Here is a 226494-nt window from a genome sequence, read left to right as displayed (position 1 = left end):
AACTCGGCGCGCATCTGGACGCGCAGAAACGGGTCCAGCGCCGACAGTGGCTCGTCCAGCAGCAGCACGCGCGGCTGGGTGATCAGGGCGCGCGCCAGCGCCACGCGCTGCTGCTGTCCGCCCGACAGTTCGCCGGGTTTGCGCTGTGCGAGATGGCCCATGGCCACGCGCTCAAGCAGCCCGGCGGCTTTCATCTGCCGCTCGGTCTTGCCCATGCCCTTCATCTTGAGGCTGAACGCCACGTTGTCCAGCGCCGACAGGTGCGGGAACAGCGCAAAGCTCTGGAACATCATGGCTGTGCCGCGCGCGGCGGCCGGCAGATGGGTGATGTTGCGGTTTTCCAGCAGCACGTCGCCACTGGTGACCGATTCATGCCCGGCGATCATCCGCAGCGTGGTGCTCTTGCCGCAGCCCGAGGGGCCCAGGAGGCAGCAGTAGCTGCCGCTTTCGATGCGCAGGTCGATCGCGTTGACCGCCGGCGCGCCCTGCGCGTAGCGCTTGGTCAGCGCGACCAGTTCAACGGCGGCGGGCGTGGGGGTGGCGGCATCGTCCATCCACCATGCCAAGCATCAGCTGTGCCAGCTTTGTACGCAATCTGGGGTGACGATTGCGTACAAAATGCACGCTCGCGGTGCGCTGGCCAGCGTTGCCGGACCTCACCTGCCCTGTTGCGGGGCGCCCCCGGCTCAGGAGCTGATAGCGACTCCGGAGAGGCCCGGCACCGAGCGGTCTGGCGCCGTTACGCGGCCGGGGTGGACGAAAGGCGCCGGCCTCGCAGCCGGGCAATGGCTTCGATGCGGGTGCGCACACCCAGGCGACTCAGGATGCCGGTGATGTGCTCCTTGACGGTGCTTTCCGACACGGCCAGCGTGTGCGCAATCCGCTTGTTGGGCAAGCCGCGCAGCACCAGCGCCAGGATTTCCCCCTGCCGCGGCGTGAGGCCCAGCTCCTGGGGCGCGATGGGCCATTCCCGCGGGTGTTGGGGCGGCTGTGTCAATGACGGTTGGGCGGCGGCGTGCCATTGCGCGCCGCCCAGCAGGGCCTGCAGCGCCAGCGCGAAATCCTCGATCGGGGCCTGTTTGTGGACAAAGCCCTGCGCGCCGGCCTCACGCACCTGCTGCTGCAGGGCGGGGTCGTCGTCGCCGCTGTAGGCCAGCCATGGCGTTTGGGGGCACAGCGTCTGGCAGTCGCGCAGGGCGTCCAGGCTGTTGCCGTCAGTCAGCCACACATCGGCCAGCACCAGGGCCGGGCTGCCGTGGGATTGAATGACGCGCCGCCCGGCCAGCCAGCTGGTGGCCACGTGCACCGGCAGCTCGGGGCGCAGGCTGCGCAGGTAGTGCAGCAGCCCCTGCACGACCAGCGGATGGTCTTCCAGAACCAGGATGTAGGCGGCCACCGGGCCCAGCGCGGATGGGGGCAGCGGAAGGTTGGTTGCGTTTGGCGTCATTTGATACAGGGGGCTCCCTGCCTCGGTCGGGTTCCCGTGCCGCGGCGGGCTCACCAGAATTCATCGACTTGCTGTGGGGCCTGGCGAGGCCGTGCAGGCAGCGGTGCCGAGGGCGCCAAGGCAGGCGCCGCGCCGGCGTAACTTTTGTTCATTAGCGTAAGGTAATTATGGTCACGAGAAAATATGGCTTGCGGGTCCCGGGGGCATTGGCTGTGCTGCTCGCGCTCGGCGGGGTGGGTTGTGGCGGTGGCGGCGACGCGGCAGGGGGCGGCGGCGGGCCGTTCAACGTGGGTGGCAGTGTGGCCGGGCTGGCCGCGGGGGGCTCGGTGGTGCTGGTCAACAATGGCGCCGATGCGCTCACGGTGAGCGGCAACGGTGCGTTCACATTCGCAACGCCGAGCGCACGGGACGCGGCCTACGCGGTGACGGTCAAAACCCAGCCTGCGGGCCAGGTGTGCGCCGTGCTGCGGGGCACGGGCAATGTGGTGGCCCATGTGACGGATGTGGCCGTGAATTGCCAGGCCCTGGCGGGCAATGTGGTGACGCTGGGCGGGACCGTGTCGGGCCTGCAGGCCGGCACCACGCTCGTGTTGCAGAACAATGCGGGCAATGACCTGGCCGTCACCAGCAACGGCGGCTTTACCTTCGCCAGTGCGGTGCCTGTGGGCAGCACCTATGCCGTGTCGGTGAAGACGCAACCGGCGGGCCAGGTGTGTACGGTGTCGGCCGGAGTGGGCACCGCCAATGGCACCGTGTCGGGCGTGACCGTGGCGTGCGCCCCGGCGGGCTCGCAGATTCCGCAGGGGGCAGCCGGACTGATCGGCGACTGGCTGCAGGGCTTTTGCGCGCCTTCGGGTGACGGGCGGTCGGGCCGCGTGCTGACTCGCGCCGTCAGCGCAACGAGCTCGAGCGTGACCCACCAGCAGTCCGTGGTGTTCTACAACAACCTGACCTGCAGCGGCACCGGGACGCTGTCCGGCCTGACCACCCTGGGCACGTTCACGGTGGCCCGCACGGGCGCGACGGCCAACACCGTGGCCAACTGGGGCACGTTCGTGGGAATCAATGGCGTGTCCAGTCCCTTTATCTGGGCCCGCAAGGGCAACCTGCTGTGCCTGTTGGGGGATGAAAACCCCTCCGTGTTCCCCGCTGCGAGCGATGTTGAGGCGCATCTGGCCATCGTGCCGGAAACGTTCTGCTACGCCAAACAATGAGTCGCCGACCGGGTGACCCCTGCCCGTGTGGCCGGCCTCCTGACCCGGATCAGGCCTCGCCAGCCAGATCTTCCAGGATGGGGCAATCCGGGCGGTCGTCGCCGTGGCAGCAGTGGATGAGGTGATCCAGGGTGCGCCGCATGGCCTGCAGGGCCTCGATGCGCTGCGCAAGCTCGTCAGCGTGCTTCTGCGCAATGCGCTTGACGCCGCTGCTGCTGCGGCGGCGGTTTTGCCACAGGCTCACCAGCTCGGCGATCTCGTCCATGGAAAAGCCGAGATCGCGCGAGCGCTTGATGAAGCGCAGGGTGTGGACCTCGGCTTCGCTGTACTGGCGGTAGCCACTGTCGGTGCGGCCCACGCGGGGCAGAAGCCCCAGCGATTCGTAGTGCCGCACCATCTTGGCCGACACGCCGGAGAGGCGGGCCGCTTCGCCAATGTTGACAGGCAGGGCAGTGGCGGTGCTCATGCGGTGACGGCGTAGCCTTCATCGGCAATCGCCCTGGCAATGGCGTCGCGCGGCTGGTCGGACTGCACATCGACCTTGCCCCCGGCGCGATCGACCTTCACTTCGGCGGCCGGATCCACGGATTTGACGGCCTGCGTGACCGCGCGTTCGCAGTGGCCGCAGGTCATGCCCTGCACATTGAAAGTCTGGTTCATGGTGAGTTCCTTGGGGTGGATGGAAAGGCTTCATGATCAACCTTGCCATGATGGTAAGGTCAAGCGCCGGTCCTTCAAGGCCCTACTTTGCATACGGTTGATCCAGGTCAAGGCTTGACCTTGCCATCATGGCAAGGTTGATGATCAAACTCATGAACACTTCAACCACCTCCACCCTCGATCTTGGCGTTGGCGGCATGACCTGCGCGTCCTGCGTGGGCCGCGTCGAGCGCGCACTGAAGAAAGTCCCCGGTGTGCAGGACGCCACGGTCAACCTGGCCACCGAGTCGGCGCGCATCACCTATGCGGCGTCGGCGCAGGCCGAGGCCCTGCTGCGCCGTGCCGTGCGCGACGCAGGCTACGAGCCGCGCAACCCCGAGGCCGCCATGGTGCAGGAACTGTCGCCCTGGGCCGGCTTTGGGCCGGTGGCCGTGGGCCTGCTGCTGTCGGCTCCGCTGGTGTTGCCCATGCTGGGCGATCTGCTGGGCCAGCACTGGATGCTGCCGGCATGGGTGCAGTTTGCGCTCGCCACGCCGGTGCAGTTTGTGCTGGGCGCGCGCTTTTACCGGGCGGGCTGGCATGCGCTGAAGGCCCTGACCGGGAACATGGACCTGCTGGTGGCCGTTGGCACCAGCGCGGGCTGGGGCCTGTCGATGTGGCTGTGGCTGACCGCGGCCGCTGGCGCGGTGCCGCACCTGTACTTTGAAGCCTCCGCGGTGGTCGTTACGCTGGTGCTGCTGGGCAAATGGCTGGAAGCCCGGGCCAGGCAGCAAACCACGGCGGCCATCCGCGCGCTGCATTCGCTGCGGCCCGAGATGGCCCACGTGCAGATGCGCGCGGGCGGCGAAGCCGATGTGCCGCTGGCCGAGGTGCTGGTGGATGACAAGCTGGTGGTGCGCCCCGGCGAGCGGGTGCCGGTGGACGGGGTGGTGCTGCAGGGTGAGACGCAGGTCGACGAGTCCATGCTGACCGGCGAGCCTTTGCCCGTGGCGAAGACCGCGCAGGGCCAGTTGACCGGCGGCAGCATCAATGGCGAGGGCCGCATCGTGATGCGGGTGACGGCCGTGGGCCATGAGACCGTGCTGGCGCAGATCATCCGGCTGGTCGAGGACGCGCAGGCGGCCAAGGCGCCCATCCAGCGGCTGGTGGACCAGGTGTCGGCCATCTTCGTGCCCGTGGTGCTGGTGCTGGCGCTGCTCACGCTGGGGGGCTGGCTGCTGACTGGCACCAGCCTGGAGGTCGCGCTGATCCACGCGGTGGCGGTGCTGGTGATTGCCTGCCCCTGCGCGCTGGGGCTGGCCACGCCGGCCGCGATCATGGCGGGCACTGGTGTGGCGGCCACGCACGGCATCCTAATCAAGGACGCGCAGGCGCTGGAGCTGGCCCACAAGGTGGATACCGTGGCCTTTGACAAGACCGGCACGCTGACCATCGGGCAACCCCGGCTGGTCGCCTTCATCGCGGCGCCCGGCACCGATGAAACCACGCAACTCACCGCCGCCGCCAGCCTGCAAAGCGGCAGCGAACACCCGCTGGCCCGCGCCGTGGTGGCCGCGGCCCGCGACCGGGGCCTGGCGGTGCCCGAACCCGACGCGGTGCGCGCCGTGCCGGGCCGTGGCACCGAAGGCGAGGTGCGTGTGGCCAGCTACCTGGTGGGCAGCCTGCGCTGGATGGACGAGCTGCAGGTGGGCCTGGGGGGGCTGCGAGACCAGGCCGACCGCCTGCAGGCTGAAGGCGCGACGCTGTCGGCACTGGTGGAGCGCACCACCGGCGGGCTCACATTGCGCGCGCTGATGGGCTTTGCCGACGAGCCGAAGCCCGGGGCCCGCGAGGCGCTGGCGGCGCTGCGCGCGCGCGGCATCCGCATCGTCATGATCTCGGGCGACAACCGGGGCGCGGCGCTGGCCATGGGGGCCCGGCTGGGCCTGGCCGGAGACGAGGTGATGGCCGATGTGCTGCCCGGTGACAAGGCCGCCAAGGTAGCGGCGCTGCGCGAAGGAGGCCACACCGTGGCCATGGTGGGCGATGGCGTGAATGACGCGCCGGCGCTGGCCTCGGCCGATGTGGGCCTGGCCATGGCCACCGGCACGGATGTGGCCATGCACGCGGCGGGCATCACGCTGATGCGCGGTGACGTGGGCCTGGTGGCCAGCGCGCTGGACATCTCGCACCGCACTGTGCTGAAGATCCGCCAGAACCTGTTCTGGGCCTTTGCCTACAACGTGGCCGGCATTCCCCTCGCGGCCCTGGGCTACCTGAGCCCGGTGGTGGCTGGCGCCGCCATGGCCCTGAGCAGCGTCAGCGTGATGGGCAATGCGCTGCTGCTCAAGCGCTGGCGCGTCAAGCGGACTTGATCTGCGTCAAAGGCCGGGGGCGGCCGGCGTGGGACGCTTGGTTCCATGACGCACACCAGCATCCGCACCATCCTTGACGAGCACCGGGCCGTGGCGGCGGTGCTGCGCTCGCTGCTGCTGATGGTGCAGCGGGGCCCGGGCGACGAGCCCGAGCGCTTCTTTGACGTGCTGCGCGCGATGCTGTTTTACATCGACGAGTTTCCCGAGCGCCTGCACCATCCCAAGGAATCCGACCTGCTGTTCCCCAAGGTGGCGCGCCTTGCCCCGGCGTTGATGCCGGTGATCGAACGGCTGGAGCGGGAGCACATGCGCGGCGAAGGCGCGGTGCGCGACCTGCAGCACCTGCTGCTGGCCTGGGAGCTGCTGGGCGACGGCCGGCGACCGGCGTTCACGGAGGCGGTGGACCGCTACGTGACCTTCTACCTCGAACACATGCGGGTGGAAGAGCAGGAGGTGCTGCCGGTGGCCCAGCGCGTGCTCGGGGCGGATGACTGGGCCGCGCTCGACGCGGCCTTTGCCAGCCACTGCGACCCCCTCACCGGGACCCAGCCGCGCGACCCGGTCTATGACCGCCTGTTCACGCGGATTGTGATGAAAGCGCCGGCGCCGATCGGTGTGGGCGGCGCCTGAGCACTCAGGCCATGGCCGGGTAGTCGGTGTAACCCCTGGCGCCACCCCCGTAAAAGGTGGCCTTGTCAGGCGTGTTCAACGGCGCGCCTTCACGCAGGCGGTGCACCAGATCCGGGTTGGCGATGAAAGGCTTGCCGAAGGCCACCAGGTCGGCGTGGCCGGCCATGGCGTGTTCGGCCAGGGGCTGGTCGTAGCCGTTGTTGACCATCCAGGCGGCCTGGCCGCCGGCGCTGCGATAGGCGTCCTGCAAGGCGGCGTAGTCGAACGGGCGGTCGGGGATTTCGCGCGGGCCACCGGTGGCGCCTTCAATGATGTGGATGTAGGCCAGCTGGAGCGGCGCGAGTTCGCGCACCACGTAGTCAAACAGCGCCTGCGGGTCGTCGTCGACCACGTCATTGGCCGGCGTCACGGGCGACAGCCGCAGGCCGGTGCGCTCGCCGCCGATCTCCGCGGTGATGGCGCGCATGACTTCCAGCAGCAGGCGGGCCCGGTTTTCGATGCTGCCGCCATAGTCGTCGGTGCGCTGGTTGGAACCGGTCTTGAGGAACTGGTCGAGCAGGTAGCCGTTGGCGCCGTGCACCTCCACGCCGTCAAAGCCGGCGGTGGTGACCGCGTGGCGCGCCGCATGGCGGAAGTCCTGCACGATGCCCGGCAGCTCGGCGGCGTCCAGCGCGCGGGGCTCGGACGTTTCCACAAAGCTGCCCACCCCGTCCTTGATCAGGTAGGTTTTGGTCCGGGCCGCGATGGCCGAGGGCGCGACGGGTTTCTGGCCGTCGGGCTGCAGGTCCACATGCGAGACGCGCCCCACGTGCCACAGCTGCACCACGATGCGGCCACCTTCGGCGTGCACGGCGTCGGTCACCTTCTTCCAGCCGTCCAGCTGCTCGGTGCCGTACAGGCCGGGCACGTCGGCGTAGCCCTGGCCCTGGTGGCTGATGGCCGTGGCCTCGGTGATCAGCAGCCCGGCGCTGGCGCGCTGGCTGTAGTACTCGGCCATCAGTGGGGTGGGCACGGCGCCGGGCGCGCGGTTGCGCGTGAGCGGGGCCATGACGATGCGGTTGGGCAGGCGCAGGGCGCCCACTTTCAGGGGGTCAAACAGGGAAGGCATGGGTGTTCTCCGGGAGGTTCAAACCTGGCTTCAGGGTAGCCTCGTTCCAAAGGCCCTGCCACGGGCAGGATGCCGCGTTCTGGAGTAGGCCGGCGCCGCACCGTCGCCTGACCCACAATGGACCCCATGTCCCCAGACGTCCCTGTCGCGTCCACCCCTGCGCCCGATTGCGCAACGCCCAGCCCCACCGAGGGCACCGTGCTGTGGCTGGCGCTTGCGCTGTCGCTGGGCGCCGCCATTTCCCTGGGCATCACCCGGTTTGCCTATGGCCTGCTGCTGCCGCCCATGCGGGCCGACCTGCAATGGTCCTACGCGCTGGCGGGCGCCATGAACACGGCCAATGCGCTGGGCTACCTGCTGGGCGCGCTGGTCACGCCGCGGCTGATGGCCCGGCTGGGGGTGTCGCGCGTGCTGCTGGGCGGCGCGGTGCTGGCCAGCCTGTTCATGGGGCTGAGCGGCTTCTTCACGCAGGCCGCGCCGCTGCTGGCGCAACGCCTGCTGGCCGGCATGGCCAGCGCCTTTGTGTTCATCGCGGGCGGGCTGCTGGCGGCCCGCCTTGGTGCGCTGCAACCGCGGCGCAGCGGCCTGCTGATCGGGCTGTATTACGGCGGCACCGGACTGGGCATCATGGCGTCGGCGCTGTTGGTGCCGGCCATGCTCGGCGCGGCCGCCAGGGTGCCGCACGGCTGGTCCTGGGCCTGGTGGGCGCTGGCCCTGGTGTGCCTGGCCGCGACCGCGGCGCTGGCCTGGCCTGCTCGGCAGCTGCAAGGCCTGGCCGTGCCCGTGGCGGCGGCCGCCGCAGGGGCGCCGCCGGCCTTCCGCTGGCGCCCGTTTGCCCCGGCGCTGGCGGGCTATGGCCTGTTTGGCGTGGGCTACATCGGCTACATGACCTTTGTGATCGCCCTGCTGCGCGAGCAGGGCGCGGGGGCGGCCGCCGTGACGCTGTTCTACGCGCTGCTGGGGCTCGCGGTGCTGGCCTCGTCGCGCATCTGGGCCGGGCTGCTGGACCGCAGCCGGGGCGGCCAGGCGCTGGCCACACTCAATGCGCTGCTGGGAGCTGCCACGCTGCTGCCGGCGCTGACCTCGGTCTGGCCGCTGGTGCTGCTTTCGGGCGCGGTGTTTGGCGCGGTGTTTTTGTCGGTGGTGGCGTCGACCACGGCGCTGGTGCGGCACAACCTGTCGCCGGCCCTGTGGGCGGCGGGCATCAGCGCCTTCACGATCGTGTTTGCGGCCGGCCAGATCGTCGGGCCCACCGTGGTGGGCTGGATCGCCGACGGGCCCGGGGGCCTGGCGCGCGGGCTGGTGTATTCGGCCGTGGCGCTGTGGGCTGGCGCGCTGATGGCGGCGCGCCAGCGGCCGCTGGCTACTTGAGCAGGCCTTCGGCCTTCATGGCTTCCTGCACAGCGGGGCGGGCGCCCACACGTTCGCGGTAGGCCAGCAGGTTGGGGTAGCCCGACAGGTCCACGCCCACGGGCTTGGCCCAGTTGGTCACGGTGAACAGGTAGCCGTCGGCCACGCTGAAAGCCTCACCCATCAGATACTGCTTGCCCGCGAGTTCGCCGTCCACCCACTTGAGGCGGGTGGCCAGGCGCTCCTTGGCGAGCGTCTTGGCCTCCTCGGGCATGGCGGGGTTGAACAGCGGGCTGAAGCCCTTGTGGACCTCGGTGCCGATGAAGGTGAGCCACTCCTGCAGGCGGTAGCGCGGCAGGGTGCCATTGGCGGGGGCCAGGTTTTTGGCGGGGGCCTGGTCGGCGATGTACTGCACGATGGCCGGGCCCTCGCGCAGGCGGGTGCCGTCGTCGAGTTCCAGCAGCGGTACATAACCCAGCGGGTTGATGGTGTAGTAGTCGGTGCCATCGTCGAGCTGGTGGGTTTTGGTGGGGGCCTTGACGGCTTCGAAGGCGATGCCGGCTTCGCGCAGTGCGATGTGCGGCGACAGCGAGCAGGCGCCGGGGGAGTAATAGAGCTTCATGGTGTTTCCTTTGAGGTCGGTTGGCGGCGAGTGCCGTTGGCGCATGCTAGCGGGTGCGGCGAATTCGTGCTCACAATGGCGCATGTCCCGAATCTTCAAAATCTTGCTGGGCCTCGTGGTGGCAGGGCTGCTGACGGCGGGTCTGGCCGGCCTGGCCCTGCAGCGCTGGCTGGCGAGCGCCGATTTCCGGGACCGCGCGCAGGCTGCTGCGCAGCAGGCACTGGGCGTGCCGGTGACGTTTGCCGCCATGTCGGTGACCCTGTGGCCCCTGCCGGCGGTCACGCTGGACGATGTGGCCTTGAAGACCCTGCCGCCGCTGACCCTGGGGCGGGTCCAGGCGCGCCCGGCCTGGGGCCCGCTGCTGGCGGGCCGGCTGGAGGTGGCCACGCTGGTGGTGCGCGACGCGCAGCTGCCCCAGAAGGGGGTTGAGGCCCTGCTCGATGCGCTACAAAAAAGAGAGCGCAAAGTGCCCGCCGCTGCTGGACTCCCGGGCCAAAAGGCTGAAAACTCCGGCGCACTGCCGCGCCGCATGCTGTTGCAGCAGCTGACCTGGATCGACAAGGCCGGCCACCGCAGCACGGTGGATGCCAGGGCCCGCATGGACGACGACGGCCTGCCGGGCGATGTGGATCTTCACGTGGTCCGGGGCCGCCTGGAAGGCTCGCGCGTGAACCTGCGCCGTGCCAATTCGGGCGCGCGCGACTGGGGCCTGGAAATGGCCATCGGGGGTGGCACGGTGCGCGGCTCGGTCACGCTGGCGCAGCTCGAAGGCGGGCCGGACCTGATGCTGAGGGGCAAGCTGGACACCTCGGGCGTGGAGGTTGCAGCGCTGGCCGCGCCGGCGTCCGGGGCGCAGGCGCCCCTGAGCGGCAAGCTCGAGGCCTCCACCACCCTGCAGGCGCGCGCCGCGCGCGCCGGGGACCTGCTGGCGGTGCTGCAGACGCAGACCCGCTTCACGGTCCGCGATGCGGTGCTGCACGGGATTGATCTGGCCAAGGCCGTGAGGACCGTGGGCCTGAGCCGCGGTGGCGTGACCCGGCTGGACACACTGGCCGGACAGGTCACCACGCAGGGCCGGGCCATCCAGTTGACCCAGCTGGTGGCCAGTTCGGGGGCGCTGACCGCCAGTGGCAATGTCTCGGTGTCGCCGCAGCGCGAACTCAGCGGGCGGATTGCCGTGGACCTGGCCGCGCGCGCGGTGGGCCATGCCGTGGGCGTGCCGCTGGTGGTGGGCGGCACGCTGGACGCCCCGGAGGTCACGCTCACGCGCGGGGCGCTGCTGGGCGCGGCGCTGGGTACGGCGGTGCTGCCGGGCGTGGGCACCGGCGCTGGCGCCAAGCTGGGTGACCGGCTGGGGCAGGGCCTCAAGGGCCTGTTGGGCCGTTAGTCCCCGCAGGCAGCCGCGCATGAACAGCGGCTTGTCCTACAGCGCCGTGCGACGGCGGCTGATCAATGCGAACGCGCGGTTTTCCTAGCATGGGAGGCAGTGTCATTGCTGCGGCTTCATGCCGCGAAAGGAGCCTCTCATGCTGAAGTACGCCCTGATTTTTGCCCTGATTTCGCTGATTGCCGCGGCCTTGGGCTTTGGCGGCATTGCCGCCGGCGCCGCGGGCATCGCGAAGATCCTGTTCGGCCTGTTCCTGGTGATTGCCGTGGTCTTCGTGGTCCTGGCCGCGCTGGGCGTGGGCGCCGCCAAGAAGGTGCTGGACTGATGCCGCGCTCCACCGTGGAGGTGGTGCTGGAGTACGACGTACTCGCGCCAGCGCATTTCTGTTTCAACATCGAGGCGGCCCAGCTGCCCGGCCAGACCCTGCTAAGCGAGCGGCTGGCCGTGTCGTCGGGCGTGTCGGTGCATGGCTTCAATGACGCGCTGGAAGGCAACCGGTTCATCCGCTTCGAGGCGCCCGTGGGCCCGCTGATGGTCAACTACCAGGCCGACGTCATGCTGGAGCCCCAGCCGGTGCCCGAGGACCTGGACGAAGGGCCGGTGCACCAGATCCCCGATCCGGTGTTGCGATACCTGATGCCCACACGGTTCTGCGAGTCCGATGCGCTGTCGCGCGCGGCCCAGCAGCTGTTTGGCCACCTGCCGCCGGGCATGGGCCGCATCAGGGCGGTGGAGCAGTGGCTGCACAACTCGATCACCTACCTGCCGGGCAGCACCGGCCCCATGACCACGGCGCGCGACGTGTTCGTGCAGCGCGCCGGCGTGTGCCGGGACTTTGCGCACCTGGGCATCACGCTGTGCCGGGCGCTGAACGTCCCGGCGCGGCTGGTGGTGGGCTATGTCTGGTTTGACGAACCGCCGCAGGACTTCCACGCCATGTTTGAAGCCTGGCTCGGCGGCCGCTGGGTGCTGTTTGACCCCACGGGCATGGCGCAGCCGGAGCGGCTGGTGCGCATCGGCACGGGCAGCGATGCCAAGGACGTGGCCTTCAGCACCATCTATGGCGCGGTGAACATGACGCGCATGGAAATCTTCGTGAACGAGCGCGACCGCGAGACACAGCTGCGCGTGCAGGCCGAACTGCTGGCCGAGGACGCCTGAGCGCCCCGGCCGGCGCGCCTCTGCGGCTCGCTCAGTTCTTGTAGCCCGGGTCCGCGCGCTCGACCTTGCGCAGCAGCGCGGGCCAGGCAATGTTGGCGCCCTGGCCCGCGGTGGCGGTCTTCATGACTTCGCCCATGCCCTTGAGGATGCGCGGGTCCACCTGCACCAGCTCACCACCGGCCTGCGCGTCGATCTGGATGCGGCAGGTGTTCTCGAAGGTGTACATGCTCAGGAACGCATCGGCAATGGTGCGGCCCACGGTCAGCAGGCCGTGGTTGCGCAGCATCAGGAAATTGGCGTCGCCCAGGTCGGCCGTGAGGCGGGGCTTTTCGTCCTCGCGCAGGGCCACGCCTTCGTAGGCGTGGTAGGCCAGCGAGGCCAGCACAAAGGTGCTCTGCTGGCTGATGGGCAGCACGCCGCCCTTTTGCGCGCTCACGGCCACGCCGGCGCGGCTGTGGGTGTGCAGCACGCAGCCGGCGTCGGGCCGCGCCGCGTGGATGCAGCTGTGGATGTTGAAGCCCGCCGGGTTGACCGGGAAGGGCGAGTCGATCACCTTGTTGCACTGGCCGTCGACCTTGACCAGGCTGGACGCCGTGATTTCGTCAAACATCAGGCCATAGGGGTTGATCAGGAAGTGGTGGTCGGGCCCGCTGACCGACTCGGGCAGCTTGGCGCTGATGTGCGTGAAGACCAGGTCGCTCCAGCCATACAGCGCCACCAGGCGGTAGCAGGCAGCGAGGTCCACGCGCAGCGCCCATTCCTCGGCGCTGACGACTTCCTTGAGTGAGGCGATGTTCATGCGGTCTCCTTGGCGGCCTGGGTGGGTTTGTAGATGGTGTTGACGGGTTGGGCCATCAGCCGGCGCAACATCGGTTCGAATTCGCGCAGCGGCAGGGTCTCGGCCCGGGCGTCGAAGGCCGGGTTGTCGTAGAGCGCGCAGAACTCCTCGGTGCGCGCAAAGTGCGGGTGGCCACGAAACTGCTCGCGCATGTCGCGGTCCATGCCAATGTGATGGAAGAAGTAATGGCCCTGGAAGATGCCGTGGTGCTGCACCATCCAGTGGTTGGCCTCGCTCACGAAAGGCTTGAGCACGGCGGCGGCGATGTCGGGGTGGTTGAACGAACCCAGCGTGTCGCCCATGTCGTGCAGCAGGGCGCAGACCACGTACTCCTCGTCGCGGCCGTCGCGCAGCGCGCGGGTCGCGGTCTGCAGCGAGTGGGTATAGCGGTCCACCGGGAAGCCGCCGTAGTCGCCCTCAAGGATTTTGAGGTGGGCCATCACCCGGTCGGGCAGGCCCCGGCTGAACTGCATGAACTCGCCCGCAATGGCCTGCCAGTCGGCCTGGGTGCTGTCCTGCATGCGGGTGAAGCTGGCACGGGCATGGCCCGGCTGGAGCGTGGTGGGTTGCGTCATGGGGAAGGTTCCTTGTGCCACGGATTCTTGGCTTCTGCTTGACGGTTAACTGTCAAAAATTTAACAATCAAGGGAAGTCCCTTCCACCCGGCTGTCGCCCGCGCGTCAATGAAATCGAGCCCAGAACTGCTGGCCCGCCTGTCGGCCAACCCCTGGTTTGGCGCGCTGCCGCTGCGCGAACGGCGTGCCATGCTGGCCGCCTGCGAGCCGGTGCGGGTGCAGCGCGGCGAGATGCTGTTCCGCCAGGGCGACGCGGTGCCGGCGGGCAGCGGGGCCTTTTACGGGCTGGTGCAGGGGCGCTTCAAGTTTTCCAGCCTGCGCGAGGACGGCAAGGAGGCCATTCTTGCCGTGCTGGAGGCCGGCAACTGGTTTGGCGAAGTCTCGTTGCTGGACCAGCAGCCGCGCACCCATGACGCGACGGCCCTGGTGCCATCAGAGGTGCTGCTGCTGGGCCGCGCGGCATTCGACGGGCTGATGCAGCGCCATGCGTTTGCGCTGGCGGTGTGCCGCATGCTCGCGGCGCGCACCCGCTCGCTGTACGGCATGGTGGAGGACGCGACGCTGCGGTCCACCCGCGCGCGCGTGGCGCGGCGGCTGGTGCTGCTGGCGCGCGGCGATGCCACCCATACCCCCGAAGCACGGCCGGTGGTACCGGTGTCGCAGGAGTCACTGGCGATGATGCTGGGCATGACGCGCCAGACCCTGAGCAAGGAGCTCCAGGCGCTGGTGGCCGCGGGCGCGGTGGCGGCGGGCTATGGCCGGATCGAGATTGTGTCGCTGCCGCTGCTGGAGGCATTGGGCGCGGACGGCGCGCGCGGCTGAAGACCGGCCCGCTGCTCAGGTATTGCGGGTTGCCTGTGGCGCCGGGCGGGTCTGGGTTTCGAGCCGGGTCAGCCAGTGCAGGGCCTGCACCGCGCTCGCGCCACACATTTCGGCCGAGGGCCTGAGCTGGGCACACACCGCAGGCCGTTCGGGCTGGCCAAAGATGCGGCAGCGCAGGGCGTCGTCCAGCTGGACGCAGCGTGCGCCAGCGGGCTTGCCCAGCGGCATGCCGGGGATGGGGCTGGAGATCGAGGGGGCGATGCAGCAGGCACCGCAGCCGGGGCGGCAGTCCATGGGCGGGCGGGTCGCCGGCGCGCTAGGCCGTGTTCAGCCGGCCCGCGGCCCAGATGACCTGGTCGATCACGGCCTGAACGCCCTTGATGTTGCGCTCGTCCTTGAGTTGGCCCTGTTCGTCAAAGGCGTCCCCCGCGCGGCTGAGCGCGAAATTCTGCGGCGCCAGCCAGCAGTGCAGGTTGACCAGCAGCGGCGCCAAGTGGCTTTGCGAACGCAGGCCGCCGAGCGCGCCGGGCGAGGCGCTCAGCACACCGACGACCTTGCCACGGCTGGACTTGAAGCCGTCGCCCCACTCGGGGTGCGATTTGGCCGGGCTGGACACCCAGTCCAGCGTGTTCTTGAGCAGGGCGGGGTAGCTGGCGTTGTACTCGGGCGTGCAGATGATCCAGGCCGGGTGCTCATGCATGAGCTGCTTGAGGCGGATCACATCGGCCGGCGTGCCCTGAGCCTCGAGGTCGGCGTTGTACATGGGGATGTCGAAATCCGCCAGCTCGATGTGCATGACATCGGCGCCGCTGGCCGTGGCCATGGCGGCCGTGACTTTGGCGAGCTTGCGGTTGAAGGACTGCTGGCGGGTGCTGCCTGCGAAGACGAGGATTTTCATGGCCCGATTGCACCACATCGGCGGGCAGGAATCCTGCGAAGTGTCAGCGCTGCGGACGGCCTGCGCGCAAGGCAAGTGCCACCAGGGCCAGCGCAAACGCGCCGAAGCTCACCAGGGTGCGCATCAGGTTGGCGACATTCCATTGATCGCGCACGGTGGCCCAGTCCGGCGGCAGGGCTTGTGGGCTCCAGGCTTCGGTCTGGGCATTGAGCGGCAGATTGACCTGGTGGGTGAACACGATGATGCCCAGCAGGTAGATCGCGGCGGCGGCCGCCAACAGCCCCCACCACGCCTGGCGGCGCTCAGGGCTCGCGGCCAACAGGGCTAGCCCGCACCATACGGGTGGCCCGAAGAAGAAGCTGAAGAACAGCATGTGCCGCACGTTGCGATTGAAGGCCGACTGGACCACCGCGTAGGTGGGGCCGTCCATTTGCAGCATCGCCAGATTCACGTTGGCGCTGTAGGTGGCGAAGAACCCGGCCATCAGTCCCAACCAGAGAATGGCCAGGGTGTGAAGGGGCAGGGCGAGGGTCTGGGCGTATCGGCGCATGGAGGCTCCGGGGAACAGGAAAGCCCCAGTGTGTCCGCCATCGGGCCATCGCGCCTTAACCTTTGATAAGCCCCATGCCGCCGCGCAGGCGTGACAGCGTGACATCGGTGACGCCGAGGTAAGAGGCCAGGTGTTTGAGGGGGATGCGGGCGGCCCAGTCGGGTTGGTGTGCCAGCAGGAGGGCGTAGCGCTCCTGGGCGCTGTGCTGCAAAAAGGCTTGTTCGCGCTGCATCTTGCCGTCGAGCAGGGCGCACACGGTGTGGTGCTCCAGGGCCTGCCATGCGGGGCCGCGCCGCGCTGTTTCGCTGGCGCCATCCAGAGGCAGGGCCCAGACGATGCTGTCTTCCAGAGGTTCCACGTGAAACGCCGCAGGCTGCGCGCGAAGCCAGGGTGTGACCGGCCAAAGCATGGCGCCAGGCAGAAAGAAGTTCTTGTTGGACTCGGTGCCAACGCGGTCGAGGTAGAAAAGGCGCAGTGCACCGGCTTCCACCCACCACAGGTGTTGCCAGATGTCGCCGGCGCGCAGCAGGGGCTCGCCCCGGGTCAGGAGCGAGCGTCGGGCGGTGCGCGCCCAGGCCGCCAGGTCGTCGGCGAGTGGCCCCAGCTTGCTGGCAAGGGCCTCTGCGAGTGGCGTTTGCGTGGAGGGCGGCATCAATGGGAAAATCAGGGGTTGGCCGTATGCCGCGTCGAATGCTGTTGGGGCAGGGATCGCGGGCGATCGGCCTTTGCTTTTTGATTATCGGGCCACTTTTGGCTCTGGAACCCCCATGTTGTACCCTCAGGAATTCGACGTCATCGTGGTCGGTGGCGGCCACGCTGGCACCGAAGCCGCCCTTGCGTCCGCACGCATGGGCTGCAAGACGCTGCTGCTCAGCCACAACATCGAGACGCTGGGGCAGATGAGCTGCAACCCGTCGATTGGCGGCATCGGCAAGGGCCATCTGGTCAAGGAGGTGGATGCACTGGGCGGCGCCATGGGCATTGCCACAGACGAAGGCGGCATCCAGTTCCGCATTCTCAACAGCTCCAAGGGCCCGGCCGTGCGCGCCACGCGGGCGCAGGCCGACCGCATTTTGTACAAGGCGGCCATCCGCCACCGGCTCGAGAACCAGCCCAACCTCACGCTGTTCCAGCAGGCGGTGAACGACCTGATGGTCGAGGGCGACCGCGTGGTGGGGGCCGTCACGCAGGTGGGCATCCGGTTTCGCGGGCGCGCCGTGGTGCTCACGGCCGGCACCTTCCTGGACGGCAAGATCCATGTGGGCCTGAACAACTATGCGGCGGGCCGCGCCGGGGACCCGCCCGCGGTGAGCCTCTCGGCGCGGCTCAAGGAGCTCAAGCTGCCGCAGGGCCGGCTCAAGACCGGCACGCCGCCCCGGCTGGACGGCCGCAGCATTGACTTCAGCCGCTGCACCGAGCAGCCGGGCGACGGCATGCCCGGCGGTGTGGGCGACGCGGTGCCGGTGTTCAGCTTCATGGGCCGGGCCAGCATGCACCCGCGGCAGATGTCGTGCTGGGTGACGCACACCAATGAGCGCACCCACGAGATCATCCGCAGCGGTTTTGACCGCAGCCCCATGTTCACCGGCAAGATCGAGGGCGTGGGCCCGCGTTATTGCCCCAGCGTGGAAGACAAGATCAACCGCTTTGCCGACAAGGAAAGCCACCAGATCTTCCTGGAACCCGAAGGCCTGACCACCAATGAGTACTACCCCAATGGCATCAGCACCAGCCTGCCGTTTGACGTGCAGTACGAGCTGGTGCGCAGCATGGCGGGGCTGGAGAACGCGCACATCCTCCGGCCGGGCTACGCCATCGAATACGACTACTTTGACCCGCGCTCGTTGAAAAGCAGCTTTGAAACGCGGCAGATTGCCGGCCTGTTCTTTGCCGGCCAGATCAACGGCACCACGGGCTATGAAGAGGCGGCGGCCCAGGGGCTGTTCGCGGGTATCAATGCCGCGCTGCAGTGCCGGGGCGAGGCGGCCTGGTTGCCCCGGCGCGACGAGGCCTACCTGGGCGTTCTGGTGGACGACCTGATCACCAAGGGCGTGACCGAGCCTTACCGCATGTTCACGAGCCGGGCCGAGTTCCGCCTGCAGCTGCGTGAGGACAATGCCGACCTGCGCCTGACCGAGGCCGGGCGTCGCCTGGGCCTGGTGGATGACGCCCGCTGGGAGGTGTTCTGCCGCAAGCGCGACGCTGTTTCACGTGAAACCGAACGGCTCAGGGCGACCTGGGTCAATCCGCGCAACCTGCCGGCGGCGGAATCGGAGCGGGTGCTGGGCAAGGCCATCGAGCATGAATACAACCTGGCGGACCTGCTGCGGCGGCCCGATGTGACCTATGCCCAGCTCATGAGCCTGGACGGCGGCCGGTTTGCGGTGGCCGGCGTCTCACGTGAAGCCCTGGGTGAGCTCGCCGAGCCGGTGATCGAGCAGATCGAGATCGCGGCCAAGTACTCGGGCTACATCGACCGCCAGAAAGGGGAGGTGGAGCGCGCCGCCTACTACGAGAACCTGCGGTTGCCCGACGACCTGGACTACCAGCAGGTCACGGCGCTCAGCATCGAGGTGCGGCAAAAGCTCCTGAAGCACCGGCCCGAGACCCTGGGGCTGGCCTCGCGCATCTCGGGTGTCACGCCGGCGGCCATCTCCCTGCTGCTGGTCCACCTCAAGAAAAGCCGCTTCAAGGGCTTTGACAAAACGCCCGAGCCCGACGCTGCCCATGCCGACCTTGCCTGAACTGGAGCCGGGTCTGCGGCGTGGGCTGGACGTGCTGGGCCTCGCTTTGACGGATGCGCAGGTCGCGCAGCTTCTGGACTATCTGGCTCTGATCCAGAAATGGAACAAGGTTTACAACCTGACGGCCGTGCGCGAGCCGGCCGACATGCTCACGCACCACCTGCTGGACAGTCTGGCCATCATCGCGCCGCTGCGCCGGCAGCTTGCCGGCCAGGCGGCGCGGCTGCTCGACGTAGGCTCGGGTGCCGGCCTGCCCGGCGTGGTGATCGCCATCTGCTGCCCCGAGGTGGTTGTGACCTGTGTGGACACGGTGGCCAAGAAGGCGGCCTTCATCCAGCAGGTGGCGGCGGCGCTGAAGTTGCCCAATCTCACGGGCCTGCACGCCCGGGTGGAAAGCCTGACCGGTCCCTTCGACGTGGTCTGCTCCCGGGCCTTTGCCTCGCTGGCGGACTTTGTCGGCTGGTCGGCCGGGACATTGGCGCCCGCCGGGGTCTGGCTCGCCATGAAGGGCAGGCATCCCACAGAGGAGCTGGTGGCGGTCGGGGCCCGTGCCGCGGTGTTTCACGTGGAACCTCTGACCGTGCCCGGGCTGGACGCCGAGCGCTGCATCGTCTGGCTGCGGCCACAGTAGGCGCATCGAACCGGCTCGCGCACGCGCCCCGGGCCCCGGTGTAACGTAAACTCGACCCCTCACGTTCCGGGGGAATTTCCATGTTTGGCATTGCAGACTACGGCGCTTTTGTGGCCGCGATCATCCTGTTTCTGGCGATCCCCGGCCCGGGCAATCTCGCGCTGATCACCTCCACCAGCAAGGGTGGACGGGCCGGCGGCCTGGCGGCAACCCTGGGGGTGATTGCCGGCGACCAGGTGCTGATGTGGCTGGCCGTGGCCGGCGTGTCAGCCCTGTTGGTGGCGTACCCCACGGCCTTTCATGCGGTGCAGTGGCTGGGCGCCGCCTATCTGGCCTGGCTGGGCTTCAAGATGCTCACGGCCAAGCCGGGCGCCAAGCCCATCCTGAACATCCAGCCGCGGCACTACTTCAGGCAGGCCGCGCTGATCACGCTGCTCAACCCCAAGGCGATCGTGTTTTACATGGCCTTCTTCCCGCTGTTCGTGGACCCAGCCCGGCACCAGGGGCTGGTGACTTTTGGCGTGATGGCGGCCACGATTGCCGCGCTCACCTTCGCCTATGGCCTGATCGTGGTGCTGCTGACCTACCACCTGGCCGAGCGCCTGCGGGCCAATCCGGTGATCACGCGTGTGCTGGAAAAAGTGGCGGGCGTGTTCCTGATCGGCTTTGGCGTCAAGCTGGCCATTTCGCGGTAACTCCTTCATGGCCAAAATTTTCTGCATTGCCAACCAGAAGGGTGGCGTTGGCAAGACCACCACCACGGTCAATCTCGCGGCCGGCCTGGCCAAGGTGGGCCAGCGGGTGCTGATGATCGACCTGGATCCCCAGGGCAATGCGACCATGGGCTCGGGCGTGGACAAGCGCAAGCTCGAACTCACGGTGTACGACGTGCTGCTGGAGTCGGCGTCGGTCAGGGAGGCGGCGACTTTTTCCGAGAAGTGCGGCTACCACGTGCTGGGCGCCAACCGCGAACTCGCGGGCGCCGAGGTGGAGCTGGTGGATGTGCAGCGGCGCGAGAAGCGGCTCAAGCAGGCGCTGGCCGAGGTCGACGCTGATTACGACTTCGTGCTGATCGACTGCCCGCCCAGCCTGAGCATGCTCACGCTCAACGGCCTGTGCGCGGCGCATGGCGTGATCGTGCCCATGCAGTGCGAGTACTTCGCGCTGGAAGGCCTGACCGATCTGGTCAACACCATCAAGCAGGTGCACGCCAACCTGAACAAGGACCTGCTCATCATCGGCCTGCTGCGCGTCATGTTCGACCCGCGCATCACGCTGCAGCAGCAGGTCAGCGACCAGCTCAAGGCGCACTTTTCCGACAAGGTGTTCGACACCGTTATCCCGCGCAATGTGCGGCTGGCCGAGGCGCCCAGCTATGGCTTGCCCGGTGTGGTGTTCGACCCGGCGGCCAAGGGCAGCCAGGCCTTCGTGGATTTCGCCAAAGAGATGGTCGAACGCATCCAGAAAATGTGATGGTTGCCGTGTTCATGCATCAAACAGGGCTGGAGTCCAGGCTGGGCGGCCACTGTGCGCTATCAAAACAGTAGCAAATGAAGCCTTCCAACGTTCTCATCCTGCCTGGCTGGCAAAACAGCGGGCCCGCCCACTGGCAAAGCCTGTGGGAGCACAAGCATGGCTACTTCCGCGTGGAACAGCACGACTGGATGAATCCGCTGCGCGGCGACTGGATCGCGCGGCTGGAGGACGTGGTGCTGTCTCGCGACGAGCCGGCGGTGCTGGTGGCGCACAGCATGGGCTGCATCCTGACCGCGGCCTGGGCCGCGATTTCAAAGAACACCCATCGGGTCAGGGGCGCGCTGCTGGTGGCGCCCGCCGATCTGGAGCGCGAGGAGTTGCGCGAGCAACTGCCCGGCTGGTCGCCGATCGAACTGGCGCGGCTGCCGTTCGGCAGCGTGCTGCTGGCCAGCCGCAATGACCCGTATTGCGCGCTCGAGCGCGCCCGCCTGTTTGCCCATTGCTGGGGCTCGCAGTTCATGAACTATGGAGACTGCGGCCACATCAACGGCGACTCGGGCCTGGGCAGCTGGCCCGAGGGCCATGTGCTGCTGCAGGACCTGATGAAAGACTAGAAAGAACCCACCGACATGGTCACCAAAAAACCCAAGGGACTGGGCCGCGGCCTGGAGGCGCTGCTGGGCCCCAAGGTCAGCGAATCGAACGGCGACAGCGTGGCCAGCCATCCCGGCCTGCCGGCATCGCTGCGGCTCGAGGACATGGTGCCCGGCATGTACCAGCCGCGCACCCGCATGGACGAGGGTGCCCTTTACGAGCTGGCCGAGAGCATCAAGGCCCAGGGCATCATGCAGCCCATCCTGGTGCGCAAGCTGGAGGCGGGTGCCAACGAGGGCAAGTACGAAATCATTGCCGGCGAACGCCGCTTCCGCGCGGCCAGGCTGGCGGGCCTGGACAGCGTGCCCGTGCTGGTGCGCGACGTGCCCGACGAGTCGGCCGCGGCCATGTCGCTGATTGAAAACATCCAGCGCGAAGACCTCAACCCGCTCGAAGAAGCCCATGGCCTGCAACGCCTGGTGAAAGAGTTTGGGCTCACTCACGAGCAGGCAGCACAGGCTGTCGGCCGCTCGCGCAGCGCGGCCAGCAACCTGCTGCGCCTGCTCAACCTGACCGATCCGGTGCAGACCATGTTGATGGCCGGCGACATCGACATGGGCCATGCGCGGGCCCTGCTGGCGCTTGAAAAGGCCTCTCAGATCACGGCCGCCAACCAGATCGCGGCGCGCAAGATGTCGGTGCGCGAGGCCGAAAGCCTGGTCAAGAAACTCAGCGCCGAGTTCAACCTGGTGTCGCCCAAGCCCAAGAAGGAAAAGTCGCGCGACCTGCGCCGGGTCGAAGAGGAGCTGTCGGACCTGCTCACGGCCGAAGTCGAGGTGCGCGTCAAAAAGCGCGTCAAGCGCCATGGCCGCACCGAGGAAATGGGCGAGCTGGCGATCCAGTTTGGATCGCTGGAAGAGCTCAACGGATTGATCGAGCGCCTGCGCAAATAGGTCTTGGGGATGCAGATGCGCTGGGCCGCACTGGTTTTCATGGGGGTGCTGGCCGGGCCGGTGCCGGCCCAGGAGCGCACCAATGCATTCAATGACCCGTTCGTCCAGGTCACCTCGGCCATCGCCACCTGTCCGGTGCCAGCCGGTCCGCTGTACACGGCGCAGGAGGCGCGCGACGCCGCGCATGTGCGGTCGCACCACGGCACCAGCTGCTTCCGCTCAGGGCGCTGCCGCTTGCCCAACTCCTACCTCTATGACGCCGAACTGATCCCGCGCGTGGTGCAGTACATCCGGCTGGACGGACGCTTCAACGACACCAGCCTCTGGGTGGTGGGGGAGCGGCGGCTGGTCTGGCTGGCCGGCTGCGTCAACTCGCGCGAACAGGCCGAGGCCCTGCAAAAGGCCGTGATGCTGGTGGACGATGTGATGGGCACCATCGACTATCTGGCGCTGCCAGGCGAAGCGCCACGCTACGAAGTGAAGAAATAGCCCCGCTCAGAGCGAGAAAATCTTCCCCGGGTTCATGATGTTCTTGGGGTCCAGCGCCCGCTTGATGGTGCGCATCATGTCGACCGCGCCGGCGCCGGCCTCGGTCACCAGGAACTCCATCTTGTGCAGGCCCACGCCATGTTCACCAGTGCAGGTTCCCTCCAGGCTGAGCGCGCGGGTCACCAGCTTGTGGTTGAGCGCCTCGGCAATCTCGCGCTCCTTGGGGATGGTCGGGTCCAGCAGGTAGCCGAAATGGAAGTTGCCGTCGCCCACGTGGCCGACGAGGAAGTAGGGGATGCCACTGGCATCGGCCTCGGCCACGGAGTCGAGCAGGCAGTCGGCCAGCCGGCTGATGGGCACGCAGGTGTCGGTGCTGATGGCGCGGCAGCCGGGGCGGCTCTGGATGGCGGCAAAGTAGGCGTTGTGCCGCGCTGTCCACAGGCGGGTGCGCTCCTCGGGGGTAGTGGCCCATTCAAAGGCATTGCCGCCAAACTCGGTGGCGATCTCCTGCACGGTCTCGGCCTGTTCCTTCACGCCGGCCGGTGAGCCGTGGAACTCCATGAGCAGCATGGGCTCCTCGCGCAGGCCCAGCTTGCTGTGGGCGTTGACCATGCGCACGGTGTTGTGGTCGATCAGCTCCACGCGCGCGATCGGCACGCCCAGCTGGATCACCTGGATGGTGGTGCGCACCGCGGCCTCGATGCTGGGGAACGAGCAGATGGCGGCGGACACCGCCTCGGGCAGCGGGTAGATGCGCAGCGTGATTTCGGTGATCACGCCCAGCGTGCCCTCGCTGCCCACCATGAGGCGGGTCAGGTCGTAGCCGGCCGACGACTTCTTGGCGCGCGTGCCGGTGCGGATCACTTCGCCGCTGGCCGTGACCACTTCCAGCCCCAGCACGTTCTCGCGCATGGTGCCGTAGCGCACGGCGTTGGTGCCGCTGGCGCGCGTCGCGCTCATGCCGCCAATGGTGGCGTCGGCGCCCGGGTCGATCGGGAAGAACAGGCCGGTGCTCTTGATCTCCTCGTTCAGCGCCTTGCGCGTCACGCCGGCCTGCACCGTGACGGTCAGGTCCTCGGCATTGATGCTCAGCACCTTGTTCATGCGGCTCACGTCGATGCTGATGCCGCCTTGCACCGCGAGCAAATGCCCTTCGAGCGAGGAGCCCACGCCAAACGGGATCACCGGCACCTCGTGCTGGCTCGCCAGCTTGACCGCGTCGGCCACGTCGGCCGTGTTTTCGGCAAACACCACGGCCGCCGGTGGCGGGGCCTGGAAGGACGATTCATCGCGCCCATGCTGCTCGCGCACCGCCAGCGCCGTGGAGCAGTTGGCGCCAAAGCGCGCCTTGAGCGCGTCAATCAGCGCATCAGGGACGGCGCGCTGGTGGATTTCGGGGATCAGGTGGGCAACTTGGGTGGGGGCGTTCATGGGCTTGTCTCCGGTTCTCCTGGCAGTTTAAGCCTTGACCCTCCCGGCGTCACGCCTGCAGGCTGGCCCTGGGCTGACAGCAGGGCCGGAAACCGGAGCGGGATGCGAACTTTAAGATGCGTGCCGTGGACCCCGCACCAGCCGTCCCGGCATCGCCCCGGTGGGCGCGCCGTTTTCCATGATGGCTTCGCCGGCCACCAGGGTGGCGAGGTAGCCAGAGGCCGCCTGTGTCAGCCGTCGCCCGCCGGCCGGCAGGTCGTTCACAAAATGAGGCAGGTCCAGCGTAAGGGCCTTGAAGTCGATGAGGTTCACGTCAGCCCGCATGCCGGGGCGCAACACGCCGCGGTCGTGCAGGCCGTAGACCGCAGCGGTGTCCTGGGTCTGCTTCTTCACCAGCATTTCCAGCGGCAGCTTGGGCCCACGTTCGCGGTCACGCGCCCAGTGGGTGAGCATGAAGGTGGGCATGGACACGTCGCACACATAGCCCACGTGGGCGCCACCGTCGGCCAGGCTCATCATGGTGCGCGGGTGCTGCAGCTGGGTGTGGATCTGCGAGAGGTCGCCGTAGCTGTAGTTGAAGATGGGGAAGTACAGCAGGCCCTTGCCGTCGTTGGCGCCGCCGTTGGCCAGCATGGCGTCGTAGGCGATCTCCAGCGGGTTGCCCCCGCTGGGGCGGGCCTGCGCCACCACGCTGTGGGCCAGCAGCGGCTCATAGTCCACACTGCCCCGGGCATTGGCCTTGAGCACAAACAGCCGCGCCATGCCGCGCAGGAAGAACGCGGCCTCCTGGTTGACCTGGGCGGCCATCTCCACCACCTTCATGTTGGTGAGCGCGGCACGCACCTGCGGGTCACGCAGCCGCGCGAGCTTTTCCTCCCAAGGCAGCGGCGCGATCTGCTGCCACAGCGGGTTGAGCACAAACGGGTGCAGCGTGCCTTCAAAGCCCATCACCATGCTGGTGGCGCGGCCGCTGATGCTGCCGTACAGTGGCACGCCCTGCGTGTGGGTGGCGTCCAGGTGCGCGAGCAGCCGCTTCCAGGTGTCGGGGGTCTGGTCGGTCTGGACCAGCGCAAAGGCGACCGGCAACTGGTTGTCCCTGGCAATCTGCGTGAGCCACCAGAGTTCGCCCTCCATGCCCACATGGTTGGCCGTCATCTGGAAGACGCCGTGGCCCGCCGATTTCATGGCCGCGGCAATGCCCATGATCTCCTCGGGTGACGAAAAGGTGCCCGGTGGGTACTTGTGCTGCTGGTACTTGTGAATCAGGGTGCGGCTGGTCGAAAAGCCCAGGGCACCGGCCTGGAGGCCTTCGCCCACGATGGCGCACATGGCGCGGATGTCATCGGCCGTGGCCTCGTCGTGCGTGATGCCGCGCTCGCCCATCACGTAGGTGCGCACGGCGCTGTGCGGCACCTGCGCGCCGATGTCCAGCGCATGGGGTTTGGCGGCCAGCGCGTCCAGGTATTCGGGGAAGCTTTCCCACTGCCACTGGATGCCTTCGCTGAGCACCGTGCCGGGAATATCCTCGACGCCTTCCATCACGCTGATCAGCCAGTCGCGGCGATCGGGCTTGACCGGGGCAAAGCCCACACCGCAATTGCCCATCACGGCGGTGGTCACGCCGTGGTGGGTCGAAGGGGAGAGGTACGGGTCCCAGGTGACCTGGCCGTCGTAGTGGGTGTGCACGTCAACCCAGCCGGGCGTGACGATGGCGCCACTGGCATCGATCTCACGCCGGGCAGCGCCGAGCTTGCCGCCCACTTCGGCCACCAGGCCATCCTTGAGCCCGACATCGCCGGTGAACGGCGCGTTGCCGCTGCCGTCCACCACGAGGCCGCCGCGAATCACTGTGTCCAGCATGCTTGTCTCCTGTTTCGGGAAACGATAGCACCCGTGCACCGGGGCGGGCAATGGCCTGAAAAAGGCTTATGAGGCCTGCTTCATCGCGCTTTCAAATTCGCTGGCCGACAGGTTGCCATCCTTGTTGGTGTCGGCTTGGTCGAAGTGACGTGCCACGCCCGGCGCCTTCTGCGCCTCGGCGCGGCTGATGGTGTTGTCGTGGTTGGCGTCAAGCTGCTTGAACGCCTCGGTGATCTGGGCTGCCGGCCAACCGCCTTTGGCACTGTTCGAGGGCGAAGTTCCGCCGGACACGGTGGCGGTGTTGGAGGTCGTGCCGGGAACGGAGGGGGCAGGGGTCTGCGCATGCAGTGCCATGACGGTCCCCAGGCTCAGCGTGGCAAACAGGGCCAGGCTGCGGGCTTCAAAGTTGGGGATGCGGCGTCGCTTGATGTGCATGGTGAATTTCCATGAAGTTGAACGAAGCTGCATTGCAGCGCAGGCCGGCGCCCGGCACCAGCAGTTTTGCCGAGTGTTGCCTGCGACACATGGGCGCGGGCCTTCACACATTTGCTTGCCGCACAATGTGCTTGTAATGAAGCAAAGGGGCACCACATGGGCAACCGCCTGACACAGATCGCAACACGCACCGGTGACAACGGCACCACCGGTCTGGGCGACAACACACGCGTATCCAAGGACAGCCTGCGCGTGCACGCGATGGGCGACGTGGACGAACTGAACTCCCACATCGGTGTGCTGCTGTGCGAGGACGTGGCCCCCGACGTGCGCGCCTTGCTGGTCGAGATTCAGCACCAGCTGTTCAACCTGGGCGGCGAACTGTCGATCCCCGGGTTTGAATTGCTCAAACCCGAAGCCGTGCTTGCGCTGGACCAGGCGCTGGCCCGCTACAACGAGGCGCTGCCGCGCCTGCAGGAATTCATTTTGCCCGCGGGCAACCGCGCGGCTTCGCAGGCCCATGTTTGCCGCACCGTGGCGCGGCGCGCGGAACGGGCCGTGGTGGCCCTGGGTGGCGCAGAGGCGCTGAAAGACACGCCGCGCCAGTACCTCAACCGCCTGAGCGACCTGATGTTCGTGCTCGCGCGGGTGCTCAACCGCATGAACGGCGGTGACGACGTCTACTGGAAGAGCGAGCGGCTCGCGCGCGACGGCGCTACCTGATCCGCCCTGAACCCGGCGCTATCGCAGACCGAAGCGCCCGAGCTTGTGCGCAAGCTCCACGGCGGAGGTCACGGCCATCTTCTCGAAGATGTTGGCGCGGTGGAACTCCACCGTGCGCGGGGTGATGTCCAGGTGGTCGGCAATGGTCTTGTTGTAGTGCCCCTGGATCAGCTCGTCGAGCACTTCGAGCTCACGCGGGCTCAGGCTGGCCAGCGCCTGGCGCAGCCGGGCCGCTTCCTGGGTTTCATCCACGCGCGCGGCGGCGGCGGCCAGGGCCTGCTCCACCTTGTCCACCAGCACGTTGTTCTGGAACGGCTTCTCAAGAAAGTCCCAGGCACCGTTCTTCACCGCCGTCACGGCCATGCTTACGTCGCCGTGGCCGGTCAGGAACAGCGTGGGCCAGGGGCAGGCCATGGCCTTCAGTGCCTCGAACGTGCTCAGGCCCGACAGGGGCTCCATCCGGATGTCCAGCAGCACCACGGCGTGGCCCCATCCGGGCGCGATCGCTCGCACGCCATCCAGAAAACTGTCACCCCCCGGCCAGGTGATGGCCTGGTGGCCGCGAGAGTCAAACAGCCAGGCCAGGCCGTCGCGGAAATCGGCGTCGTCGTCAACGATGTGGATGGATGCACTCATGCCTGTGCTCCCGGGTTGCTGGTGTCGGGGGGCGTGGGCGCGCCGGACAGACGCAGCCACAGCGTGAACTGGGCGCCGCCGAGCTCGGGGTCGGTCGCCACGTCAATGCGGCCATGGTGGGCTTCCACCACGGACCGGCAGATCGCCAGGCCCATGCCCATGCCGTCTTCCTTGGCGCTGAAAAAGGCCGTGAAGATCTGCTCCTTCTGTTCCTGGTTCACGCCCGGGCCGCTGTCGCCGACCACGATGCCGGCCATGGCGCCGTCCTCCACGATGCTGATGCGCACCCGCGCGGGCCGATCCGCGCGGGGGGCCCAGTGCAGGGCATTGGCCACCACGTTGTGCACCGCGTGCTCGAGCAGCAGGGCGTCGGCATCGATCCAGACGGGCCGGGGGCCCAGCGCGAGTTCGACCCGGACGTCGTGCTGCGCCTGTTTTTGCGCCAGTGTCCGGCGCATGAAGACCACCAGGTCCAGGCGCTGCCAGGACATCTCGCGGCGCCGGGCAAAGGCATTGACGCGCTGGATGATGCGCCCCGCCTTGTCGGACAGCCGGTCCATTCGCTCGACCACGGGGGCGACTTCGTCCAGCGTGATGCGCTGGTTTCTCAGCCGGTTGAGCAGGCCGTTGGCAAAGCTGCTGAGCGCGCCCAGCGGCTGGTTCAGTTCATGGGCCAGGGTGGACGCCACTTCACCGATGGCCACCAGCCGGCCCGATGCCTCGAGCCGGTCCTGCTGGCGTGCCGCGGTCCGCGCGGCGCGCTTGCGCTCGCTGATGTCCAGCACCGAGCTCATCCAGCCCAGCTGGGTGCCATCGGTGGCGAACAGCGGGGACTCGTGGACCAGCACGTCAATCAGCCGGCCATCGCGGTGCTGGAACTGCACCTCCACGCCGGTCTGCTCGGTGCCCTGGGAAATCACGCGTTCATGGATCAGTTGCAGCTCGTCGCTCTGGGCCTGTGGCCAGTAGGGCAGTGGCGCCGACCGCCCCACCAGTTCGTCGGCGCCAAAGCCCACCAGCCGCATGAAGGCCTGATTCACGTAAAGGATGCGCCCATGCAGGTCCCAGGCGCGCAGGCCGATGGTGACCGAGTTTTCCATGGCCTTGCGCAGCGCCACCTGGGCCTGCAACAGGAACTCCACGCGCTGGCGTTTCACGAAGTCGCGCCGCAGGGCATACAGGCTGCCCAGCATGCCCAGCAGGAACAGCAGCGCGGCCACGAAAAAGATGCGCGGCACCATGGCGGGCTGCGAGGCCAGAGGCGTCACCAGCACGGCCACGTCGGCACCGGGCAGGTTGAGCTGGGCCTGGTAGCGCCCGGCGCGCCGCGCGGACTCGTCCATCACGTCCTGGCTGTCGACCAGCTGCAGCCTGTGGCCCTGTTTGAACCAGGTGGGCACCAGGCCCTGCACGGCCGTGTCCAGCGACAGTGCCGCCAGGTAGTTGCCCGAGAAATTGCCGCGGTCGAACACCGGCACCGCGAGCCAGACCACGGTGCCATGGCTGCCGTCCGCCTGCCGCATGGGCCCCGCATAGGTGGAGCGGCGCAGGCCGCGCGTGATGTCGCGCATGATGGCCAGCGCCTGCGCGTTGTCCGGGTGCATGGCGCTGTCGCTGCGCAGCCGGGCCAGCGCGGGCGGCGGCGTGTCAAACGCCTCGGCGGCGAGCCAGCCGTGGGCCAGCACCACGCCGGGCTCGGTCCACAGCAGTCCGCCGTGGAACTCGGTGTCACTGGCGGCGCGGGCCCCCTCGCGTTCCCGCAGCGCCAGGACGATCAGGTCGTCTTCCAGGCGCCGGAACTGGAACCGCACACTCTGCTCCAGCCATTGCGCATCGGCGATGCGCCGCCGGTCTTCCTCCTCGGCCTCGAAGGTCTGCAGGTACAGCACCAGCGTCACGATGGAGGCCACCAGCAACACCAGCATGCCCAGCAGCCACAGCAGGGCGCGCCGGTTGCGGCTGCTGTGGCCGTCGGCAGTGCGTTGCAGCAATTCAAAGTCGAAAGTGGGCTCGCCGGCTACGGGTTTCATGGGATGGAACGGCGGTTGGGTGTCGCTAGCATAGCGGGCATGCTGGATCGACTCCGAGCCGGCGGCAGCGGGCGTGCGGCGCTGGCCGCTGCCCTCCTGTTTCTTGCCCTGGCGCCGGGAGTGGCTGGCGCGGCCTTGCTCATCCGCTTCTCGCATGTGGTGGCCGAGGACACGCCCAAGGGGCTCGCGGCCAACCGCTTCAAGGCGCTGGTGGAGCAGCGGTCGGAGCAGCGCATCCGTGTGGCGGTGTATCCCTCGGCCCGGCTGTATGGCGACCTTGACGAGATGGAGGCGCTGCGGCTGGGCGCCGTGGAAATGGTGGCGCCCTCGCTCTCCAAATTCGGCCGCATCGGATTCCCTGAATTCGAGCTGTTTGACCTGCCCTTCCTGTTTGACAGCAACAGCGAGGTCCGGCGCGTGACCCAGGGCGCCATCGGGCAGCGCCTGCTGGTCCAGCTGCGCCAGCAGGGGCTGGTGGGCCTGGGTTACCTGGACAATGGCCTCAAGCAGATGAGCGCCAACCGGCCCCTGCTGGCGCCCGAGGACTTCAAGGGCCTGCGCATGCGGATCCAGTTTTCGCGCGTGCTGGCCTCGCAGTTCAAGGCCCTGGGCGCGCGGCCCGTGCCGCTGGCCTTCAGCGAAACCGCGCGGGCACTGGCCACCGGCGTGGTCGATGGCACCGAGAACCCGGTCTCCAACTTCTGGACCCAGGGCATGCACAAATACCAGACCGACCTGAGCCTCACCGACCATGGCTACGTGGGCTACGCGGTGGTGGCCAATGGCCGGTTCTGGAACAGCCTCTCGGAGCCCGACCGCACGCTGATCGAGCAGGCATTGCGCGAGGCGCTCGAATACGGCAACCAGATCGCCGACACCCAGAACGCCAAGGCGCTGGAGGCCCTGCGTGAGGCCGGCACCACGCGCATCCATGTGTTGAGCCCCGCGCAGCGGGCGCGGCTGCGCAAGGTGGTCCAGCCGGTCTATGACGAGTTGGCGCAGCGCATCGGTGGCTCATGGATCGAGGAAGCCCAGAAAGCCCTGGGGCGCTGAGGGCCGGCTCGGCCCGGTCTACGGGAAAACCCGGCTGTTGAATGCCACAGTTGGCGAATGGGCGCATAGCGCTTATCGTCGGGCAGCTCAGACATCAGTTCCACCCTTAAAAGGAGACCTCCATGAAACTCAAACTCGTTCTGGCCGCTGCACTGCTGGCCGCAGGGCTGACCGCGCAGGCCGCCCCGATCATCGTCAAGTACAGCCACGTGGTGGCCGACCAGACCCCCAAGGGCCAGGCCGCGCTCAAGTTCAAGGAACTGGCCGAAAAGAAGCTGCCGGGCAAGGTGGAAGTGCAGGTCTTCCCGAACAGCCAGCTGTTCGGCGACGGCAAGGAAATGGAAGCCCTCGCGCTGGGCGACGTGCAGATCATTGCCCCCTCGCTGTCCAAGTTCAGCAAGTACACCAAGAAGCTCCAGGTGTTTGACCTGCCCTTCCTGTTTGACGACATCAATGCCGTGGACCGCTTCCAGAGCAGCAAGGAAGGCCAGGACATGCTGAGCTCCATGAAGAGCAAGGGCATCGTGGGCCTGGGCTACCTGCACAACGGCATGAAGCAGCTGTCGGCCAACAAGCCGATGCCCACACCGGCCGATGCCAAGGGCCTGAAGTTCCGCATCCAGAGCTCGGACGTGCTCGAAGCCCAGTTCAAGGCCGTGGGCGCCAACCCGCAGAAGCTCGCGTTCTCCGAGGTCTACCAGGCACTGCAGACCGGCGTGGTGGATGGCCAGGAAAACACCTGGTCCAACATCTACTCCAAGAAGTTCCATGAAGTGCAGAAGTACATCATGAACAGCAACCACGGCGTGATCGACTACATGGTGGTCGCCAACGGCAAGTGGTGGGACGGCCTGCCGGCCGATGTGCGCAAGGGCCTGACCGAAGCCATGAAGGAATCCATTGCCTACGGCAACAAGGTCGCCACCGAAGAAGACGACGAGTTCAAGGCCAAGGTCATCGCCGACAACAAGGCCAAGGTCCTGCCCCTGTCCAAGGAAAACACCATGGCCTGGCGCGCCGCCATGAAGCCGGTGTGGAAGCAGTTTGAAGGCGAGATCGGGGCCGACCTGATCAAGGCCGCCGAGAAGGCCAACAAGTAACCCGAGGAACCGGCAACGGATTCCCCTGGAACCCCGGCTTGTCCGGGGTTTTTTTGGAGCTGATCATGAAAATTCTGGATCGTCTTGAAGAGTGGATCATTTCACTCATGCTGCTGGGAATGACGGGGCTTGCCTTCATGCAGGTCGTTCGCCGTTACGTGTTCAACACCGGTTTTTCATGGAACCTGGAGCTGACCACGGTCCTCTTCGCGGTCATGATCTTCGTGGGCATCTCCTATGGGGTGCGCGTGGGCTCGCACATCGGCGTGGACGCCCTGGTGGCGCTGCTGCCGCCGGGCAAACGCCGCATCGTCTCCATCATTGCGGTGCTGCTGAGCCTGGCCTATGTGGGCTTTGTGCTGGTGGGCGCCACGGAATACGTGAGCAAGATGCGGCAGATCGGCGTGGAGCTAGATGACCTGCCCATCGAGCGCTGGAAGGTGCTGATCGTCATGCCCATTGGCTACTGCCTGGTGGCGTTCCGGTTCCTGCAGATCCTGTGGAACCTGGTCAGCGGCAAGACCGACAGCCTGCACCTGGCCGACGAAGCCGCCGACGCCATGAAACTCAAGGCCCAGGAGGCAGCGGAATGAACACCCTCGTCCTTTTCTCCTGCATGTTCATCTTCATGGCCATCGGCATGCCGGTGGCCATCAGCCTGGGGCTGTCCAGCCTCATCACCATCACGTTCTTCTCGCAGGACTCGCTCGCGTCGATGTCGATCAAGCTGTTCGAGACCAGCGAGCACTACACCCTGATGGCGATCCCGTTCTTCGTGCTCGCGGGCAACCTCATGTCCACGGGCGGCGTGGCCAAGCGCATGGTGCGCTTTGCCATTGCGGCGGTCGGCCACCTGCGGGGCGGCCTGGCCATCGCGTCCATCCTGGCCTGCATGCTGTTTGCCGCCGTGTCGGGTTCCAGCCCGGCCACCGTGGTGGCCATTGGCTCGATCGTGATCGCGGGCATGGTCAAGAACGGCTACTCCAAGGAGTTCGCGGCCGGCGTGATCTGCAATGCCGGCACGCTGGGCATCCTGATCCCGCCGTCGATCGTGATGGTGGTGTACGCCGCCGTGACCGAGGTGTCGGTGGGCCGCCTGTTCATGGCCGGCGTCATCCCGGGCCTGCTGCTGGGCTTCATGCTCATGGCCGCCGTCTGGTGGCGCGCGGGCAAGCTGCAGATCACGCCGCCGCCCAAGGCCAGCATGCGCGAGGTGCTGACCGCGCTGAAGGACTCCATGTGGGGCCTGGCCCTGCTGGTCATCATCATGGGCGGCATCTATGGTGGCGCCTTCACGCCCACCGAGGCGGCGGCCGTGTCGGCGGTCTATGCCCTGGTGGTCGCGGTGTTCATCTACCGTGACCTGCGCCTGAAGGACCTGCCCGAGGTGTTCCTCGAGTCGGCCAAGACCACCGTGATGCTGATGTTCATCGTGGCCAATGCACTGCTGTTCGCGCATGTGCTGACCACCGAGCGCATTCCGCAGGCCATTGCCGAGCAGATCGTGGCCGTGGGCATGTCGCCCTGGGTGTTCCTGCTGGTGGTCAACCTGATCTTGCTGGTGGCGGGCAATTTCATGGAGCCGACCGGCATCATCCTGATCCTGGCGCCCATCCTGTTCCCGATCGCCGTTCACCTGGGCATCGACCCGATCCACCTGGGCGTGATCATGGTGGTGAACATGGAGATCGGCATGGTGACGCCACCGGTGGGGCTGAACCTGTTCGTGACCAGCGGGGTCACCGGCATGAACCTGGTTCAGGTCACGCGCGCGGCGCTGCCCTGGCTCATGGTGCTGCTGGTGTTCCTGGTGATCATCACCTACATCCCCTGGATCAGCCTGGTGCTGCCGAACATGATCTTCGGCAAGTAAACCCCGTCACCGTGGCGCCAGGACCGCCATGGTGATGCGCGACACGCAGGTCAGCTCGCCTGCGTCGTTGCGCATGTCGATCTGCCAGACTTGGGTGGTGCGACCGATGTGCACCGGCCGCGTGATGCCCGTGACCCAGCCGCTGGTCGCGCCCTTGAGGTGGTTGGCATTGATGTCCAGGCCCACCGCGCGGTGGCCCTCGGGGCTCGCATAGGCCGCGCCGCACGAGCCCAGCGTCTCGGCCAGCACCACGCTGACACCACCGTGCAGCAGACCATAGGGTTGCCGCGTTCGGGTGTCCACCGGGACCCGGGCCTTGATGAAGTCGTCACCGACCTCGAGAAACTCGATCCCGAGATGGCGCACGGCCGTGTCCTCGTGCAGGGCGGTCAACTCCGCCACAGAAACAGGTTTTTTCCAGACGGTCACGGTGTCTCCTTCAGATGCTTGAGGCCTCAACTATATCGACCCGCGTCCTGCGCCGCCCTGCGCGGGCCCTTTGCGCTCTTTGGGGCTTGATCTGGCGGCACCCGCCTACACCGGGCCCGGCGCCACCGCGTTAGGCTGTTGCCATGAAACGTTTCCACTTCCTGGCAGGCTCGGCGGGCCTTGTCGTGGCCGTGGCGGGAGGTGTCTGGCTGGCCCTGTTGCTGTGGTTGCCGGACAGCGAGGAACTGGCTCGCCAGCTGGAAGCCCAGGTGCTGGACCGGTCCGGCATTGAAGTGTCGATTGGGCAGGCGAGCTGGCGCCTCTGGCCAACGCCGGCGCTTGAAGTGCGCACGGTCCGCACGGCGCAGACACCGACGGTCCGCGTGGACCGGATGGTCCTGGCGCCGCGGCTGGGGCCGCTGTGGCGGGGCAAGCTGGAGCTGGCGAAGGTCGAGCTGGACGGAGCCACCGTGCCCCACGGCGCCATGGGCGCGTTCCGGGGCAAGGCCGGCCCGGGCAGCGTTGCCACGCCATCACGACTGGTCTTTCGCGACCTGACCTGGATTTCCCACAGCGGCGTGGCGGTGGCCTATGACGGCGAGGTTGATTTCGACCCGCAATGGCGCCCGCGTCACGCCAGCCTGCGCCGGCCCGGGGCCCAGGTCCCCGCGTCGCTGGACCTGGCGCGCGAGGGCGAGGCTGACCGGTGGCAGCTGCACATGGTCGCCGGTGGCGGAACCGCCGACGGCACGCTGACCCTGAAGGTGGCACCCGATGGCCAGGCAGAGGTCTCGGGCGAGCTGGCCCCGCGCGGGATTGAAGTGGCGGCGGCCATGGCCGCGTTCAATCGCCGCTCGCCCATCAGCGGTCTGGCCTCGGGGCGGACGGTCGTCAGGGCGAGGGGCGCAACGCCCGGTGAGGTGGTGCGATCGCTTCACACCACCAGCGAGTTGACCGTGGCGCAGGCCGTGGTGCTGCGCTTTGACCTGAACAAGGCGATTGAGTCCGGCGGCAAGGCCCATCAGGGAGAGACCCGCCTGGACAGCCTGGCGGGACGCATGGACACACAGAACACCGGCGAGGGCGTGCGCTTCACCTACAGCGACTTGAAGGCCAAAGCCGGACCGTACACGGCCACGGGCGAAGCCGAGGTCTACCAGCGCCAGGTGCGGGCCAGCGGCACGCTGGACCGGGTGGAGGGCTTCGTGGGCGTGCCGTTCACCGTCAGGGGTCCGGTCAGCAAGCCCGAGGTCACCATTCCCCCGGGATTCTTCGCGGGCGCGGCCATTGGCACGGCCCTGCTGCCGGGCATTGGCACGGTTCTGGGGGCTCGCGTCGGCGGTGCGCTGGGGCGGGCGCTGGGTGGCGCGCCCGTGCCGCCAGCGTCGGCGCCACGGGGCCCGCAGAGCCTGCGGCCCTGAGCGCCGGGGCGGCCTTCAGGCCTTGCGGCCCAGCAGTGCGTACAGGAGGATGGCGCCGAAGGTGGCGGTTCCGATGCCGCCCAGGGCAAAATCACCGAATTTGAGCGTGAAGTCGCCCGTGCCCAGCACCAGCGTAACGGCCGCGACGATGAGGTTCCTGTTGTCGGAGAAGTCCACCTTGTTGTCGACCCAGATCTTGGCGCCCGCCACCGCGATCAGGCCGAACACCACGATGCTCACGCCGCCCATCACCGGCAGCGGAATGGCCTGGATGATGGCGCCGAACTTGGGGCTGAAGCCCAGCACCACGGCGATCAGCGCGGCGACGAAAAAGACCGCGGTCGAGTAGATCTTGGTGGCCGCCATCACGCCGATGTTCTCGGCGTAGGTGGTGACGCCCGTCCCGCCCGCGCAGCCGCTGACCACCGTGGCCACGCCATCGCCAATAAAGGCGCGCCCGATGTAGGCGTCCAGGTTGCGGCCGGTCATGGCCGTCACCGCTTTCAGGTGGCCCAGGTTCTCGGCCACCAGGATCACCGCGACCGGAACGATGAGCAGCATGGCGTTGGCGCTGAACACCGGGGCGGCGAATCCGGGGGCACCCACCCAGGCCGCCTGGGCCACGCCCGACAGGTCCATGGGCTTGCCCAGCCCCAGGCCGTTGGCCAGCACGGCATAGACCAGGGTTGCGATGACCAGGCCCACCAGAATCAGCAGGCGCTGCACCATACCCCGGGTCATGACGGCCACCAGGCCCACGCAGACAAAGGTCACCGCCTGCATCCAGCTGTCGAAGTTGCCCGCGGCCATGTTCTTGACCGGGATGCCCGCAAGGTTGAGGCCGATGACCGCGACCACCGCGCCGGTGACCACCGGGGGCATCAGCCGTTCGACCCAGCCCGTGCCCACGGCCTGCACGATCGCGCCGATGGCGGCGTAGACCACGCCGCAGGCCACGATGCCCCCCAGCGCAACGCCGATGTTGCCATTCGGGCCCTTGCCCGCATAGGCCGTGGCGGCGATCACCACGCCGATGAAGGCAAAGCTGGAGCCCAGGTAGCTGGGCACCTTGCCGCCGGTGATCACAAAGAAGATCAGGGTGCCCACGCCGCTCATCAGGATGGCGATGTTGGGGTCGAAGCCCATGAGGATGGGCGCCAGCACCGTGGCGCCAAACATGGCAACCACATGCTGGGCGCCCATGGCCGCGGTTTGCGGCCAGGGCAGGCGTTCGTCGGGGGCGATCACGCCGCCCTGATCCAGAACCCCGGGCGACTTCTGTGTCCAGTCAAACAGGCCCATCTTCTGCTCCTCGTTGTTTGAAGTGCAGCGATGCTAGGGGCAATACCACGGCGGCGCAAGCCGAAGGGGCGCTGGCGCGCCGCAGCATGCTCAGGGCCGGGCGAAGATGGCCACCCGGCCAATCACATGGGCGTCCTTGAGGATCTTGCGATGCCCCAGCCCCTCGGTGGCCACCAGCTGTGCGCCGCGGATGGCGTGGGCATAGGCCTGGCCATCGGCGAAGCGGTTGATGCTGTCACCCTGGTCATGCACCACCAGGGTGGGCACGCGCACGCGCGGGCCCACCGCATCGGGCTCGAACTGCGGCATCAGGATGCCTTCGCGGGCCTCGATGCGCCGCTGCATCGCCGCGCGCGTTGTTTCCGACAGGCCGAACACCTGCGCGAACAGCCGTGTGTACTCGTGGGGCGAGGCCGGCGGGGCCAGCAGCACCAGCCTGTCCATGGGCGTGCCGCGGCTGGCGGCGTAGGCGGCGGCATTGGCCGCCAGGGAATGCGCGACCACGGCGCCCACCCGGTGGCCGTCCTGCATGAGCCGGGCAATCACGTAGTCGATCACGCGCGCGAACTGCGGCAGGTTGCTGACCGCGCCCGCGCTGCGCCCGTGCGCGGGCATCTCCACGATCACCGGGCGCATCCCGTTGGCGGCCAGCGCGTCGGCCAGTGGCAGCATCTGGCGCGCGTGGCCGCCCCAGCCGTGCAGCAGCAGCACAAGCGGGCCGTGGGGTGCCACGGGCTGCGAATACAGCGTGATGCTGGCGTCCTCGAAGGGCCAGGCCTCGATGCGCCAGTGGGCGTCCCAGGCACCACGCGGGTTCATCCACCGGGGCGGCAGTGGCGTGCCAAACAGGCGGTAGGCGGCCCGCACGCCCAGCGCGGGCCAGACGCGCTGGAAGGTGCCCAGCGCGAGGCGGAACAGGCGGATGCCGGGGCTGGCCTGGTAGAAGGCCGATGTGGCCTCAAGAGCGGTGCGGGTCATGGCGGCTCCTCAGTAGTAGATCCAGTCTTCATTGCTGCGGGGCAGGCCGCGCAGCGACTGCAGGGCGGCCGCGATGACGCGGGCGCCTGCGCAAAAAGCCAGCAGGGCAAGGGCAATCAACATGACAGTTCCTTTCTTCGCACGTTTGTGCGAAATGTGGGGATGACAAAAACAAGGCGCATCACCGGCATCCTCTTGGGGCGTCAGCTCTGGTAGCTCTTGATCAGGCGGTCCCACGACGCCTGGGTTCTTTCCGCGGCCCGCGTGTCGCGCAGGAAGCGGGTGTCGTGCAGCATGCCCATGATCATGCTGCAGACCTCGCCGACGAGTTGCTCGGCGTCGGTGTCGGGTTTCAGGTCGCCAGCCTCGACGGCCTGCAGCACGGTGCGCCGCAACGCGGCGCGCCAGCGGGTGACCTCGCTGAGCAGCAGGTCGCGCAGTTCGCCCTCGCGGTCATCCAGTTCAAAGGCGCCCGCAGTGTAGATGCAGCCTTCATTCGATTCAACGTCGCGGGTGCGCACGATCCAGCGCCGCACGATCTCTCTCAGGCGCGGCAGGCCCTTGGGGGCCTGCATGGCGGGCACGAACACGTCGGCAATGAAACGGCGGCCAAACTCCTCGATCACTGCCTTCTGAAGCGCCTCGCGCGATCCCACGCGCGAAAACACGCCGCTCTTGGACAGCCCGATGCGGTCGGCCACCGCCTGCAGGGTGATGGACTCCAGCCCGTCAGACGCGGCAAGGTCCAGCGCCGCGCCGACGATGGCGGCGCGGGTCAGCTCGCTTTTCTGGGTTTTGGCGTCCATGGCACGAATATTAGCACAGCTGTGCGAAATAAGTTGGGCGCCTGGATAAGCCGGCGATGCGGGCGGTCAGACAGGTGACGGGCCCCCACCGGCGGAACTGCTACGCTTGACCCATGAGTGCGCCCAACACCCCCCAAATCACCCTGTACAAGGCCTGGCTGCGCGAGACACGCGGCCTTTCGTTTGACTCCTATGACGCGCTGTGGCGCTGGTCGGTGACCGACCTCGATGCCTTCTGGCAGAGCATCTGGGACTACTTCGAGCTGAACTCGCCCACGCCCCACGCCGCGGTGCGCTCCGGCGGCGTCATGCCCGACGTGAAATGGTTTGCGGGCGCCCAGTTCAACTACGCAAACCAGGTGTTCCGCCATGTCGAGGCCGCGCATGCCGCGGGCTTCCCGGCCATCATCAGCCGCAATGAAAAAGGCAACCACCGTGAACTGAGCTGGCCCGAACTGCGCCGCCAGGTCGCCTCGCTGGCCCTGCACCTTCAGGCCCAGGGCCTGCAGCCCGGCGACCGGGTGGCGGCCTACCTGCCCAACATTCCCGAAGCCATGGTGGCGTTCCTGGCGGTGGTCAGCCTGGGCGGCGTCTGGAGCATCTGCGCGCCCGACATGGGCACCAACGCCGTGCTGGACAGGTTCAGGCAGATCGAGCCCAAGATCCTGATCGCCTGCGACGGCGTGAGCTACGGCGGGCGCGACTTCGACCGCACCGGCGTGGTGGCCGAACTGCGTGCCGCGCTGCCCAGCGTCACGCACCTGATCGTCCACGACAACCTCGGCAGCACCGAAGATGCTATGAATTTGCTAGCGCCTGATGCCCGCCTGTCCTCGACTACAGCCCGAAATGATGCCCAAACGGCCGCATTCACGCCGCTGTGGCTGCCGTTTGACCATCCGCTGTGGATCGTCTACTCCAGCGGCACCACCGGCCTGCCCAAGCCCATCGTCCATGGCCATGGCGGCACGGTCATCGTGGCGCTGGCGCTCAAGACCCTGCACAACGACGTGGGCTGCAGCTACAGCCCCAACAACTGGGGCGAGCGCTACCACTGGTACAGCTCCACCGGCTGGGTGATGTGGAATGCCCAGATGAGCGGCCTGCTCAACGGCACCACCTGCTGCATCTATGACGGCAACCCCGGCGGCAGCAAGGACAAGCCCGACTGGGGCACGCTCTGGCGCTTTGGTGCCGAGTTGGGCGTGACTTTCTTTGGCGCGGGCGCGGCCTTCTTTGCCAACTGCCTGAAGGCCGGCGTGGACCTCACACAGATGCCGGGCCTGCGGTCCGTGCGGGCGCTGGGCACCACGGGCTCCCCGCTCTCGCCCGAAGCGCAGCGCTGGGGCACGGAGCAGTTCCGTGCACTCCACACCGTTCAGGCTGAGCCTGTCGAAGCCCTTCCACAAGCTCAGGGCGAACGGGGGTTTGACATCTGGTGGTGCAACATCAGCGGCGGCACTGACTTTGCCGGCGCCTTCATCGGCGGCAACCGCGAGCTGCCGCTGATCCCGGGCGAGATGCAGTGCCGGCTGCTGGGCTGCGCCGTCGAGGCCTGGAACGAGCAGGGCCAGCCGGTCATCGACGAAGTCGGCGAGCTGGTCTGCACCCAGCCCATTCCCTCCATGCCGCTGTACTTCTGGGGTGACGAGGGCAACAAGCGCTACCTGTCCAGCTACTTCGACATGTACCCCGGCGTCTGGCGCCATGGCGACTGGCTCAAGGTCACGCCCGCGGGCGGCTGCATCATCTACGGCCGCAGCGACGCCACCATCAACCGCCATGGCCTGCGCATGGGCACCAGCGAGCTGTACAGCGCGGTCGAGGCGCTGCCCGAGGTGCTGGACTCCATGGTGGTGGACCTGGAATATTTGGGCCGCGAGAGCTACATGCCGCTGTTCGTCGTGCTGCGCGAAGGCGTGGCGCTGGACGACGCCATGCGCGCGCGGTTGAACGGCGCCATCAAGACCGCGTTGAGCCCGCGCTTTGTGCCTAACGACATCTTCCAGGTGGCCGAGATTCCGCGCACCCTGAGCGGCAAGAAGCAGGAGCTGCCGATCAAGAAGCTGTTGCTCGGCCAGCCGCTCGAGAAGGTGGTCAACAAGGACGCCATGGCCAATCCGGGGTGCCTGGATTGGTACGTGGCGTTCGCGCGCGACCGCACGGCCAAGGCCTGAGCTCAGTCCTGCAGGCGCAGCACGGCGGCACGGGCCTGCCGCCCCAGCGCCGCCAGGTCCAGCCCGGGCACCGCACCTTCGCTCACGACGGGGCGCCCACCCACCAGCAGTGCCTTGAGGTGCGCCGCGCCCCCACAGGCGACGGGCGCGATGGCCGGGTCGTGCAGGCCGAAATGGCGCGGCTCCCGGTCCACGGCGTACAGCGCAATATCCGCGGCCTGGCCCGGGGCCAGCGTGCCCACGGCATCCACCCCCAGCACTTTCGCGCCACCGGCGGTGCCCCAGCGCACCACGTCCTCCACAGTGGCTGCCGCTGCAGCCTCTGCTTCGCCCTGGCCGCCGCGGTGCAGGGCCACGGCGGCCTCGCCAGCGCGCGCTCGCTGCATCAGCCAGGCGGCATGCGTCTCTGAAATCATGTCAGCCGCTTCGTTGGAGGCGGCGCCATCCACGCCGATGGACACCGTGGCGCCCGCGTCTTCCAGCGCGCGCACCGGTGCAATACCGCTGCCCAGGCGGCCGTTGCTTTGGGGGCAATGGGCAATCCCGGTCCGCGTCTTCCCCAGCAGCTCGATCTCATCCACATCCAGCTTCACCAGATGCGCAAACCACACATCCGGCCCCAGCCAGCCAATGCTTTCGGCAAAACGGATTGGCGTGGTGCCGTGCTGGCTGTGCACGGTGTCGTGGTAGTGCACGGTCTCGGACAGGTGAGAGTGCAGGCGCAGTCCCCGCTCGCGGGCGAAGGTGGCGGTTTCCTTCAGCTCCTCGGGGCGCATCGAGTGGGGTGGCGTGGTGGGCGCGACCACGACGCGGCGCATGCTGTCGGGTGCCGGGTCATGGAAGCGCTTGGCTGTTCGTTCCACGTCGGCCAGGTAGTCGTCGAGCTTCTCGGGGCGCAGCTCCGGGGGCAGGTCCTTGGCGTCGATGCGCGACAGCGTGCCGCCGCCGCGGCACAGCACAAAGCGCAGGCCCAGCGCCTGCGCTTCCTCAAACAGGATGGCCGAGCTGTCATAGGGCATGCCGGGCCAGTAGTGGTAGTTGTGGTCGGCCACCGTGCCGCAGCCCGACAGCGCCAGCTCCACCAGGCCAATGCGCGCGGCCAGGCGGAACAGGCCTTCATCCATCTTCGGCCGCAGACGGAAGGGCGTGGCGCTAAGCCAGGGCGTGAGCGTCGCGTTGATGCCCTGCGGGTCGCCCTTGAGCAGCGACTGGAACAGGTGGTGGTGCGTGTTCACCCAGGCGGGGTACACCACGCAGCCGCTCGCGTCGATCTGTGCCTCGCCGGGCAGCGGCGCCAGTTGGCCCATGGCTTCGATGCGGCCTTGGGCGATGCGGATGTCCGGCCCCTTGTGCCGCGCCTCGGCGCCCGTCTTGCCGGTGAGGATGGCGGTGGCATTGCGGATCAGCAAGTTGCTCATGATGCCTCGGCGCGGATGGGGATGACCTTGTCCACGTTGCCGCGGTGGATTTCTTCTTCGCCATGAGCGCGCAGCAGGTCCAGCAGCTGCTTGCGGATCACCAGCCCGGGCTTGTCCGAGGGCATGTGGAATTCGGCGCGGCGCGTCGTGTCCACGCAAGCGTCCGCGTCGGTCGCTTCCAGGATGTCGCGGTCTTCGGCGGTGATGGCCGCATCCCAGTCGATCAGGGCCTGGGTGCTCACGTCGGCTTCCGTGTCGTTGCGGTACAGCCATTGCACCAGCATCATCCGCTCGTCGTCGATGGGCGTCGCGCAGTTGTAGATGATGTGCGCCCGCCCGCTGGCCGGGTAGGTGCAGCCGAAGCGGCGCGAGAAGGGCAGGTAGTAGCGGTTCACCAGGTGCCGGTGCGTGATGGGCTCGGTGGTGCCGGTGATGGGGAAGCTCTGCTCCGGGTTGCGGATGGGCACCGTCGTCTCCGCCTCGAAGCCGTAGTCGGTCTCGCGGAACTCGTAGGGCGCTGGCTTGGGGTTCTCCAGAATGCCGAAGTTGGCCTTGTGCACGTACGAGAAATGCGAGTTGTCGAACGAGTTCTCCATCATGCGCAGCGGGCTGGTCTTCCATTCCTCATAAAACTGGAAGATGCGGCGAAAGCCCGGCGCGCCGTCTTCGGGGAAGTGGGGGATGGGCTTGAGCGGTTCTTCGAGCGCCACCCACACGTAGCCGTATTTCTCCTGCGCGCGGTACGCCGGCACGCGGGCGCCGGCGGGGATCTGCATGTCCGGCTGCTGCGGGATCTTCACGCAGGCGCCGGTGCAGTCGTAGGTCCAGCCGTGGTAGCCGCAGGTGAGGTTGCCTTCGCTGACGAAGCCTTTGGAGAGCTTGGCCGTGCGGTGGCAGCAGCGGTCGCGCACGGCGGCGGGCGTCCCATCGGCCTGCTTCCACAGCACGATCTCCTCGCCCATCAGGGTGAAGGGCTTGGGCCCGTCGTCCAGGTGCGACATGGGCATGAGCGCATACCAGAAGCGCCGCAGCACCTTCTGTTTAGTGGTCAGCATGGGCCACCTCCTGCGCGGGATGGATGCGGGTCCAGCCGTGCACCTCGGCCTCGCCGTGCTCCTTCAGCAGCTGCAGCAGGCGCTTGCGCATCAGCATGCCGGGGCGGTCGCTGGCCATGCTTTGCTCGTCGCGACGCGCCACGTCCACCGGTGCGTCGGCGTCCACCGATTCGAGGATCACCTTGTCTTCCAGCACCACCTTGGTGTCCCAGTCGTTCAACAACTCGGCCGGGCAGTCCTCTTCCGTGTCATTGCGGTACAGCCACTGGATCAGCTGGATGCGGTGGTCGTCGATGGGTGTGGCGCAGGTGAAGATGGTGTGCTTGATGCCGCTGGGGTAGATCAGCCCCAGCTTGCGCAGGAAGGGCAGGTGCCACTGGTTGGAGAACTGCCTTTTGGTCGTCGGCTCGGTCGTGCCGGTGATGCGGTGCGACTGTGGCGGGTTGTTGATCGTGATGACCATCGAGGCTTCGAAGCCGTAGTCCGTCTCTTCCAGCTTGAAGTGCTCGGGCTTGGGCTGGTCGCCCTGGCCGAAGGTGCCGGCATGCACGAAGGCGAAGTGGGCCGAGTCGAAGGAGTTCTCCATCAGCCGTAGCGCGCCGGTGTTCCACGTCTCGTCGAACTGGTGGATGCGGCGGTAGCCCAGGGCTTCTTCCTCGGTGTCCAGCAGCGGCATCAGCGGTTCGTCCAGGCAGACCCAGGCGTAGCCGAACTTCTCCTGGCAGTGATAGCCGGGCACGCGGGCGCCGGCGGGGATTTGAATGTCCGGCGCCTGCGGGATGCGCACACAGGCGCCCGAGCAGTCGTAGGTCCAGCCGTGGTAACCGCAGACGATGTGGTCGCCATCGACAAAGCCCTTGGACAGTTTGGCGGTGCGGTGGCAGCAGCGGTCGCGCAGCGCAGCGGGCATGCCGTCGGCCTTTTTCCACAGCACGATGTTCTCGCCCAGCAGCGTGAAAGGCTGCGGGCCGGCGTCGAGCTTGTCCATCGGCATCACGGCATACCAGAAGCGCCGCAACACCGGTTGTTGTGTGACTAGCATGGGTAGGCCTCCAGACGAGCCGCCTCTAGGGAGGCCGCGGCCCCCTCGGGGGGCAGCGAACGAATGTGAGCGTGGGGGCGCATATTTACTTCTTCAGGTCTTTAAGGAACTGCAGGGTGTAGGCCTGCTGCCAGTTCGGGTTCGGCTTGAGCTGGCCGCTGGTGACCATGAGGTCATAGGTCTGCTTCCAGCGCGCGTCGGTCATCACGCCCGGGCCCGCCTTGGCGGCGTCGCCACCATCGAAGAACTTCATCTCCTTCATGGTCTTGATGGAATAGGCGATCAGCTCGTCTTCCATCTTGGGGTTCTCCTGCTTGATCAGGGCATTGCCCGGCGCCGGGTTGGCCAGGTAACTCTTCCAGCCCTCCAGCGTGGCCTTGACGAAGCGCTGCACCAGCTCGGGCTTTTCCTTCACCATCTGGCGCGTGGTGACGATGGTGTTGCCATAGGGCGGGTAGCCCTCGTCGGCGAACAGGAAGAACTTGATCTTCTGGCCGGCCTTCTCGGCGATGAAAGGCTCGGAGCCGGGGTAGCCCTGCTGCGCCATGTTCTTGTCGGCAAAGAAGGGCTGCATGCTGAAGGTGTAGGGGCGGGCCTGGTCGTCCTTGAGGCCGTGCTTGATCTTCAGCCAGGGCCACCAGCTGGTACGCCCGCTGGTGGCCAGCAGGATGGTCTTGCCCTTGAGGTCGGCCAGGCTGTTCACGTCGGTGTGGGTGACCATGCCCTGTGGCTCCATCTGGAACACCGCCGCCACCGTGGTCAGGGGCACGCCGTTCTCGATGGCCGACAGGGTCTGGAAGTCCTTGCCCATGATGAAGTCGGCCTGGCCGGCGGCGATGATCTGCACCGCGTTGACTTGGGGCCCGCCCATCTTGAGCGTGACGTCCAGGCCGTACTTCTTGTAGATGCCGGTGGCGACGGCCTGGTAGTAGCCGCCGTGTTCGGCCTGGGCGTACCAGGAGGTGAGGAAGGTGACCTTGTCCTGTGCGTGGACGGCAAGTGCGGCCGTGGCCAGGGCGATGGATGTGAAAACGCGTTTCATGTGGACTCTCCGGTGATGTGTGTGAAACAACCAGAGCAATGACCCGTGGCGTTGAAGGCGCCACTGCCTGCTTCTACTCTGCGAAAACAGATGCAAAACCTATGCCTTGCGCGGCACGAACAGGGTCGCCTCCACTTCAATCAAGGCGCCGTCACCCGGCATGAAGCGCGCGACTTCCACCACCGTGCTGGCCGGCGGCTCGCCAGGGTAGAACAGGCCGCGCACGCGGTTGTAGAAAGGGTAGTGGCGCAGGTCGCGGAAGTACTGCACCAGCTTGATGGCGTCGGCCATGGACCCACCGTGCTCGGCCGCGATCTGGCGGATGCGGTCCAGTACGAACCAGCTTTGCACCACGGCGGGGGCCTCGTAAATGTCCACCGTCATCTGGCCTGTGCAATAGCCCAGGGTCTTGAGTGCATCCACGGCGTGCGGGGGCAACTCGTCGTAGGTTTGCAGCACGGCCTTGCGTGCAGGGTCCACGGCCACCACACCGCTCAGAAACACAAAGTCTCCCGCGCGCCGCGCAGCCGCGTAGTGGGCCATGGGCTTGCCGGTGGTCATGCAGGAATGCCCTGCGCCCAGGCGCGCACCTTGCCGGGGTTCATGAGGTTGAACGGGTCGAAGCGGCGCTTGGTGTCCAGCACGGCCGGCGCCAGATCGCCGTTGGCGCGGCCGTCTTCCACCACGAACACATGCGGGTCGTTGATGCGCACGCCGTTGTCACGGTGGATCTGCATGATCTCCTGCAACCGCTCCTCGGTGCTGAACTTGACCAGCTGCAACGCGGTGCAGGTCATCAGGCCGTCCATGTTGCGGATGAACTCGGCGTGCATCAGCACTTCGCCGCCCAGCAGCTTTTCCATGCGGCGCACCTGCTCCAGGTGCTGGCCCGCAACAAAAGCGCTTTGCAGGTAGGTGATGCTCTTGTCCACCCGCATCGCGTGCAGGGTGGTGTGGTTCCAGGTGTACTCCAGCAGCGTGCGGTTGCCGGCGGCCACTTCCGCCGCTGTCTTGCGGTAAGTGACCGTGCCGCGAAACTGCGCGACCAGTTCCAGGTACGCGGGCTCGCTCTGCCCTGCCACCAGCACGATGCAGGCGTGGCAGCCGGCTGGCAGGTAGTCGGCCAGCTGCCGGATGTAGTCGGGGACCGGCGCCGCAAGAAACGCGATTTCCTTCTTGAGGATGCCCGGCGCGCGCGAGAGCGCGTCGGCAAAATCGAGTGCGTCGTCGAAGCTGGAGAAGGTGACGATGGCTTCCATCCAGTCGTGCACCGGCGCCATGGCAATCTCCAGTTCCAGCACCAGGCCGTTCGTGCCCCAGACATGGTGCATGGCCAGCGCTTCGGACCCGCGCAACTCGATGACCTGCGGGTTTTCTTCGATGGTCATGGCCTTCAGGCCCAGCACGTTGCCGCGCGACCCGAGCGGGCCGTAGTTGATGGAGCCGATGCCGCCAAAGCCGCCGCCATACAGGCCGCCCAGGGTGGCGCTGCGGTAGGTGGAGGGCATGCAGCGCAGTTCCAGGCCGTGTTCGCGCGTGGCCTTTTCCAGGTCCCACAGGCGAATGCCCGCCTGCGCGCGGGCCACTCCCGCGCGCGCCCACAGGAAAGCGTTGTAGCCGCTCATGTCCAGCAGCACGCCGCCCTGCAGTGGCACGCACTGGCCGTAGTTGCCGGTGCCGCTGCCGCGCACGGTGATGGGAATGCGCAGCCGCGCACACAGGCCGACCAGGGCCCGGATCTCGTCCTCGCTGCGCGGGCGTGCCACGGCCGCGGCCGTTTTGCTTTCGAGCTGGCGCTTGAGCACCGGGCTGTACCAGTTGAAGTCCTGCGACAGGCGCGCAACGCGCCCCTCGTCGGTGACCCAGTCCAGGTCGGGCAGTTCGGCGTGCAGCTGTTCGATGGGGTGAGTGGGTGCGTTCATGATCAATCGCGGGAAAGCTCGCTGGCGTGCCAGGAGCCCAGCGCCAGCTTGGTCAGCCAGGCCATCAGCACGAACAGGCCCACGCCGGCCAGTGAGATCAGCAGCAGGGCGGCGAACATGCGCGGGATGTTGAGCTGATAGCCCGCCATGAGGATCTGGTAGGCCAGGCCGGTGGCCGCGCCCCCGGTGCCGGCGACGAATTCCGCCACCACGGCGCCGATCAGCGCCAGCCCGCTGGAGATGCGCAACCCGCCAAAGAAGTAGGGCAGCGCGCTGGGGATGCGCAGGCGCATCAGGGTCTGGGCCCGGCTGGCGCGGTTCATCGCAAAGTAGCTTTGCAGGTCGGGGTCGATGCTGCGCAGGCCCAGCGTGGTGTTGGAGATGATGGGGAACAGCGCAACCAGTGAGGCGCAGGCCACCAGCGAGGCCGTGGGGTTCTTGACCCAGATGATGATCAGCGGGGCCACGGCCACGATGGGCGTGACCTGCAGCAGCACCGCATAGGGGAACAGCGCTGTCTCGATCTTTCGGCTCTGCACGAACAGGAACGAGATCAGCACGCCGATCACGGTGGCCGTGACGAATGACAGCAGCGTGATCTTCATCGTGACCAGCAGCGAGCCGCCCAGTGATTGCCAGTCCGTGGCCAGTGTCTGGAACATCAGGATGGGTGAAGGCACCAGGTAGGGCGGCAGATTGAAGCCGGTGACCAGGGCCTGCCAGGCCACCAGCAGCACGATGGCGACGACGCTGGGGTAGAGCACTTTCTGCACTCTTTCCGAGGGCTGCCGCGGAACCGGCTTTGCCGGGCCGCTGGCGGCGCCCCCTTGAGGGGGAGGCGGCTGCAAGCCGCTTCGGGGGGGCGTCATATTTTTTCCTCGTCGGTGTCGACGCTGGCGCGCAGCAGGCTGTCCTGCAGGCGTTTGGCGTACTCGGCAAAGCGCGGCGTGACCATGAAGTCCTGCGTGCGCGGGTAGGGCTCGTCAATCACCACTTCCTCCACGATGCGTCCTGGCCGCGCTGCCATCATCACCACACGGTTGGACAGGAACACGGCCTCATGGATGGAGTGGGTGACAAAGATCACGGTGAGCTTCTTTTCGCGCCACAGGGCCAGCAGGTCGGAGTCGAGCTTGTGGCGCGTGATCTCGTCCAGCGCGCCGAAGGGCTCGTCCATCAGCAACAGGTTGGGCTGCACCACCAGGCTGCGCGCGATCGACACGCGCATCTGCATGCCACCCGACAGCGCGCGCGGCAGCGAGTCCGCGAACCGGGTCAGACCCACCAGCGCCAGGGCTTCCGCCACGCGCGCGCCGGCCTCGGCCCGGGGCAGGCCCGCCAGGTCCAGCGGCAACCGCACGTTGGTGGCCACGCTGGCCCAGGGCATGAGCGTGGGCGCCTGGAACACAAAGGCCAGCTTGCGCTGCGTGGTCTCCAGCTGGGCCACCGGCTTGCGCCACAGCAGCAGGCGGCCATCGGTGGGCTCCAGCAGGCCGGCCACCATCTTGAGCAGCGTGCTCTTGCCACAGCCCGAGGGGCCGAGCAGGGTGATGAATTCGCCTTCCTGCACCGTGAGCTCCACCGGCTGCAGGGCGACCGTGCCATTGGGGTAGGTCTTGTGGGCCGACAGCACCTCGACGGCGGGCGCGCCTGCCGCGGCAAGGTCCACGCTGTGCGCGGCAGGCGACTCACGCATCACGGCATCACCTTCACGTCCTTGATGAACTGCAGGTCATAGGCCTGGGTCGGGCCGACCTTGCCGGGGTCGACCAGCTTGTTGTCCACCAGGAAGGCGTGGTTCTTGCGCACGCGGTCGATGTCGATGCTGCCAATGCCGTTCTTGCCGGCGCCGCCGCCCGTGATGATGCCCATTTCCTTGAGCTTGGCCACGCTGTAGGCGAGCTGCTCGTCGGTCATGTTGGGGTTGTCCTTCTTGATCAGCGCATTGGCCGGGGCCGGGTCGGCCAGGTAGCTCTTCCAGCCTTCCATCGTGCCCTTCACGAAGGCCGCCATGGCCTTGGGCTTGTCCTTGACCGTCTGTTCCATGCACGAGATGGTGGTGGAGTAGGTGGGCCAGCCGTGGTCGGCGAACAGGAAGGTGTTGGCCTTCACGCCGGCCTTCTGGATCGCAAACGGCTCGGACGTGAGATAGCCCTGCTGCACCGTGTTCTTGTCGGCCACAAAGGGCTGGATGTTGAAGGTGTAGGGCTTGAGCTGTGCGTCGTCAAAGCCGTACTTGCCCTTGAGCCACAGCCAGTAGCCCTGGCGGGCCGACGAGGCAATCAGGATGGTCTTGCCCTTCATGTCCTCGAACTTCTTCACGTCTTCGTGGGCGATCAGCACCTGCGGGTCCTTCTGGAAGCTGGCCGCCAGCGTCACGATGGGCAGGCCATTGCTGCGCGCCACCATGATCTGCAGGTCGCTCGAGCCCATGACGCAGTCGGTCTGGCCGGCGCCCAGCATCTGCATGATGTTGACCTGCGGGCCGCCCATCTTGATGGTCACGTCCAGCCCGTATTTCTTGTAGATGCCGGTGGCCAGCGCCTGGTAGAAGCCGCCGTGTTCGGCCTGGGCGTACCAGTTGGTCATGTAGGTCAGCTTTTCCTGCGCCTGGGCGCCGGCCGCAAAGGCCAGACCGAGCGAAGCAGCGAGTAACGTGCGTGCAAACGAAGCTTTCATGGGAGGCACCTCTTGAAGAATGTGGTGAACGGGTGAAAGGACTGCGCGGCGGCCATGCAAGTTGCGGACCGTCAGGCCGGGGTTGGCTCGATGTGGCCCTGCTGGTGGCCGTAGCCCCAGGAGGGCACGTCCCGCATCACCCACTGCATGTGGAACAGGTCCGTGATGGCCTGCACCCAGCTGGCCGACAGGGTGTCCAGGATGTCCAGGCCCTGTTCGGGCGTGGCCTGCAGCGGGTCACCGATCACGCCGCTGGGGCCAAAGTCGCGCGCCGTCCAGGCACAGGCCGGCCGGCCGTCGCCCGAAAGGATTTTTGAGGGAAACGGTGGCGGGAAGTTGGCCACCGCACGTTCCATGTGCACCGTATCGGGCGCCAGCGCCATCATCAGCGCGGTCTCGGAATGACCGGCATGCATGGCCAGGCGACGCTCCTCGTCAGAAATGTATTTGCCCGATGAATTGGGCAGGCGTGACACGTGGAAGGGCACGATCACGAAGTCGCCGTGGCGCAGCCGCAGTTCGCGCGCCGCCATTTCCAGCACCTGGGGCTGTCCGCCGTGGCCGTTGGCCAGCAGCAGCTTGCGAAAGCCGGCCCGATACACCGACTCGCCCAGCTCGGTGATGGTGGCCAAAAGCGTGGGCCCGGTCAGGGTCATGGTGCCGGGAAAGTGCAGGTGCTCGTCGGACTTGCCATAGGTGATGGGCGCCAGGCCAAACGCGCGAATGGCCGCCGGCAGGCGTTCCAGCGCCTTGCCCAGCACGCCCGACGAGATCACGCTGTCCACCGAGCAGGGCAGGTGCGGGCCATGTTGCTCAATGGCGCCCACCGGCAAAACGATGACGGTGTTTTCGCGGTCGGGCAGGGCCGCGACCTCGGTCCAGCTCAGGTAGGGCAGGAAGCGGTGGGGAGGGATGTAACCGTGAATCATGCAAAAGCCCTTTCAGGCAGTGGGTGCAGGCGCACGCCCCGGCGCAGGACAACGCGCTGCGCGCAGCGGGAAGGCCAGCCCCAGGCGTCGGTGCCGGTGAAGATGACGAGGTCGGCCAGCGCGCCAACCAGAGAAGGCGCAGCGGCCGGTGTGCGCTGCAGCCAGTCGGCGCGGCACAGGGTGTCGGACCAGACATCAAACGGCTGGTCGAGCTGGGCCGCGAGCACGCCCGCAGCCAGCGCTTCAACCGGGTCGTAGCTGCCGACGCCGCAGAACGGGTCCTGCACGTTGTCGCTGGCGATCAGCAGCGGGATGGACCGTGCGCGGGCTTCCTTGATCAGGGTCAGGCCGCGCTGGCGGGGTGTACGGCCGGTGGTGGCGTCCTGCAGCAGCAAGTTGGTGATGGGCAGCGACACCAGCGTGATGGGCGCGCGGGCCACCGCATCCAGCGTGGCCAGCGCTTGTGCCTCGGGCTGTGCCGCGAGCGAGCAGGTGTGGCCGCAGACCACACGGCCGCCAAAGCCGGTCTCGCGCACGATGCGCGCGGTGGCGGCCAGGCCCTGGGCCTCGGGGTTCAGTTCCTCGTCCACATGCAGGTCCACATCGAGCCCGGCCTCGTCGGCCACCATGAACACGTGGCGCAGCGCCTGCTCGTCCCAGTTGACCGTGTGCACAAAGGCGCCCAGCACCGCATGGCCGCCGGTGGCGACCACCCGCGCCGCGATGCGGCGGGCCTGCGCCAGGTCCTGGAACAGCGTGAGCTTGACCAGGCTGACCTGCTCGAGGCGAATGCGGCCTCGCCACTGCTGGGCCAGCTCGGCCAGCACCTGCCAGGCCACCGGGGTGCTGTCGGGTTCCCACCAGTCCACATGGCTGCGCAGGTGGACGCAACCCGCTTCGTGGGCCCAGTCCAGCCCGCGGCTGGCGCGCCGGCGCACGTCCTCGGCGGTCCAGCCCAGCCGGTCGGCCATCATGGCGTCTATGGCACCCAGCAGCCCGGGCTGCACATTGCGCATGCGGGGCCGCGTGAAGGTCTTGTCCAGGTGCGTGTGGGCGTCTACCAGGCCGGGCAGCACCGGGGCGCCGGCCACATCCCAGCTGTCGTCGTCGGCCTGGGCCTGGTCCATGGATACCACGGCGTCGATGCTTCCGTCAGAGAGGGTCAGCGCGGCGAGTGCGGGCTGGCCAGCCCGCGTGGGCCAGCGGGCGCCCAGCAGCCAGCGGGGCAACCGGGCGTTGATGATCTGGCCTGGCGCGTTCATGCAAACCTTGCCATGGCCTGGCCCACACGGCGCTTGAAGGCGGTCAGGCGCGGCTCGGTGGCCACGTTCATGTGGTAGTACGCGTGGAAGTCGGCCCTGGCCGTATTGCCGGTCAGCCGGCGCATGTAGCGCGTGATGATCTTGCGCGGGGGGTCGCCCATGTACCAGGCCACCCAGCGCGGTCGGCCGTAGGTGACCACGGCCGAAATGCGCCGGATGTGCGTCAGCATGGGCTTCACATTGGCCGGGTCGCTGATGTCAAAGGCCACGCCGGGCATGAACAGCCGGTCAAAGAAGCCCTTGAGCATGGCTGGCAGGCCAAAGCACCACGTGGGGAAGCAGAACACGATGGCCTCGGCGCGCTGCAGCCGGGCCACGTAGGGCGCCAGTGCTTGCTGGTTGGCGGGCACGTCGTGGTAGCCCAGCCGCTCCTCGCGCGACAGCACGGGGTTGAAGCCCTCTGCATAGAGGTCACAGTCGTCCACCGTGTGGCCTGCGGCCTTGAGGTTGGCCACGACTTCGGCGTGCAGGGCCGAGGCAAAGCTGGTCTCAACGGGGTGGCAATAGACGACCAAGACATGCATGGCGGTTACCCGGGGTTGCGCACCGCAAGCGTGAACCGCGCACCGGGAATGTGCGGTGGGGCCTGGCGCGAGGCGAAGTTGTGGGCTTGTGTATTCAATTCTGACCAATCAATTTGATCGATTGGTCAGAATAAGCAATCACTGTGCCAATGGCATGGCCCGGCCCGTGGGGCTGGGCGGACAAACGGAGATCAGGCGGTCTGGATGCCGCAGCCGCGCAGGATCAGCGTGGTCAGTTCGCGCACCAGCGCCTCCCGGTCGGGCTGCCAGTCGGGTTGGCCGGGGCTGAGGAGCTGGCGCACCTGCACGGCCGAGTCGGCGTAGAACTGGGTCATGGACCAGATGTTCATGAGCAGCACATACGGATCCACGGGCTTCATCAGGCCGCGCGCAATCCAGCCATTGATGATGTTGACCTTTTCCTGGGTGCGCTGGCGCGACTCGGGCCAGAACTTCTCGAGGTTGCGGCCGCCGTCCAGCACCTCGCGCGTGAAGATGCGCGAGACCTCGGGCTTGTCAAAGGCCTGGTCGATCTTGGAGCGGATGTAGTCGCCCAGCACCTTGCCCGGGTCCGTGGAGCCGGCATCGAACATGCCCTTCCAGTCCGACATCACGGACAGCAGCAACTCTTCGTAGAGTTCTTCCTTGCCCTTGATGTAGTAATGCAACTGGGGCTTGGTCAGTCCGGCGCGCGCGGCAATGGCCTGGGTTGACGTGCCCTTGAGGCCGTTCTGGCTGAACTCGGCAATGGCGGCTTCGCGGATCGCAGCGAGGATGCGTTCGCGGTTTTCGCGCGGCTTGCGGGTGGGAGTTTTCAAGGCCGGGGAATCGTAGCAGAGCCGGTGCTGGCGACGGTGGCGGCCTTGCGGTTCACCAGCACAATGCCGACCGCCACGCCGGCCAGCGCCAGCACCAGCTGCAGCGTGAGCGGCTCGCCCAGCAAGACCACGCCCAGCACCAGCGCGAACAGCGGCGTGAGAAAGGTGAATGAGCTCATCTGCGTGGCCGGGTAGTGCCGCAGCAGCCACATCCAGGTGAGGTAGCTGGCAAAGGCGCCCACGCCCGTCTGCAGGCCGATGGACACCCAGGCCTGGGTGGAATAGGCAAGGCCCCAGGGCTCGCCAATCGCCAGTGACAGCAGGGGCGCCACCAGCGCGGTCACGCTCACCTGGTAGAACAGGGTTTTCTCGGCGCTGATGCGGCTCATGCTGCTGGCGCGGATCACCAACGTGGTCAGGCCCCACAGCGTGCCGGCGGCCAGGGCCAGCGCGTCGCCGTGCAGCTGGCTTTGGGTGGAGCCATGCAGAAAACCCTCGCTGAAGGCCACGGCCACCGCGGCGAACGCAATGGCCAGCCCCACCCATTGCACCGGGCGCATCGTCTCGGACGGCACAAAGCGCGGCAGCAGCAGCGCCACCACAAAGGGCGAGGTGTAGAGAAACACCGTGAGCCGCGACGCCGTGGTGCTCATCAGGCCCAGGTAGATGCAGCAGAACTCCCCAGCAAACAGGGCGCCGGCCAGCAGCCCCGCGGGCAGCGAGCCATCGCGCTCAAACAGCTTGACGCCGCGCGCCACGCACCAGCCCCACAGCAGCGCGGTGGCGCCCGCCATGCGCAGCGAAGCCTGCCACAGCGGAGGCACCTCGCCCACGGTGGTCTTGATCAGGATCTGCTGGAAACCCCAGAACAGGCAGCAGGCCACCAGCAGGGAAATGGCCAGGGAATCCAGGTGATTTTTGCGCTCGGTCATGGTGACGATGGTAGCCTTGGATCGACACGACAACTCCCGGGGCTCCCCATGAAAACCAAAGCAGCAGTCGCCTGGAAATCCGGCGCACCCCTCACCATCGAAACCGTGGACCTGGACGGCCCCAAATCTGGCGAAGTGCTGGTCGAAATCAAGGCCACCGGCATCTGCCACACCGACTACTACACGCTCAGCGGCGCCGACCCCGAAGGCATCTTCCCGGCCATCCTGGGCCACGAGGGCGCGGGCATCGTGGTCGATGTGGGCCCTGGTGTGACCACGCTCAAGAAGGGTGACCACGTCATCCCGCTGTACACGCCCGAGTGCCGCCAGTGCAAGTTCTGCCTGAGTCGCAAGACCAACCTGTGCCAGCTGATCCGCGGCACGCAAGGCAAGGGTCTGATGCCGGATGCGACCAGCCGCTTCAGCCTGGACGGCAAGCCCATCTTTCACTACATGGGCACCAGCACCTTCAGCAACTACACCGTCGCGCCCGAAATCTCGCTCGCCAAGATCCGTGAAGACGCGCCGTTCGACAAGGTCTGCTACATCGGCTGCGGCGTGACCACCGGCATCGGCGCGGTGATCTTCACCGCCAAGGTCGAGGCCGGCGCCAATGTGGTGGTGTTCGGCCTGGGCGGTATTGGCCTGAACGTGATCCAGGGTGCGAAGATGGTGGGCGCCGACAAGATCATCGGTGTGGACATCAATCCGGCGCGCCAGGAAATGGCACGCCAGTTCGGCATGACCCACTTCATCAACCCCAAGGAAGTGGACAACGTGGTGGACGCCATCGTGCAGCTCACCGACGGCGGCGCCGACTACAGCTTCGAGTGCATAGGCAACACCCAGGTGATGCGCCAGGCGCTGGAGTGCACCCACAAGGGCTGGGGCCGCAGCATCATCATCGGCGTGGCCGAAGCAGGCGCTGAAATCAGCACGCGGCCGTTCCAGCTGGTCACGGGTCGCAAGTGGGAAGGTTCGGCCTTTGGTGGTGCACGCGGGCGCACCGATGTACCCAAAATCGTGGACTGGTACATGGAAGGCAAGATCAACATCGACGACCTGATCACCCACACCATGCCGCTGGAAGACATCAACAAGGGCTTCGACCTGATGAAGCGCGGCGAGTCGATCCGCGGCGTGGTGATTTACTGATGGGCGCGCAGGCGGGGACCGAAACACTGGCCGGCCATGCCTGCTTTGGCGGTGAGCTGCGCTTTTGCCAGCACGATTCGGCAGAGATTGGCTTGCCCATGAAGTTCTCGGTCTACCTGCCGCCGCAGGCCGTGGCTGGCGCCAGAGTGCCGGCGCTGCTGTACCTGGCGGGCCTGACCTGCAATGAGGAAACCTTCATGGTCAAGGCCGGCGCCCAGCGCCTGGCGGCGCAACTGGGCCTGGCGCTGATCGCCCCCGACACCAGCCCGCGCGGTGCGAACGTGCCCGGCGAGGCCGACAGCTGGGACTTTGGCGTGGGCGCGGGCTTTTACCTGGATGCCACCCAGGCGCCCTGGGCCAGGCACTGGCGCATGGAAAGCTGGCTCATGGCCGAGCTTTTGCCCATGCTGGTGCGCGAACTGCCGCTGGATGGCGAAAGGCTCGGCATCTTCGGCCACTCCATGGGCGGCCACGGTGCGCTGACGCTGTCGTTGCGCCACCCGGGCGTGTTCAGGACGCTGTCGGCCTTCGCGCCCATCTGCGCGCCCGCGCAGTGCCCCTGGGGCCAGAAGGCGTTCACGGGCTACCTGGGTGAAGACCCCGCAGCCTGGCAGGCCCATGACGCGAGCGCGCTCATGACGCAGCAAGCCCGGCCGCCGTTTCCGGGTGGTGTTCTCATCGATCAAGGGCTGGCCGACAAATTCCTGCCCGGGCAACTGCACCCGCATCTGTTTGAAGCGGCCTGCGCGGCTGCGGGCCAACCCCTGACGCTGCGCCGCCATGCGGGCTATGACCACGGCTACTACTTCATCCAGACCTTCATGGAAGACCACCTGCGTTTTCATGCCCGCGGACTGGCCGCAGGCTGAGCCGGCGCCGGGTGCCTCAGTCGCTGCCCGCGAGCTTCACGAGCAGCTTGCGCAGCGCTATCTTTTCAGTAGCGCCCAGTGCCCGCAGCATGCGGGCTTCGTGCACTTTGGCTTCTTCGACCAGCGGCTTGACCAGGCGTTTGCCGAGCGCGGTGGCCGCCACCAGCGTGCGCCGCTGGTCGCTCGCGTCGGCATGCAGATCAACCCAGCCCTGCTCCGCCATGCGCTGGACCAGCTTGGTCACCGTGGGCTGCTTGGACAGCACGTCCAGCGCGAGCTGGCTCACGGTGAGCGGGGGGCTGTCATGCAGCGTGGACAGCACGCGCCACTCGATGCTGCTCAGGCCCGCGGCCCGCACATGGGCGTCGAAATCCTTGTACAGCGCATGGTTGGCCTGGCCCAGCAGGTAGCCAAGGTAGCCATCGACAAAGCGCTGCGGCGCCGCGCTCACAGCGCGTGCTCCGTGTAGAACTGGCCGCCGTGAAACAGCAGGGGCGAGGCACCCCGGGCATGGGTGCAGCGCTCGACCTCGCCCACGAAGATGACGTGGTCGCCTTCCTCGTAGCGGCTGCGGTTGAAGCACTCAAAGGTGGCGGCGGCACCCGCGAGCAGCGGCGCGCCGCCCACGCCTTCGGCAAAGGCCACACCACCCCAGCGGTCGGCGCCCTTGAGCGCGAAGCGCTCGGCCAGGTCCTTCTGGCCCGCCCCGAGGATGTTGATGGCGTAGTGCGAGCCGGTGCTGAACGCGGGCATCGAGCCCGCGGCCCGTGCCAGGCTCCACAGCACCAGCGGCGGATCCAGCGACACTGAGTTGAACGAGTTGGCCGTGAGGCCGATCAGCTCGCCCGTGGCCGTGCGCGCCGTGACGATGGTCACGCCGGTGGCGAACATGCCCAGCGCGGCGCGGAACTCCAGCGTGGAGAACGCGGGCGGCTGGGCTTTGCGGGGAGGGCTCACAAACCTTATTCCATGAAATTTCATGTATTATGACCTGAACGGAAACATCATGCTGCAAGAAAAAATTGAGCCCGCGTGGCTTGACGCTTTTGAATCCCTGCTGCGCCGCTGTGCGGTCCAGCCCGGTGACACCGTGGCCGTGCTGGGCGAGAGCCAGAGCCGGCCCGTGCTGATCGAACTGGCGCGCCTGGCCGCCGCGCGCGTGGGCGCGAAGGCATTCACCCTGCTGCTGCCCAGCGTTTTTGAATCAAATCGGCCTGTAGCCCGCTCCACGGGCGCCTCCAATGCTCTGCAAAACATAGCACCCGTGGTGTCGGCGCTGGCCGGAAGCACCCTGGTGCTGGACTGCACCGTCGAAGGGCTGATGCACGCGCCCGAGCTGCCCGCCATCCTCCAGGGTGCCAGCGGGACCCAGCCGCGCGTGGTCTATGTCAGCAACGAGCATCCGGAGGCGCTGGCCCGCCTGCTGCCAGGCGACACGCTCGAGCCGCTGGTCAAGGGCCATGTCAAGCGCCTGCGCGCCGCCACGGCCATGCAGGTCACGTCAGCGGCGGGCACCGACCTGCGCATCTCCCTGAAAGGCGCTGCCGCGGGCGGCAACTGGGGCACCACCACGCGGCCCGGCACCATGACGCACTGGCCCGGCGGGCTGGCGCTGGCGTTTCCCGCGGCGGGCAGTGTCAATGGCACGCTGGTGCTGGCCGAAGGCGACGTCAACCTCACCTTCAAGCGCTACATCGAGCGCCCCGTCACCCTGACCATCGAGGACGACTACGTGACCGCCATCCGCGGCGCCGGGGTCGATGCCGAGCTGATGCGCAGCTACATCGCGGCCTGGGGCGATCGCGAGGCCTATGCCGTGAGCCACGTGGGCTACGGCCTGAACCCGGCGGCCCGCTGGGACAGCATGGCTCTCTACGACAAACGCGACTTCAACGGCACCGAGTTGCGCGCCTTCGCGGGCAACTTTCTCTACAGCACCGGCGCCAACGAGGTGGCGGGCCGCTACACGGCCGGCCACTTCGATCTGCCGCTGCGCCACTGCACCGTGCAGCTGGACGGCCAGACCGTGGTCGACGCGGGCCAGGTCGTCGCATGAGCAGCCTGCCCACGTTCACTGCGCTGGGCAGCGGCCCCACGGTGCTCATGCTGCACGGCATTGGTGGCGGGCACCTGGCTTTTGCGCCGCAGGTGGAGGCACTCGCCTCCCTGGGCTACCGCGCGGTGGCCTGGGACATGCCGGGCTATGGCCACAGCGCCCCCATCGAGCCCTACACCTTCAAGGGCCTGGCCGAGGCCTGCATCCGGCTGATCGAGGCGCTGATGCAGGCGCAGGGCAACCGGCAGCTCACGCTTTTAGGACACAGCATGGGCGGCATGGTGGCGCAGGAGGTGGTGGCGCGGCGGCCCGAACTCGTGAACAAACTCATCCTGTGCGGCACCTCGCCGTCGTTTGGCAAACCCGACGGCGACTGGCAGCGTGAATTCATTGCCAGCCGCACCGCCCCGCTGGACGCGGGCCAGACCATGGCCCAGCTGGCCGAACTGCTGGTGCCGCAGATGATCGGCCCGGGTTCGCTGCCCGAGGGGGTGAAGCTCGCCACCCATTGCATGAGCCTGGTCAACCCCTCCACCTACCGCCGCGCGCTGGAGGCCCTGGTTACCTTTGACCGGCGCGCCAGCCTGGCGGACATCCATGTGCCCACGCTGCTGCTGGCCGGTGAGCATGACCGCAATGCACCGCCCGCCGTCATGAAGAAAATGGCCGCCGCCATTGCGGGCAGCACCTTCATTGAAATGAAGGGCATTGGCCACTTGCTGAACCTCGAGGCGCCGGAAGAATTCGACAGCCTGGTGCTCAACTTCCTGGCGCTGCCGCGCCTGCTGCATTGAGGCCATGAGCGGGCTGCCCTGCCGTCAGCGCCTGCTGGCCTGTGCGCTGGCCCTGCTGGCCCTGCCCGCGGTGGCCGAGCCTGATGAGGGGCCACTGGGCAAGGCCCAGGGCTATCCGGTGGGCACCAGCCCCGCCAACTGGTATGACATGCCCTACCGCGTGGGCTCGTGGTCGGCGCTGGACAAGGTGCCGGGAATCCTGACCCGCGAAGTGCCCCGCGCGGCTACGCCGGCCGCGCTGCCGAAGGCGGTGCAGCCGCCCGCCATCCACTACCGCTTTCGCAACACAGGCTACACGCTGAGCGACTACCTGGAGCGCCGCCGCATCACCGGCCTGCTGATCCTCAAGAATGGCGAGATCGTGGCCGAGCACTACCGCTATGGCCGCCGGGACGATGCGCGCTTCATCAGCTTTTCCATGGCCAAGAGCGTCACCTCGCTGCTGGTGGGCGTGGCGGTGCAGCGCGGCGCCATTGCCTCGCTGGACGACCCGGCCGGGAAATACGCCAAGGACCTGGCGGGCAGCCCCTACGGCGCCACCACGGTTCGCCAGCTGCTGCGCATGAGCTCCGGCCTGCGCTTCACCGAGCGCTACGACGGGCAGGACGACATCGCCCGCCTGTCACGGGCCTCCGCCACGGGCAACCCCAGTCCCATGAGCGTGCTGCGCGGCATCACCGAGCGGCATTCACCCGCCGGCGAGAAGTTTGTCTACGCCAGCGCCGAGACCGACGTGCTGGGCCGCGTGCTGGCGGGCGCCACGGGCCGCAACCTGGCTGCGCTGACCGCGGAATGGCTGTGGCAGCCCCTGGGCGCCGAACACGATGCCTTCTGGCGCATGGGCGCCGACCGGCAGGAGCAGGCCTATGGCGGCTTCAATGCCAGCCTGCGCGACTGGGGCCGGCTGGGCCTGCTGCTGGCCCATGACGGCAAGGTGGGTGAGCGGCAAGTGGTGCCGCGCGACTATGTGCTGGACGCCACCGACCCCGCGCGCCAGCCCGCGGCCTTTGCGCCGCGCCAGGCCACGCCGTTCTTTGGCTATGGCTACCAGTTCTGGCTGTTCCCGCTGAAGGAGCGCAGCTTTGCCATGCAGGGCATTCACGGCCAGGCCGTGTTTGTGCAACCCGCCACCGGCATCGTGATGGTGCAGACGGCCGTCTATGCCAATGCCTCCGGCGCCCAGGAGGCCGATTCATACAACGAGCGCACCGCGCTCTGGCTGGGCGTGCTCGACGCGCTGGGCGGCCGCACCGAGCGCTACTGAAGGAGACCTTTGATGAACACCCGCACCCTGCCCGACACCCTGGGCTTCACCCCCGCCGTGGGCGACATGCCCCTGACTCCCCAACAGCGCTCGCTGCTGGCGCTGGCCAGTGAGCTGGGCCGCACCCGGTTTGCGCCGCGCGCCGCGCAGTGGGACGAAACCGCGAGCTTCCCGTTTGCCAACTACGAGGACCTGCGCGATGCCGGACTGCTCAAGCTGTGCGTGCCCGAGTCGCACGGCGGGCTGGGTGCCGACTACGCCACCTACATGATGCTGGCCGCCGAGGTGGGCCGCCACTGCGGCGCCACCGCGCTGACCTGGAACATGCACATCTGCTCCACCATGTGGACCGGCGTGCTGGCCGACGGCATTGCCATGACCGACGCGCAGCGCGCCGAGCACCTGCGCCGGCGCGAGCTGCACTTTGCCCGCATCGTGAACGACGGCGCCATCTACGCCCAGCCTTTCAGCGAAGGCAGCGCCGCCGCCGCCGGGCGCGCCCCGTTTGGCACCACGGCCAGGAAGGTGGACGGCGGCTGGCTGGTCAATGGCCGCAAGATCTTCGCCAGCCTCTCAGGCGCGGCCAACTACTACGGCGTGCTGTGCACCGAAGACAAGGGCGACGAGCACCCCGACGCGCGTGACACGCTGTACATCAGCGTGCCGGCCAAGGCAGAAGGCTTTTCGATCAGCGGCGACTGGAACCCGCTGGGCATGCGCGGCACGGTCAGCCGCAACCTGCATTTCAAGGACGTGTTCGTCAGCGACGATGAGCAGCTCATGCCGCGCGGCATCTACTTCAAGGGCGCGCAGACCTGGCCCGCGATGTTCTTCACGCTGGCGCCCACGTATCTCGGCCTGGCCAACGCGGCCTATGACTTCACCGTGAGCTACCTGCGTGGTGAGGTGCCCGGCGAGCCCCCGGTGAAACGCCGCATGTACCCCACCAAGCAGATCGCGGTCGCGCAGATGCGCATCCAGCTCGAAGGCATGCGCAGCCTGTTCACGCGCGCCATCCTCGAGGCCAAACCCAACCCCGGCAAGGACGAAAAGATGCGCCTGTACGCCGCGCACTACAGCGTGATGGAAGGCGCCAACGACATCGCCCGCCTGGCCATCCGCACCTGCGGCGGCCAGAGCATGATGAAACACCTGCCGCTGGAGCGCATCTACCGCGACAGCCGCTGCGGCTCGCTGATGCTGCCCTGGACGGCCGAGCTGGTGCTCGACCGCATGGGCCGCGAGACGCTGTACGAGGCCGGCGAGAAGGACGCGTGATGCCAGGCCGCCTTTGCATGCGCCAATAATCGGGCTCATGCGACGAAGCCTTCTGATTCCCGCCGCCGGGTTGGCCGCCCTGCTGGTCACCGCCTGTTCAGACCGCGCCGCGCCGCCGGTCGACCCCAAGACACCGCCGCCCGCGCCGCCGGCCGTGGCCCCGGCGCCACCCCCCGTGCTGGCCACCGCCGCCCAGTGCCAGGCGCTGGCGCAGCGCCTGCCCAACCTTGGCACGGCCCGGTGCACCGCGGCCCGGCTGCAGGACAGCGGGGCCCGCTCGGTCAAGGGCATGCCGCTGTTCACGCGCGACGTGCGGCCCGACGCTCCCAGGCAGCGCGTGCTGGTGATCGGCGCCATCCACGGTGACGAACTCTCGTCAGCGTCGGTGGCGCTGCACTGGATCGGGCTGGCCGAAGACCCGCTGATCCAGATGCCGCAGCCGATCCACTGGCGCTTCATCCCGGTGCTCAACCCCGACGGCCTGCTCAACCAGCCGCCCCGGCGCATGAACGCCAACGGTGTGGATCTGAACCGCAACTTCCCCACGCCCAACTGGGAGCGCGACGCCGCCATCTACTGGAACCAGCGCGTGCGCAAGGATCCGCGCCGCTGGCCCGGGCCCAAGCCATTGTCGGAGCCCGAAACCCGCTTTGTGCACGCGCAGATGAAGGACTTCAAGCCCGACCTGATCGTGAGCATCCACGCACCCTACGGCGTGCTGGACTTTGACGGTCCCTCGGTGCCGCCCAGCAAGCTGGGCCGGCTGTACCTGGACCAGGTGGGCATCTTCCCCGGCTCGCTGGGCAATTACGGCGGCGTGCACAAGGGGGTGCCCGTGGTCACGGTGGAACTGCCCAATGCCATGCGCACCCCGCTGGACAGCGAGACCCGCCAGATGTGGATCGACCTGCTGCGCTGGATGAGCGAGCGGCTGGGGCCGGGCGCCGGCACCGCCCGCTGACGGACACACGGGCCGCGGCGCAGGCGACAGCGCCCGCGGCATTCGCGTGCTAACGTGCCCGCCATGGAACAGCTGGATGTGGCGATTCTCGGCGCCGGCCTGGGCGGGCTGGGCGCTGCCATCCGTCTGCAGCGGGCCGGCATCGGCTCGTTTCGCGTGCTGGAGCGTGCACAAGAGGTGGGCGGCACCTGGCGCGACAACACCTACCCGGGCTGCGCCTGCGACATCCCCTCGCACCTGTACTCGTTCTCGTTCGAACCCAACACCGAATGGACGCGGCCCTACCCGCGCCAGGCCGAGATCCAGGCCTACATCCTGCGCACGGTCGCGCGCCACCAGCTGGCGGCGCGGATCCAGCTGGGCGCGCAGGTCACGCAACTGCGCTGGCTGGCCGACGAACAGCTGTGGCGGATCGACATCGCCGGCGAGCCCGCGCTCAAGGCGCGTCATGTCATCAGCGCCACGGGCCCGCTGAACAAGCCCGCCATTCCGGCCATCGAAGGCCGTGGCAGCTTTGCCGGCGAGCAGTTTCATTCGAGCCAGTGGCGCCATGACGTGCCGCTGGCGGGCCGGCGCGTGGCCGTGGTGGGCACCGGGGCCAGCGCCATCCAGATCGTGCCCGCGCTGGCCGGCGTGGCGGCGCAGCTCAGCGTGTTCCAGCGCACGCCGCCCTGGGTCGTGCCCCGGCCTGACCGGCCCTACAGCGCGGTGCGCCGGCAGGTCTACCGGGCCCTGCCCTGGCTGCAGACCCTCAACCGCTGGCGCATCTACTGGCGCAACGAGCTGTTCGGGCTCGGCTTCCTGGGCTCGCAGCGCATGCAGCGGCTGGCGCGCTGGGGCGCTTCGGCGCACCTGCGCCACCAGGTGCGCGACCCGGCGCTGCGCGAACGGCTGACGCCAGACTACGCCCCCGGCTGCAAGCGCATGGGCGTGTCCAGCGACTACTACCCCGCGCTGCAAAAACCCGGCGTGGCGCTGGTGACCGGGGCGATTGACCGCGTCGAGCCGCGCGGTATTGTCACGGCCGACGGCGCGCTGCATGAATGCGACGTGATCGTCTGGGCCACGGGCTTCACGGCCACCGAATTCGTCACGCCCATGCGCATCCATGGCGAGGGCGGCGTGGAGCTCAGCGCGCTGTGGCAGGCGCAGCCCGCGGCCACGCACCTGGGCATCCATGTGGCGGGCTTTCCCAATCTGCACCTGCTCGTGGGCCCCAGCACCGGGTTGGGCCACAACTCCATCGTCTTCATGATCGAGGCCCAGCTCAACACCATCATCGGCGCGCTGCGCGGCGGCCCGCCGGTGCTGCGCCTGAAGCCTCAGGTGCAGGCTGCCAGCTACGCCGGCGTGCAGCGGCGCCTGCGCCGCACGGTGTGGGCCAGTGGCTGCAAAAGCTGGTACCAGCACCCCGACGGGCGCATCGACACCCTGTGGCCCGGCTTCACCTGGCAATACTGGCGGGCCACGCGCCGCTTTGATGCACGGCTTTACGAAATCAGCGAGACTTGAACCCATGACCACCGACACCCTCACCCCCGACGCGCCTGCGGGCGAAGCCTTCAAATTCGGCAGCGGCCAGGCCGTCAAGCGCCTGGAAGACGAGAGCCTGCTCAAGGGCCTGGGCCGCTACACCGACGACGTGGTGCCGCAGGGCCAGCTGCGCCTGTGCTTTGTGCGCTCGCCCTACGCGCATGCGCGCATCGTGTCCATCGACACCGCAGCCGCCCTGGCCATGCCCGGCGTGGTGGCCGTGACCACGGGTGCCGAGCTGGTGGCCGCGGGCGTCAAGCCCATTCCGGGCAGCGCCAACTTCAAGCGCCCCGGCGGCGCGCCTGGCGCCACGCCGCCGCGCCATGTGCTGGCCCATGAGCGGGCCCGCTTCGTGGGCGAGGCCGTGGCCATGGTGGTGGCCGAAACCCTGCAGCAGGCGCGTGACGCGGCTGAGGCCGTGATGGTCGACTACGAGGAGCTGCCCCAGGTGGTGGACCTGGACGGCGCCACCGCCGCGGGCGCCCCGGCGCTGTGCGACGAGGCCCCCGACAACATCGCCGCCGAAATGCGCCACGGCAACGAGGCCGCCACCACGGCGGCCTTTGCCCAGGCGGCGCACACGATCCAGCTCAACGTGGTCAATCAGCGCGTGGCGGCGCTGACCATCGAGCCGCGCTCGGTGCTGGCCTGGGTGGCTGAGGATGGGCGCCTGACGCTCAACATGAGCAGCCAGATGCCCTCGGGCGTGAAAAACTCGCTGTGCAACGACGTGCTGGGCCTGCCGCGCGACAAGGTGCGCGTGACCGTGGGCGACGTGGGCGGCGGCTTTGGCATGAAGACCGGCATCTACCCCGAGGACGCTGCCGTGGCCTGGGCCGCCCATGCGCTCAAGCGCCCCGTGAAATGGGTGGCCGACCGCAGCGAAGAGTTCTTGTCCACCGCCCATGGCCGCGACCAGCAATGCCAGGCCGAGCTGGCCCTGGCGGCCGACGGCAAGATCCTTGCGCTGCGCCTGCGCACACTGGCCAATGTGGGCGCCTACGCCACGGGCACGGGCGTGGCCATCCAGCTGCTGATCGGCCCCTGGGTGCAGACCAGCGTCTACGACATCCAGACCATCGACTTCCACTACAAGGCCGTGCTCACCAACACCGCGCCCACCAGCGCCTACCGCGGCGCGGGCCGGCCCGAGGCCATCTTCCTCATGGAGCGGCTCATGGACGAAGCCGCGCGCCAGACCGGCATCGACCGCATTGCGCTGCGCCGGCGCAACTTCATCGCGCCCGAACAGATGCCCTACAAGAACCCCATGGGCCAGACCTATGACACCGGCCAGTTTGAAAAAGTCATGGACCAGGGCCTGGCGCTGGCCGACTGGGCCGGTTTTGATGCGCGCGCCGCGCAAAGCAAGGCACAAGGCAAGCTGCGCGGCCTGGGCATTGCGACTTTTCTGGAGTGGACCGGCGGCAACGTGTTCGAGGAACGCGTGACGGTGGACGTGAAGGCCGACGGCACCATCGAGGTGTTCTCCGCCGTCAACCAGATGGGCCAGGGCATTGCCACCACGCTGGCGCAGCTGGTGGTGGACGTGTTTGGCGTGCCGATTGAGCAGGTCAAGGTGGTGCTGGGCGACACCGACCGCGGCGACGGCTTTGGCAGCGCGGGCTCGCGCTCGCTGTTCACCGGCGGCTCGGCCATGCGCGTGGGTTCCGAGCGCACCATCGAGCACGCCAAGCAGCTGGCCGCCAAAGAGCTGGAGGCCGCGGCCGACGACATTGCCTATGCCGCGGGGCAGTTCAAGGTCAAGGGCACCGACCTGGGCATCAGCCTGTTTGCGCTGGCGGGCAAGCAGCCCGAAGGCCGCATCCACATGGACAGCACCAGCGCCGTGAGCGGGCCCACCTGGCCCAACGGTTGCCACATCAGCGAGGTGGAGGTCGATGCGGCCACCGGCGAAGTGCAGGTGGTGCGCTACAGCAGCGTCAACGACGTAGGCCGCGTGGTCAACCCGATGATCGTGCGCGGGCAACTCGATGGCGGCGCCGTGCAGGGCCTGGGCCAGGCGCTGTGCGAGCACATGGTTTACGACAAGGACACCGGCCAGCCCGTGACCGGCAGCCTGATGGACTACTGCGCGCCGCGCGCCGACCTGATGGCCTGCGACTTTGTGACCGAGATGGACCAGTCCACCCCGTGCAAGAACAACCCGCTGGGCGTCAAGGGCGTGGGCGAGCTGGGCACCATTGGCGCCACGCCCAGCGTGGTCAATGCCGTGGCCGATGCCCTGGCGCGTGGCGGCTTTGCGGCGGCCACGCCGGGGCTGCAGATGCCGCTCACGGCCGGCAAGCTCTGGCAGGTGCTGGCCGCCTAGGCCCGGGAAGCGATTTGCTCCTGATTTGATAGTACACTACGGCCGCCAGTCCTGGACTCCAGGCCATTTCTGCATCAAAACGGCCAGGTGGACCGCGATCGGGGTGCTGGCGGTGTCCAGGCGCAGCGCCTCGCCGCCCAGGGGCGTCCAGCCCATGGCCTCGATGGCGTCCCAGCGCGGCAGCGTGTGGCCCGCGATGTCGGGCTCGCGCGACTCGGCGCGGCGGCGGTGCTCGGCCCGGTCCGTGCAGACAACCTCCCCCCAATGGCAGGGCACCGAGGCGCCCGCCGCCACGGCGGCCCAGCCCCGGCGGGCCTCGGGCGCGGCGTTGACCGCATCGGCCACCACGCAGTGCCCCAGCCGCAGGTTGTCCGCCGCCACGGCCTGGACCGCGGTATAGCCGGCGGCGCTGTCCCGGGCCTGCGGGCTGGCCCGGCGCAAGGCCTGCTCAAAGCTGTCGATCCGCAGGTACACCGCGCTCCTGCGGCGCGCGAACTCGCGCGCCAACGTGGTTTTGCCGGTGCCGGGCAGGCCTGCGAAGACGATGAGCATGGGGTGATTGTGCGCAAAGTGCATCATGGCGGCTGATGCGTCCGGTCTTTCGCTCCTGCCTGCGGTTGCTGCCCTATGGGGCGGGACTGGCCATGCTCGGCATGTTCTACCAGCCGCTGCGGACCGAACTGGCCTCGGACAGTTTGCTGGCCATCGTCGTGATCGTGTACCTTCTGCTGCTTCGGCTGGCCGCCAAGTGCGTGGCCCATCTACTTTCAGAAAGCGACAGCGAATGACGACGGCACCTCTGATCCGCCCGATCCGGCTGCAAGACCATGCGGCCTGGACGCCGCTTTGGGACGGCTACAACGCCTTTTATGGCCGCGAGGGCGCCACGGCGCTCAACCCCGCCATCACCGCCGCCACCTGGCAGCGCTTCTTTGACCCGTTGGAGCCGGTGTTTGCGCTGGTGGCCGAGGCCGATGGCCAGCTGCTGGGCCTCACGCATTACCTGTACCACCGCAGCACCACGCGGCTGGAGCTGACCTGCTACCTGCAGGACCTGTTCACTACGCCCGCCGCGCGCGGGCGCGGCGTGGGCCGGGCGCTGATCCAGGGGGTGTATGCGCAGGCCCGGGCCGCGGGCATCAAGCGCGTGTACTGGCAGACCCACACCACCAATGCGGCGGGGCGGCTGCTGTACGACAAGGTGGCCGCGCACCTGGGCTTCATCGTCTACACGCACGACGTGTAGACCGGGCAAGGGGCCCTAGTTGGTGAACTTGCCGTCGTAGCCAATGATGGACGCCTGGACAAACTTGGTGCCCTGGCGGCGCTGCGGGCCAAACTCGATCAGGTAGTCGCCCAGGTCATAGGTGCCCAGGCCCTGCAGCGCGTTGGTGAGCTTCTCGGGCGTGAGGTCGCGCCCGGCGCGGCGCAGGCCCTCCACCAGCACGCGGGCCGACAGGTAGCCATACAGCGAGACAAAGCTGGGCGTGATCTTGTGGGCGTCCATCAGGTTCACGTAGTCACGCACAAAGCGCTTGTTGCGCCGAAACGGCGTGGGCACGATCTGCGTCACGATCACGCCGCGCTTGTACTCGCCCAGGGCTTTCACAAACGAGTCCGAACCGTTGTTGGACAGCGCCGCAAACTGGGCCGTGCCGCCCTTGCTGCGGTACAGCTTGACGAAATCGGTCGCGCCCTTCACGCCCGCGATCAGGACCACTACCTGCGGGTTGGCCGCGAGCATCTTGGTCACCGCATCGGCAACCTCGGGCGTCTTCTGGTCCACGGGCTGGACCGAGACGGCTTCGAGCTTGAGCTCCTTCAGCGCGCGCTGCGCGCCCTCCATCACGTCCTTGCCGTAGGAGTCGGTGGCGGCCAGAAAGCCAAAGCGCGTGATGCCGGTGGAGTTCATGAGCTGGATCAGCGAGATCACCTCGTCCTGGTACGAGGCGCGCAGCGAGAACACGCTGCGCTTGAGCGGCTCGGTGATGAAGGCCGCGCCCGACTGCGACGCCACCAGCGGCACGCCCGACTCCTCCGACAGCGTCATCAGCGCCTGCGTGGACGGCGTGGTGCGCGGCATGAACACCGCCAGCGCCTTCTGCTGGTCGATCAGCTCCTTGAACAGGCGCCCGGCCTCCTTGCCGTCCTGCTTGTCGTCGAGCTTTTGCAGCGTGACCTTGCGGCCGTGGATGCCGCCCGCCGCGTTGACCTGGTCAAAATACAGCTCGGCGCCGCGCAATGCCTCGGCGTTGGACTCCGCGAGCTGGCCCACGAACGGGCCAATGTGGTGGATGGCGATGCTGGTGGGCGTGACCGCGCTGGTCTGCGACCAGGCCTGCAGCGGCAACGCGAGCGCGAGAAGGGACAGGATGAAGCAACGACGCATGATGTTTGTCTCCGTTGTCTTCGCGCGGTGGCCCGGGTGGCCGGCCGTGCGAAACCGCTGCACAAGCGCAGGGCGCCCTTGTTGGGGGCGGCGCCATGATCGCGCCGCGCCCGGGTGCCGCCAACTGTGGCGTTCAACAGGTGGGTTTCCCCTGAGCCGGCTTGGGGGGCCCGGGGCCCCGGATTTACTCCTGTTTTGATAGCAAACAGTGGCCGCCCCTCCTGGACTCCAGCCATGAAAGACCTGCAACATGCGCTCGCCGAGGTACGCGCTTGTACCTTGTGCGCCGCGCACCTGCCCCTGGGCCCGCGCCCGGTGCTGCAGCTGCACCCGGCCGCGCGCCTGCTGGTGGCCGGGCAGGCGCCGGGGCGCAAGGTGCATGCCAGCGGTGTCCCGTTTGACGACGCCAGCGGCGAGCGGCTGCGCGACTGGCTGGGCGTGTCGCGCGAGGTGTTTTATGACCAGCGGCGCGTCGCCATCGTCCCCATGGGCTTTTGCTACCCGGGCACCGGCCGGGCCGGCGACCTGCCGCCGCGGCCCGAATGCGCCGCCACCTGGCGCCAGCCCCTGCTGGCCGGCCTGCGGCAGCTGCGGCTTACGCTGGTGATTGGCCAGCACGCGCAGGCCTGGCACCTGCCCGGCGCCGGTGCCACGCTGACCGAGGTGGTGCAGGGCTGGCGCAGCCGCGACCCGGCTGTGCTGGCGCTGCCCCACCCCAGCCCGCGCAACAACCTCTGGTTGCGGCGCAACCCCTGGTTTGAAACCGAGCTGCTGCCCGTGCAGCGCGCACGCGTGGCCGCCGCGCTCGCGCCATGACCGGTATCCTCTGGCTCAACACCACACGGAGAACGCCATGGCCAACGGCAACAAGGACAGCAAGAGCGACACCCCGGGCGTCGACGCGCTGGCGGCATGGCAGCCCCCCACCGATGGCAAGGGCAAGCCGTTTTCACTGAAAGGCTGCCAGCCTTCGGCCAAGCCCTATTCCAGCGGCAACAAGGCCGACGACAAGGTCGCCGTGGAGGCGCTGGCCATGGAGCTGGACGGGTTGCAGGACCTGTTCTATGCCGACCGGCGCTTCAAGCTGCTGGTGGTGCTGCAGGGCACCGACACGGCCGGCAAGGACGGCACCATCCGCGGCGTGTTCAGCCGCACCAGCGCGCTGGGCGTGCACACCGTGGGCTGGAAGGCCCCCACCGAACCCGAGCGCGCGCACGACTACCTGTGGCGCATCCACCAGCAGGTGCCCGGCGCCGGCGAGTTCATGATCTTCAACCGCAGCCACTACGAAGACGTGCTGGTGCCACCCGTGAACGGCTGGATCACGCCCGAGCAGACGCGCCAGCGCTACGCCCACATCAACGACTTCGAGCGCCTGCTGAGCGAGACCGGCACGGTGATCATGAAGTTCATGCTGCACATCAGCTTTGAAGAGCAGCGCCAGCGTTTGCAGGAGCGCATTGACGACCCGACCAAGCACTGGAAGTTCAGCATGGGCGACCTGGACGCGCGCAAGCAGTGGGCCGATTACCAGGCCGCCTACGAAGCGCTGCTGGGCGCCACCAGCACCCCCTGGGCGCCGTGGACCGTGGTGCCCGCCGACTCCAAGACCCATCGCAACCTGATGATCGCCACGCTGGTGCGCGACAAGCTCAAGTCACTGGGGCTGCGCTACCCGCCCGAGGACCCGAAGCTGGTGGGGTTGAAGGTGGAGTAGACCGGTTGGGGTAGTGCGGAACCTTCGATGCCTGGTTCGCTTTTCCATTGACTGGAGCAAGCAATTGCGTAAAGACGGCGTAGGTAGTACCAGTCCTTGCAGAGGTAGCCGTTTTGTGTCGCCGAGCTTTCCGGCTACATTCCGCTAGGCCTTACGAGAATCGCGAATGACAGAATTCTTCCAGTTGTTGGCTAAAGAATGGGTTGTCGTTTCGGCGGCGCCCCTCACCTTCTGCGGAGTCGCTGCGGCTATGTTTGGACTGGCTTACGTCGTTGCGCGATGGAGGTATACAGCACTTGTAGAACAGGCGAAGGCTTCGAACGAAACTTTGCGAGAGCGCCTTCACCTCAAGGCGGAGCAAGTGGAGCAATACAAAGATCGAGCCTTGAAGTTCGACGAAAAAGTGCACGCCATTGTTGACTCCACGTCCTCGGCGCTCTCAACCAAGGCCATAGACTTTGTGGCAAACATTCGAGAATTTATTCGCCGTCAACAAGCTATCGATAACTCGATCCACGAGAACGAATGGCACGATATGGCCAGGGCCGCAGATCAGGATGACAAGAAGCGTCTCTGGGATAGATTCACAGCTGCAACGATGCGTGCGGCGTACGAACGAAACGCCGAGTGGGATAGGCGATTCAAAGTTGACGCGCTAATGATTCGAGATGAACTCCGCAGCAGACTTGAAGGCTACACGCCAGATTCCATGGCAGAGCGCTCTTACGAGCATCCCACAAATTACTTTGGCTTCACTGCTGTCGCCGATGACCTTGAGAAAATGGCGAAGTCCCTACGGCTCGGTGATGCTTAACAACTGCTGCAGGCGGTGCCGCGAGCGCAATGAACTGACCGACCGGTGTTGGGAATTCAAAACCATTCCGCAACGCACGAGTATTTGATCCGCAGCGGATTTCGGCAGATCGCGTAAACCGAACCGTGGCGTGAGAGGTCGCTAGCCCCCGTCCGGCCCCTGTTTGGCTCCTGCAGCCTCATAAACCAGTCCCGCCGCCACCCCCCCAAACAAATCCCCCTCCACCAGCGGCGTCCCCGAAAACGCCTGCTGCAGCGCGTGCTGGAACGGCGTGAGGGCCGATGAGCCGCCGGTGAGGTAGATCGCGTCCAGCTCGCCGGGCCGCAGGCCGGCCTCCTGCACGCAGTCCTGCGCGCACTGCACCACGCGCTGCAGCAGCGGGGCCAGGTGGTGGCTCAGCGTGGGGGCGTCCAGGCTCGCGCCCAGGCCGCGCTCGATGTAGTCCAGCGCCAGCTCGGCGGTGTGGCCGTCCTGGCTGCAGGCGATCTTGGCCTGTTCCACATCATTGGCCAGGTGGTGGCCCAGGCGCTGCTCCAGCACGGTCATGAGCCGGCGGTGCAGCGTCAGGTCGCTGTAGTTCACGCGCAGGGCCTGGGCCTCGCGCAGCGCGCGCGGGCCGTAGCGCCAGTGGATCAGGTGCCAGGTGGCCAGGTCAAAGAACACGGGGCTGGGCACCTCGCGCTGCTGCGGCCCGATGTGCCGGAAGCCCAGCAGCGGCATGGCCTGCTCCAGGCTGAGCTTCTGGTCAAAGTCGGTGCCGCCAATGTGCACGCCGCGCGTGGCCAGGATGTCGGCGCCACGGTCGCCGCCGCGCCGCGCGCGCTCGGGGCCCAGCCGCACCACGGTGAAGTCCGAGGTGCCGCCGCCAATGTCGGTCACCAGCACCAGCTGCTCGCGGTCCAGCCGCTGCTCGTGGTCAAAGGCCGCGGCAATCGGCTCCAGCTGAAAGCCCACATTGCGCAGGCCGGCGGCCTGCGCGGCCTGCAGCAGCATCTGCTGGGCCAGCGCGTCGCGCTGCGGGTCGTCGTCCACAAAGTGCACGGGGCGGCCCAGCACCACGCGCCCGGGCTCGGCGCCGGTCTGCGCGCGGGCGCGCGCCACCACTTCCTTGAGAAAGGTGCCGATGATGTCCAGGTAGCTCATGCCCTGGCCGTTGACCTCGGTGGTCTCCAGCAGCAGCGCGCTGCCCAGCAGGCTCTTGAGCGAGCGCATGAGCCGCCCCTCGGTACCCGCCAGGTACTGGGTCACGGCGTCGCGGCCAAAGTGGGTCCTGCGTTCCTCGGCGTTGAAGAAGATGGCCGTGGGCAGCGCGTGGGCGCCGCCTTCCAGCGCAATGGGGCGCGCGGGGCCGCCGTCCGCGCGCCAGGCCGCGGCCGAGTTGGAAGTGCCAAAGTCAATGCCCAGCGTGGCAGCCATGAATGTCATTTGCAGTGAATTGTTGGAGGAATCGGCCTCCAGTCCAGGCTCAGCGGTCGTTGTGCGCTATCAAAAAAGTAGCGGCTTGCGCCACGGCCTGGGTGTCGGCCGGCACGGCGTCGGGCGGCCCGCCCTTGCCCCACAGCGCGCCGCCCCAGGCCATGGACAGGAACTGGGCGCACAGTGTGACAGAGTCGATCATCGGCTGCGCCTTGGCCCGGTCACCGCTGGTGGTGATGAGCCGCAAGGACTTTTTGGCCATGGCGTCCTTGAACGGCAGGCCGGGCACGCGCATCCAGGCGCTCCAGTGGTCGATGTAGGTCTTGAGCGGCGCGGGCAGGCTGTACCAGTAGACGGGCGAGACCAGCACGATGTCGGTGGCGGCCATCGTGGCGTCGAGCAGGGTTTTGAGGTCGCCGCCGGGCAGCGGGTACTGGCCCGTGGTGTGGCGCTGGTCCACAAAGGGCGGCAGCGTCATGCGCGCCAGCGGCAGCCAGGTTTGCAGCGTGCCGGCGGGCAGTGCGGTGGCGGCCTGGCGAGCCAGCCATTCGGTGTTGCCCAGGTGGCCGCCGTCTTCGGGGGCCAGGCGCGTGGAGGCCACAAGAAAGAGAAAGTGTCGGGGTTCGCTCATCCCGGCATCGTAGCCGCAGGCAACGGCGCTACTGCACCGATCGCACGTTGCGCGCGGCCGAAAGCAGCCGCGGGCTCAGCTTCAGGCCCTGGCGGGTGGCGGCCTCCACCGACACATCGAGCTGCACGCGCCCCTCGTCAATCTGGAAATGGATCACCGAGCCGCGCGGCGCGGGGCCGCCCGTGTCGGTCACCGTGAGCACGCCCGAGGGCACCTGGGCCAGCAGTTCGGCCAGGCGCGTCTCGGACGGAGCCTTGAGGAAGAGGATGTGGTAGCCCGCCAGGGACGCGCCCTCGGTCAGCTGCGTGACCCACACGGGGCGGCCATCACGGTCGCGGTCGCGGGCCGTGTCCAGCAGGTCTTTCCAGACGGTGGGGTCGCCCAGCACGCCGATCTTGAGCGGGCTGGTGGGCTGGGCGAAGGTGCCCGCGGGCCATTCAACAAAGCTGGCGAACTTGTGCAGGAAGACCGCCTTGACCAGCGACGCCGTGGCCCGCTCCTGGGCCGTCTCTGCCCGCGCGGTGCCGGCCAGCCCGCCGGCCCACGCGCCCAAGGTCAGGGCCAGCGCCAGCAGCAGGGATCGGGTCGGGGTCATGCGGGCGCCCTAGAGCCGCCAGACGGCTTTGAGGAACACGCTGCGCGGCACGGCCACCTGGGTGTTCCACTCCACGTGCCGCGCCCGGTTGAGGTTGTGTGCCGTGAGCGACAGTTCGAGGGTGGGGCTGACCTGCCAGCCCAGCCGCGCATCGAGCACGGTGTAGCCTGCCACGGGCGGGTCGGGCAGCGCCCCGATGCGACGCAGCTGCAGGTCCAGCGTGGTGGCGTGGCCGAGGTCGTGCGAGGAGCCCAGCGTCAACTGGTGTGAAGGGTCGTTGCCCAGCGCGCTGATGGACGAGGGCGGCGGCACGCCGGGGCGGGCCTGCAGGTGTTCGCGCTGGTACAGGTAGCTGCCGCGAAGGCGCCAGGTGTCTGACATGCGCAGCGAGCCCCAGGCCGACACGCCGCTGAGCGTGCCTTCGAAATTGTTGTTGAGCGAACCGCCGGCCGGGCCAAAGTCCAGCGAGCGCAGCCGGCTGAAGTCATGGTGGAACAGCGTGACCGAATACGACAGCGCCGGGCGGGGCTGGGCCCGCCATCCCAGCTCATACACCTTGGCCACCTCGGACTCGAACAGCGGGCTGCCCATGGGGAGCACCGGGGCGTAAAGGTCGCGGTCAATGCGTGCCGGCGCCCGCACGCTGCGCGACGCGGCGGCCCACAGCAGGTGGTTGGGCGCCACGTCCCAGGCCAGCCGGGCGCTGGGCAGGTGCTCCAGCCCCGAGTAGTCGTTGTGCTCCAGCTTCAGGCCCAGCGTGAGCCTGACGCGCGGCGCCAGCGATAACTCGTCCTGGGCAAACAGGTTCCACAGCTGCAGGTGCCGCTCGGTTGGCAGCAGGGCGACCCTGGCGGGCGCGTAGTTGTCCACCCGGTCATGCTGGGAGCGCCAGCCGCCGCCCAGCAGCAGGCGGTGCCCGGCCAGGGGCTGCAACGCGTGCTGGTAGTCCAGGTCCACGGTGTCGACCACGTCGCGCAATGTGGAAGGCGCGTCGCGCACGGCCCGGTCCAGGTAGGCCTGGAACTGGCCCGTGCCGCCAGCCACCGGCCCGCGCCAGCGGCCCAGCAGGTTCATGCCCGAGAGCCGGCGCTGGCCCGTGGCTTCATCGATGGTGGTTTCGTAGGCATCGCCCTGCAGCGTCATGACTTGCGCGCCGTCGGTGCGGTCGGCGCGAAAGCCCGCCTGCGTCATGACGGCCGCATCGTTGACCGATGCGCCGCTGGCCAGCTCGGTGGCGTCGCGCCGCGTGCGCTTGGCATACAGCCGGTAGCTGGTGCCCTCGAGGGTGGCGCCGCCCCAGCGCGCGGCCAGCGCGCTTTCGTGGTTGCCGGCCCCGGCGCTGAACAGCGTGCCCTGGGTGTCGGCGGTGTGGCGGGTGATGATGCTGATCACGCCGTTGACCGCGTTGGAGCCATACAGCGTGCCGCCCGAGCCGCTGAGCACTTCAATGCGTTCCACGTCCTCGAGCATCACGTCCTGGGCTTCCCAGAAAGTGCCCGAGAACAGCGGCGAGTAGACGGTGCGCCCGTCGATCTGCACCAGCATCTTGTCGGCCAGCACGGAGTTCAGGCCCCGGGCACTGATGGCGTACTGGTTGGCGTCGGCGCGCGCCACCTGCAGGTTGGGCGCCAGCCGCAAGGCTTCGGGCAGGGTGGTCGCGCCCGAACGGCGGATGTCGTCGCGGGTGATCACATAGATGTCGCCGGCCACGTCCGACAGCGCCTGGACGCGCTTGGCCACCGAAACGACCTCGATGTTGGTCAGCTGTTCGATCGACAGGTCGACCAGGTTGGCGGCCATGGGCTGCGCCAGCGCAGTCTGGGGACCAGCCAGGAGGGCCGCGATGGCCAGCGGGACGTACGCGCGCGTCGACAGCAGGGGCATGGCGGCGATGGGTGGTGGGGGTCGCTCATTATTTCCGAGGCGGCCCCATCTGCGTGTAGGCCGGCGCCTACAGATTTCGACTCTGGCCGATCGGCCCGCCCCGGCCTTAGGCCGTTTCGCTTACGCGGTTCCGAGTGGCCGCGCCGACCCGCGCACCCTGCGTGGCGCCGCCGCGCCGCAGAAGCCAAACGCCATGTCGGGCCGCTCGCCGCTGATCAGCTCGGCCAGGGCCTTGCCCGAGCCCGCGCCGTGGGTCCAGCCCAGGGTGCCGTGGCCGGCGTTGACCCAGAGGTTGCGTACCCGGGTCTGGCCGATGTAGGGGATGTTGGTGGGCGTGGCCGGGCGCAGGCCGGTCCAGAAGCGCGGGTTGCCGCCTTCGGCTTCGGTGCGGGTGTCGCACACGCCGGGCAGCACGGCCTCGATGCGCTCGGCCAGCATGCGGCAGCGTGCGCGGGCCAGCGGCGTGTCCAGCGACAGGTCGAAGCCGTTGAGTTCGATGGTGCCGGCCACGCGCAGGTCATCGCCCAGGCGGCTCATGGCGCATTTCACTTCGTCGTCGATGGTGGAGACGTAAGGGGCCAGCTCGGGCTTCTTGAGCCTGAAGGTGGCGCTGTAGCCCTTGCCCGGGTACAGCGCGAGGTTCACGCCCACGCTGCGCAGCAGCGGCGCGCTGTAGCTGCCGCAGGCCACCACAATGGCGTCGGCCTGCAGCGTGCGGCGCGCGCCGGTGGCGCGGTCGGCCACGGCCACGCCGGCGATGATGCCGCCGGCCTTGTCCAGGCGCTCGATGTCGTGGCCGAACAGGAACTGGGCGCCCCGCGTGGCGCAGCGGCGCGCCAGCTCCTGGGTGAACACACGCGCGTCACCGCTCTCGTCGCTGGCCGTGTAGGTGCCGCCCACGATGCGGTGGCCAAACGACTTGAACGCGGGTTCGATGCGCAGCAGCTCGTCGCGGCTCACCACGCGGCGCTGCACGCCGTATTTCTGCATGAGCTGGGCGGCATCGGCCGCGGCGTCAAACGACTTCTGGTCGGTGAAGTAATGCGCAATGCCGCGCTCCAGCCGGTTGTACGTGATGCCGGTGGCGCTGACCATGTCCTTGAGCGCGGCGTGGCTGTAGGCGCCCAGTGCCACGAGCTGCTGCACATTGCGCTCAAAGGCGGTGTCGTTGCACTGGCTCAGGAATTGCAAGCCCCAGCGCCATTGCTGCCAGTCCAGGTGCGGCCTGAACAGCAGCGGGGCGTCATTGCGGAACATCCACTTGAGCAGCTTGGCCGGCGCATCGCGGTTGGCCCAGGGCTCGCAGTAGCTCACCGAGATCTGCGCGGCATTGGCAAAACTGGTTTCCAGCGCGGCGTCGGGCTGGCGGTCGACCACGGTCACGTCGTGGCCGCGCTCCAGCAGGTGCCACGCGGTGCTTGTGCCGATGATGCCGGCGCCCAGAACAAGGACTTTCATGCGCTGGAGTTTGGTGGAACTTGCCGGCAATTAAAAGAAAAATTAAACTCTAAGTGAAAACATCAGCACAGCTTATATGAGTACTTTTGATCCCGACGCACTGGAATGCCTCGCCGCCATTGTGGAGGAGGGCGGCTTTGAGCGCGCGGCGCAGCGGCTGTCCATCACGCAGTCGGCGGTGTCGCAGCGGCTGCGGGCACTGGAGGCGCAGGTGGGCACGGTGCTGATCGTGCGCAGCCGGCCCCTGCGGCCCACCTCGGCCGGGCAGTTGCTGCTCAAGCACACCAAGCAGCTGCGGCTTTTGCGCGCCGACCTCGAGCGCGACCTGAAAGAGCTCGCGCCCAGTCCCACCGGCGGCGCCCGCGAGGAGGAGCGCATCTCGATCGCCATCAACGCCGACAGCATCGCCACCTGGGCGCTGCCGGCGCTCAATGAGCTGGCAACCCAGGGGCTGCCGCTGGAGATCATCACCGACGACCAGGACTTCACCCACGAGTGGCTGCGCGAGGGGCAGGTGCTGGGCTGCGTGACCACGCTCAAGCAGGCGCTGCGGGGCTGCAAGGTGGTGACGCTGGGCGCCATGGACTATGTGGCAGTGGCGCAGGCGGACTATGCGCGTCGCAAGCTCGCCAAGGGCCTGTCGCCGCACAATTTCCGCGAGATCCCGTTCATAGCCTTCAACCGCAAGGACGACGGGCAGGCCGAGTTCGTGTCCAAGGCCTTCGGGCTCAAGCGCGTCACGCTCAACCAGCTGTTCGTGCCCAGCTCCGAGGGCCAGGTGCGCGCCGTGCTTGCGGGCTGGGGCGTGAGCATCCTGCCCGAACTGCTGGTGCGGGGCCTGCTGGAGCAGGGGCAGCTGGTCAACATCGCGCCGGGCCATGCGCTGCCGATCCAGCTGTACTGGCATTGCTGGAACCTGGAGTCCGACGTGCTGGACGCCCTCAGCGCCGCCCTGACCCAGGCCGCCAGCAGTGCCTTGACGAACCCCTGACGCAGGTATCCAATCAAACGATACAAAATGTATCGTTGGTTGGCCACCCGTTGGATGTTCGGCCTGCTCGCCGGTGGGTTGTTCTGGGTTTTGGGCAACGGTGCGCTTGCGCGGACCGTGCTGGACCTTGACGTGCAGAAGCAACCGGTGGCGCTGGCCGACTGGGGCGACTACTGGATCGACACCAGCGGCAAGGTGGAGTTCGATGCGTTCCTCAAGATCAACCGCGCCGAACTCGAGCCCACCCACACCGGCAAGCTGTACCCGCTGCAATCGGGCCAGACCCTGTGGATCCGCTTCAGCGTGCCGCCGGCCCCCGACGTCGAGCGCTGGTACCTCAAGCTGCCCAACCCCGGCCTGGACCGGGTCACCCTGTTCACGCGCACCGACCTGGGCTGGACCTTCCAGACCGCGGGCGACCATGTGCCGGTGGCGCACTGGCCGCTGCCCCACCTGTACCCGATCCTGCCGCTGTCGGTCTCGGCCGCCGAGCTGGGCCAGCATGTGCTGCGCATCGAGGCCAGCAACAGCTTCAGCACGCCGATCCAGTTTGTCAGCGAAAGCGGTCTGTCGTCGGAGCAGCAGCGCATTTCACTGCTGCACGGCGTGTACTTCGGCCTGCTGACCATGGTGGCGGTTTTCGGCGTGATCAGCGCCGGGGTGATGCGCGACCAGGCCTACCTCTGGTTCAGCCTTTACGCGGTGCTCATCAACATCTCGGTGGCCACCGGCGTGGGCGTGGCCGGGCTGCACCTGTGGCCACACAGCCCGCAATGGGCCGATGCGGCGGAATACGTGCTGCCCTCACTGAGCTTTGCCCCGCTGCTGATGTTCATTGCCCTCACGGCATCGCTGCGGGCGCGCTCGGTAGCAGTGTTCTGGCTGTTCTGCGCGCTGGCGCTGGCCGCCGTGGCTTCGGCGGCGGGCGCATTGGTGCTGTCGGGCCCCTCGCGCCTGCACCTGCTGGTGGCCACGGTGCTGGGGCTGGCCGCCGCGGGCCTGGCCGGATTGTGCTGGGCCTGGTACCACGGCGACCGCTTTGCGCGCTGGCTGCTGCTGGCCTTCACGCCCATGCTGCTGGCACTGCCCTTTCCGGTGGCACGCTGGCTGAGCCTGACCCCGCTGGGGTTCTGGACCCAGCACGCGGTGCAGCTCGCGCTGGGCGTGACCTTGCCGTCGGTGTTCCTGCTGCTGATCCTGCGCAGCCAGGAGCGCCGCGACTACCGCCGGCGCATCACCCATCTGGACCAGGTGGACCCGCTCACCGGGCTGGTCAACGACGACGTGTTCAGCCACCGCCTGCGCGGCCTGATCGAGCGATCCCAGCGGTTCGGCTGCCAGAGCGCGGTGGTCCTGGTGGACTTCACCAACCTGCACAAGCTGCGCGAGGAGTTCGGCCGCAAGGCCGTGCTCGAAGTGCTGCTGCGGCTGGCGGGCCGGCTGACCTCCCTGGTGCGCGACGTGGACACCGTGGCCCGCGTGGGCGATGCGCGTTATGGCGTGCTGATCGAAGGGCCGGTGCCGCCCGAGCGCGCGGCGGCACTGGGCTCCAAGCTGCTGGCGCGGCTGATCATGCCGTTCAACCGCATGCCCATGGGGCTGGCGGTGCGGCCCAAGGTGGCGGTGGCGCTGGTCCCCGCGCAGGGGGAGGAAGTGCAGACGGTGCTGGACCGGCTCGACGGCATGCTCAAGGGCGCGCCGCCGGATTACCGCAAGAACATCTACGTGGTCGACTCGCAGCCGGCTTCGGCGCCGCTGTCCGTCCCGCCTTGAGGGTTCAGAACTCGCGCGAGAACAGGGTTTCGCGCAGCGCGTTGGCCTTGTCCTGGTCAAACTGGCCTTCCACTCGGGCCAGCACATCGCCATTGCGGTTCAGCACCACCGCGTAGGCCGTGTGGGGGCTGTTCAGGCCGGCCGCGCGGATGAAGGCCGCGCGGTCGGTGAAGACCGGCAGCATGCGCGAGCGCTCGCCTTCGGTGGTGTAGCGCGCCAGCAGCCGGTTCTCGATGGCGCTGCGGCCCTGGGCATGGCCCGGGTCCTGGAGCACCGGCATGCGCAGCCAGTTGATGTCGGGGTTCTGGCGCAGCTGCAGCCCCTGGATCCAGCTCTCGATGTCGCCGTGATGGCCCCGCTCGAACGCGATCAGCGCCAGGGTGCGGTCAGAAGGCAGGCCGGCCGGCAGGGACAGCGTGCGCTGGTCAAGCCGTTTGGCGGTGAGCGAAGGGAGCTTGCCCATGACCGTGGAGTCACTGGGCGCCGCAAACGCCAGCACCAATGCAGCGGCCGCAGCCCCGGCCCAGGCCAATGTGTTCGTCCAGACGTTCTTCATGGTGAACGCTCCTGCGTTGCGAGTGATCCAGTGCAGCAAGATTGATGCACGTTCCTTAGTGTTCCATACAGCCGGTTTGTTCCGTGACTGTCGGGTTGTAAAGTAAACCGGCCATTTGTTTTCAGACGTAACCGGTTAAAATAAGCCCATGAACAGCGCTGCCACCGTCGTCAAGATTTCGTTCAAGGAGCAGATGCTCCAGGCGCGTGAAGACGCGATCGTCCAGACCGTCAACCGGCTGCTGGCCGAGAAAGGCTTTGACGCCATGACTGTGGACGAGGTCGCCGCGTCGGTCGGTATTGCGAAAGCAAGCCTTTACAAACATTTCCCCAGCAAGGAAGACCTCGCGGCCGCCGCCATGGTTCGCGTCATGCGCCGCGCCCAGGATTTCCTGGCGGGTGTGTCGCTGGAGCTGGCGCCGCTGGAGCGCCTGCGCGCCGTCGCGCGCTGGACCATGGAGGTGCAGCTGGCCGGCGAGATGCCGTCCCTGCCCAGCCAGAATTCCTCCCTGCGCGCGGCCCTGATGGGCAGCAAGGACTACATCGACGGGCTCATGGAAGTCAGCGACACGCTGGGCGGCTGGATCGAGGCTGCCCAGAAAGAGGGCACGCTCAATCCCGCGCTGCCCCCCATTGCGGTGCTTTACACGCTGTATGCGCGGGCCTGCGATCCGGTGCTGGAGTTCCTCAAGGCCAGCGAGAAGTACACCGATGCGCAGATCGTCGAGCTGGTCATGAGCACCTGCTTTGACGGCCTGAACGCCCGCTAGACGCTCACGCAGAAGCCGTCGCGGAAGCCTTCCTGCTCGCCCTTGCCGCGGTAGCCCAGCGGGTTGGCCACCACGCGGCACCCCTGGTGCACATAGTCGCTGGGGCAGTGCAGGTGCCCATGCAGCCACAGCCGTGCCCGGGGCAGCCAGTCGTCCAGCGCATTGCAAAAGCCTGCCGTGCCGGGGACCATGCCGTAGCGCGGGTCGGCGCTGCGCAGGCTGGGCGCAAAGTGCGTCACCACCACGGTCGCCCCGTCAAACGGCGCGGCCAGCGCCTGCTCCAGCCAGTGCTGGCATTCCAGCGCCAGGTCGCGCACCTGGGGCGCCAGCAAGGGCTGGCCGTGGCGGGTGCCACCGGTGGTGCGCAGGTAGTAGTTGGCCGCGCGGAACGCCTTTTCACGCGCCTTGAGCTGCTGGGCGGCCCGGGCCTGCAGCGCCAGCGCATCAAAGTCGCTCCACAGCGTGGTGCCCACAAACCGCACCCCGTCGCGCACCAGCACCTCGCGTTCCAGCCAGGTGATGCCCAGGCGCGCGCAGGTGTCGCGCAACCGGGCGTGGGCCTCGTCAAAGTCCAGCGCGTCGTACTCGTGGTTGCCCGGCACATAGAGCACCGGCACCGGCCAGCCACGCAGCGGCGAGAAGCGCGCGAGGCCGAAGTCGGCATCGGCAAGCCGTGAGCCGTACTGGTAGGAGCCGATGTCGCCGGCCAGCACCAGCAGGTCGGCGCCGGCGGCGGGCGTGGGCATGAAATCCGGATGCACCTCCAGGTGCAGGTCGGACAGAAGCTGGATGTTCACCGCGCCATTGTTGCAGGCGCGAGCCCGCGGGCCTCAGGCGGCGGGCGCGTGCAGGCGCACATGGAAGGTGGTGCCCTGGCCGGGCTGGCTGTCCACGTCCACGGTGCCGCTGTGCAGCGCCACGCACTCCTTGACGATGTGCAGGCCGATGCCCGTGCCCTGGATGTTGCCGACGTTGGTGCCGCGGTGAAAGCTCTCGAACAGGCGCGGCAGGTCGGCCGGCGGGATGCCGATGCCCCGGTCGGCCACGCGCAGGTGCAGGCAGTCGCCGTTGGCGCGGATCGAGCAGGTCACCGCCGACTCGGGCGGCGAGTACTTCAGCGCGTTGTTCAGCAGGTTCATGAGGATGTGGCGCAGCAACTGCGAATCGACCTGCCGCGGCGCGTCCACGCCGTCGCAGTCCATCGCAATGCGGCTGGCCTGGGGGTGGGCACTGTCCATCTCGGCCGCGATCTGCACCAGCAGGTCCGGCATGCGCTGGGGGCTGGGGCTGAATGAAAACCGGCCGGCTTCGAGCCGGCTGGTCAGCAGCACCTGGTCCACCATGTCGTTCATGCGCGCGACGCCGGTCTTGATCATCGACAGCATTTCCTTGCGCTCGTCGGCCGGCAGGCGCTCGCCGTAGTCGTCCAGCAGCTCGACCGACGACAGGATGGCCGCCAGCGGCGTGCGGAACTCGTGCGAGGCCACCGCGACAAAACGCGATTTGAGCTCCGACAGCTCGCGCTCGCGCTCCAGCGCGCTGCGCATGTCCTGTTCGGTCTGGCGGCGCAGCGTCACATCGGTGAGGAAATTGAGCGTGGCCGGCGTGCCCTGCCAGTCGAACACCACCGCGCTGATCTCCAGCCAGCGGATGTCGCCATCGGTGTGGATGACGCGGAACTGGTAGTGGTTCTCGACCTGCTCGCCGCGCAGGCGCCGCAGGTGATTGCCCAGCACCAGATCGCGGTCATCGGCATGGATGAACTCGATGAAGGGCCTGGATTTGGCGGTTTCCTCGTCCAGCCCGGTCAGCGCCAGGGCCCGCGGGTTGGCGTAGAGGATGCGGCCCGCCGCGGTGACGAGAATCCCCTCGTTGACGTTTTCCACCACGGTGCGGTACTTGGCCTCGGATTCGGCCAGTGCCCGCTCGGCCGCCTTGCGCCGGGAGATGTCGCGGATGAACGAGCTGAAGGTGTAGTGGTCGCCGGTGCGCACCGGCCAGACCGACAGCTCGGCATCGAAGGTCTCGCCGCTGCGGCGCAGCGCCGTGGTTTCCACGCGGCGGTTGAAGATGGGGGCACTGCCGTCGGCCAGGAAGCGCTCGATCCCGGCGTTGTGCTGCGGCCGGTGCTCCGCGGGAATCACCAGGTCGGTCAACAGGTGGCCCAGCACTTCCTCGCGGCTCCAGCCAAACATGCGTTCGGCGGCGTCGTTCCAGTCGATGATGCGGCTTTGCGCGTCAATGGTCACCACCGCGTCGTTGGCGGTGGCGATCAGCGTCTGCAACCGCACCGTGGCATCGCTGAGGTTGCGCTCGGCGTCGGTGCGCCGGGTGATCTCCGCGCGCAGCCGCGCCGTGGTGTCGAGCTGCCAGGTCACGTCGCGTGCAATGTGGACGATGCGGACCTGGCCCGCCGGCCCGCGCACGGCAAAGGCGTTTTCGCGCAGCCATGCGGTGCGGCTTTGCAGCACCAGGTCTTGCGGCCGCGGGGGCTGGACCACGCGGTACTCATCGGCCCAGGCCGGCGCGTCGGTCTGGGCGCGTGCCTCGCGGCCCTGGGCGACGCGGGCCCGGTCGTCGGCGTGAACCTGGTTCAGGAAGACCTGCGCGCCACGCTGGCCCAGTGGCTCAAAGCCCCAGAATCGCGTGAATGCCGGGTTGGAATGGGTGACCTGCCCCGTGGCGGGGTCCCAGACCCACAGCATCTCGTCGATGCTCTGGGCGATCTGTTCAAGCCAGTCCTCGCCCTGCCGCGAAGTGGGTGGGGAAGGGGGCGGGGCGGCGGGGCGCATCCAGCAAGCATACCGCCTGGCATGGGGCGGGCCTTATGTGGGGGGCCGGCTCGCCTTATGCCTATCCTGCATGGGGATAAGGCGGAATTGAGGTTGAAACCCTAGGGAAAACCCTTATTCTTCCTTCATCACCACTTCTCACCGCCTGCCGGTGACCCGATCATGTATGCCTTGTTTGCCCAATTGACCCGTCTTCGCAACTGGAATCGCTGGACCCCTGCGCTGCGCGCCGCCAGCCAGATCGACGCCGATGGCGTGGCTCACCGCCTCATGGAAAGCGCCGAAGCCCGCGCCGGCACCAACCCGCGTCAGGCGCACGAACTGCGCGAAGCCGCCAGCGCCTACCTCAGCGTCGTTCGCTGAGGCTTCACAGGCGCACGCCTGCGCCCTTGACGGTCGGCGCGAGTTGCGCGACCTGCTCCTTCACGAAAGCCGCGAACGCCGCAGTGCTGGCCGGCGAGGCCGTGATCCCCAGATCGACCATGCGCTTCTTGACATCGGTCTGGCCGAGGACTTCGTTGCACGCCGTGTTCAGGCGCGCGACCAGCTCCGGCGCCATCTTGGGCGGCCCCGACAGGCCGAAGAAATTGTCCAGCACCAGCTTGCGGTACCCCAGCTCGACCACGCTCGGAACATCGGGCACCAGGGGCGAGCGGTTGACCGACGTGACGGCCAGCGGCACCAGTTGCCCGGCCTTGAAATAGGGCACGTAGGCGGTCAGCACATCGATCCCGACCGGGATCACCCCCGCAATCAGGTCGGTGGTCATCGGAGCCCCACCGCGGTAGGGGACATGCACCATGTTCACGCCCATGGTCTTCTTCATGAGCTCGCCATAGATGTGGCCAATGGACGCCGGGCCGCCCGATCCAAAATCGAGCCGCCCGCTCTTGCGGGCCAGCGCCTCCACATCGGCCATGGTCTTGATCGGGGCTGACGGGTTGGCCATGACCACGCAGGGCGCGCTGCCGATCAGCGCGATGTGGCTGAAGCCCTCCACCGGGTCATAGGGCTGCTTCTCGAGGGCAAACGGGCCGATGGAAATCGGCGTCGAATTGGACAGCATCAGCGTGTAGCCGTCGGCCGGCGCCTGCGCGACCACGAGGCCGCCCACACTGCCACCGGCCCCGGGGCGGTTGTCCACCACCACGCCCTGGCCGAGCTTGCGCGCCAGTTGTTCGGCCAGCACGCGGGCCACGATGTCGCTGGCGCCGCCGGGCGGAAAGGTCACGACGATGCGGATCGGCTTTTCGGGCCAGGCGGCCCGTGCGGGCAGGGCCACGGCGGCGGCGCCGGCGGCCACGGTCTTGAGCACTTGGCGGCGGTTGAAATGAAGCGTCATGGGGGTTCCGTCAGGTGAGGGGGATGGGTTCAACGACTATAGGCAGGCTGCGCTGGCACGCCAATCGCTTCGAGCTTATCTACCGCATAACAAAACGGGGCAAACCGGGCCGGTGCCCGTGCCCCAGGCCCCACATCTGTGCATCGGAGCCCCCATGACCCGCGCCAGCGACCCTTTTGACACCTATTTGCTCCGGGTCTTCAGCACCCTGATGGCCGAGCGCAGCGTCTCGCGGGCCGCGGCCCGGCTGAACCAGTCCCAGCCGGCCGTGAGCGCTGCCCTCAAGAAGCTGCGTGACGTGCTGGGAGATCCCCTGCTGGTCAAGGACAAGCAGCGCATGGTGCCGACCGAACGCGCCCTGCAGCTTGAAGCCTCGGTGCGGATGGTGCTGGCCGAGATCGACGGGCTGGTCGCGCCGACAGCAGCGTTCGAGCCCGCCACCACGCGCCAGACCTTCCGCATTGGCACGCCGGACTACCTGGCGCCGCCGCTCATGGCCAGCCTGGTCAGCTACATGCGGCTGACCGCGCCCCATGCGCGGCTGCTGGTGCAGTCGCTGGGCCCGGGCTACGACTACGAGGCCGCCCTGGCGCAGGGCGAACTGGATGTGGTGATCGGCAACTGGCCACAACCGCCCGAACACCTGCGCATGGCCATCCTTCTGGAGGACGAGGTGGTCTGCCTGGTCAGCAAGGACCACCCCGCCGCCGGCGGCAACCTGACCGTTGCCAGCTACCTTGGCGGTGCCCATGTGGTGCCGCTGATGTACAGCGTGACCCAGCGCGGCGTGGTCGAGTCGCACCTGGCCGCGCTGCGCATGGCGCGCGAGGCCACCGTCACCGTGCCGTTCTTTGGCATGGCGCCCAGCCTGCTGCCGGGAACCGATCTGATCTTCACCACCAGCCGCCACTTTGCCGAGCACCATGCCCGCCTGCTGCCGCTGGCCGTGCTGCGTTCCCCCATCGAGTTCCCCGTGATGCGCTTCTACCAGCTGTGGCACAGCCGGACGCAGCATTCGCAGGGGCAGGCCTGGCTGCGCTCCCTGCTGTCGGCGGTGGCCCGCACCGCCGACCCGGGGCTGGGCCGGCGCGTGCCCCTGGCACCGCAACCGGGGCTGGCGCTGAAAATCTGAGTCAAATAGGGCTGTAGTCCAGGCCGGGCGGCCACTGTGCGCTACAAAAACAGGAGCAATTCAGGCGGCAAAAGCCTTGGTGGCCGCCGCCGCCACCGCCAGCCGCAACCAGGCGTGCTCGCTGCGCTGGCCCTGGCGCAGGTGCCACAGCGAGTCCACATGCACGGGGGGCAGGTCCAGCGGCAGCTCGCGCACCATCAGTTCGCTGGCCATGCCCGTGACCGTGACGAAGTGCCGCGGCAGCACCGTCAGCAGGTTGGAGGTGGACACCACCCGCCCCGCCGTGAAGAACTGGTTGACCGTGAGCACCACGTGGCGCTTTTCGCCCAGTGAGGCCAGCGCCTCATCGACAAAGCCGAAGGGCCGGCCCGAGAAACTCACCAGCAGGTGGCGCGCGCTGCAAAAACGCCGCAGCGTGAACGGCCCGCGCGCCAGCGGGTGGCCCTTGCGCATCACACACACATATTCGCCGTCATACAGCCGCTGGTGGTCGAAGGCGGCCTTGCCGCCGGCCTGGGCCTGGGCCGTGAGGTCGGCCAGTACCGCCGGGAAGAAGCCCACGGCCAGGTCGATCTGGCCCTCGTCGAGCAGCGGCCGCGGATCGCGCGTGGTCAGCGGCAGCACCCGCATGGACACGCCGGGCGCGTCCTGCTCGATGATTTCCACCAGGCCCGGCATCAGCTCGGCGGCCGTGGCGTCGGCCATGGCCAGGATGAAGGTGTTGCCGGCGTCGGCCGCCACGAAGTCGCCAGGCGACAGCGACACCTCCAGCCGGCGCAGCGCGTCGCTCACGGCCGGCCACAGCGCCAGCGCGCGTGGCGTGGGTTCCACCCCATAGCCGCTGCGCCGCACCAGCTCGTCGCCCAAGGACGCCCGCAGCCGGCGCAGCGCGTTGCTCACGGCCGGCTGGGTCATGGCCAGGTTGTGGGCGGCGCGCGTGAGGTTGCGCTCGCTCATCACCTGGTCAAACACGCGCAGCAGGTTGAGGTCGAGCGTGCGGAAGTTCGGGTTATTCATACGATCCATGAATGATATACATCACCAATCTAAATTTGATATATATCAGTATTAACCCTAGTATTCCTGTCACGCACCCCGGCAATTTCGCCACAAGCGTCTGAGAGGGATTAACCATGAACAGCTTTGTCCACACCGAATACCCGGCCCAGCACCCTGGCGTTGCCCGGGCCGAGCAGGCAACCCAGGCCGTCAAGGGATTGGCGGGCCAGTTTGACGGTGCCCGTGGCGCCGCCACGCTGCTGCTGGCTGCCATCGTGGCCGCCCTGCTGGTGGTCGCCAACCAGGTGGTTGACACCTGGACCGAAGGTCATTTGCTGCTCGCCTGGGTGGTGATGTGGACCATCGCCTTCGCCGCCCTCGCGCTGCTGGCCACCCCGGCGCGCAACGCCGGCAGCGTGCTGCGCACGGTGCTCGCCTCCTGGTCGGCCCGCCGCAAGCAGGCAGCGTCCGATGACAAGCTCTGGTCACTCGCGCTGACCGATGCCCGCGTGATGGCGGACATCAGCCGCGCCATGGCCCGCGATGCCGTGCGCGATGTCCGCGGCTACTACTGAAAGGAAACCGCCATGCCTACCTTTGTTCCTGTGAGCTTCCTGGGCAGCGTGCTGCGCTCCGTCGTGGCCGGGCTTGATGCCTGGTCGTACCGTGTGGCCCAAAGCCGTGCCGTGCGCCGCCGCGCTGACGCCGTCGCCCGTTCCGCCCTGGTCCGCAAACACGCCGCGCGCTGAGCCGCGGCCCCGCCACCCGCCCCGCGGGTCAACAAAAAAGCCACCTTGCGGTGGCTTTTTTCATGGGGGGCTGAAGCCGGCTCAGGCCGCCAGGCGCTGCTCGATGCGGGCCTTGGTGTCGCCCAGTTCCTCGGGCAGGTGGTACTCGAGCTGCTTGAACAGCTCGGCGTGCAGTTCCAGCTCCTTCTGCCAGGCGGCCTTGTCGATGCTGGTAACGGTCTTGAACTGCTCGGGCGTGAAGCTCAGGCCGGTCCAGTTGAGTTCCTCGTAGGCCGGGCTCACGCCAAACACGTGCTCGGTGCCCTGGGCCTTGCCTTCGATGCGGTCAATCATCCACTTGAGCACGCGCATGTTCTCGCCATAGCCGGGCCAGACAAACTTGCCGTCCTCGCCCTTGCGGAACCAGTTGGTGGTGTAGATGCGCGGCTGACGGGTGCCCGAGGCGGCCAGCTTCTTGCCCAGGTCCAGCCAGTGCTGGAAATAGTCGCTCATGTTGTAGCCCATGAAGGGCAGCATGGCGAACGGGTCGCGGCGCACCACGCCGGCCTGGCCGGTGGCGGCGGCGGTGGTTTCGCTGCCCATGGTGGCGGCCATGTAGACCCCTTCGGTCCAGTTGCGGGCTTCGGTCACCAGCGGCACGGTGGTGGAGCGGCGGCCGCCGAAGATGAAGGCATCAATGGGCACGCCGGCCGGATCGTCCCAGGCGCTGTCCAACGCGGGGTTGTTGACGGCTGCCACGGTAAAGCGCGCGTTCGGGTGGGCGGCCTTGGCACCGGTTTCCCTGGCAATGGCGGGCGTCCAGTCCTTGCCCTGCCAGTCGATGGCGTGGGCCGGGGCCTCGCCCATGCCTTCCCACCACACATCGCCATCGTCGGTCAGCGCGACGTTGGTGAAGATCACGTTCTTGTCCAGGCTGGCCATGCAGTTGGGGTTGGTCAGCGTGTTGGTGCCCGGCGCCACGCCAAAGTAGCCGGCTTCGGGGTTGATCGCGCGCAGCGTGCCGTCGGCCTGCGGCTTGATCCAGGCGATGTCGTCGCCAATGGTGGTGACCTTCCAGCCGTCAAAGCCCTTGGGCGGGATCAGCATGGCAAAGTTGGTCTTGCCGCAGGCGCTGGGGAATGCCGCGGCCACGTGGTACTTCTTGCCCTCGGGGTTGGTCACGCCCAGGATCAGCATGTGCTCGGCCAGCCAGCCTTCGTCGCGGCCCATGGTGGAAGCAATGCGCAGCGCAAAGCACTTCTTGCCCAGCAGCGCGTTGCCGCCATAGCCCGAGCCGTAAGACCAGATCTCGCGGGTCTCGGGGTAGTGAACGATGTACTTGGTCTTGTTGCAGGGCCACTTCACGTCGGCCTGGCCGGGCTGCAGCGGCGCGCCCACGGTGTGCACGCAGGGCACGAACTCACCGTCCACGCCCAGCACGTCGTACACGGCCTTGCCCATGCGCGTCATGATCTTCATGTTGACGGCCACATAGGGGCTGTCGGACAGCTCGATGCCAATGTGGGCGATGGGCGAACCCAGCGGGCCCATGCTGAAAGGCACCACGTACATCGTGCGGCCCTTCATGCAGCCGTCAAACAGCGGCTGCAGGGTGGCGCGCATTTCGGCCGGGGCCATCCAGTTGTTGGTGGGGCCGGCATCTTCCTTGTTCTGCGAGCAGATGAAGGTGCGGTCTTCCACGCGCGCCACGTCGCTCGGGTCGGAGCAGGCCAGGAAGGAGTTGGGGCGCTTGACCGGGTCCAGCTTGCGGAAGGTGCCCGCGTCGACCAGCTGCTGGCACAGGCGGGCGTATTCGTCCTCGCTGCCGTCGCACCAGTAAATGCTGTCGGGTTTGCACAGCGCGGCCATGTCGGCCACCCAGGCGATCAGCTTCGCGTTTTTCACGAAGGCGGGGGCGTTGAGGTTCAGGCCCTGCATCACGGGAGAGTTCATCCAATAGCTCCTGAGTTTGAAAATCGTCTTTTCAAAGGGGGCTCGGGGGCAATGAGGCTGAGAGCGGCCTTTGAAAAAACGGCTTGTTGCTGCTCAGTCGGCGGGCGGGGTTGCGGGGTGGGCAACTCGGGGTCGTGAAGGGTGCTTCACAGTCCGCGTGGTCGGCTGGGGTGTCAATTTTATGAAACCGCCCTGCCTCCTGCCCGTCAACAATGGCAATAGTTATGCAAAACCTGCATTGGGTTATGCGTGGGCGTACGTGCCGCTGCGGACGCAAAAAAGCGCCTGTGCGTGGCCGCGCAGGCGCTGGTTGGGTGTGCCTTGGAGGCGCGGGTCAGGCCATGTAGATGGCGATGAAGGCCAGCAGGAACATCAGCACCCCGCCCACCAGGGGCAGCACCATGGGAATCACCGGGACAATGGCTTCCACGGCGTCGGCCGGGGCTTGTGCGGGGGTGTGATCGGTGCTGTGGCTGGACATGGGGAACCTCGAAATGTCAAAAACTGCGCTGATTTTAACCTGCCCGGTCAGAGCAGGGCATACGTGGTGGTGGCCCGGCTCACGCTCTTGCCGTCACTGGCGCCGCGGATGTCGATTTCGCCAAACGCCAGCGACTTGCCGGCCCGCAGCACCCCGGCCTGCACCAGCGCGTCCTGGCCCGACAGGGGCTTGAGGAAGCTGCTGTTCATCTGCACCGTGGTGCAGGGCCTGAAAGCGCCCCACAGGTTGATCAGCGCCAGTACCATGGCCGTGTCGGCCGCGGCCATCATGGCCTGGCCGCAGAGCATGCCGCCCACGCGCGACAGCTGGTCGCTTTGCGGCAGCCGCAGGGTCACGCTGTCGGCGTCAAAACCCTCCACCTGCAGCGACAGGGCCTGGACCCAGGGGGCGAAGTACTCGGCCAGCGCCGACTGCAGCAGCTCCCGGCTCACTTGTCGCCGCCGCGCAGCTTGGCCAGCCAGTGCTCCATGAGCTTGCCGGCCGCTTCACGGCCGCCCAGGCCAAACGACAGCGCCACCGCCACCGCCACGGCGCCCAGCGTCAGGCCGAAGGCCAGGTTGACGATGTCATCGGCAATGCCCATGGCGCGCAGGCCCATGGCAATGACCAGCGCCAGGATGGCGTAGCGCCCGATGCGGGCCAGGCCCTTGGTGTGGGCGCCGCTCGCCCGGTCGATGGCCTCGTAGGCCACGTTGGCCAGCAGGAAGCCGATGACCAAGATGGCCGAGCCCAGCAGCACGTCGCCGCCAAAGCGGATGAAGGTGGTGACCACGTCGCTCACGCGGTGGAAGCCGAGCTGGTCGGCCGCCTCCACGGTGGCAAACAGCATCGCAAAAAACAGGGCCACGCGGCCCACCAGTACCGAGGCGCTGGTCTTCTCGAAGGCATGGGCCAGGCTCACGCGCGCGGGCAGCGTGTCCAGGCCCGCCGCCGACAGCAGCCCGGCCAGCAGGCGCGACGCGAACGAGGCCACCACCCAGGTGATCACCAGGATGAGGCCGGCCGCGATGATGCGCGGCACCGACAGCATCATGACGTTGAGCATGTCGATGGCGGGGCGTGAGATGGCCTCGATCTTCAGCGCATCCAGCGCGGCAATGAGCGAGGGCACCAGCACCACGATGAACACCAGCGCGCCGAGCACGCTGGACAGCTGCACCGAGGGCGCGAGGCCGGCACGCCCGCCGATCTGGTCCACGCCCGCGCTGCGCGACAGGCCCGTGACCAGGCTGCGCAGCACATGGGCCACGATCCAGCCCACGCCGGCAATGATCAGCGCCGCAAAGGCGTTGGGCAGCATGTCCAGCGTCTTGGTGAGCATGGCGCGCAGCGGCTCGAGCAGGCCCTGCATCTGCAGCGCGTTGAGGATGGGCGGCAGGAACAGCAGCACCACCAGCCAGAACACGATCTGGCCCAGGCCCTGGCTGATGGGCGCCATGCCCGCATGCTCGGACAGCTTGTCGTCCAGCGTGGTGGCCTGCAACGCCTTGTTGACGCCGGCGCGCGCGATGGACGCGACCAGCCAGGCCAGCAGCGCCAGCAGCAGCCCGGCCAGCAGCCGCGGTGCGTATTCAAAGAGCTGGGTGGTGAGCGCGGCGAACGGGTTGCTCAGCATGCCCAGGTCCAGCGTGTTGAACACGCCGGCCAGCGTGAGCAGCAACACCACCCAGAACACGGCCACGGCCAGCACGGCTTCCAGATCCAGCGTCTGCCCGGTCATGCCTGAAAAATGCCGGTTCAGCCCCAGCGCGCCAAGCCCGCGGCGTACCGCGGCGCGCAGGGCCACGGCCACAAACCAGCCGATCAGCAGCATCACCAGGGCGCCCAGCAGGTGAGGCACATGCTGCCCCAGGCTTGTCTGCATGGATTGAGTCAGTGCGGCGGTGTCCATGGGCTTCTCCTTGCGTCATTGATCTTGACGGACCATGATGACAGACGCACTGCGCCACAGTCAACCTCGGGCCCATGCCCGATCAAACGGCTGCGGCTTGCAGCCCCGCGGCATTGAGCTGCGCGAGCACCGAGGCCACGTGCTCGTGCCCGCGCGTCTGCAGCACCAGCTCGACCTCGACGTTCTGCGCGGCCAGCGTGGTGAAGGCGCGCTGGTGGTGCACCTCGTCGATGTTGGCCCCGGCCTCGCTGACCAGCGCCGTGATGCGGGCCAGCGTGCCCGGCACATCGCGCGCGCTCACGCGGATGCGCGTGAGGCGCCCGGCGCGCACCATGCCGCGCTCGATGATGGCCGCGAGCAGCAGCGGGTCGATGTTGCCGCCGCACAGCACCAGGCCCACCTTGCGCCCGGCAAAGCGCTGCGGGTATTTCAGCAGCGCGGCCAGGCCGGCCGCGCCCGCGCCTTCCACCAGGGTCTTTTCAATCTCGAGCAGCATCACGATGGCCTGCTCGATGTCGCCCTCGTCCACCAGCACCAGATCGTCCACCAGCTGTGCCACGATGCCGCGCGTGATCTGCCCCGGCGAGGCCACCGCAATGCCCTCGGCAATCGAGCTTTGCCCCATGGCGTGGTCGGTGTGCTTGATGGCGTTGAACATGCCCGGGAAGCGCTGGGTCTGCACGCCCACGATCTCGATGCCGGGCTTGAGGGCCCGCGCCGCCGTGGCAATGCCCGCGATCAACCCGCCGCCGCCCACGGCAATCACCAGCGTGTCGAGCTCGGGCACGGCCTGCAGCATTTCCAGCCCGACGGTTCCCTGGCCCGCGATGATGGCCTCGTCGTCAAAAGGGTGGACGAAGGTGAGCTGTTGCTGATCCGCCAGCGCCAGCGCATGCTGGCGGGCTTCGTCCAGCGTGTCGCCGTGCAGCACCACCTCGGCGCCAAAGCCGCGCGTGCGCTCCACCTTCACGCCGGGCGTGAAGCGCGGCATGACGATGACCGCGCGCAGGCCCAGCCGCTGCGCGTGGTAGGCCACGCCCTGGGCGTGGTTGCCCGCGCTCATGGCAATCACGCCGCGAGCAGCCTCGCTGCCCAGCTGCGCCAGCTTGTTGCAGGCGCCGCGCTCCTTGAACGAGGCGGTGAATTGCAGGTTCTCGAACTTGAGGAAGACCTGCGCGCCCACGATCTGCGACAGCGTGCGCGACTCCACGCAGGGCGTGTCCAGCACCTGGCCGCGCAGGCGTTCGGCGGCTTTCCGTATGTCAGAGAGTTCAGGCATCGCGCAATTGTGGTGGTGAAACCCCGCGGAACGTCGCAGTTTTTCCACAATCAGTGTCTTCCATGTTGGTTCAGTCTGCGTTATTGTGGAATTGGCATGCGCTTCATGCTGGAGGCTTTTCGATGGTCAAGCGTTCGGTCGATCTGCAGGTACTTCCCTCACCCGGGCTCAAGGACGCGCCGGTGCTGGACCTCATGTGCTCGCATTTCGTGCTCACGCTGGCGGCCAAGCAGGGCGCCAAGTTCAATGTGCGGCGCGACCTCAACGGCCTGCTCTCGCTGGCCGGCCGCCACCTGGCCTGGCCGGCCCCGGCACTGCTGCGCCTGCGCGAGTTCCTGGGCCGCCGCTGCAAGGACAACGAGTTCTGGCGCGGCCACGAAGCCCTGGCCACGCCCGACTTTCTTGAGCGCCACGGCGTCTGGCGCGGCCCCTATGAAGAAGGCACGCTGTTCTTCTACCTGGACGAATACGCCAAGGACGCGCCCAAAGACCTGCTCTCGGTGCTCGCCGTCACCGGCGACTGGCTGACCCAGGCCCTGAAGAAGCAGAGCACGCTGGTGGAGAAAAACATCGACGCGCTGTCGGGCCTGCTGCAGCTCAACCGCGCCGAGCGCGCGCTGCTGCTGTACGGCACGCTGGCGCGCTACCAGCGCGACCTGCGCAGCATCCTGGTGGAGTTCAAGGTCAACAACGCGCCCGAGGCCTATGCGGCCATTGCCGAGATCGCGGGTGTCAACGCCACCGAGGTGGGCGAGGCGCTGCGCGCGGGCTCGCGGCTGGAGCGCATCGGCCTGGTCGAGAACCTGATCTCCGAGCACAACATCACCGACCTGGCCGACCTGATGAAGGTCAGCGAGAAGCTGCCTCCGGTGCTGATGCGCGAGTACCGCGACCAGAACGAGCTCATGGCCGTGTTCACCCGCCCCTCGGCCAAGAGCGGGCTCGCGCTGAATGACTTTGGCTTTGTCGAGGAAGACGTGCAGGTGCTGTGCGCGCTTCTGCGCAACGCGGTGGACCGCAAGGAGCCCGGCGTCAACGTGCTGCTGTACGGCCCGCCGGGCACCGGCAAGACCGAGCTGGCCAAGGTGGTGGCGCAGGCCGCGGGGCTGGAGCTGTTCGAGGTGGAATACGCCGACCGCGACGGCAACTCGCTGAGCGGGCGTGACCGCTATCGCTCGCTGCAGATCGCCCAGGTGTTCCTCAAGGGCAGCGCCCAGGCCGCGCTGCTGTTTGACGAGGTGGAAGACGTGTTCCCGCCCATCAGCTCCGAGGCGGCCCAGATCATGGCGCGCGCCGAGCAGGTGGCCGCGCCCGCCAGCGGTTCGGTCAGCGGCAAGGCCTGGGTCAACCAGATCCTGGAGTCCAACGCCGTGCCCACGCTGTGGGTGACCAACCGCATCGAGCAGATCGACCCGGCCTTTCGCCGCCGCTTTGCCTACCACCTGGAGCTCAAGTCGCCGCCCCCGGGCGCGCGCGAGGGCCTGGTGCGCAAGACGCTGGAGGGGGTGCCGGTGTCCGACGCGTTTGTGGCGCGCCTGACCGAACGCAAGGGGCTCACGCCCGCGCAGATCCGCACCGCGGTGCGCTTTGCCGGGCTGGCGCGCACCGACACGCTGGACACCGAGGCCCTGATCGACCGCCAGCTGCGCAACGCCGACCAGGCCCTGGGCAACCGCGCGCAGGGCGCGGGCGAGCGGCCCAGCGTGACCACCTGGGACCTGGACATGCTGCATGTGGAAACGCGCTTCGAGGTGCCGCGCATCGTGGCCGCGCTCAAGTCGCGCGGCCACGGCACGCTGTGCTTTTACGGCGCGCCGGGCACCGGCAAGACCGCGCTGGCCGAGCACATTGCGCGCGCGCTGGAGCGGCCGCTGATCGTCAAGCAGGCCAGTGACCTGATGAGCAAGTTCGTGGGCGAGACCGAGCAGAACATGGCCGCCATGTTCCGCGAGGCCGAGGCCGAAAAGGCCGTGCTGCTGCTGGACGAGGCCGACAGCTTCCTGCAGGACCGCCGCGGCGCGCAGCGCAGCTACGAGGTGACCGAGGTCAACGAGATGCTGCAGGGCATGGAGCGCTTCAGGGGCATCTTTGTCTGCACCACCAACCTGCTGGACCGCATCGACCAGGCCGCGCTGCGCCGCTTCACCTTCAAGATCAAGTTCATGCCGCTGACCGCCGCGCAGCGCGAAAAGATGTTCGTGACCGAGGCGCTGGCCGGCGACGCAGCGCTGCTCACCCCCGAGGTGCGCGAGCGGCTGGCCCGGCTCGACCAGCTGTGCCCCGGCGACTTTGCGGCCGTCAAGCGGCAGGTGGACATCCTTGCGGCCGAGTTCACTGCCGCCGAATTCCTGGACCAGCTCGAGGCCGAGCGCCGCATCAAGCCCGAAGTCCGCGAAAACCGCGGCATGGGCTTCATTCAATAGCAAAAAGCAGCCAAACAGGCCTGGAGTCCAGGACTGGCGGCCACTGTGTGCTATTGATTCAGTAGCACCACGCGCAGCACTTCATTGCCGTAGGCCTCAAGTTTCTTGGCGCCAATGCCGCTCACGCCCTGCAGGTCGTCCAGCGTCTGCGGCGCCAGCGCCGCGATGGCGGCCAGCGTGGCGTCGTGAAAGATCACATAGGCCGGCAGGTTGTGTTCGCGCGCCACCTCGGCGCGCCAGGCCTTGAGCGCGTCAAAGCGGGCCTGGCCTTCGGCATTGAGCGCGGCTGCCACGGCGGCCGGCGCCCGGCTGCTGCCGCGCCCCGTCCGCCCGCGCGCTGGCGCCGGGCTGGAGACCGATTCACGCAGCGCCACGGGCTGCTCGCCCTTGAGCACGGCGCGCGAGGCCTCGGTGAGCCGCAGCGTGTTGAAGGCCTGCGCGTCCACCGCCAGCGCGCCGGTGGCGATCAGCTGGCGCAGCACGCCGCGCAGCTGCGCCTCGCTGAACTCGGCGCCAATGCCAAAGGTGGTGAGCGAGCCGTGGCCGAACTGCGTGACCTTCTCGGTGGTCTTGCCACGCAGGATGTCCATGATGTGGCCCGCGCCAAAGCTGATGCCGCTTTGCTGCTGCACGCGGTAGATGGTGGACAGCAGCTTGCGCGCGGCGTCGGTGCCGTCCCAGACCTGCGGCGGGCTGATGCAGTTGTCGCAATTGCCGCAGGGCGTGGAGGCCTCGCCAAAGTAGCCCAGCAGCCGCACGCGCCGGCAGTCCACGGCCTCGGCCAGTGACAGCAGCGCGTCGAGCTTGCCGCGCATGACCTGCTTGAACTCCTCGCCCGCGGGGCTTTCGTCGATCATGCGGCGCTGGTTGACCACGTCCTGCAGGCCGTAGCTCATCCAGGCGTCGGCGGGCAGGCCGTCGCGCCCGCCGCGGCCGGTTTCCTGGTAGTAGCCCTCGATGTTCTTGGGCATGTCCAGGTGCGCCACAAAACGCACGTCGGGCTTGTCGATGCCCATGCCGAACGCGATGGTGGCCACCATCACAATGCCGTCCTCGCGCAGGAAGCGGTCCTGGTGCCTTTGCCGCACCGCCGCGTCCAGGCCCGCGTGGTAGGGCAGGGCGTTGATGCCCGACTCGCTCAGCGTGTGGGCAATGTCCTCCACGCGCTTGCGCGACTGGCAGTAGACGATGCCGGCCTCGCCCTCATGCTCGCGCTCGATGAAGCGCAGCAGCTGCAGCGTCGGGTCTTTCTTCTCGACGATGGTGTAGCGGATGTTGGGCCGGTCAAAGCTGCTGACGAACTGGCGCGCTTCTTCCAGCTGCAGCCGCTCGACGATGTCTTCGCGCGTCAGCGCATCGGCCGTGGCGGTGAGCGCCATGCGCGGCACGCCCGGGTAGCGCTCGTGCAGCACGGTGAGCGCGCGGTACTCGGGCCGGAAGTCATGGCCCCACTGGCTCACGCAGTGGGCCTCGTCAATGGCAAACAGGCTGAGCTGGCCGCGCTCGTGCAGCGAGTCGAGCTGGGCCAGGAAGCGCGGCGTGGTCACGCGCTCGGGCGCCGCGTACAGCAGGGTGATGTCGCCGCGCAGCAGCCGCTTTTCGACCGCATTGGCCTCCTCGCCGCTGAGCGTGGAGTTGAGGAAGGCGGCCTCCACCCCGGCCTCGTGCAGCGCGCCCACCTGGTCGTGCATCAGCGCGATCAGCGGCGACACCACCACGGTGATGCCGTGGCCGGCCTGCTGCCGCGCGATGGCCGGGATCTGATAGCACAGGCTCTTGCCGCCGCCCGTGGGCATGAGCACCAGCGCGTCGCCGCCGGCCGTCACGTGGTCAATGATCTCGGCCTGCGGGCCGCGGAAGGCTTCGTAGCCGAAGACCTCCTGGAGGATGTTCAGGGGAAGGGACAATTTGCTATCAATTCAAGAGCGCGTGGTGGCCGCCAGCCCTGGACTCCAGGGCCATTTGATGCCTCATCGGCAGGGCAGCGGGCCTACATCTGCTCCCAGGGCAGTCCGTCGTGGCGCCAGCCGTTGAGGGTGGAGCGCTTGAAGTGTTCATCCAGGTCGCCCTCAAAGCCGTGCACCACATGGGCCACCTGCTGGAAGCCCGCGGCCTCCAGCGCCTCGCCGGCGGCCACGGTGCGCTTGCCGCTGCGGCAGATCAGCAGCACCGGGCGGGCCTTGTCGCCGGCCTCGCGCTCCACGGCGGCCGCAAAGGCGGCCGGGTTGGGCGTGAGGTCGGGGTACTCGTACCAGGGGATGTTTTCCACCCCGGGCGGGCGGCCCACATACAGCGACTCGATTTCCATGCGCACGTCGACAAACAGCGCCTCAGGCTGCTGCTGGAGCCAGGCCCAAGCCTCTTGGGGAAGCAGGTTCTTCATCCCTCTATTGTCTGAGGAAAACGCGGGGTCCCTAAAATGGCCGGACCATGAAGCCGATCACCTACACCCGCGGGCAGGCACTGCCCGGCCTCCTCGCGCAGCGCATCGCCATCCTCGACGGCGCGATGGGCACGATGATCCAGCGCTTCAAGCTCACCGAGGCGCAGTACCGTGGCGAAGGCTACACCGGCCCCGGCGCCGCTGGCGATCGCTTCAAGGACTTCGGCAAGGACGTCAAGGGCAACAACGAGCTGCTGAGCCTGACGCGGCCCGACGTGATCGCCGACATCCACGCCGGCTACCTGGCCGCCGGCGCCGACATCGTCGAGACCAACACCTTTGGCGCCACCAGCATCGCCCAGGCCGACTACGGCATGGAAGGCCTGGCGCGCGAGATGAACCTGGCCAGCGCCCGCATTGCGCGCGCCGCCTGCGACCAGTTCAGCACGCCCGACAAGCCGCGCTTCGTGGCCGGCGCCCTGGGCCCCACGCCCAAGACCGCCAGCATCAGCCCCGACGTGAACGACCCCGGCGCGCGCAATGTGGACTTTGAAACCCTGCGCGCCGCCTATTACGAACAGACCGAGGCGCTGGTCGAAGGCGGCGCCGACCTGCTGCTGGTCGAGACCATTTTTGACACGCTCAACGCCAAGGCCGCGCTGTTTGCGGTGGACGAGTTCTTTGAAAAGTCGGGCGAGCGCCTGCCGCTGATCATCAGCGGCACCGTGACCGATGCCTCGGGCCGCATCCTCAGCGGCCAGACCGTGACCGCCTTCTGGTACAGCGTGCGCCATGCCCAGCCGCTGGCCGTTGGCCTGAACTGCGCGCTGGGCGCCGCGCTGATGCGCCCCTACATCCAGGAGCTGGCGCGCGTCGCGCCCGATACGTTCATCAGCTGCTACCCCAACGCCGGCCTGCCCAACCCCATGGCCGAAACCGGCTTTGACGAGACGCCCGACGTCACCAGCCGGCTGCTGCGTGAGTTCGCGGCCGAGGGGCTGGTCAACATCGTGGGCGGTTGCTGCGGCACCACGCCCGAGCACATCGGCGCCATCCAGGCAGCGGTGCAGCCGCTGGCGGCGCGCTCGCTGCAGCGCGAGTTCTTCTACAAAGAAGCTGCCTGAGCGCCGCGCGTGCAGGGCATCAAGCGGCGCCTCGTTTACGTGGTGCTCTACGAAGCCATCGCCATCGCGGTGGCGGCGCTGGGCCTGTCGGCCATGTCGGGCCACGAGCTGGGCAGCGCCACCGTGCTGTCGGCACTGGCCTCGGCCGTGGCGGTGGCCTGGAACTTTGCGTTCAACCACGTCTTTGAAGCCTGGGAGTCGCGCCAGGCCGTGCGCGGGCGCAGCATCCCGCGGCGCATCGCCCATGCCGTGGGCTTTGAGGGCGGCCTGGTGGCCGCGCTGGTGCCGCTGTTTGCCTGGTGGCTGGACGTCAGCCTGTGGCAGGCGCTGGTCATGGACCTGGGGCTGGTGGTGTTCTTTTTGATCTACACCTTCGTCTTCAACTGGGTGTTTGACCGGGTTTTCGGGCTGCCGGCGTCGGCGGCTTGAGCCCTCTCAATTTGAATTTTGTAACGTCTTGTACCATAAAATGGGTACTTTAGGACGAATAACCCCCTGTCAAACTTGACAGGATTGACCCCTTTGTAACTCTCTGAGCATACTCGCCGACCTTTTGCGCGTACCAAAGTAGTCGTACGCCAAACTTACAACGGTTGGGAGCGGCGGGTGGTATTCCAGACAGGGGAGGGGCCGATGTGCTCCGGGCGCCGTCCGATGCGCGGACTGGCGGTGTGCGCTGCAGCCGTGAGCTATGCCATGGCGGGCCTGCCCGGCGCGGCGTGGGCGCAGCCTGCCGACCTGAGCCCTGACGCCGCGATCCAGGAAGGCCTGCGCCGCCAGGAAGAGCGCAACCGCCAGCAACAGCAACAACTCGAACCCCGCGCCGACACCTTGCGGCCGGCGCCCGCCGCCCTGCCGGACGGCCAGCTGCCCGAAGAAACGCCCTGCTTTGTGGTGCAGGAGGTACGGCTTGAAGGTGCGGACTGGCAACGGTTTTCGTGGCTGCAGGAGGCGGCTCTGCCTTACCTGCGACAGTGTGTCGGGGTCCAGGGCCTGAGCCGGATCGCGGCCGGCCTGGACAAAAAGCTGCTCGACCTGGGCTTTGCCACCACCCGGGTCAGCCTGCCGGCCCAGAACCTGCAGACCGGCGTTCTGCGCATCCAGCTCCATGTGGGCCGCGTGGCCGATATCCGGCTCGTTGAACCCGAGCCGCGCTGGGGCACCTGGCGCAATGCCTTCCCGGTCTCGCGCGGTGACGTGCTCAACATCCGCGACCTGGAGCAGGGCGTCGAGCAGATGAAGCGGCTGCCCAGCCAGAACGTGGCGACCAAGCTGGAGCCTGGCGCCGAACCCGACACCACGGTGGTGGTGATCGAGCGCCGCGCCGGCACCCTGCGCGAGCGGCTGCGCGGCGGCATCACGCTGGACAACTCCGGCAGCCCCAGCCTGGGTCGCACCCAGTTCTCGGGCAACCTCGCGCTGGACAACCCGCTGGGCTTGAACGACCTGGTCAGCGTCAGCCTCAGCAGCAACCTGGAAAAGCCCGACCCGAGCCACCGCAGCCAGAGCCTGGGGCTCAACTACAGCCTGCCTTGGGGCTACAACACCTTCAGCCTGAGCGCCAGCCAGAGCCGCTTTGCGCAGTATGTGCAGGGCACCACCGTGCGCTTCCTGTCCAGTGGCCGCAGTGAAAGCGCCGAGCTGCGCCTGCAGCGCACCGTGCTGCGAACCGGCAGCGCCAAGCTGTCGCTGTACGGCAGCCTGTCGCTGCGGCGCGCCGAGAGTTTCCTGGACGACGTGGAACTGCTGGTCCAGCGCCGGCGCACCACCAATGTCGAGACGGGCCTGAACTACCGGCACTTGTTCGCGCAGGCCTCGCTGGACCTGGATCTGGGCTACCGCCGCGGCATGCCCTGGCAACACGCGCAGGATGACCTGCTGACCGCCGCCCAGGGCGGCGCCACCCTGCGGCCCCGGATCTGGACCTTTGGCGCCAGCTATGCCACGGCCTTCACGCTCGGGGCCGAATCCGCCGCGCCGCGCCAGGTGCAGTTCAGCTCGACGCTTCGGGGGCAGCACACGCGTGACACCACCCTGTCCATCGACCAGCTCGCCATTGGAGGCCGCTCCAGCGTGCGCGGCTTTGACGGTGACGCCGTGCTGATCGCCGAGAACGGCGTGATCTGGCGCAACGAACTGTCCACGCCTTTCAAGCTGGCGCCGGGCGTGGACACCACGGGCTACCTCGGCCTGGACTGGGGCCGCGTCTGGGGCCCCAGCGATGTGGCGCTGGTCGGCAAAAAGCTTGCCGGCGCCGCCGTCGGGCTGCGTGGCCGCCAGGCCGGCCTGCAGTACGACATCAGCCTGGCCGCGCCGCTGTACCGGCCCCAGGGCTTTCGCACACGTCAGTGGAATCTTTACGCCACCGTGACCTATCCGTTCTAGGAAACCGCCATGAACCTGAGCACCCAAGCCTCCCTGCAGACGCAAGCGCAGCGGTTGACCGCGCTGGACCATGCGTTGCAGCAGCAGATGCAGCAGCCGCTGCCCGCGGCGCCTTCAGGGCGGGTCTGGCTCAAGCGGGTGGCGCGGGCTTTCATCGGCGTGTACCTGGTCCAGACCCTGGCGGCTGCCGGACCGGCGTGGGCGCAGGTCACGGCCGCGCCGGGCGCGGTGGCGGGCCAGAAACCCCTGATCGACGCGGCGGCCAATGGCGTGCCCATCGTGCACATTGCCCCGCCCAGCGCGGCAGGGGTCAGCCGCAACCAGTACCAGCAGTTCAACGTGCCGGGCAACGGCCTGATCCTCAACAACAGCAACACCAGCGTCCAGACCCAGCAGGGCGGCTGGATCACCGGCAACCTGCAGCTGGGCCTGACGCCGGCGCGCATCATCCTCAATGAAGTGGTCGGCCCCGATGCCAGCCAGCTGCGCGGCACCATCGAGGTGGCCGGGCAGCGCGCCGACATTGTCATTGCCAACCCGAACGGCATCAGCTGCGACGGTTGTGGCTTCCTCAACACCGCCGGTCGCACCACGCTGGCGGCCGGGCAGGTGCGCCTGGGCGCGGGCGGCGCCATCGAGGGTTTTGATGCGTCGGGTAACCTGAGCGTTGGCGCCGCCGGCCTCAACGCGGCGGAACAGGAGCAGCTCGACCTGATCGCGCGCGGCCTGGTGATCGAGGGCGAAGTCTGGGCCCGCAACCTGAATGTGATTGCCGGCGCCAACCAGGTGCTGTACGGCACGCTGCAGGCCGTGGCCGGGGGTGCTTCGCCCGCAGGCGCGCCGCTGTTCGCGGTGGACATCAAGCAGCTTGGCGGCATGTACGCCAACCAGATCTACATGGTGGCCACCGACAGGGGCCTGGGCGTCAACAGCACCGGCCGGATCGCGGCCTTGCAGGGCAACCTGGTGCTGTCCGCCAATGGCGACCTGACCCTGAAAGACAGCTACGCAGCCAGGGACCTGGGCCTCAAGTCCGCAGGCACGGTCACGCTGGACGGCCAGACCCTGGCCGACGCCACGGCCCGGATTGAAGCCCCCACGCAACTGGTCAACCGGGGCGCCCTGCAGGCGCCCGCGCTGCAACTCGACACGCCGCGCCTGGACAACAGCGGCAGCATCGCGCAGACCGCACCCGGCCAGAACCTGACGCTGACGCTCCCGGGTGGCCTGCAGAACACGGGCCAGATCTATACGCCCGGCGACCTGGCCATCCAGGCCGGTGCGGTGAGTGGCAGCGGCTCCACCGCGGGCCAGCTGGTGGCGGGTGGATCTTTGCAACTCTCGGCTACGCAGCTGCAGCTGGCGGGGCAGCAACTGGCGGCCAACGGCAACATCGCAGCGCAGGCCCAGACGCTGAGTGCCACCAACGGCAGCATGAATGCGGGTGGCAACATCAGCCTGGGCGCCACGGGCCAGCTGGACGTGACGGGCACCACGGTGCAGGCCAATGGCCAGACCCGCCTGAGCGGCGCCGGGGTTGCGCTGGACCGTGCGCGGATCGGCGCTGTGGGCGATGTGCAAATCACCAGTGCCGGGGCCGTCACCGCCGATGCGTCGGACATCGGCAGCAACGCCTCGCTGACCGTGCAGGGCACCCGGGTCGACCTGCGGTCGGCCACGATGACGGCGGTGGTGACCGCCAGCGTCAACTCGACGGGGGAGATCCGTCTGGATGGCAGCCAGTTCATCGCGGGCCAGCGGGTGGCCTTGCAGGGCCAGGGCATCCATACCGCCGGGGCCACGGTCGCGGCCGGCAAGATTGCCATCGACGCCGGCAGTGGCGCGCTCAACAACCAGGGCGGCAGGGTTCAGGCCAGTGCCACGGCCGCTGACGCGCTGTCGGTCCAGGCCACCGCCATCAACAACCAGGGCGGTGAACTGCATGCCAACGGCGGCCTCACGCTGGATGCGCGCGGCGGCTTGCTGGACAACACAAACGGCCTGGTTGCCGGCACGTCGGGCACGCTGAACAACCTGGGCGGGCTGACCAACAAGGGCGGCGTCCTTTACACGCAAAGCGACCTCAACATCGCCAGCACCGCGCTGGACAACAGCCAGGGCGCCATCGTCACCACCGGCAGCCTCACGGTGACCACACCGGGCCAGACCATCAACAACACGGCCGGCTTGCTTCAGGCCGGTGGCTCGGTGAGCCTGGACAGCGGCAGCGCCGACCTGCGCAACGCCGGCGGCCACGTCGTGGCGGGCGCCGGCCTCACGGTCAACGCCGGCATGGTGGACACCCGCGCTGGCGGCCTGGTGGCTGGCGGCGCGATGAGCATCACCGCCAACACCTTGCAGGCCGCGGGCGCCACACTGGGCAGCGCCGGTGCCATGAACCTCACCACCAGCGGCGAAGCCAATCTGGGCACTGCCCACGTGGGCGCCGGCGGCCAACTGGTCATTGCGGCCGGCGCCGTGCAGGCCACGGGCGCCGACCTGGCCAGCAACGGCAACCTGCAGGTCACGGGCAGCAGCATCACGGGGGGCCACTGGTCAACGCAAGGCAACCTGACCGCCACCAGCCAGGGCGCGCTCAATGTGGCCGGCGGCGCGCTGCTGGCCGGGGGTAACGTCTCGGCCCAGGGCCTGGGCGTCGTCACCGACAACGCCCAGGTGAGCGGCCAGACCGTCACACTGAACGCCGGCACCGGCGCACTGAGCAACGCGGGCGGCCAGATCAGCGCCACGGCCACCAGCGGCGCGGCCCTGAACGTCACGGCCACTGGCATCAACAATGCGGGGGGCACGTTGGCCTCAGCGGCCGACGCCAGCCTGAACGCGGGCGGCCTGGCCATCAACAACACCGGCGGCAGGATCCTGGTCACCGGCGATCTGCAGATGCAGGCCAGCCAGCTCCTGAACCGCAACGGCACGCTGTCCACCGCCAGCTCCCTGAACATCCAGGGCGTTGCGCTGGACAACAACGGCGGAACCCTCCAGACCCAGGGCCACCTGACCATCAACACCGCGGGGCTGGCGCTGGACAACACCGCTGGCCGGCTGGTGGCCGGCGGCGACGTGACGCTGCAGGCCGGCGCCCTGGGCAACGCTGGCGGCACCATTGGCGCGGGCGGCGCGGCCCGCCTGCAGGCCACCACGCTGGACACCACGGGCGGCCGCCTCAGCGGCGCCCGCGAGCTCGATGTGCTGGTGACCCAGCGCCTGTCTGCCGGGGGCGCGACGCTGGCCACCGAAGGCCGGCTCTCTGCCGCTGCGGCCGACATCGATGCGCAGGGCGCCACGGTCCTGGCCGGCGAAACCCTGGGCCTCAACGCCTCGGGCGTGCTGGACATCCGCCAGGCCACCCTCAAGGCGCAAGGCCCGCAGGCGGGCGACATCCAGATCACGGGCGGCAGCATGCTGGCGGCCGGTGCGACGGTCGCCGCAGGTGCCGGCGCCGCGCTGAATTCAGGCGGCGCCATCGACATGGGCGGGGCGAACCTCTCGGCACTTCAGGGGCTGACCGTCCAGGCCGGCGCGGCCCTCGCGGCCGACGCCGCAACTCTCACGGCCAACCAGCGACTGGCGATTTCGGGCTCCACGGTGGCCGCGACCGGCGCCAGCTTGTCAGCGGGCGGCCGGGCGGACGTGACTGCTTCGGCCGGCATGGCCACGCTGAACAATGCCTCGCTGCAGGCTGGCGACACGGCCAGCGTGGTGGCCACCGGCATCGCCGCCAGTGGCTCAACCGTCGGGGCCGTGAGCCAGGTCACGCTCAACGCGGGCGCCGGTGACCTGGCCGCACCCAACGCGCTGGTGCAAAGCCAGAACGGCGGCATCAGCCTCAACGCCGCGAATATCAACCTGGCAGGCAGCACACCGGCCGGCGCCACGCCCACCACGGGCCTGCTGGCCGGCCAGGGCATTGCCATCACCGCCACTGGTGCGGTCGATCTTTCGCAGGCGCTCACCCATGCAGGCACCAACGTTTCCATCGCCACCCAGGGAGCGATCACCAACAACGCGGGCCGGATCGTCGCGGGCGGCCAGGCGAGCCTGACGGGCGCCTCGCTCGACAACCAGAGTGGCACGCTGGACGCCAATGGCGCGATCAATCTCATCGCCAGTGCCGGCCAGGTGGTCAATGACCAGGGGCGCATCAGCACGCGCGATGTGCTGACCATGGGCGCGCCCACTGGCCCGCTGTCCAGCCTGTCGAACGCCGGCGGGGTGATCGAGACCACGGGCGCCCTGAACGCCCAGCTGCAGAACTTCAACAACCAGGGCGGCCGCGTGGTGGCGCTGGCCGGGCTGGCCCTCAGTGGCGGCGCGGTGAACAACGCCAACGGGCTGCTGGCTTCCGACGGCAATGTCAGCGTCAACACCCAGGGCGGCGCCTTCACGGGTGACAACAGCAAGCTGATGAGCACGCAGGGCAGCCTTGCGCTGACGGCGGGCGCGACCACCTTGAGCAACGCCCAGTTGCTGGCTGCGCAGAACATTGCCCTGACCGTCGGCACCACCACGCTCACGGCGTCCACCCTCACCAGTGGTGGCAACACCACGCTGGCCACCGGCGACCTGCAGGCCAGCCAGGTGCAAATCAATACCCAGGGCCAGTTCAATGCCACGGCCAACGGCGCGGTGACGGCTGACCGCGCCTCGATCGCGGCCGGCGGCCAGGCCAGCATCACGGCCACGCAGGGCGTGGACCTGCGTCAGGCCAGCGTCAGCGCGCAGACCCTCCAGCTGAGCGCCGGCAACGGGGTGCTGAACAACGCGGCGGGCAGCCTTGTGGCCAGTGCCACCACAGGCACGGCCGTCATGCTTCAGGGGCAGGGCCTGGTCAATGATGGCGGCACCATCGCGTCCAATGCCGACCTGAGCCTCAATGCCGGGGCGGGTACCCTCAGCAATGCGGCGGGCCGCATTCTGGCCGTAGGCGCAGCCGACATCCGCTCCACAGGCCTGGACAACCGGGCCGGCACCCTTGCCGCCAACGGCAACCTGACCGTCAACGCGGCCCAGGCCAATGCGAGTGCCGCCACCGACAGCACCGGCGGCACCCTGCAGAGCGGCCAGTCCCTCACGCTGACCGCGGGCAACACCACGCTGAGCAACGCCACCCTCACCAGCGGCGGCAACACCACGCTGACCACCGGCGACCTGCAGGCCAGCCAGGCGCGCATCAACGTGCTGGGCAACTTCAGCGCCACCTCCAGCGGCGCGGTCACGGCCGACCAGGTGGCCCTGGCAGCGGGCGGCAACGCCGCCATCACGGCGGCCCAGGGCATTGACGTCAACCACGGCAACGTCAGCGCGCAGACGATCAACCTCAATGCCGGCAGCGGCGTGCTCAACAACAGCGCCGGCAGCCTGATTGCCACGGCCAGTACCGGCACCGCGCTGAGCCTGCAAAGCCAGGGCCTGAACAACGACGCCGGCACCATTGCCTCGGGCTCGGGCCTGAGCATCAACGCCAGCACCGGCAACGTCACCAACACCAGCGGCAGCATCCAGGCCATGGGCGCGGCCGACCTGCGCTCCACCGGGCTGAACAACCGCGGCGGCACCATCGCCGCCAACGGCGACCTCACCGTCAACACCGTCCAGGCCAACGCGAACGCCGCGACCGACAGCACCGGCGGCACGCTGCAAAGCGGCCAGTCCCTCACGCTGACCGCAGGCGCCACCACGCTGAGCAACGCCACCGTGACCAGTGGCGGCAACACCACGCTGACCACCGCCGACCTGCAGGCCAGCCAGGCACGCATCAACGTGCTGGGCAACCTCAGCGTGACTTCGGCTGGTGCGGTGACAGCGGGCCAGGCCAGCATCGCCGCAGGTGGGAACGCCGCCATCGCCGCCACCCAGGGGCTCGATCTGAACCACGCCAGCGTGGATGGCCAGACCCTCAACCTCAGCGCTGGCAGCGGTTTGCTGAACAACGCTGCGGGCCGCTTGGTGGCCAGTGCCAGCACCGCAACCGCGCTCACCCTGCAGGGCCAGGGGCTCAACAACGACGGCGGGACCATCGCCTCCGGCGCGGACCTGAGCGCCAACGCCGGTGCGGCCGCGCTGTCCAATGCGGCGGGCAGCCTGGTGGCGGTGGGTGCGGCCACGGTTCGCGCCACCGGCCTGAACAATGTGGATGGCACCATCGCCTCCAACGGCGCTTTGGTGGTGGACGCGGCACAGGCCAACGCCGCCACCCGCACCGACAACACGCGCGGCACCATCCGAAGCGCCCAGTCCAGCCTGACACTGACCACCGGCGAGTTGCTCAACAGCCGCGTCAACAGCACCGACGCAGGCAGCGTGATCAACGCCGCCACCGACCTGACGCTGACTGCCAACGGGCCGGTTGACAACAGCCGCTCCGAAATCCTGGCGGGCAACGACCTGCGGATCAACGCCACAGGCGCCTTGCTCAATGGGCAAGCGCGCCTGGTGGCCGGGCGTGACCTTGCGGTCAACGCGAGCGGCGTGGACAACACGGCGGCCCTGGTGGCGGGCAACCGCAACACCACCCTGGTAGTGGGCGCCGGCGGCCTGACCAACACCAACGGTACCGTGCAAGCCAGCAACAACCTGGCCATCACCGCTACCGGCTCCGTAGGCAACAACGGCGGGCAACTGCTGGCCGGGGGGCAGCTTGATCTGGCCGCAGGTGCGCTCACCAACAGCCAGGGGCAGATCAGCGCGCAGACGGGCAATGCCACGCTTGCCGTCACCTCCTACACCAACGCGGCCGGCAGCGTGCTGGCCGGCGGCGCGCTGGACCTGAACACCCAGGGTGGCGCGCTCACCGCCAACGGGTCCACTTTTGCGAGCGGTGCGGGCATGACGCTGCGCGCGGGCGCGGCGCAGTTGAACGACGCCAACCTGACCGCCGGCGGCACCCTGGATGCGCAGGCGACGAGCCTGGACGCCAACCGGGCCACTGTGCAGGCAGCAGGGGCCATCACGGTCAACGCGGGCACCGGCGCGTTCAACGCGGCAGGCAGCCAATGGCTGGCCAACCAGTCCGTGGCGCTGTCGGGCGGCGCCGTCGGCCTCACGGATGCCACGGTCTCGGCCAACACCTCGGTCGCCATCGCGGGCGCGAGCATCGACGCCACCCGTGCCAGCCTCACCAGCCCGGGCGATGTCAGCGTGGTGGCGAGCAATGGCGCGCTGAACATCAGCAACGCCAGCCTGCTGGCCGGACGCGACCTCGTGGCCACCGGTACCGGCGCAGGCGCCACCACCGGTGCACAGGCCCTGGCCGGGCGCGATCTGACGCTGGGCAACGGCGCCAACTTTGACTTTGGCGCCGCTGGCCTGCAGTACCAGTTTGGCCGCGACCTCACGGTGCATGCCCAGGGCATCAGCACGGCGGGCCAACAGGTCGCCGCGCGCAACCTGACTCTGGATGCCGGCAATGGCCTGCTCAACAACCAGGGCGGCACCTTGCAGGCCACCGGTACCCTCAGCGCCAGCGGCAACGGCCTGAACAACCAGGGCGGCGTGATCGCGGCCAATGGCACGGTGACCGCGGCGGCTGGCACCGGCATGTTGAACAACGCCAGCGGCCAGATCTACAGCACGCAGGGCTCGGCCAGCGTGAGCGGTGCCGTCATCGACAACGCCACCGGCACCGTGAGCGCGGCCCTTGATGTCAGCCTGAGCGGTGGCAGCCTGGACAACGCGGGCAACACCATTGCCGCCGGCCGCAACCTCACGGCCAGCCTGAGCGGCGCGGTCAACAACACGGGCGGCAAACTCATTGCCAACACCGGTGCCGCCAGTGTCACGGCCAATGGCATCAACAACCAGTCGGGCACGATCTCGGGCGCCACCAGCGCCACGGCCCACGCCGGCAGCGGCACGCTGACCAACACCGGCGGGCTGGTGACGGGCCAGAACGTGACCATTGGCGGCGCGGTGCTGAACAGCGGGGGCGTGATCTCGGGCAGCAACTCGGTGGCCATGACCACGCTGGCGCTGAACAACGACGCGGGCGTGATCGAATCCGGCACGGGCGGCATCAGCATCAACACCCAGGGCAACAGCCTCACCAATACCAACAGCGGCAGCACGCGCGGCATCGTCAGCCAGGGCGCCATCACCATCGCCGCCGGCGACATCAACAACCAGGCCGGCTACATCGGCGCCAATGGCGGCCTGAACATCACCCAGTCCACCAGCATCAACAACCAGGGTGGCACGTTGCTGGGCCTGGGCAGCAGCTCGGTCACCACCAGCGGCACCCTGAACAACCAGGGCGGCAGCATTTTGAGCGGCGCCGACCTGACGGTGAACGCCGGCACGCTGAACAACAGCAACGCGGGCACCGTCTATGCCGCGCGCGACCTGAACGTCACCGCCACGGCCATCGACAACAGCAACACCAAAAACGGAGCCTACACCACCGGCCTGCTGGCCGGGCGCAACGCCACCATCACCGCCGGCACGATCAACAACACCAATGGCGCGATCGTGGGCCTGGGCGACACCACCGTGCGTGCCACCAGCAGCCTCAACAACGCGCAGGGCCAGATCGCGGGCAGCGTGCTCACCATCGACACGCCGTCCATGACCAACACCGGCGGCCGCGCCGACGCACAGCAGCGCCTGAGCCTGCTGGTGCCCCAGTTCAGCGCCGACGGTGTGCTGGCCAGCAATGGAGCCCTGCAACTGCAACTGCAGGGCAACTACACCAACAGCGGCACCGTGAGCGCCAATGGCGACCTGAGCATCACCACCACCGGCAGCTACACCAACCAGGGCCATGTGAGTGCCCAGAACAACCTGAGCCTGAGCGCCAGCGGCATCGACAACCAGGCCGGTGCCGTCATCGACTCGCGGGTCACCACGCTCACCACCAGCGGCACCATCAACAACGCGGGCCTGATCAACAGCACGGCCGGGCAGACCAGCATCACCGCCGGCACGCTGAACAACACCGGGCGCATCTATGGCGACAGCATCGCCATCAGCGGCACCACCAACAACAGCATTGGCGCGGGCGGCAGCGCCGTCATCGCTTCGCGCAGCGGCGACGTGACCGTCAACGGCACGCTGAACAACACCAACGGTGCACTGGTCATGAGCCTGGGCAACCTCCAGATCAACGGCAGCGCGCTCAATCAGGGCTCCACCCTCAACGCCCTGCGCAACCTGACCATCACCGGCGCGCTGACCAACTCCAACGCCGGCTTCAGCACCGCCACGCAAAGCCGCACTGAACCGGCAGATGGCCTGTACATCACACCCAGCGGTGACACCACCAAGTACAAGGCGACCGATCTGGTCTGGGTGGACCACAGCGGCGGCCATTACGTGCTGCCCAGCACCACCTACCCGCTGGGCACCTTTGGCGGCAACCCCAAGCCCGCAGCCGTGCAATGCGGGTTTGACGGCGTGGGCGGCGAAGGTGGCAGCTACGTGTGCAACTACGCCTACACCACCACGGACCCGATCTGGGCGCTGATGCACGTAACCGCCCCGGGCACTCCGCCCACCTCACCCGGCGGCGACTGCATGGTGTTCACTGGCGGGGAAGATGGTTCTTTTGTGCGGGACACCACCGGCGCCTGCGGTGCCTACTGGACCAGTGTCGACGCCTACAACACCGCCACCGCCACCTCTTACACGCAGCTTGGCACGGCCATCACCGCCTTCAATGCCGACCTGAACACGCGCACCCTGATCGACTGGTATGAAACCACGGTCACCGGCCAAACCATCACCGAGACCAAGGTGACAGCGAGCAACCCGGGCACCGTGCTTGCGGGCGGCAACATCAGCATCGGTGGCGGCACCAACACCGACAGCATCATCGTGGCTGGTGGCAACCTGAACGGCGGCGCGCTGCAAAACCTGGCCAGCAAGGGCACGCGGGAGACCGCGACCACCGGCACCATGGTGTTCAATCACCGCGTCTACCACGGCGGGTTCAGCGACAGCTACAGCCGCGACATCAGCGCGCCACAGCCCATTCCTGACGCCGCTGTGACGACCAGCTTTGACCTGCCCATCCTCCAGTTTGAGAGCAGTGGCAGCCCCAACGCCCCGATCGCTGGCGGCACCAGCACGCCGGTGGGTGGCGCCACGGCGGTGGTGCCCGGCAGCATTGGCGCCGGCACCAGCGGCGCGCGCAGTGCCAATACGGCGGGCGGCACCACGGGTGCGATCCAGGGTGGCAATGCCACGGCGGGCGCGGGCGGCGCGGTGCAGGTGGACGCCACCGCTGCGGGCCAGCCGCAGGGCACCACCCAGGTCACCGGTGCGCAGGTCACGGGTGGCGGCGCCGTCACGGCGGGGGGCGGCAACGCCCCGGCGGGAGGCACGGCCACTGTTACCCCGGGCACGGGCAACACGCCGGCAGGCGCGGGCACGGTCACCGCAGGCGGGCCCGGTGGCCCGGCAGGGATCACCACCGGTTCGGGCAATAGCCCGGTCACAGGCAACACCACCGTCAACGCGGGTGGGGGCACCACCCCCACCGGCACCGGCGCCATCACCGCGAGCCTGAGCGCCGCGCCGCAAGCGGCCCTGCCCGGCAGCGTGATCGCCGGAGGCGTGCGCGCGGGCCAGCTGGCCGCCATCACCACCTCGCTGACCAACTTTGCAGCGGCCGTTACCGCGCTGCCGGCCCCGGCCGCCACGGTCAACACCAACGCAAGGCAAGTGGCGCCTGCCATGGTCAAGGCCGCTGGCTACACCACCGTGACCGTGAGTGGCGCCGTGCGCGCGCCCAACAACCAGCTGTTCCGCCTGAACACCCAGCCCGGTGCGCGCTACCTGGTGGAAACCGACCCGGCCTTCACCAACTACCGCAACTGGGTCAGCTCCGACTACTTCCTGACCCAGCTCAACCTGGACCCCGAGCGCACCCTCAAGCGCTATGGCGACGGCTTTGCCGAGCAGCGCCTGATTGACGACCAGATCCTCGCGCTGACCGGGCGCCGCTTCCTGGGCGACTACACCTCCACCGAGGACGAATACCAGGCCCTGCTGGACGCCGGCGTGCTGTTTGCGCAGACCTACCACCTCACCCCCGGCGTGGCCCTGACCGCCGAACAGATGGCCGCGCTGACCACCGACATCGTCTGGCTCGAAACCAAAATCGTCACCCTGCCCGACGGCAGCACCACGCTGGCGCTGGTGCCCACCGTGTACCTGCGCCGGCCCGTGGCCGGCGACCTCAGCCCCACCGGGGCCCTGATCGCCGGCAGCAACGTCACCCTGCGCAGCCCGGGGTCCAATATCACCAACACCGGCACCATCATTGCCAACGGCAGCGCCGCCGCCGGCAACGGCAAGCTCACGCTGGAAGGCCAGAACGTCAGCAACAGCGGCACCCTGGGCGGCAACGTCATCAGCGTGAGCGCCACGCAGACCCTGGACAACACCGGCGGCGTCATCCAGGGCCTGGGCAACGCCAGCAGCATCAGCCTGAATGCGCGCGACATCCTGTTGCGCACCACCGTGCAGACCAGCACCGCCAGCATCGAAGGCCCCAACGGCGAAAGCACAGGCACCCGCACCAACGTGGACCGCGTGGCCACCGTCAGCGCTGGCAGCGTCACGCTGGCTGCATTGGGCAACATCAACCTGCAAGGCGCCAGCGTCAACGCCAGCGGCAACCTGAACATCAGCGCAGGCGGCAACATCACCAGCGACGCCGTGCAAACCGGCTACACGCTGAACATCCCGCTGGGCGGGGCCGGCGGCACCACGCAGGGGCGCACCGGGCACTACGAGGTGGCCAGCACCACCCAGCAACTCAGCAGCTTGAGCGGCAACACCGTGACCCTGGTGGCCACCGGTGATGCAGCCTTCAAGGGCACCAACGTCAACGCCACCACCAACCTGAGCGTCACCGCGCAGAACATCAGCATCGAAGCCGTCAAGGACAGCCTGAGCATTGACCAGCAGGGTGTCAGCAAGAGGACCTACGAACGTGTAGCCAAGGCCGACGAAACGCTGACGGGGGGCAGCTTCACGGCGGGCAACAACCTCAGCCTGACGGCCACGGGTGGAGACATCAAGGCCACCGGCGCCCTCGTCAGCGCCGATGAAGGCGCCGCCACCTTGACCGCCAGCGGCAACATTGCCCTGCAAAACGCCACGACCGAGCACAGTACCGATAATGAATATTTCAGCGCCAGCAAGGGCTTCCTGTCCAGCCAGAGCCTGCAGCGCGACAGTGCCAGCCAGGCCACCCTGGCCGAAGGCAGCACTGTCAGTGGCCGGGCCGTGATCCTGGACGCTGGCACAGACATCAACATCCGGGGCTCGGGCGTGGTCAGCGACACGCAAACCACGTTGAGCGCGGGCCGCGACGTGAACCTTTCGGCGGCCACGGAAACCCTGACCAGCAGCAGCTTCTTTGAAGAGAAAAAGAGCGGCTTTGGTGCCCTGGGTGGTTTGAGCTTTGGCAAGCGCGAGCTGTCCAATGAAGCAGACAACACTGCCACCCATGCGGCAGCCAGCACCGTGGGCAGCCTGAGCGGCAACGTCAGCATCAGTGCCGGCAACACCTACACCCAGGTGGGCAGCGATGTGATGACCCCGCAAGGCAACATCGACATCACGGCCAAGACCGTGAGCATCACTGAAGCGCGGGAAACCGCCAGCAGCGAGACCGAGCAGAAGTTCAAGCAAACGGGCATCGCGGTCACTGTCAGCAATCCCATTCTGAGCGCTGTGCAGACCGTGGGCAGCATGACCGAACAGGCGGGCAAGAGCAAGGACGCCCGCATGCAGGCGCTGGCTGTCGCCGCTTCGGTGGACGCCGTGGACAAAGCCGTGGGGGCCCTGAACCAGGATCCGACCCATGTCGGGGGCATCGGCATCAACATCAGCCTGGGCACACAAAAGAGCCAAAGCAACTCTCAAGGGCACAGCGACACTTCGGCGGGGTCGACCGTAGCCGCGGGTGGCAATGTCACCATTGCAGCCCAAGGCAGAGGCGATGCAAGCGACCTGACGGTGCGCGGCAGCCAGATCAGTGCGGGCGGCACCGCCAACCTGCTGGCTGACGGCAAAGTGAACCTGTTGGCCGCGCAAGACACCAGCGAGCAGCACACCCAGAACACGGGTAGCTCCGCCAGCATCGGGGTAGGCATCAATTTTGGTGCCCAGACCAACGGTGTCAGCTTCAGCGCCAGCGCCAGCAGCAGCCGGGGAAATTCAGACGGCAGCGATGTGACCCATGTGAACACTCAGGTCACGGCAGGCAATGCAGTTCACATCCAAAGCGGTGGAGACACTACGTTGCAAGGCGCGGTGGTGGCGGCCCACACAGTCACAGCGGTGATTGGCGGCAATCTCAGCATCGAAAGTCTGCAAGACACCGCCAAGTTCGACGAAAAGCAAAGCAGCAGCGGCTTTGGCGTCACCATCTGCCCGCCGCCCATCTGCGCGGGGGCCTCCAGCGTGAGCGTCAGCGGCGGCAAATCCAACATCAACAGCAACTATCAAAGCGTGGGGGAGCAAAGCGGCATCCGCGCAGGCGACGGCGGCTTCACGGTCAGCGTGGCTGGCAATACCGACTTGAAAGGTGGCGCCATCACCAGCACCGACGCCGCGGTGCAAGCTGGCGCCAATGCTTTTGCCACGGGCGGCACGCTGACCACCACCGACATTCAGAACAGCGCCAACTACAACGCCAATGCGGCCAGCCTGACCGTGGGCTACTCCGGCGCGCCCCATGACATGGCCGGCAATCCGCTCAAGGATGCGGACAACAAGGTCATTGGCGGCAAGCCCATCGGCGCGGGCGGCTTCGGCAACGACAGCGGCAACGCCGCCAGCACCACCCAGGCGGCCATCTCCGGTGTGGCGGGCAACACCGCGGCCCGAACCGGCGACCAGGAAACAGGCCTCAAGCCCATCTTTGATGCCGCTGCCGTGCGCGACAGCATGAACGCGGGCGTGGCCATCACGCAGGCAGCGGCGCCGGCGGTGATCACCGCCTGGGCCAACTTTGCCAGCGAACAGGAGCGCAAAGCCACCACGCCCGAGGAGAAGGCCTGCTGGAAGGAAAGCGGCCCCTGCCGCGTGGCGGGCCACATGGTCATCGGGGCACTGACTGGCGGCACGGCGGGCGCCGTCGGTGCGGGGGTGAGCCAGACCGTGATCCCCACGATTGGGGATGCCCTGGCCGATGCGGACCTGCCTCTGGGTTTGAAGCAAATCGTCATTGCCGGATTGGGAACCGCGATCGGCGCGGCGGCGGGTGGAACCGCCGGGGCCATCACCGGAGTGAATGCGACAGTTAATAACTACCTCAGCCAGCCAGAGCGACTGGAGCTCAAAGGTTCGCGCGAAGCCTGCTATGCCGCGCAAGACGCCAACAACCCGGCTTGCCGCCGTGTTGCCGAACTCAACAATCTGGATCAAACCCGTGATGTACAGCTCGCGACGCTGGTTGAAAACTGTGTTGGCACTAGTTGCCAAACGCTGGTCAACGCGATCAACAACGAGCTGCGCGCGCTGGGTTGTACGCCGCCAGCTCAATGCGATAGCGCAACGCTGGAACGAGCGAGGACAACCGCGTTGGGAAAGGCGCAGATTCTTGAGCCCGGGCTGGGGCCTGACGATGTGGCCTTGCTGGTTTTCGGGGTGGCCGGAGGCGTGATTCGCATAACGCGCGCGGTGATAACGGCGACCCGCGCTTCGGGTGAGTTGGTTATTGCTGGCGGAATCAGGGCTACTGCAAGCGGAGAAGCGCTTGGGGCAAGGGGTGGGGTGACGTTAGAAAGTCTTGCACCAATTGAACGGAACGTTATCAGAGAGATTGCTGGTCCCGGCGATGAAGTTATTGTTGGCAATGGAACCGCAGCAGGAACTAGGCTGCCGCAGGACATTAACGTTAACCCGGTAGCGCCTCCTGTGAGGGATTCTCTAGGCCGAACGGTTGGGAATAGCTCAACACAAAACGCCGCTATGCAAGCTGATGTAGATTACCTAAAAAGCATCAACGCCACCGATATTCGAGTAAATCAGCAGCAAGTTGATAGTGCGGTTTGTCGAGTCGGTATTTGCCGTCCCGACGTGCAAGCCACCTTGCCGAATGGTCGGCGCATCACAATTGAATACGACACAACTTCGTCAACGCGTGCAACTGGTCATGCGACACGGACATTGAGTAACGATCCAAATGCAATTGTGATTCTACGGACGGTGAACTAATCGATGCGAAATTCAGAATTTTTTCTCAGGCGGTACGCGCCCGTGACGACCCAGATGGCTTTTGTTGAAATGCCAGCTGCCGAGTTCGCAGAGGCATTGTTTGTTTGGAAAGATGAAATCACGAAGATGTGGGAATCATCTTGGCAAGTGAAGAAGCAATTCATACAAGGTACCTTGGCAAGCAAATTGGATGCGCTGCTACCCTTGACTTCGGTGCGCAGTAGCAAAGATCTGGTTTCAGGCACGAAATCTAGTTGGGCTGCGTATATTCCGAATGGTTTTCGCGGTGGGGATGCGCATTCTGCCCCCAGCTACTTGGCAGGAAAACTAAAAATACGCACGCTAACAGTCATTCTGGTTGATGACGTTCCGGCGGGGCAGCCCGGATCAGTCCAGTTCGTACTTCGTGACGGTCGTCGAGCGACGGAGAAAGTGACACGGCACGGAATCATGTATGAATGTCCGACTCGATCGGTAGTCGCGCACAAAGAAGGCCGGTGGGAGTTTGGCGAGCATGGCGATCGGTTGGCATTTGAAGAGGTTGAAAAATACCAGGCAAGAAAAATCAAGGACCGGCTCACGTTCGAAATGGTGGAGCGGTACTGTGGGCAACTTGGTATTGAATTGTTCGACCCTGATTTCTATGCAGGGGCAGGCTACATCATCCAAAGTTGTCCGCCGCCGAACGCAGTTTTCTATCCGAAATATCCGAACGAGAAATAACCAAAGTTCGCGAGGGATCATTGTGGCAAACGGGGGTATTGGCCTTGGCTTGACCTGACCTGTTCTCTCTCCGCTGCACTAGTGTAGTTCCCAAGAAGTCCAGCAAAAAGAAGCCCGCCCCGTAGAATTCTTCTCCCGCCCAAAAGCCTCATAGGCAAAGAGGGGCAGAGCACCACAATTTCAAGGTCACACGCCTACCGGCTTTGGAAATCAGCGAAATCTATAGCATCAAGGGCCCAACGAGGGGGAAACTGATTTCAGGTGAATCAGCGGTCTACCCGGCTGTGCTGATCAGTAGTGCGGTGCGGTGGGTGGTGGAGGACAAGGCGGCAACGCTCCAAGAGTAAACATAACTGGTCCTGTAGCGCCGACTCCTGTGTACGTATTAAGGCCGAATTGAGATGACATTCAAAGACGACGTTTACCACATTTGCAACGAGGTGGCAGGTGAATTTGAAGGCTGGAGCTTTGCTACGGGTAGCTTCAGAAACAAGACGCTCAAGCACACTGAGCTGATCGTTAGTCCAGGTTTTTATTTTAGAGGGGGAGGATGCAATACACAGCCAGATGCAGGGGTTGTGAATAGGCGGGCGGCCAAACTTTTCAAATTTTTCTTTGGGCAAGATCTATGGATACTCAGAATTCTTTTTCAAATGGAATTGGAAGACTATTACCGTGCCAGTCCACACTATGTGACACAGATATTCAGTGAAAGATTTCCCGCCGTAGATATGTATGGCAGACCAGGACCATGGCCCGAGCAATGGATTGTATTGACACAGAGCAAGGACTATTTGAAGAAGGTTCTGGCCGATGGAATTGATGTCATCAACAAATACTTTGACCTGTCTTCAGAAGAAAACTTTCTTAACCATTTGCCAACTGGGTTCAAAAAACGTGAGGCGGGGTACGTGGAAAATGCGTTTTACGAGGATCTGGGCGGAATCATGTTGTGTATCGCAGCGTTGGTGCGTGGCGACTTTGCTTTTGTAGAAAAATTTGCCAGCGACGATTTCAAGACTTTGATTCCAAAGCGCGAAGTTGAGCTTAAAAAGATTCTTGCAGCCTTGCCCGACCTCAGGCGCCAATTCGCTGAAACTGGCAAAGTTATCTGAGCCACCCCGTCCTGTCCTGGTCGCCCCTCCCTTAGGCAACTTTAGCGAAATTGAACGCTACGATTTATTGTGCCCGTGGATCCATGCTCGGATTCTCGCGGACTGCTTTCTCTGGCTTAACTTTCAATGGAAAACTTCTAGTGAGCCGGTCAATCTCGACCGGAGCTCTTTTAGTCAGAAACCTACTCCCCCAAAGAATATTCGTCCTCCCCAAGAGACAAATAGGCAGAGAAGGGCAGAACACCCCATCTGAGATTCACCCGTGCGCTGGCCCGGCCATCCAGCGATACGTCCAACAACAAAGGCCCAACGAGAGGAATCAACTTGAAGAAGCATGCATTGGTGGCGGCGCTGTTCTCAGCGGCGGCCGTGACCGGGTGTGGCGGCGGGGGAGGAGGCGGTGACGCTGCCCCAGCCCCGGCGTCCACAGCCGCGCCAGCGCCAGCCACAACCCCCGCACCTGCACCTGCAACATCGCCGGAGTCGCCCGCCGCTGCCACCTCGGCCGCCAACTGCCCCGCTGGCGTGCAAACATTCAGCCTCGCCAACTCGGTGCTGGCCGGAGCCATCACTTCCGTCATCAACGCCTCGAGCACCTTGCGGTTCATCACGCCGCTGACGGCCGCCACGGTGAAAGTGTGCGTGGTGCAAAAGCCAACGGCGGGCTTTCCGGACATACCGCCGGCCTTGACGGCCATGCTCACCGGCTCCGTGAACTGGGCGGTGCTGGCCGACGGGCAGTTTGACCAGCTGAGCAACAAGCAGTTGACGGTCAACAGCGCATTCAGCGGTCTCACGGCCGATCAGCTTGCGGCCAAGAAAGTCGTGGCCTACACGCCCACAAGCACGGGTGGATGGGTGCGCACCGCGCTGGCTACCACCCAGCGGGCGGGATCGCTGCCCGTGCCGGCCAACTACGTCAGTATTGAATTCACGGCGCCCATCACGGCCGCCGGCTTCTTCACCGTGGAATGACATCAACCCGCAGGCTGGCGCGCGTTCTTCGGCTCCCGCCCTCGCTGGACGAACTCTGTTCGCTACTCAATTCATAGCAGATTCGGGCGCGCCGCCAAGCGCATCGCGCTGATCCGCCCGACCCCAGACGGCTTGTTGCCATTCCGACTCTTTAACTCCAAAAGGAAACCCATGTCCCATTCCACCAACCTCCAAACCCTCGCCGCTTTGTTCTGCGCCGTTGCCCTGAGCGCCTGCGGAGGCGGCGGATCAGGCGAGACCGCTGCCGTGTTGGCCGCGGACGCGCCTTCGGCCCCAGCTCCGGCCCCGGTGGAAGCGCCGGCACCGTCGCCGGCTCCCACGCCTGCACCAGCCCCCACACCGTCGCCAGCACCAGCACCAGCTCCGGCCCCTACGCCCGCACCAGCACCAGCACCAGTCGCAGCTGCCGCGGACAAGTATGTGGGCGCCTGGGTCGGCTGCAATGCCTTCAGCCCTACCGAGTCCGACCGTGAGACATTCACCTTTGCAAAGCAAAGCGACACCACGCTGACCTACACCTACGCCGCCACCCGTTTTGCCAACACCGTCTGCACGGGTGCAGGATCAGTACAACCTGGCGAGCAGGGCGTTGTCTCGCTGGATGCCGGCACCAAGGCGGTTCAGGGCGAGACGGCCGACAAGGTGACTTTCCAGATCACCCAACCGGCCCCTGCGAGCGGCAAGCAAGTCCTTGCCATTACTGCTGCCAACGCTTTCCGGATCGGTCAAAACTCGGGCGCCAAGGATGCGCAGGGCTACCCCAGCACGTTCCGGTCTGTGGCGTACCAGAAGCAATAAGCTAGGTTGAGGGTCGAAAAGGCCTGGAGTCCAGTCCTGGCGGCCACTCCCAGCTACAAAATCAGTAGCAAATCAAGACCGCCAGGCCACTTGCCCTACAACGGCATCAAGTTGTTGATCTCTTCCTGCATCGCCTGCGCAAGCTGGGCGTAGAGCTTGAGCTTGTCGGCGCTTTCGCGCATGCGCTCGGCAATGCGCAGCGAGATGGCCATCATCAGCTTGGCGGCGGTGCGCGGGTCGTCGTTGAGCAGCTGGTTCAGCGCGTCGCGCGTGAGGATGGCGCAGCGCAGGTCGCTGATGGCGGTGCACGAGGCCGAGCGCGGCTCGCCGTCAAGCAGGCCCATCTCGCCGATCAGGTTGCCGGGGCCGAGCACGGTCACGGTGATGGGCTCGGTGCGGCTGACCACGATGGATTCCACCGTCACCTCGCCGTCCAGCAGCAGCAGCATGAAGCCGGTGTCGTCCACGTCGCCTTCCCTGATGAAGGTGGTGCCCTCGGCGATCTTGTGCGGCTTCATGTAGGTGACCACGATCCGCGCGTCCTCGTTGGTCAGCTGCATCAGCGCGCTGGGCGCGGTGAGCATGTCGGCGGCCAGGTCGGCGCTGGACGAGCCCTCGATCCTGCGCAACCGCTCCTCGGGTAGCCGCGACTCCGGGGCATCTGGGGGTTTTTTGCCGAAAAACTTGTTGAACATGGGGGTTCGAGCCGTGGGTCGGTAAGAGGCCTATTGTCTGACATTAAAATCACGCCAACTCAAGGAGCGTTGCAGCCAGCCGGGCAGATTGCCGGGGCCTGGTCAGGCTTGAGTGAATGCAACGACGCTCACCTGTAACTCCTTGCAAGGTGAGCCATGCCAGATCCGTTGTCCCCCCCGTCCATGAAGCTGTCCGGCCTGGAGCCGGTCAGTGTCAGCACGGGCAGCCTGTTTGTCAACGTGGGTGAGCGCACCAACGTCACGGGCTCCAAGGCCTTTGCCCGCATGATCCTCAACGGCGAGTTCGAGCAGGCGCTGGCCGTGGCCCGCCAGCAGGTCGAAAACGGCGCCCAGGTGATCGACGTCAACATGGACGAGGCCATGCTCGACAGCAAGGCCGCCATGGTGCGCTTTTTGAACCTGATCGCCTCCGAGCCCGACATCGCGCGGGTGCCGGTGATGGTCGATTCATCCAAGTGGGAAGTGATCGAGGCCGGCCTGCGCTGCGTGCAGGGCAAGGGCATCGTCAACTCCATCAGCATGAAAGAGGGCGTGGCCGAGTTCAAGCGCCAGGCCGCGCTGGTGCGCCGCTATGGCGCGGCCGCCGTGGTCATGGCCTTCGACGAAAAGGGCCAGGCCGACACCTACGAGCGCAAGGTCGAGATCTGCGAGCGCGCCTACCGCGTCCTGGTGGACGAGGTGGGCTTCCCGCCCGAAGACATCATCTTCGACCCCAACATCTTCGCCATTGCCACCGGCATTGAAGAGCACAACAACTACGCGGTGGACTTCATCAATGCCGCGCGCTGGATCAAGCAGAACCTGCCGGGCGCCAAGGTCTCGGGCGGCGTGAGTAATGTGAGCTTCAGCTTCCGCGGCAACGACCCGGTGCGCGAAGCCATCCACACCGTGTTCCTGTACCACGCCATCCAGGCGGGCATGGACATGGGCATCGTCAACGCCGGCATGGTGGGCGTGTATGACGACCTGGAACCCGAGCTGCGCGAGCGTGTGGAAGACGTGGTGCTCAACCGCCGGGCCGACGCGGGCGAGCGCCTGGTCGAGATCGCCGAAACCGCCAGGAGCGGCGCCAAGGACGACAGCAAGCGCAACGAGTGGCGCGCCGGCCCGGTGGAGCAGCGGCTGAGCCACTCGCTGGTGCACGGCATCACCGACTTCATCGTCGAAGACACCGAGGAGGTGTACCGCGCCATCCTCGCGCGCGGCGGCCGGCCGCTGGAAGTGATTGAAGGCCCGCTGATGGACGGCATGAACATCGTGGGCGACCTGTTTGGCGCCGGCAAGATGTTTTTGCCGCAGGTGGTCAAGTCGGCCCGCGTGATGAAGCAGGCCGTGGCCCACCTGCTGCCCTACATCGAGGAAGAAAAGCGCCAGGACGAGGCCGCGGGCCGCGACGTGCGCACCAAGGGCAAGATCATCATCGCCACCGTCAAGGGCGACGTGCACGACATCGGCAAGAACATCGTCACCGTGGTCCTGCAGTGCAACAACTTCGAGGTGGTCAACATGGGCGTGATGGTGCCCTGCCACGAGATCCTGGCGCGCGCCAAGGTCGAAGGCGCCGACATCGTGGGCCTGAGTGGCCTGATCACGCCCAGCCTGGAGGAAATGCAATACGTGGCCGGCGAGATGCAGAAGGACGACCATTTCCGCATCAAGAAGATCCCGCTGCTCATTGGCGGCGCCACTTGCAGCCGCGTGCACACCGCCGTCAAGATCGCGCCGCACTACGAGGGCCCGGTGGTCTATGTGCCCGATGCCTCGCGCAGCGTCAGCGTGGCGCAGAGCCTGCTGAGCGACCAGGCCACGGCCTATATCGCCGAGGTCAACGCCGACTACGACCGCGTGCGCACCCAGCACGCCAACAAGAAGCAGGTGCCGCTGTGGCCGCTGGCCAAGGCGCGCGCCAACAAGACGCGCGTGGACTGGGCCGGCTATCAGCCACCCGTGCCCAAGGTGCTGGGCCGCCGCGTTTTCAAGAACTTTGACCTGACCGAGCTGGCCAAATACATCGACTGGGGCCCGTTCTTCCAGACCTGGGACCTGGCCGGCCCGTTCCCGGCCATCCTCAAGGACGAGGTGGTGGGCGCCGAGGCGGTGCGTGTCTATGCCGATGCCAGGCGCATGCTGCAGCGCGCGATCGAGGGCCGCTGGCTCACCGCCAATGGCGTGATGGCGCTGTACCCGGCCAACAGCGTGAACGACGACGACATCGCGCTGTACCAGGACGAGTCGCGCACCGAGGTGGCGCTGACCTGGTACGGCCTGCGCCAGCAGACCGAGAAGCAGGTGGTCGATGGCGTGATGCGCCCCAGCCGCTGCCTGGCCGACTTTGTGGCCCCGCGCGAGAGCGGCATCAAGGACTATGTGGGCCTGTTCGCGGTCACGGCCGGCATCGGCGCCGAGAAGAAGGCGCAGTTCTTCATGGACGACCTGGACGACTACTCGGCCATCATGATCAAGGCCCTGGCCGACCGCCTGGCCGAGGCCTTTGCCGAGGCGCTGCACCACCGCGTGCGCACCGACCTGTGGGGCTACGCGCCCGACGAGGCCCTGAGCAACGAGGACATGATTGCCGAGAAATACCGCGGCATCCGCCCCGCGCCCGGCTACCCGGCCTGCCCCGACCACAGCGTCAAGCGCGAGATGTTTGCGCTGCTGCAGTGCGAGGACATCGGCATGGGCGTGACCGAGAGCCTGGCCATGACGCCCGCGGCCAGCGTCAGCGGCTTCTACCTGGGCCACCCCGACAGCAGCTACTTCAACGTGGGCCGCATCGGCGACGACCAGGTGGACGACCAGGTGCGCCGCCGCGGCGTGGACGCGAGCGAACTCAAGCGCCTGCTCGCACCCAACCTCTGAGGCCCGGCGGCCCGGGGGCTCCCTGGCCACTTTGCCCGGCGCCGTGTAGGACGCCGCTGACCCGCCGCAACGCGCCGGGCCTATGGACGCGCCGCGTCAGCGGGCTAGTCTGGGGGCATGACCCTTCCGCCGTCCCTGAGGCGGGCCGCCCGCGCGCTCGCGCCGCTGGCGCGGCCCTTCATGCCCATCTACCGCGCCGTCCAGCTGTGGCGCGATGCCGACGGCATGCGCATGGCCGCCGCCATGTCGTTCTACGGCATCTTGAGCCTGGCGCCGCTGCTGGTGCTGCTGGTCGCGCTGCTGGGCTGGTGGATGGACAAAGCGGCGCTCGAGGCCGGCCTGGTCTCGCAGATCGGCACGGTGGTGGGCCCGCAGGGCGCGGGCGTCATTCACCAGACGCTGGAAAGCGCGCGCGAACCGGCCCAGGGGCTGCTGGCCTCGGTCATCAGCTTCTTCATCCTGCTGTTTGGCGCCACCGGCGTGTTTGGCGAGCTGCAGACGGCCATGGAGCGGCTGTGGGTCCACGGCACCGAGACCCGCCCGGCCTCCAACTGGTGGCACACCGCGTCGATGCGGCTGCGCGGCGTGGGCTATGTGCTGGCGTTTGGCTTCTTGCTGCTGGTGTCGCTGGCCATGTCCACCCTGCTCAACATCTTCTCGGGCTGGGCCAGCGCCTCGTGGCTGCCGCTGGAGCCGGTGATGCTGGTGCTCAATGAGGTGGTGGCGTTTGGGGTGTGCGCGGCGCTGTTTGTGGGGCTGATGCGCATGAGCACCGGCCCCAAGCCCGGCACGCGCTACCTGGTGCTGGGCGCCTGCGTGGGCGCGGCGCTGTTCACCATCGGCCGGCATGTGCTGGCGGCCTACCTGTCCACCGCGGCCGTGGTCTCGGCCTATGGCGCGGCGGGTTCGCTGGTGGTGCTGCTGATGTGGATCTATTTTTCGTCGGCCATCCTGCTGCTGTCGGCCGGCAGCGCCCGTGCGCTGGAAGAAGCGCGCTGGGCCAGCAGCAAGGCGCCCACCGCCACCACGCTGGCCGCCAGCAGCACCGCCAGCCCCAGCGTGTAGCCCAGCGCGGGGCTCCACAACACACCCAGCATCAGCGGCGCCACGGCGCGCGCAATGGCCTGGGGCGGGCCCAGCGCGCCGTTGAGCGAGGCCACATGCTCGCGGCTCACATACTGCGCAATGGCCGTGCCCTTGACAATGGTCAGCATGCCGTTGCCCATGCCATACAGCAGCACAAACACCAGCGCCGCGGCGCCATGGCCGCCGCCGGCCAGCAGCGCGGCCAGCCCCAGCGGCACCAGGCAGGGGATCAACCGGTTGGCCAGGTGCACGTCAAAGCGGCGCTCAAAAAAGTACAGCAGCAGGCGGCCCAGCACCTGGATCAGCCCGATGCTTGCGGGGATGGCAATCACCCAGGCCTCGCTCAGGCCGTTCTCGCGCAGCAGGCTGATCAGGTGGGCGGGCAGCGCGGCCGTGATCGCCATCATCACCACCACAAACACCCCAATCAGCCAGAACGGCGCGCTGCGCAGGTGGTGGGCCAGCGAACCGGCCGCGGGCGCACCACTGCCCGCCGGTGCCGCGCGCACCACGCGCGGCGCATGGCGCAGCACCAGGGCATGCAGGGGCGCGCACAGCAGCAGGTGGATGCCGGCCAGCACCCACAGCGCGTGGCGCCAGCCCAGCTCGCGCACCAGCGCGGCTGACAGCGGGATGAACACCGTGCTGGCCAGCCCGCCCAGAAAGGTCAGCGTGATGATGGCGCGGCGAAAGTCGTCCGGAAAGCGCCGCGTGACCACCGCGAACGCGGGCGTGTACAGCGTGGCCGCCAGCGCCGCGCCGAGGCCCAGCCACACGGCATAAAAGCCGGCCAGCGAATTCACCGCACTGTGCAGCGCCAGGCACAGCGCCACCAGCAACGAGCCGCCCGTCATCACCGCGCGCTCGTGGCCGCGGTCGATCCAGCGGCCCACGGGGTAGGCCGCCAGGCCCTCGGCCAGCAGCGCCAGGCTGAACGCCAGCGACGACTGCGCGCGGCTCAGGCCCAGCTCGCGCTCCACCGGCTCCATCAGCAGAGCAAAGGTGTAGAACACGCTGCCCCAGGTGATCAGCTGCCCCAGTGACAGCCAGCCCACCAGCCGGCGGTCCAGGCCGGCGTGAGCGGGTACGGAGGGTGTCATGGGGGCATTTTCGCTGGTTCAGGAGTCAAAAGTGGCTGGAGTCCAGACGGGGCGGCCACTGTGCGCTATGAAAAACGGAGCAAATCGGAGTGAAGCAGGATTCGCCGGCCAGCCCGCTCAGCCCGCGTGCAGCGCCCGCCGGTACTGCACGGCCTCGGCCACATGCGCGACCTGGGTGGTGGCCGAACCGGCCAGGTCGGCAATGGTGCGCGCCACCTTGAGGGCGCGGTGGGTGGATCTGGCGCTCCAGCCCAGGCGGCCCGCGGCGGTCTTGAGAAACTGCAGTCCGGCCGCGTCCAGCGCCGCGTGGCGGTCAATGTCGGCGCCCGCCAGGGCCTGGTTGGCATGGCCCTGGCGCTCGGTGGCGCGCTGGCGCGCGGCCGCGCAGCGCGCGCGGATCGCGTCGGTGGCCTCGCCCGGCGGCGTGGCCAGCAGGGCGTCGACCGCCAGCGTGGGCACTTCCACATGCAGGTCGATGCGGTCCAGCAGCGGGCCGCTGAGCTTGCCCTGGTAGCGCGCCACCTGGTCGGGCGTGCAGCGGCAGGCGCGGGTGGTGGCGCCCAGGTAGCCACAGGGGCAGGGGTTCATGGCCCCAATCAGCTGGAAGCGCGCCGGGAAGTCGGCACGCCGCGCCGCGCGCGAGATGGTGATGCGGCCGGTCTCCAGCGGCTCGCGCAGCGCCTCCAGCGAGGCCCTGGAAAACTCCACCATCTCATCAAGGTAGAGCACGCCGTGGTGGGCCAGCGAGATCTCGCCGGGCCGGGGCGGTGAGCCGCCGCCCACCAGCGCCACGGCGCTGGCGGTGTGGTGCGGGCTGGCCGTGGGCCGGGTCTGCCATTGCGCCAGCGTGAAGCGCCCGCCCAGCGAGGCGATGGCGGCGCTCTCCAGCGCTTCGTCCACGCTCATCGGTGGCAACAGGCCCGCAAAGCGCTGCGCCAGCATGGACTTGCCCGAGCCCGGCGGGCCCACCATGAGCAGGCTGTGGCCGCCCGCGGCGGCAATCTCCAGGGCCCGCTTGGCGGCCGCCTGCCCCTTCACGTCGGCCAGGTCGGCATACACCGGCGCGGCGCTGGCGGGCGCGGGCTGAACCCGGGCCCAGCCCTCGCGCGGGGCTTCGCCCTCGGCCAGCTCGGCCACGAACTGCTGGACCACGTCCAGCAGGTGGCGCGCACCATAGACCTGCGCGCCTGGCACCAGCGCGGCCTCCTCGGCACTGGCGGCCGGCAGCACCAGCCGGGTGTGGATGCCGCTGGTGTGCAGCGCCAGGCTCATGGCCAGCGCGCCGCGCACCGGCCGCAGTTCGCCCGACAGCGAGAGCTCCCCGGCAAATTCATGGCCGGCCAGCCTGGCCGCGTCAATCTGGCCGCTGGCGGCCAGGATGCCCAGGGCAATGGGCAAATCGAACCGGCCCGAGTCCTTGGGCAGGTCGGCTGGCGCCAGGTTGACGACGATCTTTTTGTTGCCCGGGAACTCCAGCCCCGAGTTCTGCAGCGCCGAGCGGACCCGCTCGCGGGCCTCTTTCACCTCCACGTCGGCCAGGCCCACCAGCGTGAAGCTGGGCAGGCCGTTGGCCAGATGCACCTCAACGGTGACGCTGGCCGCTTCCAGGCCCAGCAGCGCACGGCTCTGCACCAAAGACAAGCTCATTGAAACTCCCCTCCCCAGACCGGTGCGTGATTAAGGCTGGTGCCTGAAAAAAACCAAGATGGCACCGACATGGTGCATAAGGCGTTCTTTTCCGCCGATTTTGTAGCTCATAACGCGCAGAGGCCTCATTCAGTGCACGGCCGCTTCGATGTGTGCAGTTTGGCACGCTCCCTGCTAAGTGGAACTGTCCTCATCCTTTTTTTAACGGAGAACTCCATGAAATTGAAGACCGCGCTGTTTGCTTCGGCCCTGGCCCTGACGGGCGTTTCTGCTTTCGCCCAGGCCAAGGCGCCCGAACCCGACTACACGCTGAGCGGCAACATGACGCTGGCTTCCGACTACCGGTTTCGTGGCATCTCCCAGACCAACAAGAAGCCGGCCCTGCAGGGTGGCTTTGACTTCGCGCACAAGTCCGGTTTCTACCTGGGCAACTGGAACTCCAACATCAGCAGCCAGTTCTACAACGGCGCCAACATCGAGATGGACTTCTACGGCGGCTACAAGGGTTCCGCCGGTGACCTGGGCTATGACCTGGGTGCCATCTATTACTACTACCCCGGTTCGGGCAACATCGCCGGCACCAACAAGATCGACAACACCGAGCTGTACGCCGGCGTGAGCTATGGCCCGTTCTCGGCCAAGTACTACCACGCGGTGTCCAAGTTCTTCTCGGCTCCCAACACCAAGAACAGCTTCTACATCGACCTGGGCTACGCCCAGGACCTGGGTGACGGCTGGGGCGTCAACGCCCACGTGGGTTACCAGAAGGTCAAGAACACCCCCGGCGGCGCCGGCAAGATCACCGACTACAAGCTGGGCGTCACCAAGGACCTGAGCGGCTACGTCGTCGGTGCTTCCTATGTGTCGACCAACCGCAAGAACACGTTCTTCGACCCGACCGCCGGCAAGGACGTGGGCAAGGGCACCGTGGTGGTGTCGGTTGCCAAGTCGTTCTAAGCAACACCTATTTGAGGAGAAGACATGAAACTCGTAACGGCCATCATCAAACCGTTCAAGCTGGATGAGGTGCGGGAGGCACTGTCCGGCATCGGTGTGCAGGGCATTACCGTGACCGAAGTCAAGGGCTTCGGTCGCCAGAAGGGCCACACCGAGCTGTACCGCGGTGCGGAATACGTCGTGGATTTCCTGCCCAAGGTCAAGATCGAGGCGGCGGTGGCCGACGAGTTGGTCGAGCGCGTGATCGAAGCCGTCGAAGGTGCAGCGCGCACCGGCAAGATCGGCGACGGCAAGATTTTTGTTTACAACCTGGAGCAAGTAGTTCGCATCCGCACCGGTGAAACCGGCAAGGACGCGCTGTAAGCCTCCCATCAAGAAAGAGACACCCATGAAAAAACTACTTGCCTCCCTGGCCCTGGGCCTGGGCCTGTTGATTGGCGGCACGGCCGCCATCGCGCAAACGCCCGCTGCCGCTCCCGCGGCGTCGGCTCCGGCTGCTGAAGCCAAACCCGCGGAAGCCGCTCCCGCGGCGGCAGCTCCCGCTGCGGCAGCCCCTGCGGCCGCCGCGGAAGCCCCCAAGGCCACCGTCGACAAGGGCGACGTGTCCTGGATGATGATTTCCACCGCGCTCGTGATCTTCATGGCGGTGCCCGGCCTGGCCCTGTTCTACGGCGGCCTGGTGCGCAGCAAGAACATGCTGTCGGTGCTGATGCAGGTGCTGGTGGTGTTCTCGCTGATCACCGTGCTGTGGGCCATCTACGGCTACAGCGTGGCGTTCGGTGCCGAGGGCAAGATCATTGGCGACCTGAGCAAGATCTTCCTCAAGGGCGTCAACGGCGATTCGCTGGCCGACACCTTCACCGCCACCGCCAAGTTGCCCGAGTTCGTGTTCATCGCGTTCCAGGCCACCTTTGCGGGCATCACCTGCGCGCTGATCGTGGGCTCGTTCGCCGAGCGCATGAAGTTCTCCGCTGTGCTGCTGTTCTCGGTGATCTGGTTCACCTTCTGCTACCTGCCGATCGCCCACATGGTGTGGGGCTCGGGCGGCTACCTGCTGGGCAAGGGCGCGCTGGACTTCGCGGGCGGCACCGTGGTGCACATCAACGCCGGCGTCGCCGGTCTGGTGGGCGCCTACATGGTGGGCAAGCGCCTGGGCTACGGCAAGGAATCGATGGCGCCTCACAGCCTGACGCTGACCATGGTCGGTGCCTCCATGCTGTGGGTGGGCTGGTTCGGCTTCAACGCCGGCTCCAACCTGGAAGCCACCAGCGGCGCTGCCCTGGCCTTCATCAACACGCTGGTGGCCACCGCCGCTGCCGTGCTGGCCTGGTGCATCGGCGAGGCGCTGTCCAAGGGCAAGGCCTCGATGCTGGGTGCTGCTTCGGGTGCCATCGCTGGTCTGGTTGCCATCACGCCGGCCTGCGGTTCGGTGGGCCCCATGGGCGCCATCATCCTGGGCCTGCTGGCTGGCTTCGTCTGCCTGTGGGGTGTCAATGGCCTCAAGCGCATGCTGGGCGCCGACGACTCGCTGGACGTGTTCGGCGTGCACGGCGTGGGCGGCATCCTGGGCGCCATCCTGACCGGCGTGTTCACCGCGCCTGGCCTGGGCGGCACCGGCAAGGCCGACTTCTCCATCATGAGCCAGGTGATGATCCAGGCCGAAGGCGTGCTGATCACCATCGTGTGGTCGGCGGTCGTGGCCTTCATTGCCTACAAGATCGTTGACATGGTCATCGGCCTGCGTGTGACCGAAGAGGAAGAGCGCGAAGGCCTGGACATCAGCGCCCACGGCGAGACGGCCTATCACCGTTAAACCGCAGTGTTGATTTTTCGTTAGCAAGAGTCTCCTTTGGATGTTGGGCCCGCAGCGATGCGGGCCCCTTTTTTTTGGGGCCGCTGGCCAGCGTGCACAATGGGCGCATGACCCTTGCGCTTGAACTCTCGTGCGACGGCCTGCGCTGCGAAATCGCGCCCGCCCTGGGCGGCTGCATCGCCGGCCTGTGGCTTCATGGGGTGCCGGTGCTGCGATCCACGCCGGCGGCGCAGCTGGTGTCGGCGCGCCAGGCCGGCAGCTACCCGCTGGTGCCGTTCTCCAACCGGGTGGGCCAGGCCACGCTGCAATGGCAGGGCACCAGCCATCCGCTGGTCCACAACAATGCCGCCGAGCCGCATGCCATCCATGGCGTGGGCTGGCAGCGCCCCTGGGAGGTGCTGGAGAGCACGGCCCAGTTCGCCATGCTGTCGTTCGAGCACCGCGCCGACGCGGCCTGGCCCTTTGCCTTTGACACCTCGCAGACTTTCCGCATCACGCCGGGCGCGCTCGAGCTCACCATGGGCATCACCAACCAGTCGGGCACGCCCGCGCCCGTGGGCCTGGGCTGGCACCCCTACTTCGTCAAGCGCGCCGGCAGCCGCGTCAGCTTCGAGGCCCGTGGCCGCTGGGAGATGGGCCCCGACAAGCTGCCCACGTCCCGCTCGGCGTCCAGCGGGCTGGACGCCGATTGCGCCAGCCTCGACGTGGACCACTGCTTTGACGGCTGGAACGGCCGCGTGACCCTGCGCGACCCCCAGCTGCTGACCCGCATCGACTCCAGCCTGCGCCGCCTCGTGGTGTTCACCAACGGCACGCGGGACTTCGTGGCGATCGAGCCCGTGAGTCACGTCAACAATGCGCTGAACCTCATGCAAAGCACCGGCGCGCGCGCCGAGGAGCTGGGCGTGCAGGTGCTGGCGCCCGGCGAGTCGCTGAGCGCGCAGATGACGATTCATGTGGAGGCGCTGGCGTGAGCGCGTGGCAAACCGCCTTCGCGCACCGCTGCGAACTCGGCGAATCCCCGTTCTGGCACTCGCAGGAAAAGCGCCTGTACTGGGTCGACATCCCGGGCCGGCAACTGCACCGTGGCGACCCCGCCACCGGCGAGCTGCAGAGCCAGGCGGTGGCGCAGGAGCCCGGCTGCATGGCGCCCGCGCGCTCCGGCGGCCTGGTGCTGGCCCTGCGCGACGGCGTGTACCGGGTGCGCGAGTGGGGCACCGGGCCCGTGCTGCTGGCGCGCTTCAACCATGACCCGGCCACCACGCGCTTCAACGACGGCAAGGCCGACCCGCTGGGCCGCTTCTGGGCCGGCACCATGTACGAGCCGCGTGACGCGCGCCGCGCGGAGCTGTTTTCGGTGGACTGCCGGCCGCAGGTGGCGGGCGCGGCGGGCACCGGGGCGCCCGTGGTCCAGCTCAAGGCGCAAAACGGCGTGATCGCCAACGGCCTGGCCTGGTCGCCCGATGCCGCCACCGTGTACTGGACCGACACCACCCACCACCTGATCCAGGCCTGGGACTGGAATGCCGACTCCAACGGCATGAGCGGCCACCGGGTCTTCCGCCAGTTCCCTGCCAAACCCGCGGGCTGGCAGCCGGGCCAGCCCGGCTACGGCGGCCGCCCCGATGGCGCGGCCGTGGATGCCCAGGGCAACTACTGGGTGGCCATGTTCGAGGGTGGGCGCGTGCTCAAGCTCTCGCCCGGCGGCCAGACCCTGGCCGAGTTCCCCACGCCGGCACAGTGCCCCACCATGCCCTGCTTTGGCGGCGACGATCTGCGCACGCTGTACCTCACCACCGCCCGCCATGGCCGGCCGGCCGACGAGCTGGCCCGCTACCCCGACTCCGGCTGTGTTTTCTCGATGCGGGTCGACGTGCCGGGCCTGCCCGTCAACTTTTTCATCGACTGAATTCAAAAACTTCAAGGCGCGCCCGTGCCCGGGGCCGGGCGCCGCGCCTTAACATGGCGGCATGGATCCAGCTTTGCTCACCGTGCTCGACCGCATCCGCGACGCCGCCGCCAGCGGCACCCCGCTGCGCCTGCGCGGCGGCGGCACCAAGGACTTCTATGGCGAGCCGCCGCGTGGCGAGCTGCTCGACACCACGCCGCTGGCCGGCATCACCAGTTACGAGCCCAGCGAGCTGGTGGTTACCGCGCGGGCCGGCACGCCGCTGGCGGCGCTGGAGGCCGAGCTGGCCGCGCAGGGCCAGTGCCTGCCTTTCGAGCCGCCCCACTTCGGCCCCGGCGCCACGGTGGGCGGCATGGTGGCCGCCGGGCTGAGCGGCCCGGCCCGGGCCTGCGTGGGGCCGGTGCGCGACTATGTGCTGGGCTTGTCCCTGGTCAATGGCCGAGCCGAGCACCTCACCTTTGGCGGCCAGGTCATGAAGAACGTGGCGGGCTATGACGTGTCGCGGCTCATGGTGGGCGCGCTGGGCACGCTGGGCCTGATCACCGAGGTCAGCCTCAAGGTGCTGCCCTTCGCGCCCGCGCAGGCCACGCTGCGCTTTGCGCTGGACGAGGCCACCGCAATTCGCCGGCTCAATGAATGGGCTGGCCTGCCGCTGCCGCTCAACGCCAGTTCCTGGGTGGTGGACGCGGGCCAGCCCACGCTGTACCTGCGCCTGCGAGGCGCGGTGGCCGCCGTGGAGGCGGCCTGCGGCTGGCTGCTGCGCGAGGCACCGGGCCAACGCGTGGACTCGCCCGAGGTCAGCGCCGACTGGACCGCCGCGCGCGAGCTGCAACTGCCCTGGTTCACCGAAGGCCATGCCCGGGGCCAGGACCTGTGGCGCCTGTCGGTGCCGCCCACCACGCCGCCGCTGGGCCTGGGCGACACACTGATCGACTGGCTGGGCGGCCAGCGCTGGGTCTGGGCCGCGCCCGACGACGCGCAGGCGCCCGGGCGGCTGCGCCAGGCGGTGGCCGGCGTGGGCGGAAACGCTACGCTTTTCATAGCAGCCAGTGGCCGCCCCGACTGGACTCCAGCCCGATTTGATGCAATAAAGCCGCCGCTGGACCGGATCCAGCGCGAACTGAAGCGCGAATTCGACCCCGCGGGCATCTTCAACCCCGGCCGCCTGCAGGCGGCCTGACCCACCATGCGACGCCTGCGTCACCTCACCGGCCGGCACCGCACCCAGTCGATCAACCGCCTGCTGGGCCTGCTGCTGGCGTTCAACGCCGGAGCCATCAACGCGGGCGGGGTGATCGTGGTGCATTCCTACACCTCGCACATGACGGGTTTCGTCTCGGTGCTGGCCGACAACCTGGTGCTGGGCGAGGTCACTCTGGTGCTCGGGGCCATCGGGGCCCTGCTGTTCTTCCTCATGGGGGCGGCCACCACGGCCGTTCTGGTGAACTGGGGCCATCGCCGGCGCCTGCAAAGCGGCTATGCCCTGCCTTTGCTGCTGGAGGCCGTGCTGCTGCTGGTGTTCGGCCTGATCGGGGCCACGCTCAATCGCCAGACCCCGTTTGCCGTGCCGCTCACGGTGCTGCTGCTCACCTTCACCATGGGCCTGCAGAACGCGCTGGTGACCAAGGTGTCGTCGGCCCTGATCCGCACCACCCACATGACCGGCATCATCACCGACCTGGGCATTGAACTGGGCAAGCTGGCCTACTGGAACCGCGGCGATTCACCGCCCGAAAGCCGGGTGCGCGCCAACCGCGCCAAGCTGCGGCTGTATGCCTCGTTGCTGGCCATGTTCCTGGCCGGCGGCGTGCTGGGCGCGGCCGGCTTCAAGTACCTGGGCTTTGTCAGCGTGGTGCCGCTGGCGCTGGTGCTGCTGGCCCTGTCGCTGCCGCCACTGCTGCGCGACCTGCGGCAGTTTGGCCACCGCGAACCCCGCGCCGCCGCCGCGCCCACGCCCGCCCCCGAAAGGCCCTGACCGCATGCAAACCCATCTCGCGCCCGAGTACCGGGACACCGCCGAAGGCCAGGAGGCCGAGGCCATCCTGCGCAAGTGCGTGCACTGCGGCTTCTGCACCGCCACCTGCCCGACCTACCAGTTGCTGGGCGACGAGCTCGACGGGCCGCGCGGGCGCATCTACCTCATGAAGCAGGTGCTCGAGGGCGAGGCACCCACGCGCAAGACCCAGCTGCACCTGGACCGCTGCCTGACCTGCCGCAACTGCGAGAGCACCTGCCCGAGCGGCGTGCAATACGGCCACCTGGTGGACATCGGCCGCAAGCTGGTCGATGCCAGGGTGCCGCGCCCGCCGGTCGAGCGCGCCACCCGCTGGCTGCTCAAGGAAGGCCTGCCGTCACCGCTGTTCGGCCCGGCCATGAAGCTGGGCCAGGCGGTGCGCGGGCTGTTGCCCGAAAGCCTCAAGGCCAAGGTGCCCGCGCCGCAGGACGCCGGGGCCTGGCCCGCCACCCGCCACCCGCGCAAAATGCTGATGCTGGCCGGCTGCGTGCAGCCGGCCATGATGCCCAACATCAACAGCGCGACCGCGCGCGTGCTGGACGCCGCGGGCATCGAGGCCGTGGTCGCGCCCGCGGCCGGCTGCTGCGGCGCGGTCAAATTCCACCTCAACGACCAGGACGGCGGGCTGGCCCAGATGCGCGCCAATGTCGATGCCTGGTGGCCCGAGGTGGAGGCCGGCGTGGAGGCGATCGTGATGAACGCCTCGGGCTGCGGCGTGACCGTCAAGGAATACGGCCACCTGCTGCGCCACGACCCGGCCTACGCGGCGCGCGCGGCGCGCATCAGCGCGCTGACGCGCGACCTGAGCGAGCTGCTGCCCGAGCTGGGCGCCGCGCTGCAGGCTGCCCGCCCCGGGCTGGCCGCGCGCGTGAAGCAGACCGCGCCGCCACTGGTCTTTCACCCGCCCTGCACGCTGCAGCATGGCCAGCAGCTGCGCGGTGGCGTCGAGAAGCACCTGGGCGCACTGGGCTTCCAGGTGCGGGTGGCGCTCAATGAATCGCACCTGTGCTGCGGCTCCGCGGGCACCTACAGCGTGCTCCAGCCCGAGCTGGCCTACCCCTTGCGCGACCGCAAACTGGGCCAGCTGGCGGCGCAGGCGCCCGAGGTCATTGTGAGCGCCAACATCGGCTGCATCACCCACCTGCAAAGCGGCACGGCCACGCCCGTGAAGCACTGGGTCGAGCTGCTGGACAGCGCGCTCGCGGCCTAGGCGGCGGAAGGCCGCGCCGGGTGGCAGGTGCAATGGCCCCAGCGGTACAGCCGCGCGCGGTGCAGGCCGTCCTGGATCGTGGCCAGGCTGCCGCCCGTGGCCACCTCGAAGGGCGTGAGCCCGAAGATGCCGATGCTGATCGACGGGGTCAGCGACACCACCGCGTGCCAGGTGCGCCGCGGGATGTACAGCGCGTCACCCGCCTCGACCCGGGCATAGATCCCATGCGCCCGGGCAAACCGGTCGCGCACGGCGGGCTGCTGGTCGAGCCGGGCGATGTCCACCTCGCTCAGCGTGGCGCCCCAGTCGTACTTGCGGGCCACGCTCAGGTGCGGGGTCTGCTCGGGCCCGAACAGGATGAACTCCTTGGTGCCGCGCACCTGGCAAAACCAGTTGTTGGGAAAGTCAAAGTGCAGGCCGGACAGCGTGTTGGCCGGGCCCATGAACACGTACTCCCAGGTCAGGCGCCCGCCGGGCCACAGCCGGCGCAGCGGAAAGTCCCGGCGCAGCGCGGGCAGCGCCGCCAGCATGTCCCACTGCTGCAGGTACAGGCGGTCGGGCGTGAAGTTCATGCGCGACCAGTCCAGCGTAAAGCGCTGGCCCGGAACTTCGGTGGTGGAGGGTGGGTAGGGCGCCAGCGTCGCACCGTTGCCGCCCTGGGCCACGGCCTGCCGGCCCAGCTCGCGCAGGTACGGTGCCACGGGCAGGTGACGCGCCTGGCGCGTGGCGCCCTGTTCGGTCAGGCCGGTCTGGAACCGCGCCGTGATGGGTTCGGGGCGGTCCTCGCACAGGTCGGCCAGGTGGTCAAAAGACCAGCGGTCCCAGGCGGGCCAGTGCCGCACCGCGCCCTTGACCAGCAGCGGCGTGCGCCGCCCGGCGATGTGGCCGCCCTGCTCGAACGCCGCGAACGGCACCTCCTCGATGCGCTGGAAGGTCGGGCCGGTGGGCTGGGTCATGGGAGCGGTCATTCTAGAGTCCTGTCAGCTGCCTGCGCGCGGGCGCCACACTACTGACAGCTCCTGACGCGAATCGGTCCAGAATGTTGGCTTCCCGTTTCCCCGGGGCCGGACGTCACACCGCCCACCCGCTCCCATTGACCCCTTCATGTCCATGCGCCGCGCCGACCGCCTGTTCCACATCATCCAGCTCATCCGCGGGCGGCGCCTGACCACGGCCGCCTTCCTGGCCCAGCGCATGGAAGTGTCCGAGCGCACCATCTACCGCGACGTGGCCGACCTGCAGCACCAGGGCGTGCCGATCGAGGGCGAGGCCGGGGTGGGCTACCGGCTGGGCGCGGGCTTCGACCTGCCGCCCATGATGTTCACCCAGGACGAAGCCAAGGCGCTGGTGGCTTCGGTGCGCGTGGCCCAGGTCTGGCTCGACCCGGCGCTGGCGCAAAGCGCCCAGGACGCGCTGGGCAAGATCATGTCGGTGCTGCCGGGCGACGCGCGCGCGGCCGCCGAGGCCCTGGCGGTGTTTGCTTCCGGCGGTGGCCTGGGCCCGCCGGCCCAGCGCACATTGCAGACCCTGCGCGAGGCAGTGCAGGCGCGCTGCAAGGTCTTCATCCAGTACCGTGACCTGAGCGACAAGGCCAGCGAGCGCACGCTGCGCCCGCTGGGCTGCTTCTACTGGGGCAAGGTCTGGACGCTCGCGGCCTGGTGCGAAAGCCGCGAGGACTTCCGCAGCTTCCGGGTGGACCGCATCACCTACGTGCGGCGGCTCGAGGAGCGCTTTCGCGACGAGCCCGGGCGCACGCTGGCCGACCTGGTGCGGCTGGACGAGGCGAGGGCGCGCGAGCAGGGCTGGGCATGCTGAACGCGGCAGCCCCGCGCAGCGCCAGAGCCCCTCAGCCGGGCGCGGGGCCGGCCAGCGCGTCACGGTAGCGCCGGCTGCACGGCACCGTGGAGCCGTCCTTCATGCGCAGCACCGCATCCCCGCCATCGGTGGGCTCGATTTCGGCAATCCGGTCCAGGTTCACCACATGGCTGCGGTGCACCCGCGCGAAGCGCGCCGGGTCCAGCTGCGCCATGAAGTCCGACAACGTCGAGCGCAGCAGGTAGTCGTGGCCGTGCACATGCAGGGCCACATAGTTGCCCTGGGCCTGCAGCCATTCGATGTCGGCCGCCGCCACCAGGAACTCCTTGCGCAGCTTGCGCACCAGGAAGCGCTCGGGCCGCGTCGCCACGGTCGGCGTGGGTGGCGCGGGTGCTTCGCCGGCGGGCGCCTCGGCCGGGTCCAGCACCCTGGCCTCGCCCTGCGCCCGCAGCAGCAGCAGCCGGTAGCCCAGCACCGTGAGCAGCAGGGTGGCGTAACTGCGAACGTCTTTGAGGTACTCGTAGCCGAACTGGGTCAGCCAGGGGCCCGGCCGGTAGGTGGCGCCCACCAGCGCGTAGACGGGGTAGCGCAGCGCAAACATCAATGCCATGTGGGCCGCGCAGAACACCACGCTGGCCACGAGGTGCGCGCCCAGGTGGCGCGGCAGCCGCTCCCAGCGCAGCGGGTAGCGCCGCTCGAAGGCGATCAGCGCCGGGACCATCAGGCCCAGCACCAGAACGCTCGACACTTCCCACAGCACCGGCTCCCAGGCCTGCACGTCCGGGCGGCTGCGGCGCAGGTCCATCCACGCCACCGCGCTGTTGAAGGCAGCATTCAGCCCCAGCACCACCACCCAGAAAGCCACCTCGGCCCGGCGGCGATAGGGCTGGTAGCGGCGAAGCCAGATGGTGACGCTGTCGGTCATGGGGCCAGAGTCTAGGGCCGGCGGCTACGGAGTTCGTCCCCGGTCGCCGCCGCTCGTCACAAAAACCGGCGGGTTCGTCCCATCGGGCACCTGGCCAGAGGCTGTCCGGCTGATCATCGCGGCCCTGTCCACTCCCGGAGCCGCCCATGAACCGCCGCCACGACATCGACGCCCTGCGCGCCCTGGCTTTTGCCCTGGTCATCCTGTACCACGTGGCGATGTACTACGTCGCTGATTGGGGCTGGCACCTCAAGAGCCCGCACGCCGCCGGCTGGCTGCAGGCCCCGATGCGGGCGCTGAACCTCTGGCGCATGGACCTGGTGTTCTTGATCTCGGGCCTGGCGTTCGGCTTTCTGCGGCGCGGCCGCACCGCGGGCGCGCTGGTGCGGCTGCGCAGTTGGCGCCTGGTGCTGCCGCTGGCCTTTGGCATGGCCGTGATCGTGCCCTACCAGCCCTATGCGCAGGGCGTGGCCAACGGCCTGGTGGCGCCGGGCTTCGGTGACTTCCTGCTGCGCTACTACAGCGGCGGGCCGTGGCCGCGCGGCGCCTTCGATGGCTGGCGCGAAGGCGTCACCTGGAACCATCTCTGGTACCTGGCCTACCTGTGGGTCTACACCCTGGTGCTGGCGGCGCTGCTGCCGCTGCTGGATTCGGCGCCCGGCCAGCGCCTGCGGCGCGCCTTCAACGGCCTGCGTGGCGCCGGCCTGCTGCTGGTGCCCACCCTGCCGCTGATGCTGTACTCGTTCACGCTCTGGCCGCACTTTCCGGTCACCCATGACCTGCTGCACGACGGCTGGGTCCATGCGGTGTACTTCACGCTGTTTCTCTACGGCTTCTGGATGGGTCTGGACCAGGGCGTCTGGGCCGCACTCATGCGCCTGCGCTGGCTGGCGCTGGGGCTGTCCGCCGCCCTGCTGGTGGCCTTCACGGGCTTGCGCGAAGCGCTGCCGCTGGAGTCCCCTGGCGCACCGCGCCTGCTGCTGCGGCTGGTGGCCGACCTGTACCTGTGGACCACCCTGGTCGCCGTGCTGGGCTGGGCCCACCGCAAGCTCAACCGCCCCTGGCCCTGGCTGAACTGGGCCAACGAATCGGTCTACCCGTGGTACATGCTGCACCAGACCTTCATCATCGTGCTGGCCGTGGGCCTGGCGCCGCTGGCCCTGGGGCCGGTGCTGGAACCCACGCTGCTGGTGGCCGGCACGGTGCTGGGCTGCTGGGGCGTCACCGCCATCGTGCGGCGCAGCGCCTGGCTGCGGCCGCTGTTCGGGCTCAAGCGGCTGCGGCCAGTGCTTCCTCGATATCCTTCGCCAGCGCGGCCGGGGCATCCTGGGGGGCAAAGCGCTTGAGCACCTGGCCGTCCTTGCCGATCAGGAACTTGGTGAAGTTCCACTTGATGGCCTTGCTGCCCAGCAGGCCCGGCGCCTCCGAGCTGAGCCACTGGTACAGCGGGTCGGCCCCGGGCCCATTGACGTCGATCTTGGCCATCATCGGAAAGCTCACGCCGTAGTTGAGCTGGCAGAACCCGGCAATCTCCTCATTGCTGCCCGGGTCCTGGGCGCCGAACTGGTTGCACGGGAAGCCCAGCACCACCAGGCCCTTCTTGCCATAGGTCTGGTGAAGTTCCTCGAGCCCGCCAAACTGCGGCGTGAAGCCGCAGGCGCTTGCGGTGTTGACGATCAGCAGGGCCTTGCCCTTGTATCTGGACAGCTTGACGCGCTTGCCGTCGATCTGCGCGGCTTCAAAGTCGTAGACAGTGGTCATGGAAAACTCCCGGAATGCAGTGGATGCAAGGTACCACGGCCTGCAAGCCCCTGCGGGCGCCGTGACGGATGGGGTCAGCCCGGCGGGCGCGCGGGCCAGGCCGACCAACCCGCGGCCAGCAGGATCAGCGCGCCGCCCAGCAGCGTGCGGCTGGTGAGCTGGGCGGCCCCGGCCGCCACCGACGAGACGCTGGCAAACACCACCTCCGACAACATGACCAGCGCCGTGGTGTGCGCCGCCAGGCGGGAGGCCCCGTACTGCAGGCACAGGTTGCCCACCAGAAAGGCCAGGCCCAGCGCCAAAGCCACGGCCAGCCAGGGCAGCGCGGGCGCGGGTGGCGCGGTCACCAGCCCCTGGGCCATGCCGGCGGCGGCCGTGAGGCTGGCCATGAGCGCGCCGCCGGCAAACATGGCCAGCACGCGCGAGGCCGCCGGCACCGGGCTGAGCTTGAGCAGCAGGATGTTGGTGAGCGCGAAGCTGAAGCCGCCCATCAGGGCCAGCCAGTCGGCCAGGCCTTCGGGAACGGGCCAGGGCGTGTTGCCGGTCTTGAGCACCACCACCACGCCGGTCAGCGCCAGCAGCAGGCGTAGCAGGGAACCTGCCGTGGGTTTTTCGCCCAGCAGCGGCCAGGCCAGCAGCACGCTCCAGGCGGGCATCAGGTAGAACAGCAGCACCACGCGCACCACGTCGCCCACCGTCACGGCCCAGTTGAAGCCCACATTGGTGAGCCCGGCCGCGGCGGCCAGCAGCCACAGCAGCGGGTGTCGGGCAAACGCGCTCCAGGCCCCCGGCCGCGCCAGCAGCAGGCAGACCAGCGAGAAGGCGTAGATCAGCGCCGTGGACCACAAAGGGTGCAGGCCGTGACCTTCCAGCGCGCGGAACGGCCACCACGACAGGCCCCACACCAGCGCGTTGAGCATCAATGCCGCGACGGGCAACAGGGGGCTCATGGACCGGGCGTGTCCGGAGGGTGCCGCCGCGCGCCGCTGCGGGCCGCGTCACCCATGCAGGTTGTCGTGGCGCGCCACTTCCAGCAGGTGCTCGACCTCGGCGCGGTGCTTCACGCAATTGGAGGCGTGCCAGCGCTTGATCAGCCACATGAAGCCTGCCACCAGCACGCCAAAGGCGGTGATCGCGCCGAAGGCCGACAGGCCCATGCCCGTGGACAGGCTGTAGAACGCGCCCAGCCCCAGGATGCAGGCCTGCTCGTTGAAGTTCTGCACCGCGATGGACCGGCCGGCTCCCATGAGGTTGTGGCCCCGGTGCTGCAGCAGCGCGTTCATCGGCACCACCAGGAAGCCGCCCAGCCCGCCCAGCAGGATGAGGAAGGGCGCGGCCACCCAGACATTGCCGATGAAATTCATGAAAATCACCAGCAGCCCCATGCCGATGCCCAGCGGGATCACGCGGGTGGCGGTGTCCAGTTTCATGCGCATGGACGCCAGCACCGCGCCCACGGCCGTGCCGATGGCCACCACCCCCGACAGTGAAGAGGCCTGGGTGGTGCTGTAGCCCAGCGCCGCCGCGCTCCAGGCCAGGATGATGTAGCGCAGGTTGCCGCTCACGCCCCAGAACAGCGTGGTCGTGGCCAGCGAAATCTGCCCGAGCTTGTCATGCCACAGACGCGAGTTGCAGGTCCAGAAGTCGGGCACCAGCTCCAGCAGGTTGCGCGGCATGGCGCGCATTTCCACGCCGGTGTGCGGGATGCGGGTGTTGAACCAGGCCGCCAGCGCGTAGATGAAGATCAGCACGGCGATGGCTGCCTCGGGCGGGGTGTCGATGTTGGTGTCGATGAAGGGAAAGTCAAACGACAGCAGGTGGCTTGACACCGCGTGGCTCACCAGCTGGCCGCCCAGCAGGATGCCCAGGATGATGGACGCGATGGTCAGCCCCTCGATCCAGCCATTGGCCTTGACCAGTTGCGAGGCCGGTAGCAGCTCGGTCAGGATGCCGTACTTGGCCGGCGAATAGGCCGCGGCGCCCAGCCCCACGACCGCGAACGACAGCAGCGGGTGGCCGCCAAACAGCATCATCACGCAACCCACCACCTTGATGGCGTTGCTCACGAACATGACCTTGCCCTTGGGCAGCGCGTCGGCGAAGGCCCCCACGAACGGCGCCAGGATCACGTAAAACAGCGCGAACATCGGCACCAGGGCGGCGCGCTGCCACTCGGCGGCGCCGCTGGTGCGCAGCAGTTCGACGGCGGCCACGAAAAGCGCGTTGTCGGCCAGTGACGAAAAAAACTGGGCCGACATGATGGTGTAAAAACCGCGCTTCATCGAGTGTCTGGCTGGGGCATTCGGTGAACTAATGCCGGGCAATATAGAGGCTGTCTCCTGACGACAGGGCGTTATATCACGGCGGGTAATGACAAAATCCGCTTGACAGTTCACTGCAAAAGAGCGACCTCCATGCCCCGTCCCATCCAGGCCACCATCCACACCGGCGCGCTGCGCCACAACCTGGCCAGGGTGCGCACTGCCGCGCCCGATGCCAAGGTCTGGGGCGTGGTCAAGGCCAATGCCTATGGCCATGGCATCGAGCGGGTGTTCGAAGGCCTGCGCGCGGCGGACGGCTTTGCCCTGCTGGACCTGGCCGAGGCCGAGCGCGTGCGTGCCCTGGGCTGGCGCGGGCCCATCCTGCTGCTCGAGGGCGTGTTCGAGCCGCGCGACCTGGAGCTGTGTTCGCGCCTGAACCTCTGGCACACCGTGCATTGCCGCGAGCAGATCGACATGCTGGCCACCCACAAGACGCACCAACCCCACCGGGTGTTCCTGAAGATGAACTCGGGCATGAACCGTCTGGGCTTTGTGCCCTCGGTCTACCGCAGTGCCTGGACGCGCCTGAACGCGCTGCCGCAGGTGGACGAAATCTCGCTCATGACCCACTTCAGTGACGCCGATGGCCCGCGCGGCATTGCCCACCAGGTGGCGGCGTTTGCCCAGGCCACGCGCGACCTGCCGGGTGAGCGCACCCTGGGCAACAGCGCTGCCACGCTGCGCCACGCCCAGGCGGCCGATGTGCGGGCCGACTGGGTCCGCCCGGGCATTGCGATTTACGGCAGTGCGCCGGACCATCCCGAACACTCGGCCGGGCAATGGGACTTGCAGGGCGCGATGACGCTGGCCAGCCAGCTGATTGGCGTGCAGAACCTGCAGCCCGGGGACACCGTGGGCTATGGCTCGAGCTTTACCGCCGATGCGCCGTTGCGCATTGGCATCGTGGCCTGCGGCTATGCCGACGGCTACCCGCGCCACTGCACCACGGGCACGCCGGTGCTGGTCAATGGCGTGCGCACCCGCATGGTGGGCCGGGTCAGCATGGACATGATCACGGTGGACCTGACGCCGGTGCCCGACGCGGGCTTTGGCAGTGAAGTGACGCTGTGGGGTCGTGCCTCCGGCGGCGCCGTGCTGCCGATCGATGACGTGGCCCAGGCCGCCGGCACCGTGGGCTATGAGCTGATGTGCGCGCTGGCGCCGCGGGTGCCGGTGGTGACGGGCGACTGATCAGCGCTTGCGCAGCCCCAGCGTCATCACCGCGCCCACCACCACCAGCGCGCCGACGATCTGGATCGGCGCGATGGCCTGGCCCAGGATCAGCCAGGCCAGCACCAGCGCAAACACCGGCTCCACATTCATGATGGCCGAGTTGCCGACCACGCCGAGCTTGGGCAGCACGGTGAACATGATGGTGAAGGCCGTGCCATAAAGAAAGGTCAGCGCGGCCAGCCCGCCCCAGCCGGCGGCCGCGTTGGGCAGATGAAACCCGCCCTGCAGGCCGATGGTGGCCAGCGCCACCAGGCCCGCCATGGTCATGGTGGTGGCGGTGCGCACCCGGCCATCGACATCGCCCGCTTCATGCTGCGTGAGCACCAGGGCCAGGCCGAAGGTGGCCGCCGCCGCCAGCGCAAAGGCCACGCCCACGCCAATGCGCCCCCACTGGCCCGCCGCGCCCAGGCCCGAGGCGGCGCCGAACACGTCCAGCGCCAGCGCCAGGCCAGCGAGGATCACCGGCATGGCGATCACCATGGCGCGCTCGGGCCGCTGGCGGTACACCACGGCCGACCAGAACGCCGTCCACAGCGGATAGGTGTTGAAGGCCAGCAGCGCCAGCGCCACGGGCAGGCGGGCCACGGCGGAGTACAGGCACAGGCTCTGCACCCCCACCAGCAGGCCGATCACCGGCAGCATGCGCTTGTGGCGCGCCGTGAAGCGCACGCGCACGCCCTGAAGGGCCAGCAGCGTCACGATCACCAGCGCCGTGACCGTGCTGCGAAACACCACGGCCGTGGCCACGTCGACGCCGTGGTTGAAGGCGATGCGCGCCGCCACGTGGTTGGCGCCCATCATCAGGGCGATCAGCAGGAGCGTGGCGAACGCGGCGCCGCTCAGCGCCCGGTGTTGAGTCATGGTCTAGAAAGCAGTGTTGAGCGGCGCCGGGCCGCCCCAAGGCGCGAAGGCCCCCCCGGGGGGCAGCGCAGTCCACGAAGTGACAAGCGTGGGGCTGATGCTAATACAGGCCGTGGACTCTTGCATGCAGGCGGCTCAGGCCGAGCAGCGCGTCAGTAAAAGGTGTCGGTACACCCGTCAGCGCGCCCAGTTCCCTGACCACGGTCACCAGCGCATCCAGCTCCACCGCCTTGCCGGCCTCCACGTCCTGCAGCATCGAGGTCTTGAAGGCGCCGAGCTTGCGCGTCATCTGGTGCCGGTCTTCGGGCTGGTCGGCAATCGGGATGCCGATGCGCGCGCCGATCTCGCGCGCTTCTAGCATCACGCTGGAGATGAAGCCGCGCACCAGGTCGTCATTGAGGATGAGGTCGGTGGTCGCGCCGGTCATGGCGCTCACCGGGTTGACGGTCATGTTGCCCCACAGCTTGTACCAGGCGTCTTTCTGGATCTGCTCCGAGAGCACGGTTTCATGGCCGGCTTGCGTGAGCAGCGCCACCAGCTGTTGCACGCGCGCCGTCTTTTCGCCCGACGGCTCGCCAATGATCAGCCGGTTGCCAAAGTGGTGCTTCACAAACCCGGGGCCGTTGAGCGAGCAGCTCGCGTGCACCACGCAGCCCACGATGTGGCGGCCCGGGATGGCGCGGGCAATTGCGCCTTCGGGGTCCACGGCCTTGAGCCGGGTGCCGGCCAGCGGGCCGCCAAACCCTTCAAAGAACCACCAGGGCACGCCGTTCATGGCGGTGAGCACCATCGTGTCGGGAGCCAGCAGCGGGCCAATGGCTTGCGCCACGTCGGCCATGGCCGGGGCCTTGACGGCGACGATCACCAGATCCTGCACGCCCAGATCCGCCGGGTTCGCGCTGGCCTGCACGGACACGGCTTGCGTCTCGTCGCCCTGCTGCAGCCGCAGGCCGTTGGCCTGAATGGCCGCCAGCGTCTGGCCGCGCGCGACCACGCTCACGGCGCAGCCGGCCTGCCCGAGCTTCACCCCGATCCAGCCGCCGATGGCGCCGGCCCCGTAAATACAGACTTTGTTGATCAAAAGGGTCTCCAGTCCACGCCAGTCGGGCGTGGCGTGCTCTAGTTTTTATAGCTGTCGTCGATCCGGTCCACCTGCCGGACCAGCGCGTCGAACACATCCTGCCCGGCGCCAAACTGCGCGTCGAACTGGAACGAGTCGTGGGTGGTCTTGCGCGCCACGGCCTCGGGCACGGCAATCGCGGGGCCCAGCGCGGCCTGCGCCACCTGGATTTCGCAGGCGCGGTTCAGTGTCCACAGCCGCACCAGGGCCAGCGGCAGCGTCGCGCCCCAGGACAGCAGGCCGTGGTTGCGCAGGATCACCACCGGCTTGCCGCCGATGTTCTTCAGCAGCCGCGGCGCCTCGTCGGCGTGGATGGTGATGCCTTCAAAGTCGTGGTAGGCCACCAGGTCGTGCAGTTGCGCGGAATAGAAATTGTTCTGCGCCAGCCCGCCCTGGGTGCTGGCCACGGCGATGCCGGCCGTGGTGTGGGTGTGCATCACGCAGTGGGCATCGGGCAGTCCTTCGTGGATGGCGGCATGCACGGTGAAGCCGGCGGGGTTCACGGGCCAGGGGTTGTCGTCCAGCTTCTTGCCCCTGACGTCGATCTTGAGCAGGTTGCTGGCCGTGACCTCGCTGTAGTGCAGGCCGAAGGGGTTGATCAGGAACTGCTTGTCCTCACCCGCCACGCTGCGGGGCAGGCGCACGGTGATGTGGTTGTAGATCATCTCGGTCCAGCCGAGCATGGCAAACACGCGGTAGCAGGCCGCCAGCTGGACCCGTGCCTGCCATTCGTCGGCATGCATCGAGGCGTTGGGTTTGAGAACGGCATTCATGGGAGTCTCCATCTTGAAATGGTGGGGGTGAGTCAGGTGTCGTCGCGCAGCCAGACCACGCCGCCCGAGTGGGTCACGGCGCCCTGATGGCCGGGCCGCACGCTGGCGGCGTATTTTTCAAGCAGGCCGCCGCGCGGGGCCGGGCGCGGCACGCGCTGCGCGAGCCGGGCATGGATCTCGTCGGCGGTCAGGTCCACGCTGATGCCGAGCGTGCCGGCGCGGGCATCGATGCGCACCACGTCGCCATCGCGCAGCGCGGCAATCGGCCCGCCGTCGGCGGCCTCGGGGCCGGCGTAGCCAATGCACAGGCCGCGGGTGGCGCCCGAGAAGCGGCCGTCGGTCAGCAGGGCCACCTTGTCGCCCATGCCCTGGCCATACAGCAGCGCGGTGATGCCCAGCATCTCGCGCATGCCGGGGCTGCCGCGCGGGCCCTCGTTACGGATCACGATCACGTCACCCGCCGCATAGCGCATCTGCTGCACGGCAGTCTGGGCGTCTTCCTCGCACTCGAAGACGCGGGCCGGGCCGGTGTGCGTCAAGGTCTTGAGGCCGGCGGTCTTGAGCAGCGCGCCATCGGGGCAGAGGTTGCCCTTGAGCACGGCCAGCCCGCCGTCGCGGCTCAGCGCCTGCCCGAGCGTGCGCACCACTTCGCCGTCGGGCGCATTGGCGCCCTGCAGTTCCTCGGCCAGCGTGCGGCCGGTGAAGGTGAGCGCGTCGCCATGCACAAAGCCGCCGCGCAGCAGTTCCTGCATCACGACCTGGGCGCCACCGATGTAGTACATGTCGCGCGCCAGGTATTTGCCGCCGGGGCGCAGGTCGCCGATCAGCGGCGTGCGGGCGAACACCTCGGCCACGTCGTCCAGGTGAAAGCGGATGCCCGCCTCGTGCGCGATGGCCGGGATGTGCAGCGCCGCGTTGGTCGAGCCGCCCGTGGCCGACACCACGGCGCAGGCGTTCTCCAGCGCCTTGCGCGTGACGATGTCGCGCGGCAGCGGGGCCTCGCCCATCACGGCGGCCATCAAGGTTCTGGCGGCGCGGCGCATCAGGGGCGCCCGTTCGCTGAACACGGCGGGCACCATGCTCGAGCCGATGGGCGACAGGCCCAGCGCCTCGCCCACCATGCCCATGGTGTTGGCGGTGAACTGGCCGGCGCAGGCACCGGCCGTGGGCAGGCAGGCCTGGCTGATGCGGGTGAGTTCGTCCGGCGTGGCGTCGCCGGCCAGCACCTTGCCAATGGTCTCGTAGGTGTCGACCACGTTGAGGTCGCGGCCCCGGCCCGCGGGCGTGTACGGCCCCGGCATCTGGCCCGGCAGCGCCGAGCCGCCGTGCACAAAAACGCCAGGCACATTGCAGCGCAGCATGCCCATCATCAGGCCCGGCAGGTTCTTGTCGCAGGCGCCGATGGCAAAGATGCCGTCCCACTGGTGGCCGCGGGTGGAGGCCTCCACGCTGTCGGCGATCAGCTCGCGCGAGATCAGCGAGAAGCGCATGCCCGAATGCGCCATGGTCAGGCCGTCGCTCACCGACACCACCGGGCATTCATGCGGCATGCCGCCGGCCGCGTAGACCCCGGTCTTGGCGTGCTGGGCCTGGTCGCGCAGGTTGAGGTTGCACGGGCTCATCTCGCCGCCGGTGTGGAACACGCCGATGTGCGGGCGGGTGATGTCATCCTCGTCCTGCCCCAGCGCATGCAGAAAGCTGCGCGTGGTGGCGCGGATGGTGCCCTCGTAGATCGTGGCGGAGCGGAATTTGCGCGGGGTGTCGCTCATGGCGTTCAGTAGGTCTTGCTGGTGGGCGCGGGGGCCGCCGTGGACTTGAACGCCGCGGCCAGCGCACTGGTGGCCTTGACCAGCAGGTTCGTGTCCAGCCCCACCGCCACAAAGGTGGCGCCCAGGGCCAGGTACTTGCGCGCCGTCGCCTCGTCGGGCGTGAGGATGCCGGCGGCCTTGCCCGCGCGGGTGATGCGGGCAATCGCGTCGGCAATGGCGGCCTGCACATCGGCATGCCCGGGGTTGCCCACATGGCCCATGGAGGCCGAGAGATCCGCCGGGCCGATGAACACGCCGTCCACCCCGTCGGTGGCGGCAATCGCATCGAGGTTGTCCAGCGCGGTCTGCGTCTCGGCCTGCACCAGCAGGCAGACCTGGGCGTTGGCTTCCCTGGCGTAGTTCGGGTAACGGCCCCAGCGCGAGGCGCGCGCGCCGCCCATGCCGCGCACGCCGCCGCCCCCGCCGTCCTGCGGGTAGCGCGCCGACTGCACGAGCGTGGCGGCCTGCTCGGCGGTATCCACCATGGGCACCAGCAGGGTCTGCACGCCGATGTCCAGGTACTGCTTGATCAGTGCCTGGCCCAGATGGCCGTGGCCCATGGGCACCCGCGCAATCGCGTGCGAGCCCGGGTAGGCCGCAATCACCTGCAGTTGCGCAAGGATGGTGTGGATGTCATTGGGCGCGTGTTCGCCATCAATGAGCAGCCAGTCAAAGCCGGCGCCGGCGCAGATCTCGGTGCTGTAGGGGCTGGCCAGGCCCAGCCAGAGGCCGATCTGCGCGCGCTTTTCGGCCAGGGCCTGCTTGAACGGATTGAGGGGGAGTTTCATGGGGAAAATTCTGGATGGATCACGCACATTCTGCGTCAGTCCGCGCTGATACCCTTTTGTCTTATCAGCGGATGCCACAGGGCGGATTCCAGGGCCATGTAGGTGGTCATGAGGGTGGCGTCGCTGGGGTTGACCTCCATGCCAAACTCCACCAGCTTGCGGCGCACCTCGGGCGTTGACACGGCCTTCTGCAACTCCGTTGACAGCCGGTCCACGATCGCCCTGGGTGTGGCCTTCGGCACGACCACGCCCTGCCAGGCATAGACCTCCAGGTCCTTGTAGCCCAGCTCCGCGAAGGTGGGCACATCAGGCAGCACGGGCATTCTGCGGGCGGACACCACGGCCAGCGGCCTTAGCTTGCCGGCCTTGATCATGGGCAGGCCGCCGGCGCTTTCAACAATCATCATCGGCACCTGTCCGCCCGCCACGTCCTGCACGGCGGGCGCCGCGCCGCGGTAGGGCACATGCACGATGAACAGTCCCAGGCGCTGCTTGATCAGTTCCATGGCCAGGTGGTGCGGCGTGCCGATGCCGGGCGAGGCGTAGCTGAACTGGCCAGGCGCCTTCTTCACTTCCTGAATCCACTGCTGGACCGAGGTGATGCCGCTGCCGGGATGGACCGCAAGGATGAGCGGGAAGCGCGCCATCAGGCCCAGCGGGGCAAAGTCGCGCTGGGGGTCGTAGCCCAGTTTCTTGTAGAGGACGGGATTGAAGACCAGCACCGCGTTGTCGCCCGTGAGCAGCGTGTAGCCATCCGCGGGCGAACGCGCGGCCGTCTCGGCGGCAATGCTGGAGGCCGCGCCGGGCTTGTTGTCGATCAGCACGGGCTGGCCCAGTTGCCGGGAGAGTTGCTGCCCCACGGTGCGGGCGAGAAAGTCGGTGCCCCCACCGGCGGGGAAACCCACCAGCCAGCGCAGGGGCTTGTTCGGGAAGTCACCGGGCTGGGCCGATGCGGGGCTGGCCAGCCACAGCGTCAGGGTGACCAGCGAGGTGAAGGCGATGCGCAGGAAAAGAACGAACGATGTCATGGTGTTGTCTCCTTGCCGGGTGTGCAACCCGCATATATTGAATATGTTAAGTAATTGGCCGAGGCACGGGTGGGGGGTGTTTTTCTCCTTTCAGGGGGTCAGGTGAAGCGGAATGCGAACCGGCCCAGCGGGCCGTAGTCGGCGTCGAAGCTGTCCCCGGCCTGGGCGGCAACGGGGCGCGTGAACGAGCCCGCCAGCACCACCTGGCCGGGCTGCAGGCACTCACCCCAGGGGGCGAGCTTCATGGCCAGCCAGGCCACGCCAATGGCGGGGTGGCCCTGCACGCCGGCGGCCAGGCCGGTTTCTTCCACCACGCCGTTCTGGCGCAGGATGGCGCCGCACCAGGGCAGGTCCACCGAGCGCGGCGCGACCTGGCGGCCGCCCAGCACGATGCCGGCGTTGGCCGCGTTGTCGCTGATGGTGTCGAACACCTTGCGCATGACCTTGGTGTGGCGGTCGAACTGCTCGATGCGCGCGTCGATGATCTCGATGGCGGGGGTGACGTACTCGGTGGCGTCCAGCACGTCGTCGATGCTCACGTGGGCGCCCTGCAGCCGGCTCTTGAGCACAAAGGCCAGTTCCACTTCCACGCGCGGCGCGATGAAGCGCGCCGCGGGGATGTCGCCGGGCTCGAAGAACATGTCATCGAGCAGCGTGCCGTAGTCAGGCTCATCGATCTGGCTGGAGATCTGCATGGCGCGCGAGGTCAGGCCGATCTTGTGGCCGCGCACGGTGCGCCCCTCGGCGCGCTTGAGTTTCATCCACTCGCGGGAGATCGCGTAGCCGTCCTCGATGGTCATGGTCGGGTAGCGCCGCGAGAAGTGCTCCACCTGGATGCGGGACTTCTCGCTCTGGTGCAGTTCGGCGGCGAGCCTGGCGATGATTTCGGGGCTGAGCATGGTCAATTCTTGTTGAACAGGGGGTGGAGATTGCTGTGCTTGCCGTCGTAGACCTGGCCGGGGCTTTCGTCCACCTGCACGGTGATGCCGATGAGGTTTTGCGCCATCAATGGGTCGAAATGGGCTGTAGTCCTTGCCAGCAGGGCATCGCCAGCTCTCTTTTTTGTAGCGTCGGAGCGGCCGGCGCCCATCCGCAGGTTCAGGTACACAAAGGCGTAGTTGTCGCCGCGGCCCGCCGCCAGCCCCGCGGCGCCGCCGTCGGCCACCGCGTAGTGGGCCGCCGGGTAGGCCAGCACGCGCGTGCCGCCCGTGGGGAACACCTGCTTGCCCTCGTCGTCGCGCACCGCGAGCATGGTGTCGGCCAACGCACGGCACAGCGCCGTCATGTCGGTGAGGGCATCGACGTTGGGGGTGTAGAGGATGACGAGGTGCGGCATGGCGTCAGCGCGTTCAGAGCCGCTGGTTGACGTTGGTGTAGCCCTGCGCAGACGAGGCCTGCGCGGCGGGAATGGCATTGCCGCCCTGCGGCGTGACCGGGAAGATGGCGTTGATCTGCCCCGTGCCCGAGGCGCCGAAGTAGGGCGTCACGACCTCGGCCTTGCCGTCATAGTCCGACCAGCCCAGCGCGCCCAGCAGCATGGCCGTGTCGTGCATGAAGCCTTCGCCATGGCCCTTGGACGCGTACTCGGGCAGCATGGTGCAGAAGTCCTTCCATTCGGCCTGCTCCCACATGCGCACCACGTCGCGGTCCAGGTGCTCCAGAAACGGGCTCCAGATCCGGAACCCATATTCAGGCGCCAGGCCGTTCTGCGCAAAGCGGTGCGAGAGCGAGCCGCTGGCAAGGATGGCCACGGTGCCGTCGTACTCGTCTTCAATGGCGCGGCGAATGGCCCAGCCCAGGCGTGCGCTGTCGTTGAGGTAATGCGCTTGGCACAGCGCCGACACCGACACCACCTTGTAGTGCTGGTCGGTGTTCATGTAGCGCATGGGCACCAGGGTGCCGTACTCAGGGTTGAGCGTGGTGGCGTCATGGGCCAGTGTTTCCACGCCCCAGGCGTTGCACACCCGGGCCAGCAGCTGGCCCAGGGCCGGGTTGCCCGGAAACTCGAAGCCCATGTTGCTGATGAAGTGCGGCAGCTCGTTGCTGGTGTACAGGCCCTTGAAGTGCGGCGCGCAGTTGATGTGGTAATTGGCGTTGACCAGCCAGTGCGTGTCAAACACCACGATGGTGTCCACGCCGGCTGCGCGGCAGCGCCGGTCAATTTCCAGGTGGCCATCGATGGCGTCCTGCCGCGTGCCCTTGCGCGGACCGTCCAGCTCACTGAGGTACATCGACGGGACATGGGTGATCTTGGCGGCCAGTGCTAGCTTGCCCATGGTTGTGCTCCTGTTGCCTTTGCTTCTGCTTTTGCTTTTGCTCCGCGGGTTGGCGGTGGCGGGTGCCTGCCTCCGCTCATGTCCTCCGCCAACGGCTGCGCCGTTGTCTCCCCCTTTACTTCGCTGCGGCAGGCACCCGCCACCGCCAACCCGCTGCGACGGATGGCGTGTGTGCTGATATTGGCGTGCTGGCCATGTCTCGCAGGAACAGATGGGTGGGGCGCTCTGCGCAGCGAAGTAAAGGAGGAGGATCGGGCGAAGCCCGATCCGGGGGACATGAGCGGAGCAGAGTGCCCTGGCCATCTGTTCCCGCGACCAGGCTGGAGTGAAACAGGGAGCAGCAAACTAAACCCCCCAATGCGGAATGTGATGCGACCCCAAAGACACCGCCACGTTCTTGGGCTCGCAGAACACCTCGTAACTCCAGGTGCCGCCCTCACGCCCCGTGCCGGATGCCTTGGTGCCGCCAAACGGCTGGCGCAAATCGCGCACGTTCTGGCTGTTGACGAAGCACATGCCCGCTTCCACCGCCGCCGCCACACGGTGGGCGCGGCCCAGGTTCTCGGTCCACACATAGCTGGACAGGCCGTACTGGATGTCGTTGGCCAGGCGGATCGCGTCGGCCTCGTCCTTGAACGGGATCAGGCAGGCCACGGGTCCGAAGATTTCCTCCTGGGCAATGCGCATGCGGTTGTCCACATCGGCAAATACGGTGGGCAGCACGTAGTTGCCCTTTTTGACGCGCTCCGGCAGGTCGGGCTGGCCCAGGCCGCCGCACAGCATCGTCGCGCCCTCCTTGGGGCCGAGTTCAATGTAGCTGCGCACCTTGGCCAGGTGGCCCTGGCTGATCATGGGGCCGACGATGGTCTTGTCATCGAGCGGGTCGCCCACGCGGATCTTCTTCGCGCGCGCGGCAAACTTCGCGGCGAAGTCGGCGTAAATGCTTTGCTGCACCAGGATGCGGCTGCCCGCCGTGCAGCGCTCGCCGTTGTTGCTGAAGATCATGAACACGGCGGCGTCGAGCGCGCGGTCCAGGTCGGCATCGTCAAAGATCACGAAGGGGCTCTTGCCGCCCAGCTCCATGCTGAACTTCTTCAGCCCCGCCTGCTGCACGATGCGGTTGCCCGTGGCCGTGGAGCCGGTGAACGAGATGGCGCGCACATCAGGGTGCTTGACCAGGGGCTCGCCCGCGTCCTTGCCATAGCCATGCACCAGGTTCAGCACGCCGGGTGGAATGCCGGCCTCCAGCGCCAGCTCGCCCAGGCGCGCGGCCGTGAGCGGGCTCAGCTCGCTCATCTTGAGCACGGCCGTGTTGCCAAAGGCCAGGCAGGGCGCCACCTTCCAGGTGGCGGTCATGAAGGGCACGTTCCACGGGCTGATCAGCGCACACACGCCCACGGGGTGGAACAGCGTGTAGTTCAGGTGGGTGGGCGTGGGGTAGGTGTGGCCATCGACGCGCGTGCACATCTCGGCGAAGTAATGGAAGTTGTCGGCCGCCCGCGGGATCAGCTGCTTGCCGGTCTGTGCAATCACCTGGCCGCAGTCGTTGGTCTCGGTCTGGGCGATCTCGGGCACATGGGCCGCAATCAGGTCACCCAGTTTGCGGACGATCCTGGCGCGCTCGGCCGCGGGCGTGGCGGCCCATTTGGGGAAGGCGTCCCTGGCGGCGGCCACGGCGGCATGGACCTCGGCCTCGCCGCCCTCGGCCACTTCGGCCAGCACGTCCTGCGTGGCCGGGTTCAAGGTTTCAAAGTAGCGCGGGCCCGGGACGGATTTGCCGTTGATGAGGTGGTTGACTTGTTGCATGGTTACTGGATGGTGTTGATGAGTTCGCCCACGCCTTCGATGGTGGTCACGACCACGTCGCCAGGCCGGCAATCGACCACGCCATCGGGCGTGCCGGTGAGGATCAGGTCGCCGGGCTGCAGCGTCATGAAGCTGCTGAAGTACTCCATGAGAAAGGGCGCGTCAAAAATCATGTCGCGCGTGTTGCCGCTTTGCGTGACCTGGCCATTGACCGTGGTCTGCAGGGCCAGCGCCATGGGGTTGGGCACGTCGGCCGTGTCCACCCGCCAGGGGCCCAGCGGCGTGCAGGTGTCGCGGTTCTTCACGCGCAGGTTGGGCCGGTACCAGTTCTCCAGGTAGTCGCGGATGGCGTAGTCGTTGGCCACGGTGTAGCCGCCGATGAAGTCATACGCATCGTCGCGCTTCACGTGGCGGGCCGTCTTGCCGACCACCAGGGTCAGCTCGCACTCGTAGTGCATGAATGTCACATCGGGCGGGCGGCGCGTGAACTGGCGGTGGCCGGTCAGCGTGCCTTCCCCCTTGATGAACACCAGCGGCTCTTCAGGCGCCTTGAACTCCAGCTCCCTGGCGTGGTCGGCATAGTTCAGGCCCAGCGCGAGGATGGTGCGCGGGCGCGGCGTGGGCGCGAGCGGCGGCAGCCAGGTCACGGCGTCGAAGGTGACGAGCTGGCCGTTGTCCAGCAGCAGCTGCCCGTCGCGCTCGGTGGCGTTGTGCGCCGTGCCCTGGTGGATCACGCGTGCGTGCTTCATGCGGCCTCCGCCGTCAGGGTGTGGGTCATCGTGCCGAATGCCGGCGCGCTGATCTCGATGCGATCGCCCGCGCGGGCCAGCGGCCGGCGGCCCCCGGGCAAGGCGTCGCAGCCCAGCATCAGCACGTCACCGGGGCGCAGCGTCATGAATTCGCCCACGTCGGCCAGCAACTGCGGGGCCGGGCGCACCAGCGTGGAAAAGTCGACCGTCTGCTTCAGCGCGCCGTTGATGCGCACCTGCAGCGAGAAGCCGTCCGGATCGCCGGCCCCGGCCGGCGGCACCAAGCTGGCCCCAATGCCCAGGAAGCCATCAAGGCACTTGAACTTGACCGGCGGGCGGAAGAAGCTGGCATGCGGAACGGACAGGTCGTTCATGAGCACATAGCCCGCCACGGCGCCGGCCTCTCCCATCACCATGGCCACGGTGGCGCCCACCTCCACCTCGGGCACGCGCGCGGGCACGGCAATGGCCGCGCCATCGGCGCTCCAGGTGTTGGCGGGCTTCACGTACAGCACGGGCGCGCGGGGCGGGGCCTTGTAGGGCGCCTCGCTCATGCGTGCCGCCCACTGGGCCACCTCGCCCTGGAAGTTCAGCAGGGTGCCGTACACCGTGCCTTGGGGCATGAAACTCAAGGTTGCTCCAGTTCAATGAGGGCGTCGAGCAGCGCATACAACTCGGCGAGCTTCTGTTTGCCCAGCGACTTTTCCATCCAGGCGTAGTGGGCCTCGATCGTGTGCGAGAGCTTCTCCACCAGCTTCAGGCCCTTGGCCGTGGCCTCCACCACCGTGCGGCGCTGGTCGGCCGGGTCGCGTTCGCGCCGGATCAGCCCGTCGCGTTCCATGCGGGTGAGCACGCCCGTGAGGCTGGGCCCGAGGATGAAGGCCTCGCGCGCCACGCGGCCCGTCTCCACCGTGCCGTGCTCGCCCAGCACGCGCAGCACGCGCCACTGCTGGTCGCTCAGGCCGTGCTCGCGCAGGCCGGGCCGGGTGTGCGCCATGACGGATTCGCGCGCCTGCAGCAGCAGGCGCGGGAGATTGCGGTGGACGAATGGTGTGCTCATGGCTGGATTAATTAATATATTAAATGATCTCGTCCCCAGGTTCAATTGCCCGGGACTGAACTCAGGGTAAATGCGGGGTGGGAGCTCGAGGCGCTGTCTGCACTGCCAGAATGTGGCAGCCACTCCTTCATCCTGCCAGCTGCCCTCCATGTCCCGCGCCGAACGACTGCTCCAGCTCATGCAGGTGTTGCGCCGCTACCGGGTGCCCGTGAGTGGCCAGGTGCTGGCGCGCGAACTGGGCACCAGCCTGCGCACCCTGTACCGCGACATCGCCTCGCTGCAGGCCCAGGGCGCGAGCATCGATGGCGAGCCGGGTGTGGGCTACGTGCTGCGGCCCGGTTTCATGCTGCCGCCGCTGATGTTTTCCACCGAGGAGATCGAGGCGCTGGTGCTGGGCTCGCGCTGGGTGGCCGGGCGCACCGATGCCGCGCTGGCGCAGGCGGCGCGCAACGCCATGGCCAAGATCGCCGCCGTGCTGCCGCCGGACCTGCGCCACGAGCTGGACTCCGCGGCGCTGCTGGTCGGCCCGCCCGACCCCCAGGCGGCCGGCGACCGGGAGCTGGCCGCCATCCGCGGCGCCATCCGCGCGGAGCAGAGGCTGTGCATCGGCTACCGTGACGCGGCCGGGCGCACCACCTCGCGCGTGATCTGGCCGTTTGCACTGGGCTTTTTCGACCGGGTCCGCATGGTGGTGGCCTGGTGCGAACAGCGCGAGGCGTTCCGGCATTTCCGGACCGACCGGATTGCCACGCTTCAGGTGCTCGAGGGCCGCTACCCGCGGCGCCGCCAGGCCCTGCTCAAGGCCTGGCGCCTGGCGGAAGGCATTCAGTCGCCACCCGTTTGATACTGCCACAATTTGGCAGCATGAGGCCTAGGATCAGCGGCATCCGGGGCCATCAGCGCGCTCCGGAACCCACCCAACCCAGGAGCCTTTTCATGTCCCATCCCAATTTCTTCATCCTCTACGTTGACAACCCGCTGGCCAGCGCGCGTTTCTACAGCGCGTTGCTGGGCCAGGAGCCGGTCGAAGCCTCCGCCACCTTTGCCATGTTCGCGCTGGCCTCCGGCGTGATGCTGGGCCTGTGGTCGCGCCACACGGTCGAGCCCCGGGCCGCCGCGCCCGCCGGCAGTGGCGAGGTGGCCATGGCGCTGGACAGCGACGCCGGCGTGGACAGCACCCACGCCGACTGGCTGGCCCGCGGCCTGCCCATCCTGCAGGCGCCGGTGCGGCTGGACTTTGGCTACACCTTCGTCGCGCTGGACCCGGACGGTCACCGCCTGCGGGTGTTCGCGCCGGCCGCCCCCTAAACTCGGCCGCATGGCCAAAGAAAAAACCGTCTACACCTGCACCGAATGCGGTGGCACCGCGCCGCGCTGGATGGGCCAGTGCCCGCATTGCCAGGCCTGGAACACCCTGATCGAATCCGTGGCCGAGAGCGCGGGGCCGGCCCGCAACCGCTTTGCCTCGCTGGCCAAATCAGCGCCCGTGGCGGCGCTGGGCGACATAGAAGCCAGCGAGGTGGACCGCACGCCCACGGCCATCGGCGAGCTGGACCGCGTGCTGGGCGGCGGCATCGTCGAAGGCGGTGTGGTGCTGATCGGCGGCGACCCGGGCATCGGCAAGTCCACGCTGCTGCTGCAGGCGCTGGACGGACTGCAGCGCGCCGGGGTGTCCACGCTGTATGTCACGGGGGAGGAGTCGGGCGCCCAGGTGGCGCTGCGCTCGCGCCGGCTCGGGCTGGACAACAGCCAGGTCAAGGTGCTGGCCGAAACCCAGCTTGAAAAAATCCTGGCCACGCTGGGGGCCAACCAGCCCGCGGTGGCCGTGATCGACTCAATCCAGACGGTTTATTCCGAGCAGCTCACCAGCGCCCCGGGTTCGGTGGCGCAGGTGCGTGAGTGCGCGGCCCACCTCACGCGGTTCGCCAAGTCGGGCGGCACGGCGGTGGTGCTGGTGGGCCATGTCACCAAGGAGGGCACGCTGGCCGGTCCGCGCGTGCTGGAGCACATGGTGGACACGGTGCTGTATTTCGAGGGCGACACCCACAGCAGCTTCCGCCTGGTGCGCGCCATCAAGAACCGGTTTGGCGCCGTCAACGAGATTGGCGTGTTCGCCATGACCGAAAAGGGCCTCAAGGGCGTGAGCAACCCCAGTGCCATCTTCCTGAGCCAGCACAGCGAGCCCGTGCCCGGCAGCTGCGTGCTGGTCACGCTGGAGGGCACGCGCCCGATGCTGGTGGAAATCCAGGCGCTGGTGGACAGCGGTGGCCCCAGCCCGCGCCGCCTTAGCGTGGGCCTGGACCGCGACCGCCTGGCCATGCTGCTGGCCGTGCTGCACCGCCACGCGGGCGTGGCCTGCATGGACCAGGACGTGTTCGTCAACGCCGTGGGCGGGGTGCGCATCAGCGAGCCCGCGGCCGATCTGGCCGTGATGCTGGCCATTACCTCAAGCCTGCGCGGCAAGCCGCTGCCCAAGGGCTTCCTGGCCTTTGGCGAAGTGGGCCTGGCCGGCGAGGTGCGGCCCGCGCCGCGCGGCCAGGAGCGGCTCAAGGAAGCCGCCAAGCTGGGCTTCAGCGTGGCCGTGGTGCCCAAGGCCAACGCCCCCAAAAAGGGCAGCCGCGAATTCGAGGGCCTGACCATCCATGCCGTGGACCGCATCGACGAGGCCATGAACGTGGTGCGCGGGCTGGGCTGAGCCGGGCCGCGCCGTAAGACAATCGGGCCATGAATTTCCAGAAAATTGTTGTGCCCGTGGGCGGGGTGGTGATCGTCGCGGCGGCCTACCAGGCCTATGGCTGGCCGGGCGTGGCGGCCGCGGCCGGCGGCATTGTGATGTGGCTGCTGCTGCACTTCAACCGCATGATGCAGGCCCTCAAGCGCGCGGCCAACCAGCCCGTGGGCCATGTGGGCAGCGCGGTCATGCTCAATGCAAAACTCAAACCCGGGGTGACCCTGCTGCATGTGATCGCCATGACCAGGTCGCTGGGCGAGCTGCGCTCACCCAAGGACGGGCAGCCCGAGGTCTTTCGCTGGACCGACGGCACGCAGTCGCATGTGACCTGCGAATTCGCTGACGGCAAGCTGATGAAATGGGAACTGGTGCGGCCCCCGGCCGACGACGCGGCAGCCGGACCGCCGGCCCCGTAAAATTGCAGGTTTTGCGAACCCAGACCCCCAAAGGACACTCATGAGCCCCGTAGCCCCCTCGATGGCCGACCGTGACGGCAAGATCTGGATGGACGGCCAGATGGTTGACTGGCGCGATGCCAAGATCCACGTGCTGACCCACACCCTGCACTACGGCTGCGGCGCGTTCGAAGGCGTGCGGGCCTACAACACCGCCGGCGGCACCGCGATCTTCCGGCTCGAGGAACACACCGAGCGCCTGTTCAACAGCGCCAAGATCCTGCGCATGAAGATCCCGTTCACGAAGGAAGAAGTGAACGAGGCGCAAAAGGCCGTGGTGCGCGAGAACAAGCTGGAAAGCTGCTACCTGCGCCCGCTGACCTGGATCGGCTCGCAAAAGCTGGGCGTCAGCCCCAAGGGCAACACCATCCACCTGATGGTCGCGGCCTGGGCCTGGGGCGCTTACCTGGGCGAAGAGGGCCTGAAGCGCGGCATCCGCGTCAAGACCAGCAGCTACACGCGCCACCACGTCAACATCACCATGACGCAGGCCAAGGCGGTGAGCAACTACACCAACTCCATCCTCGCCAACATGGAAGCGCTGGACGACGGCTACGACGAAGCCCTGCTGCTGGACAGCTCGGGCTTTGTGAGCGAGGGCGCGGGCGAGAACATCTTTGTCATCAAGAACGGCGTGATCTACACGCCAGACCTGTCGGCCGGCGCGCTCAACGGCATCACCCGCAACACCGTGTTCCACATCGCCAGGGACCTGGGCCTGGAGATCGTGCAAAAGCGCATCACGCGCGACGAGGTCTACATCTGCGACGAGGCCTTCTTCACGGGCACGGCCGCCGAAGTGACGCCCATCCGCGAACTCGACCGCATCGAACTGGGCGCCGGCTCGCGCGGCCCCATCACCGAGAAAATCCAGAGCGCGTTCTTCGACATCGTCAATGGCCGCAACCCCAAGTACGCCCACTGGCTGGCGAAAGTCTGATCATGAGCACAAGCAAACCCGCGGTGGCCGCCGTTGAATTGCTGGCCAAGGACCTGAACCCCCAGGGCGGTGTGTTCTGTCCCAGCCCCAAGGCCGACATGAAGGTCTGGAACACCCACCCCAAGGTCTACCTCGACGTGGCCCGCACCGGCAGCGCCAAGTGCCCCTACTGCGGCACGGTGTACGCACTCAAGGCCGGTGAGCACTTCGGCGCCGGGCATTAGGCGTGCCTGACACCCCAGGCCAGGCCGCCGCGGAACCGGCTTTGCCGGGCCGCCAGCGGCGCCCCCCTGGGGGGGAGGCGGCCGAAGGCCGCTTCGGGGGGGAGTCGTTGGTCATCGCGCCCCAATGGATCGGGGACGCGGTGATGACCGAGCCGCTGATGCGGCGCCTGCAGGCGCGTGGCGAGCGGCTCACGGTGGGCGCGCTGCCCTGGGTGGCGCCGGTGTACCGGGCCATGCCGCAGGTGGCCGAGGTCATTGAATTCCCGTTCCAGCACGGCGGCCTGCAGTTCAAGGCCCGGCGCGCGATGGCGCGCCAGATCGAGGGCCGGTTTGGCACCGCCTACGTGCTGCCCAATTCCCTGAAAAGCGCGCTGCTGCCACTGCTGGCCGGCATTCCCCGCCGCGTGGGCTACATGGGCGAAACCCGCGTGGGTCTGCTCACCCATCGCCTCAGGAACCCCAAGAACAAGCCGCCCATGGTGGCTTTTTATTCCGCGCTCAGTGGCGAGGCCGGCATCGACACCGACCGCCCCGCGCTCCAGCTGCCCGACGCCGATGTGGCCACCACGCTGCAGGCCCTGGGCCTGCAACGCGGCGGCTATGCGGTGTTTGCCCCGGGCGCCGAGTTTGGTCCGGCCAAGCGCTGGCCCGCGGCCCATTTCGCGGCCGTGGCGCGCGGGCTCGGCGTTCCGGTGCTGCTGCTGGGCTCGGGCAAGGAGGCGGCGCTGTGCGACGAGATCGCCGCCGCCGCGCCCGGGCACTGCACCAACCTGGCCGGCAAGACCACGCTGATGCAGGCCCTGGCTGCCATCGCCGGGGCCCGGCATGTGGTGAGCAACGACTCGGGCCTGATGCATGTGGCGGCGGCGTTCGGTGTGGCGCAGGTGGCGGTGTTTGGCTCGTCCAGCCCCTTGCACACGCCGCCGCTCAACGACCGCGCCGCCGTGCTGTGGCTCAAGAACGATGCGGCCTACCAGCCGCCGCTGGACTGCGCGCCGTGCTTCGAGCGCGAGTGCCCGCTGGGCCACACGCGCTGCCTGAACGACATCACGCCCGCCATCGTGCTATCAAAGTTGTAGCTGTCCGTGGCCGCCAGGCATGGACTACAGCCCTGAATGGCTTGTCAATCCCGCGGCGGCCGCCTGATCAGGGTTACAGAGAGGTCCGGGCCAGCACCTTGCGTGCCTGTTCAGTCATTCGTGCAATCACCTCGGCCGCGGGCGGCAGGTCGCCGATCAGCCCCGCGGCCTCGCCTACGGTGGCGTGGGCGCGGTCAAAGTCACCGGCCTTCACCCCCGCGTCGTAGTCGGCGCGGGCCGCCTCGGGCGCGGCCCGCAGTTCGCCAATGCGCGATTCCCACTCGCGGTGCAGGCGGTTGCGGATGGCGCGGAAGTCATAGGGCGCGGGCCAGTTCTTGCGCCGCAGCACATCAAACACCGCGCTGCGCGCCGTGCCGTCGCCACTGATGGCCACGGCCTGGGCCTTGGCGCCCGCGGGGGCCAGGCTCTCCTGGGTGGCCCACAGGCGCGACCCCACCAGCGCGCCATCGGCGCCCAGCACGCGCGCGGCCGCCAGCGTGCGGCCATCGGCAACACCGCCGGCCGCCAGCAGCAGCGTCTCGGGCGCCTGGCGGGCCAGCCAGTCGGCCAGCTCGGGCACCAGCGTCATGGTGGCGCGGCCATTGAGCCCATCCATGCCGTGGCCGCCGGCCTCGCCGCCCTGCGCCACGATCACGTCGGCCCCGGCCTCCACCGCCTGCGCAACCTGGTCCAGCCGCTGGATCTGGCAGATCAGTGCGCTGCCCGCCGCCGCAATGCGCGCCGCATAGGGGCGCGGGTCGCCAAACGACAGCATGACGGCGCGCGGGCGGTGCTGTAGCACCCAGTCCAGCGCCGAGGCGTCCTCGTCCAGCTTCCAGGTGATGAAGCCGCAGCCGATGCGCCCGGTTGCGGCCGCGCGCAGGGCCAGGGTGTATTCGCGCTCGGTCCAGGCCAGGTCGCCATAGCCACCGCCCACCAGGCCCAGCGCGCCCGCTTCGGCGCAGGCCGCGGCCAGGGCCCCGCCGCTGGCCAGCGCCATCGGGGCCAGCGCGACCGGTGTGCTGAGCTGGTAACGCGCGCAGAAGCGCGATGGGGGGGCGGCCGGGTTGTGGGTGGAAGTGTTCATGCCGCCATTGTGGTGGGCCCGCGTCGCTGCGTCCAACGAATAAAAGTGGCACCATCCATCGAAATCAACGATGGATGAATCCCATGGACGTGACCGATCTGCAGACTTTCCGTGCCGTGGTCGCCTGCGGCGGCGTCGGCGCCGCCGCGCGCCAGCTGCACCGCGTGCAGAGCAGCATCTCGGCGCGCCTGGCCGGGCTGGAGCGCAGCCTGGGCTGCCGGCTGTTCGAGCGCCAGGGCAAGCGGCTGGTGCTCACGCCCGAGGGGCGCCACCTGCACGAGCGCAGCGCGGGCATCGTCGACCAGATCGAGCGGCTGCGGCACGAGCTGTCGCCGGGGTCGGCCGGCGCGGTGCTGCGCATCGGCGCCATGGAAAGCACGGCCGCCGTGCGGCTGGCGCAACCGCTGGTCGAGTTGCGTCGCGCCTGCCCGCAGCTGCAGCTCACGCTGAAGACCGGCACCACCGGCGCCCTGCTCGACGCGCTGGCCCGCTGCGAGCTGGACGCGGTCTTTGTGGCCGGGCCGTCCGGGCGCGCCGGACTCGTGTGGCAGGCGGTGTTTGTCGAGGAGCTGGTGATGATCACGCCGCGCCAGGCGGCGCCGGTGGACACCCTGGTCACCTTCAGCACGGGCTGCGCCTACCGCGAGGTGGCGCTGGCCTGGAGCCGCGCGCAGGCGCGGCCCATGCCCCAGACGGTGGAGATCGGCTCCTACCACGCGCTGGTGGCCTCGGTGGCGGCCGGCATGGGCTGTGGCGTGGTGCCGCGTTCGGTGCTGCAGCGCTGCGACACGGCGGGCGTCCGCGTGCGCCGGCTGGGGCGGCCCCATGACCGCCAGACCACCTGGCTCGTGACGCGGGAGCAGAGCCAGTCGGAAGCGCTTGAGGCGCTGAGGCGGGCCATCGGCGCGAGAGCGTGATGCGCAGGGACAAAAAAAACAGCCACCTTGCGGTGGCTGTGAAAAGTCCTTGGAAGGACGTCGTTGGGAGACTTAAAAACCGATCAGGCGGGTTGTTGTTCTTGCCTTGAATGTCTGTGACAGCAGATGAATCAACTTTAGAGGCTGTCCCGGTTTGGCGCATCCTCCAATTGGGGGAGGAAACCGCGCGTTGGCGTGCGCTTGACCTGCATATTCGTGAATTTTTCCGTGCGTGGCGAGCGTTCCGGAACTCTTTTACACGCCATTACATCTGGTTGCAGGGCAAGGTCACCACAAAGCTGGCGCCGCCGCCCGGGGTGTCCTCGCAGCGCACCGTGCCGCCGTGGCGCTGCGTGATCGACTTGACCAGCGCCAGGCCCAGGCCCACGCCGCCTTCGCGTTCGCTGGCGCCGGGCAGGCGGTAGAAGGGCTCGAAGATGCGTTCGCGCTCACTCTCGGGCACGCCGGGGCCGTGGTCGCTCACGCGCAGCACCGCCTGGTGGCCTTCGCGGGTCACGCTCAGGTGGACTTCACCGCCGCTGTAGCGGCGCGCGTTCTCCAGCAGGTTGCGGATCAGCCGGCGCAGCAGGCGGGGCACGCCCTCGATGGTGATCTCGGGCAGGCCTTCGGCCACGTCAAGCTCCACGTCGGCGCGCGCGCCTTCTTCGGCCGCCAGGCCGGTCAGGTCCACGCTCTCGATGGTGCCCAGCTCGGTCTCGCGCGCGTCAAGCCGGCTTGCGAGCAGGATCTCGTCGATCAGCTGGTCCAGCTCGGCCACATTGCGCGAGATCTCGGCGCGAAAGGCCGAAGGCGGCTTGGCCGCCGGCGTCGCGCCGTCCGCCGGCCCGGGCCCTGACTCGCCCATCAGTTCCAGCCCCATGCGGATGCGCGCCAGCGGCGAACGCAGCTCGTGCGAGGCATTGGCCAGCAGCGACTTGTGGGTCTTCACCAGCGTTTCCACGCGCTCGGCCGCCTGGTTGAAGCGCCGCGCCAGCGCAGCCACCTCGTCCTTGCCGGACTCGTCCACGCGCGTGGACAGGTCGCCCGCGCCCCAGCGCTCGACCCCGCCGCGCAGCCGTTCGAGCCGCTGCGTGAGGCGCCGCACCACGGGCCAGATGCCGATCGCCACCGCCAGCGCCGCGATGCCCATGACCCAGAGCAGGCCGCTCGGCCCGCCAAACCAGGGCCGGGGCGGCGGTGGTTCGCCGGGCCGGCGCGGACGCGGCGGGATGTGCACAAACATCACGCGGCCGTCGGCCATGGGCACCTGGAACTCGATGCCGCGGCCCGGGATGCGCAGCGGCGGCGCATTGGCCTCGCCCAGCACCTGGCCGTTCTCGTCGCGCAGGAAGATCTGGCGCGCGGTGGGCGGATCGGCATTGATGCTCCACAGCCAGCCCAGCACCAGGGTCAGCACCACCACGGCCGCCACCACGGCCAGCCAGATGCGCAGGTACAGCGGAATGCCCAGCGGGCGCCAGCGGAGCAGGGCCATCAGCGTGTCTAGTCCTGCTGCTTGGCGAAGACGTAGCCGACGCCGCGCACCGTCACGATGCGTTTGGGGTTCTTGGGGTCGGCCTCGATGGCGGCGCGGATGCGGCCCATGTGCACGTCGATCGAGCGGTCGAAGGCCTCGAGCTCGCGGCCGCGCACGGCCTCCATGATCTGGTCGCGCGTGAGCACGCGGCCCGCGCGCTCGGCCAGCGTGATCAGCAGGTCGAACTGGTAGGAGGTGAGGTCGCAGGCCTGGCCCGCCACGGTCACGGTGCGCGCGTCGCGGTCAATTTCCAGCGTGCCAAAGCGCAGCAGCTTGGCGGCCGGCGCCGCGCCCTCGCCACGGCGGCGCAGGATGGCGCGCACCCGCGCCAGCAGCTCGCGCGGCTCGAAGGGTTTGGGCAGGTAGTCGTCGGCGCCCAGTTCGAGCCCCACAATGCGGTCCATGGGGTCGCCCTTGGCGGTGAGCATGAGCACCGGCACCTTGGCCATCTCGCTGGGCATGGCGCGCACGCGGCGGCAGACCTCCAGGCCGTCCATGTCGGGCAGCATCAGGTCCAGGATCAGCAGATCGGTGGGGGCGCCCGCGGTGGGCTCCTGCAGGCGGTCCAGCCCGGTGCGCGCGTCGGCCGCATGGACGAAACCAAAGCCGGACTGGCCCAGGTACTCGCCCACCATTTGCGCGAGCCGCGTGTCGTCCTCGATCATCAGAATGTTTTGCATGGGGGAATGGTAATGACTCAGCCGCGTTTCAGGGGTGTTTGCCGGATATTGGGCGCGTGGCCCCCCGGGCCCGTTGAAGCGACGGTAAAGTTAGGTAAATGCCCGTGATGCCTCCCCTCCCGAAGACCGTGCCCCTGCGCCTCGCGGACCTCGCGGCCCGGCACGCGCAGACCCGTCCCGACGCGCCGGCCCTGTGCTTTGAGGGCCAGACGCTGAGCTATGCCGCGCTGCACCAGCGCAGCCTCGACGCGGCGCGCTGGCTCTGGCAGGCGCAGGGCGTGCGCGCGGGAGACCGCGTGGCCTGGCTGGGCCTGAACCACGCCGACCAGATCACCCTGCTGCTGGCGCTGGCGCGCATCGGCGCGCTGCTGGTGCCGCTGAACTTCCGCCTGGCCGCGCCCGAGTGGGACGCGGTGCTGGCCGACTGCACGCCGAGCCTGCTGATCCATGACGCCACATGGAAAGAGGCGGCGCAGGCGCTGGCGCAACGCCACGGCATCGCCGCGCAGGCGGTGCAATCGATTGGGGCTGACAGTGCGGCGCCTGACGACCTGCCCGTGGCCGACGCCGCTGATGCCACGGATCTGCCGGTGCTGCTGGTCTACACCTCGGGCACCACGGGCACGCCCAAGGGCGCCGTCCACACCCAGGCCAACCTGCTGGCCAACATGGCGGCGGCGCAGCAGGTGCAGGGCCTCACGGCGGCCGACACCGTGCTCACCGTGCTGCCCTTGTTCCATGTGGGCGGGCTGTGCATCCAGACCCTGCCGGCGCTGGGCGCCGGGGCCCGCGTGCTGCTGCATGCGCGCTTTGACCCGGCCGCCACGCTGGCGGCCATTGCCGAGCATCGCCCCAGCCTCACGGTGCTGGTGCCGGCCGTGATGAAGGCGCTGATCGACCACCCGGCCTGGGCCACCACGCCGCTGGACTGCCTGCGCGCGGTCTGGGCCGGCTCCAGCACCTTGCCGCCGCCGCTGGTGGATGCCTTTCACGCACGCGGCGTGCCGGTGTGCAACGTCTATGGCGCGACCGAAACCGGGCCGTTCTCGGTGGCGCTCGGGCCGCAGCATGCCTTCACGCACGCGGGCGCCTGCGGCTGGCCCGCGCCGGGTGTCGAGGTGCGGCTGGGCGGCGTGGCGGCTGCCGCGCCGGGCGGTGCGGCCGATGGCGTGGGCGAGCTCTGGCTGCGCGGGCCCGCCATCGTGCGCCGCTACTGGCCCGATCAGGCGGCTGTCGATGACCAGGGCTGGTTCCACAGCGGCGACCTGGGCCAGCAGGCCGGTGACGGCAGCTGGCGCGTGGTGGGCCGGGCCAAGGACATGATCATCTCGGGTGGCGAGAACATCTACCCGGCCGAGATCGAGAACGTGTTGCTGACCCACCCCGACGTGGCCGAGTGCGCCGTGCTGGGCGTGGCCGATGCGCGCTGGGGCGAGGCCGTGGTGGCCGCCGTGGTGCCGCGCCCCGGTCGCCAGGCCGAGGCCGGCGCGCTGCACGACTTCCTGCAGGCGCGCGTGGCCCGCTACAAGCTGCCGCGCCGCTATGTGTCGCTGCCGGCCCTGCCCAAGACCGCGCTGGGCAAGGTGCAGAAGTTGCTGCTGCTGAAGGCCCTGCCGTGAGCACCGGGCGCCTGCGCCGGTGGCTGGCCGGTTTTGCTCTGTTTTTGATAGCTGCCGGTGCCCAACCAGCGTGGGCTACACCCACATTTGCCTTCTATTACGGGGCCGACATCCCGTGGGAGACGCTGGGCGCCTATGACGTGGCCGTGGTCGAGCCCGACCATGTGGGCCCCGCGGGCTGGGGGCACCGGCTCAACCCCGACACCACGGTGGCGGCCTACCTCTCGGTGGGCGAGGTGCATCCCACGCGGCCGTATTTCGCGCGCATGGCGCCACAGTGGAAGCTGGGCGAAAACACCGCCTGGGGCGCCATCGTGGCCGACCAGTCGGCGCCCGAGTGGCGCGCGTTCTACCTGGCGCAGGTGGTGCGGCCGCTGTGGGAGCGCGGCTTTCGCGCCTTCTTTCTGGACACGCTCGACTCGTTCCAGCTCATGGCCAGGACGCCCGAGGCCCAGGCGCGCCAGGTGGCCGGGCTGGTGGCGCTGGTGCAGGACATCAAGCGCAGCTACCCCGAGGCCCGGCTGATCTTCAACCGCGGCTTCGAGATCCTGCCGCAGGTGCACTCGCTGGCCTGGGCGGTGGCGGCCGAGTCGCTGTTCCAGGGCTGGGACGCGGGCCAGCAGGTCTACCGCGCCGTGCCCCCGGCCGACCGCGACTGGCTGCTCGCACAGCTGCGCCGCTGCCGCGACGACTACCACCTGCCCGTGATCGCGATCGACTACGTGCCGCCCGGCGAGCGCGCGCTGGCGCGCGAGACCGCGCAGCAGATCAAGGCGCTGGGCATCGTGCCCTGGGTCGCCAACCCGGCGCTGGACCTGCTGGGCGTGGGCCAGGTCGAGGCGCTGCCGCGCCAGGTGCTGGCCATCCACGACGAGCCCGGCAACCTCGCGCAGCTGGCCAGCCACGAAATCCACCGCGTGGGCACGCTGCCGCTCAACTACCTGGGCCTGAACGTGCGCTACGTGTATTACGGCTCACCCGAACTCGAGCAGCTGTCGCGCCTGCCGCTGGCCGGGCGCTTTGCCGGCGTGGTGACCTGGTTCAACCGCGGCCCGTTCCAGGAAACCGCGCCGCTCATGAAGCTGCTCAACACCGCGCGCACCCAGGGCGTGCCCGTGGCCATGGTGGGCGAGCTGCCCGGCGACGCCGCCATGGACGCGTTCGGCCGCGACGTGGGCGACACGGTGCGCCAGACCCGTCCGCTGGTGCTGCAAAAGCTGTCGCCGCATGTGGGCTTCGAGATCCAGCCCGTGCCCAATGTGCGCAACTTCACGCCCTCGGCGCTGCGCCCGGGCCAGGGCGATGTCTGGCTGCGCGTGCACAGCGAATCCGATGGCGACGCCGACGTGATCGCCATCACGCCCTGGGGTGGCTTTGCGGCCGACCGCTACTGGAAGGTCGATCTGCCGCAGGACAACGGCGAGCGCTGGGTGGTGGACCCGATCGCGTTCTTCCGCGCCGCGCTCAAGCGCCCGGGCGACCTGCCCGTGCCCGACGTCACCACCGAAACCGGCCGCCGCCTGCTGATGGTCCATGTGGACGGCGACGGCTTTCCCAGCCGCGCCGAGCTGCCCGGCACGCCGCTGGCTGGCGAGGTGCTGCTCAAGGAGTTTCTGGAGCGCTACCGCTGGCCCAGCACCGTGTCCATCATCGAGGGCGAGGTCTCGCCCAGGGGCCTGTACCCCGCGCTGTCGCCGCTCATGGAAAAGACCGCGCGCCAGATCTTTGCGCTGCCGCATGTGGAGATGGCCAGCCACACGTACAGCCACCCGTTCTACTGGGCCGACGCCGAGCTGGGCATCCAGCGGCCCGACCGCGTCATGGGCCTGGCGCTGCCCGGCTACCGCTACAACGCGGCGCGCGAGATCAGTGGCGCGCGCGACTACATCGACAGCCTGGCACCGCCGGGCAAGAAGACCCGCGTGGTGCTGTGGAGCGGCGACACCCAGCCGCTGGCCACGCCGGTGCGCCTGGCCTACGAGGCCGGCCTGCTCAACATGAACAGCGGCAACACCTGGATCACGCGGGCCGAGCCCTCGCTCACGCTGGTCGGGCCCATCGGCATGATGAAGGGCGACTGGTTCCAGGTCTATGCGCCCATGCAGAACGAGAACGTCTACACCAACCTGTGGCGCGGCCCGTTCTACGGCTTTGAGCGCGTGCTCGAGACCATCGACATGACCGAGTCGCCGCTGCGCCTCAAGCCGGTGGACATCTACTACCACCTGTACATCGCCACCAAGCGCGCCAGCATCGCCTCGCTGCACAAGGTCTATGGCTGGGCCGAGGCCCAGCTGCAGCAGCAGCGCCTGCACCCCGTGTATGCCAGCGAGTACATCGAACGCGTGCTCGACTGGCGCCGCGCCACCGTGGCCCGCACCGACGCGGGCCTGGAGCTGCGCGGTGGCCGCTTCCTGCGCGAATGGCGGGTCGAGGCCGGCACGCCGCTGCCGGCCGCCAGTGCCGCCAGCGGCATCGCGGGCCACATCCGCCACGCCACCGTGGACTACCTGCACGCTAGCAAATCCATAGCAAGCTATGGCCGCCCCTCCAGGACTCCAGGCACTTTTTACCTTGAATCGGCAAATGCCAGGCTGACCGGCTGGGAGCAGCAGGGCGATCTGCAGACGCTGCGCTTCGACGGGCACCTGCCGCTGCAGGCCCGCTTTGTGGCGCCCGGCTGCACGCTGCAGGCCAGCCCGGGCCAGCGCGCCACGCGCCAGGGTGACCAGCTTGATGTGGAGGCGTCCCGCGTTGGAACGACCGTCGTCCTACTCCGTTGCCCCGGGTGACGCAAGCCGCAGCCGCGTCCTGTCATGGGGCGCGCTGCTGGGCATGGTGGCGCTGGCGGTCGGCGGCCTCGCGCTGGTGTTTCCGCGCGCCGACCTGCTGACCCTGCTGCGCGGCGAGACCGACCAGGGCAACCGCGAGCTCACGGTGGCCTACCTGCGCAACATCATCCGCACCGAGCCCCAGGACCTGGGCCTGCGCCTGCTGCTGGCCGAAAAGCTGCTGGCCGCAGGCGACCTGCTCGGCGCGCGCCAGGTGCTCAACGACGCGCAGGCGCTGGGCCGCGGCAGTGCCGTGGCCCAAGGCGCCTGGGACGCGGCCGACCTGGCCTGGTGGCAGGCCCGCCTGCGCCAGGCCCAGACCCGCGACCGCGACGAGGAAACCCGCGAGGCGGCGGCCGAGCTGGTCAAGCGCCTGCGCGGCCGCGTGGCTGGCGTGGCCACGCCGGCCCAGGTGTTCGCGGCCCAGCAAACCGCGCAGGCGCTGCAGGCCGCGCTGGGCGAAGGCGGCGGGCCCGCGCTGGAAGAAGCCCGCGCCATCGAGCGCGACCTGCTGCGCCGCCTGCTGGCCCTGCCGTCGGCCGGCCTGGCGGACCTGGCACGCGGCGCCACGCTGGCGCTGGCCAATGGCCAGTTCGAGCTGTCCAGCGAGCTGTATTTCGCGGCGCGCCGCAAGACCGCGCAGCGCGATGCGCGCGACCTGTTGCTGCAAAAAGGCGTGCGGGCGCTGCTGGCCGCGGGCCAGCCGCTGGCGGCCTGGCAGGCCGCCGTGCGCGAGGCGCTGCCCCTGCCCGCGGGCGACCCGCTGTACTGGTGGCTGGCCGAGCTGGCGCTGGGCGCGGCCCAGCCGCGCGAAGCGGCGGCGCACCTGCGCCAGGTGGTGCCGCCCCAGGCCAGCGCGGCCGAACTGGCCCGCGGGCTCACGCCGGCCCAGCGCCAGACGGCCTGGGACACCTTTGCCGCCGCGGGCGACCTCAAGGCCGCGCTGCGCGTGGCCGACGCGGCCCTGGTGTCCGAGCCGCAAAGCGTGAGCTGGCTGGAGCGCAAGGCCCAGGTGGCGGAGTGGGCGGGCCTGGCGCCGCAGGCCCTGGCGGCCTGGCTCGAGCTGCTCAAGCGCGGCGCCAGCGAGCGCGCCCTGGCCAATGTGTTTCGCCTCAGCCCCATGCTGTATGACGACGACGCGCTGCTCGCGGCCTGGCTGGCCCTGAAGCGCCAGCGCCGTCTGAGCCTGGCCGAGGTGGCGCAGGTGGTGCAGGCCTATGAACGGCTGGGCTCGGTGGACGGGGCGCTCAACTTCGTGCGCCAGCTGCCGGCCGGCCAGCCTGATGCCGACGCCGCCACGCGCAGCGCCTGGCACAGCCTGGAAGCGCAGCTGCTGGAGCGCGCGGGCCGCCCGGCCGAGGCCATTGCGGTGCTGGAGCGCCTGCGCCCCGACGGCCTGACCCGTGACGACGCCATGCGCCTGGCCCAGCTGCACCTGCGCCAGGGCCAGATGCCGCTGGCCCTGCGGGCCCTGCGCGCGGCCCGCTTGCCCGCCGGCGCTTTTGACGGAACCTACTGGGACCTCGTGGCCGACACCGCCTACGAGACCGGCGAGCGCGCCGTGGCGCTCGATGCGCTGGACCGGCTGATCGCCTCGGGCCAGCCCGCGCCCTACCAGGCCGAGCGCGCGATCCGGCTGCGGCTGGACGACGACCGCGACGCCGAAGCGCTCGCGCTGGCCGCACAGCTGTACCGCCGCTTCCCGGTGGACCCCATCGTCTACGCCTGGCTCGACGCCATTGCCGGGCAGCCGCGGCCGGTGGGCCTGCCGGCGCTGCTGGCCGCGCTGACACCCGAGCACCGGCAGAAGCTGGAGCGCTCGCCGGTGTTCCTGGAGCGCCGCGCCGGCCTGTATGCCCGGCTGGGCGAGGTGGCCCTGGCCCGGCGCGACTACGAGCAGGGCCTGCGGCTGCGGCCCGGCCATGCCCCCACGCGCGTGGCCTACTGGTGGCTGCTGATCGACCAGCAGGACACTGCCGCTTTGCGCGCCGAGCTGGCCCGCGTGGGCCCGCGCGTGCGCACCGACCTGGCCTTCAGCGAGGTGCTGGCGGCCACCTGGCAGCTGCTGGACGAACCCCGCCTGGCGCTGGCGCTGCTGCAGCCCGCGGCGCGCGCCCATGCCGAAGACTTTCTCTGGCTCATGAACTATGCCGACGTGCTGGAGCGCGCGGGCCGCGAGGCGCCGGCCCTGCGCGTGCGCCGCCACGCCTGGCTGCTGGCCCAGCGCGCCGCCCGGCGCCCGGCCGATCGCGAGCAGGGCCGCCAGGCCTTGATGGCCCAGCTGCGCCTGGCGCCGGGCCTGGCGGGCGGGCCGCAGAAAGAGCGCCTGTGGCGCCAGCTGGGCGCGCTGCTGGCCGACGCGGGTGACGACGCCGCGGCTCGCCGCCAGGCCAGCGAATTGGTGGGCGCCTGGCTGCTGTCCGAGGGCCGCTTTGACGCCGCGCAGCGCTGGCTGTGGCAGCAGCAGGCGCAGCGCATGGCCGTGCCGGCCTACCAGACGCTGGCGCTGGCCATCTCGCAGGAAGACCCGCAGGCCATGGCGCGCCTGCTGGACCGTGCCGAGGGGCAGGGCGCCGATCGCATCGACCCGCAAGACCGGCTCACCGCGCTGCGCCTGCTGCAGCGCCGCGGCGAAGCCGCCGCGCTGGGCACCGCGCAGGCCCAGCGCCGGCCCGAGGGCCCGAACGACGAGGCCCAGCAGGCGCTGCAGGACGACCTGCTGGCCGGTGCCAGCCGGGCCAGCGTGCAGCTGCGCACGCGCCGCGCCGGCGCCCTGGCGCGCCAGGAGGTGCAGGTGGACAGCTCGGTGGTGCTGATGCCGCAACTGCGCCTGACGGTGGCGCTCACGCAGGCGCGCGACCGCAGCCGCGATGCGGCGCAGATGGCCACCACGCCGTCGCACGACCGGGAACTGCGTGCCGGCATCGAGACCCCCACGCCCTGGGGCGACCTCAAGGCCCAGTGGCTGGTGCGCGACTCGCTGGCCACGGTGCAGGGCCTGTTCCTGCAACTGAGCTCGCGGCTGAACCCGCGCACGCTGCTGCAGCTGGAGGCTGCGCGCAACGAGCGCTCGGACGAGAGCAGCGCCATGGCCGTGGCCGGCGCGCGCGACCGCGTGGCCGCCAGCCTCAACCTGCGGCTGAACGAGCGGCTGGACGCCCAGGCCAGCCTGGCCGCGAGCCGCTTTCGCACCCAGACCGGCGCCGGCCTGGGCCGCTCGGTGGACGCGGCCCTGACCGGCAACTGGGTCTGGCGCCGCGACTACCCCGACGTGCGGCTGCAACTGCAGTTGCGCCGCAGCGTGGTGCGCGTGGACGGCCAGCCCGACGCGCCCACCGCCGTGCTGGTGCCCGGCGGTGGCGTGCCCGGCACCGGCCTGTTCCTCGGGCCCTCGTCCACCGCGCTGTCGGCCAGCCTGGGGCTGGGGCTGGCGCAAGCCGACCCCTCGGTCTACAGCCGGGCCTGGCGGCCCTGGGGCGAAATCGGCTTCGAGACGCGGCGTTCGCCGACTGGGCAGCAGACGCAGGGGTTGCTACGATTGGGCGCCAAGGGTTCGGTGGCCGGGCGTGACCAGCTCAGCGTGAACCTGGACATCCGGCCCGGCACGGGCGGCCTGTCGGGTGGCGACGGCGTGCGGGAGCTGCGCCTGCAGTACGAAACTTTTTTTGACCGGTGACCCCCATGAACAACTTCCGCTTGATCCCCCTCGTGCTCGGTGCCGCGCTGCTGGCCGGCTGCGGCGTGCTCAGCCCCGGGGGCAACGGCAGCAGCGGCCGCTCGGTCATGGCGCAGGCCATTGCCGCGGGCGACAAGGTGGCGCTGCTGCCCGTGGCCAACTACACCGATGTGCCGCAGGCCGGCCTGCGCGTGGAGGCGCTGCTGGAGCCCGCGCTGCGCCAGGCCGGGCTGCGACAGCTGGTGCTGTACCCGCCCGCGTTGAACCCCGAGACCCTGTTCGAGCCCGGCGAGCGCAAGGCCCAGGCCGAGGCCGAGAAATGGGCCCGCACCCAGGGCGTGCGCTATGTGGTCAGCGGCGCCGTCAACGAGTGGCGCTACAAGGTGGGCGTGGACGGCGAGCCCGCCGTGGGGCTGATGCTGCAGGTCAAGGACCTGTCCACCGACCAGGTGGTCTATTCATCGGCCGGCGGCCGCACCGGCGGCAGCCGCCAGGCGCTGGCCGCCGTGGGCCAGCAACTGGCGGCCGAACTGGTGTCTGGAATCCGCGTTGAGCAAGCCAGCCGAACCGCACCCGCCCGCTGAAGCGGGCGCGCCCTCCGGGCCGCCCGCGCCGGACGGGGGCGCCGACAGCACGCCGGCCGCGCTGGTGGCCATGCGCGCGGCGCGCGGCGCCCCGGCCCCCGAGCTGCCCAAGGACACGCTGCATTCCGATTACTCGGCCTCGATGCAGGACATGCTGGAGGCCCTGCGCGAGCCCGTGGGCCCGCAGGGCGGTAGCCGCGCCTGGCGCCTGCTGCGCCCGCTGTGGATGGCCTGGGTCGTGGTGCGGCGGCTCTCGGCCCTGCTGCGCCTGGTGCTGCGCCGCTGGATCCGGCACCACCCGGGCGTGTTCTCGCGCGTGGCCGAAACCGCGCTGTGGCCGGCCCTGTTCATCTACCTGGCCTGGATCAGCCGGCCCGACAACCCGTTCTACATCAACGAAGGCTTTCCCTGGCCCTGGCTCGGGCCGTGGCTGATCGCGCTGCGCTACGGCGTGGGCTACGGTGCGGCCGCGTCGTTTGGCCTGCTTGGCGCCTGGGCGGTGCTGCAGCCGGGCATGCCGTTTCCGCGGCTGTACTTTCTGGGGGGCGCGATCACGCTGCTGATTGCGGGCGAGTTTGGCAGCTACTGGCGGCTGCGCGTGATCCGGCTGCAGGAGAGCCTGGGTTTCCTCAACGACAAGGTCGAGCGGCTCACGCGCCGGCTTTACCTGGTCAAGCTCTCGCACGACGAGCTCGAGTACGAAATGGTGGACCGCCCTGGCACCCTGCGCGAGGCCCTGATCGACCTGCGCGTGCTCATGGACCGCTACACCCGCGACAACCCCGGCGACCTCAGCGGCCTGCCGGGCGCGCAGATGATGCTGGACTTTGTGGTGCACCACTGCCGCGTGGAGTCGGCCGCCATCTACTCGGTGCGCATGGAGCCGGTGCTGACGCTGGAACGCGTGGCCGTGGTGGGCCGGCTGACCGACCCGAAGCCCGACGACCCCATGGTGCTGCGCGCGCTGGAAACCGGCCACCAGGTGCACCTGCAGGACGCGCTGCTGGAGAAGGTGCGGCGCTCGGCCCTGATCGCCGCCACGCCCCTGGTCAGCACCGAACGCCAGCCCTTTGGCCTGATGGTGATCAGCAACATGCCCTTCACCGCGCTCACCGCCGACAACCTGCAGACCATTGCCGTGCTGCTGGAAAGCTACGCCGACTACCTGCGCCTGTCGGTCAGCGCGGGCGAGCTGCTGTCGATCTGGCCCGAGGCGCCGCGTGGCCTGGCCGGCGAGTTTGGCTGGCTCACGCGGCTGCGCACCGACTACGGGCTGGAAAGCCGCTGCGTGGTCTGGCGCGCCGAGCATCCGCGCGGGGCCGAGATCCTGGCCGAACTCATGGAGCTGCACAGCCGCGGCGAAACCGCCTGGCGCTGGCCGCTGGATGCGACGCGCCAGCGCGGCGCGCCCTGCGTGATTGCACTGGCGCCGTTCTCGGACGCGGCCGCCATGCGGGTGTACAAGCAGCGGCTGCTGGACGGCATCACCCAGCGCTTTGGCGAGATGGGCCCGCAGCAGCTCAGCGCGTTTGATTTCGCGCTGGGCCGCGAGCAGGGCTTTGCACGGCTGCGCTGGCTGGTGGAGAGCACCTGATGCGCGACGACGAAGCCCCCGCCATCGGCGCGCCGCCCCCGCCGCAGCGGCTCTCGCTGGTGGGGGCCTGGCTGCGCGTGGCGCTGGCGCTGGTGGCCGAGCTGTCGTCGCTGGTGCTGCTGGACCGGCCCATGGCTTTTGACAGCCTGGCCGCCTACTTCGCGCTGCATGGCGTGGCCAGCGCCGTGTCGGCCTGGCTGGCCTGGGCCATGCTGCCGCCCAGCCACCGCTCGCCGGCCGGCCCGGCCTATGCGCTGCTGTACTGCCTGTCATTTTTCATTCCGGTGCTGGGGGTGCTGGCCACGGTGCTGGCGGTGCAGGTGGCGCGGCGCTACCCCAAGATCCTGCGCACCGAACGCTTCGTGGCGGTGCACATGCCCGAGTTCTCGGAGGTGCAGCGCGAGGCCACCGAGCGCAGCGACCTGCGCGCGGGCGATGCGCGGCGCATCCTCAAGGACCCGTCGCTGCCGCTGGAAACGCGGCTGCGCGTGCTGGTGGCCTTGCAGACCATGCGGCCCAAGGCCGCCGTGCCCTTGCTGCAGGGCCTGCTGGCCGACCCGTCGGAAGACATCCGCCTGCTGGCCTACAGCATGGTCGATGCCTGGGAGAAAGACCTCACGCTGCAGATCCAGCGCGCCAGCCAGAGCCTGGCCGAGGCCCGCGAGGGCGACGAGCGCGCACCGCTGGTCAACGCGCTGCGCCGCCTGGCCGAGCTGCACTGGCAGCAGGCCGACACCGGGCTGGCGCGCGGCGACCTGCGCCGCTTTGCGCTGGCCCAGGCCCAGAAACTGTGCGAGGACGTGCTGGCGCTGGACGCCTACGCGCCCAGCACCTGGCAGCTCTATGCGCGCGTGCTGATCGAGCTGGACCAGCTTGAGGCCGCGGGCCGGGCGCTGCAGCTCGCGCGCAAGGTCAGGATGCCGCCGCAGACCGTGTGGCCGCTGATGGCCCAGATCGCCTGGCTGCGCGGCGACCTGGACGGCGTGCGCAAGTACATGGGCCGCCTGCCCGACAGCGCGCAGCTGCCGCACAACCTGCGCGGTGTGGCCGCGTTCTGGCGCACGCGCCAGGTGGCCGGGGTGGACCTGCATGTCTGACAAGGCGCTTGCGCCGCGCCCTCAGGTCGCCGATGTGGGCCTGCTGCTCGAAGGTACCTACCCCTATGTATCGGGCGGTGTGTCGAGCTGGGTGCACCAGATCATCAACGGCTTTCCCGACCTGACCTTTGCCATCTGCTTTCTGGGCTCGCGCCGCCAGGACTATGGCGCGAAGAAGTTCGAGCTGCCGGCCAATGTGGTGCATCTGGAAGAGCACTACCTTTATGAGTCCACCGGCACACCGCCGGTCACGCCGCAGCGCGGCGACGGGCCCATGTTCGACCTCAACCGCGAGCTGCACGAATATTTCCGCAACCCGCAGGGCCTGGCGGAGCGCGGTGGCGAGGTGCTGGGCACCCTGACCGGCGAGCTGCAGGGCCGCATGGACCGCTCGCAGTTCCTCTACACCGAGGCCAGCTGGAACTACATCACCGAGCAATACCGCGAGCGCTGCACCGACCCGAGCTTTGTGGATTACTTCTGGACGGTGCGCACCATGCACACGCCCATCTGGGTGCTGTCGGCCATTGTGGAGAACTTTCCCGCCGTGGGCTGCTACCACTCGGTGTCCACCGGCTACGCGGGCTTTCTGGGGGCGCTGCTCAAGCGGCGCTGGGGCCGCCACCTGATCCTGAGCGAGCACGGCATCTACACCAAGGAGCGCCGCATTGACCTGTATGCCGCGCGCTGGATTGCCGACAACCGCACGCTGTTGCAGCGCGACGCCACGCAGGCCGGCTATTTCCGCACCATGTGGATCCGCTTCTTCGAGGCGCTGGGCCGCATGTGCTACGACGCCAGCGACCAGATCATTGCGCTGTACGAGGCCAACCGTCTGCGCCAGGTACAGGACGGCGCCGACGCCGCGCGCACCAGCAACATCCCCAACGGCATTGACGTGGTGCGCTTTGGCGCGCTGCGTGCCCAGCGGCCGGCCGAGGTGCCGCGCATCATGTGCCTGATTGGCCGCGTGGTGCCCATCAAGGACATCAAGACCTACATCCGCGCCACCCGCATCATGGCCAACCGCTTCCCCGAGGTGCAGGCCTGGATCGCCGGCCCCGAGGAAGAAAGCCCCGACTACGCGGCCGAGTGCAAGGACCTGGTGGCCAGCCTGGGCCTGAATGACAACGTGAAGTTTCTGGGCTTCCAGAAGCTCACCGACCTGCTGCCGCAGATTGGCCTGGTGGTGCTGAGTTCGATCAGCGAGGCACTGCCGCTGGTCATCCTGGAGGGCTACGCCGCGGGCGTGCCCACCGTGACCACCGACGTGGGCTCATGCCGCCAGCTGGTCTATGGGCTTGACGATGAAGACCAGGCGCTGGGCGCGTCGGGCGCCGTGGTGGGTATTGCCGACCCGCAGGCGCTGGCCGAGGCGGCGCTGCAGCTGCTGGGCGACGAAGCCGCCTGGCACCGCGCGGCGCAGGCGGGCATTGCGCGCGTGGAGCGCTACTACACCCACCCCGTGATGTTCTCGCGCTACCGCGCCGTCTATGACGAAGCGCTGGGCCGGGTGCTCCCACCCGTGCGCGACCGGCCCGAGCCCGCGGGCGACGGCGTTGACCTGCTGCTGGAGGGCTGATGGCCGGCATTGGCTTTGAACTGCGCAAGCTGTTGCAGCGCGACAGCTACTTTGCGCTGGTGCGGGCCTATGCCTATGCGGGGCTGATCAGCTCCGGGCCCTGGGTGCTGTCCATCGTGGGGCTGGTGGTGATCGGCGTGATGTCGGTCAACATCGTGGTGCCCAGCGTGCTCATCACGCAGTTCCAGGTGTCGGTGACCTATCTGATTGCCGGCTCGCTGATCCTCACCGGGGTGGTGCAGCTGGCCTTCACGCGCTGGGTGTCGGACCGGCTGTTTGCGCGCCAGGGCGACATCATCGTGCCCAACTTTGCGGGCGTGCTGCTGGTGACCAACCTGGGCGCGGGCACGCTCGCGGTGATGCTGGCGTTTCTGGAGTTCCGCGGCGCCAGCGCGGTCTACCGCATGCTCATGGTGGCGGGCTTTGTGACCATGTGCGACATCTGGGTGGCCACCATCTTCATGAGCGGGCTCAAGTTCTACAAGACCATCGTGGTGCTGTTTGGCGGCGGCTATGGCATCTCGGTGGTGCTGGCCGTGCTGCTGCGCGGCTGGGGGCTGGAGGGCCTGCTCGCGGGCTATGTGGTGGGGCAGTTCCTGATGCTGGTGGGCATGTTTTTCATCATCCTGCGCAGCTTCCCGGCCGAGAAGCTGATCGCGTTTGACTGCTTCCAGCCCGGCGCCATGCTGCCCACGCTGATGCTCGTGGGCCTGCTCTACAACTTTGCCATCTGGGCCGACAAGATGGTGTTCTGGTTCGCGCCCGAAACCAGCAACGCCGTGATCGGCCCGCTGCGCGCCAGCGTCATCTACGACATGCCCGTGTTCCTGGCCTACCTGGGCATCATCCCCGGCATGGCGGTGTTCCTGGTGCGCTTTGAAACCGACTTTGTGGAGTGGTACGACAAGTTCTACAACGCGGTGCGCGAAGGCGGCTCGCTGGAAGAAATTGCCCGCATGCGCGACGGCATGGTGTTTGCCGTGCGCCAGGGCCTGTTTGACATCATCAAGATCCAGACCCTGTCGGTGCTGCTGATGGTGGTGTTTGCGCCCACCATTTTTGAAAAGCTGGGCATCAGCGCGCTGTATCTGCCGCTGTTTTATGTGGACGCCGTGGCCGCCAGCCTGCAGGTGGCGCTGCTGGCCGTGATGAACGTGTTCTTCTACCTCGACCGGCGCCGCGCCGTGCTGGCCACCGTGGCCCTGCTGGCCGTGCTCAACGTGGCGCTGTCCATGGTCTCGCTGCGCCTGGGCGTGGCGTTTTATGGCTACGGCTTTGCGCTGGCGCTGCTCATCACCCTGGTGGTGGCGCTGCGCGTGATGGAGCGCAAGATTTCGCGGCTGGAGTATGAGACGTTCATGCTGCAGTGAGGGGGGCTCACCCGTTCACACACACCCGTTCGCCCTGAGCTTGTCGAAGGGCCCCCAACCCAAAAGCTAGCGCCACACGCCGCTTGGCAGGCCCGCGCACCGGGCGTCCATGCCCGTTCTCCGCTACGTGCTCGCGCAGATGTTCTTGTAGCGCGCAAATTTGGCTGGCGCTGCACCCATGGCTTGCATACGAAGCGCCTGTACGCAGCGCGAATCCTCCGCTCCGCCCGGGCATGGCCACCCGGCACGCCTGCGGGGCGTCTAGGCGCCACCGCAGAGCCATGGACTTCCTCATCAGATTGGAGGATTCTCTGTAGCTGGTTGCTGCCTAGAATGCCGCCGGATAGATGCGGTGACAGCACTTAGGATTGGCACTATGCCCAGCCTATATTGCAGAGCCAGACTAAACCGCAGGTTTGTGGTCGAAATTACGTTAGGCATCAGAACACCGCCGTGCGGTGCTACGAAAGGTCGAAGTTCATGGCTCAGTGCACAGCCCCAGTAAATGGTCATCGCTCGTCGAGCGCTGCAGCCAACTGCCCAGCATGCAGCAGTCGCGGCGGCTACCGCAGCAGCTATGGCTACGGTGGTGGCTACACCTCCCCCTACTCGTCGGGCAGCAGCAGCTACAGCGGAGGCGGACGATCAAGCGGCAGCGGCGGCTCGAGGCCGCGGTGGTCACGCGCCGGTTCGACCGTCTCCTACACATCGGCTCAGGTTGCGTCACTCACGCCAGTTCGCGAGGCTGTTGAAGTTCAAGCGGCGGCGAAGCCAGATCTTCGGGATTGCTTTTTATGTCATGCCTGGGATGACCGGCAAGGCGCCGCAAAGCAACTCCACGACTTCCTAGAGGCGGCGGGCGTCAAAGTTTGGTTCAGCGAGAAGGACCTTGGCCTTGGCGTTCCGATGATGCGCGCGATTGACAAGGGCTTGGCGGCCTCGAAGATTGGACTCGTTCTGGTGACGCCCGCATTGCTCGCACGCCTGCCGAGGGAGGGCGTGGCCGACAAGGAGCTATCGACATTACTGCAAGGTAACCGGCTGGTGCCCATCGTGCACGGTACAACATACGCGGCGCTCCGCGACGTTAGCCCCATGCTCGCTTCGCGAAGCGGCTTGGACACCTCGGAAGACTCCATGACAGTGGTCGCCACAAAAATCGCCGAGCTGGTAGCCATTTGGAGTTGAAGCCGTCAAACGGCGCCCGCTTTGCTCGAACGTTAGGGAAAGTCTGAGCAAGTCCACCGATTCTGCCGCGGCGCGTTGAGCGATGCAGAGCAGCCTGCGGTACGAGCCAGATCAGTTTCGCTGACGCGGAGTACGTCGGCAAAGGAAAACGGACACGCCGGAAGTCTTCCTGGGAAAAATGGAACAGGTCGTGACGTGGAAGGCGCTGCTCGAGCTGATCGAGCCGCACTACCCGGCGGCTGGGCGGGGGCAGGTCACTGACCCACGGTGTCTCGGAACTGAAAGTGGACGTCGGCCCTGGCTACCGCGTGTATTACACGCAGCGTCGTGGCCATTTCCTCCTGCTGCTCGTTGGCGGAGACAAGTCAACTCAGGCCAAAGACATCGCCAGAGCCATCCGCCTCGCGCAGGCCTATGAGGAGTAGTTACATGCCAGTCGCCGCCCGCAAGAAGATTTCCAGACCCAAGGCAACATCCTACGACGTGGCGGAGCACCTGCGCACGCCTGAAGAAATGGCCGCTTATCTGGACGCCTGGCTTGAAGAGGCGCCAGACGACGCCTCTGGCATTGCCCGGGCGCTTGGCGATATTGCGCGTGCCAAGGGCATGAGCCAGGTCGCCAAAGAGGCGGGGCTCAGTCGCGAGAGCCTGTACCGGGCGCTCAGCGAGGGGGGCAACCCCAGCTTTGCCACCGTGCTCAAGGTGGCTCGCGCCCTGGGCTTGCGCCTGCACGCACAGACTGCGTGAACAGGCTTCAGGGATTGGATCGCTGCGCCCGCCCCGCCAACCAAACCAGCACCAGCACCGGCAAGCCCAGCAGCGCCGTGGCCGTGAAGAACTGGCTGTAGCCATGGGCGTCCACATACATGCCTGAAAACCCCGCCAGCCATTTGGGCAGCAGCAGCATCATGGAGCTGAACAGCGCGTACTGCGTGGCCGAATAGTTCACGTTGGTCAGTGACGACAGGTAGGCAATGAACGCCGCCGAGGCAATGCCGCTGGAGAGGTTGTCGGCCGAGATCACCAGCACCAGCGCGGTCACGTCATGGCCATGGCCGGCCAGCCAGGCAAACAGCAGGTTGCTGGCGGCGCTCAGCACGGCGCCCAGCATCAGCACGCGCATCACGCCCAGCCGCATGGCCATGGCGCCGCCCACAAAGGCACCCACCAGGGTCATGATCACGCCAAACACCTTGGTGACGGCGGCCACCTCGTCCTTGGTGTAGCCCATGTCCACATAGAACGGGTTGGCCATGATGCCCATGACCACGTCGCTGATGCGGTACACGGCAATCAGCGCCAGGATCAGCGCGGCCTGCCAGCGGTAGCGGCCAATGAAGTCGGCAAACGGGTCCACCAGCGCGCCGCGCAACCACTCGGCCGCATTGCGGGCCGGCGGCAGCTCACGCGGAGCCGGCTCGCGCGACAGCAGCACGGTGAGCAAGCCCACACTCATGGAGCCCGCCATCACCAGGTACGCCGTTTGCCAGGCGCCGTTCTGGTAGGCCGCTACAGCGCCGGCCACCGCGGGGGCGATCTCGGCGCGCGCGGCAATCCACAGCACGCCGGCGCCGGCCCAGATCATGGCCAGCCGGTAGCCGGTCTGGTAGGTGGCGGCCAGCGCCGCCTGGCGCTGCGCGTCGGCCGATTCAATGCGAAAGGCGTCCAGCGCAATGTCCTGCGTGGCCGAGCCAAAGGCCACCACCAGCGCACACCAGACGATGGGCTCCAGCGTCTGGCGCGGGTCCACCAGCGCCATGCCCACCAACCCGGCCACGATGATGGCCTGCGACAGCAGCAGCCAGCCGCGCCGGCGGCCCAGGGTGTTGGTCAGCCCCGGCAGGGGCAGCCGGTCCACCAGCGGCGCCCAGCACCACTTGAAGCCATAGGCCAGGCCCACCCAGCTCAGGTAGCCGATGGTGGTGCGGTCTATGCCGGCCTCGCGCAGCCTGAAGCTCAAGGTGCCCAGCACCAGCAGCAGGGGCAGCCCGGCTGAAAAGCCCAGCGCCAGCATGCGCAGGCTGGCCGGCTCCAGATAGACCTTGAGCGTGGCAAGCCACGAAAGGGGTTTGGGCGGAGTGGCGGATGCGGCTTGGTCTGACATGGGGGGCAAGAGTTCTGTTTATTATTGCCCCATGTGCCTGCTCTGCTCCGCCAAACAATCCGTGTGGTCTGGCCGCCGCGCTTTTTTGCTGGCGGCCGGCGCGGCCACCGCCCAGCCGCTGTTGGCCCAGGTGGATGTGGGCAACGCCTCGAGCCTGCGCAAGCTGGTGCCCGCCGGCGAGCTGGAAACAGCGGCCGGCCAGCAATACAACGAGATGCTGGCCGAGGCGCGCGCCAAGCGTGCCCTGGCGCCCGACAGCAATGCCCAGTTGCAGCGCCTGCGTGCCATCAGCCGCCGCTTGATTCCGTTTGCACCCAAGTGGAACGACCGCGCCAACGGCTGGCGGTGGGAGGTCAACCTGATCGGCAGCAAGCAGATCAACGCCTTCTGCATGCCCGGCGGCAAGATCGCGTTTTACACCGGCATTCTTGACCAGCTCAGCCTGACTGACGACGAGGCCGCCATGGTCATGGGCCATGAAATGGCCCACGCCCTGCGTGAACATGCACGCTCGCGCATTGCCAAGAGCCAGGGCACCAGCGCGCTGCTGTCACTGGGTGCACAGCTGTTTGGCCTGGGCCAGCTGGGCGACGTGGCGGCCAACATCGGCACCCAGTTGCTCACGCTCAAGTTCAGCCGCGAGGACGAGACCGAGGCCGACCTGGTGGGGCTGGAGCTTGCGGCACGCGGCGGCTTCGACCCCGATGCGTCGGTGACGCTGTGGAAAAAGATGGCCGCCGCCACCGGCAATGGCGGCCCGGGCTTTTTGTCCACTCACCCCAGCGGCCCCGACCGCATCCGCCAGCTCGAGGCCAACGTGCCCAAGGTGCGCGGGCTGTACCAGGCGGCGCGGCGCTAGCGGGCTGCGTCAGGTGCCCGTCACGTGCGGGTTGGTCTGGCGCTCGCGGCCAAAACTGCTCTCGGGCCCGTGGCCCGGAATGAACACCGTGTCATTGCCCATGGGCCACAGCCGCGTGGTGATGCTCTCAATGAGCTGCCCATGGTTGCCCTGCGGATAGTCCGTGCGGCCTATGCTGCCGGCAAACAGCACATCACCCACAAACGCCCGCTGGATCTCGGGCGAATAAAACACCACATGGCCGGGCGTGTGGCCCGGGCAGTGCCGCACCTGCAGCACATGGCCAGCCAGCGTGACCGTGTCGCCATCGTGCAGCCAGCGCGTGGGCGTGAACGGCTCCGAGGGCGGAAAGCCAAACATGGCGCCCTGTTGCGGCAGCCCGTCAATCCAGAACTGGTCGCCGGGGTGCGGGCCGATGATGGGGATGCCCAGCCGCTGCGCCAGTTCGGCCGTGCCGCCCGCGTGGTCGATGTGGGCGTGCGTCATCCAGATCTGCTCGAGCTTGAGGCCAAGCCGCGCAACTTCGGCCAGCAGGCGGTCGATTTCGCCGCCCGGGTCGATGATGGCGGCCTGCAGGGTCTGGTCGTCCCAGAGAATGGAGCAGTTCTGCTGGAAGGCGGTGACGGGGAGGGTGATGTACTGGAGCATGGCAATTCAGGGGCAGGTCTTGGCCAGGGGCCGGCCCATCTTAACGGCCCCTACCCGGGGCAAGGAGAGGCAGGATGGCAGGGCTTGGGCGTGGTTGGGCGCGGCGATTTCTGGTGGGAGCGGGCCTGCTCGGTGGGGCCATTGCTTTTGTTCTTTTGCTGATCCATGACCCGGGCCGCGAGGGCGGTCCCGAGGCGCCTTCTGCTCTTCCTTCGCCGACAGCCCCGTCCGGTGCGATGCACCGGTCGCCAGGCGTCTTGGGGCCGGCCGTGTACGAGGCCCACCCCGATGCGGACGAGGTCATGCGTTCGGCGGGTTTCGCTGAGTGGGTTCGTCACCTGCCGCCAGACCTGCAGGTCACGGTGGCCAAGGTACTTCAAGGCGGCACGGCGGCGGAATACGTCCTGCTGCTGGGCGCCTACAAGTCGGCGAGCCGACATCCGGCGCAGCGGGGGCCAGGCACATCCAGTTTTGAAAGTGAACGGCAACTGCAGGCGGCGCAGCTGTATGCGCAGGTCAACCAGATCAAGGCCAAGGCGTTTGCAGACTACCCCTACCTCGCTTCAGAGAGTGGCCGGCTCGTCTGGCAACAAATCCTGGAGCGACAGGCGGCTTTGGTGTCCACGGGGGTGGATCCGGCGGCTGCCTTGACGCAGGCGGTCACCGCCCTGGCGCCGGCTCAGGCGCGCTGAGTGAGCTCGCCCGCAGGCTTTCAAGCGTGCAGATACACTGCGTTACACGGAGGTATTTGAGGCGTTTTCCCCATCAGGGGAGCCGCGCAACCTGGAGTCGCATATGCCCTTGACCGTGAAGCAGCAGGTCTTCCTGCTGACTTTCCAGAACAACTACATGACGCAGCGCTACCAGGATGCGGCCCGCAACGCCGTGGGCATGCACACCATCACGCTCGCGGAGCGGGCCAACATGATGGGGCTGATGCGCAACTGGATCGCCGACCACGAGGTGGGCGCGGCCGAAGACGTTTTCCTGGAGGAGTTCAAGGAGTTCGCCCGCCCCCTGCATTCACGCAAGGGCAAGCAGGCGCTTCAGCAGGCGGCCGACGACGCGCAGGCCAGCGGCGGCAACGACCTGCATGCCCAGATCCGCGCGGCCGCGCTGCTGCGCCAGAACCGCGCCAACCTGTTCGACTGGGACAAGAGCAAGCAGTACAACGCCGGCGCTGCCACCATTGCCAACCTTGAAAAGGGCCTGGAAGAGAACCGCAAGGCCTTGCTCAAGGGGATGCAGAAGGTCAACGGCGAGTTTGTCGAGCCGGCCAACGGGGTGCCCATGAACAGCGTGGCCGCCAAGGACAGCACCTCGCTGGGGTTGAGCGCGCTGCAGGCCTGCACGCTTGACGCGCTGCTGCACAAGTACAAACAGATCCGCCTGCTGTTCACCACCTGGAAGCTGGTGGAGGGCTCGATCTTCCTGCGGGTGCTGGCCAGCAGCCAGAACCTGTATGAGCGCAGCTTCATCATGAACCCGATGATCCTGCGGGCCAACGCGCCGGCGGCCAGTGCCATCAACTGGGACATCCGGCTCAACGATTTCTTCCTGCATGCGGGCATCGAGAAAGGCGCGGCCTTCGTGTTCGCCACGTCCACGGTGGACTACGAAACCTTTCTGGACCCGGCCACGCGCGATGCCGGCAAGCGCCAGCAGATGATGAATGCGCCCGTGGGCTCCAAGGTGCCCGGCCTCGGGACCCGGGGCGACATGAACTACCCCGTCAAGCCCGGCGGCAGCGAAATCCTCACGCTGCTGGAATACGGCTACGACGTGGACCCGCAGGACGCGCGGTTCTATGCCGACGCCAAGATGGGCTTTGTCATGGTGCCCGGCCAGGGCCCCGGCGCGCGCAAGCAGCGCTTTTTGCAGATGCACGCCTCGTTTGACCAGCAGAAGTTCGACCGGCTCATTGCCTTCACGCAGAAGCTGGCCACGCTGGGCATTTACAGGTGAGTCGGGGCTGTCAGAAGCGCATTCGCGTGGCCGAGTTTTCCTGCACGTCGCTGTCGGCCTGGTAGTGCTCACGCTGGCGCAGCCAGTCTTCCAGCAGCGCGCTGATGGCCATGGCTTTTGCGGTGCGGCGCAAACGGGGCGCGCTCAGGACCTCGATGTCCAGGTCGAAAGGGGGGTGTGTCATGCGGCTGCGTGCTGAGGCGCCCAGAAAAATCCAGTCGAGCAGGGCCTTCTCGGGCGTCGCGCGGGGGTAGTCGAAGCGCAGGTCCCGGATGTCCTCCAGTCGGCCGGCCCGTTCGTCGACGAGATGCGCGGGCATCGCAAAGAAGCGGAACTGGCCCGCCGTTGTGGCGCGGTCGCCGATCTGCGGGTTGGGCAAGCCGGGGCCTGTGCCGATGACGCAGGTGATGGTGTCGCCAAAGTTGTTGGTGATGTGCGCCTGCTCCAGCACCCACGACAGGCTGACGACACTGCGGCTGCGCACCCAGTGGGCCGCGGCGGCCGGGCTCACATCGCGGTGGCCCAGATAGTTCAGGTATACGCCCTTGATGACCTCGCGCAGCTTTCCGGCCCCGGACATGGAGGCCAGCCATCGGGTGAACGTTGACGCGGAAGGAGCGTCCGGCCGGCCGGTGGTCACAAGCGCGTGCAGCATCGCCGTTGTCATGACCGATGGGCTGTCGGCCTGCATCAGCCGCCGCTCGGCGTCGGTCTTCCAGGCCGCGCTCATGGCCGTGGCCTTGCGCTGGCAGGCTCGCCGGCCGGTGCCGACGCCTGCGTCTCCAGTGCCATCGTGCACCATTGCCCTATTTTTTCCGCCACCATGATCGTGGCCTCGATCCAGGCGTCTTCAGTGAGGGTCGCCCGCTCCGCCGGTGGCAGGAAGGGCAGCAGCTCCTGCTGCGCCAGTGCGTAGGTCAGCATGTCCAGTTTGCCCGGTGCGCGGGACAGGAAGTCTTCCAGGAGGTCCTGGTCCTGGCTGGTCAGCAGCGTGACCGGATCGGCGCCTGCCCGGATCAGGTCGCGCAGGTCGTACAGGTCCCGCGGTGCGTTGCGCCGGTCCGAAAGCGCCGCGCCGACCTTCATTGCGGCGAGGGTTGCGTGGGTGTAGGTGGTCACCGGAAAAGGCGCCATGGCGTATTTCTGTGGCGGCACCACCACCTCGACACGCAGATTCTCCCTGGACGGCGCAGCGCGCCCTGAAACCTCCACGTCAAACCGCACGTCGGTGTCGTGGCCGATCACCCCTTGGAGGCGAACGCGGACGGTGGTTGCCGTGTCCTTGGTGACTTCCGCTCTGGGCGCCCTGATCCCGGCGGTGCCTGCCGCGCGCACCAGCAGCCTGCCCAGCCCTTTCTTGAGCGCTGCCTGGCTGATCGTCTCGTCACGGTCGAAATCGATGTCCTTGGTGAGCCGCATGCTCCCGAATACCGCCCGCATGGCCATGCCGCCTTTGAGGATCAGGCGGTTGCCAAGATCACCGGCCAATTCACGCAGCAGCCCCACCTGGCAGCGGTCAATGGCTTCCAGACGGGAGTCAAAGCCCATCTCAGTGGGGGTGTAGAGATTTGCCATAGCATTAATAAGCCAATTAAAGACCATTGAATGCTATCATGAAGGAAAATTGGTAGCATCGAAACGCCAAAATTTGAGCTTTCAATGCTTCAGAACGTGCCGTCGCCGATGATGCGTCATTTCCCGTTTCTGTCTGCCTGTGTCAATGCGCCCCAGCGCTGCATCCCCATCCAGTTTCTCAGCGCAGCCGCCCCTTGCGGGCTCAGGTCCAGCGCCCGCGCGCCGGGGCGGCGCAGCAGCCAGCCTTGTTCGAGGCAGTGGGTGCAGACCAGGGCGCCGAGCCGGCCGGCCAGGTGAAAGCGGCGCTCGCTCCAGTCCAGGCAGGGGCGGCACTGCAGGCGGCGGGTGGTGTTGCTGTGGGTGGCCTGCGCCTGCGCGGCGTCCACGCCCAGCCGGGCCAGAACTGCGGTCGCCTGAGGCGTGACCCGGCCAGCCTCGCCGTCAAAGGCAATGGCGCCTTCGCCCAGCAGGTGTTCGGCCATGGCCACGCCCAGCCGCCCGGCCAGGTGGTCGTAGCAGGTGCGCGCAAAGCGCAGCGCGGCGTCGCGTGGGCCGGTCACCACGCGCGGGGGCCGCGCGGCAGGTTTGAGCGCGGCCAGCTGCATGATGCCCTCCAGCACCTTGGCCACCTCGCCGGAAGCCAGCCGGTGGTAGCGGTGGCGGCCCTGCTGGGCCACGGCCAGCAGCCCGGCTTCCACCAGCAGGCCCAGGTGGCGGCTGGCCGTGGGGGCAGACACATGGGCCGCGGTGGCCAGCTCGTTCGCGGTGAGCGCACGGCCGTCCATCAGCGCCAGCAGCATGGCGGTGCGCGCGGGCTCGCCCACAAGCGAGGCCACATGGGCGATCTGGTTGGTGTTCATGGGGGCATCTCCTGCACCGGACCTTAGCAGCCTGGCCGGGCGCCATGCTTCGTTGCGCAGCGAAGCATCGGGGCATCGGCCGGCCGCATCATGCAGGGACTGAACCCAAGGAGATGCCCATGACCGTGACCTGTTTCATCCGCTACCAGATCGATCCGTTCCAGCGCGACGCCTTCAAGACCTATGCCGAGAACTGGGGCCGCATCATCCCGCGCTGCGGCGGCCATCTGGTGGGCTACTTTCTGCCGCATGAGGGCACCAACGACGTGGCCTGGGGCCTGATCTCGTTCGACAGCCTGGCCGCCTACGAGGCCTACCGCGCCCGCCTGCGCACCGATGCCCAGGGCCGCGAGAACTTCGCCATGGCCCAGCGCCTGCGCTTCATCCTGCGCGAGGAGCGCACCTTCACCGAGCTGGTGCCCGGCACCTTCAATGGCCTGCCCCACGCGGGCGCGGCCGGGGAGTGATGCGATGCTGGCCGTGATTTTTGAAGTGGTGCCCCAGGAGGGCAAGACGGGCCAGTACCTGGATGCAGCCGCGGCCTTGCGGCCCGCGCTCGCGCAGATCGATGGCTTCATCTCCATCGAGCGGTTCCAGAGCCTGAGCGAGCCGGGCAAGCTGCTGTCGCTGTCTTACTGGCGCGACGAGGCGGCGGTGCAGCAGTGGCGCAACCTCGAGGCGCACCGGCGCACCCAGCAACTGGGGCGCGACCAGGTGTTTGCCGACTACCGGTTGCGGGTAGCGCAGGTGGTGCGCGACTACGGCATGAACGACCGGGCGCAGGCGCCCGGCGACTCAAGGCAGGTTCACGGCTGAGCCACTGCGGCCACGGGCCGGCTGGGCCACAGCACCGAGGCAATGGCCACCACCATCAGCGCCACGGCGGCCCAGTCCTGCCAGTGCAGCACCTCGTGCAGCCAGATCGCGCCGCTGAACACGCCCAGCACCGGGATGAACATCACGCTCAGCGTGGAGGCCACCGGCGGCAGGCCGCGCGCCAGGTAGAACCATGCGGCGTGCGCAAAACCGAAGATCAGCACCGCGTTGTAGCCAATCGAGCCCCAGGCGGTGGCACTGGGCGGCGCCCACTGCGCGCGTTCGAACAGCGTGGCCAGCACGGTCATGACCACGGCGGTGAGCGCCGTCATCCAGAACGACAGCGTGAGCGTGGCCACCGGGATGCTGGTGCGGCGCAGCAGTTGCGTGCCATAGGCCCAGGTGGCGGCGGCCACCAGGGCAAAGGCCACGCCGGCGGGCCGCCCGGCCAGCCCGGTGAACTCGTGCCACAGCAGCAGCACCACGCCCAGCGCGGCGGCGCTCACGCCCAGCCAGCCGCGCCGGGTCAGCACGGCCGAGAACAGCACCGCGCCCAGCACCGCCGAGAAGATGGGCATGGTGTAGCCCAGGATGGCCGCGCGCCCGCTAGACAGCGCCTTGACGGCCAGGATGATGCAGGCGTGCCAGACAAACATGTTGGTGGCGGCCAGCCACAGCAGTTCGCGCCAGTGCTGGCGCGGCACGCGAAACGGCACCTTGAGCACCACCAGCCCCAGCGCGAGCACGGGCAGGCCCAGCCAGATCGACAGCGCGCGGAAGGTCAGCGGCGGGTAGCCCGTCACGCCCAGCTTCATCACGGGCCAGTTCAGGCCCCAGACGAGGGTGAGCAGGACCAGGACGATGAGTTGCTGTCGGGAGAGTGCGGGCATGGGCAGCGATTGTGGCGCCAACCGTAAAATCCTGCCCATGACCTTCATTGACATGCTGCGTGGGGCCGAAAACCAGAATGGCTCCATGCTCTGCGTGGGGCTGGACCCCGAACCCACGCGCTTCCCGGGAAAACTCAAGGGCGACGCCAACAAGATCTACGACTTTTGCGCGCGCATCGTCGACGCCACGGCCGACCTGGTCATCGCCTTCAAGCCCCAGATTGCCTACTTTGCCGCGCACCGCGCCGAGGGCCAGCTCGAGCGGCTCATGGAGCACATGCGCCGCGTGGCGCCGCAGGTGCCCATCATTCTGGATGCCAAGCGCGGCGACATCGGCTCCACGGCCGAGCAGTACGCCATGGAGGCCTTTGAGCGCTATGGCGCCGACGCCGTCACGCTCTCGCCCTTCATGGGCTTTGACTCGGTGCAGCCCTACCTCAAGTTCGAGGGCAAGGGCGCGTTCCTGTTGTGCCGCACCTCCAACCCCGGTGGCGACGACCTGCAGAACCAGCGGCTTTCTTCCATCGACGGGGCGCCGCTGTTGTATGAACATGTAGCGCGGCTCGCGCAGGGCCCGTGGAACCTCAATGGCCAGCTGGGCCTGGTGGTGGGCGCCACCTACCCGGCCGAAATCGAACGCGTGCGCGTGGTCGCGCCCACGTTGCCGCTGCTGATCCCCGGCGTGGGCGCGCAGGGTGGGGACGCGGTCGCCACGGTGCGCGCGGGCTGGCGGCCCGATGCACCGATTGTGGTGAACTCGTCACGGTCCATCATCTACGCGTCGCAGGGCGATGACTTTGCCGAAGCCGCGCGCCGCGAGGCCCTGCGCACACGCGACGTGCTGGCCGCCGCCCGGCCCTGACAGTTGGTAACCGCTCTCACACGGCACAGCGCAAAAGACACGGAGTGAATTGAGGCGCGGCCCTAGGCTCGGGGCACTACAACAGCGCTGGGGCGTCGCATGAGTCTTGAGGAGCAGGCATCCACGATGCCCATGGTGGCCGAGGCCACCCGGTTTGATTCCCCATCGCATCCCGCGGCACCGCCGCCGCCTTCATCGGCCCCCGCTGGCGCCTCGCTGGCCCTGCTGTCCGCGGCCACGCTGGCCGCCTGTGGTGGCGGTGGGGGCGGCGGCACGGGCACGCCGGCCGCATCGCCCGGCGTGCCCGGTATTCCCGTGGCGATTGACGACTCGGCCTACGCCTACAAAACCGCCACCAGCCGCGAGCAGGCCGCGCGCTTTCTGCTGCAGGCGCAACTGTCGGCGTCCGACGCCGAACTGGCGGGCCTGACGGGCCGCAGCTACGCCAGCTGGCTGGGCGAGCAGATGGCCGCTGCGCCGTCGCAGACCGGCTGGGACTGGCTCGAGAGCCAGGGCTATGGCGACGCCAGCACCTCGCAGAACTACTACGACCAGAGCTACCCAGGCGACTACATGATCTGGAACCAGCTCATGACCACCTCCGAGCCGGTGCGCAAGCGGATGGCGCTGGCGCTGTCGGAGTTCTTCGTGGTGTCGCACACGGGGCTGGACTTTCGCTGGCGCAGCCACGCGCTGGCCGCCTGGTGGGATTTGCTGGCGGCCCATGCGTTTGGCAACTTCCGCAGCCTGCTGGAGGCCGTCACGCTCAACGTGGCCATGGGCTACTACCTCAACACCCGTGGCAACCAGAAGGAAAACACCGCCACCGGGCGCCAGCCCGACGAGAACTATGCGCGCGAGGTGATGCAGCTCATGAGCATCGGCCTGTACCAGCTGAACCCCGACGGCACCGAGAAGCGCGACGCCCAAGGCAACAAGCTTGAAACCTATGTGCAGGCCGACGTCACCAACCTGGCCCGCGTGTTCACCGGTTACGACGTGGACACCAGCCAGAACGTGCCGGTCAGCGCCAATGGCCGCACCATCACCAGCCAGGCCTTCGCGCGGCTGCCCATGGTGCTCACCGCGAGCCGCCACTCCACGCTGGCCGCCACCTTCCTGGGCACCACCGTGCCCGCGGGCACCGACGGCAAGGCCGCGCTGAAAACGGCGCTGGACACGCTGTTCAACCACCCCAACGTGGGCCCGTTCTTTGGCCGGCAGATGATCCAGCGGCTGGTCACCAGCAACCCCTCGCCGGCCTATGTGGGCCGCGTGGCCGCGGCCTTCAACAACAACGGCACGGGGGTACGCGGTGACCTTGCCGCGGTGTGGGCGGCCATTTTGCTGGACGACGAGGCGCGCGGGCCGCAGGGGCTCACGGCGGCCACGCATGGCAAGCTGCGCGAGCCCATGCTGCGCTACGTGCAATGGGGCCGCACGTTTGGCCTGGCTTCGGCCAGCGGCACCTGGAAGATCGGTGACCTCAGCAACCCCGCTACCCAGCTGGGGCAAAGCCCGTTGCGCGCGGCCTCGGTCTTCAACTTCTTCCGGCCCGGCTACGTGCCGCCGGGCACGGCGCTGGCCGGCAGCGAGCAAGTGGCGCCCGAGTTCCAGATCGTCAATGAAAGCAGCGTGGGCGGCTACCTCAACTACCTGCAGGGGCTGCTGCGCAACGGCCCGAGCACCGACCTGACCGTGGCCTACAGCGCCGAGCTGGCGCTGGCCACCGATGCCGCGGCGCTGGTGAGCCGGCTCAACCTGCTGCTGTGCGCAGGCCAGCTGTCGGCCGCCACGCAGGCGCTGATCGTGACCGCCCTCAATGCCACGGCCCTCACGGCCAGCAGCAGCGAGGCCAACAAACGCAACCGCATCGGCGCGGCGGTGCTGCTGGTGATGGCCAGCGCCGAATACCTGATCCAGAAATAAGAGGCCCGCCATGCACCTGATCCATCCCCAGGCCTTTCACTCGCGCCGGGCCTTTCTGCGGCGCTCGGGCCAGCTCGCGCTGGCCGGCGGTGCGCTGCCGCTGGCGCTGAACCTGGCCGCCATGGGCGAGGCCGCGGCCTTTGACGCGACCGACTACAAGGCCCTGGTCTGCGTCTTCCTGTTCGGCGGCAACGACTATGCCAACACCGTGGTGACCTATGACGAGGCCAGCCACGCCCGCTACAGCGCCATCCGCGGCGGCATTGCGCTGCCGCGCGCCGACCTGGCCGCAACCCTGCTCGCGCCGGGCACGCCGCTGCCGGGGGCGCGCCAATATGCGCTGCACCCGTCCATGGGCGGCCTGGCGGGGCTGTTCAACAGCGGCCAGGCGGCGGTGCAGCTCAACGTGGGGCCGCTGGTGGTGCCGCTCACGCGGGCCCAGTACCAAAGCGGTGACCGGCGCAGCTTTCCGCTGCCGCCCAAGCTGTTCTCGCACAACGACCAGCAGTCGGTGTGGCAGTCATCCTCGCCCGAAGGGGCCACGGTCGGCTGGGGCGGGCACCTAGGCGACCTCGCGCTGTCGGGCAACGGCAATGCGCTGTTCACCTGCATCTCGGTCAGCGGCAATGCGGTGTTCCTGTCCGGGGACACGGCGCTGCAATACCAGGTGAGCAGCGGCGGCGCGGTGGGCATCAACGGCGTCAAGAGCAATGTCTATGGCTCTGCAGCCGTGCGGGCGGCGCTGGGCCAGCTCATCCAGCAGCCCCGCACCCAGGTGCTGGAGAACGAATACAACCGCGTCACCGCGCGCACCATCGGGGCCGAGAGCCAGATCACCGGCGCGCTGGGCGCCGCCACGCTGGCCACGCCGTTTCCGGCGGGCAATTCGCTGGCCAGCCAGTTGCAGACCGTGGCCCGGCTGATCGGCGGGCGCAGCGCGCTGGGCGCCAGGCGGCAGGTATTTTTTGTCTCGCTCGGCGGCTTTGACCTGCATGACAACCTGCTGGCCCAGCAACCGGTGCTGATGGACCGGCTCAGCAGCGCCATGACCGCGTTCTACAACGCCACGGTGGAGCTGGGTGTGGCCAACCAGGTCACGGCCTTCACGGCCTCGGACTTTGGCCGCACGCTGAGCTCCAATGGCGACGGTTCCGACCATGGCTGGGGCAGCCACCACCTGGTGGTGGGCGGCGCGGTGCGCGGCGGCGCCTTCTACGGCATGGCACCGCCGGTGAGCGTGACCAGCACGGCCGCGGCCGAGGACCAGTGGCATGTGGGCCAGGGCCGCCTTCTGCCCAGCACCTCGGTGGACCAGTACGCGGCCACGCTGGCGCGCTGGTTCGGCGTGGCCGATGCCGAGCTGGCCGGCGTGCTGCCCAACCTGCGCAACTTTGGCGCGGCCGCGGGGCGGCCTGATTACCCCACTAACCTGGGCTTTTTGGGTTGAGGCGCGCCAGCAGCCGCGGCCCCAGCATCACGCAGGCCAGCGCGGCCACCACCAGCGCAATGCCGGCCCACTGCCAGGACGTGATGGTTTCGCCCAGCACGCCCATGCCGGCCGCCAGCCCCACCACGGGCACGCCCAGGCTGAACGGTGCCACGCGGTTGGCCGGGTGGCGCTTGAGCAGGCCGGTCCACATGGCGTAGGCCCAGATGGTGGCGACCCAGCCCAGGTAGGCCACGGCCAGCCAGCTGCTCAGCGGTGCGGCCAGCCACTGCCAGCGCGTGGCCGGCGCGTCAAAAGCCAGTGTGAACAGCGTGAACGGCACGATGGGCACCAGGCTGCTCCAGACCACGAAGCCCAGCGCGTCAAAGCCGCTGCTGGCCTGCTGCGCCTTGCGCGCCACGATGTTGGAGGCGGCCCACATGGCGGCCGCGCACAGGTTGAGCACGAGGCCCCAGAACGTGGTGGCCGTGCCGCTGCCGGGCGCGAGGTAGTTCATGGCAAAGCAGGCCAGCCCCAGCGCGGCCAGCAGCAGGCCCGCCTGCAGCGTGCGGTTGGCACGCTCATGGAGCAGCACAAAGCCGAACACGGCCGTGAAGAACACCTGGGTCTGCATCAGCACCGAGGCCAGCGCGGCCGTCATGCCGACCTTGAGCGCGCTGAACAGAAAGCCGAACTGCCCCACGCCCTGGCACAGGCCATACAGCAGCAGCCACTTCCAGTGCAGGCGTGGCGCCCTGACCAGCAGCACCAGCGGCAGCACGGCAAAGATGTAGCGCGCCGTGCCCAGCTGAAAGGGCGTGAAGTCGCGCAACGCGAACTTCATCGCCACGAAGTTCAGGCCCCAGATCACCACCACGGCCAGCGCGGCGGCGTAGTCGCGGCCGCCCAGCTGCGACGCGCCCTGCGTCACTGCGAGGCGCGCGAGGCGTCCAGCTGGGCCCGGGCGCGGTTGGCCAGCGCCACCTCGCCGGGTGTCTCGGGCGACCAGCTGTCCACGGGCATGGGCTGGCCGTGGGTGTCCACCGAGACGAAGACGATCAGGCATTCCGTCGTCTTCTCGAAATGGCCGCCCTTCATGTCGCCGCTGCGCACCTCCACCGCAATGTTCATGCTGGTGGTGCCGGTGTAGGCCAGCCGGGCCTCCACTTCCACCAGGTCGCCGATCATGATGGGGCGCAGGAAGCGGATGCCGCCCACGTAGACCGTCACGCAATAGCGCTTGGCCCAGCTGGTGGCGCAGGCGTAGCCGGCCTCGTCAATCCACTTCATGACGGTGCCGCCATGGACCTTGCCGCCAAAGTTGACGGTGCTGGGCTCGGCCAGGAAACGCAGGGTGATGGATGACATGGGAAAACTCCTGTTTTGCTATTAATTACATAGCAGATAGTGGCCGACTGGCAAGGACTCCAGCCTCATCTGATTCATAAAAGGCGCTGCAGGTAGCGCCCGGTGTGGCTGGCCTCGTTGGCCGCGATGTCCTCGGGCGTGCCCTGGCCCACCACGGTGCCGCCACCGGCGCCGCCTTCGGGGCCCATGTCGATCACCCAGTCGGCGGTCTTGATCACGTCCAGGTTGTGCTCGATCACCACGATGGTGTTGCCCGCGTCGCGCAGCTGGTGCAGCACCTTGAGCAGCAGGTCGATGTCGGCAAAGTGCAGGCCGGTGGTGGGCTCGTCCAGGATGTACAGCGTGCGGCCGGTGTCGCGCTTGCTCAACTCCAGCGCCAGCTTGACGCGCTGCGCCTCACCGCCCGACAGCGTGGTGGCGGCCTGGCCCAGCTTGATGTAGCTCAGCCCCACATCCAGCAGGGTGTGCAGCTTGCGCGCGATGGTGGGCACGGCCTGCAGGAAGGCGTAGGCGTCTTCCACCGTCATGTCCAGCAGCTGGGCGATGTTCTTGCCCTTCCACTGCACCTCCAGGGTTTCGCGGTTGTAGCGCTGGCCGTGGCAGACGTCGCAGGGCACGTACACGTCGGGCAGGAAGTGCATCTCCACCTTGACCATGCCGTCACCCTGGCAGGCCTCGCAGCGGCCACCGGCCACGTTGAAGCTGAAGCGCCCCGGGCCGTAGCCGCGTTCCTTGGCCATCGATGTTTCCGCCATCAGCTCGCGGATCGGCGTGAACAGGCCGGTGTAGGTGGCCGGGTTGCTGCGCGGGGTGCGGCCAATGGGCGACTGGTCGACGTTGATGACCTTGTCGAAGTGCTCGATGCCTTCAATGGCTTCGTGCGCCGCCGGCTCTTCGTGCGCGCGGTACAGCGTGCGCGCGACGGCGGCGTACAGCGTGTCATTGACCAGGGTGGACTTGCCCGAGCCCGAAACGCCGGCCACGCAGGTCAGCAGCCCCACGGGAAAAGCCACGCTCACGTTCTTGAGGTTGTTGCCGGTGGCGCCCAGGATGCGGATTTCCTGCAGCGGGCCCTGCGTGGCCAGGTGCTGGGCCTCGCGCGCGGCGCGGCGCACCGCGGCCTCGCTGGGCGGAAAGCGAGAGGGCTTGCTGCGCGCCTCGGCGGGCGCCGCGCCCACCACCGGCAGCCAGGCCGTGCGGCGCTTGGGCACGGCAATGGTTCTGGCGCCTGACAGGTACTGCCCCGTGAGCGAGGCGGCCGTGGCCTTGACTTCCTCAAACGTGCCCTGGGCCATCACGCGGCCGCCGTGGATGCCCGCGCCCGGGCCCATGTCGATCACGTGGTCGGCGGCGCGGATCATGTCCTCGTCGTGCTCGACCACGATCACGCTGTTGCCGATGTCGCGCAGGTGCCGCAGCGTGCCGATCAGACGGTCGTTGTCGCGCTGGTGCAGGCCGATGCTGGGCTCGTCCAGCACGTACATGACGCCGGTCAGGCCCGAGCCGATCTGGCTGGCCAGGCGGATGCGCTGGGCCTCGCCGCCACTGAGCGTCTCGGCGCTGCGGTCCAGGCTCAGGTAGTTCAGGCCCACGTCGTTGAGGAACTTCAGGCGCAGGCCGATCTCACGCACCACCTTGTCGGCGATCTCGGCCTTGGCGCCGTGCAGCTTCAGGTCGCTGAAATAGGCAAAGCTCTCGCGCAGCGTGGCGTGGCTGATCTCGAAGATGGCGCGGGCCTGCTCGCCTTCGCCCACCTTGACGTGGCGGGCCTCGCGCTTGAGCCGCGTGCCGCCGCAGTCGTTGCAGGGCTGCAGGCTGCGGTAGCGCGCGAGTTCCTCGCGCACCGCCACCGAGTCGGTCTCGCGGTAGCGCCGCTCCATGTTGGGGATGATCCCTTCGAACGGGTGCTTCTTGCTGAGCTTCTTGCCCGCGAAGTTGCCCGAGTCCATGGTGTAGCTGAAGCGGATCTCCTCCTCGCCCGAGCCGTGCAGCACCACCTGCTGCACCTCGGGCGGCAGCGATTCAAACGGCGCGTCGACGCTGAACTTGTAGTGTTTGGCCAGGCTCTCGATCACGCTGAAGTAATAGCCGTTGCGCCGGTCCCAGCCCTTGATGGCGCCACTGGCCAGCGACAGCGTGGGGAAGGCCACGACCCGCGCCGGGTCAAAGAACTCGCGATGGCCCAGGCCGTCACAGGTCGGGCAGGCGCCCACCGGTGAATTGAACGAGAACAGCCGCGGCTCGAGCTCGCTGATGGAGTAGTTGCACACCGGACAGGCGAATTTGGCGTTGAACAAGTGCTCCACGCCGCTGTCCATCTCCAGCGCAATGGCGCGGCTGTCGGCCAGGCGCAGCGCGGCTTCAAAGCTTTCGGCCAGGCGCTGCTGCATGTCCGGGCGGACCTTGAGCCGGTCAATCACCACGTCAATGTTGTGCTTCTCGGTCTTCTTGAGCTTGGGCAGTTCGTCAAATTCATACGATTCGCCGTTCACCCGGAACCGCACATAGCCCTGGGCCTGCATCTGCGAGAACACGTCGAGGAACTCGCCCTTGCGGTCGCGCGCCACGGGCGCGAGGATCATCAGTTTGGTGTCTTCGGGCAGGGCCAGCACGGCATCCACCATCTGGCTCACCGTCTGGGCCTGCAGCGCCAGGCCGTGGTCGGGGCAGTAGGGCGTGCCGGCGCGGGCAAACAGCAGGCGCAGGTAGTCGTGGATCTCGGTGACCGTGCCCACGGTGGAGCGCGGGTTGTGGCTGGTGGCCTTCTGCTCGATGGAAATCGCGGGGCTCAGGCCCTCGATCACGTCCACGTCGGGCTTGTCCATCAGCTGCAGGAACTGCCGCGCGTAGGCGCTCAGGCTTTCCACATAGCGGCGCTGGCCCTCGGCATACAGCGTGTCGAACGCGAGCGACGACTTGCCCGAGCCCGACAGCCCCGTGATCACCACCAGCTGGTTGCGCGGGATGTCCAGGTCGACATTCTTGAGGTTGTGCGTGCGCGCTCCGCGGATGCTGATCCGCTGCTGCTGCAGGGAGGCCGCGAGGTATTTGCCGTCAGTCGATGAATTCAAGGTGGAACGCGCCCGGAAAAACCCACCATGATAGACCGGCAAGCCTTCCGCTGCACTGGCCCGGCCCGGGAGATACGGGACAATCAGGCCCTGTACTGACATATTCCCGGCCTTTCAAGGCTTTTCCCGGCCCCGCCGGCACTGCTGACCCCGACCTGCCCGCCGCGCATGCGCACGCCCGACGCCCTCACGCCTTCCCCCCTGTCCGCTGCCCCTGCGGCTTCCGGCATGACCCCGCTGGAGCGCCGCGCCAGCGGCTGGCTGGCGGCGATCTTTGCGCTGCGCATGCTCGGGCTGTTTCTGGTGTTGCCGGTGTTTGCGCTGGAGGCGGCGCGCTACCGTGGCGGTGATGACCCGGCCCGCGTCGGGCTGGCCATGGGCATTTACGGGCTGACGCAGGCCTTGCTGCAGATTCCCTTTGGCCTGGCCTCCGACCGGCTGGGCCGCAAACCGGTGATCGTGGCGGGCCTGCTGGTCTTTGCGGCGGGCAGCTTTCTGGCGGCCTGGGCCGACAGCCTGGCCGGACTGACCCTGGGCCGCGCGCTGCAGGGGGCTGGCGCGGTGTCGGCCGCCGTCACGGCCCTGCTGGCCGACCAGACCCGCGACGCCGTGCGCACCAAGGCCATGGCGATGGTGGGCGCGAGCATCGGGCTGATGTTCGCGTTGTCGCTGCTGCTGGCGCCCTGGCTGGCGGCACGCATCGGGCTGGCCGGGCTGTTCGGCCTGACCGGCCTGCTGGCCCTGGCGGGCGTGGCCGCGACGCTGTGGCTGGTGCCTGCCGAAGGCACCCGGGCCGGCGGTGCACCGGCCATGAGGCTGCGCCAGGCACTGACCCAGGCGGGGCTGTGGCGGCTGGACCTGGGGGTGTTCGCGCTGCACGCGGTCCAAATGGCCATGTGGGTGGTGGTGCCCGCGCTGCTGGTGCAGGCCGGGCTGCCCAAGGCCGCGCACTGGGAGGTCTACCTGCCCGCGGTGCTGGCTTCATTTGGGGTCATGGGCGCTGTGCTGTTCCCGCTGGAGCGGCGCGGCCACCTGCGCGCGGTGCTGCTGGCGGCGATGGCGCTGGTGGGGCTGGTGCAGGCCGGTTTGGGGCTCGTGGTGGCCAGCGGCCAGGCCCACCTGCCGGTGCTGGCCGGGCTGTTGCTGCTGTTTTTCTGTGCCTTCAATGTGCTGGAGGCCAGCCTGCCCAGCCTGGTGTCGCGCCTGGCACCGGCGGCGGCGCGCGGCGCGGCGCTGGGGGTCTACAACACCGCCCAGTCCCTGGGCCTGTTCGCGGGCGGGCTGGGGGGCGGGCTGCTGCTCAAGGCCGCCGGGGGCGACCTGCTGTTCATGGTCTCGGCGGGCCTGTGTGCCGCCTGGCTGGGCCTGGCCTGGCGCCAGCCGGTGGTGCCGCCGGCGCCCTGAACCCGGCGCCGCGCCTCAAAGCGGGGGCAGGCGGCGCCCGTCAGGCGGCGGGGTTGCGTCGCCGGCGTCGGGCGCGGCGTCGTGGGGCGAGGTGTCGTCGGGGGCCGCGTCGGCCGGGGCCGGCCCGGACGAGCCGGCGTCGGATGGCGCGGCGCCGGACGGAACAGAGTCATCGGTGTCCGGTGCAGCGGCGGCCGGGGGCGGTGGGGCGGGGCGGGGCGGGGGCACCACCAGCGCCACCATGTGCTCGGCCAGCGTGGTGTACAGCGGCCGGCTGATCATGCGCGAGAGCAGGCTGGCCAGCATGGCCGAGGCCATCAGGCTGAGCACCATCACATGGCCGTCGACCATTTCCATCACGATGATGAACGAGGTCAGCGGGGCCTGGGTCACGGCGGCCAGAAAGCTGGCCATGCCCATGGCGATCAGCGGGGCCGAGAGGTCACCGCCGCCGGTCAGCGCCGCCACGTTGTGGCCCACGCCCGCGCCGATGGACAGCGAGGGTGCAAAGATGCCGCCTGGCACGCCGCACCAGGCGGTCAGCCAGGTGGCCATGAACTTGAGCGTGACGTAGAACTCGGGCACATCGGCCTGGCCTTCGAGCATGTGGCGCACCGCCGCCGAGCCCGCGCCAAAGGTGGCGCCGCCGGTCACGATCCCGATCACCGCAATGGCCAGGCCGCCGGCTGCGGCAAACCGCACCGGAAAGCGTGCCCGCCAGTGGTTGAAGCGGTCGGGCATGCCCGTGAGCGAGGCCGCCATCAGGCGCGAGAACAGCCCGCCCAGCAGGCCGCAGGTCACGGCCACCATCAGGCCGGGCATCAGGGCCTCCCAGCTCAGCCGGGGCACTCGGATCACGCCAAAATAAGTCAGGTTGCCGAAGGTCGACACGGCCATCAGGCCGCCCAGCACGATGGCCGCGATGATCAGGCCGCTGCTGCGCGACTCCAGCTTGCGCGACAGCTCCTCGATGGCAAACACCACCCCCGCCAGCGGCGCGTTGAAGGCAGCCGCCAGGCCGGCGGCGCCACCGGCCACCAGCAGCGCATGGCGGCTGATGCCCGAACCCGGCCCGAGCCAGCGCTGGGCATGCTGCATGATGCCGGCCGCCACCTGCACCGACGGGCCTTCACGGCCAATGGACAGGCCCGCCAGCAGGCCGGCCGACGACAGGCCGATCTTGCCCAGCGTGAGCTTGAGGGAGACGAAGCGGCTGGTCTGGGCCGGCGGCAGGGCCGGGTCCAGCGCGGCCATGACCTGGGGGATGCCCGAGCCCGAGGTGCCCGGAAAGTGGCGGCGGGTCAGCCAGACGATGCCGGCGGTCCAGGCCGGGATCCAGACCAGCACCAGCCAGCGGTTGATGCCGTTGACATGCTCGAACCACTCGAACGTGCGCTCGCTGAGCAGCGTGAAGCCGACCACGCAGAGGCCGGCAACGATGGCGTAGGCAAGAACGATGGCCCGGTCCAGCCAGACACGGCCATTGGACAACTCGGCCTGCACGTTCTGGAGGAAATCCGGTTCACGATTCATGGCAGGAGGTCCATTGTGGCACGTGCGTGCGCCCGGCTGGCGCGCCGGCCGCCTTGCGGCACAATGTCAGACCGCGCGCAGCAGCGCCCCTTTTCATTGATCCAAGGCAGGCACACCATGGCATCCGTCAACAAAGTCATCCTCGTCGGCAACTGTGGCCGCGACCCTGAAATCCGCTACCTGCCCTCGGGCGCTGCCGTGGCCAACGTGACGCTGGCCACCTCGAGCCGGCGCAAGGACAAGAACTCCGGCGAGACCATTGAAGACACCCAGTGGCACCGCATCACCTTCTACGACCGCCTGGCCGAGATCGCCGGCGAGTACGTCAAGAAGGGCCGCCCCATCTATGTCGAGGGCCGGCTCAAGTACGGCAAGTACACGGGCCAGGACGGCATCGAGAAGAACACCGTGGACATCATCGCCACCGAGCTGCAACTGCTGGGCGGGCGTGAAGGCATGGGCGGCCCGTCGGGCGGTGGTGACGAAGACGGCGGCGGCGCACCGCGCCGCGCCGCGCCGCCGCCGCGCGCTCCGGCCCCCGCGCCGCGCCAGGCGCCGGCCAAGTCGTCGTCCGGCTTTGACGACATGGACGACGATATTCCGTTCTGAAGCCGGCATGGGCGTCCCGGCCTGGCGGCCGGGGCAATGCCCCCAGAGGCCGCACTGCGGGGCTGATCGCGCGATGATCGGCCCATGGTTCCCTTCTCCATCCTTGATCTCTCCCCGATCTGCGAAGGCAGCGACGCCGCGCAGTCGTTCCGCAATTCGCTGGCGCTGGCCCAGCACGCCGAAAAACTGGGCTACACGCGCTACTGGCTGGCCGAGCACCACGGCATGCCCGGCATTGCCAGCGCGGCCACCTCCACGCTGCTGGCCTACATTGGCGCGGGCACATCCAGCATCCGCATCGGCGCCGGCGGCGTCATGCTGCCCAACCACTCGCCACTGGTGATTGCCGAGCAGTTCGGCACGCTCGAATCGCTCTACCCTGGCCGCATCGACCTGGGCCTGGGCCGCGCGCCCGGCTCGGACCCGCGCACCGCCCAGGCGCTGCGGCGCAACCTGGACAGCGACGCCGACCAGTTCCCGCAGGACGTGCTCGAGCTGATGGACTTCATGAGCCCCGAGCCGCGCCAGGCTGTGCGCGCCGTGCCAGGCCGCGGGCTGCAGGTGCCCGTGTGGATCCTGGGCTCCAGCACCTTTGGCGCCCAGCTGGCGGCGCACCTGGGCCTGCCCTATGCGTTTGCCTCGCACTTTGCGCCGCAGCAGCTGATGCAGGCCATCCAGATCTACCGCGAGACCTTCCGGCCCTCGGCGCAGTTGCAAAAGCCCTATGTGATGCTGGGCTTCAACGTGTTCGCGGCTGACACTGACGCGCAGGCCGAGTACCTGGCCAGCTCGTGGCAGCAGGCCTTCGTCAACCTGCGCAGCGGCCGGCCGGGCCAGTTGCCGCCGCCGGTGGACGGCTACCGCCAGCGCGTGGGGCCGGCCGAAAACGCGCTGCTCGACTCGGTGCTGTCGTGCGCCGCCGTGGGCGCGCCCGGGACGGTGCGCGCCGGTGTACAGGCCTTCATTGAGCGCACCGGGGCCGACGAGCTGATGATCGCCTCGTCAATGTTCGACACCGGTGCGCGGCTGCGTTCGTATGAACTGCTGGCTGGCGTGCGCGACGGCCGCCACTGACGCCGTGCGGCGCGCCCTGATTTGCTATTGAATTGCTAGCGCATGGTGGCCGCCAGTTCTGGACTCCAGCCCGATTTGCCTTGAAACCCGTGGCGGATGGGCTGTCACGGGGCTGCGGGGGCCATCAAGCCGCCCCAGGCTGGAAACCCAGCTGTTTCATGGCCGCCGACAGGCCCTTGCGCGCGGCGTGGTAGCCGGCCCAGGGCTGGTTGCCGGTGGCCAGCCGCGGCGCGATGTTGGCCAGCGTCCAGTGGGCGCCGCCGGTCAGCGCGCCCAGTTCGCTCCACGCCACGGGCACCGACACCCCCAGCCCCGCGCGCGCGCGCACCGACCACGCGCTCACGGTGGTGGCGCCAAAGCCGTTGCGCAGGTAGTCCACAAAGATCTTGCCCACGCGGTTGCGCGGCCCGCTCTTTGCCACAAAGCGTTCGGGCAGCGTGGCCGCGAGGTGCTGCACGATGGCCTGTGAAAAGCCCTTGACCGCCTCCCAGCCGTAGTGGCGGCGCAGCGGCACCACCACGTGCAGGCCCTTGCCGCCGCTGGTCTTGAGGAAGGCCGGCAGGCCCAGCTCCTGCAGCGCCACCTGCACCAGCTGGGCGCCTTGCTGCACATGGATCCAGGGCGTGCCCTCGCCGGGATCGAGGTCAAAGGTCATGCGGTCGGGCCGGTCGATGGCCCGGGCCGTGGCGTTCCAGGTGTGCAGCTCCACCACGTTCATCTGCGCGAGCGACTGCAGGGCTTGGGCGCCGGCCACGGCCAGCAGCGGCTCGTGGCCCGGGTCCAGCGAGGGGTCGAGCCGGCGCACGCCCGGCAGTTCGGCATCGTCGGCGTGTTTCTGGAAAAACAGCGGCTGCGTTACCCCGCCCGGGGCGCGCACCAGGGCCACCGGCCGGTCCTTCAGGTGCGGCAGGATCAGCGCCGCGGCGCGCGCGTAATAGTCGGCCAGTTCGCCCTTGGTGGTGCCGCTGGCGGGGTCGATCACGCGGCCCGGATGGGTGAGCACCGGGCCCTTGCGGGCCCGGGTGGCGGCCGCCAGGCGTTGGGGCGCCAGCGGCTGCTCGCGCACGATGGCCTGCGGCTTCTTGTCCTCGCGCAGGCCGCGGAACACGGCCTGGCGGATGCGGCCGCTGCGCGTCCATTCCCCAAAGGACACCTCGGCCAGCAACTCGGGGCGGACCCAGTGCACCGGGCCCAGGCCGCGCGTGGGGGGCAGGGCGCTGCGCGGCGCGTGCAGCGACGTGAGCTGCTTTTCCAGCGTGACCAGCTGGCGGTCGGTGAAACCGCTGCCCACGTTGCCGGCGTAGCGCAGCTGGCCGGCGCGGTCGTGCACGGCCAGCAGCAGCGCCCCCAGGCCTTCGCGCGTGCCTTGGGGGTCGGTGTAGCCGACCACCACGAACTCCTGGCGCTGCGTGCACTTGAGCTTGATCCAGTCGGCCGAGCGCTGCGACACGTAGGGTGCGTCGCGCCGCTTGCCGATCACGCCCTCCAGGCCCAGCCGGCAGGCCGCGGCCAGCAGGTCGTGGGGCGGCACGTCGAACGATTCGCTGAAACGCACCTGCGCCGGCGTCTGGCCGATGAACAGGCCCTTGAGCAGGGTGCGCCGCTCGTCCAGCGGCACGGCGCGCAGGTCATGGCCAGCGTAGTACGGCAGGTCGAACAGGTAGTAGACGATGTGCTCGCGCCGGTTGCCTTCAAACGCCGCCTGCAGCGCCTGGAAGTCGGGCGCGTCATTGGCGCCGGGCACCACGATCTCGCCGTCCAGCCAGCCCGAGCGCAGCGGCAGTTGCGTCACGGCGCGGGCCAGTTCGGGCAGGCGCTGGGTCCAGTCGTGGCCGTTGCGGGTGAACAGCTTCACCTTGCCGGCGTCCACGCGCGCGAGCAGGCGGTAGCCGTCGAGCTTGGCTTCGTAGAGCCAGTCCTGCGCCCCGTCCGGCGGCGCCGCGGCCAGGGTGGCCAGCTGCGGTGCCAGCGCCACGGGCAGGCGGGCCGCGCGGGCTTCGGCCGGCAGCACGGCCGAGGCGCCCTTCCTCTTGCCGTGCGGACGCGCAGGCGCGGCCCGCAGGACGCTGGCCGGCCGGGCGCGGGTGATGTCGTAGCCGTCGGTGCGGGCGGCCGCGTCGGCTTCCTTGATCAGCAGCCACGCCGGTTGGCTGTCGGTCTCCTTGCCCCGCATGCGCACCAGGGTCCAGTGGCCGTGCAGCTTCTCGCCGCGCAGCTCGAACTTGAGCTTGCCCGCGCGCCAGGCTTTGCGCGGGTCTCCGTGCGGCACCCAGGTGCCGCGGTCCCACACGATGACGTCCCCGCCGCCGTACTGGCCCTTGGGGATGCTGCCTTCAAAGTCGCCATAGGCCAGCGGATGGTCCTCGACCTGCACCGCCATGCGCTTGTCGGCGGGGTCCAGGCTGGGGCCCTTGGGCACGGCCCAGCTCTTGAGCGTGCCGTCCAGTTCGAGCCGCAGGTCGTAGTGCAGGTGGCTGGCCCAGTGCTTCTGGATGACGTAGGTCAGTTTGCCCCCGGCCCCGGGGCCGCTGGCGGCGGGTTCGGGCGTGAGGGCAAAGTTGCGTTTGTCACGGTAGGGCTGGAGCTTGTCTCGCTGGGCCATGGCTTGGAAAAGGGGGCTGGCGGCGCTCAGGTGCCGGTCTTGCGGCGTGCCGGCGTGGCTTTGCGGGCGGCGGCTTTGCGTGTGGTTTTGCGCGCTGTCTTGCGCGGCGGTGCCGGTTGGGCCGCACCCTTGCCGTCCCCCTTGCGCAGGCTGCGCTGCAGCAGCTCGGTCAGGTCGATGATCTGGGCGCCGCCGGCGCCCGGTGGTTCCTGGGGCTCTATGGGGGTCACCGTTTCGGTCTCGCCGGCCTTGACCTTGCGCTTGACCAGGGCCATGACCTCGTCGCGAAACAGGTCGCGGAAGCTCTCGGGCTTCCATTCGCCGCTCATGTCTTCCACCAGCTGCGCCGCCATCTTGAGCTCACGCTCGCTCAGCCCGGCTGATTTGGCGCTTTGGGGGGGCAGGTTCAGGCCCTCCATGGGCCGGATCTCGTCGCCCCAGCGCAGCAGGTTGAGCACCAGGCCGTCGCCCGATGGCACCAGCGCGGCCAGGTGTTCGCGGGTCTGGATCACCACCCGCGCAATGCCGATGCGCCCGGTCTTGCGCAGGGTTTCGCGCAGCAGCGCGTAGACCTTGGCGCCCTTGTTGATGGGCGCCACATAGTAGGGCCGCTCCAGGTACAGGAAGGGCAGCTCGGGCGCGGCAATGAAGGTTTCGATCGAGATGGTCTGCGTGGCCCGGGGGTAGGCGGCGCTGATCTCCTCGTTGCTCAGCACCACGTACTGGCCGTCTTCGTACTCCAGGCCCTTGACGATGTTGGCGCTGGCGACTTCCTTGCCGGTTTTCTTGTTGATGCGCTTGTAGCCCACCGGGTCCATGCTGCGCTTGTCCAGCCAGTCGAAGTCGAGCCCGCCGGCGACCGTGGCGGGGTGCAGGGCAACGGGAATGTGCACCAGCCCGAAGCTGATGGCACCTTTCCACAGGACTCGCGAGGCAGAACTGGCCATGGGCAAGGGGAAACGTAGACAGGGTCTGTCACGTTAGCCCCGGGCTACCGAGGCCCGAGTAGGACAACACAGCGTCCGGCTGTGCGTGGCGCCTGATTTGTTCAGGCCCTGGCGGCAATCACGCCGCCGCCCAGGCAGACGTCGCCTTGGTACAGCACGGCCGACTGGCCCGGGGTGACCGCCCATTGCGGGTCGGCAAAGTCCAGGTGAAAGGCCCCGTTGGCGCCCGGCGCGAGCGTGCAGGGCGCGTCGGCCTGGCGGTAGCGTGTCTTGGCGGCGTAGGGGCCGGCGGCTGGCGGCGCGCCGGTCCAGCTGGCGTCGTCGGCGTCCAGCGCCAGTGACTGCAGCCAGGGGTGGTCGTGGCCCTGCACCACCCACAGCGTGTTGGCCTCCATGTCCTTGCGCGCCACGAACCAGGGTGCGTGCTCGCCGCCGCCGCGCCGGGCGCCCCGGGCCTTGATGCCGCCAATGCCCAGGCCCTGGCGCTGCCCCAGCGTGTAGAAGCTCAGCCCCTGGTGCTGGCCGATCACGCGGCCGCGCTCGTCCTTGACGGGCCCCGGCTCCTTGCGGATGTAGCGGTTGAGGAACTCGCGGAACGGCCGCTCGCCAATGAAGCAGATGCCGGTGGAGTCCTTCTTCTTCGCGTTGGGCAGGCCGATGGCTTCGGCCAACCGGCGCACCTCGGTCTTGTGCAGTTCACCCACGGGAAACAGCGTTCGTGACAGCTGCGCCTGGTTCAGGCGGTGCAGGAAGTAGCTCTGGTCCTTGGAAGGGTCCAGGCCCTTGAGCAGTTCGTGGCGGCCGGTGGCCGGGTTGTGGCGCACGCGGGCGTAGTGCCCGGTGGCGATCTTTTCCGCGCCCAGGCGCATCGCGTGGTCGAGGAAGGCCTTGAACTTGATCTCGGCATTGCACAGCACGTCGGGGTTGGGCGTGCGTCCGGCCTGGTACTCGCGCAGGAACTCGGCGAACACGCGGTCCTTGTACTCGGCGGCGAAGTTGACGTGCTCGATCTCGATGCCGATCACGTCGGCCACGGCGGCGGCGTCCACGAAGTCGACGTTGGACGAGCAGTACTCGCTGTCGTCATCGTCTTCCCAGTTCTTCATGAAGATGCCGACGACCTCGTAGCCCTGCTGCTTGAGCAGGTGCGCGCTGACCGCGGAGTCCACACCGCCACTCAAACCCACGACAACCCTGGTCTTTGCACTCATTTGTGCGATTATCCCAAGGCCATGCTCCTGCGGCTTCAGCCCCCTTCCTTGCCCCCACAGCGCCGTTCGCCGCAGGCCCTGGTGCTGGTGGGCGTGCTGCATGTGGCCCTGCTGTGGTTCCTGAACCAGCACTGGCCGCTGGAGCAGGCCGTCCGTTATGTGGTGGTGCAGTACGCGCGCCCCATCAGCCCGGCGCAGGATGCCGTGCCCAGCCGCAGCCGCGCCATCACGCCCCCCTCGCTCCAGCTGCGTGCCACCACCGACCTGCCACTGTTTTCCAACACGCCCGAGTCCAGCGTGCCGTTGCACACCACACGCCAGCTGCCACCGGCGACCCCCGCCAGAGCCCGGCGCGAGGGCACCCGCCAGCCGGCGGCCACGCCGCCGCCCGAGTCCCCGCCTGAACCGCCGCCGCCGCCCCCACCCGGGGAGACCCCGGTGGCACCGCCCGAACCGGTGGTGCCCACGCCGGCCCCGGTGCCGGCGCCGGTGGAGGTGCCGCCACCCGTGGCGGCCGCGCCGCAGCCGCCGGCCCCCGTGCCGCCTGCGCCAGCACCTCCAGTGCCAGCCCCAGCGGCACCGGTACCTCCGGCGCCTGTGCCGCCTGCTCCTGTCCCCCCGGCCCCGGTGCCGCCGGCACCCTTGGCACCCTTGCCTGCCCCTGTGCCCGTTCCGGCGCCGGTCCCAGCACGGGTCCCAGCGCCAGCTCCGACCCCGGTACCGGTGCTGGCGCCAGCTCCGACGCCAGCGCCCACTCCGGCGCCCACGCCCGTGGCGGTGCCGGAGCCGGTGGTGGTGCCCGCCCCCGCACCGGTCAGCGCCCCGCCCGCGCCGGCAGCCCCGGTCGAAGCGCCCGCGCCGGTGCCCGCGCCCGCAGCGGCTCCGGTGGCCCCGGCGCCGGCGGCCATCGAACGCCTGCAGGCGCCGGTGGTGGAGGTGCCGGTACCGGCGGGCTCACCCGCGGCCAGCCAGGCAACCCCCGTGCTGGTTCCGCCGTCGTCGGGTCCGGCGGCCTTGTCCGGCGCCGCATCGGGTGCCACACCGGGTGCCTCCTCCGGCTCTGGCAGCCCGGGTGCCCGGCCCGGGGGCTCGGGCCTCATCGGGTTGCCTGGCGGTTTGGGTGGCCTGGGCGGTCTGGGCGGGGCGGGGCGGCCCGCGCCTGGCGCCGCAGGGTCCCGGATGGCCGAGCCGCGTCCCGCGCTGGTCCCCAACCTGCCCACGTTGCCGGGGCCGTACCGGATCCAGCCGCGGCGCAGTCTGGCCGAGATGGCCAACGAGCAGTTGCGCCGCGACAAGCCGCGCGACCCGTTTGCGCAGGAGGTGCGCGAGGCGGGTCTGGAGGACTGTGTCCGCGCGCCGGGCCGCACCGAGACGGTCGGGGGCCTGCTGGCCGCGCCGGTGCTCGCGGCGCGCGCGCTGCAGGGGCGGTGCCCGAAATGAGGGCGCGCTCAGGGCCGGGTCACGCCCGGGTCGGTGTAGACCAGCGACAGCGGGTAGCGCGCGCCGGCCAGGTAGTCTTCCATGCAGCGCAGCAGCAGCGGGCTGCGGTGGCGGTCCGCGCTGGCGCGGATTTCGTCGGGCGTCATCCACAGCGTGCGCACAATGCCTTCGTCAAGGCGGCGGCCGGGCTGCAACTCGCCCAGCTCGCCGCAGAACGCAAAGCGCAGGTAGGTCACGTCTTCGCCGGTGCCCGCGCGCTCGAAGCGCGCGAGGTACACGCCCACCAGGGCCGTGGGCCGGAACAGGTGCGCCGTTTCTTCCAGTGCCTCGCGCGCGCAACCCTGCGCCGGCGATTCGCCCGGATCGAGATGGCCGGCGGCGTTGTTGAGCTTGAGGCCTTCGGCCGTGTGCTCCTCGACCAGCATGAAGCGGCCGTCGCGCTCGATGACCGCGGCGACCGTGACACTGGGTTTCCATCGTTCATTCATCCGCGCATTATGGGAGCCCGGGTGCCGTCCGCGTGCATCACAATGCGCAGTCATTTCACCTAACACCGAGTAGCCCATGATCGCCCGCCTCTCACGTGTCCTGGCCCTTGCGGCCCTGCTCAGCGTTCTGGCCACGGCCCAGGCCCAGACCCAGGCACCCGCAACGCAGGCCGCTTCGACGCCGGTGCTGGCGGCGTCACCCGCGCTCAGCGAGCCCTCGGCGGTCAAGCTGCCCCCCGCCAGCGCGCCCAGCGCCAATCCCTATGGCCTGCGCGCGCTCTGGGCGCAGGGCGACATCGTGGCCCGGGCCACGCTGCTGGTGCTGCTGGTCATGTCCGTGGGGAGCTGGTATGTGCTGCTCACCAAGCTCGTGGCGCAGTCGCGCATGGGCGGCCAGGGTCGCCTGGCGGCGCGCAGCTTCTGGGCTGCCGACACGGTGCGCCAGGGCGCCGACACGCTGGACAAGGCCAGCCCCTACCGTTTCATTGCCGAATCCGCGCTCGAAGCCACCCGCAAGCATGACGGGCTGATTGGTCAGGTGGACCTCAACACCTGGGTCGCGCAGAGCATCGAACGGGCCGTCAACACGGTGCACAGCCGCACCCAGGAGGGCCTGGCCGTGCTGGCCACGGTGGGCTCGACGGCGCCCTTCGTGGGCCTGTTCGGCACGGTCTGGGGCATCTACAACGCGCTGGTGAAGATCGGCGCCTCGGGCCAGGCCAGCATCGACCGGGTGGCCGGCCCGGTGGGCGAGGCCCTGATCATGACCGCCATCGGCCTGGCGGTGGCCGTGCCCGCGGTGCTGGGCTACAACTGGCTGGTGCGGCGCAACAAGGTGGCGATGGACACGGTGCGCGCCTTTGGCTCGGACCTGCACACCGTGCTGCTGGCCGCCAACGCCAAACGCTGAACCTGTCCCGGGAGACCTCGCCATGGCGATCCGATGGAAGACCGAAGCCCGTGAAGACGCGCTGATCGCCGAGATCAACACCACGCCGCTGGTGGATGTGATGCTGGTGCTGCTGATCATCTTCCTGATCACCATTCCGGTGGTCAACAGTTCGGTGGCCGTGAGCCTGCCGCGCGAGCAGAGCCAGGCCGGCGACAGCCGGACCGAGAACGTGATCATCACGGTTGACGCCCAGGGCAACACCTACTGGTTCGACACCCGCCTGCCCGACGCACAGGCCCTGAGCACGCTGCTGGCGCAGGTGGCGCTGATGAGCCCGCAACCCGAGGTGCACATCCGCGGTGACGCGCGCGGCAGCTACGAGCCGATCGGCCGCGTGGTCTACGCCTGCCAGCAGATGGGCATTGCGCGCATCGGCTTCGTGACCGAGCCGCCGGGGGGAGGCTGAGCATGGCGATGAACCTCGGCAACGACCCCGATGCGGAAGTGATGGCCGACATCAACACCACGCCGCTGGTGGACGTGATGCTGGTCTTGCTGGTGATGCTGATCATCACCATCCCGATCCAGCTGCATTCGATCAACATCGAGATGCCCGGCGGACCGCCGCCGCCGCGGCTGGTCCCGCCTGAAGTGGTGCAGGTGGACGTGACGCCGGCGGGACAGGTGTTCTGGAACGGCGAGCCGCTGCCCGACCGCGCCGCCCTGGAGCAGCGCCTGCGGGCCGCGGCCGCGCAGCCCGAGCAGCCGGAAATCCACCTGCGTCCCGACCGGGCCGCGGGCTACGAGGCGGTGGCGGGCGTGCTGGCGGCGTCCCAGCGGCTGGGGCTGGCGAAGATTGGCATCGTGGGGTCCGAGCAGTACGCGCCGTGACCGTGCGAGGGCCATCCCGTGGGCAGCGGTGTCGCAACATGGTCAGGCTGCTCTAATATTCGCGGCAAACTCATGTAAGCTAACGTTCAGCTTTCCATATCAACAAACGAGGAGACACGTCCATGCTGATTGGCGTACCTGCCGAAACCACGGTGGGCGAAACCCGTGTTGCTGTCACTCCCGAGACGGCCAAGAAACTCAAGGCCCAGGGCCACACCTTGCGCATCCAGTCGGGCGCCGGCGTGCCTGCCAGCGCCACCGATGAGGCCTATACCGCCGTGGGGGCCGAGATCACCGACGCCGCCGGCGCGCTGGGTTGCGATCTGGTGCTCAAGGTGCGCAGCCCGTCCGATGCCGAGACCGCGCTGATGAAGCAGGGCGCCGCGCTGGTGGGCATGCTCAACCCGTTTGACGCCGAAGGCCTGCAGCGGCTGGCCGCGGCCGGGCTCACGGCCTTTGCGCTGGAAGCCGCGCCGCGCACCACGCGGGCCCAGAGCATGGACGTGCTGAGCTCGCAGGCCAACATCGCGGGCTACAAGGCCGTGATGATGGCGGCCGACAAGTACCAGCGTTTCTTCCCCATGCTGATGACGGCGGCCGGCACGGTCAAGGCGGCCCGGGTCGTGATCCTGGGCGTGGGCGTGGCGGGCTTGCAGGCCATTGCCACGGCCAAGCGGCTGGGCGCGGTGATCGAGGCCTCCGACGTGCGGCCCAGCGTCAAGGAGCAGGTCGAGTCGCTGGGCGCCAAGTTCATTGACGTGCCCTACGAGACCGACGAGGAGCGCGAGGCCGCCGAGGGTGTGGGCGGCTATGCCAAGCCCATGCCGCCGAGCTGGCTGGAGCGCCAGAAGGCCGAGGTGGCCAAGCGCGTGGCGATGGCCGACATCGTGATTTCCACCGCACTGATCCCCGGCCGCGCCGCGCCGACCCTGATCACCGAGGACATGGTCAGGTCCATGAAGCCGGGCTCGGTGATCGTGGACATTGCCGCGGGCAAGGGCCCGGACGGGGGCGGCAACTGCCCGCTCAGCGAGGCCGACAGGACGGTGGTGAAGCACGGCGTGACCATTGTGGGCGAGACCAACCTGCCGGCCCTGGTGGCCGCCGATGCCTCGTCGCTGTACGCGCGCAACGTGCTCGACTTTCTCAAGCTGATCCTCACCAAGGAGGGCACGCTGCACGTCGACCCCGAGGACGACATCGTCGTGGCCTGCCTGATGGCGCAAAACGGCGAAGTGCGCCGCAAATAAACAGAGGGACACCCCATGGACATCGTTTCCCACACCATCACCAACCTCATCATCTTCGTGCTGGCCATCTACGTGGGCTACCACGTGGTCTGGACCGTCACGCCCGCGCTGCACACGCCCCTGATGGCCGTGACCAATGCGATCTCGGCCATCGTGATCGTGGGCGCCATGCTGGCCGCGGCGCTTACCGAGACCGGGCTGGGCAAGAGCATGGGCATGCTGGCCGTGGCGCTGGCGGCGGTCAACGTCTTTGGCGGCTTCCTGGTCACCCGGCGCATGCTGGAGATGTTCAAGAAGAAGGAAAAGAAGGCAGCGCCCGCGGGAGACCAGGCATGAGCATGAATCTCGTCACGCTGTTGTACCTTGTGGCCTCGGTGTGCTTCATCCAGGCCCTGAAGGGGCTGAGCCATCCCACCACGTCGATCCGCGGCAACCTGTTCGGCATGACCGGCATGGCGATCGCGGCGCTGACCACGGTGGGGCTGATCTACACGCAGGCGGCCGCGCTGCAGAAGAATCCGGTTGAAGGCATTGCCTACGTGCTGGTGGCGCTGCTGGTGGGCGGTGGCGCCGGGGCCATCATGGCCAAGCGCGTCGAAATGACCAAGATGCCCGAGCTCGTGGCCTTCATGCACAGCATGATCGGCCTCGCGGCGGTGTTCATCGCCGTGGCCGCGGTGGCCGAGCCCTGGGCGTTCAGCATTGTCGAAAAGGGCGGCGCCATTCCGGGCGGCAACCGCGTGGAGCTGGCGCTTGGGGCGTTCATCGGCGCGGTGACCTTCACCGGCTCGGTGATCGCCTTCGGCAAGCTCTCGGGCAAGTACAAGTTCCGCCTGTTCCAGGGCACGCCGGTGCAGTTTGCGCACCAGCACAAGCTCAACCTGGCGCTGGGGCTGGCCGCGATCTTCTTCATGTTCGGCTTCTGGCACTCCCAGAGCTGGCTGGACATCGTGCTGGTGATCTCGCTGGGCTTTGTGCTGGGCGTGCTGCTGATCATCCCGATCGGTGGCGCCGACATGCCGGTGGTGGTCTCCATGCTCAACAGCTATTCCGGATGGGCCGCCGCGGGCATCGGCTTCAGCCTGAACAACAGCATGCTGATCATTGCCGGTTCGCTGGTGGGCAGCTCGGGCGCGATCCTGAGCTACATCATGTGCAAGGCCATGAACCGCTCGTTCTTCAATGTGATCCTGGGCGGCTTTGGGGGCGACGCGTCGTCCGCGGCCGCCGGCGCCAAGGAGCAGCGGCCGGTCAAGAGCGGCAGCGCCGATGACGCGGCCTTCGTGCTGGGCAACGCCGAGACCGTGGTGATCGTGCCCGGCTATGGCCTGGCCGTGGCCCGGGCCCAGCACGCGGTCAAGGAGCTGGCGCAGAAGCTCACCGACAAGGGCATCACCGTCAAGTACGCGATCCACCCGGTGGCGGGCCGCATGCCGGGCCACATGAACGTGTTGCTGGCCGAGGCCGAAGTGCCCTACGACCAGGTGTTCGAGATGGAAGACATCAACGGCGAATTCGGCCAGGCCGACGTGGCCATCATCCTGGGCGCCAACGACGTGGTGAACCCCGCCGCCCACACCAAGGGCAGCCCGATCTACGGCATGCCCATCCTGGAGGCCTACAAGGCCAAGACCGTGATCGTGAACAAGCGCTCCATGGCCGCCGGCTACGCAGGCCTGGACAACGAGCTGTTCTACATGGACAAGACCATGATGGTGTTCGGTGACGCCAAGAAGGTGGTCGAGGACATGGGCAAGGCCATCGAATAGGGCGGCAAGCCGTGACGCGGCCGGCGGACCGCGCCACGCGCTCGTCTAGAGCGCCCACTCTTCAATTTCATAGGGAAAACACAGTAACCCCACTGGCTTCATCACGACACAATCCGCCAGCTTGAAACGTATTGAGATCGACTGGAGAAGACAAATGAGTGACCGTCCCTGGCTTGGCGCCTATCCCCCGGGTGTTCCCGCCGACATCGACCCTTCGGCCTATGGCTCGCTGGTGGGGTTGATGGAGGAAAGCTTCCAGAAATATTCGGACCGCGTCGCCTACAGCTTCATGGGCAAGGACGTGACCTTCGGGCAGACCGACTCGCTGAGCCGGGCCCTGGCGGCTTACCTGCAGGGGCTGGGCCTGGCCAAGGGCGACCGCGTGGCCATCATGATGCCCAATGTGCCGCAGTACCCGGTGGCGGTGGCCGCCATCCTGCGCGCCGGCTACGTGGTGGTCAATGTCAACCCGCTGTACACCCCGCGCGAACTGGAGCACCAGCTCAAGGACTCGGGCGCCAGGGCCATCGTCATCATCGAGAACTTCGCGGCCACGCTGGAGCAGTGCATTGCCGCCACGCCGGTCAAGCATGTGGTGCTGTGCGCCATGGGCGACCAGCTGGGCCTGCTCAAGGGCGCCCTGGTCAACTACGTGGTGCGCAACGTCAAGAAGATGGTGCCGGCCTACAGCCTGCCGGGCGCGGTGCGCTTCAACGACGCCGTGGCCCAGGGCACACGCGGCTCGCTCAAGAAGCCGGTGCTGGTGGCCGATGACGTCGCCGTGCTGCAGTACACCGGCGGCACCACGGGCGTGTCCAAGGGCGCGGTGCTGCTGCACCGCAATGTGATCGCCAACGTGCTGCAGTCCGAGGCCTGGAACGAGCCGGTCATGAAGAAGGTGCCGGCCGGCGAACAGTCCACCAGCGTCTGCGCGCTGCCGCTGTACCACATCTTCGCGTTCACGGTGGGCATGATGCTGTCCGTGCGCACGGGCGGCAAGCTCATCCTGATTCCCAACCCGCGTGACCTGCCGGCCGTGCTCAAGGAGCTGTCCAAGCACACCATCCACAGCTTCCCCGCGGTCAACACGCTGTTCAACGGCCTGGCCAACCACCCGGACTTCAACACCGTGGACTGGAGCCACCTGAAGATCTCGGTGGGCGGTGGCATGGCGGTGCAGGGCGCCGTGGCCAAGCTCTGGCTGGACAAGACCGGCTGCCCGATCTGCGAGGGCTATGGCCTGTCCGAGACCAGCCCGTCGGCCAGCTGCAACCCGACCACCAGCACCGAGTACACAGGCACCATCGGCGTGCCGCTGCCCAGCACCTGGTTCAAGCTGCTGGACGATGACGGCAACGAAGTGCCCATGGGCCAGCCCGGTGAAATCGCCATCAAGGGCCCGCAGGTCATGGCCGGCTACTGGCAGCGCCCCGATGAGACCGCCAAGGTCATGACGCCTGACGGTTTCTTCAAGTCCGGTGACATCGGCACCATGGACGAGCATGGCTTCTTCAAGATCGTGGACCGCAAGAAGGACATGATCCTGGTCAGCGGCTTCAACGTCTACCCCAACGAGGTGGAAGACGTGGTGGCCAGGCTCGAGGGCGTCCTGGAATGCGCCGCGGTGGGCGTGGCCGACGACAAGTCGGGCGAGGCTGTCAAGCTCGTCATCGTCAAGAAGAACCCTGACCTGACCGAGGCGCAGGTGCGCGACTATTGCAAGGCCAACCTCACGGGTTACAAGCAGCCCAAGATCGTGGAGTTCCGCACCGACCTGCCCAAGACCCCCGTGGGCAAGATCCTGCGCCGTGAACTGCGCGACAAGAAGTAACACGGCAGGCTTGGTGCGCTGCGGCGTGTGACATGTCCGGGCCCTTTTCTTGCATGACGGCGCCATGTTCCGTTTCATCCTGACGCGGCTTTCGCTGGTCATCCCGACATTCTTCGGGATGACGCTGCTGGCGTTCTTCCTGATCCGGCTGGTGCCGGGGGACCCGATCGAAACGCTGGCGGGCGAGCGCGGCATCGACGCCGAACGGCACGCGACGCTGCTCAAGGCATACGGCCTGGACAAGCCCGTGCTGGTGCAGTACGGCATCTACATCGGGCGCGTGCTGCAGGGCGACCTGGGCAAGTCCATCATCACCCAGACGCCGGTGATCCGCGAGTTCCTGACGCTGTTCCCGGCCACCATCGAGCTGGCGCTGTGCGCCATCCTGTTCGCGCTGCTGCTGGGCATCCCGGCCGGGATCATTGCCGCGGTCAAGCGCAATTCGGTGTTCGACCACGGTGTCATGGCGACCTCGCTCACCGGCTACTCCATGCCCATCTTCTGGTGGGGCCTGCTGCTGATCCTGTTCTTTTCGGTGCAGCTGGGCTGGACGCCGGTGTCGGGCCGCATCTCGGTGCAGTACTTCATCGAGCCGACCACGGGTTTCCTGCTCATTGACTCGCTGATCTCCGGCGACAAGGGGGCCTTCTGGTCCACCGTGAAGCATTTGATCCTGCCCACCATTGTGCTGGGCACCAACCCGCTGGCGGTGGTGGCGCGCATGACGCGCTCGGCCATGCTCGAGGTGCTGGGCGAGGACTACATCCGCACGGCCCGGGCCAAGGGGCTGCCGCCGCTGCGCGTGGTGGGCGTGCACGCGCTGCGCAATGCGCTGATCCCGGTGGTCACCGTGATCGGGCTGCAGGTGGGAGTGCTGTTCACTGGCGCCATCCTGACCGAGACCATCTTTTCCTGGCCCGGCGTGGGCAAGTGGCTGATCGAGGCCATCAACCGGCGCGACTACCCGGTGCTGCAGGGCGGCATGCTGCTGCTGGGCGTGGTGGTCATGGTGGTCAACCTGCTGGTGGACCTGACCTACGGCATCATCAACCCCCGCATCAGAAGATGACTCCTCCCCGAAGCGCCTCCGGCGACTCCCCCTCAAGGGGGCGCAACCAGCGGCCCGGCGAAGCCGGTTCCGCGGTTGCCCTCGAAGGGCTGGGCCACTCCGACGCACCGCCCGGGCCGCTGCGCGAGTTCTGGATTGCCTTCTCGGCCAACAAGGGGGCGGTGGCGGGTCTGGTGGTGGTGGTTTCGCTGCTGCTGGTGGCACTGTTTGCGCCCTGGCTGGCGCCGCATCTGCCCGACCAGACCAACAGCGCGGTGTTCCTCAAGCCGCCGGCCTGGCAGGCTGGTGGCTCGGCCGAGTACCTGCTGGGCACCGACGCCATCGGCCGCGACATCCTCTCGCGCCTGATCCATGGCGCGCGGCTGTCGCTGTCGATCGGGCTGGCGGTGGTGTTGATTTCGGTGGCGGCCGGCATTGCGCTGGGGCTGGTGGCGGGCTTCGCGCGCGGCGTGACCGAGATCGCCATCATGCGCATCATGGACATCATCCTGACCCTGCCCAGCCTGTTGCTGGCGATTGTGATCGTGGCCATCCTCGGCCCGGGCCTGATGAATGCCATGCTGGCCGTGGCCGTGGTGGTGCTGCCGCACTACGTGCGCATCACCCGCGCCGCCGTGATCGCCGAGGTCTCGCGGGACTACGTGACCGCGGCGCGCATCAGCGGCGCGGGCACGCTGCGCCTGATGTTCAGCGAGGTGCTGCCCAATTGCGCGGCGCCGCTGATCGTGCAGGCCTCGCTGGGCGTGTCCACCGCCATCCTTGATGCCGCGGCGCTGGGCTTTCTGGGCCTGGGGGCGCAGCCGCCTTCTCCCGAGTGGGGCACCATGCTGGCCGATGCGCGCGAATTCGTGCTGCGCGCCTGGTGGGTCGTCACCTTCCCGGGCCTGGCCATCCTGCTGGCGGTGCTGGCCTTCAACCTCATGGGCGACGGCCTGCGCGATGCGCTGGACCCGAAACTGAAGCGATGAATCCCCCCCTGCTGGAAATCGAAGACCTCTACGTGGAATTCCCCACGCAGGGCCGTGTGATGCATGCGGTGGAGGGCGTCAGCCTGACCCTTGCCGAGGGCGAGGTGCTGGGCGTGGTGGGCGAATCGGGTTCGGGCAAGAGCGTGACCATGATGGCGCTTATGGGGCTGATCGGCTACCCGGGCCGGGTGCGAGCCAAAACACTGCGCTTCGCGGGCCACGACCTGCTGGCGCTCAGCGATAGGGAGCGCCGCCGTCTCGTCGGCAAGGACCTGGCCATGATCTTCCAGGAGCCCACCACCAGCCTGAACCCCTGTTTCACGGTGGGCTACCAGCTGATGGAGACGCTGCGCCTGCACCTGCCGCTGGACAAGGCCGGTGCCCGGCGCCAGGCCATTGAGCTGCTGGAGCAGGTGGGCATTCCGGCCGCCGCGAGCCGGCTCAATGACTACCCGCACCAGATGTCGGGCGGCATGAACCAGCGCGTGATGATTGCCATGGCGATTGCCTGCAATCCGCGCCTGCTGATTGCCGACGAGCCGACCACGGCGCTGGACGTGACCATCCAGGCGCAGATTCTCGATCTGCTGCGCGGCCTGCAGAAGGAGCGCGGCATGGCGCTGGTGCTGATCACGCACAACATGGGCGTGGTCAGCGAGATGGCGCAGCGCGTGGCGGTGATGTACGCGGGCCAGGTGGTGGAGCAGCAGGCCGTGGCCGACCTCTTTGCCAGCCCGCAGCACCCCTACACCGAGGCCCTGCTCTCGGCCCTGCCCGAGCGGGGGACCGAGGGTGGGCGGCTGGCCACCATCCCCGGTGTGGTGCCAGGGGTGTTTGACCGGCCCGCGGGCTGCCTGTTTGCGCCGCGCTGCGCCCATGCCACCGCGCATTGCGAGGCCCTGCGCCCCGAGCTGCGGGCCTGGCAGGGCGGCCAGGTCCGCTGCCATTACCCGCTGGGCGACCCGCAGCGCGAGGAGTCCCGGGAGCGCGACGGCCCGTTGATGGCGGGCCAGGCGTCGGAGGTTGCGACATGACCGTGGTGGTTGAAGCGCACGACCTGCGCCGCGTCTACGCCATCCGCCGCGGTTTCCTGCGCGCGCCGGCGCAGCTGCAGGCCGTGGGGGGCGTGTCGTTCAGCATCGAGGCCGGCAAGACGCTGGCGGTGGTGGGCGAATCAGGATGCGGCAAATCCACGCTCGCGCGCATGGTCTCGCTGATCGAGAAGCCCACCGGGGGCAGCCTCTCGCTGGACGGCAGCGACGCGGTCAACACCCCGGCGGCCGACCGGCGCCGCCTGCGGCAGGCAGTGCAGCTGGTGTTCCAGAACCCCTATGGTTCGCTGAACCCGCGCAAGAAGGTCAGCGCCGTGCTGGAAGACCCGCTGCGCATCAATACGGGGCTCAGCGCGGCCGAGCGTGCCGAGCGCTCCCGCGCCATGCTGGTGCAGGTGGGCTTGCGGCCCGAATACGCCAACCGTTACCCGCACATGTTCTCGGGCGGCCAGCGCCAGCGCATCGCGATCGCGCGCGCGCTCATGCTCAACCCCAAGCTGCTGGTGGCCGACGAGCCGGTGTCGGCGCTGGATGTGTCGATCCAGGCGCAGGTGCTGAACCTGCTGGCCGACCTGCAGGCGCAGTTCAAGCTGGCTTACCTGTTCATTTCGCATGATCTGGCGGTGGTGCGCCACATTGCGCACGACGTGCTCGTGATGTACCTGGGCCATGTGATGGAGCAGGGCGCCAAGGGCCGGATATTCGCGCGCCCCCTGCACCCCTACACCCAGGCGCTGCTGGCGTCCACGCCGGGCGTGGGCCCTCGTTCGGTGCAGCGCATCGTGCTGCAGGGCGAATTGCCTTCGCCGCTGAGCCCGCCCGCGGGCTGCGTGTTCTCGACCCGCTGCCCCTACGCCGTGGCGCGTTGCCACGCGGAGCGACCCGCGCCGCAAATGGTGGATGAGCGGCTCGTGGCATGTCACTTCTCCACACAATTTCTCGAATCGGGTTTTCCCGAATCCGTGGGCCCGAATAATGCGTCACGCTCCGCTCACCCAAATTAACCTTCTCCACAGGAGTTTTGAAATGAAGCTGATTCCCCGTCGCAAACAGGTTGCGATCGCTGTCCTGGCCCTGGCGGCCGCCGCGGGCGTGGGCGCCAAGACGCTGGTGTTCTGCTCGGAGGGCAGCCCCGAGAATTTCTACCCCGGCATCAACACCACGGGCACCTCGTTTGACGGCAACGAGCCCATCTACAACCGCATCGTCGAGTTCGAGCGCGGCGGCACCCGCGTGGTGCCCGGCCTGGCCGAAAAGTGGGAGATTTCCGCCGACGGCAAGGAGTATGTCTTTCACCTGCGCAAGGGCGTGAAGTGGCACAGCCACCGCGCCTTCAAGACCACGCGCGACTTCAACGCCGACGACGTGATCTTCGGCTTCGAGCGCCAGTGGAAGGAAGCCAACCCGTATTACAAGGTCACCAGCCCCAACCACTCCTACTTCAACGACATGGGCATGCCCAAGCTGCTCAAGTCGGTCGAGAAGGTGGATGACTACACCGTCAAGATCACGCTCGAGAAGCCCGAGGCGCCCTTCCTGTCCAACCTGGCCATGCCGTACGCCGCGGTCCAGTCCAAGGAGTACGCCGACGCCATGCTCAAGGCCGGCACGCCCGAGAAGATCGACCAGGAGCCCATCGGCACCGGCCCGTTCTACCTGGTGCAGTACCAGAAGGACGCCGTGATCCGCTACAAGGCCTTCCCGCAGTACTGGGGCGGCAAGGCCAAGATCGACGACCTCGTCTACTCGATCACGCCCGACGCCTCTGTGCGCTGGGCCAAGCTGCAAAAGGGCGAATGCCATGTCATGCCCTACCCGAACCCGGCCGACCTGGACGCCATCCGCAAGGACCCGAACGTGCAGGTGCTCGAGCAGGCCGGCCTGAATGTGGGCTACCTTGCCTTCAACACCCAGAAGAAGCCGTTTGACGATGTGCGCGTGCGCAAGGCCATGAGCATGGCCATCAACAAGCAGGCCATCATCGACGGCGTGTACCTCAGCACGGGCGTGGCGGCCAAGAACCCGATTCCGCCCACGATGTGGTCGTACAACGACGCGGTCAAGGACGACCCGTATGACCCCGCCGCGGCCAAGAAGCTGCTGGCCGCCGCGGGCTTCCCCGATGGCATGACCACCGACCTGTGGGCCATGCCGGTGCAGCGCCCCTACAACCCCAATGCCAAGCGCATTGCCGAGCTGATGCAGGCCGACCTGGCCAAGATCGGCGTCAAGGCCGAGATCAAGAGCTTTGAGTGGGGCGAGTACCGCAAGCGCATGCAGGCCGGCGAGCACCAGATGGGCATGCTGGGCTGGACCGGCGACAACGGCGACCCGGACAACTTCCTCTACACCCTGCTGGGTTGCGAGTCGGCCAAGGGCAACGGCTCCAACGTGGCCAAGTTCTGCTACCAGCCGTTCGAGGAACTGGTCCTCAAGGCCAAGACGGTCTCCAAGCAGTCCGAGCGCGAGGCGCTGTACAAGAAGGCCCAGCTGATCTTCAAGGAGCAGGCGCCCTGGTTCACCATCGCCCACGCCGTGCAGCTCAAGCCCGTGCGCAAGGAAGTCATTGACTTCAAGCTCAGCCCGTTCGGGCGCCACAATTTCTACGGCGTGGACATCAAGGAGTAACGCCGCTGTCTCTGGCCCGTGAGGGCCAGCGCGCCCCGGCGCCTTGCGGCGCCGGGGCTTGTTTTTTTGGGAAGGAGCATCTCATGACCACGGCCATCGTCAGCGCCATGCACGAGGAACTGGCCGCCGTTCTGGCCCTGATGCCGGACGAGCACAAGCGGGTGATTGCCGGGCGCGAATTCTGGCAGGGCCACCTGGAAGGGCGCGAGGTGGTGGTGGTGCTGTCGCGCGTGGGCAAGGTGGCCGCGGCCACCACGGCCACGGTGCTGCTGGAGCGCCTGGGGGTTCAGCGGATTGTCTTCACCGGCGTGGCCGGCGGGCTGGGCGAGGGCGTGAAGGTCGGCGATGTGGTGCTGGCCGAGAGCTTCCTGCAGCACGACCTGGACGCCTCGCCGATCTTCCCGAAGTACGAGGTTCCGCTGTATGGCCGCAGCCGCTTTGACACCGATGGCGCCCTCAGTGCCTTGCTCGCGCAGGCGGCGGCGCAGGTGCTGGCCGATCCGCAGGCGGCGCTGGGCGTCGATGCCGTGGCCGAGTTTGCGCTGCGCTCGCCGCGGCTGCACCGCGGCCTGGTGCTCAGTGGCGACCGCTTCGTGGCCACCACGTCGGAAAGCGCGGCGCTGCGGCAGGCGCTGCCCGATGCACTCGCCGTGGAAATGGAGGGCGCGGCCATCGCCCAGGTCTGCCACGACTACGGCGTGCCGTTCGCGGCGGTGCGCACCATCTCTGACCGCGCCGATGACGCGGCGCATGTGGACTTTCCGCGCTTCATCCGCGCGGTGGCCAGTGGCTACTCGGCCGCCATCACCAGCCGGTTGCTCCGTTTGCTATGAAAAGAAGAGCGCGCAGTGGCCGCCGGTATTGGACTCCAGGCCTTTTTGGCTTGAAAACGCGCTTTATTTGAGCCAGCCGCGCTTGCGGAAGTACCACATGGGCACCACGGCACTGGCCACCATCAGCGTGAGCGCATACGGGTAGCCCAGCGCCCAGTTGAGCTCGGGCATGAACCTGAAATTCATGCCGTACAGGCTCGCGATCAGCGTGGGCGGCAGCAGCGCCACGCTGGCCACCGAGAAAATCTTGATGATCTTGTTCTGGTTGATGTTGATGAAACCGACGGTGGCGTCCATCAGGAAGTTGATCTTGTCGAACAGGAAGGCCGTGTGGTTGTCCAGCGACTCGATGTCGCGCAGGATCTGCCGCGCCTCCTCGAACTGCTCGGCGGTGAGCATGCGGCTGCGCATCATGAAGCTCACGGCGCGGCGGGTGTCCATGACGTTGCGGCGGATGCGGCCGTTCAAGTCTTCCTGGTGCGCGATCGCGCCCAGCACCTCGCCGGCCAGCGCGTCGGTCACGTCGCCCGACAGCACCTGCTTGCTGACCTTTTCAAGCTCGTCGTAGATGCCCTCCAGCGTGTCGGCGGAGTACTCGGCGTCGGCGTCAAACAGCTTGAGCAGCACCTCCTTGGCGTCCTCGATCAGCCCGGGGGCGCGCCGCGCGCGCAGGCGCAGCAGCCGGAACACCGGCACGTCCTCGTCGTGGATGGAGAACAGCACGCCCTTGCTCTTGAGCGAGTCGTTCATGAGGTTCAGGATGAAGGCCACGCGCACCGTGCGCGGCTCCTCGTCGTCGGCGATCAGGAAGTCGCTGCGGATGTGCAGTTCGCCGTTGTCTTCCTCGTAGAAGCGGGCGGACTCCTCGATGTCCTCGTCCATCGCGTCCTCGGGAATGGACAGGCCGTAGTACTGCTTGATCCAGCGCTTTTCCTCGGGCGTGGGGGACTCCAGGTCCACCCAGATGGGCTGGAATTTCGAGAGCTCCTCCAGCGATTCGATCTCTTCCTGGAAGAGCCGGCCGTTGGCGAGCGTGAAGATGTTGAGCATGGGCTCACTCCCGTATTGGTGATGGCATCTGAGACGAGGGGGAAGAAGGTACCGCTTTCAACCCCCGGTTCAGTGCTGGGAGTTGAAAGCTACCGACTGGGGTAGTTTTCCAAGGTGGTGCTCCGTGCTGGCAAGGCTGCGATTATCGCACCGCCCCGCCGGCTGGCGACGGGGCCAGCCGCAACTAGCGCGCGGAAAAGAAGGCCAGCAACTCGCTCTTGCGCGCGTAGGCGTCCTGCTCGCCCAGCGCGACCAGGGCCTGCACAAAGCCGGGCTCGAACAGCAGGTAGCTGGCCAGGGCGCCGCCGCCGCGCAGCGCCCC

Annotated in this window: 204 protein-coding genes, 3 pseudogenes and 1 riboswitch (2 of these 208 running past the window's edge); of the genes and pseudogenes, 111 read left to right on the top strand and 96 right to left on the bottom strand. The window is 68.1% G+C overall.

Annotated elements, in window-relative coordinates:
* Together KF796_01870 and KF796_01865 are read right to left on the bottom strand one after the other, a co-directional pair.
* On the bottom strand, positions 1–554 hold the 5' portion of the coding sequence (locus KF796_01870) for an ABC transporter ATP-binding protein (protein ID MBX3585362.1). The gene continues 475 nt to the left of window position 1, outside the view; the window shows 554 of its 1029 coding nt (coding positions 1–554); it begins with the start codon at positions 552–554; its stop codon lies beyond the left edge, outside the window.
* A 185-nt stretch (positions 555–739) separates the two neighbouring features.
* Positions 740–1396 carry a response regulator transcription factor gene (locus KF796_01865; GenBank protein MBX3585361.1) on the bottom strand — a complete coding sequence of 219 codons (657 nt, stop codon included), beginning with the start codon at positions 1394–1396 and terminating at the stop codon, positions 740–742.
* Positions 1397–1614: 218 nt separating this feature from the next.
* On the opposite strand from KF796_01865, the gene KF796_01860 reads away from it, so the two are divergent.
* On the top strand, positions 1615–2661 hold the full coding sequence (locus KF796_01860; GenBank protein MBX3585360.1) for a hypothetical protein: 1047 nt from the start codon (positions 1615–1617) through the stop codon (positions 2659–2661).
* 49 nt (positions 2662–2710) lie between these two features.
* On the opposite strand, the gene cueR is transcribed toward KF796_01860, so the two are convergent.
* The gene (gene cueR, locus KF796_01855; GenBank protein MBX3585359.1) at positions 2711–3127 is read right to left on the bottom strand and encodes a Cu(I)-responsive transcriptional regulator; all 417 of its coding nucleotides are present in this window, start codon (positions 3125–3127) and stop codon (positions 2711–2713) included.
* On the bottom strand, positions 3124–3321 hold the full coding sequence (locus KF796_01850) for a heavy-metal-associated domain-containing protein (protein ID MBX3585358.1): 198 nt from the start codon (positions 3319–3321) through the stop codon (positions 3124–3126). Before KF796_01850 ends, cueR begins: the two co-directional genes overlap by 4 nt.
* A 197-nt stretch (positions 3322–3518) precedes the next feature.
* On the opposite strand from KF796_01850, the gene KF796_01845 reads away from it, so the two are divergent.
* Together KF796_01845 and KF796_01840 are read left to right on the top strand one after the other, a co-directional pair.
* Positions 3519–5675 (top strand): copper-translocating P-type ATPase, encoded by a 2157-nt coding sequence (locus KF796_01845; protein ID MBX3585357.1) that lies wholly within the window; start codon positions 3519–3521, stop codon positions 5673–5675.
* 45 nt (positions 5676–5720) lie between these two features.
* Positions 5721–6305, top strand: a complete 585-nt coding sequence (locus tag KF796_01840; GenBank protein ID MBX3585356.1) for a hemerythrin domain-containing protein — start codon at positions 5721–5723, stop codon at positions 6303–6305.
* A gap of 4 nt (positions 6306–6309) precedes the next feature.
* On the opposite strand, the gene KF796_01835 is transcribed toward KF796_01840, so the two are convergent.
* Positions 6310–7413, bottom strand: coding sequence for an alkene reductase (locus tag KF796_01835; protein MBX3585355.1), 1104 nt, complete (start codon positions 7411–7413; stop codon positions 6310–6312).
* A 126-nt stretch (positions 7414–7539) separates the two neighbouring features.
* Between KF796_01835 and KF796_01830 the strand changes: the two genes are divergently transcribed.
* Complete coding sequence (locus KF796_01830; protein MBX3585354.1) at positions 7540–8784, top strand: YbfB/YjiJ family MFS transporter; 1245 nt, start codon at positions 7540–7542, stop codon at positions 8782–8784.
* Here the strand turns inward: KF796_01830 and gstA are convergent.
* Positions 8777–9385 (bottom strand): glutathione transferase GstA, encoded by a 609-nt coding sequence (gstA, locus tag KF796_01825; protein ID MBX3585353.1) that lies wholly within the window; start codon positions 9383–9385, stop codon positions 8777–8779. The two genes, KF796_01830 and gstA, sit on opposite strands and share 8 nt — an antisense overlap.
* A gap of 82 nt (positions 9386–9467) precedes the next feature.
* On the opposite strand from gstA, the gene KF796_01820 reads away from it, so the two are divergent.
* The 3 genes from KF796_01820 to KF796_01810 all read left to right on the top strand — a co-directional run bounded on the left by KF796_01820 (position 9468) and on the right by KF796_01810 (position 11933).
* A complete protein-coding gene (locus KF796_01820) occupies positions 9468–10772 on the top strand; it encodes a hypothetical protein (GenBank protein MBX3585352.1) in 1305 nt (434 codons plus the stop codon).
* A gap of 139 nt (positions 10773–10911) precedes the next feature.
* Positions 10912–11097, top strand: a complete 186-nt coding sequence (locus KF796_01815; protein ID MBX3585351.1) for a DUF1328 domain-containing protein — start codon at positions 10912–10914, stop codon at positions 11095–11097.
* Positions 11097–11933 (top strand): transglutaminase family protein, encoded by an 837-nt coding sequence (locus KF796_01810; GenBank protein ID MBX3585350.1) that lies wholly within the window; start codon positions 11097–11099, stop codon positions 11931–11933. Before KF796_01815 ends, KF796_01810 begins: the two co-directional genes overlap by 1 nt.
* A gap of 31 nt (positions 11934–11964) precedes the next feature.
* Here KF796_01810 and KF796_01805 read toward each other — a convergent pair whose 3' ends face one another.
* Both KF796_01805 and KF796_01800 read right to left on the bottom strand, forming a co-directional pair.
* Positions 11965–12732, bottom strand: a complete 768-nt coding sequence (locus KF796_01805; protein MBX3585349.1) for a class II aldolase/adducin family protein — start codon at positions 12730–12732, stop codon at positions 11965–11967.
* Positions 12729–13346: a phosphohydrolase gene (locus KF796_01800; GenBank protein MBX3585348.1), complete on the bottom strand. Its 618-nt coding sequence runs from the start codon at positions 13344–13346 to the stop codon at positions 12729–12731. Before KF796_01800 ends, KF796_01805 begins: the two co-directional genes overlap by 4 nt.
* Positions 13347–13454: 108 nt before the next feature.
* Here KF796_01800 and KF796_01795 point away from each other — a divergent pair, with 108 nt between their 5' ends.
* Positions 13455–14168 carry a Crp/Fnr family transcriptional regulator gene (locus KF796_01795; GenBank protein MBX3585347.1) on the top strand — a complete coding sequence of 238 codons (714 nt, stop codon included), beginning with the start codon at positions 13455–13457 and terminating at the stop codon, positions 14166–14168.
* 15 nt (positions 14169–14183) lie between these two features.
* On the opposite strand, the gene KF796_01790 is transcribed toward KF796_01795, so the two are convergent.
* Genes KF796_01790 through KF796_01775 form a run of 4 tightly spaced genes read right to left on the bottom strand, consistent with a single transcriptional unit; the run spans position 14184 to position 16268 of the window.
* Positions 14184–14462 (bottom strand): YkgJ family cysteine cluster protein, encoded by a 279-nt coding sequence (locus KF796_01790; GenBank protein ID MBX3585346.1) that lies wholly within the window; start codon positions 14460–14462, stop codon positions 14184–14186.
* 22 nt (positions 14463–14484) lie between these two features.
* The gene (locus KF796_01785; GenBank protein MBX3585345.1) at positions 14485–15066 is read right to left on the bottom strand and encodes an NAD(P)H-dependent oxidoreductase; all 582 of its coding nucleotides are present in this window, start codon (positions 15064–15066) and stop codon (positions 14485–14487) included.
* 43 nt (positions 15067–15109) lie between these two features.
* Positions 15110–15616, bottom strand: a complete 507-nt coding sequence (locus KF796_01780) for a DUF1772 domain-containing protein (GenBank protein ID MBX3585344.1) — start codon at positions 15614–15616, stop codon at positions 15110–15112.
* A 55-nt stretch (positions 15617–15671) separates the two neighbouring features.
* Entirely contained in the window at positions 15672–16268 is a 597-nt protein-coding gene (locus KF796_01775; GenBank protein MBX3585343.1) for a Crp/Fnr family transcriptional regulator, read from the bottom strand.
* Positions 16269–16383: 115 nt separating this feature from the next.
* On the opposite strand from KF796_01775, the gene mnmG reads away from it, so the two are divergent.
* From mnmG to KF796_01740, 7 genes are all read left to right on the top strand, one after another.
* Positions 16384–18360 carry a tRNA uridine-5-carboxymethylaminomethyl(34) synthesis enzyme MnmG gene (gene mnmG, locus KF796_01770; protein ID MBX3585342.1) on the top strand — a complete coding sequence of 659 codons (1977 nt, stop codon included), beginning with the start codon at positions 16384–16386 and terminating at the stop codon, positions 18358–18360.
* Positions 18344–18991: a 16S rRNA (guanine(527)-N(7))-methyltransferase RsmG gene (gene rsmG, locus KF796_01765; GenBank protein MBX3585341.1), complete on the top strand. Its 648-nt coding sequence runs from the start codon at positions 18344–18346 to the stop codon at positions 18989–18991. The genes mnmG and rsmG overlap by 17 nt, the downstream gene beginning before the upstream one ends.
* Positions 18992–19071: 80 nt before the next feature.
* The gene (locus KF796_01760) at positions 19072–19686 is read left to right on the top strand and encodes a LysE family transporter (GenBank protein MBX3585340.1); all 615 of its coding nucleotides are present in this window, start codon (positions 19072–19074) and stop codon (positions 19684–19686) included.
* Between the two features lie 7 nt (positions 19687–19693).
* Positions 19694–20464, top strand: coding sequence for a ParA family protein (locus KF796_01755; GenBank protein ID MBX3585339.1), 771 nt, complete (start codon positions 19694–19696; stop codon positions 20462–20464).
* Positions 20465–20541: 77 nt separating this feature from the next.
* On the top strand, positions 20542–21081 hold the full coding sequence (locus tag KF796_01750) for a serine hydrolase family protein (protein MBX3585338.1): 540 nt from the start codon (positions 20542–20544) through the stop codon (positions 21079–21081).
* Positions 21082–21096: 15 nt separating this feature from the next.
* Complete coding sequence (locus KF796_01745; GenBank protein MBX3585337.1) at positions 21097–22014, top strand: ParB/RepB/Spo0J family partition protein; 918 nt, start codon at positions 21097–21099, stop codon at positions 22012–22014.
* Positions 22015–22029: 15 nt separating this feature from the next.
* Positions 22030–22503 (top strand): BON domain-containing protein, encoded by a 474-nt coding sequence (locus KF796_01740; GenBank protein MBX3585336.1) that lies wholly within the window; start codon positions 22030–22032, stop codon positions 22501–22503.
* A 6-nt stretch (positions 22504–22509) separates the two neighbouring features.
* Here the strand turns inward: KF796_01740 and KF796_01735 are convergent, their stop codons facing one another.
* The 3 genes from KF796_01735 to KF796_01725 form a co-directional block, all read right to left on the bottom strand.
* Complete coding sequence (locus KF796_01735; protein ID MBX3585335.1) at positions 22510–23934, bottom strand: FAD-binding protein; 1425 nt, start codon at positions 23932–23934, stop codon at positions 22510–22512.
* Positions 23935–24045: 111 nt separating this feature from the next.
* Complete coding sequence (locus tag KF796_01730) at positions 24046–25794, bottom strand: amidohydrolase family protein (protein ID MBX3585334.1); 1749 nt, start codon at positions 25792–25794, stop codon at positions 24046–24048.
* 66 nt (positions 25795–25860) lie between these two features.
* Complete coding sequence (locus KF796_01725) at positions 25861–26229, bottom strand: EF-hand domain-containing protein (protein ID MBX3585333.1); 369 nt, start codon at positions 26227–26229, stop codon at positions 25861–25863.
* A gap of 156 nt (positions 26230–26385) precedes the next feature.
* On the opposite strand from KF796_01725, the gene KF796_01720 reads away from it, so the two are divergent.
* Positions 26386–26952: a cob(I)yrinic acid a,c-diamide adenosyltransferase gene (locus KF796_01720; GenBank protein ID MBX3585332.1), complete on the top strand. Its 567-nt coding sequence runs from the start codon at positions 26386–26388 to the stop codon at positions 26950–26952.
* A gap of 18 nt (positions 26953–26970) precedes the next feature.
* Here the strand turns inward: KF796_01720 and KF796_01715 are convergent, their stop codons facing one another.
* Both KF796_01715 and KF796_01710 read right to left on the bottom strand, forming a co-directional pair.
* Positions 26971–27588: a response regulator transcription factor gene (locus KF796_01715; GenBank protein MBX3585331.1), complete on the bottom strand. Its 618-nt coding sequence runs from the start codon at positions 27586–27588 to the stop codon at positions 26971–26973.
* Positions 27585–29618, bottom strand: coding sequence for a PAS domain S-box protein (locus KF796_01710; protein ID MBX3585330.1), 2034 nt, complete (start codon positions 29616–29618; stop codon positions 27585–27587). Before KF796_01710 ends, KF796_01715 begins: the two co-directional genes overlap by 4 nt.
* 39 nt (positions 29619–29657) lie before the next feature.
* On the opposite strand from KF796_01710, the gene KF796_01705 reads away from it, so the two are divergent.
* The 4 genes from KF796_01705 (at position 29658) to KF796_01690 (ending at position 33644) form a co-directional block, all read left to right on the top strand.
* Positions 29658–30671, top strand: coding sequence for a TRAP transporter substrate-binding protein (locus KF796_01705; GenBank protein MBX3585329.1), 1014 nt, complete (start codon positions 29658–29660; stop codon positions 30669–30671).
* Positions 30672–30793: 122 nt separating this feature from the next.
* Entirely contained in the window at positions 30794–31771 is a 978-nt protein-coding gene (locus tag KF796_01700) for a TRAP transporter substrate-binding protein (protein ID MBX3585328.1), read from the top strand.
* 65 nt (positions 31772–31836) lie between these two features.
* Positions 31837–32364, top strand: coding sequence for a TRAP transporter small permease (locus KF796_01695; protein MBX3585327.1), 528 nt, complete (start codon positions 31837–31839; stop codon positions 32362–32364).
* Positions 32361–33644 (top strand): TRAP transporter large permease subunit, encoded by a 1284-nt coding sequence (locus KF796_01690; GenBank protein ID MBX3585326.1) that lies wholly within the window; start codon positions 32361–32363, stop codon positions 33642–33644. The genes KF796_01695 and KF796_01690 overlap by 4 nt, the downstream gene beginning before the upstream one ends.
* A gap of 6 nt (positions 33645–33650) precedes the next feature.
* On the opposite strand, the gene KF796_01685 is transcribed toward KF796_01690, so the two are convergent.
* A complete protein-coding gene (locus KF796_01685) occupies positions 33651–34073 on the bottom strand; it encodes a hotdog fold thioesterase (GenBank protein ID MBX3585325.1) in 423 nt (140 codons plus the stop codon).
* Between the two features lie 143 nt (positions 34074–34216).
* Between KF796_01685 and KF796_01680 the strand changes: the two genes are divergently transcribed.
* Positions 34217–35494 (top strand): hypothetical protein, encoded by a 1278-nt coding sequence (locus KF796_01680; protein ID MBX3585324.1) that lies wholly within the window; start codon positions 34217–34219, stop codon positions 35492–35494.
* A gap of 15 nt (positions 35495–35509) precedes the next feature.
* Here KF796_01680 and KF796_01675 read toward each other — a convergent pair whose 3' ends face one another.
* The 3 genes from KF796_01675 to KF796_01665 form a co-directional block, all read right to left on the bottom strand.
* On the bottom strand, positions 35510–36796 hold the full coding sequence (locus KF796_01675) for an NCS2 family nucleobase:cation symporter (protein ID MBX3585323.1): 1287 nt from the start codon (positions 36794–36796) through the stop codon (positions 35510–35512).
* 90 nt (positions 36797–36886) lie between these two features.
* The gene (locus KF796_01670) at positions 36887–37774 is read right to left on the bottom strand and encodes an alpha/beta fold hydrolase (protein ID MBX3585322.1); all 888 of its coding nucleotides are present in this window, start codon (positions 37772–37774) and stop codon (positions 36887–36889) included.
* A 203-nt stretch (positions 37775–37977) separates the two neighbouring features.
* Positions 37978–38580 carry a TetR/AcrR family transcriptional regulator gene (locus tag KF796_01665; GenBank protein ID MBX3585321.1) on the bottom strand — a complete coding sequence of 201 codons (603 nt, stop codon included), beginning with the start codon at positions 38578–38580 and terminating at the stop codon, positions 37978–37980.
* A gap of 113 nt (positions 38581–38693) precedes the next feature.
* Between KF796_01665 and KF796_01660 the strand changes: the two genes are divergently transcribed.
* A complete protein-coding gene (locus KF796_01660) occupies positions 38694–40757 on the top strand; it encodes an acetoacetate--CoA ligase (GenBank protein MBX3585320.1) in 2064 nt (687 codons plus the stop codon).
* A 2-nt stretch (positions 40758–40759) separates the two neighbouring features.
* On the opposite strand, the gene KF796_01655 is transcribed toward KF796_01660, so the two are convergent.
* The 14 genes from KF796_01655 to KF796_01590 all read right to left on the bottom strand — a co-directional run bounded on the left by KF796_01655 (position 40760) and on the right by KF796_01590 (position 54440).
* Positions 40760–42175: an amidohydrolase family protein gene (locus tag KF796_01655; GenBank protein MBX3585319.1), complete on the bottom strand. Its 1416-nt coding sequence runs from the start codon at positions 42173–42175 to the stop codon at positions 40760–40762.
* Positions 42172–43230 carry an aromatic ring-hydroxylating dioxygenase subunit alpha gene (locus KF796_01650; GenBank protein ID MBX3585318.1) on the bottom strand — a complete coding sequence of 353 codons (1059 nt, stop codon included), beginning with the start codon at positions 43228–43230 and terminating at the stop codon, positions 42172–42174. Before KF796_01650 ends, KF796_01655 begins: the two co-directional genes overlap by 4 nt.
* Entirely contained in the window at positions 43217–44272 is a 1056-nt protein-coding gene (locus KF796_01645; protein MBX3585317.1) for an aromatic ring-hydroxylating dioxygenase subunit alpha, read from the bottom strand. The genes KF796_01650 and KF796_01645 overlap by 14 nt, the downstream gene beginning before the upstream one ends.
* An 85-nt stretch (positions 44273–44357) precedes the next feature.
* Complete coding sequence (locus tag KF796_01640) at positions 44358–45314, bottom strand: ABC transporter substrate-binding protein (protein ID MBX3585316.1); 957 nt, start codon at positions 45312–45314, stop codon at positions 44358–44360.
* 99 nt (positions 45315–45413) lie between these two features.
* Positions 45414–45875 carry a RidA family protein gene (locus tag KF796_01635; GenBank protein ID MBX3585315.1) on the bottom strand — a complete coding sequence of 154 codons (462 nt, stop codon included), beginning with the start codon at positions 45873–45875 and terminating at the stop codon, positions 45414–45416.
* Positions 45872–47236, bottom strand: coding sequence for an FAD-binding oxidoreductase (locus KF796_01630; GenBank protein ID MBX3585314.1), 1365 nt, complete (start codon positions 47234–47236; stop codon positions 45872–45874). The genes KF796_01635 and KF796_01630 overlap by 4 nt, the downstream gene beginning before the upstream one ends.
* Positions 47237–47238: 2 nt before the next feature.
* Positions 47239–48105, bottom strand: coding sequence for an ABC transporter permease (locus KF796_01625; GenBank protein MBX3585313.1), 867 nt, complete (start codon positions 48103–48105; stop codon positions 47239–47241).
* Positions 48102–48932, bottom strand: coding sequence for an ABC transporter ATP-binding protein (locus KF796_01620; GenBank protein ID MBX3585312.1), 831 nt, complete (start codon positions 48930–48932; stop codon positions 48102–48104). The genes KF796_01625 and KF796_01620 overlap by 4 nt, the downstream gene beginning before the upstream one ends.
* Positions 48932–49915 carry an ABC transporter substrate-binding protein gene (locus tag KF796_01615; GenBank protein ID MBX3585311.1) on the bottom strand — a complete coding sequence of 328 codons (984 nt, stop codon included), beginning with the start codon at positions 49913–49915 and terminating at the stop codon, positions 48932–48934. The genes KF796_01620 and KF796_01615 overlap by 1 nt, the downstream gene beginning before the upstream one ends.
* A gap of 71 nt (positions 49916–49986) precedes the next feature.
* Positions 49987–50844: a creatininase family protein gene (locus KF796_01610; protein MBX3585310.1), complete on the bottom strand. Its 858-nt coding sequence runs from the start codon at positions 50842–50844 to the stop codon at positions 49987–49989.
* Positions 50841–52106 carry an amidohydrolase family protein gene (locus KF796_01605; GenBank protein ID MBX3585309.1) on the bottom strand — a complete coding sequence of 422 codons (1266 nt, stop codon included), beginning with the start codon at positions 52104–52106 and terminating at the stop codon, positions 50841–50843. Before KF796_01605 ends, KF796_01610 begins: the two co-directional genes overlap by 4 nt.
* The gene (locus tag KF796_01600) at positions 52103–52690 is read right to left on the bottom strand and encodes an NAD(P)H-dependent oxidoreductase (GenBank protein ID MBX3585308.1); all 588 of its coding nucleotides are present in this window, start codon (positions 52688–52690) and stop codon (positions 52103–52105) included. Before KF796_01600 ends, KF796_01605 begins: the two co-directional genes overlap by 4 nt.
* Before the next feature lie 191 nt (positions 52691–52881).
* The gene (locus KF796_01595; GenBank protein ID MBX3585307.1) at positions 52882–53508 is read right to left on the bottom strand and encodes a TetR family transcriptional regulator C-terminal domain-containing protein; all 627 of its coding nucleotides are present in this window, start codon (positions 53506–53508) and stop codon (positions 52882–52884) included.
* Positions 53505–54440, bottom strand: coding sequence for a DMT family transporter (locus tag KF796_01590; protein ID MBX3585306.1), 936 nt, complete (start codon positions 54438–54440; stop codon positions 53505–53507). The genes KF796_01595 and KF796_01590 overlap by 4 nt, the downstream gene beginning before the upstream one ends.
* Before the next feature lie 48 nt (positions 54441–54488).
* Between KF796_01590 and KF796_01585 the strand changes: the two genes are divergently transcribed.
* Positions 54489–55595: an S-(hydroxymethyl)glutathione dehydrogenase/class III alcohol dehydrogenase gene (locus tag KF796_01585; GenBank protein ID MBX3585305.1), complete on the top strand. Its 1107-nt coding sequence runs from the start codon at positions 54489–54491 to the stop codon at positions 55593–55595.
* Positions 55595–56464, top strand: coding sequence for an S-formylglutathione hydrolase (fghA, locus tag KF796_01580; protein ID MBX3585304.1), 870 nt, complete (start codon positions 55595–55597; stop codon positions 56462–56464). The genes KF796_01585 and fghA overlap by 1 nt, the downstream gene beginning before the upstream one ends.
* A 16-nt stretch (positions 56465–56480) precedes the next feature.
* Here the strand turns inward: fghA and KF796_01575 are convergent, their stop codons facing one another.
* Both KF796_01575 and KF796_01570 read right to left on the bottom strand, forming a co-directional pair.
* The gene (locus KF796_01575) at positions 56481–56915 is read right to left on the bottom strand and encodes a MarR family transcriptional regulator (protein MBX3585303.1); all 435 of its coding nucleotides are present in this window, start codon (positions 56913–56915) and stop codon (positions 56481–56483) included.
* Positions 56912–57445, bottom strand: a complete 534-nt coding sequence (locus KF796_01570) for a flavin reductase family protein (protein MBX3585302.1) — start codon at positions 57443–57445, stop codon at positions 56912–56914. Before KF796_01570 ends, KF796_01575 begins: the two co-directional genes overlap by 4 nt.
* A gap of 25 nt (positions 57446–57470) precedes the next feature.
* Between KF796_01570 and KF796_01565 the strand changes: the two genes are divergently transcribed.
* The 7 genes from KF796_01565 (at position 57471) to KF796_01535 (ending at position 66682) form a co-directional block, all read left to right on the top strand.
* A complete protein-coding gene (locus KF796_01565; protein ID MBX3585301.1) occupies positions 57471–58520 on the top strand; it encodes a peptidase M29 in 1050 nt (349 codons plus the stop codon).
* Complete coding sequence (locus tag KF796_01560; protein ID MBX3585300.1) at positions 58517–59314, top strand: alpha/beta fold hydrolase; 798 nt, start codon at positions 58517–58519, stop codon at positions 59312–59314. Before KF796_01565 ends, KF796_01560 begins: the two co-directional genes overlap by 4 nt.
* Before the next feature lie 4 nt (positions 59315–59318).
* On the top strand, positions 59319–60578 hold the full coding sequence (locus KF796_01555) for a serine hydrolase (GenBank protein MBX3585299.1): 1260 nt from the start codon (positions 59319–59321) through the stop codon (positions 60576–60578).
* Positions 60579–60590: 12 nt separating this feature from the next.
* Positions 60591–61856, top strand: a complete 1266-nt coding sequence (locus KF796_01550; protein MBX3585298.1) for an acyl-CoA dehydrogenase — start codon at positions 60591–60593, stop codon at positions 61854–61856.
* A gap of 37 nt (positions 61857–61893) precedes the next feature.
* Positions 61894–62817 (top strand): murein peptide amidase A, encoded by a 924-nt coding sequence (locus tag KF796_01545; GenBank protein ID MBX3585297.1) that lies wholly within the window; start codon positions 61894–61896, stop codon positions 62815–62817.
* Positions 62818–62880: 63 nt separating this feature from the next.
* On the top strand, positions 62881–64329 hold the full coding sequence (locus KF796_01540; protein ID MBX3585296.1) for an NAD(P)/FAD-dependent oxidoreductase: 1449 nt from the start codon (positions 62881–62883) through the stop codon (positions 64327–64329).
* 4 nt (positions 64330–64333) lie between these two features.
* Positions 64334–66682: a xanthine dehydrogenase family protein molybdopterin-binding subunit gene (locus KF796_01535; protein MBX3585295.1), complete on the top strand. Its 2349-nt coding sequence runs from the start codon at positions 64334–64336 to the stop codon at positions 66680–66682.
* Between the two features lie 36 nt (positions 66683–66718).
* On the opposite strand, the gene KF796_01530 is transcribed toward KF796_01535, so the two are convergent.
* Positions 66719–67234: an AAA family ATPase gene (locus KF796_01530; protein MBX3585294.1), complete on the bottom strand. Its 516-nt coding sequence runs from the start codon at positions 67232–67234 to the stop codon at positions 66719–66721.
* Positions 67235–67269: 35 nt separating this feature from the next.
* Between KF796_01530 and KF796_01525 the strand changes: the two genes are divergently transcribed.
* Together KF796_01525 and KF796_01520 are read left to right on the top strand one after the other, a co-directional pair.
* Positions 67270–67470, top strand: a complete 201-nt coding sequence (locus tag KF796_01525) for a hypothetical protein (GenBank protein ID MBX3585293.1) — start codon at positions 67270–67272, stop codon at positions 67468–67470.
* On the top strand, positions 67467–67928 hold the full coding sequence (locus tag KF796_01520) for a GNAT family N-acetyltransferase (GenBank protein MBX3585292.1): 462 nt from the start codon (positions 67467–67469) through the stop codon (positions 67926–67928). The genes KF796_01525 and KF796_01520 overlap by 4 nt, the downstream gene beginning before the upstream one ends.
* Before the next feature lie 15 nt (positions 67929–67943).
* Here KF796_01520 and KF796_01515 read toward each other — a convergent pair whose 3' ends face one another.
* A complete protein-coding gene (locus KF796_01515) occupies positions 67944–69071 on the bottom strand; it encodes an ABC transporter substrate-binding protein (GenBank protein ID MBX3585291.1) in 1128 nt (375 codons plus the stop codon).
* A gap of 234 nt (positions 69072–69305) precedes the next feature.
* Between KF796_01515 and KF796_01510 the strand changes: the two genes are divergently transcribed.
* The 3 genes from KF796_01510 (at position 69306) to KF796_01500 (ending at position 71602) form a co-directional block, all read left to right on the top strand.
* A complete protein-coding gene (locus KF796_01510; protein ID MBX3585290.1) occupies positions 69306–69887 on the top strand; it encodes a uracil-DNA glycosylase family protein in 582 nt (193 codons plus the stop codon).
* Between the two features lie 37 nt (positions 69888–69924).
* Positions 69925–70788 (top strand): polyphosphate--nucleotide phosphotransferase, encoded by an 864-nt coding sequence (locus tag KF796_01505; protein ID MBX3585289.1) that lies wholly within the window; start codon positions 69925–69927, stop codon positions 70786–70788.
* Between the two features lie 166 nt (positions 70789–70954).
* Positions 70955–71602 (top strand): hypothetical protein, encoded by a 648-nt coding sequence (locus tag KF796_01500; GenBank protein MBX3585288.1) that lies wholly within the window; start codon positions 70955–70957, stop codon positions 71600–71602.
* A 141-nt stretch (positions 71603–71743) separates the two neighbouring features.
* On the opposite strand, the gene KF796_01495 is transcribed toward KF796_01500, so the two are convergent.
* The 5 genes from KF796_01495 to KF796_01475 form a co-directional block, all read right to left on the bottom strand.
* The gene (locus tag KF796_01495) at positions 71744–73027 is read right to left on the bottom strand and encodes an Hsp70 family protein (protein MBX3585287.1); all 1284 of its coding nucleotides are present in this window, start codon (positions 73025–73027) and stop codon (positions 71744–71746) included.
* A gap of 40 nt (positions 73028–73067) precedes the next feature.
* Positions 73068–73649, bottom strand: coding sequence for an NAD(P)H-dependent oxidoreductase (locus KF796_01490; GenBank protein MBX3585286.1), 582 nt, complete (start codon positions 73647–73649; stop codon positions 73068–73070).
* Between the two features lie 28 nt (positions 73650–73677).
* Positions 73678–74244, bottom strand: coding sequence for a YfiR family protein (locus tag KF796_01485; GenBank protein ID MBX3585285.1), 567 nt, complete (start codon positions 74242–74244; stop codon positions 73678–73680).
* A gap of 9 nt (positions 74245–74253) precedes the next feature.
* A complete protein-coding gene (locus KF796_01480; GenBank protein MBX3585284.1) occupies positions 74254–76128 on the bottom strand; it encodes a TonB-dependent receptor in 1875 nt (624 codons plus the stop codon).
* A gap of 120 nt (positions 76129–76248) precedes the next feature.
* On the bottom strand, positions 76249–77586 hold the full coding sequence (locus KF796_01475) for a D-amino acid dehydrogenase (protein ID MBX3585283.1): 1338 nt from the start codon (positions 77584–77586) through the stop codon (positions 76249–76251).
* Positions 77587–77662: 76 nt separating this feature from the next.
* On the opposite strand from KF796_01475, the gene KF796_01470 reads away from it, so the two are divergent.
* On the top strand, positions 77663–78577 hold the full coding sequence (locus tag KF796_01470; GenBank protein MBX3585282.1) for a LysR family transcriptional regulator ArgP: 915 nt from the start codon (positions 77663–77665) through the stop codon (positions 78575–78577).
* A gap of 39 nt (positions 78578–78616) precedes the next feature.
* Entirely contained in the window at positions 78617–80350 is a 1734-nt protein-coding gene (locus KF796_01465) for a diguanylate cyclase (GenBank protein MBX3585281.1), read from the top strand.
* A gap of 4 nt (positions 80351–80354) precedes the next feature.
* Here the strand turns inward: KF796_01465 and KF796_01460 are convergent, their stop codons facing one another.
* Complete coding sequence (locus KF796_01460; protein MBX3585280.1) at positions 80355–80906, bottom strand: hypothetical protein; 552 nt, start codon at positions 80904–80906, stop codon at positions 80355–80357.
* A 193-nt stretch (positions 80907–81099) separates the two neighbouring features.
* Between KF796_01460 and KF796_01455 the strand changes: the two genes are divergently transcribed.
* Positions 81100–81675, top strand: a complete 576-nt coding sequence (locus tag KF796_01455) for a TetR/AcrR family transcriptional regulator (GenBank protein MBX3585279.1) — start codon at positions 81100–81102, stop codon at positions 81673–81675.
* On the opposite strand, the gene KF796_01450 is transcribed toward KF796_01455, so the two are convergent.
* Both KF796_01450 and KF796_01445 read right to left on the bottom strand, forming a co-directional pair.
* Positions 81672–82472, bottom strand: coding sequence for a metallophosphoesterase (locus tag KF796_01450; protein MBX3585278.1), 801 nt, complete (start codon positions 82470–82472; stop codon positions 81672–81674). The genes KF796_01455 and KF796_01450 overlap by 4 nt on opposite strands.
* 33 nt (positions 82473–82505) lie before the next feature.
* Positions 82506–84467: a PAS domain S-box protein gene (locus KF796_01445; protein ID MBX3585277.1), complete on the bottom strand. Its 1962-nt coding sequence runs from the start codon at positions 84465–84467 to the stop codon at positions 82506–82508.
* A gap of 162 nt (positions 84468–84629) precedes the next feature.
* Between KF796_01445 and KF796_01440 the strand changes: the two genes are divergently transcribed.
* On the top strand, positions 84630–84830 hold the full coding sequence (locus KF796_01440; GenBank protein ID MBX3585276.1) for a hypothetical protein: 201 nt from the start codon (positions 84630–84632) through the stop codon (positions 84828–84830).
* 4 nt (positions 84831–84834) lie between these two features.
* Here the strand turns inward: KF796_01440 and KF796_01435 are convergent, their stop codons facing one another.
* A complete protein-coding gene (locus KF796_01435) occupies positions 84835–85809 on the bottom strand; it encodes a tripartite tricarboxylate transporter substrate binding protein (GenBank protein MBX3585275.1) in 975 nt (324 codons plus the stop codon).
* Between the two features lie 154 nt (positions 85810–85963).
* On the opposite strand from KF796_01435, the gene KF796_01430 reads away from it, so the two are divergent.
* Positions 85964–86941 carry a LysR family transcriptional regulator gene (locus KF796_01430; GenBank protein MBX3585274.1) on the top strand — a complete coding sequence of 326 codons (978 nt, stop codon included), beginning with the start codon at positions 85964–85966 and terminating at the stop codon, positions 86939–86941.
* A 60-nt stretch (positions 86942–87001) separates the two neighbouring features.
* Here the strand turns inward: KF796_01430 and KF796_01425 are convergent, their stop codons facing one another.
* The gene (locus KF796_01425) at positions 87002–87958 is read right to left on the bottom strand and encodes a LysR family transcriptional regulator (GenBank protein ID MBX3585273.1); all 957 of its coding nucleotides are present in this window, start codon (positions 87956–87958) and stop codon (positions 87002–87004) included.
* A gap of 116 nt (positions 87959–88074) precedes the next feature.
* Here KF796_01425 and KF796_01420 point away from each other — a divergent pair, with 116 nt between their 5' ends.
* Positions 88075–88515, top strand: coding sequence for a hypothetical protein (locus KF796_01420; protein ID MBX3585272.1), 441 nt, complete (start codon positions 88075–88077; stop codon positions 88513–88515).
* A gap of 12 nt (positions 88516–88527) precedes the next feature.
* Positions 88528–88689 carry a hypothetical protein gene (locus KF796_01415; GenBank protein MBX3585271.1) on the top strand — a complete coding sequence of 54 codons (162 nt, stop codon included), beginning with the start codon at positions 88528–88530 and terminating at the stop codon, positions 88687–88689.
* A gap of 81 nt (positions 88690–88770) precedes the next feature.
* Here the strand turns inward: KF796_01415 and KF796_01410 are convergent, their stop codons facing one another.
* The 5 genes from KF796_01410 to KF796_01390 form a co-directional block, all read right to left on the bottom strand.
* Positions 88771–90621: a phosphoenolpyruvate carboxykinase (GTP) gene (locus KF796_01410; GenBank protein MBX3585270.1), complete on the bottom strand. Its 1851-nt coding sequence runs from the start codon at positions 90619–90621 to the stop codon at positions 88771–88773.
* Positions 90622–90955: 334 nt separating this feature from the next.
* Positions 90956–91102 carry a hypothetical protein gene (locus tag KF796_01405; GenBank protein MBX3585269.1) on the bottom strand — a complete coding sequence of 49 codons (147 nt, stop codon included), beginning with the start codon at positions 91100–91102 and terminating at the stop codon, positions 90956–90958.
* A 47-nt stretch (positions 91103–91149) separates the two neighbouring features.
* Positions 91150–91554: a PaaI family thioesterase gene (locus KF796_01400; GenBank protein ID MBX3585268.1), complete on the bottom strand. Its 405-nt coding sequence runs from the start codon at positions 91552–91554 to the stop codon at positions 91150–91152.
* Positions 91551–93014 (bottom strand): mechanosensitive ion channel, encoded by a 1464-nt coding sequence (locus KF796_01395; GenBank protein MBX3585267.1) that lies wholly within the window; start codon positions 93012–93014, stop codon positions 91551–91553. Before KF796_01395 ends, KF796_01400 begins: the two co-directional genes overlap by 4 nt.
* 82 nt (positions 93015–93096) lie before the next feature.
* Complete coding sequence (locus tag KF796_01390) at positions 93097–94293, bottom strand: threonine ammonia-lyase (GenBank protein ID MBX3585266.1); 1197 nt, start codon at positions 94291–94293, stop codon at positions 93097–93099.
* A 122-nt stretch (positions 94294–94415) separates the two neighbouring features.
* On the opposite strand from KF796_01390, the gene KF796_01385 reads away from it, so the two are divergent.
* Positions 94416–96716: an AAA family ATPase gene (locus tag KF796_01385; protein MBX3585265.1), complete on the top strand. Its 2301-nt coding sequence runs from the start codon at positions 94416–94418 to the stop codon at positions 96714–96716.
* A 50-nt stretch (positions 96717–96766) separates the two neighbouring features.
* Here the strand turns inward: KF796_01385 and recQ are convergent, their stop codons facing one another.
* Together recQ and KF796_01375 are read right to left on the bottom strand one after the other, a co-directional pair.
* Positions 96767–98623 (bottom strand): DNA helicase RecQ, encoded by a 1857-nt coding sequence (recQ, locus tag KF796_01380; protein MBX3585264.1) that lies wholly within the window; start codon positions 98621–98623, stop codon positions 96767–96769.
* Between the two features lie 83 nt (positions 98624–98706).
* Positions 98707–99099 carry a rhodanese-like domain-containing protein gene (locus KF796_01375; protein MBX3585263.1) on the bottom strand — a complete coding sequence of 131 codons (393 nt, stop codon included), beginning with the start codon at positions 99097–99099 and terminating at the stop codon, positions 98707–98709.
* Positions 99100–99146: 47 nt separating this feature from the next.
* Between KF796_01375 and KF796_01370 the strand changes: the two genes are divergently transcribed.
* The 9 genes and pseudogenes from KF796_01370 to KF796_01330 all read left to right on the top strand — a co-directional run bounded on the left by KF796_01370 (position 99147) and on the right by KF796_01330 (position 121429).
* Positions 99147–100223 carry a homocysteine S-methyltransferase family protein gene (locus KF796_01370; protein MBX3585262.1) on the top strand — a complete coding sequence of 359 codons (1077 nt, stop codon included), beginning with the start codon at positions 99147–99149 and terminating at the stop codon, positions 100221–100223.
* A 9-nt stretch (positions 100224–100232) separates the two neighbouring features.
* Positions 100233–100652, top strand: a complete 420-nt coding sequence (locus KF796_01365) for a PACE efflux transporter (GenBank protein MBX3585261.1) — start codon at positions 100233–100235, stop codon at positions 100650–100652.
* Positions 100653–100928: 276 nt separating this feature from the next.
* Positions 100929–102608 carry a ShlB/FhaC/HecB family hemolysin secretion/activation protein gene (locus tag KF796_01360; protein MBX3585260.1) on the top strand — a complete coding sequence of 560 codons (1680 nt, stop codon included), beginning with the start codon at positions 100929–100931 and terminating at the stop codon, positions 102606–102608.
* 9 nt (positions 102609–102617) lie between these two features.
* Positions 102618–117797 carry a hemagglutinin repeat-containing protein gene (locus tag KF796_01355; protein MBX3585259.1) on the top strand — a complete coding sequence of 5060 codons (15180 nt, stop codon included), beginning with the start codon at positions 102618–102620 and terminating at the stop codon, positions 117795–117797.
* A gap of 42 nt (positions 117798–117839) precedes the next feature.
* The gene (locus KF796_01350; GenBank protein ID MBX3585258.1) at positions 117840–118520 is read left to right on the top strand and encodes a hypothetical protein; all 681 of its coding nucleotides are present in this window, start codon (positions 117840–117842) and stop codon (positions 118518–118520) included.
* A 401-nt stretch (positions 118521–118921) separates the two neighbouring features.
* On the top strand, positions 118922–119635 hold the full coding sequence (locus KF796_01345) for a hypothetical protein (GenBank protein ID MBX3585257.1): 714 nt from the start codon (positions 118922–118924) through the stop codon (positions 119633–119635).
* A 525-nt stretch (positions 119636–120160) separates the two neighbouring features.
* Entirely contained in the window at positions 120161–120610 is a 450-nt protein-coding gene (locus KF796_01340; protein MBX3585256.1) for a hypothetical protein, read from the top strand.
* A 171-nt stretch (positions 120611–120781) separates the two neighbouring features.
* Positions 120782–121027 (top strand): annotated as a pseudogene (locus KF796_01335) (hypothetical protein).
* A 24-nt stretch (positions 121028–121051) separates the two neighbouring features.
* Positions 121052–121429 (top strand): hypothetical protein, encoded by a 378-nt coding sequence (locus tag KF796_01330; GenBank protein ID MBX3585255.1) that lies wholly within the window; start codon positions 121052–121054, stop codon positions 121427–121429.
* Between the two features lie 95 nt (positions 121430–121524).
* Here KF796_01330 and KF796_01325 read toward each other — a convergent pair whose 3' ends face one another.
* On the bottom strand, positions 121525–122124 hold the full coding sequence (locus KF796_01325) for a cyclic nucleotide-binding domain-containing protein (GenBank protein ID MBX3585254.1): 600 nt from the start codon (positions 122122–122124) through the stop codon (positions 121525–121527).
* Between the two features lie 55 nt (positions 122125–122179).
* Positions 122180–122261: riboswitch (S-adenosyl-L-homocysteine riboswitch) on the top strand.
* Between the two features lie 46 nt (positions 122262–122307).
* Here KF796_01325 and metH point away from each other — a divergent pair.
* Both metH and KF796_01315 read left to right on the top strand, forming a co-directional pair.
* Entirely contained in the window at positions 122308–125007 is a 2700-nt protein-coding gene (gene metH / locus KF796_01320) for a methionine synthase (GenBank protein ID MBX3585253.1), read from the top strand.
* Between the two features lie 117 nt (positions 125008–125124).
* Entirely contained in the window at positions 125125–126072 is a 948-nt protein-coding gene (locus KF796_01315; GenBank protein ID MBX3585252.1) for a YihY/virulence factor BrkB family protein, read from the top strand.
* Here the strand turns inward: KF796_01315 and KF796_01310 are convergent.
* Both KF796_01310 and KF796_01305 read right to left on the bottom strand, forming a co-directional pair.
* Positions 125994–127193, bottom strand: a pseudogene (locus tag KF796_01310) (MFS transporter). The gene KF796_01315 and the pseudogene KF796_01310 overlap by 79 nt on opposite strands.
* A 117-nt stretch (positions 127194–127310) precedes the next feature.
* Entirely contained in the window at positions 127311–128840 is a 1530-nt protein-coding gene (locus KF796_01305) for a YifB family Mg chelatase-like AAA ATPase (protein MBX3585251.1), read from the bottom strand.
* Between the two features lie 216 nt (positions 128841–129056).
* Here KF796_01305 and KF796_01300 point away from each other — a divergent pair, with 216 nt between their 5' ends.
* The 8 genes from KF796_01300 to glcF all read left to right on the top strand — a co-directional run bounded on the left by KF796_01300 (position 129057) and on the right by glcF (position 136743).
* On the top strand, positions 129057–129797 hold the full coding sequence (locus KF796_01300; protein MBX3585250.1) for a TorF family putative porin: 741 nt from the start codon (positions 129057–129059) through the stop codon (positions 129795–129797).
* A 24-nt stretch (positions 129798–129821) separates the two neighbouring features.
* Positions 129822–130160 carry a P-II family nitrogen regulator gene (gene glnK / locus KF796_01295; GenBank protein MBX3585249.1) on the top strand — a complete coding sequence of 113 codons (339 nt, stop codon included), beginning with the start codon at positions 129822–129824 and terminating at the stop codon, positions 130158–130160.
* A gap of 25 nt (positions 130161–130185) precedes the next feature.
* Entirely contained in the window at positions 130186–131610 is a 1425-nt protein-coding gene (locus tag KF796_01290; GenBank protein ID MBX3585248.1) for an ammonium transporter, read from the top strand.
* A gap of 107 nt (positions 131611–131717) precedes the next feature.
* The gene (locus KF796_01285) at positions 131718–132584 is read left to right on the top strand and encodes an aldose 1-epimerase (protein MBX3585247.1); all 867 of its coding nucleotides are present in this window, start codon (positions 131718–131720) and stop codon (positions 132582–132584) included.
* Positions 132581–133519: an SMP-30/gluconolactonase/LRE family protein gene (locus KF796_01280; protein MBX3585246.1), complete on the top strand. Its 939-nt coding sequence runs from the start codon at positions 132581–132583 to the stop codon at positions 133517–133519. Before KF796_01285 ends, KF796_01280 begins: the two co-directional genes overlap by 4 nt.
* Before the next feature lie 61 nt (positions 133520–133580).
* Positions 133581–134699 carry a glycolate oxidase subunit GlcE gene (glcE, locus tag KF796_01275; GenBank protein ID MBX3585245.1) on the top strand — a complete coding sequence of 373 codons (1119 nt, stop codon included), beginning with the start codon at positions 133581–133583 and terminating at the stop codon, positions 134697–134699.
* Between the two features lie 6 nt (positions 134700–134705).
* Positions 134706–135494: a DUF1275 domain-containing protein gene (locus KF796_01270; GenBank protein MBX3585244.1), complete on the top strand. Its 789-nt coding sequence runs from the start codon at positions 134706–134708 to the stop codon at positions 135492–135494.
* 4 nt (positions 135495–135498) lie between these two features.
* A complete protein-coding gene (gene glcF / locus KF796_01265) occupies positions 135499–136743 on the top strand; it encodes a glycolate oxidase subunit GlcF (GenBank protein MBX3585243.1) in 1245 nt (414 codons plus the stop codon).
* Here glcF and KF796_01260 read toward each other — a convergent pair.
* The gene (locus KF796_01260) at positions 136740–137711 is read right to left on the bottom strand and encodes a cupin-like domain-containing protein (GenBank protein MBX3585242.1); all 972 of its coding nucleotides are present in this window, start codon (positions 137709–137711) and stop codon (positions 136740–136742) included. The genes glcF and KF796_01260 overlap by 4 nt on opposite strands.
* A 142-nt stretch (positions 137712–137853) precedes the next feature.
* Here KF796_01260 and KF796_01255 point away from each other — a divergent pair, with 142 nt between their 5' ends.
* Entirely contained in the window at positions 137854–138558 is a 705-nt protein-coding gene (locus KF796_01255) for a YafY family transcriptional regulator (GenBank protein ID MBX3585241.1), read from the top strand.
* Positions 138559–138589: 31 nt separating this feature from the next.
* On the opposite strand, the gene KF796_01250 is transcribed toward KF796_01255, so the two are convergent.
* The gene (locus tag KF796_01250) at positions 138590–139483 is read right to left on the bottom strand and encodes a LytTR family transcriptional regulator (protein ID MBX3585240.1); all 894 of its coding nucleotides are present in this window, start codon (positions 139481–139483) and stop codon (positions 138590–138592) included.
* Between the two features lie 146 nt (positions 139484–139629).
* Between KF796_01250 and KF796_01245 the strand changes: the two genes are divergently transcribed.
* Positions 139630–140829: an acyltransferase gene (locus tag KF796_01245; GenBank protein ID MBX3585239.1), complete on the top strand. Its 1200-nt coding sequence runs from the start codon at positions 139630–139632 to the stop codon at positions 140827–140829.
* On the opposite strand, the gene KF796_01240 is transcribed toward KF796_01245, so the two are convergent.
* The 3 genes from KF796_01240 to lplT all read right to left on the bottom strand — a co-directional run bounded on the left by KF796_01240 (position 140753) and on the right by lplT (position 143526).
* Positions 140753–141244 (bottom strand): glutathione peroxidase, encoded by a 492-nt coding sequence (locus tag KF796_01240; GenBank protein ID MBX3585238.1) that lies wholly within the window; start codon positions 141242–141244, stop codon positions 140753–140755. The genes KF796_01245 and KF796_01240 overlap by 77 nt on opposite strands.
* 74 nt (positions 141245–141318) lie before the next feature.
* Positions 141319–142194, bottom strand: coding sequence for a DMT family transporter (locus tag KF796_01235; GenBank protein ID MBX3585237.1), 876 nt, complete (start codon positions 142192–142194; stop codon positions 141319–141321).
* A gap of 48 nt (positions 142195–142242) precedes the next feature.
* Positions 142243–143526, bottom strand: a complete 1284-nt coding sequence (lplT, locus tag KF796_01230; GenBank protein MBX3585236.1) for a lysophospholipid transporter LplT — start codon at positions 143524–143526, stop codon at positions 142243–142245.
* Between the two features lie 132 nt (positions 143527–143658).
* Here lplT and alr point away from each other — a divergent pair, with 132 nt between their 5' ends.
* A complete protein-coding gene (gene alr / locus KF796_01225) occupies positions 143659–144756 on the top strand; it encodes an alanine racemase (GenBank protein MBX3585235.1) in 1098 nt (365 codons plus the stop codon).
* Here the strand turns inward: alr and KF796_01220 are convergent, their stop codons facing one another.
* The 13 genes from KF796_01220 to hpaR form a co-directional block, all read right to left on the bottom strand.
* Positions 144757–145659 carry a DMT family transporter gene (locus KF796_01220; GenBank protein MBX3585234.1) on the bottom strand — a complete coding sequence of 301 codons (903 nt, stop codon included), beginning with the start codon at positions 145657–145659 and terminating at the stop codon, positions 144757–144759.
* Positions 145660–145759: 100 nt separating this feature from the next.
* A complete protein-coding gene (locus tag KF796_01215; GenBank protein ID MBX3585233.1) occupies positions 145760–146737 on the bottom strand; it encodes a 2-dehydropantoate 2-reductase in 978 nt (325 codons plus the stop codon).
* A gap of 41 nt (positions 146738–146778) precedes the next feature.
* Positions 146779–147552, bottom strand: coding sequence for a class II aldolase/adducin family protein (locus KF796_01210; GenBank protein MBX3585232.1), 774 nt, complete (start codon positions 147550–147552; stop codon positions 146779–146781).
* Positions 147553–147584: 32 nt separating this feature from the next.
* On the bottom strand, positions 147585–149321 hold the full coding sequence (locus KF796_01205) for a dihydroxy-acid dehydratase (GenBank protein ID MBX3585231.1): 1737 nt from the start codon (positions 149319–149321) through the stop codon (positions 147585–147587).
* 5 nt (positions 149322–149326) lie between these two features.
* On the bottom strand, positions 149327–150148 hold the full coding sequence (locus tag KF796_01200; GenBank protein ID MBX3585230.1) for an HpcH/HpaI aldolase/citrate lyase family protein: 822 nt from the start codon (positions 150146–150148) through the stop codon (positions 149327–149329).
* 35 nt (positions 150149–150183) lie between these two features.
* Positions 150184–151176 carry a tripartite tricarboxylate transporter substrate binding protein gene (locus KF796_01195; GenBank protein MBX3585229.1) on the bottom strand — a complete coding sequence of 331 codons (993 nt, stop codon included), beginning with the start codon at positions 151174–151176 and terminating at the stop codon, positions 150184–150186.
* A gap of 98 nt (positions 151177–151274) precedes the next feature.
* Positions 151275–152075, bottom strand: a complete 801-nt coding sequence (gene hpaH / locus KF796_01190; GenBank protein MBX3585228.1) for a 2-oxo-hepta-3-ene-1,7-dioic acid hydratase — start codon at positions 152073–152075, stop codon at positions 151275–151277.
* A 2-nt stretch (positions 152076–152077) separates the two neighbouring features.
* Entirely contained in the window at positions 152078–152512 is a 435-nt protein-coding gene (locus tag KF796_01185) for a 5-carboxymethyl-2-hydroxymuconate isomerase (protein MBX3585227.1), read from the bottom strand.
* 13 nt (positions 152513–152525) lie between these two features.
* A complete protein-coding gene (gene hpaD / locus KF796_01180) occupies positions 152526–153452 on the bottom strand; it encodes a 3,4-dihydroxyphenylacetate 2,3-dioxygenase (protein MBX3585226.1) in 927 nt (308 codons plus the stop codon).
* Between the two features lie 345 nt (positions 153453–153797).
* Positions 153798–155258, bottom strand: coding sequence for a 5-carboxymethyl-2-hydroxymuconate semialdehyde dehydrogenase (hpaE, locus tag KF796_01175; protein MBX3585225.1), 1461 nt, complete (start codon positions 155256–155258; stop codon positions 153798–153800).
* A gap of 2 nt (positions 155259–155260) precedes the next feature.
* Positions 155261–156007 (bottom strand): fumarylacetoacetate hydrolase family protein, encoded by a 747-nt coding sequence (locus KF796_01170; protein ID MBX3585224.1) that lies wholly within the window; start codon positions 156005–156007, stop codon positions 155261–155263.
* Positions 156004–156630, bottom strand: a complete 627-nt coding sequence (locus KF796_01165; GenBank protein MBX3585223.1) for a fumarylacetoacetate hydrolase family protein — start codon at positions 156628–156630, stop codon at positions 156004–156006. Before KF796_01165 ends, KF796_01170 begins: the two co-directional genes overlap by 4 nt.
* Before the next feature lie 5 nt (positions 156631–156635).
* Complete coding sequence (gene hpaR / locus KF796_01160; GenBank protein ID MBX3585222.1) at positions 156636–157067, bottom strand: homoprotocatechuate degradation operon regulator HpaR; 432 nt, start codon at positions 157065–157067, stop codon at positions 156636–156638.
* Between the two features lie 148 nt (positions 157068–157215).
* Between hpaR and KF796_01155 the strand changes: the two genes are divergently transcribed.
* The 7 genes from KF796_01155 to waaF all read left to right on the top strand — a co-directional run bounded on the left by KF796_01155 (position 157216) and on the right by waaF (position 162496).
* Positions 157216–157911, top strand: coding sequence for a YafY family transcriptional regulator (locus KF796_01155; GenBank protein MBX3585221.1), 696 nt, complete (start codon positions 157216–157218; stop codon positions 157909–157911).
* 92 nt (positions 157912–158003) lie between these two features.
* Positions 158004–158375 carry a VOC family protein gene (locus tag KF796_01150; GenBank protein MBX3585220.1) on the top strand — a complete coding sequence of 124 codons (372 nt, stop codon included), beginning with the start codon at positions 158004–158006 and terminating at the stop codon, positions 158373–158375.
* A gap of 10 nt (positions 158376–158385) precedes the next feature.
* Positions 158386–159762, top strand: coding sequence for a DNA repair protein RadA (radA, locus tag KF796_01145; protein MBX3585219.1), 1377 nt, complete (start codon positions 158386–158388; stop codon positions 159760–159762).
* A gap of 29 nt (positions 159763–159791) precedes the next feature.
* On the top strand, positions 159792–160214 hold the full coding sequence (locus KF796_01140; GenBank protein MBX3585218.1) for a glycerate kinase: 423 nt from the start codon (positions 159792–159794) through the stop codon (positions 160212–160214).
* Positions 160215–160254: 40 nt separating this feature from the next.
* Entirely contained in the window at positions 160255–161193 is a 939-nt protein-coding gene (locus KF796_01135) for a branched-chain amino acid transaminase (GenBank protein ID MBX3585217.1), read from the top strand.
* A gap of 2 nt (positions 161194–161195) precedes the next feature.
* Positions 161196–161417 carry a zinc-finger domain-containing protein gene (locus KF796_01130; GenBank protein ID MBX3585216.1) on the top strand — a complete coding sequence of 74 codons (222 nt, stop codon included), beginning with the start codon at positions 161196–161198 and terminating at the stop codon, positions 161415–161417.
* A 143-nt stretch (positions 161418–161560) separates the two neighbouring features.
* A complete protein-coding gene (gene waaF / locus KF796_01125; GenBank protein ID MBX3585215.1) occupies positions 161561–162496 on the top strand; it encodes a lipopolysaccharide heptosyltransferase II in 936 nt (311 codons plus the stop codon).
* 73 nt (positions 162497–162569) lie between these two features.
* Here the strand turns inward: waaF and KF796_01120 are convergent, their stop codons facing one another.
* Positions 162570–163583, bottom strand: a complete 1014-nt coding sequence (locus KF796_01120; GenBank protein ID MBX3585214.1) for a nitronate monooxygenase — start codon at positions 163581–163583, stop codon at positions 162570–162572.
* 74 nt (positions 163584–163657) lie between these two features.
* Here KF796_01120 and KF796_01115 point away from each other — a divergent pair, with 74 nt between their 5' ends.
* Positions 163658–164500, top strand: coding sequence for a LysR family transcriptional regulator (locus KF796_01115; protein ID MBX3585213.1), 843 nt, complete (start codon positions 163658–163660; stop codon positions 164498–164500).
* Positions 164501–164765: 265 nt separating this feature from the next.
* On the opposite strand, the gene KF796_01110 is transcribed toward KF796_01115, so the two are convergent.
* Both KF796_01110 and KF796_01105 read right to left on the bottom strand, forming a co-directional pair.
* Positions 164766–165995 (bottom strand): HAMP domain-containing protein, encoded by a 1230-nt coding sequence (locus KF796_01110; protein ID MBX3585212.1) that lies wholly within the window; start codon positions 165993–165995, stop codon positions 164766–164768.
* An 8-nt stretch (positions 165996–166003) separates the two neighbouring features.
* Positions 166004–166702 (bottom strand): response regulator transcription factor, encoded by a 699-nt coding sequence (locus KF796_01105; protein MBX3585211.1) that lies wholly within the window; start codon positions 166700–166702, stop codon positions 166004–166006.
* A gap of 122 nt (positions 166703–166824) precedes the next feature.
* Between KF796_01105 and KF796_01100 the strand changes: the two genes are divergently transcribed.
* From KF796_01100 to KF796_01045, 12 genes and pseudogenes are all read left to right on the top strand, one after another.
* On the top strand, positions 166825–168336 hold the full coding sequence (locus KF796_01100; GenBank protein ID MBX3585210.1) for an AMP-binding protein: 1512 nt from the start codon (positions 166825–166827) through the stop codon (positions 168334–168336).
* Positions 168333–171128: an endo alpha-1,4 polygalactosaminidase gene (locus KF796_01095; protein ID MBX3585209.1), complete on the top strand. Its 2796-nt coding sequence runs from the start codon at positions 168333–168335 to the stop codon at positions 171126–171128. The genes KF796_01100 and KF796_01095 overlap by 4 nt, the downstream gene beginning before the upstream one ends.
* Positions 171091–174843, top strand: coding sequence for a tetratricopeptide repeat protein (locus KF796_01090; protein MBX3585208.1), 3753 nt, complete (start codon positions 171091–171093; stop codon positions 174841–174843). Before KF796_01095 ends, KF796_01090 begins: the two co-directional genes overlap by 38 nt.
* A gap of 5 nt (positions 174844–174848) precedes the next feature.
* Positions 174849–175427, top strand: a complete 579-nt coding sequence (locus tag KF796_01085; GenBank protein ID MBX3585207.1) for a penicillin-binding protein activator LpoB — start codon at positions 174849–174851, stop codon at positions 175425–175427.
* Positions 175393–177021, top strand: a complete 1629-nt coding sequence (locus KF796_01080) for a hypothetical protein (protein ID MBX3585206.1) — start codon at positions 175393–175395, stop codon at positions 177019–177021. Before KF796_01085 ends, KF796_01080 begins: the two co-directional genes overlap by 35 nt.
* On the top strand, positions 177021–178118 hold the full coding sequence (locus KF796_01075) for a hypothetical protein (GenBank protein ID MBX3585205.1): 1098 nt from the start codon (positions 177021–177023) through the stop codon (positions 178116–178118). Before KF796_01080 ends, KF796_01075 begins: the two co-directional genes overlap by 1 nt.
* On the top strand, positions 178111–179700 hold the full coding sequence (gene pelF / locus KF796_01070; GenBank protein ID MBX3585204.1) for a GT4 family glycosyltransferase PelF: 1590 nt from the start codon (positions 178111–178113) through the stop codon (positions 179698–179700). The genes KF796_01075 and pelF overlap by 8 nt, the downstream gene beginning before the upstream one ends.
* The gene (gene pelG / locus KF796_01065; GenBank protein ID MBX3585203.1) at positions 179700–181070 is read left to right on the top strand and encodes an exopolysaccharide Pel transporter PelG; all 1371 of its coding nucleotides are present in this window, start codon (positions 179700–179702) and stop codon (positions 181068–181070) included. Before pelF ends, pelG begins: the two co-directional genes overlap by 1 nt.
* 480 nt (positions 181071–181550) lie before the next feature.
* Positions 181551–182258 carry a toll/interleukin-1 receptor domain-containing protein gene (locus tag KF796_01060; GenBank protein MBX3585202.1) on the top strand — a complete coding sequence of 236 codons (708 nt, stop codon included), beginning with the start codon at positions 181551–181553 and terminating at the stop codon, positions 182256–182258.
* Positions 182259–182320: 62 nt separating this feature from the next.
* Positions 182321–182502, top strand: a pseudogene (locus KF796_01055) (hypothetical protein).
* Positions 182498–182683 carry a hypothetical protein gene (locus tag KF796_01050; GenBank protein ID MBX3585201.1) on the top strand — a complete coding sequence of 62 codons (186 nt, stop codon included), beginning with the start codon at positions 182498–182500 and terminating at the stop codon, positions 182681–182683. The pseudogene KF796_01055 and the gene KF796_01050 overlap by 5 nt, the downstream one beginning before the upstream one ends.
* Before the next feature lie 4 nt (positions 182684–182687).
* Positions 182688–183005 (top strand): putative addiction module antidote protein, encoded by a 318-nt coding sequence (locus KF796_01045; GenBank protein ID MBX3585200.1) that lies wholly within the window; start codon positions 182688–182690, stop codon positions 183003–183005.
* A gap of 7 nt (positions 183006–183012) precedes the next feature.
* Here the strand turns inward: KF796_01045 and KF796_01040 are convergent, their stop codons facing one another.
* The gene (locus KF796_01040) at positions 183013–184362 is read right to left on the bottom strand and encodes an MFS transporter (GenBank protein MBX3585199.1); all 1350 of its coding nucleotides are present in this window, start codon (positions 184360–184362) and stop codon (positions 183013–183015) included.
* Positions 184363–184393: 31 nt separating this feature from the next.
* Between KF796_01040 and KF796_01035 the strand changes: the two genes are divergently transcribed.
* Positions 184394–185221: a M48 family metallopeptidase gene (locus tag KF796_01035; protein ID MBX3585198.1), complete on the top strand. Its 828-nt coding sequence runs from the start codon at positions 184394–184396 to the stop codon at positions 185219–185221.
* A gap of 9 nt (positions 185222–185230) precedes the next feature.
* Here KF796_01035 and KF796_01030 read toward each other — a convergent pair whose 3' ends face one another.
* A complete protein-coding gene (locus tag KF796_01030) occupies positions 185231–185869 on the bottom strand; it encodes an MBL fold metallo-hydrolase (GenBank protein ID MBX3585197.1) in 639 nt (212 codons plus the stop codon).
* 269 nt (positions 185870–186138) lie between these two features.
* Between KF796_01030 and KF796_01025 the strand changes: the two genes are divergently transcribed.
* Both KF796_01025 and KF796_01020 read left to right on the top strand, forming a co-directional pair.
* Positions 186139–186561, top strand: a complete 423-nt coding sequence (locus KF796_01025) for a hypothetical protein (protein MBX3585196.1) — start codon at positions 186139–186141, stop codon at positions 186559–186561.
* A 103-nt stretch (positions 186562–186664) separates the two neighbouring features.
* Complete coding sequence (locus KF796_01020; GenBank protein MBX3585195.1) at positions 186665–187834, top strand: hypothetical protein; 1170 nt, start codon at positions 186665–186667, stop codon at positions 187832–187834.
* 10 nt (positions 187835–187844) lie between these two features.
* Here the strand turns inward: KF796_01020 and KF796_01015 are convergent, their stop codons facing one another.
* From KF796_01015 to KF796_01005, 3 genes are all read right to left on the bottom strand, one after another.
* Positions 187845–188564, bottom strand: a complete 720-nt coding sequence (locus tag KF796_01015) for a hypothetical protein (GenBank protein MBX3585194.1) — start codon at positions 188562–188564, stop codon at positions 187845–187847.
* Positions 188561–189409, bottom strand: coding sequence for a nucleotidyl transferase AbiEii/AbiGii toxin family protein (locus KF796_01010; GenBank protein MBX3585193.1), 849 nt, complete (start codon positions 189407–189409; stop codon positions 188561–188563). The genes KF796_01015 and KF796_01010 overlap by 4 nt, the downstream gene beginning before the upstream one ends.
* Positions 189410–189525: 116 nt before the next feature.
* Positions 189526–190269, bottom strand: coding sequence for a helix-turn-helix transcriptional regulator (locus KF796_01005; GenBank protein MBX3585192.1), 744 nt, complete (start codon positions 190267–190269; stop codon positions 189526–189528).
* 119 nt (positions 190270–190388) lie between these two features.
* Here KF796_01005 and KF796_01000 point away from each other — a divergent pair, with 119 nt between their 5' ends.
* Both KF796_01000 and KF796_00995 read left to right on the top strand, forming a co-directional pair.
* Complete coding sequence (locus tag KF796_01000; GenBank protein ID MBX3585191.1) at positions 190389–190736, top strand: NIPSNAP family protein; 348 nt, start codon at positions 190389–190391, stop codon at positions 190734–190736.
* 4 nt (positions 190737–190740) lie between these two features.
* Positions 190741–191085: an antibiotic biosynthesis monooxygenase gene (locus KF796_00995; protein ID MBX3585190.1), complete on the top strand. Its 345-nt coding sequence runs from the start codon at positions 190741–190743 to the stop codon at positions 191083–191085.
* Here KF796_00995 and KF796_00990 read toward each other — a convergent pair.
* Positions 191076–191975 carry a DMT family transporter gene (locus KF796_00990; GenBank protein ID MBX3585189.1) on the bottom strand — a complete coding sequence of 300 codons (900 nt, stop codon included), beginning with the start codon at positions 191973–191975 and terminating at the stop codon, positions 191076–191078. The two genes, KF796_00995 and KF796_00990, sit on opposite strands and share 10 nt — an antisense overlap.
* A 37-nt stretch (positions 191976–192012) precedes the next feature.
* On the opposite strand from KF796_00990, the gene pyrF reads away from it, so the two are divergent.
* The 3 genes from pyrF to KF796_00975 all read left to right on the top strand — a co-directional run bounded on the left by pyrF (position 192013) and on the right by KF796_00975 (position 196213).
* Positions 192013–192837 (top strand): orotidine-5'-phosphate decarboxylase, encoded by an 825-nt coding sequence (pyrF, locus tag KF796_00985; GenBank protein MBX3585188.1) that lies wholly within the window; start codon positions 192013–192015, stop codon positions 192835–192837.
* Between the two features lie 126 nt (positions 192838–192963).
* Complete coding sequence (locus KF796_00980; protein MBX3585187.1) at positions 192964–194766, top strand: DUF1800 domain-containing protein; 1803 nt, start codon at positions 192964–192966, stop codon at positions 194764–194766.
* Positions 194767–194776: 10 nt separating this feature from the next.
* Positions 194777–196213, top strand: a complete 1437-nt coding sequence (locus KF796_00975) for a DUF1501 domain-containing protein (protein ID MBX3585186.1) — start codon at positions 194777–194779, stop codon at positions 196211–196213.
* On the opposite strand, the gene KF796_00970 is transcribed toward KF796_00975, so the two are convergent.
* The 3 genes from KF796_00970 to uvrA form a co-directional block, all read right to left on the bottom strand.
* Positions 196191–197102 (bottom strand): EamA family transporter, encoded by a 912-nt coding sequence (locus KF796_00970; protein MBX3585185.1) that lies wholly within the window; start codon positions 197100–197102, stop codon positions 196191–196193. The two genes, KF796_00975 and KF796_00970, sit on opposite strands and share 23 nt — an antisense overlap.
* Before the next feature lie 17 nt (positions 197103–197119).
* The gene (locus KF796_00965; protein ID MBX3585184.1) at positions 197120–197560 is read right to left on the bottom strand and encodes an acyl-CoA thioesterase; all 441 of its coding nucleotides are present in this window, start codon (positions 197558–197560) and stop codon (positions 197120–197122) included.
* 74 nt (positions 197561–197634) lie between these two features.
* Positions 197635–200733, bottom strand: coding sequence for an excinuclease ABC subunit UvrA (gene uvrA / locus KF796_00960; protein ID MBX3585183.1), 3099 nt, complete (start codon positions 200731–200733; stop codon positions 197635–197637).
* Positions 200734–200859: 126 nt separating this feature from the next.
* Here uvrA and KF796_00955 point away from each other — a divergent pair, with 126 nt between their 5' ends.
* On the top strand, positions 200860–202035 hold the full coding sequence (locus KF796_00955) for an MFS transporter (GenBank protein ID MBX3585182.1): 1176 nt from the start codon (positions 200860–200862) through the stop codon (positions 202033–202035).
* A gap of 15 nt (positions 202036–202050) precedes the next feature.
* On the opposite strand, the gene KF796_00950 is transcribed toward KF796_00955, so the two are convergent.
* Positions 202051–203568: a chloride channel protein gene (locus KF796_00950; GenBank protein MBX3585181.1), complete on the bottom strand. Its 1518-nt coding sequence runs from the start codon at positions 203566–203568 to the stop codon at positions 202051–202053.
* A gap of 117 nt (positions 203569–203685) precedes the next feature.
* Between KF796_00950 and ssb the strand changes: the two genes are divergently transcribed.
* The gene (gene ssb / locus KF796_00945) at positions 203686–204177 is read left to right on the top strand and encodes a single-stranded DNA-binding protein (GenBank protein ID MBX3585180.1); all 492 of its coding nucleotides are present in this window, start codon (positions 203686–203688) and stop codon (positions 204175–204177) included.
* Positions 204178–204261: 84 nt separating this feature from the next.
* Positions 204262–205251, top strand: a complete 990-nt coding sequence (locus KF796_00940) for an LLM class flavin-dependent oxidoreductase (GenBank protein ID MBX3585179.1) — start codon at positions 204262–204264, stop codon at positions 205249–205251.
* Positions 205252–205375: 124 nt separating this feature from the next.
* On the opposite strand, the gene ligD is transcribed toward KF796_00940, so the two are convergent.
* The 3 genes from ligD to mnmA form a co-directional block, all read right to left on the bottom strand.
* Complete coding sequence (ligD, locus tag KF796_00935; GenBank protein ID MBX3585178.1) at positions 205376–207853, bottom strand: DNA ligase D; 2478 nt, start codon at positions 207851–207853, stop codon at positions 205376–205378.
* Between the two features lie 26 nt (positions 207854–207879).
* Positions 207880–208800: a Ku protein gene (locus KF796_00930; protein MBX3585177.1), complete on the bottom strand. Its 921-nt coding sequence runs from the start codon at positions 208798–208800 to the stop codon at positions 207880–207882.
* 101 nt (positions 208801–208901) lie between these two features.
* Positions 208902–210020 carry a tRNA 2-thiouridine(34) synthase MnmA gene (mnmA, locus tag KF796_00925; protein ID MBX3585176.1) on the bottom strand — a complete coding sequence of 373 codons (1119 nt, stop codon included), beginning with the start codon at positions 210018–210020 and terminating at the stop codon, positions 208902–208904.
* Positions 210021–210032: 12 nt separating this feature from the next.
* Between mnmA and KF796_00920 the strand changes: the two genes are divergently transcribed.
* The gene (locus KF796_00920; protein MBX3585175.1) at positions 210033–211451 is read left to right on the top strand and encodes a hypothetical protein; all 1419 of its coding nucleotides are present in this window, start codon (positions 210033–210035) and stop codon (positions 211449–211451) included.
* Between the two features lie 8 nt (positions 211452–211459).
* On the opposite strand, the gene KF796_00915 is transcribed toward KF796_00920, so the two are convergent.
* Complete coding sequence (locus KF796_00915; protein ID MBX3585174.1) at positions 211460–211939, bottom strand: NUDIX hydrolase; 480 nt, start codon at positions 211937–211939, stop codon at positions 211460–211462.
* 76 nt (positions 211940–212015) lie between these two features.
* On the opposite strand from KF796_00915, the gene KF796_00910 reads away from it, so the two are divergent.
* The 13 genes from KF796_00910 to KF796_00850 all read left to right on the top strand — a co-directional run bounded on the left by KF796_00910 (position 212016) and on the right by KF796_00850 (position 225122).
* On the top strand, positions 212016–212849 hold the full coding sequence (locus tag KF796_00910; GenBank protein ID MBX3585173.1) for a MotA/TolQ/ExbB proton channel family protein: 834 nt from the start codon (positions 212016–212018) through the stop codon (positions 212847–212849).
* A 22-nt stretch (positions 212850–212871) separates the two neighbouring features.
* Positions 212872–213297, top strand: a complete 426-nt coding sequence (locus tag KF796_00905; GenBank protein ID MBX3585172.1) for a biopolymer transporter ExbD — start codon at positions 212872–212874, stop codon at positions 213295–213297.
* Positions 213298–213299: 2 nt separating this feature from the next.
* Positions 213300–213722: a biopolymer transporter ExbD gene (locus KF796_00900; protein MBX3585171.1), complete on the top strand. Its 423-nt coding sequence runs from the start codon at positions 213300–213302 to the stop codon at positions 213720–213722.
* A gap of 122 nt (positions 213723–213844) precedes the next feature.
* A complete protein-coding gene (locus KF796_00895; protein MBX3585170.1) occupies positions 213845–214972 on the top strand; it encodes a Re/Si-specific NAD(P)(+) transhydrogenase subunit alpha in 1128 nt (375 codons plus the stop codon).
* Between the two features lie 15 nt (positions 214973–214987).
* Positions 214988–215308 carry an NAD(P) transhydrogenase subunit alpha gene (locus KF796_00890; GenBank protein ID MBX3585169.1) on the top strand — a complete coding sequence of 107 codons (321 nt, stop codon included), beginning with the start codon at positions 214988–214990 and terminating at the stop codon, positions 215306–215308.
* A complete protein-coding gene (locus KF796_00885) occupies positions 215305–216741 on the top strand; it encodes an NAD(P)(+) transhydrogenase (Re/Si-specific) subunit beta (protein MBX3585168.1) in 1437 nt (478 codons plus the stop codon). The genes KF796_00890 and KF796_00885 overlap by 4 nt, the downstream gene beginning before the upstream one ends.
* Positions 216742–216895: 154 nt before the next feature.
* Positions 216896–218572, top strand: a complete 1677-nt coding sequence (locus tag KF796_00880) for a long-chain-fatty-acid--CoA ligase (protein ID MBX3585167.1) — start codon at positions 216896–216898, stop codon at positions 218570–218572.
* Between the two features lie 64 nt (positions 218573–218636).
* Entirely contained in the window at positions 218637–219641 is a 1005-nt protein-coding gene (locus KF796_00875; protein ID MBX3585166.1) for an ABC transporter permease subunit, read from the top strand.
* A complete protein-coding gene (locus KF796_00870) occupies positions 219638–220609 on the top strand; it encodes an ABC transporter permease subunit (GenBank protein MBX3585165.1) in 972 nt (323 codons plus the stop codon). Before KF796_00875 ends, KF796_00870 begins: the two co-directional genes overlap by 4 nt.
* The gene (locus KF796_00865; GenBank protein ID MBX3585164.1) at positions 220606–221643 is read left to right on the top strand and encodes an ABC transporter ATP-binding protein; all 1038 of its coding nucleotides are present in this window, start codon (positions 220606–220608) and stop codon (positions 221641–221643) included. Before KF796_00870 ends, KF796_00865 begins: the two co-directional genes overlap by 4 nt.
* Positions 221640–222665 carry a dipeptide ABC transporter ATP-binding protein gene (locus KF796_00860; GenBank protein MBX3585163.1) on the top strand — a complete coding sequence of 342 codons (1026 nt, stop codon included), beginning with the start codon at positions 221640–221642 and terminating at the stop codon, positions 222663–222665. The genes KF796_00865 and KF796_00860 overlap by 4 nt, the downstream gene beginning before the upstream one ends.
* A 22-nt stretch (positions 222666–222687) precedes the next feature.
* A complete protein-coding gene (locus tag KF796_00855) occupies positions 222688–224289 on the top strand; it encodes an ABC transporter substrate-binding protein (protein MBX3585162.1) in 1602 nt (533 codons plus the stop codon).
* 83 nt (positions 224290–224372) lie between these two features.
* On the top strand, positions 224373–225122 hold the full coding sequence (locus KF796_00850) for a 5'-methylthioadenosine/adenosylhomocysteine nucleosidase (protein ID MBX3585161.1): 750 nt from the start codon (positions 224373–224375) through the stop codon (positions 225120–225122).
* A 63-nt stretch (positions 225123–225185) separates the two neighbouring features.
* Here KF796_00850 and corA read toward each other — a convergent pair whose 3' ends face one another.
* Both corA and KF796_00840 read right to left on the bottom strand, forming a co-directional pair.
* Positions 225186–226172: a magnesium/cobalt transporter CorA gene (corA, locus tag KF796_00845; GenBank protein ID MBX3585160.1), complete on the bottom strand. Its 987-nt coding sequence runs from the start codon at positions 226170–226172 to the stop codon at positions 225186–225188.
* Positions 226173–226356: 184 nt separating this feature from the next.
* On the bottom strand, positions 226357–226494 hold the 3' portion of the coding sequence (locus KF796_00840; protein ID MBX3585159.1) for a patatin-like phospholipase family protein. Its footprint extends 1062 nt past the window's final position; 138 of the gene's 1200 nt are visible here — the last part of the coding sequence; the start codon falls outside the window, past its right edge; it ends in the stop codon at positions 226357–226359.

This window comes from Ramlibacter sp. (assembly GCA_019635435.1).
In the GTDB taxonomy this organism is placed as follows: Bacteria; Pseudomonadota; Gammaproteobacteria; order Burkholderiales; family Burkholderiaceae_C; genus JAHBZM01.
The sequence above is the reverse complement of the archived record's forward strand: the minus strand, read 5'-3'. Positions and strand labels throughout refer to the sequence as shown.

Coding starts and splice junctions, on each gene's coding strand:
- rsmG (MBX3585341.1), top strand. CDS start 18,344: ATGCCGACCTTGCCTGAACTGGAGCCGGGTCTGCGGCGTGGGCTGGAC.
- KF796_01420 (MBX3585272.1), top strand. CDS start 88,075: ATGAACAGCTTTGTCCACACCGAATACCCGGCCCAGCACCCTGGCGTT.
- KF796_01385 (MBX3585265.1), top strand. CDS start 94,416: ATGGTCAAGCGTTCGGTCGATCTGCAGGTACTTCCCTCACCCGGGCTC.
- KF796_01285 (MBX3585247.1), top strand. CDS start 131,718: ATGACCCTTGCGCTTGAACTCTCGTGCGACGGCCTGCGCTGCGAAATC.
- KF796_01260 (MBX3585242.1), bottom strand. CDS start 137,711: ATGACCGCTCCCATGACCCAGCCCACCGGCCCGACCTTCCAGCGCATC.
- KF796_00955 (MBX3585182.1), top strand. CDS start 200,860: ATGACCCCGCTGGAGCGCCGCGCCAGCGGCTGGCTGGCGGCGATCTTT.
- KF796_01630 (MBX3585314.1), bottom strand. CDS start 47,236: ATGAACGCACCCACTCACCCCATCGAACAGCTGCACGCCGAACTGCCC.
- waaF (MBX3585215.1), top strand. CDS start 161,561: ATGACCGAGCCGCTGATGCGGCGCCTGCAGGCGCGTGGCGAGCGGCTC.
- KF796_01615 (MBX3585311.1), bottom strand. CDS start 49,915: ATGAAAGCTTCGTTTGCACGCACGTTACTCGCTGCTTCGCTCGGTCTG.
- KF796_00920 (MBX3585175.1), top strand. CDS start 210,033: ATGCTCCTGCGGCTTCAGCCCCCTTCCTTGCCCCCACAGCGCCGTTCG.
- KF796_01200 (MBX3585230.1), bottom strand. CDS start 150,148: ATGAAACTCCCCCTCAATCCGTTCAAGCAGGCCCTGGCCGAAAAGCGC.
- KF796_01625 (MBX3585313.1), bottom strand. CDS start 48,105: ATGACGCCCCCCCGAAGCGGCTTGCAGCCGCCTCCCCCTCAAGGGGGC.
- KF796_00870 (MBX3585165.1), top strand. CDS start 219,638: ATGACTCCTCCCCGAAGCGCCTCCGGCGACTCCCCCTCAAGGGGGCGC.
- KF796_01565 (MBX3585301.1), top strand. CDS start 57,471: ATGCTGCAAGAAAAAATTGAGCCCGCGTGGCTTGACGCTTTTGAATCC.
- hpaH (MBX3585228.1), bottom strand. CDS start 152,075: ATGCTCAGCCCCGAAATCATCGCCAGGCTCGCCGCCGAACTGCACCAG.
- KF796_01610 (MBX3585310.1), bottom strand. CDS start 50,844: ATGATTCACGGTTACATCCCTCCCCACCGCTTCCTGCCCTACCTGAGC.
- KF796_01775 (MBX3585343.1), bottom strand. CDS start 16,268: ATGCCGCCCTCCACGCAAACGCCACTCGCAGAGGCCCTTGCCAGCAAG.
- KF796_01195 (MBX3585229.1), bottom strand. CDS start 151,176: ATGACATCGTTCGTTCTTTTCCTGCGCATCGCCTTCACCTCGCTGGTC.
- KF796_00875 (MBX3585166.1), top strand. CDS start 218,637: ATGTTCCGTTTCATCCTGACGCGGCTTTCGCTGGTCATCCCGACATTC.
- KF796_01750 (MBX3585338.1), top strand. CDS start 20,542: ATGAAGCCTTCCAACGTTCTCATCCTGCCTGGCTGGCAAAACAGCGGG.
- KF796_01600 (MBX3585308.1), bottom strand. CDS start 52,690: ATGCATGTCTTGGTCGTCTATTGCCACCCCGTTGAGACCAGCTTTGCC.
- KF796_01735 (MBX3585335.1), bottom strand. CDS start 23,934: ATGAACGCCCCCACCCAAGTTGCCCACCTGATCCCCGAAATCCACCAG.
- KF796_01235 (MBX3585237.1), bottom strand. CDS start 142,194: ATGAGCCCCCTGTTGCCCGTCGCGGCATTGATGCTCAACGCGCTGGTG.
- KF796_01185 (MBX3585227.1), bottom strand. CDS start 152,512: ATGCCGCACCTCGTCATCCTCTACACCCCCAACGTCGATGCCCTCACC.
- KF796_01040 (MBX3585199.1), bottom strand. CDS start 184,362: ATGTCAGACCAAGCCGCATCCGCCACTCCGCCCAAACCCCTTTCGTGG.
- radA (MBX3585219.1), top strand. CDS start 158,386: ATGGCCAAAGAAAAAACCGTCTACACCTGCACCGAATGCGGTGGCACC.
- KF796_01480 (MBX3585284.1), bottom strand. CDS start 76,128: ATGCCCCTGCTGTCGACGCGCGCGTACGTCCCGCTGGCCATCGCGGCC.
- corA (MBX3585160.1), bottom strand. CDS start 226,172: ATGCTCAACATCTTCACGCTCGCCAACGGCCGGCTCTTCCAGGAAGAG.
- KF796_00975 (MBX3585186.1), top strand. CDS start 194,777: ATGCACCTGATCCATCCCCAGGCCTTTCACTCGCGCCGGGCCTTTCTG.
- KF796_01700 (MBX3585328.1), top strand. CDS start 30,794: ATGAAACTCAAACTCGTTCTGGCCGCTGCACTGCTGGCCGCAGGGCTG.
- hpaD (MBX3585226.1), bottom strand. CDS start 153,452: ATGGGCAAGCTAGCACTGGCCGCCAAGATCACCCATGTCCCGTCGATG.
- KF796_01525 (MBX3585293.1), top strand. CDS start 67,270: ATGCGTCCGGTCTTTCGCTCCTGCCTGCGGTTGCTGCCCTATGGGGCG.
- KF796_01620 (MBX3585312.1), bottom strand. CDS start 48,932: ATGCGTGAGTCGCCTGCCGCGCACAGCGTGGACCTTGCCGCGGCAGGC.
- KF796_01695 (MBX3585327.1), top strand. CDS start 31,837: ATGAAAATTCTGGATCGTCTTGAAGAGTGGATCATTTCACTCATGCTG.
- KF796_01705 (MBX3585329.1), top strand. CDS start 29,658: ATGCTGGATCGACTCCGAGCCGGCGGCAGCGGGCGTGCGGCGCTGGCC.
- KF796_01110 (MBX3585212.1), bottom strand. CDS start 165,995: ATGGCCCTGCTCCGCTGGCGCCCGCTGGGCATTCCGCTGTACCTGCGC.
- KF796_01300 (MBX3585250.1), top strand. CDS start 129,057: ATGAAATTGAAGACCGCGCTGTTTGCTTCGGCCCTGGCCCTGACGGGC.
- KF796_01020 (MBX3585195.1), top strand. CDS start 186,665: ATGCCCTTGACCGTGAAGCAGCAGGTCTTCCTGCTGACTTTCCAGAAC.
- KF796_01505 (MBX3585289.1), top strand. CDS start 69,925: ATGGCCAACGGCAACAAGGACAGCAAGAGCGACACCCCGGGCGTCGAC.
- KF796_01495 (MBX3585287.1), bottom strand. CDS start 73,027: ATGACATTCATGGCTGCCACGCTGGGCATTGACTTTGGCACTTCCAAC.
- KF796_01305 (MBX3585251.1), bottom strand. CDS start 128,840: ATGAGCTTGTCTTTGGTGCAGAGCCGTGCGCTGCTGGGCCTGGAAGCG.
- KF796_01240 (MBX3585238.1), bottom strand. CDS start 141,244: ATGACCACTGTCTACGACTTTGAAGCCGCGCAGATCGACGGCAAGCGC.
- glnK (MBX3585249.1), top strand. CDS start 129,822: ATGAAACTCGTAACGGCCATCATCAAACCGTTCAAGCTGGATGAGGTG.
- KF796_00990 (MBX3585189.1), bottom strand. CDS start 191,975: ATGCCCGCACTCTCCCGACAGCAACTCATCGTCCTGGTCCTGCTCACC.
- KF796_01135 (MBX3585217.1), top strand. CDS start 160,255: ATGAGCCCCGTAGCCCCCTCGATGGCCGACCGTGACGGCAAGATCTGG.
- hpaR (MBX3585222.1), bottom strand. CDS start 157,067: ATGAGCACACCATTCGTCCACCGCAATCTCCCGCGCCTGCTGCTGCAG.
- KF796_01570 (MBX3585302.1), bottom strand. CDS start 57,445: ATGAAATTTCATGGAATAAGGTTTGTGAGCCCTCCCCGCAAAGCCCAG.
- KF796_01845 (MBX3585357.1), top strand. CDS start 3,519: ATGACCTGCGCGTCCTGCGTGGGCCGCGTCGAGCGCGCACTGAAGAAA.
- cueR (MBX3585359.1), bottom strand. CDS start 3,127: ATGAGCACCGCCACTGCCCTGCCTGTCAACATTGGCGAAGCGGCCCGC.
- KF796_01425 (MBX3585273.1), bottom strand. CDS start 87,958: ATGAATAACCCGAACTTCCGCACGCTCGACCTCAACCTGCTGCGCGTG.
- KF796_01820 (MBX3585352.1), top strand. CDS start 9,468: ATGTCCCGAATCTTCAAAATCTTGCTGGGCCTCGTGGTGGCAGGGCTG.
- KF796_01540 (MBX3585296.1), top strand. CDS start 62,881: ATGGAACAGCTGGATGTGGCGATTCTCGGCGCCGGCCTGGGCGGGCTG.
- KF796_01435 (MBX3585275.1), bottom strand. CDS start 85,809: ATGACGCTTCATTTCAACCGCCGCCAAGTGCTCAAGACCGTGGCCGCC.
- KF796_01760 (MBX3585340.1), top strand. CDS start 19,072: ATGTTTGGCATTGCAGACTACGGCGCTTTTGTGGCCGCGATCATCCTG.
- pelF (MBX3585204.1), top strand. CDS start 178,111: ATGTCTGACAAGGCGCTTGCGCCGCGCCCTCAGGTCGCCGATGTGGGC.
- KF796_01530 (MBX3585294.1), bottom strand. CDS start 67,234: ATGCTCATCGTCTTCGCAGGCCTGCCCGGCACCGGCAAAACCACGTTG.
- KF796_01170 (MBX3585224.1), bottom strand. CDS start 156,007: ATGAAGCACGCACGCGTGATCCACCAGGGCACGGCGCACAACGCCACC.
- KF796_01790 (MBX3585346.1), bottom strand. CDS start 14,462: ATGGACTGCCGCCCCGGCTGCGGTGCCTGCTGCATCGCCCCCTCGATC.
- KF796_01015 (MBX3585194.1), bottom strand. CDS start 188,564: ATGAGCGCGGCCTGGAAGACCGACGCCGAGCGGCGGCTGATGCAGGCC.
- KF796_01455 (MBX3585279.1), top strand. CDS start 81,100: ATGCTCCAGGCGCGTGAAGACGCGATCGTCCAGACCGTCAACCGGCTG.
- KF796_01490 (MBX3585286.1), bottom strand. CDS start 73,649: ATGAGCGAACCCCGACACTTTCTCTTTCTTGTGGCCTCCACGCGCCTG.
- KF796_01830 (MBX3585354.1), top strand. CDS start 7,540: ATGTCCCCAGACGTCCCTGTCGCGTCCACCCCTGCGCCCGATTGCGCA.
- KF796_01205 (MBX3585231.1), bottom strand. CDS start 149,321: ATGAGCGACACCCCGCGCAAATTCCGCTCCGCCACGATCTACGAGGGC.
- KF796_00880 (MBX3585167.1), top strand. CDS start 216,896: ATGAGTGACCGTCCCTGGCTTGGCGCCTATCCCCCGGGTGTTCCCGCC.
- KF796_01440 (MBX3585276.1), top strand. CDS start 84,630: ATGTATGCCTTGTTTGCCCAATTGACCCGTCTTCGCAACTGGAATCGC.
- uvrA (MBX3585183.1), bottom strand. CDS start 200,733: ATGTCAGTACAGGGCCTGATTGTCCCGTATCTCCCGGGCCGGGCCAGT.
- KF796_00915 (MBX3585174.1), bottom strand. CDS start 211,939: ATGAATGAACGATGGAAACCCAGTGTCACGGTCGCCGCGGTCATCGAG.
- KF796_01445 (MBX3585277.1), bottom strand. CDS start 84,467: ATGCGCCCCGCCGCCCCGCCCCCTTCCCCACCCACTTCGCGGCAGGGC.
- KF796_01370 (MBX3585262.1), top strand. CDS start 99,147: ATGAAGCCGATCACCTACACCCGCGGGCAGGCACTGCCCGGCCTCCTC.
- KF796_01470 (MBX3585282.1), top strand. CDS start 77,663: ATGAGTACTTTTGATCCCGACGCACTGGAATGCCTCGCCGCCATTGTG.
- KF796_01730 (MBX3585334.1), bottom strand. CDS start 25,794: ATGCTGGACACAGTGATTCGCGGCGGCCTCGTGGTGGACGGCAGCGGC.
- KF796_01755 (MBX3585339.1), top strand. CDS start 19,694: ATGGCCAAAATTTTCTGCATTGCCAACCAGAAGGGTGGCGTTGGCAAG.
- KF796_00890 (MBX3585169.1), top strand. CDS start 214,988: ATGGACATCGTTTCCCACACCATCACCAACCTCATCATCTTCGTGCTG.
- KF796_01725 (MBX3585333.1), bottom strand. CDS start 26,229: ATGCACATCAAGCGACGCCGCATCCCCAACTTTGAAGCCCGCAGCCTG.
- KF796_01085 (MBX3585207.1), top strand. CDS start 174,849: ATGAACAACTTCCGCTTGATCCCCCTCGTGCTCGGTGCCGCGCTGCTG.
- glcE (MBX3585245.1), top strand. CDS start 133,581: ATGGATCCAGCTTTGCTCACCGTGCTCGACCGCATCCGCGACGCCGCC.
- KF796_01355 (MBX3585259.1), top strand. CDS start 102,618: ATGAACCTGAGCACCCAAGCCTCCCTGCAGACGCAAGCGCAGCGGTTG.
- KF796_01255 (MBX3585241.1), top strand. CDS start 137,854: ATGCGCCGCGCCGACCGCCTGTTCCACATCATCCAGCTCATCCGCGGG.
- glcF (MBX3585243.1), top strand. CDS start 135,499: ATGCAAACCCATCTCGCGCCCGAGTACCGGGACACCGCCGAAGGCCAG.
- KF796_01690 (MBX3585326.1), top strand. CDS start 32,361: ATGAACACCCTCGTCCTTTTCTCCTGCATGTTCATCTTCATGGCCATC.
- KF796_01655 (MBX3585319.1), bottom strand. CDS start 42,175: ATGAGCAACTTGCTGATCCGCAATGCCACCGCCATCCTCACCGGCAAG.
- KF796_01250 (MBX3585240.1), bottom strand. CDS start 139,483: ATGACCGACAGCGTCACCATCTGGCTTCGCCGCTACCAGCCCTATCGC.
- KF796_01100 (MBX3585210.1), top strand. CDS start 166,825: ATGCCTCCCCTCCCGAAGACCGTGCCCCTGCGCCTCGCGGACCTCGCG.
- KF796_01780 (MBX3585344.1), bottom strand. CDS start 15,616: ATGCGCCGATACGCCCAGACCCTCGCCCTGCCCCTTCACACCCTGGCC.
- KF796_01045 (MBX3585200.1), top strand. CDS start 182,688: ATGCCAGTCGCCGCCCGCAAGAAGATTTCCAGACCCAAGGCAACATCC.
- KF796_01410 (MBX3585270.1), bottom strand. CDS start 90,621: ATGAACTCTCCCGTGATGCAGGGCCTGAACCTCAACGCCCCCGCCTTC.
- KF796_01645 (MBX3585317.1), bottom strand. CDS start 44,272: ATGCTAGTCACACAACAACCGGTGTTGCGGCGCTTCTGGTATGCCGTG.
- KF796_01640 (MBX3585316.1), bottom strand. CDS start 45,314: ATGAAACGCGTTTTCACATCCATCGCCCTGGCCACGGCCGCACTTGCC.
- KF796_01510 (MBX3585290.1), top strand. CDS start 69,306: ATGAAAGACCTGCAACATGCGCTCGCCGAGGTACGCGCTTGTACCTTG.
- pelG (MBX3585203.1), top strand. CDS start 179,700: ATGGCCGGCATTGGCTTTGAACTGCGCAAGCTGTTGCAGCGCGACAGC.
- ligD (MBX3585178.1), bottom strand. CDS start 207,853: ATGGCCCAGCGAGACAAGCTCCAGCCCTACCGTGACAAACGCAACTTT.
- KF796_01325 (MBX3585254.1), bottom strand. CDS start 122,124: ATGTTCAACAAGTTTTTCGGCAAAAAACCCCCAGATGCCCCGGAGTCG.
- KF796_00930 (MBX3585177.1), bottom strand. CDS start 208,800: ATGGCCAGTTCTGCCTCGCGAGTCCTGTGGAAAGGTGCCATCAGCTTC.
- KF796_00980 (MBX3585187.1), top strand. CDS start 192,964: ATGCCCATGGTGGCCGAGGCCACCCGGTTTGATTCCCCATCGCATCCC.
- ssb (MBX3585180.1), top strand. CDS start 203,686: ATGGCATCCGTCAACAAAGTCATCCTCGTCGGCAACTGTGGCCGCGAC.
- KF796_01520 (MBX3585292.1), top strand. CDS start 67,467: ATGACGACGGCACCTCTGATCCGCCCGATCCGGCTGCAAGACCATGCG.
- KF796_01290 (MBX3585248.1), top strand. CDS start 130,186: ATGAAAAAACTACTTGCCTCCCTGGCCCTGGGCCTGGGCCTGTTGATT.
- KF796_00910 (MBX3585173.1), top strand. CDS start 212,016: ATGATCGCCCGCCTCTCACGTGTCCTGGCCCTTGCGGCCCTGCTCAGC.
- KF796_00900 (MBX3585171.1), top strand. CDS start 213,300: ATGGCGATGAACCTCGGCAACGACCCCGATGCGGAAGTGATGGCCGAC.
- KF796_01810 (MBX3585350.1), top strand. CDS start 11,097: ATGCCGCGCTCCACCGTGGAGGTGGTGCTGGAGTACGACGTACTCGCG.
- KF796_01720 (MBX3585332.1), top strand. CDS start 26,386: ATGGGCAACCGCCTGACACAGATCGCAACACGCACCGGTGACAACGGC.
- KF796_00895 (MBX3585170.1), top strand. CDS start 213,845: ATGCTGATTGGCGTACCTGCCGAAACCACGGTGGGCGAAACCCGTGTT.
- KF796_00940 (MBX3585179.1), top strand. CDS start 204,262: ATGGTTCCCTTCTCCATCCTTGATCTCTCCCCGATCTGCGAAGGCAGC.
- mnmG (MBX3585342.1), top strand. CDS start 16,384: ATGTTGTACCCTCAGGAATTCGACGTCATCGTGGTCGGTGGCGGCCAC.
- KF796_01860 (MBX3585360.1), top strand. CDS start 1,615: ATGGTCACGAGAAAATATGGCTTGCGGGTCCCGGGGGCATTGGCTGTG.
- KF796_01115 (MBX3585213.1), top strand. CDS start 163,658: ATGAATCCCATGGACGTGACCGATCTGCAGACTTTCCGTGCCGTGGTC.
- KF796_01390 (MBX3585266.1), bottom strand. CDS start 94,293: ATGCCTGAACTCTCTGACATACGGAAAGCCGCCGAACGCCTGCGCGGC.
- KF796_01375 (MBX3585263.1), bottom strand. CDS start 99,099: ATGAAGAACCTGCTTCCCCAAGAGGCTTGGGCCTGGCTCCAGCAGCAG.
- KF796_01220 (MBX3585234.1), bottom strand. CDS start 145,659: ATGACTCAACACCGGGCGCTGAGCGGCGCCGCGTTCGCCACGCTCCTG.
- fghA (MBX3585304.1), top strand. CDS start 55,595: ATGGGCGCGCAGGCGGGGACCGAAACACTGGCCGGCCATGCCTGCTTT.
- KF796_01000 (MBX3585191.1), top strand. CDS start 190,389: ATGACCGTGACCTGTTTCATCCGCTACCAGATCGATCCGTTCCAGCGC.
- KF796_01590 (MBX3585306.1), bottom strand. CDS start 54,440: ATGACCGAGCGCAAAAATCACCTGGATTCCCTGGCCATTTCCCTGCTG.
- KF796_01680 (MBX3585324.1), top strand. CDS start 34,217: ATGAAACGTTTCCACTTCCTGGCAGGCTCGGCGGGCCTTGTCGTGGCC.
- lplT (MBX3585236.1), bottom strand. CDS start 143,526: ATGAAGCGCGGTTTTTACACCATCATGTCGGCCCAGTTTTTTTCGTCA.
- alr (MBX3585235.1), top strand. CDS start 143,659: ATGCCCCGTCCCATCCAGGCCACCATCCACACCGGCGCGCTGCGCCAC.
- KF796_00850 (MBX3585161.1), top strand. CDS start 224,373: ATGACCACGGCCATCGTCAGCGCCATGCACGAGGAACTGGCCGCCGTT.
- pyrF (MBX3585188.1), top strand. CDS start 192,013: ATGACCTTCATTGACATGCTGCGTGGGGCCGAAAACCAGAATGGCTCC.
- KF796_01710 (MBX3585330.1), bottom strand. CDS start 29,618: ATGAAACCCGTAGCCGGCGAGCCCACTTTCGACTTTGAATTGCTGCAA.
- KF796_01670 (MBX3585322.1), bottom strand. CDS start 37,774: ATGACCCGCACCGCTCTTGAGGCCACATCGGCCTTCTACCAGGCCAGC.
- KF796_01785 (MBX3585345.1), bottom strand. CDS start 15,066: ATGAAAATCCTCGTCTTCGCAGGCAGCACCCGCCAGCAGTCCTTCAAC.
- KF796_01165 (MBX3585223.1), bottom strand. CDS start 156,630: ATGCCCCAAGGCACGGTGTACGGCACCCTGCTGAACTTCCAGGGCGAG.
- KF796_00885 (MBX3585168.1), top strand. CDS start 215,305: ATGAGCATGAATCTCGTCACGCTGTTGTACCTTGTGGCCTCGGTGTGC.
- KF796_01835 (MBX3585355.1), bottom strand. CDS start 7,413: ATGCCTTCCCTGTTTGACCCCCTGAAAGTGGGCGCCCTGCGCCTGCCC.
- KF796_01850 (MBX3585358.1), bottom strand. CDS start 3,321: ATGAACCAGACTTTCAATGTGCAGGGCATGACCTGCGGCCACTGCGAA.
- KF796_01535 (MBX3585295.1), top strand. CDS start 64,334: ATGACCACCGACACCCTCACCCCCGACGCGCCTGCGGGCGAAGCCTTC.
- KF796_01460 (MBX3585280.1), bottom strand. CDS start 80,906: ATGAAGAACGTCTGGACGAACACATTGGCCTGGGCCGGGGCTGCGGCC.
- KF796_01035 (MBX3585198.1), top strand. CDS start 184,394: ATGTGCCTGCTCTGCTCCGCCAAACAATCCGTGTGGTCTGGCCGCCGC.
- KF796_01415 (MBX3585271.1), top strand. CDS start 88,528: ATGCCTACCTTTGTTCCTGTGAGCTTCCTGGGCAGCGTGCTGCGCTCC.
- KF796_01405 (MBX3585269.1), bottom strand. CDS start 91,102: ATGTCCAGCCACAGCACCGATCACACCCCCGCACAAGCCCCGGCCGAC.
- KF796_01060 (MBX3585202.1), top strand. CDS start 181,551: ATGGCTCAGTGCACAGCCCCAGTAAATGGTCATCGCTCGTCGAGCGCT.
- KF796_01795 (MBX3585347.1), top strand. CDS start 13,455: ATGAAATCGAGCCCAGAACTGCTGGCCCGCCTGTCGGCCAACCCCTGG.
- KF796_01660 (MBX3585320.1), top strand. CDS start 38,694: ATGAGTGCGCCCAACACCCCCCAAATCACCCTGTACAAGGCCTGGCTG.
- KF796_01140 (MBX3585218.1), top strand. CDS start 159,792: ATGAATTTCCAGAAAATTGTTGTGCCCGTGGGCGGGGTGGTGATCGTC.
- KF796_01130 (MBX3585216.1), top strand. CDS start 161,196: ATGAGCACAAGCAAACCCGCGGTGGCCGCCGTTGAATTGCTGGCCAAG.
- KF796_01635 (MBX3585315.1), bottom strand. CDS start 45,875: ATGACCACCGGCAAGCCCATGGCCCACTACGCGGCTGCGCGGCGCGCG.
- KF796_01500 (MBX3585288.1), top strand. CDS start 70,955: ATGACAGAATTCTTCCAGTTGTTGGCTAAAGAATGGGTTGTCGTTTCG.
- KF796_01515 (MBX3585291.1), bottom strand. CDS start 69,071: ATGCGTCGTTGCTTCATCCTGTCCCTTCTCGCGCTCGCGTTGCCGCTG.
- KF796_01430 (MBX3585274.1), top strand. CDS start 85,964: ATGACCCGCGCCAGCGACCCTTTTGACACCTATTTGCTCCGGGTCTTC.
- KF796_01155 (MBX3585221.1), top strand. CDS start 157,216: ATGTCCCGCGCCGAACGACTGCTCCAGCTCATGCAGGTGTTGCGCCGC.
- KF796_01270 (MBX3585244.1), top strand. CDS start 134,706: ATGCGACGCCTGCGTCACCTCACCGGCCGGCACCGCACCCAGTCGATC.
- metH (MBX3585253.1), top strand. CDS start 122,308: ATGAAGCTGTCCGGCCTGGAGCCGGTCAGTGTCAGCACGGGCAGCCTG.
- KF796_01210 (MBX3585232.1), bottom strand. CDS start 147,552: ATGAATGCCGTTCTCAAACCCAACGCCTCGATGCATGCCGACGAATGG.
- KF796_01150 (MBX3585220.1), top strand. CDS start 158,004: ATGTCCCATCCCAATTTCTTCATCCTCTACGTTGACAACCCGCTGGCC.
- KF796_01005 (MBX3585192.1), bottom strand. CDS start 190,269: ATGAACACCAACCAGATCGCCCATGTGGCCTCGCTTGTGGGCGAGCCC.
- KF796_00995 (MBX3585190.1), top strand. CDS start 190,741: ATGCTGGCCGTGATTTTTGAAGTGGTGCCCCAGGAGGGCAAGACGGGC.
- KF796_01345 (MBX3585257.1), top strand. CDS start 118,922: ATGACATTCAAAGACGACGTTTACCACATTTGCAACGAGGTGGCAGGT.
- KF796_00865 (MBX3585164.1), top strand. CDS start 220,606: ATGAATCCCCCCCTGCTGGAAATCGAAGACCTCTACGTGGAATTCCCC.
- KF796_00855 (MBX3585162.1), top strand. CDS start 222,688: ATGAAGCTGATTCCCCGTCGCAAACAGGTTGCGATCGCTGTCCTGGCC.
- KF796_01665 (MBX3585321.1), bottom strand. CDS start 38,580: ATGGACGCCAAAACCCAGAAAAGCGAGCTGACCCGCGCCGCCATCGTC.
- KF796_01675 (MBX3585323.1), bottom strand. CDS start 36,796: ATGGGCCTGTTTGACTGGACACAGAAGTCGCCCGGGGTTCTGGATCAG.
- KF796_01245 (MBX3585239.1), top strand. CDS start 139,630: ATGAACCGCCGCCACGACATCGACGCCCTGCGCGCCCTGGCTTTTGCC.
- KF796_01395 (MBX3585267.1), bottom strand. CDS start 93,014: ATGGACACCGCCGCACTGACTCAATCCATGCAGACAAGCCTGGGGCAG.
- KF796_01605 (MBX3585309.1), bottom strand. CDS start 52,106: ATGAACGCGCCAGGCCAGATCATCAACGCCCGGTTGCCCCGCTGGCTG.
- KF796_01715 (MBX3585331.1), bottom strand. CDS start 27,588: ATGAGTGCATCCATCCACATCGTTGACGACGACGCCGATTTCCGCGAC.
- KF796_01030 (MBX3585197.1), bottom strand. CDS start 185,869: ATGCTCCAGTACATCACCCTCCCCGTCACCGCCTTCCAGCAGAACTGC.
- KF796_01120 (MBX3585214.1), bottom strand. CDS start 163,583: ATGAACACTTCCACCCACAACCCGGCCGCCCCCCCATCGCGCTTCTGC.
- KF796_01545 (MBX3585297.1), top strand. CDS start 61,894: ATGCGACGAAGCCTTCTGATTCCCGCCGCCGGGTTGGCCGCCCTGCTG.
- KF796_01550 (MBX3585298.1), top strand. CDS start 60,591: ATGAACACCCGCACCCTGCCCGACACCCTGGGCTTCACCCCCGCCGTG.
- KF796_00905 (MBX3585172.1), top strand. CDS start 212,872: ATGGCGATCCGATGGAAGACCGAAGCCCGTGAAGACGCGCTGATCGCC.
- KF796_00965 (MBX3585184.1), bottom strand. CDS start 197,560: ATGTCATCCATCACCCTGCGTTTCCTGGCCGAGCCCAGCACCGTCAAC.
- KF796_01650 (MBX3585318.1), bottom strand. CDS start 43,230: ATGCTGACCACTAAACAGAAGGTGCTGCGGCGCTTCTGGTATGCGCTC.
- KF796_01815 (MBX3585351.1), top strand. CDS start 10,912: ATGCTGAAGTACGCCCTGATTTTTGCCCTGATTTCGCTGATTGCCGCG.
- KF796_01485 (MBX3585285.1), bottom strand. CDS start 74,244: ATGACCCCGACCCGATCCCTGCTGCTGGCGCTGGCCCTGACCTTGGGC.
- hpaE (MBX3585225.1), bottom strand. CDS start 155,258: ATGCAACAAGTCAACCACCTCATCAACGGCAAATCCGTCCCGGGCCCG.
- KF796_01075 (MBX3585205.1), top strand. CDS start 177,021: ATGCGCGACGACGAAGCCCCCGCCATCGGCGCGCCGCCCCCGCCGCAG.
- KF796_01555 (MBX3585299.1), top strand. CDS start 59,319: ATGAGCGGGCTGCCCTGCCGTCAGCGCCTGCTGGCCTGTGCGCTGGCC.
- KF796_00860 (MBX3585163.1), top strand. CDS start 221,640: ATGACCGTGGTGGTTGAAGCGCACGACCTGCGCCGCGTCTACGCCATC.
- KF796_01585 (MBX3585305.1), top strand. CDS start 54,489: ATGAAAACCAAAGCAGCAGTCGCCTGGAAATCCGGCGCACCCCTCACC.
- KF796_01740 (MBX3585336.1), top strand. CDS start 22,030: ATGCGCTGGGCCGCACTGGTTTTCATGGGGGTGCTGGCCGGGCCGGTG.
- KF796_01010 (MBX3585193.1), bottom strand. CDS start 189,409: ATGGCAAATCTCTACACCCCCACTGAGATGGGCTTTGACTCCCGTCTG.
- KF796_01475 (MBX3585283.1), bottom strand. CDS start 77,586: ATGAAAGTCCTTGTTCTGGGCGCCGGCATCATCGGCACAAGCACCGCG.
- KF796_00950 (MBX3585181.1), bottom strand. CDS start 203,568: ATGAATCGTGAACCGGATTTCCTCCAGAACGTGCAGGCCGAGTTGTCC.
- KF796_01105 (MBX3585211.1), bottom strand. CDS start 166,702: ATGATCGAGGACGACACGCGGCTCGCGCAAATGGTGGGCGAGTACCTG.
- KF796_01800 (MBX3585348.1), bottom strand. CDS start 13,346: ATGACGCAACCCACCACGCTCCAGCCGGGCCATGCCCGTGCCAGCTTC.
- gstA (MBX3585353.1), bottom strand. CDS start 9,385: ATGAAGCTCTATTACTCCCCCGGCGCCTGCTCGCTGTCGCCGCACATC.
- KF796_01745 (MBX3585337.1), top strand. CDS start 21,097: ATGGTCACCAAAAAACCCAAGGGACTGGGCCGCGGCCTGGAGGCGCTG.
- KF796_01840 (MBX3585356.1), top strand. CDS start 5,721: ATGACGCACACCAGCATCCGCACCATCCTTGACGAGCACCGGGCCGTG.
- KF796_01560 (MBX3585300.1), top strand. CDS start 58,517: ATGAGCAGCCTGCCCACGTTCACTGCGCTGGGCAGCGGCCCCACGGTG.
- KF796_01805 (MBX3585349.1), bottom strand. CDS start 12,732: ATGAACATCGCCTCACTCAAGGAAGTCGTCAGCGCCGAGGAATGGGCG.
- KF796_01315 (MBX3585252.1), top strand. CDS start 125,125: ATGACCCTTCCGCCGTCCCTGAGGCGGGCCGCCCGCGCGCTCGCGCCG.